At 50.7% G+C, this 230686-nt stretch carries 200 protein-coding genes, 1 tRNA gene and 1 other RNA gene (2 of these 202 running past the window's edge); 123 read left to right on the forward strand and 79 right to left on the reverse strand.

Going from position 1 to position 230686, the window contains the following annotated elements; translation table 11 throughout:
- From EFA69_RS17425 to EFA69_RS17435, 3 genes are all read right to left on the reverse strand, one after another.
- Positions 1–101, reverse strand: the beginning of a protein-coding gene (locus EFA69_RS17425; RefSeq protein ID WP_123134341.1) for a DUF4274 domain-containing protein. The gene continues 466 nt to the left of window position 1, outside the view; 101 of the gene's 567 nt are visible here — the first part of the coding sequence; the start codon lies at positions 99–101; its stop codon lies beyond the left edge, outside the window.
- 90 nt (positions 102–191) lie between these two features.
- Positions 192–779 carry a hypothetical protein gene (locus EFA69_RS17430; protein WP_148041401.1) on the reverse strand — a complete coding sequence of 196 codons (588 nt, stop codon included), beginning with the start codon at positions 777–779 and terminating at the stop codon, positions 192–194.
- 69 nt (positions 780–848) lie between these two features.
- Positions 849–1295, reverse strand: coding sequence for a WapI family immunity protein (locus tag EFA69_RS17435; protein ID WP_123134343.1), 447 nt, complete (start codon positions 1293–1295; stop codon positions 849–851).
- Between the two features lie 392 nt (positions 1296–1687).
- Here EFA69_RS17435 and ychF point away from each other — a divergent pair, with 392 nt between their 5' ends.
- The 3 genes from ychF (at position 1688) to EFA69_RS17450 (ending at position 5161) form a co-directional block, all read left to right on the forward strand.
- Complete coding sequence (gene ychF, locus EFA69_RS17440) at positions 1688–2785, forward strand: redox-regulated ATPase YchF (protein ID WP_123134344.1); 1098 nt, start codon at positions 1688–1690, stop codon at positions 2783–2785.
- A gap of 274 nt (positions 2786–3059) precedes the next feature.
- Positions 3060–4535 carry an OmpA family protein gene (locus EFA69_RS20675; RefSeq protein WP_123134345.1) on the forward strand — a complete coding sequence of 492 codons (1476 nt, stop codon included), beginning with the start codon at positions 3060–3062 and terminating at the stop codon, positions 4533–4535.
- 83 nt (positions 4536–4618) lie between these two features.
- Positions 4619–5161 carry a DinB family protein gene (locus EFA69_RS17450; protein ID WP_123134346.1) on the forward strand — a complete coding sequence of 181 codons (543 nt, stop codon included), beginning with the start codon at positions 4619–4621 and terminating at the stop codon, positions 5159–5161.
- Between the two features lie 120 nt (positions 5162–5281).
- Here the strand turns inward: EFA69_RS17450 and EFA69_RS17455 are convergent, their stop codons facing one another.
- A complete protein-coding gene (locus tag EFA69_RS17455; protein ID WP_123134347.1) occupies positions 5282–7447 on the reverse strand; it encodes a dipeptidyl-peptidase 3 family protein in 2166 nt (721 codons plus the stop codon).
- A 289-nt stretch (positions 7448–7736) separates the two neighbouring features.
- On the opposite strand from EFA69_RS17455, the gene EFA69_RS17460 reads away from it, so the two are divergent.
- From EFA69_RS17460 to EFA69_RS17475, 4 genes are all read left to right on the forward strand, one after another.
- On the forward strand, positions 7737–8207 hold the full coding sequence (locus EFA69_RS17460; RefSeq protein ID WP_123134348.1) for an Mpo1 family 2-hydroxy fatty acid dioxygenase: 471 nt from the start codon (positions 7737–7739) through the stop codon (positions 8205–8207).
- A 363-nt stretch (positions 8208–8570) separates the two neighbouring features.
- A complete protein-coding gene (locus EFA69_RS17465) occupies positions 8571–8951 on the forward strand; it encodes a hypothetical protein (protein ID WP_148041402.1) in 381 nt (126 codons plus the stop codon).
- Between the two features lie 108 nt (positions 8952–9059).
- Entirely contained in the window at positions 9060–11351 is a 2292-nt protein-coding gene (locus tag EFA69_RS17470) for a TonB-dependent receptor (protein WP_221175766.1), read from the forward strand.
- A 101-nt stretch (positions 11352–11452) separates the two neighbouring features.
- Positions 11453–12691 carry a sialidase family protein gene (locus tag EFA69_RS17475; protein ID WP_148041403.1) on the forward strand — a complete coding sequence of 413 codons (1239 nt, stop codon included), beginning with the start codon at positions 11453–11455 and terminating at the stop codon, positions 12689–12691.
- Positions 12692–12804: 113 nt separating this feature from the next.
- On the opposite strand, the gene EFA69_RS17480 is transcribed toward EFA69_RS17475, so the two are convergent.
- Positions 12805–15342, reverse strand: a complete 2538-nt coding sequence (locus tag EFA69_RS17480) for an ABC transporter permease (protein ID WP_123134352.1) — start codon at positions 15340–15342, stop codon at positions 12805–12807.
- Positions 15343–15468: 126 nt separating this feature from the next.
- On the reverse strand, positions 15469–16155 hold the full coding sequence (locus tag EFA69_RS17485) for an ABC transporter ATP-binding protein (protein WP_123134901.1): 687 nt from the start codon (positions 16153–16155) through the stop codon (positions 15469–15471).
- Positions 16156–16303: 148 nt separating this feature from the next.
- Here EFA69_RS17485 and EFA69_RS17490 point away from each other — a divergent pair, with 148 nt between their 5' ends.
- The 7 genes from EFA69_RS17490 (at position 16304) to EFA69_RS17520 (ending at position 21148) form a co-directional block, all read left to right on the forward strand.
- Positions 16304–16984, forward strand: a complete 681-nt coding sequence (locus EFA69_RS17490; RefSeq protein WP_123134353.1) for an arylesterase — start codon at positions 16304–16306, stop codon at positions 16982–16984.
- A gap of 229 nt (positions 16985–17213) precedes the next feature.
- Complete coding sequence (locus tag EFA69_RS17495; RefSeq protein WP_123134354.1) at positions 17214–17879, forward strand: DUF4145 domain-containing protein; 666 nt, start codon at positions 17214–17216, stop codon at positions 17877–17879.
- Between the two features lie 67 nt (positions 17880–17946).
- A complete protein-coding gene (locus EFA69_RS17500; protein WP_123134355.1) occupies positions 17947–18357 on the forward strand; it encodes a hypothetical protein in 411 nt (136 codons plus the stop codon).
- 204 nt (positions 18358–18561) lie between these two features.
- Positions 18562–18966: a VOC family protein gene (locus EFA69_RS17505; RefSeq protein WP_317125636.1), complete on the forward strand. Its 405-nt coding sequence runs from the start codon at positions 18562–18564 to the stop codon at positions 18964–18966.
- A 563-nt stretch (positions 18967–19529) separates the two neighbouring features.
- Entirely contained in the window at positions 19530–19862 is a 333-nt protein-coding gene (locus EFA69_RS17510) for a DUF4377 domain-containing protein (RefSeq protein ID WP_123134356.1), read from the forward strand.
- 50 nt (positions 19863–19912) lie between these two features.
- Positions 19913–20545, forward strand: coding sequence for an FEKKY domain-containing protein (locus EFA69_RS17515; RefSeq protein WP_123134357.1), 633 nt, complete (start codon positions 19913–19915; stop codon positions 20543–20545).
- A 30-nt stretch (positions 20546–20575) separates the two neighbouring features.
- Positions 20576–21148: a sugar O-acetyltransferase gene (locus EFA69_RS17520; RefSeq protein ID WP_123134358.1), complete on the forward strand. Its 573-nt coding sequence runs from the start codon at positions 20576–20578 to the stop codon at positions 21146–21148.
- Positions 21149–21309: 161 nt separating this feature from the next.
- Here the strand turns inward: EFA69_RS17520 and EFA69_RS17525 are convergent, their stop codons facing one another.
- The 9 genes from EFA69_RS17525 to EFA69_RS17565 form a co-directional block, all read right to left on the reverse strand.
- Positions 21310–22065 (reverse strand): hypothetical protein, encoded by a 756-nt coding sequence (locus tag EFA69_RS17525; RefSeq protein WP_183906847.1) that lies wholly within the window; start codon positions 22063–22065, stop codon positions 21310–21312.
- Positions 22066–22422: 357 nt separating this feature from the next.
- Complete coding sequence (gene aroF / locus EFA69_RS17530; protein ID WP_123134360.1) at positions 22423–23436, reverse strand: 3-deoxy-7-phosphoheptulonate synthase; 1014 nt, start codon at positions 23434–23436, stop codon at positions 22423–22425.
- 100 nt (positions 23437–23536) lie between these two features.
- The gene (gene trpA / locus EFA69_RS17535) at positions 23537–24313 is read right to left on the reverse strand and encodes a tryptophan synthase subunit alpha (RefSeq protein ID WP_123134361.1); all 777 of its coding nucleotides are present in this window, start codon (positions 24311–24313) and stop codon (positions 23537–23539) included.
- Complete coding sequence (trpB, locus tag EFA69_RS17540; RefSeq protein ID WP_123134362.1) at positions 24300–25496, reverse strand: tryptophan synthase subunit beta; 1197 nt, start codon at positions 25494–25496, stop codon at positions 24300–24302. The genes trpA and trpB overlap by 14 nt, the downstream gene beginning before the upstream one ends.
- A 62-nt stretch (positions 25497–25558) precedes the next feature.
- Positions 25559–26197 (reverse strand): phosphoribosylanthranilate isomerase, encoded by a 639-nt coding sequence (locus tag EFA69_RS17545; RefSeq protein ID WP_123134363.1) that lies wholly within the window; start codon positions 26195–26197, stop codon positions 25559–25561.
- Between the two features lie 155 nt (positions 26198–26352).
- On the reverse strand, positions 26353–27177 hold the full coding sequence (gene trpC / locus EFA69_RS17550) for an indole-3-glycerol phosphate synthase TrpC (protein ID WP_123134364.1): 825 nt from the start codon (positions 27175–27177) through the stop codon (positions 26353–26355).
- A gap of 6 nt (positions 27178–27183) precedes the next feature.
- Complete coding sequence (gene trpD, locus EFA69_RS17555; RefSeq protein WP_123134365.1) at positions 27184–28170, reverse strand: anthranilate phosphoribosyltransferase; 987 nt, start codon at positions 28168–28170, stop codon at positions 27184–27186.
- Positions 28167–28790, reverse strand: a complete 624-nt coding sequence (locus tag EFA69_RS17560) for an anthranilate synthase component II (protein ID WP_123134366.1) — start codon at positions 28788–28790, stop codon at positions 28167–28169. Before EFA69_RS17560 ends, trpD begins: the two co-directional genes overlap by 4 nt.
- A gap of 91 nt (positions 28791–28881) precedes the next feature.
- Entirely contained in the window at positions 28882–30294 is a 1413-nt protein-coding gene (locus EFA69_RS17565; protein ID WP_123134367.1) for an anthranilate synthase component I family protein, read from the reverse strand.
- A gap of 406 nt (positions 30295–30700) precedes the next feature.
- On the opposite strand from EFA69_RS17565, the gene EFA69_RS17570 reads away from it, so the two are divergent.
- Both EFA69_RS17570 and EFA69_RS17575 read left to right on the forward strand, forming a co-directional pair.
- Positions 30701–31636: a DUF2279 domain-containing protein gene (locus EFA69_RS17570; protein ID WP_245964621.1), complete on the forward strand. Its 936-nt coding sequence runs from the start codon at positions 30701–30703 to the stop codon at positions 31634–31636.
- Between the two features lie 41 nt (positions 31637–31677).
- The gene (locus EFA69_RS17575; protein WP_148041404.1) at positions 31678–33033 is read left to right on the forward strand and encodes a hypothetical protein; all 1356 of its coding nucleotides are present in this window, start codon (positions 31678–31680) and stop codon (positions 33031–33033) included.
- Between the two features lie 5 nt (positions 33034–33038).
- Here the strand turns inward: EFA69_RS17575 and EFA69_RS17580 are convergent, their stop codons facing one another.
- Positions 33039–33692, reverse strand: a complete 654-nt coding sequence (locus tag EFA69_RS17580) for an acetoacetate decarboxylase family protein (protein WP_123134369.1) — start codon at positions 33690–33692, stop codon at positions 33039–33041.
- A gap of 168 nt (positions 33693–33860) precedes the next feature.
- On the opposite strand from EFA69_RS17580, the gene EFA69_RS17585 reads away from it, so the two are divergent.
- From EFA69_RS17585 to EFA69_RS17670, 18 genes are all read left to right on the forward strand, one after another.
- Positions 33861–34820: a Smr/MutS family protein gene (locus tag EFA69_RS17585; protein ID WP_123134370.1), complete on the forward strand. Its 960-nt coding sequence runs from the start codon at positions 33861–33863 to the stop codon at positions 34818–34820.
- Positions 34821–34910: 90 nt separating this feature from the next.
- An RNA gene (gene rnpB, locus EFA69_RS17590) (RNase P RNA component class A) lies at positions 34911–35367 on the forward strand.
- A gap of 172 nt (positions 35368–35539) precedes the next feature.
- Positions 35540–36166 (forward strand): carbonic anhydrase family protein, encoded by a 627-nt coding sequence (locus EFA69_RS17595; RefSeq protein WP_123134371.1) that lies wholly within the window; start codon positions 35540–35542, stop codon positions 36164–36166.
- Positions 36156–36821 (forward strand): START domain-containing protein, encoded by a 666-nt coding sequence (locus EFA69_RS17600; RefSeq protein ID WP_183906849.1) that lies wholly within the window; start codon positions 36156–36158, stop codon positions 36819–36821. Before EFA69_RS17595 ends, EFA69_RS17600 begins: the two co-directional genes overlap by 11 nt.
- Positions 36822–37160: 339 nt before the next feature.
- Positions 37161–38042 carry a prephenate dehydratase domain-containing protein gene (locus EFA69_RS17605; RefSeq protein ID WP_123134373.1) on the forward strand — a complete coding sequence of 294 codons (882 nt, stop codon included), beginning with the start codon at positions 37161–37163 and terminating at the stop codon, positions 38040–38042.
- Positions 38039–39232: a pyridoxal phosphate-dependent aminotransferase gene (locus EFA69_RS17610; protein WP_123134374.1), complete on the forward strand. Its 1194-nt coding sequence runs from the start codon at positions 38039–38041 to the stop codon at positions 39230–39232. The genes EFA69_RS17605 and EFA69_RS17610 overlap by 4 nt, the downstream gene beginning before the upstream one ends.
- Complete coding sequence (locus tag EFA69_RS17615) at positions 39229–40332, forward strand: chorismate mutase (RefSeq protein ID WP_123134375.1); 1104 nt, start codon at positions 39229–39231, stop codon at positions 40330–40332. The genes EFA69_RS17610 and EFA69_RS17615 overlap by 4 nt, the downstream gene beginning before the upstream one ends.
- A gap of 373 nt (positions 40333–40705) precedes the next feature.
- Positions 40706–42031: a PQQ-dependent sugar dehydrogenase gene (locus EFA69_RS17620; protein WP_123134376.1), complete on the forward strand. Its 1326-nt coding sequence runs from the start codon at positions 40706–40708 to the stop codon at positions 42029–42031.
- 150 nt (positions 42032–42181) lie between these two features.
- Complete coding sequence (locus EFA69_RS17625) at positions 42182–43177, forward strand: alpha/beta fold hydrolase (RefSeq protein WP_123134377.1); 996 nt, start codon at positions 42182–42184, stop codon at positions 43175–43177.
- 111 nt (positions 43178–43288) lie between these two features.
- A complete protein-coding gene (locus tag EFA69_RS17630) occupies positions 43289–46237 on the forward strand; it encodes an outer membrane beta-barrel protein (RefSeq protein WP_123134378.1) in 2949 nt (982 codons plus the stop codon).
- A 210-nt stretch (positions 46238–46447) separates the two neighbouring features.
- A complete protein-coding gene (locus EFA69_RS17635) occupies positions 46448–46708 on the forward strand; it encodes a hypothetical protein (protein ID WP_123134379.1) in 261 nt (86 codons plus the stop codon).
- A gap of 133 nt (positions 46709–46841) precedes the next feature.
- A complete protein-coding gene (locus EFA69_RS17640) occupies positions 46842–49784 on the forward strand; it encodes an FAD-binding and (Fe-S)-binding domain-containing protein (RefSeq protein ID WP_123134903.1) in 2943 nt (980 codons plus the stop codon).
- Positions 49785–49905: 121 nt separating this feature from the next.
- Positions 49906–51777: a hypothetical protein gene (locus EFA69_RS17645; protein WP_123134380.1), complete on the forward strand. Its 1872-nt coding sequence runs from the start codon at positions 49906–49908 to the stop codon at positions 51775–51777.
- 61 nt (positions 51778–51838) lie between these two features.
- Positions 51839–52726, forward strand: coding sequence for a PD-(D/E)XK nuclease family protein (locus tag EFA69_RS17650; protein ID WP_123134381.1), 888 nt, complete (start codon positions 51839–51841; stop codon positions 52724–52726).
- Between the two features lie 10 nt (positions 52727–52736).
- Positions 52737–53189, forward strand: a complete 453-nt coding sequence (locus EFA69_RS17655) for a hypothetical protein (protein WP_123134382.1) — start codon at positions 52737–52739, stop codon at positions 53187–53189.
- 127 nt (positions 53190–53316) lie between these two features.
- Positions 53317–53607, forward strand: coding sequence for an SRPBCC family protein (locus tag EFA69_RS17660; RefSeq protein WP_194362535.1), 291 nt, complete (start codon positions 53317–53319; stop codon positions 53605–53607).
- Between the two features lie 129 nt (positions 53608–53736).
- On the forward strand, positions 53737–54750 hold the full coding sequence (locus EFA69_RS17665) for a zinc-binding alcohol dehydrogenase family protein (protein WP_123134384.1): 1014 nt from the start codon (positions 53737–53739) through the stop codon (positions 54748–54750).
- 874 nt (positions 54751–55624) lie between these two features.
- Complete coding sequence (locus tag EFA69_RS17670) at positions 55625–56128, forward strand: YkgJ family cysteine cluster protein (RefSeq protein ID WP_123134385.1); 504 nt, start codon at positions 55625–55627, stop codon at positions 56126–56128.
- Between the two features lie 595 nt (positions 56129–56723).
- On the opposite strand, the gene EFA69_RS17675 is transcribed toward EFA69_RS17670, so the two are convergent.
- The gene (locus EFA69_RS17675) at positions 56724–57308 is read right to left on the reverse strand and encodes a TetR/AcrR family transcriptional regulator (protein WP_123134386.1); all 585 of its coding nucleotides are present in this window, start codon (positions 57306–57308) and stop codon (positions 56724–56726) included.
- A 78-nt stretch (positions 57309–57386) separates the two neighbouring features.
- A complete protein-coding gene (locus tag EFA69_RS17680; RefSeq protein WP_123134387.1) occupies positions 57387–58139 on the reverse strand; it encodes an SDR family NAD(P)-dependent oxidoreductase in 753 nt (250 codons plus the stop codon).
- 364 nt (positions 58140–58503) lie between these two features.
- Here EFA69_RS17680 and EFA69_RS17685 point away from each other — a divergent pair, with 364 nt between their 5' ends.
- The 3 genes from EFA69_RS17685 (at position 58504) to rlmF (ending at position 60461) form a co-directional block, all read left to right on the forward strand.
- Positions 58504–58896, forward strand: a complete 393-nt coding sequence (locus EFA69_RS17685; RefSeq protein ID WP_123134388.1) for a DUF1801 domain-containing protein — start codon at positions 58504–58506, stop codon at positions 58894–58896.
- A 1-nt stretch (position 58897) separates the two neighbouring features.
- Positions 58898–59263 (forward strand): DUF2200 domain-containing protein, encoded by a 366-nt coding sequence (locus EFA69_RS17690; RefSeq protein ID WP_123134389.1) that lies wholly within the window; start codon positions 58898–58900, stop codon positions 59261–59263.
- A gap of 211 nt (positions 59264–59474) precedes the next feature.
- Positions 59475–60461 carry a 23S rRNA (adenine(1618)-N(6))-methyltransferase RlmF gene (gene rlmF / locus EFA69_RS17695; RefSeq protein WP_123134390.1) on the forward strand — a complete coding sequence of 329 codons (987 nt, stop codon included), beginning with the start codon at positions 59475–59477 and terminating at the stop codon, positions 60459–60461.
- A 39-nt stretch (positions 60462–60500) separates the two neighbouring features.
- Here the strand turns inward: rlmF and EFA69_RS17700 are convergent, their stop codons facing one another.
- On the reverse strand, positions 60501–62336 hold the full coding sequence (locus tag EFA69_RS17700; protein ID WP_148041405.1) for a glycoside hydrolase family 10 protein: 1836 nt from the start codon (positions 62334–62336) through the stop codon (positions 60501–60503).
- Between the two features lie 330 nt (positions 62337–62666).
- On the opposite strand from EFA69_RS17700, the gene EFA69_RS17705 reads away from it, so the two are divergent.
- From EFA69_RS17705 to EFA69_RS17725, 5 genes are all read left to right on the forward strand, one after another.
- Positions 62667–63494: an ion transporter gene (locus tag EFA69_RS17705; protein ID WP_123134392.1), complete on the forward strand. Its 828-nt coding sequence runs from the start codon at positions 62667–62669 to the stop codon at positions 63492–63494.
- Positions 63495–63567: 73 nt separating this feature from the next.
- On the forward strand, positions 63568–63915 hold the full coding sequence (locus tag EFA69_RS17710; RefSeq protein WP_123134393.1) for an MmcQ/YjbR family DNA-binding protein: 348 nt from the start codon (positions 63568–63570) through the stop codon (positions 63913–63915).
- Between the two features lie 481 nt (positions 63916–64396).
- Complete coding sequence (locus EFA69_RS17715) at positions 64397–65476, forward strand: 3-oxoacyl-ACP synthase III family protein (RefSeq protein ID WP_123134394.1); 1080 nt, start codon at positions 64397–64399, stop codon at positions 65474–65476.
- A gap of 64 nt (positions 65477–65540) precedes the next feature.
- The gene (locus tag EFA69_RS17720; protein WP_123134395.1) at positions 65541–66677 is read left to right on the forward strand and encodes an FAD-dependent monooxygenase; all 1137 of its coding nucleotides are present in this window, start codon (positions 65541–65543) and stop codon (positions 66675–66677) included.
- A 237-nt stretch (positions 66678–66914) separates the two neighbouring features.
- Positions 66915–67802 (forward strand): DUF3822 family protein, encoded by an 888-nt coding sequence (locus tag EFA69_RS17725; protein WP_183906851.1) that lies wholly within the window; start codon positions 66915–66917, stop codon positions 67800–67802.
- Positions 67803–67885: 83 nt separating this feature from the next.
- Here the strand turns inward: EFA69_RS17725 and EFA69_RS17730 are convergent, their stop codons facing one another.
- The 3 genes from EFA69_RS17730 to EFA69_RS17740 form a co-directional block, all read right to left on the reverse strand.
- Complete coding sequence (locus tag EFA69_RS17730; protein WP_123134397.1) at positions 67886–68518, reverse strand: cytochrome c oxidase subunit 3; 633 nt, start codon at positions 68516–68518, stop codon at positions 67886–67888.
- 190 nt (positions 68519–68708) lie between these two features.
- On the reverse strand, positions 68709–69062 hold the full coding sequence (locus tag EFA69_RS17735; RefSeq protein ID WP_123134398.1) for a hypothetical protein: 354 nt from the start codon (positions 69060–69062) through the stop codon (positions 68709–68711).
- A 2-nt stretch (positions 69063–69064) separates the two neighbouring features.
- Positions 69065–69271: a hypothetical protein gene (locus EFA69_RS17740; RefSeq protein WP_123134399.1), complete on the reverse strand. Its 207-nt coding sequence runs from the start codon at positions 69269–69271 to the stop codon at positions 69065–69067.
- A 148-nt stretch (positions 69272–69419) separates the two neighbouring features.
- Between EFA69_RS17740 and EFA69_RS17745 the strand changes: the two genes are divergently transcribed.
- Positions 69420–70154 carry a TapB family protein gene (locus tag EFA69_RS17745; protein ID WP_148041406.1) on the forward strand — a complete coding sequence of 245 codons (735 nt, stop codon included), beginning with the start codon at positions 69420–69422 and terminating at the stop codon, positions 70152–70154.
- A 137-nt stretch (positions 70155–70291) separates the two neighbouring features.
- On the opposite strand, the gene EFA69_RS17750 is transcribed toward EFA69_RS17745, so the two are convergent.
- Positions 70292–70630, reverse strand: a complete 339-nt coding sequence (locus EFA69_RS17750) for a hypothetical protein (protein WP_123134401.1) — start codon at positions 70628–70630, stop codon at positions 70292–70294.
- Between the two features lie 68 nt (positions 70631–70698).
- Positions 70699–71487 (reverse strand): alpha/beta fold hydrolase, encoded by a 789-nt coding sequence (locus EFA69_RS17755; RefSeq protein WP_123134402.1) that lies wholly within the window; start codon positions 71485–71487, stop codon positions 70699–70701.
- Between the two features lie 262 nt (positions 71488–71749).
- Here EFA69_RS17755 and EFA69_RS17760 point away from each other — a divergent pair, with 262 nt between their 5' ends.
- Positions 71750–72466, forward strand: a complete 717-nt coding sequence (locus tag EFA69_RS17760) for a 3-ketoacyl-ACP reductase (RefSeq protein WP_123134403.1) — start codon at positions 71750–71752, stop codon at positions 72464–72466.
- Between the two features lie 192 nt (positions 72467–72658).
- Positions 72659–73423, forward strand: coding sequence for a type I methionyl aminopeptidase (gene map, locus EFA69_RS17765; protein WP_123134404.1), 765 nt, complete (start codon positions 72659–72661; stop codon positions 73421–73423).
- Positions 73424–73432: 9 nt separating this feature from the next.
- Here map and EFA69_RS17770 read toward each other — a convergent pair whose 3' ends face one another.
- Entirely contained in the window at positions 73433–74581 is a 1149-nt protein-coding gene (locus EFA69_RS17770; protein ID WP_123134405.1) for a DEAD/DEAH box helicase, read from the reverse strand.
- 290 nt (positions 74582–74871) lie between these two features.
- On the opposite strand from EFA69_RS17770, the gene EFA69_RS17775 reads away from it, so the two are divergent.
- Together EFA69_RS17775 and ligA are read left to right on the forward strand one after the other, a co-directional pair.
- Positions 74872–76122, forward strand: coding sequence for a hypothetical protein (locus EFA69_RS17775; RefSeq protein WP_148041407.1), 1251 nt, complete (start codon positions 74872–74874; stop codon positions 76120–76122).
- Positions 76123–76254: 132 nt separating this feature from the next.
- Positions 76255–78306: an NAD-dependent DNA ligase LigA gene (ligA, locus tag EFA69_RS17780; protein WP_123134407.1), complete on the forward strand. Its 2052-nt coding sequence runs from the start codon at positions 76255–76257 to the stop codon at positions 78304–78306.
- Positions 78307–78633: 327 nt separating this feature from the next.
- Here ligA and EFA69_RS17785 read toward each other — a convergent pair whose 3' ends face one another.
- Together EFA69_RS17785 and EFA69_RS17790 are read right to left on the reverse strand one after the other, a co-directional pair.
- The gene (locus EFA69_RS17785) at positions 78634–80559 is read right to left on the reverse strand and encodes an OmpA family protein (protein ID WP_123134408.1); all 1926 of its coding nucleotides are present in this window, start codon (positions 80557–80559) and stop codon (positions 78634–78636) included.
- A gap of 3 nt (positions 80560–80562) precedes the next feature.
- Complete coding sequence (locus EFA69_RS17790) at positions 80563–81216, reverse strand: 7-carboxy-7-deazaguanine synthase QueE (RefSeq protein WP_123134409.1); 654 nt, start codon at positions 81214–81216, stop codon at positions 80563–80565.
- Positions 81217–81486: 270 nt separating this feature from the next.
- Here EFA69_RS17790 and EFA69_RS20630 point away from each other — a divergent pair, with 270 nt between their 5' ends.
- From EFA69_RS20630 to thrC, 4 genes are all read left to right on the forward strand, one after another.
- Positions 81487–81609, forward strand: a complete 123-nt coding sequence (locus EFA69_RS20630) for a hypothetical protein (protein ID WP_262696997.1) — start codon at positions 81487–81489, stop codon at positions 81607–81609.
- A gap of 98 nt (positions 81610–81707) precedes the next feature.
- Positions 81708–83114 carry an aspartate kinase gene (locus EFA69_RS17795; RefSeq protein ID WP_123134410.1) on the forward strand — a complete coding sequence of 469 codons (1407 nt, stop codon included), beginning with the start codon at positions 81708–81710 and terminating at the stop codon, positions 83112–83114.
- A gap of 13 nt (positions 83115–83127) precedes the next feature.
- Complete coding sequence (locus EFA69_RS17800) at positions 83128–84090, forward strand: homoserine kinase (protein ID WP_123134411.1); 963 nt, start codon at positions 83128–83130, stop codon at positions 84088–84090.
- A complete protein-coding gene (gene thrC, locus EFA69_RS17805; protein WP_123134412.1) occupies positions 84087–85406 on the forward strand; it encodes a threonine synthase in 1320 nt (439 codons plus the stop codon). Before EFA69_RS17800 ends, thrC begins: the two co-directional genes overlap by 4 nt.
- Positions 85407–85795: 389 nt before the next feature.
- On the opposite strand, the gene EFA69_RS17810 is transcribed toward thrC, so the two are convergent.
- The 8 genes from EFA69_RS17810 to lepA all read right to left on the reverse strand — a co-directional run bounded on the left by EFA69_RS17810 (position 85796) and on the right by lepA (position 95439).
- Positions 85796–86677, reverse strand: a complete 882-nt coding sequence (locus EFA69_RS17810; RefSeq protein WP_123134413.1) for a bifunctional 5,10-methylenetetrahydrofolate dehydrogenase/5,10-methenyltetrahydrofolate cyclohydrolase — start codon at positions 86675–86677, stop codon at positions 85796–85798.
- A gap of 187 nt (positions 86678–86864) precedes the next feature.
- Positions 86865–88412, reverse strand: coding sequence for a DHA2 family efflux MFS transporter permease subunit (locus EFA69_RS17815; protein ID WP_123134414.1), 1548 nt, complete (start codon positions 88410–88412; stop codon positions 86865–86867).
- Between the two features lie 3 nt (positions 88413–88415).
- Complete coding sequence (locus tag EFA69_RS17820) at positions 88416–89477, reverse strand: HlyD family secretion protein (RefSeq protein ID WP_221175767.1); 1062 nt, start codon at positions 89475–89477, stop codon at positions 88416–88418.
- Positions 89477–90850, reverse strand: a complete 1374-nt coding sequence (locus tag EFA69_RS17825) for a TolC family protein (RefSeq protein ID WP_123134416.1) — start codon at positions 90848–90850, stop codon at positions 89477–89479. Before EFA69_RS17825 ends, EFA69_RS17820 begins: the two co-directional genes overlap by 1 nt.
- Positions 90834–91478 carry a TetR/AcrR family transcriptional regulator gene (locus EFA69_RS17830; protein WP_123134417.1) on the reverse strand — a complete coding sequence of 215 codons (645 nt, stop codon included), beginning with the start codon at positions 91476–91478 and terminating at the stop codon, positions 90834–90836. The genes EFA69_RS17825 and EFA69_RS17830 overlap by 17 nt, the downstream gene beginning before the upstream one ends.
- 431 nt (positions 91479–91909) lie before the next feature.
- On the reverse strand, positions 91910–92653 hold the full coding sequence (locus EFA69_RS17835; RefSeq protein WP_123134418.1) for a DUF4184 family protein: 744 nt from the start codon (positions 92651–92653) through the stop codon (positions 91910–91912).
- A gap of 119 nt (positions 92654–92772) precedes the next feature.
- The gene (locus EFA69_RS17840; protein ID WP_183906853.1) at positions 92773–93219 is read right to left on the reverse strand and encodes a c-type cytochrome; all 447 of its coding nucleotides are present in this window, start codon (positions 93217–93219) and stop codon (positions 92773–92775) included.
- Between the two features lie 432 nt (positions 93220–93651).
- The gene (lepA, locus tag EFA69_RS17845) at positions 93652–95439 is read right to left on the reverse strand and encodes a translation elongation factor 4 (protein ID WP_123134420.1); all 1788 of its coding nucleotides are present in this window, start codon (positions 95437–95439) and stop codon (positions 93652–93654) included.
- Between the two features lie 491 nt (positions 95440–95930).
- Between lepA and EFA69_RS17850 the strand changes: the two genes are divergently transcribed.
- The 4 genes from EFA69_RS17850 (at position 95931) to EFA69_RS20565 (ending at position 98217) form a co-directional block, all read left to right on the forward strand.
- Complete coding sequence (locus EFA69_RS17850) at positions 95931–97067, forward strand: hypothetical protein (protein ID WP_123134421.1); 1137 nt, start codon at positions 95931–95933, stop codon at positions 97065–97067.
- Positions 97067–97456: a hypothetical protein gene (locus EFA69_RS17855; RefSeq protein WP_123134422.1), complete on the forward strand. Its 390-nt coding sequence runs from the start codon at positions 97067–97069 to the stop codon at positions 97454–97456. The genes EFA69_RS17850 and EFA69_RS17855 overlap by 1 nt, the downstream gene beginning before the upstream one ends.
- A 240-nt stretch (positions 97457–97696) precedes the next feature.
- Complete coding sequence (locus EFA69_RS20560) at positions 97697–97975, forward strand: hypothetical protein (protein ID WP_245964622.1); 279 nt, start codon at positions 97697–97699, stop codon at positions 97973–97975.
- The gene (locus EFA69_RS20565) at positions 97891–98217 is read left to right on the forward strand and encodes a dihydrofolate reductase family protein (protein WP_245964623.1); all 327 of its coding nucleotides are present in this window, start codon (positions 97891–97893) and stop codon (positions 98215–98217) included. Before EFA69_RS20560 ends, EFA69_RS20565 begins: the two co-directional genes overlap by 85 nt.
- A 133-nt stretch (positions 98218–98350) precedes the next feature.
- On the opposite strand, the gene EFA69_RS17865 is transcribed toward EFA69_RS20565, so the two are convergent.
- The 5 genes from EFA69_RS17865 to EFA69_RS17885 form a co-directional block, all read right to left on the reverse strand.
- Positions 98351–99784: a TolC family protein gene (locus EFA69_RS17865; RefSeq protein ID WP_123134423.1), complete on the reverse strand. Its 1434-nt coding sequence runs from the start codon at positions 99782–99784 to the stop codon at positions 98351–98353.
- Entirely contained in the window at positions 99774–102980 is a 3207-nt protein-coding gene (locus tag EFA69_RS17870) for an efflux RND transporter permease subunit (RefSeq protein WP_123134424.1), read from the reverse strand. The genes EFA69_RS17865 and EFA69_RS17870 overlap by 11 nt, the downstream gene beginning before the upstream one ends.
- Positions 102981–103006: 26 nt before the next feature.
- On the reverse strand, positions 103007–104089 hold the full coding sequence (locus EFA69_RS17875; RefSeq protein ID WP_123134425.1) for an efflux RND transporter periplasmic adaptor subunit: 1083 nt from the start codon (positions 104087–104089) through the stop codon (positions 103007–103009).
- 291 nt (positions 104090–104380) lie between these two features.
- Entirely contained in the window at positions 104381–104806 is a 426-nt protein-coding gene (locus EFA69_RS17880) for a hypothetical protein (RefSeq protein ID WP_123134426.1), read from the reverse strand.
- A 146-nt stretch (positions 104807–104952) separates the two neighbouring features.
- Positions 104953–105873, reverse strand: coding sequence for a DUF808 domain-containing protein (locus EFA69_RS17885; RefSeq protein WP_123134427.1), 921 nt, complete (start codon positions 105871–105873; stop codon positions 104953–104955).
- A 470-nt stretch (positions 105874–106343) separates the two neighbouring features.
- On the opposite strand from EFA69_RS17885, the gene EFA69_RS17890 reads away from it, so the two are divergent.
- Positions 106344–106901 carry a DUF1003 domain-containing protein gene (locus EFA69_RS17890; RefSeq protein ID WP_183906855.1) on the forward strand — a complete coding sequence of 186 codons (558 nt, stop codon included), beginning with the start codon at positions 106344–106346 and terminating at the stop codon, positions 106899–106901.
- Between the two features lie 68 nt (positions 106902–106969).
- Here EFA69_RS17890 and EFA69_RS17895 read toward each other — a convergent pair whose 3' ends face one another.
- The 5 genes from EFA69_RS17895 to EFA69_RS17915 form a co-directional block, all read right to left on the reverse strand.
- Positions 106970–109318 (reverse strand): hypothetical protein, encoded by a 2349-nt coding sequence (locus EFA69_RS17895; RefSeq protein WP_123134428.1) that lies wholly within the window; start codon positions 109316–109318, stop codon positions 106970–106972.
- A 398-nt stretch (positions 109319–109716) separates the two neighbouring features.
- Complete coding sequence (locus tag EFA69_RS17900) at positions 109717–110862, reverse strand: DUF4249 domain-containing protein (protein WP_123134429.1); 1146 nt, start codon at positions 110860–110862, stop codon at positions 109717–109719.
- The gene (locus tag EFA69_RS17905; RefSeq protein ID WP_245964624.1) at positions 110862–113576 is read right to left on the reverse strand and encodes a TonB-dependent receptor; all 2715 of its coding nucleotides are present in this window, start codon (positions 113574–113576) and stop codon (positions 110862–110864) included. The genes EFA69_RS17900 and EFA69_RS17905 overlap by 1 nt, the downstream gene beginning before the upstream one ends.
- A 70-nt stretch (positions 113577–113646) precedes the next feature.
- Positions 113647–114369: a hypothetical protein gene (locus EFA69_RS17910; protein WP_148041408.1), complete on the reverse strand. Its 723-nt coding sequence runs from the start codon at positions 114367–114369 to the stop codon at positions 113647–113649.
- Between the two features lie 361 nt (positions 114370–114730).
- Positions 114731–115387 (reverse strand): trimeric intracellular cation channel family protein, encoded by a 657-nt coding sequence (locus tag EFA69_RS17915; protein WP_123134432.1) that lies wholly within the window; start codon positions 115385–115387, stop codon positions 114731–114733.
- Positions 115388–115575: 188 nt separating this feature from the next.
- Between EFA69_RS17915 and EFA69_RS17920 the strand changes: the two genes are divergently transcribed.
- From EFA69_RS17920 to EFA69_RS17925, 3 genes are all read left to right on the forward strand, one after another.
- Positions 115576–118974: a methylmalonyl-CoA mutase family protein gene (locus tag EFA69_RS17920; protein WP_123134433.1), complete on the forward strand. Its 3399-nt coding sequence runs from the start codon at positions 115576–115578 to the stop codon at positions 118972–118974.
- Positions 118975–119169: 195 nt separating this feature from the next.
- The gene (locus tag EFA69_RS20635; protein ID WP_262696998.1) at positions 119170–119298 is read left to right on the forward strand and encodes a hypothetical protein; all 129 of its coding nucleotides are present in this window, start codon (positions 119170–119172) and stop codon (positions 119296–119298) included.
- Between the two features lie 104 nt (positions 119299–119402).
- Positions 119403–120023, forward strand: coding sequence for an FKBP-type peptidyl-prolyl cis-trans isomerase (locus EFA69_RS17925; RefSeq protein WP_123134434.1), 621 nt, complete (start codon positions 119403–119405; stop codon positions 120021–120023).
- A gap of 69 nt (positions 120024–120092) precedes the next feature.
- On the opposite strand, the gene EFA69_RS17930 is transcribed toward EFA69_RS17925, so the two are convergent.
- Positions 120093–120500 (reverse strand): hypothetical protein, encoded by a 408-nt coding sequence (locus tag EFA69_RS17930; protein WP_123134435.1) that lies wholly within the window; start codon positions 120498–120500, stop codon positions 120093–120095.
- 380 nt (positions 120501–120880) lie between these two features.
- Here EFA69_RS17930 and EFA69_RS17935 point away from each other — a divergent pair, with 380 nt between their 5' ends.
- On the forward strand, positions 120881–122830 hold the full coding sequence (locus EFA69_RS17935) for a KUP/HAK/KT family potassium transporter (RefSeq protein WP_123134436.1): 1950 nt from the start codon (positions 120881–120883) through the stop codon (positions 122828–122830).
- A gap of 160 nt (positions 122831–122990) precedes the next feature.
- Here the strand turns inward: EFA69_RS17935 and EFA69_RS17940 are convergent, their stop codons facing one another.
- On the reverse strand, positions 122991–124793 hold the full coding sequence (locus tag EFA69_RS17940; protein WP_123134437.1) for a M61 family metallopeptidase: 1803 nt from the start codon (positions 124791–124793) through the stop codon (positions 122991–122993).
- A gap of 121 nt (positions 124794–124914) precedes the next feature.
- Between EFA69_RS17940 and EFA69_RS17945 the strand changes: the two genes are divergently transcribed.
- On the forward strand, positions 124915–125517 hold the full coding sequence (locus EFA69_RS17945) for a C40 family peptidase (protein ID WP_123134438.1): 603 nt from the start codon (positions 124915–124917) through the stop codon (positions 125515–125517).
- 583 nt (positions 125518–126100) lie between these two features.
- Here the strand turns inward: EFA69_RS17945 and EFA69_RS17950 are convergent.
- The gene (locus EFA69_RS17950; RefSeq protein ID WP_123134439.1) at positions 126101–126484 is read right to left on the reverse strand and encodes a hypothetical protein; all 384 of its coding nucleotides are present in this window, start codon (positions 126482–126484) and stop codon (positions 126101–126103) included.
- 110 nt (positions 126485–126594) lie between these two features.
- On the opposite strand from EFA69_RS17950, the gene EFA69_RS17955 reads away from it, so the two are divergent.
- Positions 126595–127020, forward strand: coding sequence for a DUF2147 domain-containing protein (locus EFA69_RS17955; protein WP_123134440.1), 426 nt, complete (start codon positions 126595–126597; stop codon positions 127018–127020).
- A gap of 82 nt (positions 127021–127102) precedes the next feature.
- Here EFA69_RS17955 and EFA69_RS17960 read toward each other — a convergent pair whose 3' ends face one another.
- From EFA69_RS17960 to EFA69_RS17970, 3 genes are all read right to left on the reverse strand, one after another.
- Positions 127103–127579, reverse strand: coding sequence for a hypothetical protein (locus EFA69_RS17960; protein WP_245964625.1), 477 nt, complete (start codon positions 127577–127579; stop codon positions 127103–127105).
- Between the two features lie 208 nt (positions 127580–127787).
- The gene (locus tag EFA69_RS17965; protein ID WP_183906857.1) at positions 127788–129761 is read right to left on the reverse strand and encodes a M1 family aminopeptidase; all 1974 of its coding nucleotides are present in this window, start codon (positions 129759–129761) and stop codon (positions 127788–127790) included.
- Between the two features lie 86 nt (positions 129762–129847).
- The gene (locus EFA69_RS17970) at positions 129848–130918 is read right to left on the reverse strand and encodes a T9SS type A sorting domain-containing protein (protein WP_123134443.1); all 1071 of its coding nucleotides are present in this window, start codon (positions 130916–130918) and stop codon (positions 129848–129850) included.
- 146 nt (positions 130919–131064) lie between these two features.
- Here EFA69_RS17970 and EFA69_RS17975 point away from each other — a divergent pair, with 146 nt between their 5' ends.
- From EFA69_RS17975 to coaD, 3 genes are all read left to right on the forward strand, one after another.
- Entirely contained in the window at positions 131065–133233 is a 2169-nt protein-coding gene (locus tag EFA69_RS17975) for a sensor histidine kinase (RefSeq protein ID WP_123134444.1), read from the forward strand.
- Between the two features lie 20 nt (positions 133234–133253).
- Positions 133254–133988: a response regulator transcription factor gene (locus EFA69_RS17980; protein WP_123134905.1), complete on the forward strand. Its 735-nt coding sequence runs from the start codon at positions 133254–133256 to the stop codon at positions 133986–133988.
- Between the two features lie 303 nt (positions 133989–134291).
- Complete coding sequence (gene coaD / locus EFA69_RS17985; protein ID WP_123134445.1) at positions 134292–134783, forward strand: pantetheine-phosphate adenylyltransferase; 492 nt, start codon at positions 134292–134294, stop codon at positions 134781–134783.
- Here coaD and EFA69_RS17990 read toward each other — a convergent pair.
- Positions 134725–135408, reverse strand: a complete 684-nt coding sequence (locus EFA69_RS17990; RefSeq protein WP_123134446.1) for an NUDIX hydrolase — start codon at positions 135406–135408, stop codon at positions 134725–134727. The genes coaD and EFA69_RS17990 overlap by 59 nt on opposite strands.
- 112 nt (positions 135409–135520) lie before the next feature.
- On the opposite strand from EFA69_RS17990, the gene pyrE reads away from it, so the two are divergent.
- Together pyrE and EFA69_RS18000 are read left to right on the forward strand one after the other, a co-directional pair.
- Complete coding sequence (gene pyrE / locus EFA69_RS17995; RefSeq protein WP_123134447.1) at positions 135521–136159, forward strand: orotate phosphoribosyltransferase; 639 nt, start codon at positions 135521–135523, stop codon at positions 136157–136159.
- Positions 136160–136333: 174 nt separating this feature from the next.
- On the forward strand, positions 136334–136831 hold the full coding sequence (locus EFA69_RS18000; RefSeq protein ID WP_183906858.1) for a metallophosphoesterase family protein: 498 nt from the start codon (positions 136334–136336) through the stop codon (positions 136829–136831).
- Between the two features lie 100 nt (positions 136832–136931).
- Here the strand turns inward: EFA69_RS18000 and EFA69_RS20380 are convergent, their stop codons facing one another.
- Complete coding sequence (locus EFA69_RS20380; RefSeq protein WP_183906859.1) at positions 136932–137102, reverse strand: hypothetical protein; 171 nt, start codon at positions 137100–137102, stop codon at positions 136932–136934.
- Positions 137103–137178: 76 nt separating this feature from the next.
- Between EFA69_RS20380 and ltaE the strand changes: the two genes are divergently transcribed.
- From ltaE to EFA69_RS18060, 12 genes are all read left to right on the forward strand, one after another.
- Positions 137179–138207 carry a low-specificity L-threonine aldolase gene (gene ltaE, locus EFA69_RS18005; RefSeq protein WP_123134449.1) on the forward strand — a complete coding sequence of 343 codons (1029 nt, stop codon included), beginning with the start codon at positions 137179–137181 and terminating at the stop codon, positions 138205–138207.
- Positions 138208–138394: 187 nt separating this feature from the next.
- Positions 138395–139414: an aspartyl protease family protein gene (locus EFA69_RS18010; protein ID WP_123134450.1), complete on the forward strand. Its 1020-nt coding sequence runs from the start codon at positions 138395–138397 to the stop codon at positions 139412–139414.
- Positions 139405–140871: a glycogen-binding domain-containing protein gene (locus EFA69_RS18015; protein WP_123134451.1), complete on the forward strand. Its 1467-nt coding sequence runs from the start codon at positions 139405–139407 to the stop codon at positions 140869–140871. The genes EFA69_RS18010 and EFA69_RS18015 overlap by 10 nt, the downstream gene beginning before the upstream one ends.
- 166 nt (positions 140872–141037) lie before the next feature.
- Positions 141038–142660, forward strand: coding sequence for a CTP synthase (locus tag EFA69_RS18020; RefSeq protein ID WP_123134452.1), 1623 nt, complete (start codon positions 141038–141040; stop codon positions 142658–142660).
- A 19-nt stretch (positions 142661–142679) separates the two neighbouring features.
- The gene (gene yidC / locus EFA69_RS18025; protein ID WP_123134453.1) at positions 142680–144497 is read left to right on the forward strand and encodes a membrane protein insertase YidC; all 1818 of its coding nucleotides are present in this window, start codon (positions 142680–142682) and stop codon (positions 144495–144497) included.
- A 585-nt stretch (positions 144498–145082) separates the two neighbouring features.
- Positions 145083–145763 (forward strand): metal-dependent hydrolase, encoded by a 681-nt coding sequence (locus EFA69_RS18030; protein WP_123134454.1) that lies wholly within the window; start codon positions 145083–145085, stop codon positions 145761–145763.
- An 8-nt stretch (positions 145764–145771) separates the two neighbouring features.
- Complete coding sequence (locus tag EFA69_RS18035) at positions 145772–146551, forward strand: ParA family protein (RefSeq protein ID WP_123134455.1); 780 nt, start codon at positions 145772–145774, stop codon at positions 146549–146551.
- 24 nt (positions 146552–146575) lie between these two features.
- The gene (locus EFA69_RS18040; protein ID WP_123134456.1) at positions 146576–147502 is read left to right on the forward strand and encodes a ParB/RepB/Spo0J family partition protein; all 927 of its coding nucleotides are present in this window, start codon (positions 146576–146578) and stop codon (positions 147500–147502) included.
- Positions 147495–148172, forward strand: a complete 678-nt coding sequence (locus EFA69_RS18045; RefSeq protein ID WP_123134457.1) for a DUF5683 domain-containing protein — start codon at positions 147495–147497, stop codon at positions 148170–148172. The genes EFA69_RS18040 and EFA69_RS18045 overlap by 8 nt, the downstream gene beginning before the upstream one ends.
- 4 nt (positions 148173–148176) lie before the next feature.
- Positions 148177–148893, forward strand: a complete 717-nt coding sequence (gene dapB / locus EFA69_RS18050) for a 4-hydroxy-tetrahydrodipicolinate reductase (protein ID WP_123134458.1) — start codon at positions 148177–148179, stop codon at positions 148891–148893.
- Between the two features lie 10 nt (positions 148894–148903).
- Complete coding sequence (gene lepB, locus EFA69_RS18055; RefSeq protein WP_123134459.1) at positions 148904–150010, forward strand: signal peptidase I; 1107 nt, start codon at positions 148904–148906, stop codon at positions 150008–150010.
- 141 nt (positions 150011–150151) lie between these two features.
- Entirely contained in the window at positions 150152–150952 is an 801-nt protein-coding gene (locus tag EFA69_RS18060; RefSeq protein ID WP_123134460.1) for a polysaccharide deacetylase family protein, read from the forward strand.
- 81 nt (positions 150953–151033) lie between these two features.
- Here EFA69_RS18060 and ung read toward each other — a convergent pair whose 3' ends face one another.
- Entirely contained in the window at positions 151034–151696 is a 663-nt protein-coding gene (gene ung / locus EFA69_RS18065; protein WP_123134461.1) for a uracil-DNA glycosylase, read from the reverse strand.
- 106 nt (positions 151697–151802) lie between these two features.
- Between ung and apaG the strand changes: the two genes are divergently transcribed.
- Positions 151803–152189, forward strand: a complete 387-nt coding sequence (apaG, locus tag EFA69_RS18070; protein ID WP_123134462.1) for a Co2+/Mg2+ efflux protein ApaG — start codon at positions 151803–151805, stop codon at positions 152187–152189.
- Between the two features lie 29 nt (positions 152190–152218).
- Positions 152219–152989 carry an O-methyltransferase gene (locus EFA69_RS18075; protein WP_123134906.1) on the forward strand — a complete coding sequence of 257 codons (771 nt, stop codon included), beginning with the start codon at positions 152219–152221 and terminating at the stop codon, positions 152987–152989.
- A 75-nt stretch (positions 152990–153064) separates the two neighbouring features.
- Here EFA69_RS18075 and kdsA read toward each other — a convergent pair whose 3' ends face one another.
- Both kdsA and EFA69_RS18085 read right to left on the reverse strand, forming a co-directional pair.
- Positions 153065–153877: a 3-deoxy-8-phosphooctulonate synthase gene (kdsA, locus tag EFA69_RS18080; RefSeq protein WP_123134463.1), complete on the reverse strand. Its 813-nt coding sequence runs from the start codon at positions 153875–153877 to the stop codon at positions 153065–153067.
- A 161-nt stretch (positions 153878–154038) separates the two neighbouring features.
- The gene (locus EFA69_RS18085; RefSeq protein ID WP_123134464.1) at positions 154039–154656 is read right to left on the reverse strand and encodes a methyltransferase domain-containing protein; all 618 of its coding nucleotides are present in this window, start codon (positions 154654–154656) and stop codon (positions 154039–154041) included.
- Between the two features lie 104 nt (positions 154657–154760).
- Between EFA69_RS18085 and EFA69_RS18090 the strand changes: the two genes are divergently transcribed.
- Positions 154761–155702 carry a hypothetical protein gene (locus EFA69_RS18090; protein ID WP_123134465.1) on the forward strand — a complete coding sequence of 314 codons (942 nt, stop codon included), beginning with the start codon at positions 154761–154763 and terminating at the stop codon, positions 155700–155702.
- A gap of 92 nt (positions 155703–155794) precedes the next feature.
- Here EFA69_RS18090 and cphA read toward each other — a convergent pair whose 3' ends face one another.
- The 8 genes from cphA to EFA69_RS18130 form a co-directional block, all read right to left on the reverse strand.
- Positions 155795–158425: a cyanophycin synthetase gene (gene cphA, locus EFA69_RS18095; RefSeq protein WP_123134466.1), complete on the reverse strand. Its 2631-nt coding sequence runs from the start codon at positions 158423–158425 to the stop codon at positions 155795–155797.
- Positions 158426–158464: 39 nt separating this feature from the next.
- Entirely contained in the window at positions 158465–159352 is an 888-nt protein-coding gene (locus tag EFA69_RS18100; protein ID WP_123134467.1) for a cyanophycinase, read from the reverse strand.
- 497 nt (positions 159353–159849) lie between these two features.
- A tRNA-Cys gene (locus EFA69_RS18105) sits at positions 159850–159923 on the reverse strand.
- A 133-nt stretch (positions 159924–160056) separates the two neighbouring features.
- The gene (gene rpsA / locus EFA69_RS18110; protein WP_123134468.1) at positions 160057–161943 is read right to left on the reverse strand and encodes a 30S ribosomal protein S1; all 1887 of its coding nucleotides are present in this window, start codon (positions 161941–161943) and stop codon (positions 160057–160059) included.
- A gap of 447 nt (positions 161944–162390) precedes the next feature.
- Positions 162391–162900 (reverse strand): HNH endonuclease, encoded by a 510-nt coding sequence (locus EFA69_RS18115; protein WP_123134469.1) that lies wholly within the window; start codon positions 162898–162900, stop codon positions 162391–162393.
- Positions 162901–162996: 96 nt separating this feature from the next.
- Positions 162997–163776 carry a C40 family peptidase gene (locus EFA69_RS18120; protein ID WP_245964626.1) on the reverse strand — a complete coding sequence of 260 codons (780 nt, stop codon included), beginning with the start codon at positions 163774–163776 and terminating at the stop codon, positions 162997–162999.
- Between the two features lie 135 nt (positions 163777–163911).
- Positions 163912–164385, reverse strand: coding sequence for an SsrA-binding protein SmpB (gene smpB / locus EFA69_RS18125; RefSeq protein ID WP_123134470.1), 474 nt, complete (start codon positions 164383–164385; stop codon positions 163912–163914).
- Complete coding sequence (locus EFA69_RS18130) at positions 164386–164781, reverse strand: thioesterase family protein (RefSeq protein WP_123134471.1); 396 nt, start codon at positions 164779–164781, stop codon at positions 164386–164388.
- A gap of 76 nt (positions 164782–164857) precedes the next feature.
- Between EFA69_RS18130 and EFA69_RS18135 the strand changes: the two genes are divergently transcribed.
- A complete protein-coding gene (locus EFA69_RS18135) occupies positions 164858–166123 on the forward strand; it encodes a serine hydrolase (RefSeq protein ID WP_123134472.1) in 1266 nt (421 codons plus the stop codon).
- Between the two features lie 70 nt (positions 166124–166193).
- On the opposite strand, the gene EFA69_RS18140 is transcribed toward EFA69_RS18135, so the two are convergent.
- The 7 genes from EFA69_RS18140 to tsaD form a co-directional block, all read right to left on the reverse strand.
- Entirely contained in the window at positions 166194–166430 is a 237-nt protein-coding gene (locus EFA69_RS18140) for a hypothetical protein (protein WP_123134473.1), read from the reverse strand.
- Between the two features lie 163 nt (positions 166431–166593).
- Entirely contained in the window at positions 166594–167586 is a 993-nt protein-coding gene (locus EFA69_RS18145) for an MBL fold metallo-hydrolase (RefSeq protein WP_123134474.1), read from the reverse strand.
- A 172-nt stretch (positions 167587–167758) separates the two neighbouring features.
- Positions 167759–168991: a nucleoside recognition domain-containing protein gene (locus EFA69_RS18150; protein ID WP_123134475.1), complete on the reverse strand. Its 1233-nt coding sequence runs from the start codon at positions 168989–168991 to the stop codon at positions 167759–167761.
- A gap of 254 nt (positions 168992–169245) precedes the next feature.
- Positions 169246–170325 (reverse strand): mandelate racemase/muconate lactonizing enzyme family protein, encoded by a 1080-nt coding sequence (locus tag EFA69_RS18160; protein WP_123134477.1) that lies wholly within the window; start codon positions 170323–170325, stop codon positions 169246–169248.
- Complete coding sequence (locus EFA69_RS18165; protein WP_123134478.1) at positions 170322–171395, reverse strand: DUF1611 domain-containing protein; 1074 nt, start codon at positions 171393–171395, stop codon at positions 170322–170324. Before EFA69_RS18165 ends, EFA69_RS18160 begins: the two co-directional genes overlap by 4 nt.
- A gap of 100 nt (positions 171396–171495) precedes the next feature.
- The gene (locus tag EFA69_RS18170) at positions 171496–172959 is read right to left on the reverse strand and encodes a M14 family metallopeptidase (protein ID WP_123134479.1); all 1464 of its coding nucleotides are present in this window, start codon (positions 172957–172959) and stop codon (positions 171496–171498) included.
- 346 nt (positions 172960–173305) lie between these two features.
- Positions 173306–174310, reverse strand: a complete 1005-nt coding sequence (gene tsaD, locus EFA69_RS18175; protein ID WP_123134480.1) for a tRNA (adenosine(37)-N6)-threonylcarbamoyltransferase complex transferase subunit TsaD — start codon at positions 174308–174310, stop codon at positions 173306–173308.
- Positions 174311–174316: 6 nt separating this feature from the next.
- On the opposite strand from tsaD, the gene EFA69_RS18180 reads away from it, so the two are divergent.
- The 11 genes from EFA69_RS18180 (at position 174317) to EFA69_RS18230 (ending at position 188946) form a co-directional block, all read left to right on the forward strand.
- Positions 174317–178909 (forward strand): translocation/assembly module TamB domain-containing protein, encoded by a 4593-nt coding sequence (locus tag EFA69_RS18180; protein ID WP_123134481.1) that lies wholly within the window; start codon positions 174317–174319, stop codon positions 178907–178909.
- A gap of 477 nt (positions 178910–179386) precedes the next feature.
- On the forward strand, positions 179387–181216 hold the full coding sequence (locus tag EFA69_RS18185) for a serine hydrolase (RefSeq protein ID WP_123134482.1): 1830 nt from the start codon (positions 179387–179389) through the stop codon (positions 181214–181216).
- A 209-nt stretch (positions 181217–181425) separates the two neighbouring features.
- Positions 181426–182325, forward strand: a complete 900-nt coding sequence (locus tag EFA69_RS18190) for a cell division protein FtsX (RefSeq protein WP_123134483.1) — start codon at positions 181426–181428, stop codon at positions 182323–182325.
- 14 nt (positions 182326–182339) lie between these two features.
- Positions 182340–182561: a DUF3098 domain-containing protein gene (locus EFA69_RS18195; protein ID WP_123134484.1), complete on the forward strand. Its 222-nt coding sequence runs from the start codon at positions 182340–182342 to the stop codon at positions 182559–182561.
- Positions 182562–183404 (forward strand): undecaprenyl-diphosphate phosphatase, encoded by an 843-nt coding sequence (locus tag EFA69_RS18200; RefSeq protein ID WP_123134485.1) that lies wholly within the window; start codon positions 182562–182564, stop codon positions 183402–183404.
- Entirely contained in the window at positions 183404–184114 is a 711-nt protein-coding gene (gene truB / locus EFA69_RS18205; protein ID WP_123134486.1) for a tRNA pseudouridine(55) synthase TruB, read from the forward strand. Before EFA69_RS18200 ends, truB begins: the two co-directional genes overlap by 1 nt.
- The gene (locus tag EFA69_RS18210) at positions 184092–185018 is read left to right on the forward strand and encodes a bifunctional riboflavin kinase/FAD synthetase (protein ID WP_123134487.1); all 927 of its coding nucleotides are present in this window, start codon (positions 184092–184094) and stop codon (positions 185016–185018) included. Before truB ends, EFA69_RS18210 begins: the two co-directional genes overlap by 23 nt.
- A 91-nt stretch (positions 185019–185109) precedes the next feature.
- A complete protein-coding gene (locus tag EFA69_RS18215; RefSeq protein WP_123134488.1) occupies positions 185110–185514 on the forward strand; it encodes a hypothetical protein in 405 nt (134 codons plus the stop codon).
- Positions 185515–185635: 121 nt separating this feature from the next.
- Positions 185636–186334 carry a CoA transferase subunit A gene (locus EFA69_RS18220; protein ID WP_123134489.1) on the forward strand — a complete coding sequence of 233 codons (699 nt, stop codon included), beginning with the start codon at positions 185636–185638 and terminating at the stop codon, positions 186332–186334.
- A gap of 154 nt (positions 186335–186488) precedes the next feature.
- Positions 186489–187145, forward strand: coding sequence for a CoA transferase subunit B (locus EFA69_RS18225; RefSeq protein WP_123134490.1), 657 nt, complete (start codon positions 186489–186491; stop codon positions 187143–187145).
- Between the two features lie 247 nt (positions 187146–187392).
- The gene (locus tag EFA69_RS18230; RefSeq protein WP_123134491.1) at positions 187393–188946 is read left to right on the forward strand and encodes a GNAT family N-acetyltransferase; all 1554 of its coding nucleotides are present in this window, start codon (positions 187393–187395) and stop codon (positions 188944–188946) included.
- Positions 188947–189048: 102 nt separating this feature from the next.
- Here EFA69_RS18230 and EFA69_RS18235 read toward each other — a convergent pair whose 3' ends face one another.
- Positions 189049–189957 carry a chain length determinant protein gene (locus EFA69_RS18235; protein ID WP_123134492.1) on the reverse strand — a complete coding sequence of 303 codons (909 nt, stop codon included), beginning with the start codon at positions 189955–189957 and terminating at the stop codon, positions 189049–189051.
- Between the two features lie 212 nt (positions 189958–190169).
- On the opposite strand from EFA69_RS18235, the gene EFA69_RS18240 reads away from it, so the two are divergent.
- The 14 genes from EFA69_RS18240 to EFA69_RS18305 all read left to right on the forward strand — a co-directional run bounded on the left by EFA69_RS18240 (position 190170) and on the right by EFA69_RS18305 (position 206823).
- Positions 190170–191597 (forward strand): lipopolysaccharide biosynthesis protein, encoded by a 1428-nt coding sequence (locus EFA69_RS18240; protein WP_262696999.1) that lies wholly within the window; start codon positions 190170–190172, stop codon positions 191595–191597.
- A gap of 89 nt (positions 191598–191686) precedes the next feature.
- Positions 191687–192460, forward strand: a complete 774-nt coding sequence (locus EFA69_RS20570; protein ID WP_123134494.1) for a class I SAM-dependent methyltransferase — start codon at positions 191687–191689, stop codon at positions 192458–192460.
- 248 nt (positions 192461–192708) lie between these two features.
- Positions 192709–193656 carry a glycosyltransferase gene (locus EFA69_RS18250; protein ID WP_123134495.1) on the forward strand — a complete coding sequence of 316 codons (948 nt, stop codon included), beginning with the start codon at positions 192709–192711 and terminating at the stop codon, positions 193654–193656.
- Positions 193657–193689: 33 nt separating this feature from the next.
- Complete coding sequence (locus tag EFA69_RS18255; RefSeq protein ID WP_123134496.1) at positions 193690–194631, forward strand: glycosyltransferase family 2 protein; 942 nt, start codon at positions 193690–193692, stop codon at positions 194629–194631.
- A gap of 80 nt (positions 194632–194711) precedes the next feature.
- Positions 194712–195650, forward strand: a complete 939-nt coding sequence (locus EFA69_RS18260; protein WP_183906863.1) for a glycosyltransferase family 2 protein — start codon at positions 194712–194714, stop codon at positions 195648–195650.
- The gene (locus EFA69_RS18265; protein ID WP_123134498.1) at positions 195647–196951 is read left to right on the forward strand and encodes an O-antigen ligase family protein; all 1305 of its coding nucleotides are present in this window, start codon (positions 195647–195649) and stop codon (positions 196949–196951) included. The genes EFA69_RS18260 and EFA69_RS18265 overlap by 4 nt, the downstream gene beginning before the upstream one ends.
- A complete protein-coding gene (locus EFA69_RS18270) occupies positions 196933–198054 on the forward strand; it encodes a glycosyltransferase family 4 protein (protein WP_221175769.1) in 1122 nt (373 codons plus the stop codon). Before EFA69_RS18265 ends, EFA69_RS18270 begins: the two co-directional genes overlap by 19 nt.
- 65 nt (positions 198055–198119) lie before the next feature.
- Positions 198120–199235 (forward strand): glycosyltransferase family 4 protein, encoded by a 1116-nt coding sequence (locus EFA69_RS18275; RefSeq protein WP_123134499.1) that lies wholly within the window; start codon positions 198120–198122, stop codon positions 199233–199235.
- 256 nt (positions 199236–199491) lie between these two features.
- Positions 199492–200475 carry an O-antigen ligase family protein gene (locus EFA69_RS18280; RefSeq protein ID WP_221175770.1) on the forward strand — a complete coding sequence of 328 codons (984 nt, stop codon included), beginning with the start codon at positions 199492–199494 and terminating at the stop codon, positions 200473–200475.
- 252 nt (positions 200476–200727) lie between these two features.
- Entirely contained in the window at positions 200728–202098 is a 1371-nt protein-coding gene (gene hisS / locus EFA69_RS18285) for a histidine--tRNA ligase (RefSeq protein WP_123134501.1), read from the forward strand.
- Positions 202099–202106: 8 nt separating this feature from the next.
- Complete coding sequence (hutH, locus tag EFA69_RS18290) at positions 202107–203612, forward strand: histidine ammonia-lyase (protein ID WP_123134502.1); 1506 nt, start codon at positions 202107–202109, stop codon at positions 203610–203612.
- The gene (locus EFA69_RS18295) at positions 203609–205255 is read left to right on the forward strand and encodes a T9SS type B sorting domain-containing protein (RefSeq protein ID WP_123134503.1); all 1647 of its coding nucleotides are present in this window, start codon (positions 203609–203611) and stop codon (positions 205253–205255) included. The genes hutH and EFA69_RS18295 overlap by 4 nt, the downstream gene beginning before the upstream one ends.
- A 190-nt stretch (positions 205256–205445) precedes the next feature.
- Entirely contained in the window at positions 205446–205781 is a 336-nt protein-coding gene (locus EFA69_RS18300; RefSeq protein WP_123134504.1) for a YbaB/EbfC family nucleoid-associated protein, read from the forward strand.
- Positions 205771–206823 (forward strand): glycosyltransferase family 2 protein, encoded by a 1053-nt coding sequence (locus tag EFA69_RS18305; RefSeq protein ID WP_245964627.1) that lies wholly within the window; start codon positions 205771–205773, stop codon positions 206821–206823. Before EFA69_RS18300 ends, EFA69_RS18305 begins: the two co-directional genes overlap by 11 nt.
- On the opposite strand, the gene EFA69_RS18310 is transcribed toward EFA69_RS18305, so the two are convergent.
- Positions 206788–207006 carry a PspC domain-containing protein gene (locus EFA69_RS18310; RefSeq protein WP_123134505.1) on the reverse strand — a complete coding sequence of 73 codons (219 nt, stop codon included), beginning with the start codon at positions 207004–207006 and terminating at the stop codon, positions 206788–206790. The genes EFA69_RS18305 and EFA69_RS18310 overlap by 36 nt on opposite strands.
- A 206-nt stretch (positions 207007–207212) precedes the next feature.
- Between EFA69_RS18310 and EFA69_RS18315 the strand changes: the two genes are divergently transcribed.
- From EFA69_RS18315 to EFA69_RS18325, 3 genes are all read left to right on the forward strand, one after another.
- Positions 207213–208919, forward strand: a complete 1707-nt coding sequence (locus EFA69_RS18315; RefSeq protein ID WP_123134506.1) for a tetratricopeptide repeat protein — start codon at positions 207213–207215, stop codon at positions 208917–208919.
- 139 nt (positions 208920–209058) lie between these two features.
- Positions 209059–210042, forward strand: coding sequence for a pyruvate dehydrogenase complex E1 component subunit beta (locus tag EFA69_RS18320; protein ID WP_123134507.1), 984 nt, complete (start codon positions 209059–209061; stop codon positions 210040–210042).
- A gap of 104 nt (positions 210043–210146) precedes the next feature.
- Entirely contained in the window at positions 210147–210569 is a 423-nt protein-coding gene (locus EFA69_RS18325; protein WP_123134508.1) for a hypothetical protein, read from the forward strand.
- Between the two features lie 101 nt (positions 210570–210670).
- Here EFA69_RS18325 and EFA69_RS18330 read toward each other — a convergent pair whose 3' ends face one another.
- The gene (locus EFA69_RS18330) at positions 210671–211441 is read right to left on the reverse strand and encodes a class I SAM-dependent methyltransferase (RefSeq protein ID WP_245964628.1); all 771 of its coding nucleotides are present in this window, start codon (positions 211439–211441) and stop codon (positions 210671–210673) included.
- Positions 211442–211614: 173 nt separating this feature from the next.
- Here EFA69_RS18330 and EFA69_RS18335 point away from each other — a divergent pair, with 173 nt between their 5' ends.
- From EFA69_RS18335 to EFA69_RS18375, 9 genes are all read left to right on the forward strand, one after another.
- Positions 211615–212832 (forward strand): sensor histidine kinase, encoded by a 1218-nt coding sequence (locus tag EFA69_RS18335; protein WP_123134509.1) that lies wholly within the window; start codon positions 211615–211617, stop codon positions 212830–212832.
- Between the two features lie 88 nt (positions 212833–212920).
- Positions 212921–214432 (forward strand): sensor histidine kinase, encoded by a 1512-nt coding sequence (locus EFA69_RS18340; RefSeq protein WP_123134510.1) that lies wholly within the window; start codon positions 212921–212923, stop codon positions 214430–214432.
- Positions 214429–215157 (forward strand): sensor histidine kinase, encoded by a 729-nt coding sequence (locus tag EFA69_RS18345; RefSeq protein WP_123134511.1) that lies wholly within the window; start codon positions 214429–214431, stop codon positions 215155–215157. The genes EFA69_RS18340 and EFA69_RS18345 overlap by 4 nt, the downstream gene beginning before the upstream one ends.
- An 89-nt stretch (positions 215158–215246) precedes the next feature.
- Positions 215247–215660: a response regulator gene (locus tag EFA69_RS18350; protein ID WP_123134512.1), complete on the forward strand. Its 414-nt coding sequence runs from the start codon at positions 215247–215249 to the stop codon at positions 215658–215660.
- A gap of 63 nt (positions 215661–215723) precedes the next feature.
- Complete coding sequence (locus tag EFA69_RS18355; RefSeq protein WP_183906866.1) at positions 215724–216152, forward strand: response regulator; 429 nt, start codon at positions 215724–215726, stop codon at positions 216150–216152.
- Complete coding sequence (locus tag EFA69_RS18360) at positions 216136–218496, forward strand: hybrid sensor histidine kinase/response regulator (RefSeq protein WP_123134514.1); 2361 nt, start codon at positions 216136–216138, stop codon at positions 218494–218496. Before EFA69_RS18355 ends, EFA69_RS18360 begins: the two co-directional genes overlap by 17 nt.
- A gap of 67 nt (positions 218497–218563) precedes the next feature.
- Positions 218564–219085 carry a DinB family protein gene (locus EFA69_RS18365; RefSeq protein WP_123134515.1) on the forward strand — a complete coding sequence of 174 codons (522 nt, stop codon included), beginning with the start codon at positions 218564–218566 and terminating at the stop codon, positions 219083–219085.
- A gap of 68 nt (positions 219086–219153) precedes the next feature.
- Positions 219154–219642 (forward strand): nucleoside deaminase, encoded by a 489-nt coding sequence (locus EFA69_RS18370; protein WP_245964629.1) that lies wholly within the window; start codon positions 219154–219156, stop codon positions 219640–219642.
- A gap of 187 nt (positions 219643–219829) precedes the next feature.
- Positions 219830–220588 (forward strand): OBAP family protein, encoded by a 759-nt coding sequence (locus tag EFA69_RS18375; protein ID WP_123134516.1) that lies wholly within the window; start codon positions 219830–219832, stop codon positions 220586–220588.
- Positions 220589–220988: 400 nt separating this feature from the next.
- Here the strand turns inward: EFA69_RS18375 and ffh are convergent, their stop codons facing one another.
- Positions 220989–222326: a signal recognition particle protein gene (gene ffh, locus EFA69_RS18380; protein WP_123134517.1), complete on the reverse strand. Its 1338-nt coding sequence runs from the start codon at positions 222324–222326 to the stop codon at positions 220989–220991.
- Positions 222327–222543: 217 nt separating this feature from the next.
- Here ffh and EFA69_RS18385 point away from each other — a divergent pair, with 217 nt between their 5' ends.
- The 3 genes from EFA69_RS18385 (at position 222544) to EFA69_RS18395 (ending at position 226881) form a co-directional block, all read left to right on the forward strand.
- Positions 222544–223863 carry a glycosyltransferase family 4 protein gene (locus tag EFA69_RS18385; RefSeq protein ID WP_245964630.1) on the forward strand — a complete coding sequence of 440 codons (1320 nt, stop codon included), beginning with the start codon at positions 222544–222546 and terminating at the stop codon, positions 223861–223863.
- Between the two features lie 78 nt (positions 223864–223941).
- Complete coding sequence (locus tag EFA69_RS18390; protein ID WP_123134518.1) at positions 223942–225261, forward strand: polysaccharide deacetylase family protein; 1320 nt, start codon at positions 223942–223944, stop codon at positions 225259–225261.
- A 129-nt stretch (positions 225262–225390) separates the two neighbouring features.
- The gene (locus tag EFA69_RS18395) at positions 225391–226881 is read left to right on the forward strand and encodes a lipopolysaccharide biosynthesis protein (protein WP_123134519.1); all 1491 of its coding nucleotides are present in this window, start codon (positions 225391–225393) and stop codon (positions 226879–226881) included.
- 49 nt (positions 226882–226930) lie between these two features.
- On the opposite strand, the gene EFA69_RS18400 is transcribed toward EFA69_RS18395, so the two are convergent.
- The 4 genes from EFA69_RS18400 to EFA69_RS18415 form a co-directional block, all read right to left on the reverse strand.
- On the reverse strand, positions 226931–228001 hold the full coding sequence (locus EFA69_RS18400; RefSeq protein ID WP_123134520.1) for a glycosyltransferase family 4 protein: 1071 nt from the start codon (positions 227999–228001) through the stop codon (positions 226931–226933).
- A gap of 21 nt (positions 228002–228022) precedes the next feature.
- Positions 228023–228709 carry a class I SAM-dependent methyltransferase gene (locus EFA69_RS18405; protein ID WP_123134521.1) on the reverse strand — a complete coding sequence of 229 codons (687 nt, stop codon included), beginning with the start codon at positions 228707–228709 and terminating at the stop codon, positions 228023–228025.
- A gap of 104 nt (positions 228710–228813) precedes the next feature.
- Entirely contained in the window at positions 228814–229836 is a 1023-nt protein-coding gene (locus EFA69_RS18410) for a Gfo/Idh/MocA family protein (RefSeq protein ID WP_123134522.1), read from the reverse strand.
- Between the two features lie 117 nt (positions 229837–229953).
- Positions 229954–230686: the 3' portion of a DegT/DnrJ/EryC1/StrS family aminotransferase gene (locus EFA69_RS18415; protein WP_123134523.1), read on the reverse strand. The gene runs 398 nt beyond the window's last position; only the last 733 of its 1131 coding nucleotides appear in the window; the start codon falls outside the window, past its right edge; the stop codon is at positions 229954–229956.

Here is a 230686-nt window from a genome sequence, read left to right on the forward strand (position 1 = left end):
AGCTTTTTAAAGCTGTTAAATAATTCTTTTTCATCCTCAATCGAACTCTGGATGAAGTTGGCGTTAATTAAGTCGCATTTGCTTTGGGATATAAAGAACATTTATTTAATTAATTGGAGCTAACGGTCTCGTTCATGAGGCGTGCGAGGCCGTCGCATGGTTTTTATACTAACTGTTAGCACAAGTGTTTTTTAGTACTTAGCCCAGATTAACTTCATTTTTATTCCTGTCTGCTTCTCAAGTAGAGTTACAAATTCCTCATGGTTGGCTTTATCAAAGTCAGGATTGATAATCGTTACCTGATATTTTGAGAATCCTGTTTCTGTATCGTATTTCAAATTATTTAAGCTTACTTCCTTTTTGCAACATGGAGCGATAAATCCCATATCCGCAAAGTCAGTTTCATGTGCTTTGGTCATTCCATCCTGCCAAAGCTCGGTTTCTATTACGCTTCCGCAGTTTGAGCACGAGATTGTCTCCAGATCTACACCTGAATCCACAAACTCTATTTTGTTTTTCAAGTCGAAGGTTATCTCGTTTTCTGGGAACGCTTCGGTAATCAAATCCGCTATTACTTGATTCTGTGCTTCTGTTAATTCTAGTCGGTAGTCAACTGGAATGACTTTTAATTGGAAGCCCGAGAAAACCGAGTTTTCAGGTTTATAGGTAAACTTAACTCCAACTTCTTTTGATGTCCTTTCCATTTGTCTCTTCTCTTTACTTGCGGAACAAGCTGATATTATCTGTAATATGAGCAAGAATATAAATGATTTCTTCATTATTAACATTTATGCCAACGGCTAGTATAACGGCGGCGGAGGCTGGCGTTTATACAGTGATGTACTACGCTATTTCTTCACACCTTTCATATTTCCGTACTTCCCCGCAATTTGCTTAAGCTCTCCAACAGTCTTTTTTAGGTATGACTGGTCAGAGTTGAATTCAAAAGTTAATTCATTTTCCAAGTCGCTGAAAGTATTGAAGTTTCCTGTAATATTTACTTGACCTAGATTATTGTAATTAATCGTGAACTTTAAATTATCTTCATAATTAGCAAAATCTGCAGAGCCTTTCACTTCTTCATTACAAGCTTCAAGTTTTTTGTAGAATTCGTAAAGTTCTCCTGTCGATGTCCAGAAGGTTGAATTGGCAGTGAAACTTCCTGATTTCATATCTACAGCAGCTCTAAGTTCGTAGCCGCCCCAATGGCAGGTCGATTCTGGGAATCCGTAAACTTCTTGAAACTTGACTTTTAGGTAATTCCCGTTTTCACCTATCATTGAGAATTCTTCCATAATTATAATGTAGTACAACTACCAGATAAACGCGTTTATCCGCCCTATATTTATTGCTCAACCTACGTTTAGTATTTCTGTAGCCGGCGGCAAAACGGAAATGAGCTACCGAATATACTATATAGCAACCACTTAATAAAGCACCTCCGGTTTAGGGGCTCTTTTTACTAAAAGAGCCCCTAAACGTATTACTTAACACCCTTGAGTTTTATTTCCAATTAAATCATAGGCTGTTCCCCTCCCTACTACTCCTCTCTACCTTCACACTTTTAACAATAGTCCACCGGGGATTCCGTATATTTGCAGCCGCTTCAGTCGGCGGTGGGCTGTTTATCAGTAACCTTGGGCAGAGGCGACAACATCAACCTTGAATTTAGACCAACCTTATATCTATGGGACTTCGTTGCGGAATAGTGGGTTTACCAAACGTGGGCAAATCTACGCTGTTCAATGCCTTGTCAAACGCCAAAGCCGAATCGGCTAACTACCCTTTCTGTACCATTGAGCCCAACGTGGGCGTGATCACCGTGCCAGACGAACGCCTCCAGGTGCTGGAGGAACTGGTGCACCCAGAGCGGGTAATGCCTACCGTGATGGAGTTTGTAGACATTGCCGGTCTGGTGAAAGGCGCGAGCAAAGGCGAAGGGTTGGGCAATAAATTCCTGGCCAACATCAGAGAAGTAGATGCCATCATTCACGTGGTGCGTTGCTTTGACGATCCTAACATTGTGCACGTGGCCGGTGGCGTAGACCCCGTGTTTGACAAAGACGTGATTGACACAGAGCTCCAGCTCAAAGATCTGGAGTCCATTGATAAGAAAATTGCCAAAGTGGAGCGCACCGCCAAATCAGGCGATGCCAAAGCCAAAAAAGAGTTCGCCAGCCTGCAGCGCTTCAAGCAACACCTGGGGAGTGGGAAAAACGCCCGTTCTCTAGATTATGCAGATGAAGACCTGGAGGCCGTGGCCGATCTACAGTTGCTCACCATTAAACCGGTGATCTATGTAGCCAACGTAGACGAGGAGTCTATCCAAACCGGCAATCAGTTCCTGGAGGCCCTCAAAGAGCACGTGAAAGAGGAGAACGCCCAGGTAGTAGTTATCTCCGCGGCCATTGAAGCCCAGATCGCTGATTTCACTGACCAAGAGGAAAAAGAAATGTTCCTCGGAGAATATGGTTTAAAGGAGTCAGGCCTGAACCAGTTAATCAGAGCCTCCTACGCGCTGCTGGACCTCATCACCTACTTTACCGCCGGCGTGAAGGAAGTACGCGCCTGGACCATCCGGAAAGGCTGGAAAGCTCCGCAGGCCGCCGGGGTCATCCACACAGACTTCGAGAAAGGCTTCATCAGAGCTGAGGTTATTAAACTACCCGATTACGTGGAGTACAAAACCGAAGCCAAAATCAAGGAAGCCGGTAAAATGGCCTTGGAAGGGAAAGACTACGTGGTACAGGACGGTGACATCATGCACTTCCGCTTTAACGTGTAAGCAATCTGGAATCTAATCGCAAAAGGAGAGGTAACCCCTCTCCTTTTTTATTGAATACTACTATATATAATTTCCTGCTTCCTTTAGAGCTTTCGTCATTTTCAAAGGTTCACTCAACTATTCGTTTTGCATAATTATAATTTTACCAATAATTACCAATCTAGCTATCAGCGCTTTACCAAATATTGCAATTTATTTTTATACACTTAAGGCAACATTTTAAGGAAAAACGGGTAAATATGGGCAGAATACTATATTACTACTTTGTAACACTATGAAAAAAACCTTACTTAAAGCTTCTGTACTCGGCGGGTTACTGCTGACTATGGTAGCTCCCATGGACTCCATGGGACAATCTGCTGATCGTAGAACAAGTATCTCCATCTATGGCAGCAACATTCAGGCCCGTACCAATCTCCGCAACGATATGTGGGACATGAGCAATGGCTCATGGGGCGGTGGCTTAGGCATTAACCGTTACCTCTCTCCATCTTTTGATCTGTCCCTGCAACTGAATTACTTTAATCTGGAGCAGGATGGGTCTTATAACATCAACGGTGGCAACGGAGCCATGCGTTTTGAAGATGAGGTAGGTACTGCCAACTTAGGCCTTAAACTGAAATTGAACAACGGCAAAATCCTGAAGGAAGATGCGTTTGTTCAGCCGTACCTTATGGGTAGCGTGGGCGCTCAATACGCTAGCGTTGAAGCTTATTACCCTACCGGAGCTACTCCGGCTACTTATGATGAGGGTATCTTCCGGATGAACTTTGCCGGTGGTGCCGGTTTAGGCTTCAGAATTTCTGACGGAATCGGTCTGTTCGTGCAGAGCACCTTGAACTACCCAACCACAGACCTGCTTGACGGTATCAAGTACCGCGACTCTGATGAACTAAACGACCGTTACCTGCAGCACTCTGCCGGTCTTACTTTCTCTTTAGGGAAAGCCAAAGATACTGATGGAGACGGTGTTTCTGACAGAAGAGACAAGTGCCCAGACACCCCAGCCGGTGTGCAGGTAGACAAAGACGGCTGTCCATTAGACGGTGACAAGGACGGAGTTCCAGATTATCAGGATAAATGTCCTACTGAGGCCGGTTCTGCCGCTTTGGAAGGCTGCCCAGATAGAGACAATGACGGTGTACGTGACTCTGAGGATGAGTGCCCAGACCAAGCTGGTCCGGCCGCTACAAGAGGTTGCCCAGACGCTGACGGCGACGGTGTTGCTGACAAAAACGATAAATGCCCAGACACCCCAGCCGGTACTCGTGTAGACGCCAGCGGATGTCCATTGGTAGTTGACCGTGACGGTGACGGCGTGAATGATGATGTTGACCGTTGCCCAGATGTAGCCGGTTCTGCCGCTAACATGGGTTGCCCAGGCTTAGATGCCGCAGACAGCACCTACATGGCCCGTGTTCCTAAGATTGAGTTTGAGTTCAACAGAGCAGTGCTCAAGAAAACTTCTTACCCAACTCTGGACAGAATGTCTACCATGCTGGCGAAATATCCGCACTACAACCTGCGTATCTCCGGCCACGCTGACCACATTGGTTCTAACGAGTATAACCAAGAGCTTTCTGTTCGCAGAGCAGACGCTGCCAAGTCATACTTGACCAACCAAAAAGGAGTAGCTTCTGACCGTATCATCACCGAAGGTTTCGGGGAAGAGCGCCCAGTTGCTCCTAACACCACCAGCGCCGGACGTGCTAAAAACCGCCGCGCAGAGTTCCGCCTCTTCATTCAATAACCGAGAGTCCGGAAAATGAGTAAGAAAAAGCCCAGCCATCTTTGGCTGGGCTTTTTCTATGTTTGTCCTGCAACTTTAACTATATGGAAAAGGAACAGAAACTAGAGGTGTGGCTCAGAGGCCCTCTCCCAGACGTACCGCCCCTGCTGCAACCGGTAGCCCACGCGCTGTTGCAGGCACAGGAGGAAGTACAGCGGTATCTGGAGCATTTTCCGCAGGAGCTTCTCTGGGAAAGGCCGGCGGGAGTAGCATCGGTGGGATTCCATCTGCAACACCTGGCGGGAATACTGGACCGGCTGCTCACCTACGCCCGCGGCGAATCTTTATCTGAAGAAGCCTTCCAATACCTGAAAGCCGAAGGCACCCCACCCACCACCGGAGGCTCCGTGGAAGAATTGGTCCAGAACTTTAATAGGCAGCTGGAGAAAGCGCTAGCGCAGATCAAGGCAACAGATCCTTCTACCCTTACGCAGGAAAAAGCTGTGGGCAGGGCGCAGCTTCCTTCCACGGTGGGGGGCCTGCTCTTCCATGCCGCTGAACACACCCAGCGGCACGTGGGCCAGCTTTTAGTCACTTCCAAAATTCTTCAAGCAGGTTTAAACGTTCCGGCGGCATCTCAGAAGTAAACTTACATCTGCCAACAGAACATTTTGAGACTTTGATTTGCCCCTAAACAGGAACTGCCCGACATTGTCGGGCAGTTCCTGTTTAGGGGCTGTTTTTCCTAAATCAGGGTAAAACCAGGATTAGTTGTAGTGCGGTAACAGGTTGTACACTTCGCCAAACTCAAGCATCTGCTGCGTGAAATTGTCTGGGTATACCACCAGCACATCTACCACTTTGCCGTTATTAACTACAGGTGTCAGCTTTGGCTGGATAAAGCCCTGGTACGGCGCAATGTTTAATTTACTGTAGCGCTGCAGCACCTCTTTGTGCAAGACAGGGTCTACTTTAACGCCGTACGTTTCCACCAGTTTCTCAGCGGCTTTGAAATCTCCCTCAGAGGTAATGCGCTGGGTTTCGCGGAGCAGTTGCCCGAAGAGGGCGCGTAGTTTCTGGTAATCGTTTACCTTGAAATACGTTTTGCCGTCTTTGGTCACGCGCTCAATCACGTTGTCTTTTCTGCCTTTCTCGTAAGCCCAGGCGGCTACCATCTGACGGTTGCGCATGTGGTCTTCCTCAATCTTCTCACCGGGAGCCAGGCGGGAAAGCTGCGTCATCAAACCGTTCCGGATGTAGCCATCATATTCGGCTTTTCCTACCTCCAATGAAGGCATTACCCCTATTTCCACCAGTTTGGGGTCCATCACGTAGTAAAGGGCTACCAGATCGGCGCGGCCTTCTTCCATGGTGCTGGCGTAGTTCTTAAGGGTCTGCTTTGGCGTGCCCACCCCAGGGTTAATCTGCCCAGAGGCGTGCCCAATCACTTCGTGCATGTCGGTGTGCAGGTCGCTGGCCAGGGAGCTGTACTTTTTAGCCCGGTCAATTTCCTCCTGGCTGTAGGCGAATTCACTTAAGGCGCTGCCGCCGGAGTTGGCCGACTCATTGTACGCATGGACAATGTTGCCCAGGTTCACCGATTTTGAGCCGTGTTCTTTCCTGATCCAGTTGGCATTGGGCAGGTTAATCCCGATGGGCGTGGCCGGAGCCGCGTCGCCGCCTTCCACCACGGTGGTAATCACTTTGGCTGTGATGCCCACCACGTTCTTTTTCTTGTGCTGCGGCAGCAAAGGCGAATTGTCCTCAAACCACTGCGCCTGATCGCCTATGGCTTTGATGCGCTTGGTAGCCTCTTCATCTTTAAACGACACCACTGACTCAAAGGAGCCTTTGAGACCCAACGGATCATCGTATACCTCAATAAAGCCGTTCACTACGTCTACCGCTGAGTTCACATCCTTCACCCAGGCAATGTTGTACTCATCAAACACTTTCAGGTCGCCGGTGCGGTAGAACTCCACCAGTTTCTGCAGGGCCAGGCGTTGCTCATTGTTCTCAGCCACCGCCACCGCTTTTTCCAGCCAGAAGACAATGCGCTGGATGGCCGGGCCGTACATGCCGTCTACTTTCCAGACTTTCTCCACCAGCTGTCCGTTCTCTTTCACCACCTTGGAGTTAAGGCCATGGGAAACCGGGCGCGGATCATTCTTAACGTCTTTTTTGGCGTAGAAAGCCTCTACCTCTTTCTGGGTTACTCCTTCATAGAAATTCACCGCCGAAGTCTTGATCAGGTCCTCACCCGCCGCCTTGTTCACTTGTTTGGCATCAAGGTTGGGATCAAACAGAATGGGCGTGAGCCACTTAGTGAAGCTCTCCACAGTTTCGCCTTTCTGCAGCGGCAACTGGTTGGCCGGTACTCTCCTAATGGAAGAAGCCAGAAACTCCTGGCTGAATTCTGGCAACATTTTGTTGGCCGAGTAATGGTGGTGGATGCCGTTGGCGAACCACACGCGCTTGGTGTAGACCATGAACTTCTCCCAGTCCGGTGAGGTGGAGCGGTCACGCTTATTCCTCACAATGGCATCCAGCGTGCGCCTGATGCGCAGGTTGTGCTTGTAGTTCTGGTCATAGATGATGTCACGGCCCGACAGAGCAGCTTCATAAAGGTAATACAGCAACTCTTTCTGCTGGGCGCTGAGGTTCTCGAAGCCGGGTACCCGGTACCGCAGAATCCGAAGATCGGCGAACTGCTCGGTCACATATTTGAAATCCTTGTCATCTTGAATGATCTGGGGCGGCGAGGTTTTCTCTGCGGACACCACATTCTGGCTCACGCTGCTTCCGCTGGCCACCACACTCGCCGAAGCGGCGGCAGGAGTAGTAGAAGTGGCAGTAGTCGCTTTTTTCGCACAGCCGCCCGCCAGCAGAGAGGCCAGCAGGAAAGCCGATGCGGCTATTGGGGTTTTCTTCATGATAGGTTGTAAGCTAATAAAGAATAAAAGTAGGGATTTAAGAACTGGCAGACAATAACCGGTTCAGGAGACTACTCATCCGTGGTTTTTGCCTTATTTCAGAAAAACAGCCGCTAAACGCATCTGCTTCTCCCACCCGTTAGAAAAGTTTGAGCGTTTGGCGCAGCAAGCAAGAGGTTCAAGCGGGAATAACTATTCCAGGTTCATTTACAAACTTCCCCTCTCCTGTTAGTCGCGGTGATTTTATTTTATTCCTCAGATTCTGTAGATTAAGAGAAAAAACAAAACCATGGCCGCCATTCACCTTCTTCTGGACGAGTACGCTCAAAGTCACCGCAACGGCACCAATAAAACCATCCATTGGATCTGCGTACCGGCCATTATGGTGAGTCTGGTGGGCTTGATCTGGTCTATTCCGGTGCCCGCTTTCTTCCGTAACCTTCCTTTTCTGCTGAACTGGGGCATTTTGTTTGTGCTACTGGCCATGGGGTACTACATCGCGCTTTCGCCCAGGTTGGCGCTGGGCATGGTACTGGTGAGTTCTTTCTTCCTTTGGATTGTCTACCAGCTAGACCAGATACAGGAGTTGCCCCTCTGGGCCATTTCCCTGATCATTTTTGTGGTGGCCTGGATTGGGCAGTTTGTGGGGCATAAGATTGAGGGCAAGAAACCATCGTTCCTCAAAGACCTCCAGTTTCTCCTCATCGGGCCGGTGTGGCTTCTGAGTTTTATTTACCAACGGCTCGGGATAAAGTATTGAGCCAGTAGAGAGCCCTTGCGTTTAGGGGCTGTTTTTGGAAAAACAGCCCCTAAACGCAAAGCTTCTTTTCTGCCCAGCAGTAAAGACTGCCTGATAGCCCCGCGTATGTTTACCAGTAGAAGCTTGCAGAATTTTATGCTTTTAGGTATCCGTCTGTACCGCCGTTTAGGGGCTGTTTTTCTGAAATCGGGCTTAAAACAGATGCAGCTTTAGCACAGCTGGACGCTTGTACTAAAGCAAATGTCACTGGGCATCCCTTCAGGTTTACAATTAATTAACATCAGAATAAAACAAAAACTTAGCGGTCTTGTACCAAGGTTCAACGCGGCGTCACTACATTTGCGCCATATTTGTTTGTGCCTTTTGAAGAGACTCGCCACCATATTGCTCCTCCTGCTCATGCTCACCCAGGCATTCAGCAAAGCATTGATTGTGCTGGACTACGAGGCGAACAAAGACTTCATCACTAAATTTCTCTGCATCAACCGCCAGAAACCTCAATTGCAATGTAACGGCAAGTGCTACCTTAAGAAGAAGCTGAAGAAAGCTGACCAGGCAGAAAACTCCCCCGCTTCCAAAGAGCAAAAGCAGAAGCAACAGGACCTTACTCTCTATTATCAGCCCTTGGCGGCGTCTATTTCCTTATCTCTTCCTCTAGAGGCGCGGCCTTTGGCTTCTCCCTTGGAAGGTACTCCTGCGGGAGCGCAGATTACGGTGTTCCAACCACCCAAATTTACGGTTTAGCTGAAAAGACAGCCTTCGCGCCTACTTGGCCCGAAGCGCACGGCTGTACCCGCTGTTTCGGGTGGGGCGGCTGCCTTTTTCTGAGTTTCTTACCGTAAATCTTTTCCCATGCAAAAGATCCTTGCTGGCATCTTGTTATACCTGATGCTGGCCCCCTACGCCCATGCCCAACTAACGGTGCAGGGGCGAGTCATAGACGCCTACACCAAAGAGGCGCTGGCGGGCGCTTCCATTCAGGCCCATCAAAGCACCGTTGGCACCCTGTCTGGGCCAGACGGAAGTTTTTCGCTCATCCTGCAAACTGCGCCAGCGTCACTACAAGTGACTTTTTTAGGCTACGTTTCGCAACAGGTTTCTGTACAGGAGGGCTTTCTGCTGATCCGTTTGGCTCCGGCCGCCAATCAACTAAACCAGGTCATCGTTTCGGCCAGCCGCCAGGCGCAGGCCAGAACCGAGGCGCCGGTGGCCATTTCCAGTATTTCCAGCCAGATACTGCATGAAACCAAAGCTTCCACTCTGGACCAGGTCCTGAACAAAGTGAGCGGCGTATACATGGTGAATCTGGGGAACGAGCAGCACACCATGGCCATCCGGCAGCCTATTGGCTACAAAAGCCTTTTCCTGTACCTGGAAGACGGCATACCCATCCGGACCTCCGGCGATTTCAACCACAACGCGCTCATTGAGATCAACATGGCGGCGCTTAAGAACATTGAGGTCATCAGGGGGCCAGCTTCTTCGCTGTACGGTAGTGAAGCCATCGGCGGAGCCGTCAATTTCATCACCCAGGCACCCACCCCGGTGGTTACCGCCAAAGTGCAAATAGAGGCCAGCAACCAGGGCTACCGCCGCACTGATTTCAGCGTGTCCAGTACGTTTGGGAAACTGGGGATCTATGCCGGGGGATACTATGCGGCGCAGCGGGACGGCATCATCAGCCACAGCGATTTTGACAAACTGGCCTTCACCCTCCGGACTGATTACCGGATCACTGACCGGAGCAAACTCACCACCTCCGCCACGCTGGTAGACTACCAAACCGACCAAACCGGCGGTCTGGACAGTACCCGCTTCTTCCGGAAAGAATACAGCAGCCTCCATACCTTCACGTACCGGAAAGTGAACGCACTGCGCATCAGGAGCACGCTGGAGCACACCTGGAACGCCGACAACCACACGCAGGCCACGCTGTTTTTCCGGCGTAACGCCATTGGACAGAACCCGTTCTATGCCATCGCTAACATGCCGGGAAACCCCTTGAAAGCCACGGGTGAAGTGAACGAAGACGCTTTTCAAAGCTACGGCTTCCTTGCCCAGCACAAAAAGTCGTTCCAGTTCCTGAACGGCAGCCTAACAGCCGGACTGAGCGCCGATTACAGTCCTGCCACGTACACCGCCCGCTTTCTTGACGTTGACCGCAGCGAAGACGGCGTGTACACCGGTTTTACGCCCAAAGACTCGCTGCTTACGCATTATGCCGTGGATCTGCTCAACACGGCAGTTTACGTGCAGGCAGAGCTGTCGCCGGTGAACCGCCTGAAACTGGTGGCCGCCCTCCGTTATGACCGCCTGGACTATAAGTTTGATAATTTTCTCCCACCTTCGGCCTTCACGGGTGCCCCAGACGAACAGAACAGATACGAGCAGTTTTCGCCTAAACTGGGCCTCACCTATGACCTGGGCAAGAGTAAGGGCGTGTACGCCAACTACAGTCTGGGTTTTGCGCCACCACAGATCACAGAGCTCTACCGGGGCGTGAAAGTGCCCACCTTAAAACCTTCTGAATTCAGGAGTTATGAAATTGGCGGGTGGTGGAGTTTCTGGCAGCACAAAGCGTACCTGGACCTGAGCGTGTACCAGATGGACGGGCAGGATGAGATCATCTCCGTAAGGCAAGACAATGGCGCTTATCAGAACCAAAACGCGGGCAAAACCCGCCACCGCGGGGTTGAATACACCCTCCACCTGAATCCGGTAGAAACCTGGTCCATCAGATTCAGCGGCACCAACGCCCGGCACTGGTTCCAGGATTATGTAGAGCGGGGCGCTGATTACTCAGGCAACGAGATGGCGACTGCGCCCCAATTCATCGGGAACGCTGAAGTTACCTTTAAACCGCTTTTCCTGAAAGGCTTCAGAATGAGCGCTGAGTGGCAGCGGGTGGGCCGGTATTACATGGACCCCGTGAACTCAGAAACCTACGGCGGGTACCATCTCTTCCACGCCAGAGTGGGCTATACTTTCAAAGGCGTGGAGGCCTGGCTGAACGTACTCAACCTAAGCAATGAGCTCTACGCCACCACCGTAGACAAGTACGCCTATGGCAAAAGCTACCGCCAGGGCTTGCCGCGCACTTTCCAGTTTGGGGTGGGCTACCAATTTACGGCGCAGGGGAAATAACGCCTCCAGAGGCTAATCTCAATCTTCTGTTTAGCGCCTGTTTTTGGAAAAAGAGCCCCTAAACAGGAAAATCAATTGATCTAACAATGACCGTTACCTACATGAAAATACAGTACGCATCTGTTCTTATCTCCTTGCTCCTGCTGGCAGCCTGCCAGCCTAAACAGCCGCTGCAAGAAGAGTTCAATGAGAAAACCATCTCTTTACAAAACCTGAACGCCTCCTGCCCTTACTTCACCCAAGACCACGAGGGTAACCCCGTTTTATGCTGGGTGCAGGCGCAGGACACTTCAGGTAATTACCGCTTCTATTACGCCCGCTCCCTGGACGGGGGCAAGACGTTCCAAAAAGCGCAGGCAATTCCTACTTCGGAGGGAGTTTATCCGCATGACGAGAACCTGTCTAAGCTCCTGTTCAAACCCAACGGCGAGATGATGGCCATGTTTGCCGTGCAGAACCCCAACCCCGAAAACAGCTACGCAGGGCTGGTAAAATACACCCAGTCGTTTGACGGAGGTAAAACCTGGACGGCCGCCAGGCAGCTGGCCCAGGATGCCCAAAACAGCATTGACGAGCGCTATTTTGACATGGCCCTGCTGCCAACCGGAGAGATTGCCGCCATTTGGCTAGATTCCCGCAAGAACACGCCAAAAGAAGGCTCCAGCCTGTATTTCTCCAGCACCAGCGGCCGCGATGGCTTCACCTACGAGAAAGTGATTGACCAACAGCTCTGCCAATGCTGCCGCACAGATCTGTTTCTGGACGGAGACGGTAACCTGCACGCCGCCTACCGGGCCATCCTCAACGACAGCATCAGAGACATGATGCATCTGGTTTCAAAGGACAATGGCAGGAGCTTCGCGCCGCGGGAGCGCATCAGTCCAGACAATTGGGCCATCAACGGCTGTCCGCACACTGGTCCTACACTCGCCTGGACTAAAGATGGCCTGCACGCGGCCTGGTACACCATGGGCGGTGGCAGCGGGGTGTTTTACAGCTCCAAGAAGGGAAACACTCCTTTCGCGCCGCGCGAGCCGGTGAGTCAACTGCCCTCGGCCAAGCATCCGCAGCTCAGCAGTTACGGCCAGAACAAGTTGGCCTTGGTTTGGGATGAACAGGTGCCCAATTCAAAGCAATTCAACGCCCGCATTGGACTGCAACTGCGCCACGAAGCCGGAAAAGCCATTCGGCAAACCTACCTCACTCCTGACTCCACCCATTCCACCCATCCCGTGCTCCTGGGGCTGGGCCAGAGCAAATTGCTCATAGCCTATACCCGCAAAAACGGCAAAGGCAGTGAAGTGAGGTACCAGGTGGTGGAGACAGCCGCTAAAAAGTAAAGCTCTTATTCAATTTGCGTTTAGGGGCTCTTTTTCCAAAAAGAGCCCCTAAACGCGAGGACTTACTGTAAATCAGGAACAAATCTGAAAACGCGTCACCAAGTGCTCGGCTGTTAGCCTTCAGACCGAAGCACCTCCAAAGGAGATTGGTTTACTACACTGCGGCTGTTGAAGAGCCCAATAGCTACCGTGATGCCTGTAATGAGGAGGAAAAGCACCAGCACCGGCCAAAAGGCAGGACTGAAACTGGTCTCAAAACTATATTTGGCCAAAGCCCAGCTCCCGATGATGGACAACACAATACCGGTTCCGGCTGCCAAACCTCCCAAAAAGAAGTACTCCAGGGCCGTGATCGTGAAAATCTGTTTCCGGCTGGCGCCGATGGTGCGGAGGAGTACGCTTTCCTGCATGCGCTGGTACTTGCTGATGAGCACCGAGGAAATCAAAACCACCAACCCGGTAATGATGCTGAAGGCCGCCATGAACCGGATCACGAAGCCGATCTTGTCCAGCAGGGCATCCATCACCCCCAGGATCAGTTCCAGGTCAATGATGGAGATATTGGGGAACTGGCGCACCATGGCCTGCTGGAGCCTGGCCGACTCCGCCGGGGTGTTTGCCCGGGTGATGAGTACGTGAAACTGCGGGGCGGCCTCCAGCACGCCAATAGGGAACACCACCCTGAAATTGGTCTGGATTCGGTTCCAGTCAACTTCGCGCAGGCTTCCCACCACCGTGGGAATAAGCGCGCCCTGCACGTTGAAGACAATGTCATCGCCCACGTTCACCTTCATCCGCTCGGCGTAGTTCTTATCCAGGGAGACATACACGGTGTCTTCGGGGTTGGGAACTTTGCCGTGCCAGGTACCTTCATAGATCTTCTCAGAGTCAGTGAGCGTACTCCGGAAGGTGGCCCTGATCTCTCGGCCGAAGGCCCGCGGCGACACGCCAGAGGTGCTGTCTTCCTTCACTTGCTCGGCGGTTTTGCCGTTGATCTCCTCAATGCGCATGGTCACGATGGGCACCTGCTGCAACACCGGGAATCCCATGGTCTTCACTACCTCCGCCACTTCTTCGCGCTGCCCCTGCTGGATGTCAAACAGCACCATGTTGGGCTGGTTCTCGCTGGCCGAGAGGGAAACGCGGTTAAGCAGAATGGTCTGCACAAAGTACAAGGTGCAGATGAACGCGGTGCCTAAACCAATGGAGATGATGAGGATAAGCGTCTGGTTGTTGGGCCTGAAAAGGTTGGCCAAACCCTGCCGCCAGAGGTAACTCCAGGAGGCGGGAAAAAACCGCCGCACCGCCCACATGAGCGCCCCGGCAATACCTGCCAACACCAAAAAGCCCACCAGCACCCCCAGGGTAAAATAGGCGGCTTCTTTCAGTTTTTCGGTTTGCAGATACGTGAACCCGAAGATGAACAGCAGAATGAGAACATACACCACCCACTTGAGCGGATCTCTGAACATGCTGGTGCTCTCCAGCGACAGCCGCAGCGTGTTCAGCGGCGATACGTTCCGGATGCTAACCAGCGGCAGCAGGGCAAACAAAATGGAAATAAGCAGCCCCAACCCTATTCCCTGGAAGATGGCCAGCCAGGAAACGGCCACGGTGATCTCAATAGGCAACAAATCCTGCAAAACCTGCGGCAGTAACTGCTGAATGACCGTTCCCAGCGCCGCCCCTAGCACCGAGCCCAACAGCCCAATGCCCATGATCTGGATCACATAGATGAGGAAGGCCTGCGCGGCACTAACACCCATACAGCGTAAGATGGCAATGGACCGGAGCTTCTCCCTGATGTACACGTGGATAGCGCTGGCCACGCCAATGCTGCCCAGGAGCAGAGCAATAAACCCAACCAAGGCCAGGAAACTGGTTAAATCTTTAAACGCCTGCCCCATGTCTTCGCGCTGGGTGTCAAGGGTCTCTGTGTTGAGCAGTTCCTTTTCCAGCCTCGGCTCCAGTTTCTCCACCAATTTCTTGATGTCAACCGGCGTGTCATATTTGTAGTAGAACAGGTAATTGATGCGGCTGCCTTTCTGCTCAAGCCCCGTCTGTGACAGGTACTGCAACGGAATATACACCGCCGGCGCCACCGTGGCCGAAATTCCGCTTTGCCCCGGTGCTTTGTTCAGGATACCGGCAATCTGGAACGTGACCTCCCCTACTTTGATGGAATCTCCCACGCGGGCATCAAACTGAAGCATCAGAGTTTTGTCTACCAAGGCCTGCTGTTGGTTCCGGAAGGTTTGGGCGGCGTTGGCCGGCACCGTCTCCAATTTGCCATAATACGGAAACTGCCCTTCCAGCGCCCGTACCTGCACCAGACGGGTGCCCTGGCTTTTGGGGAAGAGAATCATGGAGGCAAAGGTGCGCTCGCGGGAACGGCGAGTGCCCAGGCTGTCCAGCAGCGGAAGCAGCTGCGGATTTACGGGGCGGTTACTGGTAATGACCAGATCAGCGCCAATGAGTTCCTTGGCCTGGTTGTCTATGTCTTCGCGCAGGTTATAGCCAAACGAGAACACCGCCACCAGCGCCGCAATGCCCAGAATGATAGAGGAAATAAAAAGCAATAACCGGGAGCGGTTGCGGCGGCTGTCACGCCAGGCCATTTTCACCAGCCACGGCAGATTCAATTTGTTCATGGGGTTACCAAGCTATATCTTAAGCTGTTACCTGTTGTTAGGGGCAGCAGCGCTTTCACGTGAAGCTTATCCCTGCAAGCAACTGTTCCGGCAGCATCGGCTAGCCGGTTCTAATTAGTTTAATGGTCAGACACCGGTGCGTTCATCTGAGATCAGTTTCCCGCCTTTCACCCGCAGAATCCGTTGGGTTTTGGCGGCCAGCTCCGCGTCATGGGTCACCAGCACCAGCGTGGTACCGGCCTCACGGTTCAGGTCGAAGATGAGTTTGACTACTTTCTCGCTCGTTTCGGCATCCAGGTTCCCGGTGGGCTCATCGGCAAAAAGAATCCTAGGCTTGTTGGAGAACGCCCGCGCCAGCGACACGCGCTGCTGCTCCCCCCCAGATAGTTGGGCCGGATAATGATGCGCCCGTTCCAGCAGCCCTACTTTGTCCAGCAGATCAAGGGCCTGGGGTTTGATGTTTTTTTCGCCCCGCAATTCCAGCGGCACCATCACGTTCTCCAGGGCGGTAAGCGTGGGCAACAGCTGGAAATTCTGGAAAATGAATCCCACGTATTGGTTTCTCACCTGGGCCCGGGCGTCTTCAGATAGATTGTCTAACCGGATGCCGTTGAGTTCCACCACCCCGGAGGTGGAGCGGTCCAGACCTGCGCATAAGCCCAGCAGCGTAGTTTTGCCGCTGCCCGATGGCCCCACGATGGAAACGGTGGAGCCTTCTTCTATGGAGAAATTGATATGGTCTAGTACGGTTAACGTTTTAACGGTACTCTGATAGGTTTTAGTCAGGTCCTGGATATGCAGAATGGGTGTCACAAGCAAATTTTTGGGATGAAGCTTTTGGTTATCCGTAAAAGCAGACGGTAAATTACGCAACAGGTTTTAGAATCCATTGTTTAAAACCCAAACGCAAGAAACGAGTTATAAGTACTTTCTTTGCAGGCGAACAAGAACCCTTATTCCCATGTATAAATTATCATTCACGTATCTGCTGCTCCTGGCCTGGTTCCTGACGGGGTGCTCCGGTAAAGAAAGCAGCCAGGGCAACAACCAGACGGAAGCCCAAAAAGAAGCAGCCAAAAAGGCACCCCAAGCTATGAAAAACATTCTCTTCTTCGGCAATAGCCTCACGGCGGGTTACGGACTGAACGCCTCTGAGTCGTTTCCGTCCCTGATCCAGAAAAAAATTGACTCCCTGGGTCTGCCCTATAAAGCGATCAACGCGGGCCTGAGCGGAGAAACCTCGGCGGGCGGCCGAAACCGGATCGACTGGCTTCTGCGTCAGCCGGTAGACGTGTTTGTACTGGAATTGGGCGCCAATGACGGGCTACGCGGCATTCCGCCCGCTGAAACCAAGAAGAACCTCCAGGCCATTGTGGACAAGGTGAAAGCCAAATATCCTGAGGCCAAGTTGGTGATGGCGGGCATGGAAGTACCCCCCAACATGGGCGGAAAATATGCGAGCGAGTTCAGGGTGATTTTTCGGCAATTGGCTACGGAGAACAACATGGCGCTGGTGCCCTTCCTGCTGGAAGGAGTGGGCGGAGTGCGCTCCCTGAACCAGCAAGACGGCGTACACCCCACTGCCGAAGGCCAGAAGATTCTGGCTAACAATGTCTGGGAAGTACTGGAAGACGTGCTGTAATTTCTTTTCAAGCTTTTTTGTCAGAGGCGTTTAGGGGCTGTTTTTGGAAAAACAACCCCTAAACGCCTCTGGCTTTATTATGTGATTTCTATATAGTATATTCGGTAGCCCACTTACGTTTATCCCGCTACCGTTGGTAGGATAAACGTAGTATTTACTCCATCAATAGGGCCAGTAACCGGAATAGGTCCATTTATACAGTAGTTGTGGTACATTAACAATAAATCAAATGAAAGTAATTTTAAATAACATTGCTAACAATAGAAAGACGAATGTTGCTACTCGCTGTCCACACTGCGGACATTTTGGCTCATTTGTAGATGTAGGCGTTCAAGATTTAACAAGTCTAAGTTTCAATGGTCAACAAATCGAGCACTTTTTAGGAATTAGAAAATGTCCTAATGAAAAATGTAAAGGTCATTTATTCTTTATTAGCAATTCAGCGAAAACTATACTTTTAACATCGCCTTCTGAAACGATTCCTTTTGATAAAGAAAATATTCCAACAGCCGTTCTTGAAGCGTTTGAGGAAGCAATTAAATGCCATTCAAATAATTGCTTCATTGCATCTGCAATAATGATTCGTAAAACACTTGAAGAAGTGTGTCATGATAGAGGTGCAAGTGGAAAAAACCTAAGTTTAAAGTTAAAGGATTTAGGAGGAAAAATTTTAATTCCCAAAGAACTCATTGAAGGAATGGATGATTTGAGGCTTTTAGGAAATGATGCCGCACATATAGAAGCAAGGACATTTAATGAGGTAGGCAAAGAGGAAATTGAAATATCATTAGAATTTACAAAAGAAATACTGAAGGCAGTTTATCAATATGATAGCCTACTTCAAAAAATGAGAGCATTAAAAGTAAAAAATAACGCACCACAACAAGGTGCATAAGCCATGCCACGGCCGACGGCCTTGCACGTCTAATGCACTAGGCGGTAGTGTAAGAAAAATAATCAAGATGGAGCAAAAAGAATTTACAGACTTTGTCATTTCTAAGCTTCTCTTAAGCTTTCCCGATTTTGGTAAACACATCCGAATAAAAGATGATAACACAGCCGACATTGAATACCCGAGTGAACGAGGAAAGCTAAAGTTATTTATAAGCACAAGGAATAAAGAACTAACTGTCGGTTTTTCAGCCGGACAAAGTCAATTTGGATGGCATGTACATATGGACATGTATGGGGCTGAAACTCCAGAAGAAATGGCCGAAACAGCAGTTATGCTTTTAAAAGAGATTCTTAATGATAAAAAAAGAATTGTCTTCACAAGTTACCTTGGCTATTTCCTGACTGAAGATGAAGACGAGCTAGAGGGCTTCATCTATGATGGAGAAAAGCTAAAACTTTACAATTGGAGTGAACTATAAAAACACCATCGCCTAACAAGGTGCATAAGCTATGCTACGGTCGACGGCCTTGCACACCTCATGCACGAGACCGTTAGGCACCACTGTAAACGACAATTCTCGTCAATTTAGGCCAATGCATTCATTTAAACCTTGACGAAATTACAATTTATTCATTTGGCAACTAACACATAGAACCAAACCTTTAATTTTCATTCAACAACTATGGCAAGTATCAACCCACACATTAATTTCAATGGAAATGCAGAAGAAGCATTCAACTTTTACAAATCAGTATTTGGCGGTGAGTTCGTGAGGATAATGCGTTTCAAAGACTTGGCAAGTGAAGAATTTCCAGTGGCAGAACATGAATCCAATAAGATCATGCACATTGCTTTGCCAATTGGCAAAAGTGTTTTGATGGCGAATGATGTGCCAGAAGTTCTGGGACGGACAAACGAGAATGAGAACAGAAGCAAAATTGTAGTCAGTGCTGAAAGCAAAGACGAAGCTGACAAGATATTCAATGGACTATCTGCCGGCGAACAAATTGAAATGCCTATTTCTGCCAGCCCTTGGGGCTCCTATTTTGGGATGTTCAGAGACCAAATGGAATTGAATGGATGGTAGATTTTGATCCGAATCAGAAGGAACAATTTTAACCTTTATAACCGCACGTGCGCCTCACAAATAGGAGCGGCGAAAAAAATATAAGGCTGCGCTTTCCGTGACTCCTCTAAAAGGAGAAGGAAAATAAATGTGCGTTTAGGGGCTGCTTTTGGAAAAAAGGCCCCTAAACGCACATTTATTTTTTAGCCTACCTTCTGAACCCGATTCACCATTGGTCTGCTGCAGTTGAGGTGAGCCACTCCCCCTCCCAGGAGGAATTATCTTCTATGTAGCCAGAAAATTCCCTTTCTGACTGGGTAGAGATGAATGAAAGATCAACTCTACGACCCAGGGTCAAGAAGGCAAAGCGTTGACGGATATGGTAGTGCTGAAGGCTCGTTTAAGGCAGATTCCAGAAAAAGAGCCCCTAAACCCACTTCTCTCCCCGCCTGCCTCACGTCTTACATATAACTGATTTATAAAATTTTAACTAAGTTGAGCATAGAAATAATAATGCAATCTGGTCATCAGGGATGCAACGTTCCCGAAGCCATTAGGGTCATGGTAGAAACAATAAATTCTTTATGAGAAATTTCCTTTCCCTTTTGACCTTCGTTACGCTGCTCACAGCCTGTTCAGACGAAGAGGTAGACCGTTATGAAACTACCATGCGCATTAACTCCTACCGGCAAGACTGCCAAGGTGTGGGAGAAATGAAATGCCTTTTAACTCAGGAAGGCGACAAAATAGGCTCTACTGAATGGAACCTCTTCTATGACTCCATCCAGGGCTTTCAGTATGAAGAAGGATTTGTGTATACCCTTAAAGTAAGGGTAGAGAAAATAGAAAATCCACCCGCCGACGGCTCCAGCAGAACCTATGTTTTACTGGAGGTACTCTCTAAGGAGAAGGTTTAGTGAGATGAAATAACCATTATATCAAAACACTATTTATATAAAATTTAATCATGAAACAGCTCTTTCTTATCCTCGTATTTGTTGCTGATATTCCAATTTGTAAAGCAGCTGAAAAAAACATTACAGCCCAGGTTGTTTTTGAGAACCTGACGGAAAATACCTCAATAACCGGCAAGTTTTTCATCAAGGAACTGAATAAAGTAATTGAGGTACATTCAATGGAATCATTCAAGGTAATTCTACCAGAGAAGGGGAAATACAGCTTCGGGTTTTACGCTGAAAATGCTGAAGCCTCCACAACTTATCCTAACAGAATCACCTCCGGTAAGCACACCATCTTAGTTAAACTCACAAAAAAGGACAACAACACCAAACCATTAACTACCAATACTATATTCATCAACAAGGCACAGCCATTTGAACTCAGTAACACGGCTCTTGAAGAAATGCTGCAGCTAGGGAAACTGAATTTTATTTTCCATGGCATACAGGAAGTAATCGCAGACTTTTCCATTTTTAAAGAAAAGTACGGCATTGGCTACAACACCCAAAATTGCATCATTGACCCTGCCACCTACAAAAGAACAACCGCCCATAACCAAAGAATTGAGCGCTATCTGACCGAGCAGTACGGAGTTGCCTGGAAGAACGATTTACCGGCTAAACCCTTCGGAATTAAGTAAATTAACCTGGTGAATTGCCTGCCATAGCCTATGAAATCTGAAAAAGAGAAAATGCTTTTTGGGGAGTTGTACAACGCGCTTGATCCAGAACTTTCCCAGGAGCGGCTGCGGGCGCGGTTACTGCTTAAACAACTGAATGATTCCCGGGAAGACCAAACCGAGGAGCGCATCAACATCCTGAAAGAACTCATTCCAAATGCCGGGGAAGAACTTTGGATTCAGCCTCCCTTCTATTGTGACTACGGCAGTAATCTCTACCTAGGCGATAAGGTGTTTTTCAACTTCAACTGCGTAGTGCTGGACGTGATGCCCGTGACCATTGGCAGCCGAACATTGATGGGGCCAAACGTACAGTTGTACACGGCCACTCACCCTATGCATTACCGGGAACGCGCCTCTGGCCTTGAGTCTGCCAAACCCATTACCATTGGCGAAGATGTCTGGTTGGGTGGCAGTGTGGTGGTGTGCCCGGGAGTAAACATAGGCAGCCGCAGCGTGATTGGCGCCGGCAGCGTAGTCACCAAAGACATTCCCGCCGATGTATTTGCCGCCGGTAACCCCTGCCGGGTCATCCGTTCGTTAGAGAATCAGGAAAGTGACTGAAGGACCAGGCTCAGACACAATATTCCCCTAACCTTTCAGATAAATAGCAAGAGAGGCTCAGCACCAGAAGGTTTATTTCTGGTGCTGAGCCTCTCTTTTAGTCTAGTATGATGTCACCTGTTTAGGGGCTGTTTTTGGAAAAAGAGCCCCTAAACAGGAAATCATCCGGCTACCAATTGCAGCTGCGCCGGAAGCTCCACCACAGGCAGACCTTCTTTTTCCAGCTGAGCCACCAGTTGGGTAAGATCATCCAGGCTTTCCAGCACAAAATACGCCTCCGGACGCTCGCCGTCTTTGTAGGGTTGACCCAGGATTTCGTCCAAGTCAATGGGTTTCCAGATGTTCTCATTCTTCAGGGCCAGTGCTGCTTCCGGGGCATTGGCAATTAAATGGGAGCCTAACAACGTCACTTTGCCCTCCGCGTCACGCAGGAGACCATTGCTCAAAACATGCTGCGCCAGGCGCCACAGCAGCTCCGTTTCGGCGGGGTCTTTGTGCTGTAAAGACAGGACCCCAATCTGCTGCATGAATTGGGCCACCTGCGGCTGCAGCAGCCAGGGCAACTGCCCGAACATATCCTGGAACAGATCTTTGTTTCCCTGCAAGCGCAAGTCGGCGTCTGGGTGCAGGCGCAACGAAGTCACGGCCGGGAATTTCTGCTTCGCCCACTTGGCCAGCACTTGCCGCGGGCGCAACGGTTCCTGCACGGCCACTACCTCCCAGTTGGCGAGACGGCGCAGCAGAAAGTTAATTTCCTGAAAATCAGGAATGAAATAAGCCTTCAGTCCCAGGGCGTTGACTCCTTGCCAGAAGGGCGCAGAAACCGTGGCAGAAAGTGCTTCTGCCCGCTTGGTGTACAAAATGTTCCAGGTCTGTTGTTGCTGGATGGTGTACTGATGGTACTGTTGTTGATACATGGCTTTTGTTAAATAAAAAAAGCCTGGTCCGTTGAGGGAGCCAGGCTTCATATTGGTATTTGAAATCTAATTAGTAGTTCATTCAAACTCGACCAATAATGCCTTTGCTCCAGTACGCATGGCGCATGGTTTGCAATTGACAATCAGAAGAATTTGGGCAAATGTTTTCATAACTGGTTCTAATATACGAGATCAGTTTATGAAAAGCAATTAATTATTCAATGATTTTTACTGTACTATTTTTATCTGTCCGCTTCTGATACCCCGCAAAGCTTTTTGCCGAAGTAAAAGTTCCGCGTTTAGGGGCTGTTTTTGGAAAAACAGCCCCTAAACGCCCAATTATTTCTTGGCAAAGTCTTAAGCCAGTTCTTTCTTCAGCGCAAAGACTTTCCGCATTTTCCAGATCATCCGTTCAGATTCTGAGAAACTCAAAGTCTGGGCTCCGTCTGAGGCGGCTTCCTCGGGCTTCTCGTGGGTCTCGTAGATGATGCCATCGGCCCCGGCCATGATAGCGGCCAAAGCCATGGGCTCCACGTACTCACGTATTCCTATGCCGTGCGAAGGGTCCACAATCACCGACAGGTGCGTCTTCTCCTTGAGGATAGGAATGGCGTTCAGGTCTAAGGTGTTGCGGCTGGCGGTCTCATACGTCCGGATGCCCCGCTCGCACAGCATCAGCTTTTCGTTTCCGCCGGAGAAAATGTATTCCGCCGAGTACAGCAGCTCATCAATGGTCCCGGAGATACCGCGTTTGAGCAGTACGGGTTTGTCTACCTTGCCCAGTTCGTCCAGCAGGTTGAAGTTCTGGGTGTTGCGGGCTCCTACCTGGAATACATCTGTGTAAGGCTCCATGGGCGCTATTTGCGAAACCTGCATGACCTCGGTCACAATCTTGATGCCGTGGGCGCGGCACATGTCATAGAACATCTTGAGCCCTTCCAGCCCCAGCCCGCGGAAAGAATAGGGCGAAGACCTAGGTTTGAACACGCCGCCCCGCATGAATCTTACGTTGTTGGCCACCAGGTGCTGAATGGTTTTCTCAATCTGCGCCTCGTTCTCAATGGAGCACGGGCCGGCCATGAGGGTAAGCTCCCCCTCCTTCACCTGTAGCCCATCCCCGAAGTCAATGACGGTGGGGTTCACTTTCCATTTGCGCGACACCAGACGGTACTCATCTGACACAATATGGATGTCTTTGATGCCCGGCAAGTTTCCGATGGCGCGTACGTCAAATTCGGCTTTGCCGGTTCCCACCAGGTAATGCCCCGCCTGGGTCACCACCTCCGTGGTCTTGTATTTCAGCTCGCTGGCCTTGGCCACAATAGCAGCTTTCTGGTCTAGTTGTATGTCTTGCTTTAATTGAATAAGCATGTTTTCTGGGTTTGAAGAAGGGAGATTTTGGGATTTGGAGATGTAGGAATTTGAAGACGGGAAGATGCTTTCGCCCTTTTCAAATTTCTACATCTCCACATTACCTTAAGGTTTTCAAGAATGACCGCACGTTTTCCCGCACCTCAGCGGGCTGCTGCAAGGCTTTGATAAAGGCGCTCCCGATGATAGCCCCGTGCGCCGACTGACAAGCCAGCTCAAAGCTGGGCCTATCACTGATCCCGAAACCAATGAGCAACGGGTTCCTGAGCCCTAGTCCTTTCACCTTTGAGAAATAGGCCTGCTGCCCCTCGTTGGTCTGCACCTGGCTTCCCGTAGTGCTGGCGCTGGACACCATGTAGATAAATGAACTGGAAAGCGCGTCTATCTGCCGGATGCGGGCTTCTGAGGTTTGGGGCGTGATAAGGAAAATAAGGCTGAGGCCGTACTTCTCCAGAATGGGTTTATATTCTTCCTCGTACTCGGCAAACGGAAGGTCTGGTAGGATGAACCCGTCCACGCCCACGGCGGCGGCATCTTGGCAGAAGCGCTCAAAGCCGTACTGCATCACCGGGTTCAGGTACCCCATCAGGATAATGGGCAGGGAAACCCGCTCCCGTACACCCTGCAACTGAGCCATTAACTTCCTGATGGACATACCGTTTTCCAGCGCGACCTGATTACTGGCTTGGATGGTGGGGCCATCGGCTAGAGGGTCTGAGAAAGGCATTCCTATCTCCACTAAATCGGCGCCGGCGGCTTCCAGTTCTTCCAGAATGGTCACCGTGTCGTCCAGTTTAGGGTAACCGGCGGTGAAATAGATGTTCAGCAGATTTCCGCTTTTCTCCTGAAAAAGGCGCGTAAGTCTATTTTGCGGCATCTTGTTGTTCAAAATATGTAAGAATGGTGTTAAGGTCTTTATCGCCGCGGCCGGAGAGGTTCAAAACCACCACCTGGTCTGGGCCGGCGTTGATTTCTTTGAGGGCAGCCAGCGCGTGCGAGCTTTCAATGGCCGGGATGATTCCTTCCAGACGGCTCAACTCGCGTAAAGCTTCCATGGCATCGGCATCAGTAATGGCAATAAACCGCGCTCTCCCCGACTGGGCCAAATGCGCGTGCTGCGGCCCCACCCCCGGATAATCCAAGCCCGCCGAGATGGAATACGGCTCCGTGATCTGCCCGTCTTCGGTTTGCATGAGCAGGGTTTTGCTGCCGTGAATGATGCCAGTCTTCCCCAGCACCGAAGTAGCCGCTGAGTGACCGGTATCTACGCCCAGCCCGGCTGCTTCCACGGCCACCAGTTGCACCGTGGGTTCGCCCAGGAAGTGATAGAACGCCCCGGCGGCGTTGGAACCGCCTCCCACGCAGGCCACCACATAATCCGGAATCTCCCGGCCCTCTTTCTCCAGCAGCTGCTTCCGGATCTCAGCGGAAATCACCGATTGGAAACGGGCTACCATGTCGGGGTACGGGTGCGGGCCCACTACAGAACCGATGATATAATGTGTGTCCTCGGGGTGGTTGATCCAGTCCCGGATGGCCTCGTTGGTAGCGTCTTTCAGGGTTTGGGAACCGGAGGTAACCGGGATCACCGTGGCTCCCAGCAGGCGCATTTTCTCCACGTTGGGCCGTTGGCGCTCTGTGTCAATCTTACCCATGTACACAATGCACTCCAGCCCGGCCAGGGCGCAAACGGTAGCGGTGGCCACGCCATGCTGTCCGGCCCCGGTTTCCGCGATGATGCGCTTCTTGCCCAGGCGCTTGGCCAACAGAATCTGCCCCACCGTGTTGTTGATCTTGTGGGCTCCAGTATGGTTCAGGTCTTCGCGTTTAAGGTAAATCTTAGTGTTGTACCGCTCAGACAGGCGCTTGGCGTGGTACAGGGGCGTGGGCCGGCCCACATAATCGCGCAGCAGCTCCTGCAATTCCTGCTGGAATGCCGGCTCCTGCATAATGCTCAGGTATTGCTCGCGCAGTTCCTCCACGTTGGGGTACAACATCTCAGGAATATACGCCCCTCCAAATTGGCCATAATAGCCGCGTTCATCAACTCCGTAGTTCATCTCTCAGTTTGGTTAAGTACGCAGGCAGGATTTCTGTTCATCCCCACCCGCTCATATTTTCTCTAGTACGACCTTATCTCTTGAAAAAACCGTTGCAGTTTATCAATGTCTTTCAGGCCGGGTTGTATTTCAAATTTGCTGTTCAGGTCCACGCCGTAGAGCTTGGGCAACCGCAGGGCTTTAATCTCTTCCACATGGCTTAGCTCAATGCCGCCGCTCAGGAAGAAAGGAACGTCCAGAGTGTACTTCTGCAACATTTCCCAGTTAAACCTCACTCCGTTTCCCCCAGGGTTGGGTCCGCCGGCGTCAAAGAGAAAGTAGTCACACATCTGGGCGTATTCCTCCAGTTGGCCGAAATCAAAGTCTGCCTCTAGCCTGAATGCTTTCATGACCTCCAACCCGGCATCTTTGAGTTCGTGGCACATTTGCGGGGTTTCCTGCCCGTGCAACTGCACCATATCCAATCCCAACTCTGTGACCTTCTGCAAGATATTACCCCCCTCTTCGTCTACAAACACGCCTACTTTACGGGTGCCCTGCTGAAAGACGGAGGAAAACACTGCCCATTGGGTAGTGATGTAGCGCGGCGATTTCTCGTAAAATATAAAACCTACATAGTCTGGCTTGAGCAGCAGAAGTTCCTCAAGGTTCTCTGAGTACTTCATGCCGCACACTTTTATTTTCAGGTTGCTTTCTGTCATGTAAGGTTATATGTTTTGGCGGTGTGTCTTTTGCCGCAAGCGTGTGATAAAGAACCAAATCTCTTTACGTCGGTGGTATTTGGGCCAGCTTCCGTTTAGGGGCTCTTTTTCCTAAAACAGCCCCTAAACGGAAATATTTAAAGGGCGGGGAATTTCTAAGCCGAAAGCACATTTTGCTGTTGCCGCAGCTTCTTCAGTTCCTCCACAAAAGCAGCGCAGGCTTTCTCGGGGCGGCTCTGGCGCATGAAGGTTTCGCCAATCAGGAAGCCCTCAAACCCGTGCTGTTGGAGCTCCAGAATACTTTGGGCCTCGCTCAGTCCGCTTTCAGAGACCTTCACGAACTCATTGGGGATATAACCCGCCAGTTCAATGGATGTTTGCAGGCTCACGGTAAAATCGTGCAGGTTGCGGTTGTTCACGCCCACCAGGTCTACGTGCGGGGTAAGCGTGCGCTCCAGTTCCTCACGGTCATGCACCTCCAACAGTACTTCCAGCCCCAGTGAGTGCGCAAACTGCGCCAGCGTGCTTACCTCCTCTTTGCTCAGGACCGCCGCAATAAGCAAAATAGCATCGGCCCCAATGGATTTAGCTTCCAGAATCTGGTACTCCTCCACCACAAAATCTTTGCGCAGAATAGGGCAAAAATTGAATTTGCGGGCCGTGGTGAGATCCTCGTTCTTGCCCCCGAAAAAGTTGGCATCCGTCAGCACCGACAGCGCCGAAGCTCCCGCCTGCATGTAGCCGATGGACGTTCTCTCCACCGGCGCATACGCGTTGATGGTGCCCTTGGAAGGTGATTTGCGCTTGTACTCGGCAATGATGCCCGTAAGATCTGGGCGTTGCACATATTTGCGGAGTGACACCGGCTGTGAGTTGAAATACAGGCTCCGCTCCAGCGCTGCCGTAGGGACCAGGGCTTTGCGTTCGGCCACTTCCTGGCGCTTGTGGGCAATGATGTTATCTAGAATGGTGAGTGACATGATGGACTAAGCTAATAATTTATGAAAGGTTTGCAGCGCCAGCCCCGAAGTAAGCGAGTGGCGGGCTTTCTGGAGGGCCTCTGAAAGGCTGAGGTTCTCGTCTGAACAGTAAATACCCAAACCGGCATTGGCCACTACGGCATCCTGTTGCGCCTGGGTGCCATGCCCCTCCAATACGTTCAGGAAGATTTGGGCCGCCTCTTCCACCGTCTCGCCGCCGTACAGGTCTTGCTCGGCATAGGTAGGCAGACCCAAGTCTGAAGGCTGCAGAATCTGTTCGCCCTGCGGCGTCACCATCTTGAAAGGCCCGGTGAGCGAAACCTCATCGTAGCCGTCCAGGGCGTGCAGCAGCACAAAGCGTTTGCCGGTTTTCTGGTACAGGTACGTGTACAGGCGCAGCAGCTCCAGGCTGAATACCCCCACCATCTGGAAATGCGGCTTAGCCGGATTGATCATGGGTCCCAGCATGTTGAAGAAGGTCTTCACGCCCAGCTCCTTCCGGATGGGGGCCACTTCCTTCATGGCCGGGTGGAAGAGCGGTGCGTGCAGGAAGCAGATGTTGGCGGCCTCCAGTTTAGACCTCAGCATAGAGCTGTCATTAGTGAAGTTGTAGCCCAAATGCGCCATCACGTTGGAAGACCCGCAGACCGAGGAAACTCCGTAGTTGCCGTGCTTGGCCACTTTGTACCCCGCTCCGGCTACCACAAAAGACGCCAAGGTAGAGATGTTGAACGTGTCCTTGCTATCGCCGCCGGTACCGCAGAGGTCGATGACCTGGTCAGTACCCAGCTCGGGCAGGAGGCAAAGTTCCAGCATGGCTTCCCTAAACCCTTCCAGCTCCTGCACCGTGATGTTGCGCATGAGGTAAACGGTCATGAAAGCGGCCATCTGGCTGGGGTTGCTCTGGCCCTTGCCAATGCTGATGAGCACCTGCTTGGCGGTTTCCTTGGAGAGCGTTTTATGTTCAATGAGTTGTTGCAGTACTTCTTTCATAAGGCAAGGGAGGCGGCATAAGAGGTCCACTGTTTCACGCGCTTGGTAGGGTTCTGCAACCAGTTGCGCATCATCTCCTTCCCGAAATCGGTGAGGATGGACTCTGGGTGAAACTGAACCCCGCACACGTCATACTGGCTGTGGCGCAGCGCCAGCACCTCGCCGTTTTCGTCTACCGCCGTGATTCTGAGTTCAGACGGCACAGATTCCGGCACCACCGTCCAGGAATGGTAGCGGGCCACCTTGAACGTGGAAGGCAGCTGCCGGAACATGGGTTCTTTGCTGCTGACCACCCGCAACGTGGCCGCCACGCCATGAAACACTTCCTTCAGGTTAGCCAGCTGCCCCCCAAAGGCCTCGGCGATGGCCTGGTGCCCCAGACACACCCCCATGATGCGCTTGGAGGATGCGTACTTTTGAAGCAAAGCTGGCATGATACCCGCCTCACTGGGCACACCCGGACCCGGCGACAATAAAATCACATCGAATTTTTCTACCTCTTCCAGGCTGATCTGGTCATTGCGGTGTACCTCTAGCTGCGCTCCGTAGCCCAGTTCCCGGAGCAGATGCACCAGGTTATAGGTGAAGGAATCGTAATTGTCTAACACAAGAATTTTCATGGCAAAAGGGTTTGTCTGTCTGCGGTATGGTTAATGGGCGTTTAGCGCCTGTTTTTCAAAAAAGAGCCGCTAAACGGCTTTTACTTATCTCTTAAATGGTGGCGGCCTTCTCCAGGGCATTGCGCAAAGCGGCCAGTTTATGGTGTACCTCCTGCAACTCGCTGTTGGTGTCTGACTTGGCCACCACCCCGGCCCCGGCCTGGTAATGCAACTGGTTCTGCACACTTATAAAAGACCGGATCATGATGGCGTGGTTAAAGTCGCCGTTGAAGCCCAGATAACCGATGCAGCCGCCGTAGTAGCCGCGCCCGGTGGGTTCCAGTTCATCTATGAGGGTAAGCGCCCGGTGTTTGGGGGCGCCAGACAGCGTACCGGCCGGAAACGTGTCTGCCACCATCTGCACCGACCCATGCGCCTGCGGCAGACGGGCCGTCACTTTAGACACCAGGTGAATCACGTGGGAATAATACTGTACTTCTTTGAACACCTCCACCTGCACGTTGTCGCCGTGGCGGCTAAGGTCGTTGCGGGCCAGGTCTACCAGCATCACGTGCTCTGAGTTCTCCTTGGGGTCATCATACAACTTCTGGGCCAGTTCGGCATCGGCGGCATCGTTGCCGGTGCGCTTGAAGGTGCCCGCAATGGGGTAGATGGTGGCCGTATCGTTCTTGATGGTGAGCTGGGCCTCGGGCGAAGACCCGAAGATCTTGAAGTTGCCGTAATCAAAGTAGAACAGGTACGGCGAGGGGTTGATGGACCGCAGCGCCCGGTACACGTTGAACTCATCGCCCTGGAAGCCCTGCGAAAACCGTCTGGACAGCACAATCTGGAACACGTTGCCCAGGTGGCAGTGGCGCTTGCCTTCCTCAATAATGCGTAGGAACTCGGCATCGGTTTGGTTCGTGCTTTCCTGCCCGGTGGTAGAGAAGCTGAACACCGGGAAGTTCTTGTTCCGGATGTGGCTTTCCAGTTCGTCCAGGTCTCCGTTTAGGGGCTCTTTTTCTGAAAAGTGCTCAAAAATGTAGAGCTGGTTTTTGAAGTGGTCAATGGCAATCACAAAACGGAAGGCCTGGTACAGGATCTCGGGCATCTCCGGGTGCGCCGACTCTTTCCTGCTTAGTTCCAGCTGCTCATAATACTGCACCGCCTCAAACGACATATAGCCAAACAAGCCGTTATGGATAAACCCGAAGGGACCGGTCTCGGCGTTGAACTTGCCGCAATACCCCTGCAACAGTTGCACCGCCTCGCGCTTATCGGTCAGGGTTTGTTCTTCCACCGTTCCGTCTGGGTAAGACTGGCGCAAGACGCTGTCCTTGAGCCGGAACTCCGCGATGGGCTCGCAGCAGATGTAGCTGAAGCTGTTCTCTTGGCCGTGGTAGTCTGAGCTTTCCAGCAGCAGGCAGTTGCGGTACTTGTCGCGCAGTTGCAGGTAAATGCCCACCGGGGTCACGGTGTCGGCGAGCAGGTGGCGGTATTGCGTTTGTAGGGTGTAGGTTTTCATAAACTCATAAAAAAAGGCTTGCCGTTTGGTAGAACAGCAAGCCTTTCAGAAAGAATAGACGTTAAGGTTTAGGCAATGGCCTGCTGTTCACAAATCTCCCGATTGGTGCCACCAACAGTTATGTCCCATTCCTTTTTTCATTCTGCTATTGTTAAGTACGTTTCTGAATTGTTCTAAAACACCAAAGGCCCGGGTGAACCCGAGCCTTTGACTATATTGCATTTCTGCACAGCAAGCGGTTCACCCATCAGTTCTGACGTGTGTGCCACCAAGCGTTGTGCTGAAATTGTGTCTTGTTCATGTTGCAAATGTAAGGGCTGAGAAATACCCTGCAAGAAAATTCGGTAAAAAATTCGTGATCTTGTATAAAAAGTACAAAACTGCGGGGTTTACGTACTTTTAAGCCGTGTTAGCAAAAATCGTTTCTAAAGGCTGCTTTCTCCCGGCGTTGCTGTGCCTGTTGGCCGGGGTTCCGCAGGCTGCCCGGGCGCAGTCTACCTATATCTACGAGACCAGCCCCGACAGTGTCAATGAGTTCAGCAAGCGCCTCCCCTATCTGGCGGCCGGGGCCACCGCCGTGTACGTGGGCGGACTGGCGCTGCTCAACCATGCCTGGTACCAGGACAAAGAGCGCAGTTCCTTCCACTGGTTCAATGATGCCCATGAATGGAAACAGAAGGACAAGGCCGGTCATTTCTGGGGAGCTTTTCATGAAAGCCGCCTGGGCGTGGACCTGCTCAGGAAAGCGGGCGTGCCGGAGAAGAAAGCCATCTGGTACGGCGGGGCGCTCGGTTTTGTGCTGCAAACGCCCATTGAGTATTTTGATGGTCGGTCACCGGAATACGGGGCCTCTCTTACAGACATTGCCGCCAACGCCGCCGGTTCTCTGGCCGTGATAGGACAACAACTTGCCTGGGGCGAAATCAGGCTCATGCCCAAGTTTTCCTTCCACCGTACCCGCTACGCCGCGCTTCGGCCCAACGTGCTGGGGAAAGGGCTCTCAGAGGAATTTTTGAAAGACTACAACGGCCAAACCTACTGGCTCAGCGTGAATATGGCCAGCTTCCTGCCAGCCTCCAGCAAATTCCCCCGGTGGCTCAACCCCGCCCTAGGTTACGGGGCCGAAGAAATGGTTTACCATGACACAGACGCGAACCAAGCCTTGGGCCTGAACGCGTACCGGCAATACTACCTCAGCCTGGACCTGAACTGGCAGGCCATTCCCACCCGCAGCAAGTTCCTGAAAAGCGCCTTCTATGTACTATCTATTTTCAAGCTGCCCGCCCCGGCGCTGGAGTATAACCGGCGGCAAGGCTGGAAAGCGCATGGGCTGTATTTTTAAAATTACATCTTCAATATTATATAAATAAATTACCCAAAAGTATGAATTCTAATTTATCTAAATCATTCAAGAGTACCCCGTACATCATTGAAAGCCTAAATATAATGAATGTTCCTAATGAGAATATCCCCTTTTATAAAGGTTCTTTTCAAATAAAGGGAGATGGCATGGAAGTCACTATTGATGGCGAAATAAATTTTCATTGGTTTCCAAATATCGTATTAAGATTTACAGGTACGCCTCATGAAGACTTTGCTAATCTATTTAATTTATTTAGCAGCAATACAGCTTCTCATTTATATATAAATGATCACAAAGTTGGCCTGTGCCAGATTACTAGCTTGTCCTCGTTTACAAGTGGAATCATAAGTGGAAAGGCTTTTCTAGGAGACAAATCTATTTCTGTCTCTAAAATAAATTTTTCTATACCCAACTTTTTAGATATTCATGGTTCTCTTACAAAGAGAATCACACCAGAGAAAGCTCACGTTACTAGTTCTAGGATTACTTTAGAAAACAATGACTATCTCTTCATTATTGATAAATGTTACAATTATAATGATACTAAAGACCTACTTAAAACTAATGGAGGATATATCTTACAGTACAGTGGAGAATTAACTTCAAAAAAGGGAAACATAAATTTAGAAGAGGCCCGCAAAGCCTTCTCATGTTTAAATAAGTTCTTGACATTTTTAAATGGACGAAGAACCTCAGCACTTTTCATCCATGGAGTTTATAATGAAGAAACTATATGGAGTGATTTCACTCCATATCTTGTTGACCAATATAAATCTTCTTTCCGTTGGCTTCCGATAGACTCCTCCAAAAAAATTAATTTAATTTGGAATCGTTTTTCTCTTCTATGGCAAGAAGTAAATTCTAGAGATTTCTTAAGCACAGCAATTCATTGGTATATTGAGGTAAATAATAACACTGGCTTTACCACTGGATCAATTGTAACAGCACAGATCGCCTTAGAGCTACTTTACAATTGGACAATTGTAGAGAACAAAAAACTATTAATTGGTAAAGACGCTGAGAATATAACTGCAGCAAATAAAATCAGGTTGCTGATCTCTTTTGTAGGTTTGGATTATGAAGTTCCTCCTGCCTTTAAAGGTTTACAGGAATTTATCAAAAATGATAAAAATTTAAAAGATGGGCCTGATGCAGTGGTTCGCATTAGAAATTACATAGTTCATTCTCAAGAAGATAAAAGAAAAATCCTCCATTTAATACCAAACAAAGTCCTTCATGAAGCTTTGCAGCTAAGCATCTGGTATATTGAAATGTCCTTATTATTTATTTTAGGATATAAAGGTGAATACCACAACCGATGTTCAGAGGCACAATATATAGGTGATACCGAAACTGTACCTTGGGCTTCCAAATAACCCCTTCACAGAACCTCCGCCACCGGGAACACCATCTTGAAATCCTGTACCGCCACCACGGCCAAGGGCTTCAGTTCCTGTACCGGCGGAAAGTAGCGTGGCTCAGCGGTGAGGTGGGTGGTGGAGGCTAACTGCAGGTGGCCTTTGGCTTCGGGTTTGGTGAGCAGCAGTTCATGGTCCAGGCGTTGCACAATCCGGCCCCAAGGAAAAATCTTGGTGGTGAAGGGCAGCTGCGGTCCGAAAGGCGTAACCTGAGCCGCAAAAATAGATTCGCTCCCGGCGCTTACCTCCATTTCCAGGGTACCGCCGGTGGTTCTCTCAAAGCGGAAATCGGCGGGCTCTTTGGGGATGTCCCAGTTGCGGCGACCGTTCCAGACGCTGCTTTGGGTAGAAACATAGGTCTTGGAGATGGAGAACACCAGCTTGCGGCCCAGCCTGAACATGCCCGGGATGTACAACAGCTCCTGGTACGGCCCCACGCCGGAGGTATGGTAATTGACGTACATCACAGCCCCCACCCTGCCCACGTAGGCCGAGGCCTGAAAGTCAGCCAGAAAGCCGTGTTTTCGGTTAAATTCCTCTGGAATGGCATATAGCCAGATCACGCCTTCGCCCGTTAACTGCCAGGGCGCGGGCGCTACAAGGGGAGTTGGTTCCATACATCGGGTTAAATGGTTTCCCTTTTTTAAACGATCTCCTACGGGTACAGTTCTGCCCGGCGGTAAAACCCACCTCGGGTTTCCCGGCACCTCCCCTTCCTTTTGCGTATCTTTGCAAGACAGCCTCGCGTTTAGCGGCTGTTTTTCCAAAATAAGACCTAAACTGACATGAACATAGGAGACCGCGTGCGCCTTATGCACGGCAAAGAGCAGGGCGTGATTACCCGCTTCTTAGACAATAATCTGGTAGAAGTAGCCATAGACAATGACTTCACCATTCCGGTCATGCGCCGCGAGGTGGTGGTCATTGCCCAGGAAGAGGACCAGCATTTCCGGGATGCCCCGGCCCCGGAGCCTGCCAAGAAAAAGGCTGAACCTGTGGTACCGTCTACGGCGGTGGCCGGAATTTATGTGGCACTGGTGCACCAAACCCCCGAGCTGCTGGCGGTAAACATCATTAACAACTCTGAGTTTGACCTGCTGTTCACCTACGGCGAGGAAACCGACAAAGGCTACCGCGCCCAGCACAATGACAAACTCACCCCCAAGAAAGCCAAGCCGGTGGCCCACGTGCACCTCAACGACTTTGACAAATGGCCCGATCTGGTGGTACAGTACCTGCAGCACAAGCCCGGCGGCAACACCCTGCTGGAGCCCGTTACCCGCAAACTCAAGTTCAAGGCCTCATCGTTTTACAAGAGCAAGAAGACCGCGCCGGTGCTGCAAAAGGAAGGTTACGTGTTCCAGCTGGACTCCAAACCCACGCTGGTGAACCCAGATCAGATCCAGGAGCAGTTAATTGAGTCGGCGGCGCAGGCCGAAAACATCAAAGTGGCCGTGCCGCACCATGAGGTAGACCTGCACATTGAGAAGCTGCTGCCCAACGAAGACCCCAAACTGCTGAGCAATTCAGAGATGTTGCGCACCCAGCTGGCCGCCTTCCAGGACAACCTGGACCGCGCCATTGCCGCTAACATGCACGAGATCATCTTCATCCACGGCACCGGGAACGGCGTCCTGAAAAAAGAGATCCAGAAAGTACTGAGCCGGAACCCGCACATCAAGTTCTTTGAAGATGCCCGCAAGGAGAAATTCGGGTATGGGGCCACCAAAGTGCAGTTAAAATAGCACTTCCCGTTTAGGGGCTCTTTTTGGAAAAACGGCCCCTAAACGGGAAAAGCCACGGACTAGAACACGAAAGCGCTATATTTGTAAAAATCGGCAAGCCGGCTTATCGCTGCGCCCTTGGGCGGAGAGGAAAGTCCGGGCAACGCAGAGCATCCTGCTTCCTAACGGGAAGGCACCTGGCGGGCGACGGCCAGGTGACAGCCAGTGCCACAGAAAAGTACCGCCCACTAATTAATTAGGAATGCGGATTTAAGAATTAGGAATCATTCTTACTTCTCGATTTTAAATTCTTAATTAAAAATGGGTAAGGGTGAAAAGGTGCGGTAAGAGCGCACCAGCGGCTGGGCGACCAGACCGGCTGGGTAAACCTCAGGAGTTGAAAGACCAAATAGGCTGGCAGCGCCTCGTCTCAGGGCGGGGCTAAGGGCGGCTCGTCCGATGTCAGTGGGTAGGTTGATGGAGCCCCTCCGTGAGGACGGGCCTAGATAAATGATAAGCCATCCGCGTAAGCGGAGGACAGAACCCGGCTTACAGGCTTGCCGATTTTATTTTTTCCTTCCGGAACAGGTTGGCCGTTCTTAGGCAGCCTTCCCTCCGGTAAATGCCCCTCCTTACAGCTGTCACGGCGCTTGCCCAGGCTATAGAGTTCAGGCCAAGGCACGCAAGGGAGGCATCTTTGATTCTAAATGATTGATCATCCACGTTAATTGTCCCTGAACATGCACACCCAGTCTAAGGAAACCCAAAACCAGCTTACCCCAGACCAGGCGTTCCAGATCCTGAAAGACGGAAACACCCGCTTTGTAAACAACCTCAAGGCCAACCGCAACCTGCTGCAGCAGATGAATGAGACCAAAGAAGGGCAATACCCTTTCGCCACCATCCTCAGCTGCATGGACTCCAGAACCTCCGCCGAACTCATTTTCGACCAGGGCCTGGGCGATATCTTCAGCATCCGGATTGCGGGCAACGTCCTCAACGAAGACATTCTGGGCAGCATGGAGTTCGGCACCAAGGTGGTGGGTTCCAAAATCATTCTGGTATTGGGCCACACCCGCTGCGGCGCTATTACCGGGGCCTGTAACCACGTAGAAATGGGCTACCTGACCGGTTTGCTGGAGAAAATAAAACCCGCCATAGAACACGAAACCCAAACCACTGAGAACCGCACCGGTAGCAATCAAAGCTTTGTGGCCAACGTGACCGAGAACAACGTGCACCTGGCGCTGGAGCGCATCAGGAAAGAGAGCCCCATTATTGCCGAGTTGGAGCAGGAAGGTAAGATCAAGGTGATTGGCGGCATTTATGACGTGGAGTCTGGGGTGGTTTCTTTCTTTGAGAAATAAGCGAATCCTGAATTTCCGCTGCAAAGACCGGGCAAAGCGTTGGCACGCGCTGTTGGCGTGCTGGCTTTGCCTGGTCTGCGTTACGCCGCTGGCGGCGCAGGAGAAATGGGACCTACGGAAAGACACAGACGGCATTGCCGTGTACACCCGCAATTTAGCCCAGGCGGCCGTGAAGGAAATCAAGGTCATCTGCGAACTGCCCGGCACCACGGCTCAATTGGTGAACATGCTCAAAGACGTGGAGCGCCACCAAAACTGGGTGTACCTCAACCGCAAAACCCAACTCCTGCAAAAGAAGAACCCCAACCGCCTGGTGTATTACACAGAGGCAGACCTGCCCTGGCCCCTCACAGACCGCGACATGGTGGTAGAAGCAGTCTTCTCCCCCATTTCCCAGAACCAGCAGGCGCGGGTGGAGGTCAGAAGTGTGTCTGGGTACGTACCGGAGAAAGAAGACTTTGTGCGCATTCCCTCCTCCCTGGCCGTGTGGGAAATCTCTACGGTAGCCAAAGACCGTATTAAAGTAGTCTACACTTTCAGCGTGAACCCGGGCGGCTCAGTACCGGCCTGGCTGGTCAATGCCACGGTGGCCACTGGACCGCACAAGACGTTCCAGAACCTGAGGAAACTCCTGCAAAAGCAGCCCAACCCCTGAAAACTCACCTCTGTTTTGGCGCTGATTCTGGAAAAAGAGCCGCTAATGGCAGCGTATTCAAATTTCACTAACGAGCATTTGCTTATACTTTCAATTTCTCAAACTAACAAGCGTTTTCTTACTATTTTTCGCAAATAATTTCTTTTTTGTTTGGATGTGAAAAAGGTACCCTGTAAGTTTGGGACATCATTAGAGCAAAAACAATGATTCAGCGCAATTCTTACTTTTACGGTTTTTACTTTTTTGGACCTCATCCGGGGCTCAACAGGTAAGACTTTGCGTTAAGAAAACGATTAAGACAAACCACAGAGCCCCGCCAAAAGCGGGGCTTTTTTCGTTATGAACAGAACGTTAAAAATCGCCATCCAGGGAGGTCCGGCCTCATTCCATGAAACAGCCGCTGAGCAGCTGTTTCCCGCAGAGAACATCCACACGCTTTCCTGCGCCTCTTTCCCGGAGCTCTGCCAGACCCTGGAATCTGGTCAGGCCGACTTCGCCGTGATGGCGGTGCAGAATTCGCTGGCGGGTCCGCTACTGCCCAACTACAGCCTGGTGGCGCAGCACGGTTTCTCTATCCTGGCCGAGCGCTGGCTGTTGCTGGACCAGACCCTGATGGCATTGCCCGGCCAGCGGCTGGCAGATATTGAGCAGGTATGGTCCCACCCCATTGCGTTGCTCCAGTGCTCAGAATTCATTCACACGCACCCGCGCCTCAGCACCAAGGAAACGTCAGACACCGCAGATACCGCCCGTCTGCTCAGAGAAGGCAGCATTACCGGGGTAGCCGCCATCGCCAGCCGCAAAGCTGCCCAACTGTACGGTCTGGAGGTGCTGGAAGCCAACGTAGCCAATGACACAGAGAATTACACCCGCTTTGTGGTGCTGTCGCGGCAGGCCAAAGCCCAGGAGGCCAACAAACTGACCTGCGTACTCCCCTCCCCAACTGAGAAAGAACTCACCGACATTCTGCTCAAGGAACTGGAGGAACTGAACCTGGAACTTACCATGCTCCAGACCCTGCCCGCTCACCCATCGGATTGGGTACTGGAAGTGGAGGCCGATGACGCTGCCGCTATCAGCAACCTCCGGACGGCTTTGATTGTGGCCGATGTTCCCCACCAGGTGCTGGGGCTTTACGCCAAAGCCGTTACTCCGCTTCCGCAGGACCGGCTGGCAGGCTGCTTATCCGCTATCGTACAACCCCAAATTGAACTGGTATGATCATTTCCAGCGCAAACCGGTTGGAGCAAGTGCAGGAGTACTACTTCTCCCGCAAACTGGCCGAAGTACGTGCCCTCAACGCCCAGGGCCGCAACATCATGAACCTGGGCATTGGCGACCCAGACATGGCCCCCTCTGAGGAAACCATTAACGCTTTGGTGCAGACGGCCCGGCAAACGGGGGTGCACGGTTACCAGCCCTATAACTCCATTGCGCCGCTTCGGCAGGCCATGGCCCACTGGTACCAGCGCACCTACGGCGTAGACCTGAACCCCGAACACGAGATTCTCCCCCTCATGGGTTCCAAAGAGGGTATCTTCCATGTCTCCATGGCTTTCCTCAACCCCGGCGATAAAGTGCTGGTGCCTAATCCCGGTTATCCGGCCTATGCCGCAACCGCCAGACTGGTAGGCGCTGAGCCCGTTTTCTACACCCTAAGAGAGGAAAATGGCTGGCTTCCCGACTTGCAGGAACTGCAAACTATTCTGCAAGCCGGCGATGTGAAACTCATGTGGCTCAACTACCCGCACATGCCCACCGGGGCCGAGGCTACCAAGGAAATGATGCAGTCTCTGGTGGACCTGGCCCTTGCGCATCAATTCCTGCTGGCCAATGACAATCCCTACAGCCTGGTACTGCCCCATCAGGCGCCGTTGAGCCTGCTTTCGGTGCCACGGGCCAAAGAATGTTGCCTGGAGTTCAACTCCCTGAGCAAATCGCATAACATGGCGGGCTGGCGGGTTGGCATGGTGCTGGGACGGCAAGATTACCTTCAGTGCGTGCTGCGCGTGAAAAGCAACCTGGACTCCGGCATGTTCCTGCCCGTGCAGCAGGCCGCCGTGGCCGCACTCTCCAACCCAGACACCTGGCACCAGGAGCGGAACCAAGTCTACGCCCAACGCCGCCAGAAGGTGTTTGAACTGCTGGATATGCTGGGTTGTTCTTATCAGAAAGCAGCCGTGGGCATGTTTGTGTGGGCGCGGGTTCCGCAGGCAGTTGCAGATGTGGAGGCCTTTCTGGATGACATTCTGTACAACGCGGGCGTGTTCCTGACGCTCGGTAAAATATTCGGGACGCAGGGCGAACGCTACCTACGGGTTTCCCTCTGCCTGCCCCTTGAGAAAATAGAAGAAGCCACTAAACGAATTTTAACACATGTAACCTCGGCAACCGCCGAATTGTCCTTATGAGCGCGAAACCTTTAGACCTGTCCTCCAAAACTATTTTCAAACGTGCCGATGGGCAACCGCTGATCATTGCCGGCCCTTGCAGCGCCGAAAGCGAAGAACAAATGCTGGCCACGGCCCGCGGTTTGCAGTCGGTGCCGGAGGTAACCATTTTCCGGGCCGGTATCTGGAAACCCCGCACCCGCCCCGGTGCATTTGAAGGCATTGGCAAAGTGGGCCTCAAATGGCTCAAAACCGTGAAAGAAGAAACCGGCATGCTCACCGCCTGTGAAGTGGCCACCGCCGAACACGTGAACGATGCCCTTAAGCAAGGCGTGGATGTACTTTGGGTAGGTGCCCGCACTACCGTGAACCCCTTCTCGGTGCAGGAGATCGCCGATGCCCTGGAAGGCGTAGATGTTCCCGTGCTGGTAAAGAATCCGGTAAACCCAGATTTACAACTGTGGCTGGGTGCACTGGAGCGCCTGAACCGCGCCGGTATCACTGATCTGGCCGCCATTCACCGCGGATTCTCTTCCTTTGACAGCCGCCCGTACCGCAACCACCCCAAGTGGAACATGGCGTATGAGTTCAAGAAACTGCTGCCGGAGATTCCGCTTATCTGTGACCCCAGCCACATTGCCGGCAAGCGCGCGCTGTTGCAGCAGATCAGCCAGGAAGCCCTCAACCTGCACGTAGACGGCCTCATGATTGAGACGCACTGCAACCCAGACGTAGCTTTAAGTGACGCGGCCCAGCAAGTTACTCCAGAGGGACTTAAACAACTATTAGCCTCGCTCAACGTGGAACCGGTTATCCAGGACGTGCCCCAGAACGAAGAGGAACTGAGCGAACTCCGGAACCTTATTGACTACCTGGACAACGAACTGATTAACGTGCTGGCCCGTCGTTCGGCGGTAGCCAAGCAGATCGGGATCCTGAAGAAGGAAAACAAGATGAACCTGCTGCAGACTGGCCGTTGGGAACAGGTGATGGAGCAGCGCCTGAAAGCCGCCGCCCGTGAAGGTCTGGAAGAAGTATTCGTGAAAGCCATTTTCCATGAGATCCACCAGAACTCCCTGCACGTGCAGGCCGCCGCTGAGTCTGTGAAAGTCGCGCTCTAAGGAACTGAAAATCGGCCTAGAGTTAATGTACTCCTGAGTGCCTGTTCATGCCTTAAATGTATGGCTACACCTGCTGAGTTTCTCGTCTGTTTTAGGCTTGTTTTCAGAAAAACAGCCCCTAAACGGCGGCGCAAATCTCCGCTTAGTAGCATAAGCCAATAGCCTAAAAAAGCAGAGGGGCCCGTCTATAGCAGACGGGCCCCTCTGCTTTTTGTCTTGGAGTTATAGGTTAGCCTCTTGGCTGTTTAGCGGCCGTTTTTCCCAAAACTCACTCAAAACAAAGTTACTTTTACAGGCTTATAGATCAGGAGCCGCACCAAAGCAGGTCCTCTCGTATACAGCTAGTACTTTTACGAACCATTCCGCCTACACTATGAAAAAAATACGGACCCTCTCGGTGCTTCTGCTGGCCGGCAGCCTGTTAGCCGCCTGCAACACCCAAAACAAGAAAGAGACGCAGCAGCAAAAGGGCAACCAGACGGCGCCGGTGGCTGACCGGGTAAAACTTCCGCCGCCTTACGCCACCGAATCTGTCAAGAACTACAGCAAAGTCATTGGCTGGCCCAAAGACAAAACGCCCCAGGCACCCGCGGGCTTCACGGTGAATAAGTTTGCCGACGGCCTCCGGAATCCGCGCTGGATTTACGTGGCCCCTAACGGCGATATTTTCGTGGCCGAGGCCGAGACCATGAAGAAAGGGAAAGAAATAGCCGAAGCCAGACGCACCGGGCAGAGCAAATCGCAGAACATGGGCCGTAGCGCCAACCGCATCACCCTCTTCCGTGACCGCGACCAGGACGGGGTGCCCGAGCAGCGGTACACGTTTCTGCGCCGTCTCAACCAACCCTTCGGGATGCTGGTGCTCAACAACTATTTCTACGTGGCCAACACAGACGGGCTCTGGCGCTACCCTTACCAACCGGGACAAACCTCCATCCAGGGCCGCGGCGAAAAGATTCTGGAACTGCCCGCTGGAGGCTACAACAACCACTGGACCCGCAACATTGTGGCCAACGCCGATGGCTCTAAGATTTACATTGCCGTAGGCTCCGGCAGTGACCACGGCGAGAACGGCATGGAGCATGAAGTGCGGCGCGCCAACATTCTGGAGATAAACCCAGACGGCAGCGGCGAACGCATCTTTGCCAGCGGCCTGCGCAATCCGGTGGGCATTGGCTGGGCTCCCGGCACCAACACCCTCTGGGCCGCCGTGAACGAGCGCGACGATTTAGGCGATGAACTAGTCCCCGATTACCTCACCAGCGTGAAGGAAGGCGGCTTTTATGGCTGGCCCTACGCCTATTTCGGACCCAACGAAGATCCGCGGCAGAAAGGCAAGCGGCCCGATCTGGTGAAGAAAACGACACTACCTGAGGTAGGACTGGGCGCCCACACCGCCTCTTTGGGCCTGGCGTTCTACAACCGGTCCACGTTCCCGGGCAAATACCGCGGCGGGGCGTTCATTGGCCAGCACGGCTCCTGGAACCGCTCTGAGCTTTCGGGGTATAAGGTGGTGTTTGTGGCTTTCCAGAACGGCAAACCCGTAAGAGACCCAGAGGATTTCCTCACCGGCTTCATCGCCGATGCCGAGAAAGGCCAGGTGTACGGAAGGCCGGTGGGAATTGCCGTGCTCCCAGACGGCTCTCTCCTGGTAGCCGATGATTCCAGCAACACCCTTTGGCGGGTGGCCGCCAAATAATCAGCGGTGAAAGCAAGACCATGGGTACAGACCTTACGCTATACTGCGGTAGTTTAACTTTTAATTCATTTGCGTTTAGCGGCCGTTTTTTGGAAAACAGGCGCTAAACACACCTTCAGCTTCCTAGTCAGGAAGAATACGTACTTGCTTATGAACAAGCTCAGAATCTTAGTTTGCCTGCTTCTACTGGCGGTCACGGCGCAGGCACAGAGCCAGGTGGCGCCGCAGGACGCGGAATTATCTACTTATCAATACCCTTTCCCGGTGGCCTTCCATCCGGTGCACGTGCAGCGCCAGGCGTTTAAAATGGCATACATGGACCTGAAACCGCAGAAACCCAATGGCAAAACCGTGGTGCTGCTGCACGGGAAGAACTTCAACGGGGCCTACTGGGAACAAACGGCCAGAGATTTGTCTAAAAACGGCTTTAGAGTGATCATGCCAGACCAGATTGGGTTTGGAAAATCGTCTAAGCCGCAGAACATCCAGTACACGTTCCAGATGCTGGCCCAAAACACTAAAGGGCTGTTAGACAGCCTGGGCGTGAAGAAAGCAGCCGTGCTGGGCCACTCCATGGGCGGGATGCTGGCCACCCGTTTCGCGCTCATGTACCCCGATTTCACCGAGAAGCTGATACTGGAAAACCCCATCGGGCTGGAAGACTGGAAACGCTGGGTGCCTTACCAAACCGTGGAGAAATGGTACGCCGGCGAGCTGAAACAAACCCAGGCAGGCATTAAGAAATATCAGCTGGAAAACTACTACGGCGGCCAGTGGAAACCCGAGTACGACCGCTGGGTGAACCTGCTGGCCAGCTGGACCACCGGCCCCGATTACCCCGAAGTGGCCTGGAACGCCGCCCTCACCTATGATATGATCTTCACGCAACCGGTGGTGTATGAGTTTGACCAGCTCCAGATGCCCACTCTCCTGCTCATTGGGCAACGGGACCGCACGGCTTTAGGCAAAGCCAACGCCCCGGCTGCCGCCCGGAAGAAACTAGGCAACTACCCGGCTCTGGGCAAAGAAACCGCCAGGAAAATCCCCAATGCCAAACTGGTAGAGTTGGACAACGTAGGGCACCTGCCGCACATTGAGGCGTATGATCGGTTTATCCAACCGTTGGTGGCCTTCCTCAGGAACTAGCCGCTTTCTGTTTAGGGGCTGTTTTTCCAAAAACAGCCCCTAAACAGAATATTTTTTGTAAGCATTAAACTTATTGAAGATTGGGTAGTCTAAGCACAAACCAATTGTTCAATGAGAAAAATATCATTACTCTTCATTCTATTTCTAGCCATCTCCGTTGCAGGATATGGTCAGTCAACATCCGTGAGAGGCCAGGCCGTGGGAGGTGGTTCTCCCTTGATAGGGGCCACGGTAGCCCTGCTGAACGCGCAGGATTCCAGTGTGTACAAAGGAGCCGCCACAGACGTGGAGGGCAGATTTGAGATTGCCGGTATCCCCAACGGACGTTTCGTGCTCAAGGTGTCTTACCTGGGCTTCAGCGACTTTTACCGGGCCATCACGGCCGCCGGAGCCCCCATCCAGTTGGGCACCATCACGCTGGGCCAGGGAGCCACTCAGTTGAAAGAAGTGGAAGTAGTGGGCCGCGCCGCCACCGTCATCCAGAAGCAGGATACCTCTGAGATGAACGCGGCCGCCTTCAAAGTAAACCGCGACGCCAACGCCGAGAACCTCATCCAGAAAATGCCGGGCATCACCATCCAGAACGGACAGGTGCAGGCCCAGGGCGAACGGGTGCAGCGCGTGCTGGTAGACGGGAAAGAATTTTTCGGGGAAGATCCCAGCGCGGTACTCAAGAACTTGCCTGCCGAGGTGATCTCCAAAATACAGGTTTTTGACCGCCAGAGCGACCAGGCCCAGTTTACCGGCTTCAACGACGGCAACGAACAGAAAACCATCAACATCGTGACCAAACCCGAGTTCCGGACCGGCCGTTTCGGGCGGATCAGCGCCGGAGCGGGTACTGACAATCGCTATAGAATCAGCGGGAACATCAACCAATTTGAGGGGGACCGCCGCATTTCCATTGTGGGCCTGAGCAATAACGTGAACGAGCAGAACTTCTCCTCCGAAGACCTGGTGGGCGTAGCCAGCGCCTCTAGCCGGGGCGGCGGAAACCGGGGAGGCGGAGGCGGTGGTGGTCCCCGCGGTGGCGGAGGTGGCGGCTTTGGCGGCGGCAACAACACCGGCGACTTTCTGGTGAACACCAACAACGGGATTGCCAAAACCAACGCCATAGGCATCAACTACCTGGACAAATGGGGCAAGAAAGTAGACGTGCAGGGCAGTTACTTCTTCAACCACACAGACAATGACTATACCTATTCTTCTTTCAGGAACTTTGAACGCGACGGCTACCAGGTAAGTGAGAATGGCAATTCAAACGGATTGAACCAGAACCACAGATTCAATCTGAGGTTAACTTATAACATAGACTCAGCTAACTCCATTATTGTGCGGCCTAGGCTGAGTGTGCAGAAGAACAACGGCGACAGCTTTACAGAATCCAACCTGCTGGGAAACCTGGATGGGCAGCCAAGGAATATCTTCATCAATAACTTTGACAACCTGTTCCGTTCAGACCTGACGGGCATTAACTTCAACAACAACATCCTGTACCGCCACAGTTTTGCCAAAAGAGGACGTACCATCAGCTTGGATGTATCCAATGGGTACAATCAGAACAAAGGTGACAGCAGATCTGATATCTCTTACTTCTTTGACCGCAACAATGAGGGCGACGACTCACTGATTTACCTGAATTCAAACTTAAACAACAAGGGCTACTCTGTGGGTGGAAGCCTGAATTATACCGAGCCCCTCACCCAGAACACGCAATTGCAGCTAACGTACGCCACCAACTACAGCAACTCAGACGGCGACAGACGCACCTATCAATTCCGGCCGGTAACGGAAATGTATGACAGCCTGGTGACAAACCAATCCAGCACGGTAGACAATGTGACCAAAACGCAGGAATTTGGCGGTGGCTGGCGCTACAATACCCGTAACTTCCAGTTAATGCTGAGTGCCCGTTACCAATGGTTGCAGCTCTCTACTGACCAGTTGTACCCTACTGCTATAGACACCACCCGCAACTACCACAATGTGTTGCCGTTCGCCATGTTACGCTACAACTTCAATCAGGACCGCAACATCAGGGTCTTCTACATGGGCCGTTCGCAGACTCCTTCTGTAGATCAGTTACAGAGTGCGGTAGATGTGTCCAGCCCAACCTTGATCACGCAGGGGAACCCCAACCTGGGCCAGAGCTTCAGCCATAACTTCAACATCAGGTACTCAGCGGCGAATCCCGGCAAGTCTTCTAACTTCTTTGCAGTTTTGGGCGGCTCCGTAAGCCAGGACTATATTGGCCGACTCACCATCAGAAACAACGCTAGAGGCGAAAACGCTCCTTCCTACACCACTCCTTCCGGTATTGTCCTGAAGAGCGGGGTGCAGCTTTCCTCGCCGGTTAATCTGTCAGGCCAGTACTCGCTCCGCTCATTCTTCAACTACGGTCTGCCCTTGGGTTTCATCAAGTCAAACCTGAACCTGAACGCCAACGCGACCTATTCTTACACCCCAGCGCTGTACGCCGACACTGAAAGCGCCTACAGAATCGTGAACAATGATACCAAAAGCACCAACGTGGGCGCAGGCGTGGTTCTGAGCAGCAACATCAGTGAGAACTTTGACTTCCTGGTGTCCACAAATGCTACGTACAATAAAGTAGACTATACTTACCTTACGCAGCAGGGCAACAACAACTACAACCAAAGCAGTTTGGTACGCCTAAACTGGCTGGCCTGGAAAGGTCTGAACATCACCACTGAAGTGAACCACCAATACAACGGCGGACTTTCTGCGGGCATAGACAAGACGTTCATGCTCTGGAACGGCAGCATTGGCTACAAGTTCATGAAAGACCAGCAAGCCGAAATCAGGTTATCTGCCTTTGACATTCTTGGTGAGAACACCAGCATCCAGCGGAACTACCAGGCTAACTACTATGAAGACGTGCAGACCACCGTGTTGCAGCGCTACTTCATGCTGAGCTTCAACTATAACCTGCGTCAGTTCGGTTCTGCCCGGGGTGGCAACACCCCTCCTGCTGGCAGACCAGGCGGTTACCCAGGTGGTGGCTACCCCGGCGGCGGACGCCCAGGCGGTAATTTCTAAGCTTTTCCTGACCATTTCCTGTTTAGGGCCTCTTTTTGGAAAAAGAGGCCCTAAACTGTTTTTAGGCCCTTGGGTTTCTTCGTTCACCGAGGTTTGCGCTAGAAAGAGGAAGTATATAATTCTATTTTCAAGCTGATTTCTTTGATCAGCAAACCCAAAACGCAGAGACTATTCCCACGCCTTCCGTCCCCCTTTGAAGGGGGTAGGGGGATGACCAAGACGGCAGAAGAACCATTAACTTCAGCTAAAATGATTGAGAAAATGATTCTCGGGAATGCCATCATCAGCATGAGTCATCATCCCCCTACCCCCTTCCAAGGGGGACTTTATGCGGGAGGCGTTTTGGTCCTGATTTTAGAAAAACGGCCGCTAAACGCCCTCCTCCTGCCAAAAGATGCCCCGGAAGCTGTAAAACCGTACAAATTCCTTTTTGACTTTCCCCCCCTAGCCCTTACATTCGGCTTTTGGTGATCTTGTGGGGGCGAAGCCGGTATTCACTAAAAGAAAGCAGGTTCCTTCTTCCCCCACTCCCCGCACCGGTTTACGCTTTACCAGATCAAAAGCCGATGCTGCCGGCCCTGGCCGCATTGGTTTGCCTACGTTCATGAACCCAGAGAAATTACAGTACCTTGCCCAGAAGCTGGAAGGAGAGCTCCACTTTGACAACACCATGCGCACCCTCTACGCCACCGATGCCTCGGCGTACCGGGAGGTGCCCCTTGCCGTCGCGTTTCCTGCCTCGGTACAGGACATCAAGACCCTGATTCAGTTTGCCCGGCTGGAAGGCACATCGCTGATTCCGCGTACGGCGGGGACGTCGTTGGCGGGCCAGGTAGTGGGAGCTGGCATTGTGGTGGATGTGTCCAGGACGTTTACCAAGATTCTGGAGGTAAACCCTGAGGAAGGTTGGGTGCGGGTGGAGCCGGGCGTGATACGGGATGAGCTGAATATGTTTCTGCGGCAGCATGGCCTGTACTTCGGGCCAGAGACGTCTACCGCTAACCGCGCCATGATTGGCGGGATGGTGGGCAACAACTCCTGCGGGTCTAACTCTATTGTGTACGGCAGCGCGCGGGAACACTTGCTGAGCGTGAAGGCCCTACTGAGCGATGGCACGGAGGCGGAATTCGGGGCGCTGACCCTGGAAGAATTTGAGGCCAAATGCCGCGGTGAGAATACCAGTGGCGACTTAGAGACGCGCATTTACCAGGCCACCAAGGCCATGCTGAGCCACGTGCCTACGCAGGAGAACATCCGCGCGGAGTTTCCGAAACCCAGCATCCAGCGCCGGAACACCGGGTATGCCATTGACCTGCTGTTGGAGACCGAGCCGTTTACCCAAGGCAAAGAGCCGTTCAACTTCTGTAAACTGATTGCCGGTTCAGAGGGTACACTGGCGTTCCTTACGGAGATCAAACTGCACGCAGACCCGCTTCCGCCAAAGGAAATTGGCTTGCTGTGTATCCACTGCGAAACCGTAGATGAATCGCTGCGGGCGAATTTGGTGGCGCTGCGCCATAACCCAAGTGCAAGTGAGCTCATGGACCACTACGTGCTGGAGTGTACTAAAACCAACATTGAGCAGAGCCAGAACCGCTTTTTCGTGAAAGGTGACCCGGGCGCTATTCTGGTGGTGGAATTCACCGACCATACCCAGGCCGCTATTCAGGAGCGGGCCGATGCACTGATCAAAGACTTAGAAGAAAATAAACTGGGTTACCACTATCCGCTGGTACTGGGCACCGACACCAAGAAAGTCTGGACGCTCAGAAAAGCGGGCCTCGGGTTGTTGTCTAACATCCCCGGAGATGCCAAACCAGTGGCGGTGATTGAAGATACGGCGGTAGATGTGGCAGACCTGCCAGAGTTCATCCGGGAGTTTAACCTCACGCTGGAGCAGTACGGCTTGTACTGCGTGCACTATGCCCACGCGGGCACCGGAGAGCTGCACCTGCGGCCTATCATTGACCTGAAGACCGAGGAAGGCAATAAGCTGTTCCGGGACATTGCCACCGAGATTGCCCACCTGGTGAAGAAGTACCGCGGCTCTCTGAGCGGCGAGCACGGCGATGGCCGTCTGCGCGGCGAGTTTATCCCGTTCATGATTGGCGAGGAAAACTACAAGCTGCTGGAAGAAGTGAAGCGCGTGTGGGACCCGGGCAACATCTTCAACCCGGGCAAGATTGTGAACACGCCGTCTATGAACACCTTCCTGCGCTATGAGCCAGGACAGGAGACCCCAGAGTTTGACACGGTGTTCAAGTTCAGCCAGGCGGGGGGCGTGCTCAGAGCCGCTGAGCTTTGCAACGGCTCCGGCGACTGTCGCAAAACGCATCTCACCGGCGGTACCATGTGCCCTAGCTATATGGTGACCCGCAATGAGAAAGACACAACCCGCGGACGAGCCAACGTGATGCGCGAGTTCCTGACCCGCTCGCCTAAAGCCAACCGCTTTGACCACCATGAAATCAAAGATGCCATGGATCTGTGCCTTTCCTGCAAAGGCTGCAAGTCTGAGTGCCCTTCTAACGTAGACGTAGCCAAGCTGAAAGCCGAGTTCCTGCAGCATTACTATGATGCCAACGGCGTTCCGTTCCGGACGCGCCTCATCTCTAATTTCAACAACGCAAACAAACTGGCGGCACTCCTGCCGGGTGCCTACAACCTGCTCTTCAAAAACGATTTCACGGCCAAAGCCTTCAAGAAAGCCGTAGGGTTCGCGCCGGAGCGCACCTTGCCGCTGCTGCATAAAACCACGCTGCGCAGCTGGTTTAAGAAGCACCAGAAAGAGAAACTGAAAGAGTGCAAGACCTTCAAGAAGAAGGTGTACCTGTTCTGCGACGAGTTCACCAACTACAATGACACGCCTATTGGTATCAAAGCGGTGCTGCTGCTGGAGAAGCTGGGCTATGAGGTAGTGATACCAGAGCACGAAGAAAGCGGCCGTACCTACCTGTCTAAGGGTCTGGTGCGCGATGCCAAGAAACTGGCCCAGAAGAATGTAGCCATGCTGCACAAACTAATCTCTTCAGAGACGCCGCTCATCGGTATTGAACCCAGCTGTATCCTCTCCTTCCGTGATGAGTACTTGGATCTGGTAGACGAAGACCAACTGGAAGACGCCAAAAAGCTTTCCATCCACTGCCTTCAGTTTGATGAGTTTATTGCGCGGGAAATCCTGAACAAGAATATTGAGAAGGATCTTTTCAAAGACGAGGCCCGCCTGATTAAACTGCACGGCCACTGCCACCAGAAGGCGCTTTCCAGCGTGCTGTACACCCAGCAGATGCTGAGCTTACCAGCCAACTACAAGGTGGAAGTCATTCCATCGGGTTGCTGCGGCATGGCCGGCTCCTTCGGGTATGAAGCCGAGCATTACGAGGTCTCCATGAAAGTAGGCGAACTGGTGCTCTTCCCTACCGTCCGCCAACAACCCGCCGATGTCATCATCGCCGCCCCTGGCACCAGCTGCCGCCACCAAATCCACGACGGCACCGGCAGAGACGCCCAGCACCCTATTGAGGTTTTGTATGAAGCGTTGAGGTAATGGGTGGTTATAGTAAAAAGGGCTAATTTAGATTTAGCCCTTTTTCATTATTTATAATTCAATTTAATTGATCAAACTAAAACAAATAAAATTAGAGAACCAACTGGTATTAAATTCAATTATGGAAAGAAGAATTGAAGAGGATATTCCAATTTTAGGCAAAGTATATGTTAACTTTGTTAATTTAGCCTCTATAGTTTTTGAATTATATGAAAAAGAGAATGAGATAGCAAGACAAAAAAACATCCCTCACCTTGGCTTAATTGCTAGAGCATTTAAGGGTGTAAACCACTCTAGATATGAATACCTTATAATACAATGTGTTATTTCAGAATTAGCAGATAATAATTTTAAGGGAACTACAAGTGCACAGGGTAATATAAAAATAAATGGACAAAGCTATTTTGGAAATGATGTTATTAAAATGTGGTTTCTTCTTTCAAACTTTGGACATTGCAAAAATACAGTAGGTGATGAAAAAGCACTTCTTCTAAAGGCAAATCAAAAAAAAGGCTTCAGATCTCAATTAATAAACTCATTAAAGGACGATGAACTTAAGATTTGGGCTAATAATACAATAGACAATTTTGATTATATTAAGTTTCATCACATTTTATCTATTAGAAGAATATACAAATCTATACCTAGAAAACTTGATATTCAAAAGAAAATTATATCTGTATATAAATTATTATTACTTGACTCGTCATTAACTACTACAATAGCCAACCAATTACAAGTTGAGCAGTTAAAGATAATTTACAATAACATCAGAGACCTTTCTATTCTAGCACTTGACTCTAGAAATTCATCTCTACCTATTTCAATTGATATATTATCAACTGTTCTATCTTTTGATTTTTATGAGAACAGATATCAACAAACAAGGGCAAGTCAGATTTTTAATCCTATGATGTCTCTTCTTTACGATACGCTTTATTTAAATATAAAAAGCCAGACACGACAAAGGGCATATGAAATTAATGCATTTTCCTCTTTAGAGGACAATATCAATACTTGTATCGAGAGAGCGTTTAATAATGGGCTTGCAAATCCAAATGAATGTAATCTCACACACTTTTTGCGTATAGAATTGCATATTAATAATGTTGATGAAATTCATATAGGAAAAGCACTTAGAAACTGCTTAACAGTAAAAAGAGGCATAAATAATTACGTGGAAGCGTCTTTGGACTTCAATCCTTTCACTTCAATTAGAGTAATAGACTTTTACATAGTAGATAATCACTTTGATGTAAGTCATTTACCAAAATTCTTAACTAATATAAACGGAATTTTAGAAAACCAGATTAGAGGCACCTTAATAAACTTAATACACAATAAATTACACATATTTGACGGCTTAAACAAAGGAATAAAAAATATAAGTTTATCTGAAGACAATGAAACAATTCTTCGTGATTCAATATTTGAAAGTATTTCATCTGAATATTTTCAACAAATAATAGAAAATAATATACCAGCATTCAGAAATATATTATGGGCAGTCCTTAGATTTCATATAAAAGATAACTACTATTTTGACATAGATCATCACACATCAAAAGATTATAAATTTTTTGGAGTTAACCGAAACAATGAAGAAGACCTACTTACTATTGAAGTAGATCGTGCAATTTCTACAACTACTAATAATGACAGAAAACATGAACTAAAACAATTATTGCAATCAATTAAAAGAAAATTTAAAGGAACCACAATAGCTTGTTTATCTAGAATTACTGTATATGACTATTCCAAATCCCCAGATAAAAGAAAAGTGACTGATATAGATTCATTAGTCTTAAAATTCAATGAAGATACTATGTTACTTGAATTACATGAATCGAAAAATACTAGAACCCCTTATCGCGATGCAAAAAAAGATCTAAACCAAAAATTAATTTCCATTCTTAATAAAAATTGTACTGGCTATCGCATTAGAGAAGTAAAAGGATATGGCGCGAAGCTTATTATTAAACATAACTCCTAATATTGATTTAACTTTATAATCGGAGGCTAGGCATTTTTCGTTATATGAATTTAGTTTAAACATGAAATTAGTGCTTGACTGCTATTTAACAGCTATACAGAACAAAAATTATAAATTTCTTTCTATAAACCAAGATATCATTGATGATTGGGCCCTTATTCAAAACGATACAAATAGGAAATCAATAGTTTCGCATAAATCAGTAGTCTTTTCAATTAGTCAACTTTTTAAAAGAACTACAGCTTACTATAATTTAATTTCATTTGATAACATTATATTATGGTATAGAAATGTCCTAACTGATAATGAAAAACATTATAAAGCTGGCCATAATTTTAATATATTCAATCTTCTGAAGGACAAGTTTGGATTTAGTATACAAGAAACCATGCATAGTAAGCTTTTACAGTTTTTACTAGATACTAATGAAACACATGGTCAAGGCGGGAAATTCCTTTTAGAATTTCTTAAAATGTTAAACGTTGAATCTCCTGAAAAAGGAGTTTGGGATGTAACAGCAGAAATTGGTAGAATTGATATTTTAATTACAAGGAAACTTCCACATAGCATTATTATAATTGAGAATAAGTCAAATTGGGCTATTGATCAAAAAAACCAATTGTATAGGTATTGGTACAATGCTATATTCTTAAAAACAAAAGAGTATAGCACAAGCTTCTATGAAAGAAATGTTAACAATTATAAAATCCTTTATTTAGTTCCAAACACACATAAAGAGCTGGAATATCAAAGCATTTCAAAGCCCAAAGAACTCCCATACTCATCATATCATGACCTTCCTGATATAGTACCAATACAAATAACTATAGTGTCTTTTGATGAGCACATTCAAAGATGGTTAACTAACTGTTTAAGTGTTTTACCTGCAGACAACCATAGGATTAGAGAATATATAATTCAGTATCAACACTTATGCAACAATCTTTAGTTTTAAATAAATGAATGAAGAACTTATAATAAGAGCAATGGATCTCTTTGATTCACCTGACAAATGGAATTCTTTTTGCGAGCTAATGAACAGAAATGGAGAAATCCAAAATAGATGGTGGAAAAAATTACAAACAGAAGTATATCAAAGAGAAAAGAGAAATGGCAATCCTGACTGGGATATAACCATTTGGAATCATTGGGATATGAAATGGAGTATTAGAAATGAAAACCCTCAAAGCCTTATGATTCACTTCTATGGTGACGCTTTCAGACTTTTTTCAAATGCTGGTTATCTAGACATGTCTAAAGTAGGTGAGTTATTGAAAGATCCTAAATTCAGCATATTACAAACTTGTTTTGACAGAATAGATGGAAGCGACTTTCAAACAATTGGCTGGGAATACAGAAATTTTTATTTTGACACTGTTTATGATGGTAGATTTCCTGACGCAAGAACATAATCTTGGTATGCAGGTAATAAAACCGCTGAATTTGCAGATCAGTTAATTAATAAGGTAAGAAAATTTCAAACTCCTGAAATGACTGAATTAATAAAGGAGATAAATATCAAATGCAAAAAATAATAAGTTGAGCAGCCACATTACGGCATTTGAGCTGTCCTATTTCTTTGCAGATGAAATGCTCACCGGCGCGTTCAAAAGTTTTAGGCATAAGCACAGGTTTGAGGCCTTAGCCGGAGGGACTACTCACATGATAGATGTGTTTCACTATACCTCGCCCTTGGGTGTGCTGGGCAAGCTGGCAGATTACCTGTTTCTAAAGCAGTATAGGCCGCACCTGCTTTTGGAGCGGAACCGGGTAATCAAAGAAGTGGCGGAAAGCGGCAAGTGGCAGGAGGTTCTCGCTATGGAAAAGTAGGCGGTGCTGTAAGCATCCTGAAAAGTAGAACTGATAGAGATAGGGGAAAGAAGAACTCCTGACAACCCCACAGGAATTTATCGGTAACAGTTTCTAGAACTTCTATCTAATACCAAAGAAACAGATCTTATGAAAGCAATTGGATTTAAAACGTCATTACCCATTGAGGAAGCGGATAGCTTTCTTGAGTTTGAAAAAGAAATACCAACTGCGCAAGGAAAAGACATTCTGGTAAAGGTGGAAGCCATATCGGTCAACCCTGTAGATTATAAAATAAGAAGAAACAGCCTCAAAGACAAGCAACAAGATACCCCGAAGGTCATTGGTTGGGATGCAATAGGTACCGTAGAAGCTACCGGCGAGGAGGTGACCCTCTTCCAGAAAGGTGACAGGGTATTATATGCAGGAGACCTTACCAGAGAAGGCTCTAACCAGGAGTATCAGTTAGTGGATGAACGCATTGTAGGGTTCGCCCCGAAAAACATCAGCATGGAACAAGCTGCCGCCATGCCGCTCACGTCCCTTACGGCCTATGAACTGTTCTTTGACCATTTTCAATTGAGCAAAGAGAAAGATGCAGGCAAAACCCTTCTTATCATTGGCGGTGCTGGAGGTGTTGGTTCCGTTGCCATCCAACTGGCTAAAAAGCTGCTGGGGTTAACCGTGATTGCCACTGCATCCAGAGACGTGACCATTGATTGGTGCAAAAAAATGGGGGCAGATCATGTAGTCAACCACACCAACCTGGTGAGTGAGGTAAAAAACATCGGCTTTGAACAGGTAGACTTTATTGTAGACTTTGTAGACCTGAATCAATATTGGGAGGCCATAGTAGAACTCATTAAACCGCTGGGAAAGGTAGGTTGTATCAGCGACCCGACCGAACCTGTAAGATTACAGCAGCTCAAAAGAAAGAGTGTGAGCTTTTATTGGGAGCTGATGTTTACGCGCTCTATGTATCAAACCGAAGACATGATACAGCAGCACCACATTCTAAACAAAATTGCGCAACTGCTGGAGGAGGGCATCTTACAACCCACCCTTCATACCACTATGCAAGGCTTGACCGCCGAAAACCTGAAAGAAGCGCACCGTTTACTGGAAAGCGGCAAAGCCATTGGAAAAGTGGTCCTGAAGTTCTAAAAGACAAAATTGCAAAGTAATTCTTGAGGCCAGTGTAACTAAGTACTTGGACAGAAATAACGAAACATTCCTCTCCTGTCTGTCATCCTGAAAGGATCTTGGTGGCGAACGGCAGTAGCAGTCTATAAGAGCCTATCTAGTTCGTCACCAAGATCCTTTCAGGATGACAAAATGTATAATTAAATTTGTCTTTTTACTTTCTTACTAAGCGGAACAAGTGATTAAACAAGAGGCTGAAAAGCGGCAGGTGGCAGAAGAATCTCTCTATTGAAAAGCGGGTGGTTCTATCGGTCGGCGTTTAGCGGCTCCTTTTCTCAAAACGACCTAAAAACAGAAAAAGCTTAGCCTGATTGGGTGGACACAGCTACCGAATATTATAACCAAGTACAAGCAGGCTTCGCCCCTTCTAAGGTCATCCCGTCATTAAAAAGCTTATCTACGTTTAGGACAGTTTTGAGACAAGCGACTATAAAAAAGGAATGCTTAAACCAATAAACTTGATGGTAAACACGTCTAATATAGAAAGAACTTCTTACGCTGTGCGCTTTGCAAATGCGAAAGGTTAGCACCCTATTGAAGATGTTGCTCCGCCTTTGTTGGTGTTATCACCAACAAACCCATTAGACAGGAGCTATCCTGCTTGTTGGTGATAACACCAACAAGGGCAAAAAGCAATAAAAGCAATTCCCACCTACAAGGTTTAACTATAATAACCTGAATAGAGAGGGTTCACACGATTTATTATCCAATTCGGCTTTCTTGCATTTACCCAGCAAGTGCCCATACTCCGCTCCTGCGTATGCACAAGCCCTAAGCCTCTAATTGAAAATATTCTGTAAGTAAACACAGTACAAAAGCCTTACATTTGAAGAATATGGATGACTCAACCAATCTTTGTTTAGCTTGTGGATTATGTTGTGACGGCACTGTGATTGGTTTTGTGCAGCTGGGCCGGGAAGAATTGCCCGCCTACCGGGATATGATGGATGTGGAGAATTCCAATGGGGAAGGTTTTTTTCTTCAGCCCTGTAAAAAGTTCTGTGATGGTTGCACTATTTATACCAATAGGCCGAAACAATGCGCCAAGTATGAGTGCGCTCTTTTAAAAGCCCTAGATGAAAAAGAACTGGCTTTTGATGCTGCTGTTGAAATCACCAAAGAGGTGAAACTAAAAAAAATCGCCTTACAAGAAAGGTTAGATTCTCTGCAGATCAAGCTGCACTCCCAATCTTTTTACTTTCAAATGGCTGAATTGAATAAGTTGTTACTCAATAACGGGGCTGAATTATTAGCAACCCAAGACCATTTAGCGTTAAGAGCTGAACTGAACCAACTGGACAGTCTGCTGTCAAGTAAATTTGGGGGCTCTATGTTTTAATGAGATCGGAAGCAATCATACTAAGAGAGAGCAACTTATAAATCCTTATTTTCTTTTGTACTTCATAAAAACGGCCCCAAAACAACTTTGCGTTTTGGGGCCGTTTTTATGAATCTACGCTAAAACTGTAATTCAACGTAAACTCGGGAACTGAAAAAGGCTTTAGGAACGATAAGTATCCTCGGAAACCCCAATATCGCCTAATACATGCGAATTCTCCCCTTGAGGGGAGTTAATGGGGTGTTTACACCTGCCGATCACGCATTGCTTCCCATATTCTTCTTCAATTATAAGAAGTTACCTGTTGTGATAAATTCTGAGATGTGTGTCCTCTGTGTAAACACCCCTCTTTATCTCCCCTCAAGGGGAGAATCCGCTCGCTTAACCTGTGATAAGGTTGGCTAAAGGAGCCAAATAATTACCGAGTTCACGTTAATTTATTTTTTGACTCAGGTGAATGGTCTTTAAGCAGGTGTCAACTTTATCACTGTATTTATTATATTGGTTTGTTCAGCAAACGCCACTCCCCAACGTGCTTATTCATGAAGAACTTCCAGGAGAAATGGTAACAGAATGCAACGTTCCTATCTATACATTAAGCTTTTAAAGCAGCCAGGCACACGTTGATAATATCATCAAAGGCTTGTTTGCGAGTTTCCACCTTTACCGTAACCCGCAGTCCGTTCAAGGTGTTGAGGAAGAACCGAGACAGCGCCAGAGCCGAAAACTGCGTGGTGAAGACGCCTTGCTCCTGCCCTCGCTGGATGGCTTTGCACGCCGCATCTTCCATGTCCTGGGTGATCGACTGCACAATAGTGGCTACCTCGGGGTCACACGGGGCCAACTCCACCGCTGAGTTGACGATAAAGCAACCTCGGGCGTAATTTTCCTGAAGGGCTTCGTTCTTCACGTATTCAAACATATCCCGGAGGTATTTCTCTACATCCGGGGCGGTGGCCGCTTCCTGAATAACGTGGTCAATACGCTCCTGGCGGTATTTTTTGAGGGCTCTCACAAACAGCGAGTGTTTGTCGCCGTAGGTGTCGTACAAACTGGAGCGGCTAATGCCCAGCCGGTCCACCAAATCCTGGGCCGTGGTAGCCGTGTAGCCTTTTTCCCAAAACAAGTGCATGGCCTTGTTTAAGATCAGATCTTCGTCAAATACCTTCGTTCTGGCCATAAAAATATCTTTGTGAGACAAAAATGCCCCACAAAGATACAGAATACGGAACGGATGTTCCAGATTTAGGCAAAAAAATTATAACCTGATGGCATTCACCGAAGCTCCGCCATCCACAGTAAACTCTCCCCCGGAAATATAGGAAGCATCATCCGAAGCCAGGAAAGAGACTAGTTTGGCTACTTCCTCTGGTTTGCCGTATCGCCGGAACGGCATTTTACTTTTGATGAACGTGTGGATCTCTTCGTTGGCAAACTGGCCCTGGTAGATGATCGGCGTCTCGGTCATAGAGGGAGCCACAATATTCACCCTGATTTTTCTGTCGGATAACTCCACCGCCACTGACTTGCTATAGGCGGTGAGGGCCGCTTTGCTGGCTCCATAAATAGCGGTTCCGGTAGCTACCACAAACGCACTTACCGAGGTCATGTGAATGATAGACGCACCGTCCTTTAGAATAGGAATAAACTTCTCGGTGGTAAATACCGCCCCCTTGAAGTTGATGTCTATGAGCGTATCAAAGGTTTCTTCGGTCACCTGCCCAATGGGTTCCTGCAACGCCACACCCGCATTCACAAAAAGCACATCAACGGTGCCGTAGGTGGCCTTTACCTGCTCCACCAGCGCTTCTATGTCCTTCATCTGGGCCACATCAGAACGAATGCCCAGCGCATTACTGCCTAATTGCTCAACCGCTTCCTGAAGGGTCTGCTGGTTGCGCCCCGTAATAACCACTTTAGCGCCCTGCCGGATAAATTCCTGCGCCGTGGCAAAGCCAATCCCAGAGTTGCCGCCCGTAATCACCGCTACTTTGTTTTCTAAGTTTCTCATGTTTTTCTTCTTCGTTTTATATTGGAATGATTGTTCCGCAAATGTAAATTAAGTGGAACAAGCATTCCAAATAAAATTTTCAAAGATTTGGAAGAAAGGGGAAAGCCTCCCCCACTTAGCTTAGGTGAAGGCGAGGCAAGTATTTGGCTTTAAGCAGGTCGGTACATCTGGAGGGAGATTATTAAAATGAACTCTCTGCTCCCTAAGCAGCACTAGCCGTTCAATGCATAGGCAGCACGCATTAGTAAATCATCTGAAAACCAATGTGTACTTTACGCTTGCGTTTAGGGGCTCTTTTTCAGAAAAGAGCCCCTAAACGCAATAACCTCTTCTGAATCAAGAGGTAGTCTCTTATATTGCCATTATGAAAGAGGAAATCCAAGCGTATCACCAAAACCAATCAGCGGGCGACCTGGAAATCTGCGATCTGCTGGCCACGGTCATTGACGCGGAATTGCCCGAGGCGGAAAGCAAAATCTGGCACGCTCACCCGGTCTGGTTCCTGAACGGCAACCCCATTGTAGGGTACAGCAAACTGAAAAGCGGCGTGCGGCTCATGTTCTGGAGCGGGGCAGATTTCGGGGAGGAGAAGCTGAAGGCGGGCACCGGAAAGTTCAAAGATGCTTCCATCAGCTATACCACCGCCGAGCAGGTGGAGGTAAATGAGGTGCAGCGCTGGCTGAAGAAAGCCCGGGAGATCCAGTGGGATTACAAGAACCTGGTGAAACGGAAAGGACAACTGGAACGGCTATCTTAGCATGAAACCAACGCCCGAACATGATGCTAGAATGGCGAGCATGGCCTTCGCCTCGGTTTACCCGCACTACGTGACCAAAGTAGAGCGCAAAGGCCGCACCAAAGCAGAACTGCACCAGGTTATTGCATGGCTGACGGGCTATGATGAAGTAAAATTGCAAGAACTGGTAGAGAAAAAAGTGACGTTTGAAGCCTTCTTCCGGGAGGCTAACCTCCACCCAAACGCCCACCTTATTACCGGCACCATCTGCGGCTACAAGATTGAAGACATTGAGAATCCTATCACCAGACAGGTCCGGTACTTAGACAAACTGGTAGACGAACTGGCGAAAGGCAAGAAAATGGAGAAGATTCTGCGGCAGGCGTAAAACCAGCGCATTGCTTGCCATGGAGCTAAAGACTATGCCGTAAGGAAGAACGCCTTCCTCCTTCGTTAGCTAAGAGCAAAGGACAATGATCCCGTAAAGGCGGAATCTGGTTAGTGACACTGATTCTATAAAGCCGTAGCTTTGCGTACGGGTTTGTCTTTCATGCGTGAATGCGAACAAGCCTTACCAGAATCTTTGCCCTCTCCTTGCCATGCACCCTAGAAAGAAAGAACATCCTAAAGAGAAAGCAGGGTTGCACCCGCGCAACAAGCACAGGGAGCGGTATAACTTTAAACATCTCATAGCCAGTTGTCCGGAGTTGCGTCCTTACGTGCGGCGGAACGAGTTTGGGGATGAATCCATTGATTTCTTCAGCCCCGAGGCGGTAAAGACCCTGAACAAGGCGCTCCTGAAGCACTTCTACGGCATCCGGTACTGGGACATCCCCAATAATTACCTCAGCCCCCCTATTCCCGGCCGGGCCGATTACCTCCATTACCTCGCCGATCTGCTAACCAACCATCAACCGGCTGCGCAAACGGGTAAACTCCCACGGGGGCCTCATGTCAAATGCCTGGACATTGGCGTAGGAGCCAACTGTGTGTACCCCATCATCGGGAACAGGGAATACGGCTGGTCGTTTGTGGGCTCAGACATAGATCCGGTCTCCATAGCCTCGGCCAATAAGATTGTGGAGAAGAACCCAACTCTGAAAGGCCAGATTGAGCTCCGCCTACAGCCGAACAAAAAGGACATTTTCCGGGGCATCATCCGGGAGGGCGAGCATTTTGATCTTACCATCTGCAACCCACCCTTCCATGCTTCTCCTCAGGAGGCGCAGGCGGGCACGCTCCGCAAACTCCGGAACCTCCGGCAAAAGCACGTCAAAACGCCGGTGCTTAACTTTGGGGGACAGCACAATGAACTGTGGTGCGCGGGCGGCGAGGAACGGTTTATCTCAGAGATGATCCGGCAGAGCCGGGAATTCGCCACTTCCTGCTTCTGGTTCACCTCTCTGGTCTCTAAAAGTGAAACCCTGAAGGGCGTGTACAAAGCTCTGGAAAAAGCCGGGGCGCTGGAGGTGCAAACCATTTCCATGAGCCAGGGCAACAAAGCCAGCCGGTTCATTGCCTGGACTTTTCTCAACCCTAAGCAACGGCAAACCTGGGTACAGACCAGATGGCATGAGGGCGTTTAGGGGCTCTTTTTCCAAAAACAGCCCCTAAACGCAAAATCCCTACTTAAACTCCACCTTCTGCACCGACCGCTGCTTGCCGTACTCCAGCACCAATAGATAGGTCCCTTTTGCCAATTTTCCGCGCGGAATGGTGAGCGTGTGGCTGCCGGCTTTGTATTTCTCCTTCAATACCTTGGTCTTCTTTTTCCGGTCGAGGGTGTAGAGTTCAGCTTTAACGCTGGATTTCTTTTGGAGCTGAATGGTTACGTACACGTGTCCAAGTCGGTTCCCGGCAGCTATTTGGGCGGGCGAAAGCGTTTCAGGGAGTGTACCGGTGGGCGGCGTACCCAAGGCGGGGGCAGTAGTGCTGGGTTGCTGAGCCAGTACCGGCAGGGCGCTGCCCAGGGCCACCACATTGCTGAGTTCGCTCTCCACGTTGGCGGGGCTTACCTCCGTCACGGTCCAGAAGGAAGCCGGGGAAGGAACATCGGCCGCGGCCACAGTGGCCATTTCTGAAGATGTGAACGCCCTAACGGCACCTTCGGGAATCAGATCGCCGGTGGCGGGCATGGAGGAAGTTACGTACAGCAGGTACCGTTTGAAAGGATGACGGTTCAGCGGATTTCGGGCCCAGCGCACTTCATAGGCGCCGGTGCTCTCGTTCAGCGTCACAGTCAGGTCTGATGGGGCCGCCGGGGCGTTTCCGCCGTTCCAGTCCATGGCCGGTGGCGCGGCCGGAAACCGGAACGTGGCCGCCTCCAATGAAGTCGCGATCAGGTTGGTGTTGTTCAGGAGTTGGGTGGCCCGGAAAAAGACGCTGCCCAGAGCGCTCTGCTCGCGGTTAGAGCGGGTAATCTCAATCTGGTGCGGCACTTCTTCCATGGTAAAGCCCGTCTGGCTGATGATATGGCCCGGATACAGATGCCGTTGGGCGGCGTGGGCTTTGTCTGACCACCAGTACAGCAGTTTCCGGTAGTCCTGGCGGCCCCCAATGGCCCAGTACAATTGCGGCGTGATGTAGTCTACGTAGTGGTTGTTGAGCCAGTGCACGGCATCGGCGTAAATGGCGTTGTAGGCATCCATGCCCGCTATACCGGCAGGTTCGCCGTTTTTCCAGATCCCGAAGGGGCTCACCCCAAATCGCACCTGCGGTTTCAGGGCCTTGATCTGGGCGTGCACCAGCCGCATGGTTTCATTGATGTTGAAGCGCCGCCAGTCTTTGATGTTGCTGTAGCCCGTGCCGTGGGTTTTGTAGGTCTGGGTGTCTTCATTCCCGATGCCCGGAAAAGCGCCCTCGGGGTACGGGTAGAAATAATCATCGAAATGAACGCCGTCAAGGTCATAGTTCTGTACCACTTCCTTGATTACGGCGGCTATGTGATTGCGCACTTCGGGCAGGCCCGGGTTCAGGATGCGTTTGCCGTTGGAGAAGGTAAGCAACCAATTGGGCTTGGCCTTGGAAACGTGCTGCGGGCTGTACACATTAGGATTAGCGACCGTGCTCACCCGGTAGGGGTTCACCCACACGTGCAACTCCAGCCCCCGGCTATGCGCCTCCTGTATGGCGAACGCTAAGGGATCATACCCAGGGTCTTTGCCCTGTACCCCCGTCAGAAACCGCGACCAAGGCTCCAGGCTGGAACGGTAAAAGGCATCGCACTCGGTCCTGATCTGGAAGAACACCACGTTGAGGTTGGCGGCTTTGATCTTGTCCAGCATCTGGCGCAGTGCTTCCTGCTGCTTTTCGGGCGGGGCGCCCTGCACGGGCCAGTCCAGGTTAGCCACGGTGGCCACCCACACACCCCTAAACTCGCGGTTGGGCAACTCCTGGGCCTGCGCCCCGCTGGTTAAGAAAAGTACAAAAAGGCTGAAGGCAAGGGCAAAGTGCTTGAACATAAAAGGCAATGGGAAGAGAAAGCGGCGGGGGCACCAGGTACGGCCGCAAAGGTAAGAAGAACAGGCAAATAATGGTTTCTCCTCATTTACTTTACCTGCCTCATGCCCCAAACCCTGAAAACGCGCTGCGTGTTTAGAGGCTCTTTTTGGAAAATAAGCCCCTAAACGCGCAGCCGTTGCCGGGTCTTACCTTAAAAGAGTGTTATTTTGCAGGCGGCGGCGCAGCGGAAAGCACGGGAACGGCATAGGCCATGTGCCTCACCAACGCTTTCAGCCGCGCCGCCGCCCGAACCCACTTCCTAAAATTGGAGTAGAAGTACCGCAAGATCTATGCGAAACCAAGACCTCAGACATACCCTCTACACCATCATCCATGGCACCGACACCGCCGCCGGCCGAAGGTTTGACGTGGTGCTGCTCTGGATGATTCTGCTGTCTACCTTGACCGTGTGCCTGGAGAGCGTTCCCTCCTACCGCGCCACCTGGAGCGCTCATTTCCGGTGGCTGGAGTGGATGTTCACCGTTGTGTTCACGCTGGAATACCTGCTGCGCATTTACAGCCATCCGCGCCCGTGGCGGTACATTTTCAGCTTTTACGGCCTCATTGATTTCTTTTCGGTGGTGCCTACGTTTATCGCCTTCTTTATCCCGGGGTTCCGGTTCCTGATGACCATTCGGGTGCTGCGGCTGCTGCGCGTCTTCCGCATCCTCAAACTCACCAGCTATATTGAGAACGCCCAGCTCATCACCAGCGCCCTTAAGGCCAGTGCGCATAAAATCACGGTCTTCATCATGGCGGTGCTCAGTCTGGTGCTCATCATTGGCTCAGTGATTTACGTGGTGGAAGGCGAAGAGAACGGGTTCACCAGCATTCCGCAGAGCATTTACTGGGCCGTGGTCACCATTACCACCGTGGGCTACGGTGATATTACCCCTCGCACGCCGCTGGGCCAGGTCATCTCTTCGCTGGTCATGCTCATGGGGTACGCCATTATTGCCGTGCCTACCGGCATTGTGACCGTGGAACTGTCTAAGCTGAAACCAAACAAGGCCAGCCTCACCCCCACCCGGGTCTGCCCAGACTGCGGCCAGGAGGTGAAAAAGCGCGACAATTTCTGCCGCAACTGCGGGCTGAAACTCATCAGTGCCAAAGCATAACTGTTTTGGGCCAGATTCTGGAAAAAGAGCCGCTAAACGCCCTATCTTTGGAGGAACGAAATTTCTCTCACCCATGCCCCTGGACCATCTCAGAACCTTCTGCCTTTCCCTGCCCGCCGTCTCTGAAGACGTGAAATGGGACCATGACCTGTGCTTTTCCGTGGGCGGGAAAATGTTCTGCGTGGCCAGCCTGGAACCGCCGCTCACGTTCTCCCTCAAAGTCCCCGACGACCAGTTTGATGAGCTCCTTTCGCAGCCCGGCGTGGTGCCGGCGCCTTACCTGGCCCGCTATAAATGGGTGCTGCTGGAAGAAGGTCACCCACTCTCAGAGAGGCAAGTCACGGCGCTGGTGCGGCAATCGTATGACCTGATCAAAGGCAAGATGCCCAAGAAAGAATTGAAGGCGGCGGGGCTGCTGTAAAGAACCACGGGCATTTGTTTGACTTCCTGCGCCAAATGCTGTTTCTTCGTAGAGTTCTTTCAACTATACAAGCAGGAGTTCTGTTTCTAAGAAGATGGCAAACTGGAAAAATTATCTAAAGAAGATAGGGGTAGCGGGGTTCATGTTTTTCCTGATCAAGGGGTTAATCTGGATCTTCATTTTCCTGGGCGGCGCCAAACTGATTTTCGATTAAGTCCCTGCGGCTGATCCTTTCCCCTCCCATACCCCTGCTGTTCCCCTCAGATTCCTTTAGACTAAATAGCACTTTCCGTTTAGGGGCGCTTTTTCCTGTTTTAGCGTAAAAACAGATAAAGTGGGTTTCTGCGGCAGATTCCGCACCTTAGCATTTTCAATTCCCAATTTAATTTTGCACCTTATCTTCTCATCCGCTTGTCGCTTGTAGCAAAAGCCACAGGTAAACCCTTTACTGCCTCCTATTCTGGACATACATCCACCCGTTATGCATTCCCTTTCCACCGTGATCATTGGCTCCGGCAGTTATCTACCGGCTACTGTTGTGCCCAATGAAAACTTTATCCGGAACACGTTCTATGATGCTTCTGGCAAACCACTGGTACACCCCAATGAGGTTATTATCCAAAAGTTTGAGCAGATCACTGGTATACGTGAACGGCGCTACGCCGCACCAGAACAGGTAGCCTCAGATTTAGGGTACCTGGCCGCGAAGGAAGCCATTGAGCACGCGCAGATTGACCCCGAAACCCTGGACTACATCATTGTGGCCCATAACTTCGGGGATGTGAAGGACAACAACCGGCGGGTAGACATGATGCCCCCGCTGGCCTCCAGGGTGAAGCATAAATTACAGATCGCCAATCCCTACACCGTGGCCTATGACCTCCCGTTCGGGTGCCCCGGCTGGTTGCAGGGATTTATTCAGGCGCACTACTACCTCCAGTCCGGCGATGCCAAACGTGTTTTGGTCATCGGGTCAGAGACCCTTTCCCGCGTCACTGATCCGCATGACCGCGACAGCATGATTTACTCAGACGGGGCCGGGGCCGTCATTCTGGAGGCACGCGCGGGAGAACCCAAGGCTGGGGTATTGCAGCACCTCACCGTCTCTGACACCCTTAGCCAAACTTTCTGGCTCAACTCCTCGCCTTCCTATAACCCCGATTTACCGCAGGAAGACCTCTATATAAAGATGGATGGCCGCAAAATTTATGAGTACGCCCTTAAAACGGTGCCGCAGCTCATCAAAAACTGCCTCATGAAAGCGAACATCCCGCTCACTGCCGTTAAAAAAGTACTGTTGCACCAGGCCAACGAGAAAATGGATGAGGCCATGCTGGACCGGCTCTTTAAGCTGTACAACCAGGAACCCATTCCGGCCGGCATCATGCCCATGACCATCAATACCTTCGGGAATAACTCAGTGGCTACCCTGCCGGTCCTGTATGATCTGATTGCCCGAAACCAGATGGAAGGCCAACGTTTTGCCAGCGGCGATATTCTGGTGTTTGCCTCAGTGGGGGCAGGCATGAATGCCAATGCCGTTATCTATCAGGTTCCTTAACCATCATAAGGTATCGTTTTCACCGTTCTATTGATTGAAAAGAGCGAAGCAGTAGAAGATCATCATGCACATTGGAATTATTGGCGGCGGAATTGCCGGTCTTACCACCGCTATTGCGTTGCAGAAACTGGGCATACAGGCGCAGGTGTTTGACTCCGCCCCAAAGTTTGAGCCCGTAGGGGCTGGGCTGGCGCTGGCCGCCAATGCCATCCATGGGTTCCAACGCCTGGGCATTCAGGAAGAGGTCATTGCCGAAGGCAACTGCCTCAACGGTTTCCATATTCTGGAGGAGAACGGCCGCCTCATCAACCGCACCGACAGCCGCGCCATCAGTGCCAAATATGGCCTGGATAACTTCGTGATTCACCGCGCCGACCTGCACAAGGTGTTGCTCCGGCAATTACCGGCCCACAGTCTGCACCCCAACAAGCGCGCGGTGGGCACCAAACCCGCTGCCAAGGGCATTACGGTTCAGTTTCAGGACGGTGAGGAACAGACATTTGACCATCTGCTCGTTTCAGACGGTATTCATTCGGCCATACGGCAGCAGCTGTTGCCCCAGTCCACGCCCCGCTATGCCGGGTATACCTGCTGGCGCGCCATCATTGACAACCCCGGCTTACAAAGCGAATACGCCTCTGAGACCTGGGGCAAAGCCGGTAGGGTGGGTTGGTCGCCCATCAAAGGGAACAAGATTTACTGGTTTACCTGCATTAATGCGCCGCAGAACAGCCCCCAGATGAAAGCCATGCGGGTTGAGGACCTGGAGCGGCATTTCCAACTTTACCACTCTCCTATTCCGGAGCTGTTCCGGCACACCAAACCTGAACAACTGCTCTGGCACGATCTCTATGACCTGGCTCCGCTCTCCCGGTTTGCGTTCCCCAACCTGCTGCTCTTAGGCGATGCCGGCCACGCCACCACCCCCAACATGGGCCAGGGCGCCTGCCAGGCCGTGGAAGATGCGGTGGTCTTCATGGATGAGCTGAGAAAAGACTTTGATTTTAACCGGGCCGCCCAACGATTTGAGAAACGCCGCATGCCCCGCACCCACTGGATCACGCGCCAGTCCAGGTTGCTGGGCAACGTGGCACAGTCTGAGAACAATCTGTACATCCAGCTCCGGAACTTCGCGCTCCGCCGCCTGCCCACCTGGGTCAATGACCGGCAACTGGAGAAAGTTTATTCCGTGGATTTCTAGCTTCCGTTTAGGGGCTGTTTTCAGAAAAGAAGCCCCTAAACGGAAATCATCTGAACACCACCCAGGCTTTGCTTTCTACTTCTGTTCTGCATTTAATTTGGGGCCTGTAAAATACTTCCTAGTAATAACTTAAGGAATTATTTCATCCATTGGCTGTGATCTAATATACTTGGGCGGCATGGGGAGTAGGCATAATTTGAGTAATATTGTACCCAAACCTATACGTTCCTCCTGCCCTTGAATACGTTTGTGCCGGCTTTCAGACAGACGCAACGCGTTGTAGACGATGCTTTTGACTTTTCTCAGTGCGCCAGTGCCCACCTGTACATCAGTTTTGGGGCCCACCGCATCCGTATAGGCATTCTGGATGTCCCTCACAACAAGTTTGTGGCCCTGGAAGACTATGAGGCCGAACGACCCTGTACGGTAGAGCAAGCCATTGCCGCGCTGGAACAGCTGTCCCACACCAATCAGCTGTTACAGGAGAAAAAGTGGCAGCAGGTGCGCATCGGGATCAAGAACCAGCAGTTTACCCTAATTCCGGAGACGCTATTTGACCAGAATGCCCGCGAGGAATACCTGCGCCTGAACGCCGTGGTGGAGCAGGACCAGGAAACCGTCTACCACCATGAACACCCCCGGCTGGAACTGGTGAACGTGTTCACGGCGCCCGCTTCCCTCCAGGCCTGGACCCAACAGCATTTCCCCCAGACCCGTGTAGAGTTTGTGCACCAGACCTCTGCGCTCATGGAGGGATTCCTGCACATGGCCGAACGTAGCACCCGCCCGCAGCTCTATGTCTACGTGGACAAGAATTACGTGACGTTGGTAGTCCTGCAAGGGCTCAAGCTGGAATTCTGCAACTCCTTCTATTTCACTACTGCCGAGGACTTTATTTACTACGTGCTGTTTGTGTTGCAGGAAAAGAAAATGAACCCCGATCAGGATAAAGTATTGGTATGGGGCGAACTGCTGCTGGATTCTGAGTTGCACGAGGTGCTGCGCCGGTACATCAGGTTTGTGCAGTTCGGGAAGAAGCCCACGGGCGTAGGTTTCAGTTACCGTTTTGAGACCCTCTTCAACCACCGCAACTTTGACCTCTACAGCCTTCATTTCTGCGATTAAGCTGGTGCGGTAACAGGGAAGTGACACAAATAAAGAGGCCTCTAAACTCATTCGTTTAGAGGCCTCTTTATTTGTATCGCTTCCTAGAGAGCAAAGAGGAAGACAAAGTAAAGCGCGATCCAGAGGATGTCCAGGAAATGCCAGTAACTGCGCAGCATCTGTACTTGCATGAGGCGGTACGGGTCCCGGATAAACACCAGGGTGCGGATGGGGTCTTTGGCGGCCCGGTTCGTCTTCACGAACAGGTATGAGCAGAACGCCAGCCCACCGCCAATGTGCAGGAGGTGCAGCGCGGAGAGCAGATACAAAAATGTACCGGCTGGGTGTCCGTTAAAGAAGATCTTGGCCTCCACCATCTCGTACCAGGCAATGACCTGCGCCACGCAGAAGACACTGCCCAGCACCAAAGACCTGAGCAAATGCTTTTTCATGGGGACTAAGTCATCCTGGGCATAAAAGGTGGGTGCCTGGTGCATGAAAAAGCTACTCACCAGCAGCACCACCGTACTTACGGAGAACAGCTTGGGCAGTAAGAATGGCGTGGCAGTTGCGGCTTCACTGGCCTTTACCAGAAACATGACCGTGAGCACCAGGAACAGCATTCCCATCCCAGCCATGCTTATGTAGAGCAGCATTTTGAGCGGGGGCACTTTCTCAATGCGCTCAAAACTGGACATTTTACCGGCCCCAATCTTGTTTTGATTCTCAGATTTCATGTTGGTTCATTTCTTCGCCCTGCCACGTTCAGCCTAGCCACTTCTAAGACAATTATTTACTGTAGTACCCTGGGGCACAGCATTATGTTTAGGCACTCACTAAAACAGATGCATTTTTCAGGAAGAACGTTGCATCTGCCGCTTCTCATGTGCGCGAGTGCCTAAATTCTGAGCGATTACCCCCTCTAGATTAGCTTTTCTTAAACCAGGAACCCACCTTTCCAAAAACGGCATTGGCAGTAATTCTGGGCGAGGCGCCGGTTCCTAACTCCACGTACGTTTTATTGTTCACCCGCACGTCTACCACCAGGCCAGCCTCCAACAGTTTCTGATTCACCTCCTTGGCTTTGTCCAAGCTACCGGCAATTCCGCCGCCACCGCCTTTCCCGGCGGAAGGCGGCAGCAGGTTGCGCATCACGCGCTCCAGGGCCGCATGGTCAGTGAAATTCACAATCACGTAGTTCTCCTCAGCCACCACCAGCACCTTGTCTTCCAGCACGGTTAAAACCAGCTGTGCCGAGATCTCAAACGGAAGAGTTGTCATGGTTAGGACTGATTGGTGCCGGTTGATTTTGACTTGAGCGTGAGTTTGCCGTTCAGGCGCCATTGCCCCGGTTGCCCCTGCGGACCGGGCCCCTGCACAGACATGTCCTGAAAATCAAGGGTGATGTCGGTTTGGGCGGCCTTTAGTTTGTCCAGGAGCACAGCTGCCAGATCAGAGAGTTTTTGTACGGGTTGGGTAGTGTTTTCCATTTTCGTTTTGATTATACAACATTGAAAATACGCATCTTAGAACGAGGCGTTTCTTTTCTGCCTTTCATTTAAAAAGTACAATACATCCAAGCAGGATAGGCTTACGTATATAGAGCAATTTTATTGCCCGGGCGGGCACTCTTTGTTTATGAAATATCTCTTCGCATGTGCGCTAAGCTTGGTTGGGTGGTTGTCAGGCTGGCAGGAATCTGTTTTCGCCCAAACCTGCACCCAGCCTTTGGGGCTAGCCAAAAATACCGAGTTCGTGTACCAGGTCACCGACAAAGGCCGAAACAAAGGCACCCTCAACAACAAAGTGATGCACCAGAGTCATGACAAAGACGGCGTTTACGTGACAACGTTCAAAAGTACCCGCATCAATGGCAACCGTGCCGAAACCGCCGATGAATACAGCATCAGATGTTCCGGTGACACCGTGTATTTAGACGCCATGATGCTGCTGCGGGAGCAAGCCCTAAAGGCCTTTGAAGGGAAAGACTTTGATTTTTACCCGGTGCACATCGCCTATCCACAGCAGATGCAGGTGGGCCAGTCATTACCAGACGGGAAACTGGGGGTGCGGGTGCGTTCTTCCAATGTCAACATCACCAACATTACCATGGAGGCCACCAACCGCAAGGTAGTGGCCCAGGAAAAACTGACCACTCCGGCGGGCACGTTTGACTGCTACAAGATCAGCTATGACTACGTGGTGGAGCTAGATGCCATGGGCATGCCCCTGCGTGATACTTTCAAAGTAGAGGAGTATTTCTCGCTGGAACACGGTCTCATTAAATGCCAGTTCTCTACCAAACGCGGTAAGAAAGCCAAAGGCATGGAATTAATTTCCAAAAGAAACGCGGCCCAGGCATTGCAGAGATAAATTACCCGCTGTTTTAAGCCTGATTTTAGAAAAAGAGCCCCTAAACGGCTTTGCCCATGGCGCTACAGTTGGTGCATGAGCAGCCAATCTTGCGCCAGTTCATCATTTTCAAAGGCCCTTAAAAGCAAGGCAGATTTCTAGTGCTGCTTGAATTTCTCAAAAGATCTTCGGCCAAAAATGCCCGGCGACAATACATGCGCGAAATAATGGAGTCCCAAAGACGCGGCGGCCGGTGCCCATTTATAGGCCAGATAAAAAGCCCCGTCGTCCCAGGGACCGACTAATTCCTGATTGCTGTTCAGGATTGCCCGGCAGGGTAACTCGCGGAGCATAGACAGAAGATGGCTCCCGCCCATGACCATTGTTTCCAGAGACTGTACGCCCATCCAATGCACACAGATGTAGGAATTCCCGGGCAAACGGTATGCTTCAAAACAGACATCGCCATTGGCTTTCCTTATTTCCTTTTTCTCCATCAGGTGGGTTTGTGCCTGGCCGACACTGTTGGCCAGACAAACGGTTAAACACGGTTCTGCGGGCGCACCTACAGAAATTCCTTCATCACGGCAATGGTCTCCTGGGGGGCGCTGAGGTTGGGGCAGTGCCCTGTAGCCTTTAAAACCACCAATTTGCTGTTGGGAATGTTCTGATGCATGTACTCCCCCACTGAGAGCGGAGCTATCACGTCTTCAGAGCACTGCATGATGAGAGTGGGGGTTTTGAGGTTGCGCAGATCATCCCGGTTGTCGGAGAGGAAGGTGATGCGGGCGAAATCCTTGGCAACCATCTCATTGCTTCGGCAGAAGCTCTGTGCCAGTTCCTGCCCCAGTTGCGGTTGGTCTGGGTTGCCCATGATCACGGGGGCCATGGTGGTTGACCAGTTGAGGTAATCACTGTCCAGTGACGCCAGCAATCCTTCAATGCCTTCCTGGGTAAAGCCGCCGGTGTAGTCCTCGTCATTGATGTAACGCGGCGAAGGTCCAATAAGGATGAGCTTGCTGAACGTGTCCGGCTCCAGAATAGCGGCCATCACTCCTATCATGGCACTTACGGAATGCCCAACCAGCACCACGTCCTTCAGGTTAAGTTCTTCGCATATCTCCAGAATGTCTACCGCATAGGATTGGAGCGTGGCATACCGCTCAAGGCTGTAACTGGAGGTGTCTGCCGCCCCAAAGCCCACGTGGTCAAAGAGCACAATCTTGTACTCGTCTTCAAAGGCCGGGGTAATAAAGCGCCACATGTTCTGGTCACAGCCGTAGCCATGGGCAAAAAGCAGGGTTTTAGAACCATTGCCTTTCACGGTCACATTATTCCTTTTGAGTGCTTCCATGGTTGGGGGAGTAAGATGTTGCACAGGTAGAAACTACCGTTTTAATCAAATATACAATTGTGTGCCAAAACATTCCTGTTTTAAGCCAATTTTTGGAAAAACAGGCGCTAAACGCAAGGCAACATCACAGCGCCTTCCCCTAAACCAGTACCACCTTTGCCCGTTAAACAACAGAGCGGGAGCACCGTTTCCCCCAGGAAACCGCTCCCGCTCTGGCAGGCAGAGGCGCTTCTGCTAATTTTGAATCGAAATTAAGTACACTATGGAATCATTGAAAGGAAAAACGGCGCTGGTAACCGGGGCCGGAAAAGGCATTGGTAGGGCCGTAGCTATTGCATTGGCCAAAGAAGGGGTGAACGTGGCGCTGCTGGCCCGCACCCAGGCCGATCTGGAAAAAGTAGCCTCTGAAATAGAAGACCTGGGCGTAGACATCTCCATCGTCACCGCCGATGTCACCAATATCAACAGCGTAAACGAGGCTGTGGAACAGGTGCAGCAGGAACTGGGCTTCATTGACATCCTCATCAACAACGCGGGCACCGCCGCCTTCGGGAAGTTCCTGGACATGGAGCCCAACCAGTGGGAGCATATCATTAAGGTGAACCTCTTAGGGCCTTACTACGTGACCAGGGCCGTGCTACCCGCCATGATCTCCAAAAAGACCGGCGACATTGTCAATATCTCCTCCACGGCCGGGCAACGCGGGGCGGCGGTCACCAGTGCCTACAGCGCCTCCAAATTCGGGCTGATTGGCATGACCGAGTCCCTCATGCAGGAAGTGCGCAAGCACAACATCAGGGTTACCTCGCTTACCCCCAGCACCGTAGCCACCGACCTGGCCGTTGAACTGAAACTGACCGACGGGAACCCCGAGAAAGTGATGCAGCCCGAAGACTTTGCTGAGCTCCTGGTTTGCCAGCTCAAGCTAAACCGCCGGGTCTTCATCAAAGAAGCGGGCATCTGGTCTACCAACCCATAGAAACTTTTTCCTATGAAATGAAAATGCGTTTAGGGGCTGTTTTTGGAAATACAGCCCCTAAACGCATTTTAAGTGAAAGCAATTTAGCCATGGCGAATCCAGGAAATTGTTTGACATTTGCTCTCAATGAGCCGTACCGTAAAAAGTAAAGGCCCATATAGTATAAATAGCCAAAACCATCACCCGCAGACCATGTCCATCACCAATCACGAAGACTTAGCAGGAATTAAGGCGGTGAGCGAAGCCGTAGGAGTTACCTTGAAGAAGATGCGGGACTACGCCCAGCCCGGCATGTCTACCCTGGAGCTGGACGAATATGGGTATGAAGTCCTGAAACAGTACGGTGCTAATCCGGCCCCTAAGCTTACCTACGGCTTTCCGGGGTACGCCTGCATCAGCGTGAATCACGAGATCGCCCACGGCATTCCCTCTGCCAAAGTGATTCTCAAGGAAGGCGATTTGGTGAACGTAGATGTCTCTGCGGAACTGAACGGCTATTACGCCGACAACGGCGGTTCTTTCATTCTGGGGCAGGACGTGCAGCAGCTCGGTCCATTGGTGGAAGCCTCTAAAAGAATTCTTCAGAAAGCCATTCAGCAAATCAAAGGCGGCGTGAAAATCTCAGAGGTGGGCAGGCTCATTGAAACTGAAGCCAAGAAAGCCGGTTACAAGGTCATCCGGAACCTGGTGGGTCACGGCGTGGGGCGCAGCCTGCACGAAGAACCCAGTGAAATCCCCAACTACTATGACCGCTTCAACACGTCGCGTTTTAAGAAAAACTCGGTGGTGGCCATAGAAACGTTTATCTCTACCAAAGCGGCCCTGGCCCAGGAAAGCGGCGATGGCTGGACGTATGTGACCAAAGACGGCAGTTTTGTGGCCCAGCATGAACATACTATCCTGGTCACCGACGGTGCCCCCATCATCCTGACGGAAGCCAACCAAATCTGGTCCTGAGCAGTATCCCTAGAAGCCTTTTAAGTCTATTTCCTTGGTTTCCTGCGCCGGGATGGTGTGTTTGGTCTGCTTCTGAATAATCTTGAAGTGGTGCGCGTCTTCGGGGGTAACCAACGTGATGGCCTCTCCGCTGGCCTCCGCCCTACCCGTACGCCCAATGCGGTGAATGTAATCTTTAGAAGAGCGGGGCAAGTCATAGTTGATCACCTGCGGCAGAAATTGGATGTCGATGCCCCGGGCGGCCAGATCAGTAGCCACCAAGACCCTAACCTTCCCTTTCTTGAACAAAGCCAAAGCCTCTGTTCTGGCTCCCTGGCTTTTCTGGCTATGGAACGCCACCGCCTTTACGCCATTGTTTTCCAGTTTAGTCACCAGGTGGTCGGCGCGTTTAGTGGAGGACACAAACACCAGTACCTGCTGCATCTGGTGCTGCTTGATGAGGTAGCGCAGGAAGGGTCCTTTGCGCTCGGTTTCCACTAGATAAGCAGTTTCCTTGATCTGCAGTTCTTCCAGAGGTTTTTCCTCTTCCTTCACCTCTACCACCACCGGGCTTTGCAGCAATGTTTCCTGAATTGCATTCACTTTGTTGTCCAGGGTGGCAGAAAACAGCAGGTTCTGGCGCTTTTTAGGCAGTAATTGAAGGATTTCGCGCATTTCCTGCTCAAAGCCCTGGTTCAGCATTTTGTCGGCCTCGTCCAGCACCAGCATTTCCACATCATCCAGGTGTACCGCGCCAGAGGCCACCAGATCGAGCAGACGGCCGGGGGTAGCCACCAGAATATCGGTGCCCTGCAAACGCATCATCTGCGGGTTGATGGACACTCCGCCAAATACAGATAAGGTTTTCACTTTCACGGTCATGTGCGCGCTGAATGAAAGGAACACCTCCCCTACCTGCAAGGCTAATTCCCGGGTGGGCACCAACACCAACCCTTTCACGAAGCGGTTCCGGAATGTCCTGCTTGTCTGCAGCCGGTCCAGCATGGGCAAGGCATAGGCCGCCGTCTTCCCAGATCCGGTTTTAGCAATCCCCAACAAATCCTTGCCCTTGAGAATAGCCGGAATGGCTTCCTGCTGCACAGGCGTGGGCTGGATGTATTGCTGCGCGGCAGCGGCTTTGACTAAGGCAGAGGATAACCCGAGGTTCTGGAATGACATAGAAACTGTTTGAATTCAGCCACAAAGATACGTGACAGACAACGCGGATTCTTTTTTTTCTAGCACGCTTCCAGTAGTTAATCTTTACCAAGAACTTTATCTACAGTCATATGATAGAAATGCAGAAGCCTGAAAGACGCTTAGAAATAATTTTAAAGTGAAAGAATCTTTAAACTAAGCGCCGATCTTGCCCATTTCATGTTTTTATTGGAAGCTAAGTGGTTCTGGTTGAGATAGTGGTACATTTTTCTATATTTAGCTACCCGTTTCCCTAACGCCACCCACCCTTTATGCAAACCTACGTTCCTGCTCTTTCCCCTTGGAGTCTTTGGAAGAAAACTCTCTTCCGCTTCTTCGCATTGTATCTGTTTATTTACATTACCAGCACCTACACCTCTTTTCTCTGGAACCCACTGGTTGATTTTCTGGGAGAACATATCCTGCAATTAGGCAAACCCATCACCGTTAAACCAAACGGCAGCGGTGACACCACCTACAACTATGTTCAGGTTTTTGGAATATTTCTGCTGGCCATTATAGGCACCCTTCTTTGGACTGTTGTTGACCACAAGCGCAAAAATTATGATAAGTTGCTGTATTGGCTCATGGTTCTGGTGCGCTATGCGTTGGCGGCGGCCATGATCAGATACGGCTTCGCGAAGATCTTTAAAACCCAGTTTCCTTTCCCCGGCCCGTACTCTCTGTTACAGCCCTTGGGCGAATCCTCTCCCATGGGGTTGGTATGGAAATTCATGGGTTACTCCACCGGCTATAACTATTTTACCGGCATTGCCGAGGCCTTGGCTGGCGTATTTCTCTTCTTCCGGCGTACCGCCACCTTCGGGGCACTTCTGGCCATAAGCGCGTTAGCTAATATTGTGGCCTTGAATTTCTTTTTTGATGTGCCGGTAAAGCTGTACTCGTCGCATTTACTACTCATGGCCTTGTTTGTGGCAGCCCCAGATTTGAAACGGCTGTTCTCTTTCTTCTTCCAGAACAAAGCGGTACCCGCCGCCACGCTCCCTCCTGCCTTCACAAAGCCCTGGATGCGTTACACCCGCCTCGCCCTGAAAGTACTGGTCCTCGCCTGGCTGGGATACACCGTCACGGCCACCGGTCTTTTCATGCAGAAACGCTACGGCGACAAAGCCGCTAAACCGGCCCTATACGGAGCCTACGCCGTGGAAACCTATATCCGCAACGGTGACACCCTGGCCCCGCTCACCACAGACACCACCCGCTGGAAACTCTTGACGGTCAACCATGAGAGATTTATCAGCACTCAATTGATGAATGATAGTATCCGGCATCACATGGTGCAGATGGACACCGCCTCCCAAACCATCTCATGGTCGGCGGCAAAAGATTCCACCCAAAAAGCTGAATTACATTACCGGCTGCCTGACAAAGACCATCTGAGCTTACAGGGCCAACTGCACCAAGACACTGTCCAGATCCTTCTCCGGAAGATAGATTTACAGCAGTTCACGCTGGTGAGCAGAGGCTTCCGTTGGGTAAACGAATATCCCTATAACCGTTAGACCGAAAAGGTTTAGGAGCGATTCCTTTCTATAAGAGTTGAAATGTTAAGCTAGCCCAGCCAAAAAAACAATTCAAAACATAACTCCACTCGCTTTTCGTACCTTTGCTCATAGATAAAACCACTTCCACCCATGCCTGAGCAGAACCCAGAAGCCCGCATTTTGGAGCTGACCAAACGCCTGAATTACCTCAACTACCAATATTACCAGAACAGTGTTTCAGAAGTGTCTGACTATGAGTTTGACCAGCTGCTGAAAGAGCTGCAGGACCTGGAAACACAGTACCCGCAGTACCGCTCAGATAATTCCCCTACCCAGCGGGTGGGCGGCACCATCACCAAGTCTTTCCCCACGGTATACCACAAGTACCCCATGCTCTCGCTGGGCAATACTTACTCTGAGGAAGAAGTGCGTGAGTTTGACAAACGCGTGCGCAAAGTAACCGGCGACGAGGTGGAGTATGTCTGCGAACTCAAATTTGACGGCGTAGCCATGAGCCTCACCTATACCAACGGTGCCCTCACGGCTGGGGTAACCCGCGGCGACGGTACCCGCGGCGATGATATCACGCCTAACGTGCGCACCATCCGGACCATTCCGCTGCACCTGCACGGCGATGATCTCCCGGCTGAGGTGGAAATACGCGGGGAGGTGTTCATGCCTTTTAGTGTGTTTGAGGAGCTGAACAAAGAACGTGAGGAAATCGGCGAAGCCTTGATGGCTAACCCAAGAAACGCCACCTCCGGCACGTTGAAGCTGCAAGACTCCAAAGAAGTGGCCCGCCGCCGCCTGAGCATGTTCGCCTACAGTCTGCTCAGCACCCCTACCCTCTTTGAGAGCCATTCCCAGAGCCTGGAGGCATTGCAGCGCTGGGGCCTGAACGTGTCTCCCACCTGGCGCGTGTGCCGCACCATTGAGGAAGTGATGGATTTCATCCATGAGTGGGAAACCAAACGTTTTGAACTGCCCATCGCCACCGACGGCATTGTAGTGAAGGTGAATTCCTATGCGCAGCAGGACGAACTAGGGTATACCGCCAAAAGTCCGCGCTGGGCCATGGCCTACAAGTACAAAGCCATGGAGGCCGTGACTGAGCTGCTGGAGATTGAATACAACGTGGGCCGTACCGGAGCGGTAACCCCCGTAGCCATTATGAAACCGGTTTTACTGGCCGGCACCACCGTAAAGCGCGCCTCCCTGCACAACGCCAATGAGATGGAACGCCTGGGCCTTATGCTCCATGACCAGGTAGTGGTAGAGAAAGGCGGCGAAATCATCCCTAAAGTGACGGCCGTGAAAACCGAGCTTCGGCCAGAGAATGCCGCCCCCATTTCCTACCCCACTGAGTGCCCCGCCTGTAAAACCCCGCTCATCCGTACCGAAGGCGAAGCCAACCATTACTGCCCCAACGAGAAAGGCTGTCCGCCGCAGGTGAAGGGCAAACTGGAGCACTTCATCAGCCGTAAAGCCATGAACATCATGAGTTTGGGCGAAGGCAAGATTGAGCTGTTGGTGGAGCAAGGCCTGGTCTCCAGCCCAGACCACCTCTACGACCTTACCTATGATACCCTCTTCGGGCTGAAGAAGACGTTTGTGAACGAGGAAACCGGCAAAAGCCGCGTGGTCACGTTCCAGAAGACTACCGTGGAGAACATCCTGAAAGCGCTGGAGAAGTCAAAAGAAGCTCCGTTTGACCGTGTGTTGTTCGCCCTAGGCATCCGGTTTGTGGGAAACACCGTGGCGCAGAAACTGGCCCAGCATTTCCGGAACATTGACGCTTTAAAAGCTGCCACGGAAGAAGAACTGATCTCGGTACCGGAAATTGGGGGGCGGATTGCCGCCTCGGTGCGTGAGTATTTCCAGGACGTAGCCAACCTCCATCTGGTAGAACGCCTGCGTCACCACGGCCTGCAACTGGATTTAGGTGAATTGGCCGTTATTGAGCCGCAGAGCGATAAGTTGGCTGGTCTTACGTTTGTAGTTTCTGGTGTTTTCACGGGTTATTCCCGCGAGGAACTACAGGACACCATCACGGCCAACGGCGGCAAAGTGGTCAGCTCCATCTCCAAAAAACTGTCTTTCCTGGTGGCCGGCGACAAAATGGGACCTAGTAAGCTGGAGAAAGCCACCACCTTAGGCGTGAAAATCCTTAGCGAAGCTGAATTTAACCAGATGCTGGCTTAACTAATACTTTTCGCGATTCTTATTTTCCTGATGCGTTTAGGGGCTGTTTTTCCAAAAATAGCCCCTAAACGCATTTTTCATTTTAAATACAGAAGCATCGGCTTTGGGCTGAGGACTTTCTTACCTAGAGGAACAATTTCTTGAGTAGGCGTGCTGGAGGTTACTTGCCGTTTAGGGGCTATTTTTGGAAAAACAGTCCCTAAACGGTAAGGCCACGGAATTTTCTTCCGTGGCCTTGCTGACACTAAATTAAAACAACTAAACCTTTCTCTATTAAACTGAAATGGGTGCAGATTGTTTAAAAATCTCTACTGGTTTTGCTTTGTGTTATAGAATTCTGAGCTCAATGCGGCGGTTCAGCTGGCGATTCTCTTCTGAGGTGTTGGAAGCCGCCGGTTGGGTATGACCGTAGCCCTTGGCTTCAAACAACGTGGCAGGCGCTCCTTTGCCCACCAAGTAGGCCACCACTGCTTTCGCCCTGGCTTCGGAGAGTTTCTGGTTAGCGGCCGCCTGCCCCACGTTGTCGGTGTGGCCGGAGATTTCTACCCTTATCTTGGGGTTGGCTTTCAGGAACTGAAACAGCTTGTCTAACTCGGTCTTTGACTCTGGTCGCAGCACTGCTTTTCCGGTATCAAAGAACAGGTTGCTGAGCACCGCCTTGGCCCCTTTGTTCAGGGGTTGCAGGTAAAAATCCAGTGCCAGCGGCGCCGTGGTAGAGGTAGCGGAAAGGTGTCGGCTTTCCAACACGTGACCTGGCGCAGTTACATACAAAGCGTAGCGCTGTTTCTGGTTTATCACAATGGTGTATTCACCGGTGCTGCCATCTGAGCTCACCTGCTGCGTGATCACACTCGCGGAGTCCAGGTCATATACCTGCACCGTGGCTTTCAGCGGTTTCTTGGTAACGGCGTCAAACACGCGCCCCTGCGCGAAAGAAGAAATTGTCTTCCCTTTCCAGACCTCGGGCACCTCAAACTGCAAGAGCGCCACCTCTACCTTGCTCCCTGCAGTGGTTTGCCCGGAGTAATAGCCGGTGGTATTGTCTGCGGAGATGAAGATGGAGCTCTCGTCGCGGTGCGTATTGAGGGGATGGCCCATGTTCACGGGAGTACCCCAGCCGTCTTTCTCCCGGTCTATTTTGAACAAGTCCAATCCGCCCATGCCGGGCAGGCCGTCGGTGGCGTAGTAGAGGGTGTTGCCGCTGGCGTGCAGAAACGGCGAATTCTCGCGGCCCGGAGTGTTCACCTTCGGTCCAAGGTTCACCGGAATGCTCCAGTTCCCGTCTTCCTGCTGCCGGGTTACCCATAGGTCTTCGCCCCCCTGCCCGCCTTTGCGGTTAGAGGCAAAGTAAATGGTCCGCCCATCGGCCGACAGGCTGGGCTGGGAATCCCAGGCGGCGGTATTCACATTACGACCCATGTTTTTGGGCGCACTCCACTCGTTTCCTTCGCGGTAGCTGATGTACAGATCACAGGAACCGTAGGAATCCTGGCGGTTGCAGGAGGTGAACACCAGCACCCGGCCGTCGCCGGACAAAGAGGCCGCCCCTTCGTTCAATTCGGTATTGATGTTCTTGGAAACCCCCACCGGAGCCTGCCACTGCCCGTTTTTTCGGTAAGCCAGATACAGATCCTCATGGTCTAAGGGGCCGTTGCCCTGGCGGGCGGTGAACAGAAGTGCTTGTTGGTCTGCGGTGAGCACCGGCGAGTACTGCAACCCGAACTGGTTCACCGTTTCCCCCAGCGCTTGCGGCTTGAACGGAACCGGCTCCTGCAAAGCCTTCTGGGCGAACTGCACATTGTTTAGTTGCCGGGTGGCGTGCTGGAATAAACGAGAACCCTTCTTGTTGAATTTCAGATAATGGGTGTAATAAGTAGCAGCCTCCTGATACTGCCCCCGCTCAAAAGAGAGATCTGCGTAACTGAGAAAGTCAGTAGACAAACCGGCCTCCACGGGCTGTTTGGGCAGCCCCCGGCGGTAATGCTGATAAGCTTCTTCCTGCTTCTGAAGCACCCGGTAAAGACTGGCCGCCCGCACGTAGGCTTCGCCGAAAGCAGTGTCACGCTGCACGGCCTCTGAGAAAGCCGCCAAAGCTTTGTCAAAGTTACGCCCTTGGGTGTAGCGCACGCCTTCCTCGTAGGCTTTCTGTGCTTTGCCGTTAGATGAGCCCGTGGCGGGCTTTTGCGCCAATGCCGAGCTGAATACCCCAAAAAAGAAGAACAGGAAAAAGCAAAGGCGGGCTTTCTTCAACATAGATTATGGTATGTTCAGGAATTTATGGGTTTGCAACGAAATCCGCCACTTAGGGTTTTCTTTCACATAATCCACAATGAGCGGCATCATCTGGGGGGCCTTGCTCCACTCGGGTTGCAGGTACAGGCGGGTGTTAGGCCCTACCTGAGCGGCATGTTCCTCGGCCCACGCAAAATCGCTTTTGTTGAACACAATCACTTTCAACTCCCCGGCATGGGGCAGGACGCTGGCGTGCGGACCCTTGAATTTCTTGGGCGAAAGGCAGATCCAGTCCCAGTGGCCGCTCAGAGGATAGGCGCCGGAGGTCTCAATAAACGTCTGAATGCCCCGTTTCTGCAGTTCTGAGGTAAGGTAGTCCAGGTTGTAAAGCAAAGGCTCGCCGCCGGTCACCACCACCGCCTTGCCCGGATACTGCTCGGCCTGCTGCACAATCCAGTCGGTATCGGTGAGCGGGTGCAGGTTGGCATCCCAAGATTCTTTCACGTCGCACCAGTGGCATCCAATGTCGCAGCCCCCTAAACGGATGAAGTAGGCGGCTTTGCCGGTGTGGTAGCCCTCGCCCTGAATGGTGTAAAAGTGCTCCATCAAAGGCAGCTTGGTGCCGTCTGTGGGTACCGTGTGGATGGAGGCGATTTTAATATCTAAGGTTGTTTCCAAAATCTAATGTCTGATTTACCGTTTAGGGGCTCTTTTTCTGAAAATGCCGCCTAAACAGGATGTATGTTCTACGCCAACAAGCAGAAGCAGGTATAAGTTGCGCCCAGGCCCTGCCTTTCCGCTTTAGGCAATGTATAATCAACTGCAAAGGTAACTATTCCCGGGCAGAAAGCGCAGATCTGCCTTTTTAGGCAGCAGGGCACGGTTGAATAAAAATTTTTCACCTTTTACCATTGATCTTTCAGATATTTTCAGATATTGCCACCACTAATGAGCAAAATTCACAACATAGCGCCTACCTCTCCTTCCTATTCCTTACAGGAAACGGCCCTGATTGTTTTTGCCTGCACCACCATTACCGGTATTTTCACGATTACCCCTCCGGGGGTATAGCTGCACATATCGTCCTTTCCAAAGGCCAACTCCAAGGTGGCCTTCGCGGCCTGCGGCCCATTCTCATCGTACAGTTTATCATTCTTACAGCCTGAATTATGTTGGTTTTAAAATTTGGGGGCACTTCTGTAGCCAACGCCCAAGCCATCCGTCAGTTAATCTCCATCCTGCAGAAAAAGGAAAACCCCAGAATGCTGGTAGTGGTTTCTGCCATGTCTAAAGTGACTGATCTGCTCATTAGCCTTTACCAGAAGGCGGCCACGCATGATGCTACCTATCTGGAGGCGCTTGCGCAACTGGAAGCCAAGCACATGGCCGCCATTGAAGAACTGGTGCCCATGAGCCAGCAAATTGAGATCAAAGGGCGCATCAAAATTATCTTCCGGGAGCTGGAAGATGTATGCCGTGGCATCTATCTCTTAGATGAACTCAGCGACAGCACTAAGGCCCGGGTCATGGCCTACGGGGAACGGATGTCTTCAGCGATCATCTCTGTAGCGCTCCAGCACCACGGCCTGCCTAATACTCTGGTAGACAGCCGCGACTTCATTGAGACCGACGCCAGCTACCTCAATGCCAAGGTAAACCTTAAAGCTACTTACGCCCGCATGCAGGAACGCTTGCCCCAAGTACCCTTGATTGTGGCCCCGGGCTTTGTTTCCCGCTCAGCGGAAGGCAAAACAACGGTGCTGGGACGAGGCGGTTCTGATTACACCGCCTCTTTATATGCCGCCGCCTTACACGCTGATGTTCTGGAGATTTGGTCAGACGTAGACGGCATGTACACCACTGATCCACGTAAGGCCAGCGCCGCCTATTCCATTGAGGAACTAAGCTATGAGGAAGCCATGGAGCTGGCTTACTTCGGGGCGAAGGTGCTGTACCCACCCACCATTGCCCCATTGGTCACCGCTGGTATTCCGCTGGTGCTCAAGAACACCTTCAACCCAGACCACCGGGGAACCCTCATCTCGGCTACTCCCACTCCCAGCCCTTTGGCCGTGAAAGGAATTTCCTGCATTGATCACATGGCGGTGCTCACGGTGAGCGGCAGCGGCATGATTGGCGTGCCCGGCGTGGCTATGCGTCTGTTCAAGGCGGTGGCTTCTGAGAACATCAATATTTATTTCATCACGCAGTCTTCCTCTGAGCAGAGTATTACCATTGGCTTGGCCGAGGCCGAGGGAGAAAAAGCCGTGCAGGCCATCTCCGCGGAATTCGCCGCTGATCTGGCACTGGAACTCCTGAACCAGGTGAGCCTGGAAACGCCCATGAGTATTGTGGCCCTGGTAGGAAACGGCATGATCCAGAAACCCGGCGTTGCCGGCAAGGCTTTCTCCCTGCTGGGCGAGCACGGCATAAACATCCGCGCCATTGCGCAGGGCGCCACGGAACGCATCATTTCTGTGGTCCTGAACTCGGCAGACGCCGAGAGAGCGGTCAACCTGCTCCACCAGAAATTTTTCCTCTCCGTACCGGAATCTTCAGAAGCCGCTCTGGCCTAACAACAAATACTATATGAATTCAACTGACTTTGTCAAAGCCTACGCCCCCGCCACTGTGGCCAACGTCTGCTGTGGCTTTGATGTACTGGGCTTTGCCTTAGACCAACCCGGCGATGAAGTCTGGGTAAGAAAAACAGAAGCACAAGGCATTACCATCTCGGCCATCCATGGCATTGAAGGCCTTTCTGCCAACCCCGCCGAGAATGTGATTGGCGTAGTGGCCCAGAAGATGCTGGAGGCCCTGGAGGTGCCGCATGGGCTGGAGATGCAACTGCACAAAGGCATGCCCGTGGGCAGCGGCCTGGGTAGCAGCGCCGCCAGTTCCGCAGCCGCCGCCTATGCCGTGAATGAATTACTGGGCAGTCCGTTCAGTACCAAAGAACTGGTGGTTTTTGCCATGGAGGGCGAACGGAAAGCCTCGGGCTCTGCCCACGCCGACAATGTGGCCCCTTCGCTGCTGGGCGGATTCGTGCTGGTGCGTGATTATGAGCCGCTGGATGTAGTGGAACTAGGCGTACCGCTGGAGCTGTATTGCACCGTCTTATACCCCCAGATTGAGCTGAAAACCTCACTCTCCCGCCAAATCCTGAAACAGGAAATCCCCCTGAAGCAAGGGATCAGGCAGTGGGGTAATCTGGCGGGCCTCATGGCTGGTTTACTCAAAAAAGACTATGCGCTCCTGGGCCGCAGCCTGCATGATGCCATTTTTGAGCCGGAGCGTTCCATCCTCATTCCGCTGTTCAAACAGGTAAAATCGGCGGCCCTCGCGGCTGGGGCGCTGGGGGCGGGAATTTCAGGCTCCGGTCCCTCCATTTTCGCGCTTTCCGCCACCCGCGCCCAGGCCTTGGCCGTACAAGAGGCCATGGAAGCCATTTACAGCGGCAGCGGCATTGAGACCAAATCATATGTGGCCCAGGTCCCCGAACAGGGCGTTCGGCTGGTTGGCCACTCATCCTATAAACCCGCCCAACTATGAAGTACTACAGCACCAACGGCTCCTCCCCGGAAATGAGTTTTAGGGAAGCCGTCATCAAAGGCCTTCCCCATGACCAGGGACTTTTCTTCCCGAAGGAAATTCCCACCCTACCCGCAGATTTTTTTGACCGGCTCCCCTCCCTCTCCCTGCCTCAGACGGCGGTGGAAGTGCTCCAGCCTTACGTATCGCCTGACCTGAGCCCGGAGGCGCTGCGGCAGATCTGTGAGGAGGTGTTCACGTTCCAGATTCCGCTGGTAGAAGTGGAGAAAGACATGTACGCGCTGGAACTGTTTCATGGCCCCACCTGCGCGTTCAAAGATGTGGGTGCCCGTTTCATGTCGCGCTGCCTGCAGGCGTTTACTGGCAAGGACAAACGAGTAACCGTGCTGGTGGCCACTTCCGGTGATACCGGCAGCGCCGTGGCCAATGGCTTTCTGGGCCTTGAGAACATTGATGTGGTGGTACTGTACCCGGAGAACGGGGTGAGCCCGATACAGGAAATGCAATTCGCCACGCTGGGGCAGAACATCAGCGCGGTAGCCATTAACGGCACCTTTGACGATTGCCAGCGTCTGGTGAAAGAGGCGTTCACTGATCCGGAACTGAACAAAGCCAGAAATCTCTCTTCGGCTAACTCTATCAATGTAGCGCGTTGGCTTCCGCAGATGGTCTATTACTTCCACGCCTGGGGCCAATGGAAAAAGCTGAATTCTAACGCGACTGAGATCACTGTTTCAGTGCCCAGCGGCAACTTCGGGAATCTGGCGGCGGGGCTGCTGGCCCGGCAGATGGGCTTGCCCGTCACCTATTTCGTTGCCGCCACCAACCGCAACCGGATTGTGCCTGCGTATCTGGAAACTGGGCAGTACAGCCCTGCCCCATCGGTGGCCACCATTGCCAATGCCATGGACGTGGGCAACCCCAACAATTTCCCGCGCATTCAGGAAATGTTTGGGGCTAACCTTGAAAGCCTGAAGGAAGTGGTAAAAGGTTTCTGGGCCGATGACGAGGAAATCAAAGGCACTATCAAACTGGTGCACCAAACCACCGGCTATCCCCTAGACCCGCACGGGGCTATTGGATACCTTAGCCTGCGCCAACTGCTCCCCGAGCTGCACACGCCCGGTATTTTCCTGGAGACAGCCCACCCAGCCAAATTCAAAGACAGCATGGAAGAGGTATTGGGGCAGGAAGTGCCGCTGCCTGAGCAACTGAAGGCGTTCCTGGGCAAACAGAAACAAGTCACCGAGCTGCCTAATGACTTTGCCGGCCTCAAGCTGCTACTCATGCAGGAACACAAAGAAGGAACGCTATAAGCCGCTTCCCGTTTAGGGGCTGTTTTTCGAAAACAGCCCCTAAACGGGAATAGCCGGATTGTAAGCCTAACAGACTACAACTGACTCTTCTATCACAAGCTCAAGAAGTGACTTATTACAGAACCTACCCCTCCCAGAGGGGAATTCATGCAAATCATATTACAAGAAGTAGCTGTTGTGAAAATTGCATCCAAAGCCAATCAGTTCTCCCAAGAGGAGTATTTTGCTCCTCTTGGGAGAACTGAGGTGGGTTAAGTAAGTAGACGAACCGGAGCTAGAAGCTTCATAAATAGTGGTTCCCGTTTAGCGGCTCTTTTTTGAAAAACAGGCTTAAAACAGGAAAGCCCGCTGCTTATGGAGGCAACGGGCTTTCCTGTTTCTATAGATGCTTAGGAATAAACTTCTTTCTTGGCGGCTCTAAGCGTGTTCTTCAGCAGCATGGAGATGGTTAAAGGACCTACGCCGCCCGGCACTGGGGTTATGTAGCTGCATTTGGGAGCAACCTCTTCAAAGGCCACATCGCCGCGCAGGCGCCAGCCTCTTTCGCGGGTGGTGTCTGCTACGCGGGTGGTTCCCACGTCAATTACCACAGCGCCTTCCTTCACCATGTCGGCGGTGATAAGGCCGGGTTTGCCTACGGCCACGATCAGAATATCGGCTTGCCGGGTATGATGGGCCAGGTCTACGGTGTTGCGGTGGCAGATGGTCACGGTGCTTTCGCCGGGGATGGTGCACTTGCTCATGAGAATGCTGATGGGCGTACCCACAATGTTGCTTCTCCCTACCACTACGCAGTGCTTGCCCTTCGTTTCAATATTGTAGCGCTCCAGCAATTGCATGATGCCGTAGGGCGTGGCGGGCAAATAGGCCGGCAGACCAGCCACCATGCGGCCCACGTTCACCGGATGGAAACCATCTACGTCTTTGCGGTAGTCCATCACCTCCAGCACCTTGTCTCCGCTGATATGCTTGGGGAGCGGCAACTGCACAATGAGGCCGTCAATGCTGTCATCGGCGTTGATTTCCTTTATCTTGTTGAGCAGTTCCTCTTCCGAGATGGTGTCCTCATAGTGCAGCAAAGTAGATTCAAAACCAACGCGCTCGCAGGCCAGCACTTTGTTGTTCACATAAGTCATGGAGCCGCCGTCTTGGCCTACCAGAATGGCCGCCAGATGCGGGGCTTTGCCGCCCTGCTTTTTGATTTCCGCCACTTCGGCGGCTATTTCACTTTGAATGGCTTCTGAGGTTTTCTTTCCGTCTAAGAGAGTCATGGATACAGGAAAAAGGAAGAGTTGAAACGAAAGCCAAAATTAAACGCCTTGGGGCAAAGTGCCTCGCTTTTTCGCAGATATTTAAGAACATGAATATTATGCGGCGCTAAAAAGCAAAACCCGTTTAGGGGCTGTTTTTGGAAAAACGGCCCCTAAACGGGTTTCTCAAGTTCAATGCTAGAAAACCTTAGTGAGCGTCTACCGGCATTTTCACGCCTTTCTTGAATTTTTGCAGGTAGAGCAGTGGAATAGAGCAGAGCATGATCATACCAGACACCCAGAACGCATCTGTGTATGAAAGCAGCGCGGTCTGCTTCATGACCATGCCCTCAATGGCTTTGTAGGCCGCCTTCTGCGCATCCATGAACGAATAACCTTTGCTCATGAACGTCTGCATAAGGCCGTTGAAACGCTGGGTGAACGCGGGGTTGTACTCATTGATGTTCACCAGCAGGTTGTTGCGGTGCACGCCCTGGCGCACGTGGATGAGCGTGGTGAGCGCGGCAATCCCGAAGGAACCGCCCAACTGGCGCATCATGTTGTTGAGACCGGTGCCCTGCCCTATCTCGGCCCCTTTCAGGTCCTGAATGGCCAGCGTGGTCAACGGCACGAACAGCAAGGACATACCGATTCCCCTGATCACCAGCGGCCAGAAGAAGTCACTGGTGCCCGAGGCCAGTGTGGATTGGTTCATCATCTGCGCGAACACGAAGAACAGGAACATTCCGCCGGTGGCCATGAACTGGGCCGGAATGCCCTTCTGCAGCATCTTGCCCACAAAAGGCATCATGGCAATGGTGAACAGACCGCCCGGCAACAACAGCTCCCCCGACTGCTGCGCCGTGAAGCCCAGCAAGCCCTGCGTGAACACCGGGAACACGAACATAGAGCTGTATAACCCGAAGCCCAGCACAAAGGAGGTGAACATGCCAATGGAGAAGCTGCGGTGGCGCATGATCTTGAAATTCACCACGGGGTAGTCAATGCTGGTCTCGCGCCACACAAATAGCAGCGCCCCCACAAAGGCAATGGCACTCAAAACCACTATATAGGTAGCCGAAAACCAGTCTTCGCTCTCGCCTTTCTCCAACACCGTCTGCAAACAACCCACTGAGATAGCCAGCAAGGCAATACCCCACCAGTCAATGGGTTTGCCGCTTTCCTCCTTGGGGGTTTTGTTGATGAAGAAGTATGTAGCCAGCGCAGCCATGATGCCCACCGGAATGTTCACGTAGAAAATCCAGGGCCAGGAGTAATTGTCTGTGATGTAGCCGCCAATGGTAGGTCCCAAGGTGGGTCCAACCACGGCACCCAGCCCGAACAAAGCGGTAGCTGTACCTACCTGCTCTTTAGGCCAGGTCTCCAGCAATATGGACTGCGCAGTAGACAGCAATCCGCCACCCGCCAGCCCTTGCATGATCCTAAACACCACCAGTTCATCTAAGGTTGTCGCGTTTCCGCAGAGGAAGGAGACAATGGTAAAGATGATGATGGACGCCATGAAGTAGTTCTTCCGCCCGAAACGCCCGCCTAACCACCCCGACATGGGCAGGATGATCACGTTGGCCACGGCGTAGCCCGTCACTACCCAAGCAATGTCTTCCAGGGTAGCGCCCAGGTTCCCCTGAATCTGGGGCATGGCCACGTTCACAATGGTGGTGTCAATGAGCTCCAGCAGGGAAGCCGTGATCACCGTGATGGTGATCACCCATTTTTTTAACCCTTTTTCCGCCATTGCCTATGCTTTGGTCAACACAGAGACTTTCACGCTCATGCCTGGTCTCAGCTTTGACAGTACTTCTTTGTTCGCGTTGATCTTGATTTTCACGGGTACCCGTTGCACCACTTTCACGAAGTTACCAGTGGCATTGTCTGGCGGCAGCAGCGAAAACTTAGCCCCGGTGGCCGGCGAGAAATTGTAAATGGTTCCTTCTACTTTCTCCTCTGGGAAAGCATCTACCACTATGTCCACTTTCTGGCCCTCCCGGATGTTCTCCAGCTGGGTTTCTTTGAAGTTAGCGGTCACGAAGAGGCTGTTATCGTTCACAATGGAGAACAGACTTTGCCCCGCCTGCACCAACTGGCCTTTCTGCACGTTCTTTTTAGAAACCATTCCGCTGGCTGGCGCCGTGATGGTGGTATAGGAAAGTTGCAGTTTGGCAAAGTCAACATCGGCTTGGCGTTGGTCAACCCCGGTATTGGTCACGGTTAACTGGGTACGGGTAGTGCCTACTTGCTCCAATGCGGCTTTGTATTGCTCCTGTGCCGCGTTAAAAGTAGCCTGGGCAGCATCACGGTCGGCTTTGGCCTGGTCAAACTGCTGCTGCGTAATGGAACCGTCCTGTATAAGGTTAGCGAAGCGCTTGTAATCTTGCTGGGCTTTCCAGAGGCGCACGCGGGCGGTTTCAATATTGGCTTTTGCCGTGGCGGCATTGGCGGCAGTGGCCGTGATCTGTGCCTGTCCTACGTTGGTGCTGGCGCTGGCTCCGCGTTGGGCGGCCAGGGCCTGTTCTACTTTGATGGCATAGTCACGCTCATCTAACTTCACCAGCATCTGCCCCTGGTTCACGTGGGTGTTTTCCTCAAACAGGATGCTGTCTACGTAACCGCCTACCCGGGCCACCACCGGACTGATGTCGGCGTCTATCTGGGCGTCATCAGTGTCCTCGTGCTTGCTCAGGTAGAGGTATTCTTTGATTCCGAAGAAGCCACCCACCAGTAAGATAACTCCCAGGATGATGGGAATTACTTTATTCGATTTTTTCTTTGGCGTTTCCATTTCAGGTGTTGAAGTAGTCATTATTGGATGATGTTTCCGGTTGATTTAAGTAAAGAGTAATAGGCTAATCCGGCGTCGGCTTTGGCCAATTCCAGGTTGATCAGCGACTGGAAGAGTTGGGTCTGCGCGTCTATGCGTTCGGTGGCCGTGGCTACTTTATTGGTGTAGCGCGATGCTTCGCTCCGGTCGTTTTCCTCCGCCTGGGCAATGGATGTCTGCAACAGGTCTATTCTGTTCAGGGCCAGCAGGTATTTCTGGTAATTCTGGTTTACCTCCGTCTTCAACTGATCAGTGGTGAGGTCACGGGTGAGGTCTACCTGTGCCCGCTGAATTCTGGCCTCACTCAACTTGTTCTTGTTCACCCAGAGGCGGTCAAAGTTCCAGGCGGCGGTTAGACCAATGGTGCCCACCGCCAACGCGCCGTTCTTAGGCGGGATAAAGCTGCCACTGGGATTGATATGGTAGGCATCTGCGGCGGCTACTAAAGCCGGTAAGGCATCTGCCTGGATGGACTTGATGTTGTAGTCTGCGGCTTTGGCGTTTAAGGTGAGCGCCTGCAGCTCGGTGCGGTTGGTGAGGGCGCTGTCTATGTAAGCAGTTAGTGAGGTAGTACGTCCGTCTGGGGTAGCCAGCTCCTCCACCACTAGGTCAGTGGCGTCGGGCAAACCCAGCAGCACATTGAGGTTATAGACCATGATCTTACGGTTGGTCTCCAGATCTGCGCCGGTCAGCTCCACGTTGCTGCGCTGCAACTGAAAGCGCAACACATCATTCTTGGTCACAATGCCCTGCTCAAAGAAACGCTGCGACTGCTTTATCTGACGGTTGATGGCCTCCAGATTCTGGGCTACCACCTTTTTGCTCTGCTGTAGTTTGTACAGGTTGAAATAGGCGGTGGTAATGTGGTAAGCTATCTCATCTTTGTCTTTCTCGGCATCTAAACGGGCCACCTGCGTCATCAGATCGGTAGACTCGCGGGCGTATTTGAGCTTGCTACCGGCAAAAATGACTTCCTGTAAAGACAGGGTGCCCAAAAACGCATTGGCACGCTTAGGTAAATAGATAGGGTCTGCCTCCTTAGACATTTGTAAAATGTTGGAAGGAATCTCGGCGTGGTTATACGTATAGCTCACGCTGCCTTTCGGTAGGGCTTCATCCCGAACCTGGTTGAAGCGGGAGACGGCCTGTTCTATCTTTGTCTGCGATAGCTTGAGCGTCTTGCTGTTCTGTAGCCCCAGTTGCACTGCTTCCTGTAAGTTCAGGCGCTTTGCCTCCTGGGCCAGCACCGGTTGCGTAAAAGCAGCCAGGAAGCAGATCAGAAACGTATAAACAGCCGATAGGACTCCTCGTCCCTGGGCGGGACGCACGGGAGAAACGTTATTTCTCGGTTTCATCAGTAAGTAAATAGACTTGTATATAATCTTTTAAGTAAGCGAGTAGGCGCGGCTTCGTTTCCTCCTGCAGCACCTGGTCATTGAAGAGGTCCATGCCCAGCATTTTAGAGGCCAACCGGCGGGAATTGATGAGGTAAAAGACGGTCCCGAATATGCTGGTCACGGTCATCTCAGCGTCAACGGCCCTGAACTCCCCGTTCCTGATTCCCTCTTCAATAATCTGCTGCACCACCTGGGCGTTGCCGTGCAGCACCTCCAGAATGTAATCAGATAAGTCTGAACCGGAGCGTACCACGGAGATTTCCCGGAAGATGATCTTATGCAAATATTTACTGGTGGCCACCCGGCCCACGTACAGCTGCAGAATCTGGGTTAGCTTCTCCTGACACGAGATGTCCTGCCGACAAATTTCCTCAAAGCCTTTCTTCATGCTGGACACCCGCCGCTCCACCACCGCCTTCAGCAGCCCGTCTTTGGAGCCGAAATAATAGTTGAGCATGGCCATGTTCACCCCCGCTTCCTGCGCCAGCACCCGGGTAGAGGCCCCTTCGTAGCCCAGCTCCCCAAACACCCGTTCTGCCACTTCCAACAGGTGCTCTTTCTTATCGGTCTTCTCTTTCTGGCTCATAAATTTAAAGCTGCCGCAAAGCTAATCAATCGATTGATTAAATAACAAACTAATCTTCTGATTTGTATCAGGAGTAGCAGATAAATTATTGAGGGATAGCTAAGAAAAATTTAATATTAACCTCATCAATAGGCGATAAGGCAGCTAAAAAGCCAGCAGAATTGTTTATACTTTTTGCTAGTGCTGGTTTGACGCAAATTCTGGAAAAAGAGCCGCTAAACGGAAAGAGGTGCTACACTACACTGTCAATGCCGAGCCTTTGGAATGCCTGGAACTGGTTGTAAGAAAAAGCTCTCCGTGCGTTTAGAGGCCGTTTTTCCTAAAACAGGCGCTAAACGCACGGAGAGCCTGCATCAAACTATACCCCTCTTCTCACAGAAAACAAGGCAGGAATGAATAAAGGGTCCCCAAAGGGAAGGCAACCTTAATAACTAAAAGTTTGCTCTCTTCTTAGCTACATTCGCTACGGTAGAGGCCGTTACAATGCCTGCTAAACCGGCAGCAATGGCAGTCATGATGAGATCATCTGGAATCATTTCGCGCTCCCGGAGCAGGAACCGCAGGGCAAAAACTGCTATAGTAATGAATGAAACCAGCCCCCAGTAACGGAAAAGAGCAGCCCATTGCAAGGTAGCCTTACCACTGGGCAAATGGATCAAGTCAATGAGAAGATAAAGCCCCAACACTACGCTGCTCAGGTATTGCAGGAGGTGGTACCCCGGCACCTTCATCCCGAAGAAGAGATAAGAGGTGGCCAGTAGGTTGAAGTTGTTGGCGGTCCAGCCGTAGTAGTGGGTGAAATCGTCGCAGAGCAGATGTGTCACTACGCCCAGAAAAGCCGAGGTAATAACCACCAGCCAGTTTTTCTTGAAATAAACCAGCCAATCAAAGCTTTTATACACCACAAGCTTCTTTTGCAGGAAGGGCGGCAGATGCTCAATAAAGGCGTTTCTCACCCAGCAGTGATACAGAAACGCCAGTGCCAGCACCACCGGAATATCAAAGAGGTAGATGCCTTTCAAGGTGTGGCTGATGTCTGTTTCGGCCCGCATCCTGAAAAAGAACTCAAAGTCTGGGGCCATGCTGCCCAAGGCCATCGCGGTTAAGGATACTTTGTCGCCGGGAACTGATTTAAAGGGCAAGACGACCGCGGCGTGAGAGAAAGTAAAGGGCATACATTAAGCTAAATCGATGCTGCAGAGAGCCAATACGTCAAGCAAAGGAGTAATTATGAACTGGATAGAAATAAAATATTAAAACTCTACTGCATCATATTACAATCAGTTATGTAAAATTAATCCATTGCCGCTACAGGAAATATATTTGGTTGGGCATTGATGTAATCAAATAGAGAATCTAAATCAGCTCTGGAGAAGGCAAATGCTGGCATTTGCTGTTTAGCATATTCTTTGAAGACAGTAATAGCCGCTGAATCCTTATCCTCCACCATTTTAGAGGAATTCAGCACGAAGGAATACACCCATTCTTTAGGGTGACGCTCCATCACGCCGTATAATGGTGGACCTACAATCACGGCGTGAAAGTCATGACATTGGGCGCAATTATTTTGAAAAAGGGTTCTGCCCGTTTGGTTATGAAGAACTTCTTCTACATAGCCAATACTACAAAAAGGTTCCTCCTCCACCGTTGCACACCATGGTTCATTTCTCCCTGTCAAGAAATCTTTATCCGTCACCAGTTGATACACCAATGCCCCCACTACCACCGTAAGCAGCAGCACGGCGGTATTCAGCAGCCAGGCAGCAACTTATAGCTTTTTCTGGAACATAGGCAGGAGAGGTTGAAACTGCGTTAAATGTAACCAAAACTGTTTAAAAGTAATCCTACTTCCCCATTTTGTCATCTTGGAAAGATCTTGTGGGCGAACGGTAGTAGCTTTACTTAAAAAGTCTTGGCAGTTCGCTCAAAAGATCCTTTCAGGATTACAATATGGGGAAAATCTAATACAAGTAATCTCCCCGTTTTTGGCCTCTTTTCTGGAAAATAGCCCCTAAACGTAAACATTCATACTTGTTCAGGTATTCGCTATAGTGACAAATGTAGGGGCAATCCCTTGTGATTGCCATTATAGGTTCACAACCGGATTTGGGCAACCACAAGGGATTGCCCCTACAAAAGAAAAAACCCGATGCTCGCACATCGGGTTTTTCAATCAATCTAACTTTAATACCGCTAAGAAGGCTTCTTGTGGAATCTCCACGTTGCCTACCTGGCGCATGCGTTTTTTACCTTTCTTCTGTTTCTCTAACAGCTTACGCTTACGGGAAATGTCACCGCCGTAGCATTTGGCCAATACGTTCTTGCGGAGTGCTTTCACGGTTTCGCGGGCGATGATCTTCTGCCCAATGGCGGCCTGAATGGCAATCTCGAACATCTGGCGCGGCAACAGCTCCCTCAACTTTTCGCAGAGGCGCTTGCCCCAGTCATAGGCTTTGTCACGGTGTACAATGGCACTCAGGGCATCTACTTTCTCGCCATTGAGCATGATGTCCAGCTTCACCATGTATGACTCCCGGAAACCGATCAATTCATAGTCCAGGGAGGCGTAACCGCGGCTGATGGTCTTGAGTTTATCAAAGAAGTCAAATACGATTTCGGCCAACGGCATCTCAAAAATCAGTTCCACCCGGTCTGAGGTCAGGAAGTTCTGAGCCTTCAGGATACCGCGCTTGTCCATACAAAGCGAGATGATGGGCCCAATAAACTCGGCCTTAGAAATGATCTGAGCCTTGATGAATGGTTCCTCAATATGATCTATGTAGTTCGGCTCCGGCATTTCTGAAGGGGCACTAACGGCAATCTCTTCGTCTCTGGTGGTGAAGGCCTTGAACTGTACAGACGGTACCGTGGTAATTACGGTCATGTCAAACTCGCGCTCCAGACGCTCCTGCACAATTTCCATGTGCAACATGCCCAGGAACCCGCACCGGAACCCGAAGCCAAGGGCCGCCGATGTCTCTGGTTCCCACACCAACGATGCGTCATTGAGTTGCAGCTTCTCCATGGAAGAACGTAGTTCCTCGTACTCGGTGGTTTCTACAGGGTAAATACCGGCAAACACCATGGGTTTCACTTCCTCAAACCCCTGAATCTGGATAGTGTCTGGGTTAGCGGCGTGGGTAATGGTATCCCCTACTTTTACTTCCTTCGCATTTTTTATTCCCGAGATCAGATACCCCACGTTACCGGCCCCCATTACCTGCTTAGGCTCCTGGTTCAGTTTGAGTACCCCAATCTCATCGGCTTCGTATTGTCGGCCGGTGGCAATGAACTTCACTTTGTCACCTTTGCGCAGGGTGCCGTTCATAATCCGGAAGTACACTTCAATACCACGGTACGAGTTGAACACGGAGTCAAAGATTAAGGCCTGCAACGGTGCGTCAGGATCTCCTTTAGGAGCCGGGATTCGCTCGCAGATGGCGTTCAGAATGTCTTCAATCCCGATGCCGGCTTTCCCGGAGGCATGGATGATGTCTTCTTTGTCGCAGCCGATAAGGTCAATGATCTGGTCGCTTACCTCTTCGGGCATGGCGTGCGGAAGATCAATTTTATTGAGCACCGGGATAATCTCCAGGTCATTGCCAATGGCCAGGTACAGGTTAGAAATAGTCTGCGCCTCAATTCCCTGGCTGGAATCCACGATCAATAACGCGCCCTCACAGGCGGCAATGGAACGGGATACCTCGTAGCTAAAATCTACGTGACCCGGGGTGTCAATGAGGTTGAGGATGTAGTCTTCCCCTTTGTATTGGTAGTTCATCTGGATGGCGTGGCTCTTAATGGTGATGCCGCGCTCGCGCTCCAGGTCCATGTTATCTAACAACTGGTTCTGCATTTCCCGCTCGCTCACCGACTGGGTAAATTCCAGCAGACGGTCGGCCAGGGTACTCTTGCCGTGGTCAATATGCGCAATGATGCAAAAATTGCGAATGTTCTTCATAGGAATCGGTTACAATCTCCAAAGATACAAAGAAAAGTGCGGCGGTGGAACGGGTTGGGCGTGGGTGGTGAGACTTTTTCTGGTGGGATTTGCGTTTCCGGGCAGTTTTTGGGAAAAGAGGCGGAAACGGAAGATGGTTTTATTATGAACGGGCTATATAGTATATTGTTAGTGTGATTACTTTTATCTCCTGGAAATGGGATGTAAACCGAGTTTTACAGGTTATACTTTAGTTTGTTCTAATTTGTAATATTTGACCGCTGCGCTAATCCGGCAGAAGAAACAGTAGAGGCTGGGGCTAATGTTGGGCAAGGGGCAAAAGCGGAAAGAGGTGCCGGAGAAGTGGGTAGAAAAACTAAAACTAACAATGCATGAACTTCACCTCGGCCGACGGCCATTGGCGTCATTCATACCAGGCCGTTGGCAGAAATTTTGAAATTAGACCTTATTAAACATGTTAAGGAATTTTTCGTATATTTCGCAACTCAAGAATGGAAGAAAAAGTATTTATAGCGCCTCGTCTATCTGGACCTCGTTTCGAGGACCATTCTTTGCCTGTAAACATTTTAGAGGACTTTACAGCGCTTGAAGATTTACTTGTAGAAATCGCAAAAGTCATTTATCTAAATGAAAACGGTAACAGAAAGCGTGTTCCAAAGGGATTTTCTGACGGTATATATTTAAAACTTGTCGACATTGAAGAAGGTAGCTCTGTTGCGAAATTTGCTATTGCAAGCGCCATTTCATTATCTTCTAGCTTACCCTTAGATAACGCAAACAACTTTACATATTTTGAAAAAGCAAAAGATAAGATTGTATCAATAATTGAATCTGTAAATAATGGTGATATTCCTAGAGAACCCGACTTGAAACTCTTGTCTTATTTTAACAAGATTGGAAAGAACTTACAGGATAATGAATCAATTGACTTTGGTTATAATTATATAACTAAAGTAAGTTCAAAAGCTATATTAAACAAGGCAACAAGAAAAAAAATATTGCTTTCAAGCGAGCAAAAGCAAGAATACACAGATAATATCAAGTTATTTGCTCTCGTTCCTGAGATTAATCAAGCAATTAATACATTCCAATTAGAAACTGAGGCAGGCAATATTAAGTGTCCATTAACTGACCAAATAAAGAGTACTGTTTTTACTGCTTTTAATGAATATAAAAGCAGGACATATATATCGCTTAAGGGTACAGCTTTATTTAATTGGAATGATAAAATTGTAGAAATTTTAGAAGTCGAGTCAATAGATGTATTAGATCCCCTTGATGTTTTCCTCCGTATTAATAATCTAATTAAATTAGAAAATAATTGGTATGAAGGTCAAGGCAAAGCTTTAAACAAGGAAAAGCTTATAAATTTTGGAGACTTTTTTAATTCATATTTTGACAACAAATTAGCACTTCCTGCGATTTTTCCTACCATTGAAGGCAATATTCAACTTGAATGGAAAAAGGAGAATAAAAATGTAATTGTTGGTATTGAACTGGAAACATTGTCATCAAATTTTTTCTACTATAATGACAATGAAGATTCTGATGAAATGGAAAGTCAAATGATATTAAACAATAAGGAAGGTTGGGCGATTTTAAATAGACTTATTGCAAAATATCTCTAATGGAAGACAAATTGCTTTTTCACAGACAAATACATCCGACATTTGTGGTCAATGACATAGTCTCATCACAAGCGTTTATTATTTCCTCAAAGGCATTTACCCCCTCTGAAAAAGATAATGACCAGTTATCAGTTTACAATGGGGAGAAATTTAGTGCTAGAGATTCTTACGACCACTACTCTAAGGAATACAATTCTTATGGAGTATTGTCATTATCTAATCCAGAAGTAACATCTACTGAACAAATATCTGTTGTAGATGATAATTTTCCATTTGATGGACATTCTTATATAGACTTTTCAAAAGTTACAAGCAAAAATCAAAAGACAAAGAAAGCAGGAAAACTACGTGATTTTGCAGTAAGTAGAGGTTGGACATATAAACCATAAATAGAAACAAATCTACCAACATTACCTTGCCAAAAGCGGGCGAATTTACTGGCATTTACCTCTACAATTAAATTAATTTTTACCTTTATACTCACCTCAGCTTACTCCCCACCTACGGTAAGCCCATCCTATGTTAGCGTTAAAAATTCTTTCATAAAAAAATATACTTAATCAGTATTGTTTGGCTAACAGCATGGAATTAACCCCCACCTCAAGAGAAAACTAATCGCTGCCATCAACATGACCTTGGACGGGATGTTTGACCATACCGCCGTGGACCCAGATGCAGAGATTCACCAGCATTACGCAGATTTGTTGAAAGATGCAGACACTATTCTGTACGGCCGCGTCACCTACCACCTCATGGAATATTGGCGGACTGTAGTGGAGAACCCCACCGGCAACCCCGCCACAGATGAGTTTGCGGTGACCACATGGAGGCAATTTCCAAGATTGTCTTTTCCCGCACTCTGCACCAGCTGGATTGGGCAAGCGCCACCCTGGCCACACGGGACCTGAAAGAAGAAGTGCTGGCGCTGAAAGGGCAACCCGGAGGCAACATTCTGGTAGGCAGCCGAAGTTTAATCATCCAACTACTGCAGTTGGGCTTACTGGATGAATTCCAGCTTTGCATTCATCCGGTCATCGCCGGAGGCGGAAGGCTTTTGTTTGAAACCAACCAGGACAGAATTCTTTTTAAACGCCTCCATACCAAAGAATTTACAGGCGGAGCTGTGCTGCACACCTATCGTTTAAGGTAAGCATACATACTTTAAGGACAATATAAGGCAAAAGCGGACGCCTACGCCATTATTTAAGAGCAAGAAAAAAGCCCTTTTACCACGTGGGAAAAGGGCTTTCTAGAAACAAATCGTTTGATGGAACAAGCAGGTTCTACTGCCGCCAACCACCGCCCAGCGCCCGGTAAATATTCACTACCGCCTGCATCTGCTGCATTTTAGTTTCCACCAGGTCAAATCTGGACTCCAAGGCATCGCGCTGCGTCATGAGTACTTCCATGTAGTCGGCACGGGCAGAGGTAAACAGATTGTTAGAGATCTCAATAGACTGCGTGAGCGCCTCCACTTCCCTAGACTTCAAGTCATAGCTTTTCTCCAGATTACTGATTTTAGCCACTTGGTTGACCACTTCTATGTACGCATTCAAAATGGTGCGCTCATAGTTGTACACCGCCTGAATCTGCTGGGCATTGGCACTAGCATACACCGCTTTGATGGCATTTCTATTCACCAAAGGCGCCGTGATATCCCCTGCCAGTGAGTACAGAATAGACTCCGGCTTGAACAGATATGTGGGATTGAACGCCTGCAACCCTACTCCTGCCGTGATGCCCAGAGACGGGTAGAACCGAGCACGGGCCACCTGCACGTCCAGTTTAGACGCCGCCAGATTCAGCTCCGCCTGCCGTATGTCGGGGCGGTTGGCGAGCAACTGGGCGGGCACGCCTGTCTGCGTCACGGCGGGCACTATGCTTTCAAACGCCTGCGTGTTCCGCTGCACGGGCTGCGGGAATCTGCCCACCAGGAAATTGATGCGGTTTTCGGCCTCGGTGATCTTCTGCTGAATCTCGTACTGCAGGCTTTGGGTATGCAGCACCTGGGCCTGGAACCGGCGCACGGGCAGTTCGGTCACGCGGGCGGCCTCCTTTTGCAATCGCACTATCTTGAGCACATTGCTCTGGATGTCAATATTCTGCCGCACAATGGCCAGCTGCGTGTCCAGGGCCAGCAGCTCATAGTAGGCTTCGGCAATCTCAGAGATGAGGTTGGTCACCATGAAGTTCTTGCCTTCCACGCTGGCCAAATACCGGTTCACCGCCGATTTTCTGGCGTTGCGCAGTTTGTGCCAAACATCCACTTCCCAGGTGGCATACGCTCCCACCAGATAATCCTGAAGCGGCTCTGGCATCTCTTTGCCGGGCTCAATGTCGGTGGTGGCTTCGAGGGCGCCAATGTTGGTGAACCGGGCCACTTTGTCCACCCCGGCCCCGGCCCGCAGCCCCACCGATGGCAGGTATTCCCCTTTTCTGATTCTTACTTCGTTGCGGGCTATCTCAATTTCCTGTAAGGTAATGTTCAGTTCCTGGTTGCGCTGCAAAGCCGTATCAATCAAGGCCGTAAGGAACGGGTCTGCAAAGAAATTCTTCCAGGGCACCTGCGCGGCGTTGGTGGTGTCCTGTGCGTTGGTATAATGCGCAGGTACGATTTTGTTTTCTGATTTCTGCACCAGCGTGGGAACACTGCACGCGGAATAGGTGAGGGTGACCAACGTTATCCCCAACCAATTCCTGATTTTTCTATTGAACATGGGTTTCCGTTTCTAGTGGTTGGACAAAATGATCGTTGGCGTGCACATAATCTTCGGTGAGGGTGGTTTCCTCCTCCCCTCTGATCAGTTTTCGGCCATCGGCCAAATGGCCGAAAATATAGTACAGACCGGGCACAATGATGACCCCGAAGATGGTCCCGAACAGCATGCCGCCCATGGCAGAGGCCCCTATGGTGCGGTTCCCGATGGCGCCTGCCCCCGTGGCGATAATCAACGGAATCAAACCCGCTATAAAGGCGAACGAAGTCATCAAGATAGGCCGGAAACGCACTTTGGCTCCTTCAATGGCGGCATCAAAGATGGAGGCTCCCTGCTGCCGTTTGAGCACGGCGAACTCCACAATCAAAACCGCGTTTTTACCCAGGAGCCCCACCAGCATGATGAGCCCAATCTGAGCGTAGATGTTGTTCTCCAGGCCCATGAGTTGCAGCAGCAGGAAAGACCCAAATACCCCCACCGGCAACGAGAACACCACCGCCAACGGAATAATAAAGCTTTCATACTGCGCCGCCAACACAAAATACACGAACGCCAACACAATCGCGAAGACGTAGATGGACTCATTCCCGCGGGTGGACTCGTCATAGGAAAGCCCTTCCCAGGCAATGTCATAGCCCTTCGGCAGAGACGTGGCCGCTACTTCTTGAATGGCCTGAATAGCGTCTGCCGTTGTGTAGCCTTTAGCCGGTAACCCCTGAATGGCAGATGAGTTATACATGTTAAAGCGGGTGATCTCATTGGGTCCTTGTGATTTTTTCAGCTTCATGAACGAGGAGTACGGCACCATCTCGCCCGCCTCGTTTTTCACGTAGAGCTTCAACAAATCAGAAGGCAGTCTTCTGAACTCAGGATCAGACTGCACATAGACCTTAAAGAACTGGTTGAACTTGATAAAGCCCTGCTCATAGGTACTGCCAATGAGAATGTTCAGGTTGTCCATGGCTTTGCCAATAGACACGCCTTTTTGCATGGCCAGGTTGTTGTCTATCTCCAGCTCATACTGCGGATAATTAGCCGCGAAGAAGGTAAACAATCCGGTGAGCTCTGGGCGCTTGCGCAGGTTATCCATGAACTGCTGGTTGATCTTGTCAAACTCATGGTAATCGGTATCGGTGTTTTTGTCCAGCAAACGCATGGAGAAACCTCCAGAGGAACCGAATCCCGGAATGGCGGGTGGCTCAAAGAATTCAACCACAGCCCCTAGCCCTTTGGAATTTTCCTCCAGTTCTTCCATGATTTCCTTCACGTTGTGATGGCGCTCAGACCAAGGCTTGAGGTTGATCAAACAGGTACCCGCGTTGGAGCCTCGGCCTTCGGTCATAATCTCATATCCCGCCAACGAAGAAACCGACTCAACCCCTTCAATTTTCTCACAGACCTTCTGAAGCTTCTGAGACACCTGGTTCGTTTTTTCCAGGGTAGAGCCTGGCGGCGTCTGAATGATAGCGTAAATAGTACTTTGGTCTTCATTGGGTATGAAGCCCGAGGGCAGAATCTGGTTCTCGTAGAAGATACCCACGCCAAAGGCCAGCAATACGCCAAAGGTCAGCCATCTTCTACTTACAATGGCTGTCAACAGGCGCACGTACCGGCCGGTAAGTTTCTCAAAGCCCCGGTTAAAACTATCTAAGGCTCTGGTCAGCAGGTTTCGCTTCTTGGCATGCCCGTGGTGGTTTTTCAGCAACATGGCACACAGCACCGGCGTGAGCGTCAAGGCAATAAGCGCCGAGATCACAATGGAGCTAGCCATGGTGATGGAGAACTGCCGGTAAAACGTACCCACCGGACCCGTCATAAAGGAAATAGGCAGGAACACCGCCACCATCACCGCCGTGATGGCAATAATGGCCCCGCTGATTTCCCCTAATACTTTTTTCACCGCACTGTACGGCGAAAGATGAGGTTCTTCCTCCATTTTGGCGTGCACCGCCTCCACCACCACAATGGCATCATCCACCACAATCCCGATGGCCAACACCAAGGCAAAAAGGGTCACTAAGTTGATAGACAGCCCAAAGAACTGAATCACGAAGAACGCCCCAATCAAAGAAACCGGCACCGCCAGAATGGGAATCAAGGTGGAGCGCCAGTCTCCCAGGAAAATGAACACAACCAAGGCTACCAGAATGAAGGCGTCGCGCAGCGTATGGATTACCTGCTCAATAGAGGCATCCAGGAACTGCGACACGTCATAGCTGATCTTGTAGTCCATGCCGGGCGGGAAGTACGGGCGCATTTCCTCCAGCTGCGCTTTCACATTGGCGATCACATCACTGGCGTTACTGCCGTAGTTCTGCTTCAGGACAATGGCCGCCGAAGGTTTCCCGTCCAGATTGGAATAGATATCAAAGAACTCGCTGCCCAGTTCCACTTTGGCAATATCCTTCAGGTGAATACTCTCCCCTTCGGCATTGGCCCTGATGATGATGCTCTCATATTCTTCCGGTTTGTTGTACCGGCCTTTGTAGGTGAGCACATATTCCAATGATTGCGCAGCGATACCAGAGCTTTGCCCAATGCGGCCTGGCCGGCCGATGATGCTCTGCTCTCCAAGGGCCTTCATCACTTCCTCCACGGAGATGTTATAGGCGCGCATGCGGTCTGGGTTGAGCCACACCCGCATGGCGTACCGGCGGCTACCCAGGATCTGCGCCCGGGCCACCCCTTTGATCCGCTGGATCTCGGGGATCATCTTCACCGTGGCGTAGTTGAACAGGAACTTCTCGTCCATGCTTTCGCTCTTGGAGTAGAGGTTCACGTACATCAACATACTGGGCTGCACCGGACTGATTACCACACCCTCGCGCTGCACCAGTTCGGGCAACAGCGGCATGACCTGGTCCACCCGGGTCTTTACCCGCACCACCGCATCATTGGGGTCGGTGCCCGGTTCAAAAATAATCCGGAGCGTGGCCTCGCCCGCACTGGTGGCATCAGTGGCGATGTAGCGCATGCCCTCTACCCCGTTAATGGCCTGTTCCAGCGTGATTAAGGTAGATTTCACCAGTACATCGGCACTGGAACCGGGGTAGGCAATAAATATATTGACGGTGGTGGGGGCAATGTCCGGGAACTGCGAGATGGGCAGTTTTTTGATGGCCAATGTGCCCACAAACACAATCATGACCGATATTACAATAGCGAATACGGGTCTGCGTATGAATTTACTAAACATGACTTTTGCTTTCTAAGGCTCCCAAACTACTCCGCGTACAAATTCAACTGTGACAGCACGGTGCGGGGCTCCACAAACTTGGTGTGGATCTTCTCGTTTTCCCGAACCAGCCGCAAGCCTTCCAGCAAAATCTTGTCTCCTTCATTAAGGCCCTTCTGCACTACAAAAATGTGCGGCAACTCAGCCGCCACCATAATCTCCCGGGAGCGCAGCACATTCTCTTTGTCCACCACATAGACATATTTCTTGTCCAGCACCTCAAAAGTGGCTTTCTGCGGAATGAGCAGGGCGTTCTTCATGGGCACTTCCATGATGATATTGCCCGTTTCGCCGTGGCGCAACAAGCCTTTGGGGTTAGGGAAAGTGGCCCGGAACGCGATGTTCCCGGTCTCGTTGTTGAAGTCGGCTTCAATGGTCTGCACCTCGCCCGGGTATTCGAACAGCTGTTGGTTAGCCATCTCCAACTTCACCTGGGGTCTGTTGCTGCTCTGCTGGGTAGTCATGTAATCCAGGTATTCGGCCTCGGGCACATTGAAATAGACCCACATGTTGCTGTTGTCAGAAAGGGTGGTGAGCAAATCTCCTTCGTCCACCAAGCTGCCCAACCGCACCTGGAAGTGGTCCATGATGCCGTCAAAAGGAGCCCTGATCTGGGTGAAGCCCAGGTGGACCTGCGCCAGGGAAACTTCGGCCTTGGCTTTGTTCAGCTTGGCTTTGGCCATGGCCAGTTCACCGGGCGCCACCACGTTGCTGGCCGCCAGTTTCTTGGTGTTCTGGTACTCAATCTCCGCGAAGCTGGCTTCGGCCTGGGCTTTCTGCAGTTCGGCCTGGTACATGGCGGGCATGATCTGGAACATGAGCTGTCCCTTTTTCACAAATTGTCCCTCGTCCACGAAAATTTTCTGCAGATAGCCCTTCTCAAGGGCCCTGATCTCAATGTGACTGCTGGACTTAATCTGGCTCACATATTCCTTGGTGATCAAGGTGTCTTTTGCTAAAGGGCTGGTGACCAAAAATTCAGTCTCCTCTTCTTTGTGTTCTTTCTTTGATTCGCAGCCTGTCTGGAATAATACCGCGCACAGGCTCATGAGCATGAAAACTCTCTTCATGACAATGATTGATTATGGATAATAAGTAGGTAGTGAAATAGATGCGAAGGTGTATCTCAGATACACAGATGCCTGGCCCAGCAGCAAACGGGGCAAGGACAAAATAGAAAGGTTGAAGAAATGCTAGGGCAATACAGTTGCCACAAACGCTGATGTTATCCCCAATCCTGAATAGACAGAATTTGCCCTAACTTTCAAAATTAAAATATTGGGAATTTATTTCTGCCACAAGGTTGCTGGCAGTGAAAGAGAGAGGATGTAGGCAATGGAAGCTGCCCAACTAAAGTTGGATCAAATGCGGAAAACCAGGAAGAGAAGGTACCATCTCCGGTAGATGGAATAGGCAATCTGCTGACATAAAAGCAAGATCTGCTTGAGATTGCCTAAGAGAAAAGCGAGAATAAAGCCGTAATAAAGCGCGGGAAGAAGATCAGCGCCGCCGAACGAGTCTTTGACTCTTTCTGACTCCTCCTCTTCTACCTGGTTTTCTGTACCGGCAATTTTATCAATTGCCTTGTCCACTTTGGTAGGGGAAGTGCTGAGGATAAAGTTTGTGTCAAGCTGGAAAAGGCCAACACTGGCTAAGGTAGCAGCTTTCTGCTCCTTGGCAGGAATATACAAAGAGCCCTTCTGCTGCACCTGTGCAGGCAGGTGGTTGTACCCTCCTAAAAAAAGGATGGTCAGCGACAGAAGATATGTTACAAAAGCCCTTGTCATTGTGCGGCAAAGCTACGCTAGGTAATTTTCATTGGCAAACGAAGTGTACTAATTATTTATTAGGCTGAAAATGTGGCGGTTAAGCAAAAAAAAGCAGGACCAGGAAGAAAGCTTCCCAGTCCTGCTAATAAATATGAGGGTCAGACTTATTTGGATCGTTTAAGCATTCCCTTCACCAGCACCACGATCTTCTCGATCACGAACCCCAGGATAATTCCAAAGATGGCGCAGGCCACTACTTTCGCCAGCCAGGCCAGAACGGGAATATCAGCCAAGGCATGCTCCATGGCTTCCACCAGATGGTGCAGGAACGGAATACCGTGAATCACAATCTCCGCCCCCACCCAAAGCATGGCAGCCGTTCCCACGTAGCCCAGAATACTGAGAAAAGTGGGCATAAATTTCACAATGTTCCGGCCCAGTTGCTGGGTGGAGGCATTTTTCTTCTTGGCCAGGTGCATCCCAAAATCATCGGCTTTCACAATGAGGCCCACAAAACCGTACACCGCCGCCGTAATGAAAACCGCCACCGCCAGCATCACCGCAATCTGGGTCACCAGGGGTTGATCAGACACGGTGGAATAAGTGATGGCCACAATTTCTGAAGAAAGGATCAGATCTGTGCGGACGGCGCTGGTCACGCGCTCTTTCTCCAGTTCTTCGGGGGTAATCACTTTCACCTCGCCGGTACCGTGTGTTTCCTCCGCGTGCGGCACAAACATAGAGTGCACCTTCTCATAGCCCTCAAAACAGAGGTAAGCGCCACCCAACATTAAAATAGGAGTAATGGCAAAGGGCGCGAAATACCCCAGCACCAAGGCCGCGGGCGTTAAGAGCAGGATTTTATTGAACAGTGATTTTTTGGCGATCTGCCAGATGATGGACAGCTCCCGCGAAGGGTCTAGCCCCACCACGTATTTAGGCGTAACGGCCGTGTCATCTATTACAATACCAGACACCTTACCCGTGGTTTTAGCCACCTGCGTAGGAACGTCATCTAAGCTTGCCGCACTGACTTTTACCAGTGCCGCCACATCATCTAATAGGGCGAGAAGACCTGAGGGCATTTTCTATGTTTAAGTTGAAGTAATCTTTTCCTGTTTCAAACTTGTCTGGACATCTCTCCCCTCCTGCCTTAGATCCATTAACCGTAGTTTTCCAGAACTTCGGCTAATCCATGTGTCTCTCTCAAACGTCCGCATAAATATAATCCGGCATATCCAGAAACAGAGAGGCCGAGCCATATTTTTAAGGCGCTCCGCAGTTGAGTTGGTACAAACTCCTTCAACAGCAAAACAGGCAACTTGCCTCCTGTACGTCTTTCCCGGGTCTGCGTTAACCGTCGCGCCTTTAAAGAGGTGCTCCTACCGGAGGGAATCTTTGATTTCAATCTAACCCGCAGGAGAGATATTCACGTTTAGGGGCCGTTTTCAGAAAAAGAGCTCCTAAACGGGAATGCAATTTTTATTTAAGAAATTCTCTTCTTCTGCGTCATCACTTGGCAGGGTCTGGCGTATATGCCTCAGATTGAAGAGCCATGGAACAGAACGCAGAGACAAAACAGGAAGGAACGGCCTCTAAAGGCCAGGGGATGGCGCAGGTGGTGGAGCGGAACATCCGGGCATTGTTAGACCGACGGAAAGCGGAGGAAAAGCAGCGCACCTCCTCAGAGCGCATCTCAGATGCCATCACCAGCTTTACCGGCAGTATGTTGTTTGTGGTGCTGCACTTGCTGCTGTTCGGGACGTGGATTGTCTGGAACCTGGGTTGGCTGGGTCTGCCGCCCTTTGATGAGTCTTTTGTGGTGCTGGCCATGTTTGCCTCAGTAGAAGCAATTTTCCTCTCCACCTTCGTGCTCATCAGCCAGAACCGCATGAATATACAGGCCGATAAGCGCGCGGATCTTGACTTACAGGTAAGCCTGCTGTCTGAACACGAGATTACCCGCCTGGTGACTTTGGTTTCAGCCATCGCCAAGAAGATGGGTATTGAGGAAGCCCACGACCCCGAGATTGAGGAGCTGATGAAGAACGTGCACCCCGAAAAAGTGATGGATACCATGGAGCGGCACCAGCAGAAACAGAAAAAAAATTGAATTACGTTTAGGGGCTGCTTTTGAGAAAACAGATTGAAAACGGAAAATCTATCCCTCTCAAACTTTTATTATAGAGTATCAGTGACTTCAAACGTAAAGGTTTGGGAGCCAGCCACCCCCTCTTTGGTAATGCCCTGAATCACTCCTAGGTATTTGCCTTTTTTATCTGAGGTATAAAAAGAAAGTGCACCCTTGCCATTATTGTTAGTTGTGAGATCTGTTGCCCAGTACAGCAGGTTTCTAAAATCTGGTTTTCTGCTTGCAATTTGCTGCTGCTGCCCCTCATACCTAGGTGCAAAGAATTCCCGTTGTTGCTGCAGGCCTTCAAAGTCAAAAATAAAAACATTTGGGTCTAGTTCAACTCCGTTCAAGTTGCCTTTGTAGGTTCTAATGCTCAAGATGCCGAAAAAGGTAAAATCGCCCATCATGTACTTTTTATTAACTACTTCAATTCTTTTCACCAGTGCAGAAGACATGGCGGTAATTTTTCCAGCGTTGAAAATGGGCAGCCCGTCTACCAGCAGCAAGGGTTCGTTTTCAAAGTATGTTTGGCGTCTAGCATCTGCTACGTAGAGGTGGTTTTTTTGGTCAGCTTTTCTAACAAGCACTTCTGGCATGTATTCTTTGAAAGAGTCTTCTAAGGTAGGGAATGGCGTATATTCTTTCAGTACGTACTTTTTATCTGGGGTGCCATAAAAAGGCAAGGCGTCTACAGACACGGGCTTAGAAGCTGCAAAGGAAGGGGTGTAATGAAGGGCCTGCACCTGTGCATGAATGCTGTGCCCTAAGAGACTTTCCTGCCGCTTGACCGGAAAAGCAAAAATAGGAAGTTTCCAGGTTGAGTAAGCTGTGGCATACGGGTTCTGCAACTCGGGAGCACTCTCACTTTTATAGTTAGGGGTGGCTGTCTGCCAGACAATCTCCCGCTTTCCATAAAATGGGTGCACATTGAACTGCACCTCACCCCGCTTGTTACTTATGCCACCGTAGAATTGCGGCAACGTATCTGGCACCGCCAGAAAAACAGGAATCCCCTTTGCCGCAGCCCCATTATTATCTGCTTTCAGGGTACCGGCAATTGTGAGACCGTCAAATTCTGGGGCATACCTGATAATAGGCAGGTTGTTTTGCATTACGTCTTCCCAATTGAACCTGCGCCACCCATGCGTGAGCATGAGATTGTCTACAGCTATGGCCGCTTCTGGTGTGTTATTGGAGAGATAATAACTTGGGGCCTCTATCTCACCTTTAAGTTCTGAGGTTAAAAAGAGATAGCTCAATAAATTACCTTGCGCCGGTGTTTGCAGTGAGTCCAGGTGGAAAACAGATACAGAAAGGTTAGCCTCTGCAGGAATGCCTTTTGAAAGAAGCGTAGAGATGTCAAGCTCTACTTTAGAACGGGAAGTGTATTTGCTTTTTGTGGTAGCAGCCTCTAACACCAATGTATTTTCTGGCTTTTTAAAATATAGCCGTTCACAAAGAGGTTTTTGATTCTGGTTAAAGAAGGTGAGATTGGAGATGCCGTCTCCTAATTGGTCTTTGTCAATGGTGAAAATTGCATGCCCGTTTACCATTGAACTGCCTTTTGCCACTTTGGCTATTTGCCTGGTATGTGCGAACAGATAAACCGGCTCCTGATTATCTTTCTGGGATGAATGAATGGTTACCCGCAGTTGTCCCTGCCCTATTTCCTGCACCTGCATGGTAAAGCCTTGGTCATGAATGGCAGGGATTTCTGTTACCACGGGTCTCCCTTTGGCTGGAAAAATTACTGCTCTGTAGTATTGGCCAGTCAAAGGCGTGAAGAAGAACGTACCTATCCCAAATTTTAACGGTTGGAATTTGGCCACTGTATCATTCTTTTGATTCACGATAGCCCCTTTAAAAGAAATGCCTTTGCCTTCAGGCCCCACAGCCCTTACCGCCACCTTGCTTTGCAGGCCCATCACCAGATTCCCCCCCTCCGGGAAAAACTGAATGTCATACCTTAGCCCATTTTCTACCTTAGCCTCTTCTTGCCCAGCTTCATAGATGGTATTGACAAGGGTAATTTTTTTCTCAAAGAAGAAGTCTGGGCTAAAGTTCTTCATCCAGAGTGTATAGGCCCTGATGGTGTAATGGTCTGAGCCAAGTGACAACGGCAGCTCCAAAGCACCTTTACCCATGCCTCCGGTTAAACCTACTTTGGCCTGAAGCACCGGCTGTTTATTTCTATCCAGCACCTCCACATAGGCTATTTTACTCAAAGCCAAAGGTCTATGGGTGGTCCCTTCTACATAATACACTTTGAACCACAAGGTCTCCCCAGCCAGATAATATTCCTGGTCTGTGTGCAGAAATAGCTTCTCATGCAGCACTTTAGGTTGAAATTGGTTGAATTGCTCTTCAATATCCTGGTGCAAGGTATTTTGCCCCATTGTCCACTGTGTAACTATCAACAGAAGAACGAGACAGAACATCTGCCTAATAAGATATTTCAGGAAAGCAGCCATGGGTACACCGTTATAAGATCTCAATTTATTGAATTATTAAGGTTAAGGCCCACGAGCCTCTGGCAAATTTTAATCTCCCCAAGGCCTGCGTTCTTTCTACCTTACTATTCTTGCGCTGGCGTTTTGGGGCTATTTTTTAAAAAACAAGTCAGAAACAGAAACTAGCTCCTCACTTAGCCCATGCGCGAAAAGCCGTGCTGTAGCAAGTTTTCCTGGGGTGTGGAAAGTGTCGTAAGTCAGTCTTCCTATTTCTGGGCAGTTTTCTTAAAACAGGCCAGAAAAAAGACCTGCTTGAAAAAGCTACTTCTTAAAGGGCAAGGCGCTTACCAATAACTGGGTTTTTCGCTTTTGCCAAATATTCTGCAGTCTACACATATTGCCTGAAGCCCCAGGAACATTGTGAAGGGCACGTTCTCTATCTCCCCCGTGATTTTACTAGTAGGTAAGAAAGCGCCTGAGCCAAAAGCAACCTGCAGACTATCTGGGTGATCTGGGGAGTATGTGCCATTACATTTATCTTTAGTCGGGAACTCGGGTAAATCTTCTTTTCTGATGAAAAGCCTCTTCTTTTGCGTTGAATATGCCCCCAGATAGCCTACTACAATTTCATTAGAGTCTGCCAAGTTCTGAATGTTACCTAGGGCCTCAGACGGCTGTGGATCAAAAAAACCACCCATTTCGCTTGTATTTTTTTTCATTCCCTGTAAAAAGAAGAATTCCTGTTGGCTTAGGGCATGCTGGGTAACCTCAATGCTATATTTGATTTTGGTGCGGCTGGTATGGTGGCCAAAGGCCGTAACCGGGAAGGAGATAGTGTCTTGAGACAAGCCCGCTGTAGAGCCCAACAATAAATCTGAGGACTTGCCATATCCCCAGCAAGTAAACATTTGTTCAGTCTCTAACGGAGTTCTTTCAATCATTTTGCCGTTTTCATACCGAAAGTAAGATTTCTCCACTGATTGTATTTGCCAAACATCTTCAAAGGTCCAGTGGTAATAGCGTGTATTATTTAAAGGGTCATGGGAATTCACGTAAATCCTGATTCCGTCCTTTTCCCATTTCCAAATCACCTCATCTATGGCTGGCGTGGCTTTCCCGGTTTCATACGTAGAGGCATATATTTTTCCATTCTTGGTTTTGATCTTGACCCGGTAGTTTTTCCCTGCCTCTAATTTCAACGGCTCTGATACATACACGCCTGCTGTTTGTTCCTGCATGGTGAAACCGGCATTGGCTCCTTCTTCCTCAATAGTTAAGGTGGCGCCGGTCTCCGGTTGCTGTGCTTCAGGGTCTTGCAGTGGCAAAGTTCTGGATAGTTTAACGGTGGTCACCGCTCCCTGGCCCAGGTTGATATACCCTTCCACAACCAGAAAACTCTTCTCAGTTGGCTCAAGTTCTGGGATGAAAGGCTCTTTACAGGAAACCAGCAAGAGCAGTGCTCCTAATATATAAAACGATGTGCTTTTCATTAGAACCTGATGTTAAAGTTGACAAACGGAATAGCCGCCCCAAACACAGAAAGCTTGTAGCCTTTCACCACGCCTTTATCTGAGGTGAAATACACTGAATAAGGATTCTTTCTGCCGGTTATGTTATATACCCCCAAAGTCCAGGAATTATGGGTAAGCTGCTTGAGCTTATGGTTGCCTTCAATGTTGAGGGAAAGATCTGTCCTGAAGTAATCTGGTATTCGGTAATCATTGCGACCGGAGTACAGGGTTTTCTGGGAGCCGCCGTAGGTGAACCGTCCAATAGGAATGGTGACCGGCCGGCCCGTGCTGTAGGTCATGTTCAGGGAGACGCTGAAGCGCCGGGATATTTTCTGGTTGCCCACAAACGTGACATCATGCGGTTTGTCATACGCCGCCGGGTAGAACTCCCCTTTGTTGATGAGCGGCCCCTGCGTGGCATCGTTCATCTGCAGGAAAATGCGGGAATATGTATAGCTGACCCACCCGTTGAAATTACCGGCCGCTTTTTTGACCATCAACTCCACGCCGTAGGCCTTGCCATGGGTAGAGACCACATCTGTTTCTATGTGCGGGTTCATGACCAGCACTGCACCGCTTTTATAATCTAGATAATTCTTCAGCTTTTTGTAATAGGTTTCGGCAGAGAGTTCCAGTTGGTTCGAGAAAAGGTTCTGGTACAAACCCAAAGACAGCTGTTGGCTTAACTGCGGCTTTATGTTAGGGTCACTGAGTTTCCAAATGTCTGTGGGCGCGATGGCGGTGGTATTAGAAAGCATGTGAATGTTCTGCCGCAACGTGTTGTAGCCAGCCTTCACTGAGAAGTTCTCTGTAAACGCATACCTGCCAGACATCCGTACTTCTGGGTTAGAATAAGTCTGTACCACTTCGTTCTCCCCAAAAGTTTTGGTTCCTGTCTTTGAGAATTCATCTTTGGGTAATTTGGCAGCATAAGTGTCTATTGATTGCGCCCCCAGATAGTTGAAAACAGAGAACCTGAGCCCTAGAGAAAAAGACAACCTGTGATTTACTGCGAAATTATCTTCTATATATAAAGCGCTTTCCAGTGCCTTTTCCTGCTCAATTTCAACTGGCAAAACCAATGATTCAGTGCCCATTGGCCGATACGTTCCCGGCTTCAAGTTGTAGTAGACAGCCCCAGCCCCCAAACTTAATGTGTGTTTTGGGTGCAGCTCATAGGTGAAATCTGCTTTGAGGTTGGCCTGGTTCAGTGAGAATGCAAGTTTGTAAGCCGTAATAGGATTTGCCTGGCTATAATTTTCATAGTGATAATGGTCTTGCCCAACGGTAAAGTTGCCGAAGAATTTACTGGAGAAAGCATGACTCCATTTTAAAGACAGGTTGCGGTTACTATAGCTGAAAAGGGTATCAGTGTTAAGGTTAGACGCATCTTTGCTCCAATAAGAAGTTACTGCCAATCTGTTGTTCTCATTGAACTGGTGGTTAAGATGCAGATTCACATCATAGAAAGAAGCCTTGCTTCCCTTATACCCAGAGTCATTAGGCAGCAATTTCAAGAGCCAATTCGAATACGTGGTGCGGGTCCCAAACAAGAAAGAGGATTTGTCTTTCATAAGAGGCCCTTCCAGGTTAAGCCTGCTAGTTAAGAGCCCTATTCCCGCTGAACCCGCTATTTTGACTTTGTTTCCTTCGCGGCTGTTAATATTCAGCACAGATGAGACCCGCCCCCCGTACTTAGCCGGAATGCTGCTCTTATATAGCTCCACATCTTTTATGATCTCTGGATTGAAGGCAGAGAAAAAACCAAAGAAGTGTGATGGGTTGTAAAGAGTGGCATCATTGAAAAGGATCAGGTTTTGGTCTGTTGCTCCCCCGCGCACGTTAAAACCTGTGGTAGCCTCCCCAACAGATTTCACGCCTGGCAGAGTCAGAATCACACGCAATACATCTGCCTCACCAAATACGGTGGGTACTTGCTTGATAGTACTCACGTCTAACTTCTCCATTCCCATCTGCAACTTCTTAATATTAGATTCTTCCTCAGCCTGCACCAAAACTTCTTTTAGAGCTGTGTTCGCCGGAAACAAGGCAATATCAAGTGATCCATTTGAAAAAAGTATTACCTGCCTTTTGGCATCTTTCATTCCTAGGCTTCTGATGGTTAAGGCCTGAGGGCCTTTAGGCAAAGTCAATGTAAAATATCCGTTCCCATCTGTAGCCGTCCCTGCCCCAGTCGTCTGGTGAAAGATGGTTGCCCCAATAAGCGGTTTCACAGTACCTGCCTCTTTCACGAAGCCTGAGATAGTAGCCCTAGCCTCTTGGTTCAAGCCCTTTACCCCTATCACATATACCTTATTCTCTTGTGCTGCGATAAACGCCGTTTTACCTGGTTCCAATGGTAGTTGCTGCCTGGCAACTGACTTTGCCTTGTCCACAAGACCTGCGGGAGCCGGAAAAAGATCAGGCGGAAGCGTCGTGGCAATTTCCTTTCCTCTCACCAGGAAAACATTCTGTTGGGGGTCAATGGCAAATTGGATGTTGGTTCCTTTAAAAGCTTGCTCAAGAACAGACGCAATAGGCTGTTCATTTATTTGAAGGGTAATTCTTATGTCAGCAAGTTGGTGAGGGTCATAGAAAAAGCGGAACGGCGTCTTTGACTCAATCTGCTGTACGAACTCTTCTATAGAGCTGTTATTCACCTGTAGCGTTACACTGCCAGATCGTTGGGCCAAGCTTGCCTTACTACTGAACAGGAAAAACTGAATACAAAATATAAAAAGCAGAAAATTGCGCATACTAAAATTATAATGATCTGTAATAGTCTGCCATCTTCACCAAGGCCCCTTCAGGATTTTCAGAGAACTTAACCTTTTCCCTTTTCATGAAGTGCAGCATTTCCATCTTTTTATCGTCAAAGGCATTTAGTAAACTCTTTTTATCGTTGACTTCTGTAAATACATTTCCTATTTTAATATAATAAGAGTTCATATCTTTAAAAGACGATATCTCTCCTCTGCCAGAGGTTAATCCTTTCTTTGATCTTTTTACCAATACTTGAACAGAATCATCATATAAGCAGTCATAGAATCCCGCAAAACCTTTTATATTTTTATTAAGGGGTTCTAAGTAGATGAAGCGGTGGTCACCTAAATAGAATTCTGTCACTTTCGTTTTAATTAAATTTATTACCAGACCTACTTTTCTGGTATCACCAGCAATAAGCTCATCTTGGAAAAGATCATACAGGAGCGGCACATTCTTGTAAATAATTCCTTCATACAGCAAACTCCCGGTCTGAAACGTAGAAGCCCCGAAATAAGGGTGACCTTTCCTTGAATCATAGGCGATGCTTATATACTCAAACCCGTTTAACAGATTGGCCTTTGGGGTTAAAGTATTTTCTTCTAGGTTTTTAGTGACACCAACATAAAAAGCACTGTCTTTTTTCTCTTGCGCTGTGCATTGAAGATAAAAAACAAATGCAAAGAGTAAAGAGACCAAATGTGCCTTTGCTGTTCTTTTCATAAAAGTAGATCTGTACTAATAGACATGAAGTAAAAAACTTAAGCAAACATATCATTATTAATGAGATTTATGTTTACTCAATCTTCTTGTTTCAGCGTAATTTCAATTACTAGTGATAATATCGTTAGATAGTGTTTCAGTATTAGGCGCAGGCATAAATAAAAAGAGAATACTGTTATTTATGCCTTTCTTATTATATTTTGAGGATTACCTTTTACCATTTATTTCAGAGTTCAACCTTTATCTCTATCATAACCCTAAAATCAAGTTTAGATACACTACTATATAAGCCTTTTTATTTATATAATTACTAATATGCATTATAGGGATGATTATTGTCCTGGTAGAGAAGCCAGAGTAACTATAAACTAATATTTTCCTCCTCCGGCTTCAGGTTAGGGAAGGCCCATTTCAGGCGCACCGCCAGCAATCTGATTACAATGATAATACCTACGGCCACGGTCATGGGTACCTCTCCGGGTACCGGCGCCAGGCGCATGAGCAGATAGGCTACCCCCCCGGCCAGACAGGCAGTGGCGTATATCTCGCGCCGGAAGATCAGCGGAATGTCATTGCAGAGAATATCGCGCACCACACCGCCAAACACTGCGCTCACCACCCCCATGACCAGCGCAATCAGCGGTGGAACCCCAAACCGGAGCGCTTTCTCCAACCCCAGAATGGTGAACATGGCAATGCCCAGGGTATCAAACAGAAACATGGTTTTGCGGTATTTCTCCACTTTTTGCCGAAAAAGAAGCGTCACCATCACAGAGACAAACACGGTGATCAGAAGCTTCTCTTCCTGCACCCAGACCGGCCGCACATCCAGCAGCACATCGCGTAAGGTACCGCCGCCCAATGCCGTCACGAAGGCAATTACGGAGGCCCCGAACGGGTCCAATTTTTTGGAAGCGGCGGTGAGCGTTCCGCTGATGGCGAACACAAACGTACCAATGATGTCAATGGCCGGAATGAGGGCAGAAACCGGAAGTTCAGAGATTGGAAGCTGGGGCATGAGCGTGGCAATTTGAACCTAAACTACGCAAAAGCGCCGGAAAGGAAACTACACCGGCTGAACGAAAGCCGTTTAGGGGCTGTTTTAGGAAAAACAGCCCCTAAACGGCAAGAGAGAGTTGTAGACACTCCCTCCTTTCTATCTGAAAATTCGTATTTTCGCCCAACGTTCACCAGCTAAGCTAACAAATGTCAGTTACAACTGTACAACCTTACAAACCGGTTAACCACATCCGCATTGTCACGGCCGCCTCTCTGTTTGACGGCCACGATGCCTCTATCAATATCATGCGCCGCATCATTCAGGCATCGGGTGCCGAGGTGATTCACCTGGGCCACAACCGCTCGGTGCAGGAGATTGTGGACTGCGCCATTCAGGAAGATGCCCAGGCCATTGCCATCACCAGTTACCAGGGCGGGCACCTGGAGTACTTCAAATACATGTATGACCTGCTCAACGAGCGGGGCTGCGGCCACATCCGCATCTTCGGGGGTGGCGGCGGCGTGATTCTGCCCACTGAGATTGAGGAACTGCACGGCTACGGCATCGCGCGCATCTACTCCCCAGATGACGGACGCGCCATGGGCCTGCAAGGTATGATCAATGACATGCTGGAAAAATGCGACTTCCCCACGGGGCAGAACCTGAACGGCGAAGCAAAGCATGTGAAAGACAAAGACATCAAATCCATTGCCCGCCTTATTTCCGCCGCTGAGAACTTCCCGGAGGAATTTGCGAAGGTGAAGAAGCAGTTGTTATCTGGTGTTGAGCAACAACCCGCCACACAAACTACTCCGGTCCTAGGCATCACCGGAACCGGCGGGGCCGGAAAATCATCACTGGTAGATGAGCTGGTGCGCCGTTTCCTGCTGGATTTTCCGGAGAAAACCATAGCCATCATTTCCGTGGACCCTTCTAAGCGCAAAACGGGCGGTGCCCTGTTGGGCGATAGAATCCGGATGAACTCCATCAGCAACTCCCGCGTGTACATGCGCTCGCTGGCCACGCGCCAAAGCAACCTGGCCCTGAGCAAGTACGTGCAAGACGCCGTGGACGTGGTGAAGGCTGCCAACTTTGACTTGATCATCCTGGAGACCTCGGGCATTGGCCAGTCAGACACCGAGATTATTGAGCATTCAGACGCCAGCCTGTACGTGATGACGCCTGAGTACGGCGCGGCTACGCAGCTGGAGAAAATTGACATGCTGGACTTCGCCGATATCATTGCCCTGAACAAGTTTGACAAGCGCGGGGCCCTGGATGCGCTGCGCGACGTGAAGAAACAGTACAAGCGCAACCACCAGCTCTGGGACGTGTCTGATGACGAGATTCCCGTGTTCGGCACCATCGCCTCGCAGTTCAACGACCCCGGCATGAACCGCCTGTACAAAGCCGTGATGGCAAAGGTGGCGGAGAAAACCGGAATTAACTTCAACTCTCAGATGCAGGTTTCCGGCGAGATGTCTGAGAAAGTGTACATCATTCCGCCTAGCCGCACCCGCTACCTTTCTGAGATTGCTGAGAACAACCGCAGCTATGACAAATGGGTGCAGGACCAGGCGGCTATCGCGCAGAAACTGTACGGCATCCGGCAGTCTATTGAAGCCATTCAGGCCATTGAGGTAGAAGATAAAGACCGCTTGATCAAAGGATTGGAGTACGCCTATGAAGAAACTGCTTTAAAGCTGGACGGCCAGAACAAGAAGCTGCTGGAGCAATGGCCCGAGAAGCGTCAGAGCTACAAAAACGAGTTCTACGAGTTCAAGGTACGCGATAAGGTGCTGAAGGTGAAAACCCACACCACCAGCCTCTCCCACCTGGAAATCCCCAAAGTAGCCACCCCGCGCTATGAAGCCTGGGGCGACTTGCTCAAGTGGAACCTGCAGGAGAACGTACCGGGTGAGTTCCCGTACACCGCGGGCGTGTTCCCGTTCAAGCGCGAAGGCGAAGACCCTACCCGTATGTTCGCGGGCGAAGGTGGGCCGGAGCGTACCAACCGCCGTTTCCACTACGTGAGCAAAGGCTTGCCGGCCAAGCGCCTCTCCACCGCGTTTGACTCCGTAACCCTGTATGGCGAAGACCCAGACTTACGCCCCGACATCTACGGCAAAATCGGGAACTCCGGGGTGAGCATCGCCTGCCTTGATGATGCCAAAAAACTGTATTCCGGGTTCAACCTGGCACACCCCATGACCTCGGTGTCCATGACCATCAACGGTCCGGCCGCCATTCTCACCGGGTTCTTCATGAACGCCGCCATTGACCAGCAGTGCGAACTCTACATCAAAGAGAACGGGCTGGAAGCCGAGGTGGAAGCGCGAATAGAGGCTATTTTTCAGAAATCTGGCCAAAAACGTCCGCGTTACCAAGGCGAGCTCCCTGAAGGCAACGACGGTTTAGGCTTGATGCTCTTAGGCGTAACCGGCGACCAAGTGTTGCCCGCCGAGGTGTATGCGCAAATCAAAGAAAGAACCTTGGCATCGGTGCGCGGAACGGTGCAGGCCGATATCCTGAAAGAAGACCAGGCGCAGAACACCTGTATCTTCAGTACTGAATTCTCTTTGCGCTTGATGGGTGACGTACAGCAGTACTTCATTGACCACAACGTGCGCAACTTCTACTCGGTGTCTATTTCAGGCTACCATATTGCCGAGGCGGGCGCGAATCCTATTTCGCAATTGGCCTTCACGCTGGCGAACGGCTTCACCTTTGTGGAGTACTACGTGAGCCGCGGCATGGACATCAACGCCTTTGCGCCTAACCTGAGTTTCTTCTTCTCCAACGGCATTGATCCTGAGTACGCAGTCATCGGCCGCGTGGCCAGAAGAATCTGGGCCAAAGCCATGAAGCTGAAATACGGCGCCAACGCCCGCTCGCAGATGTTGAAATATCATATCCAGACCTCGGGCCGCTCTCTGCACGCGCAGGAAATAGACTTCAACGACATCCGGACCACGCTGCAGGCGCTGTATGCCATCTATGACAACTGTAACAGCTTGCATACCAACGCCTATGACGAGGCCATCACCACGCCTACCGAGGCCAGCGTGCGCCGCGCCATGGCCATTCAGCTCATCATTAACCGGGAATTGGGCTTGGCTAAGAACGAGAACCCGCTCCAAGGTTCCTTCATCATTGAAGAACTGACCGATCTGGTAGAGGAAGCCGTATTGGCCGAGTTTGACCGCATCACAGAGCGCGGCGGCGTGTTAGGTGCCATGGAAACCATGTATCAGCGCGGCAAGATTCAGGAGGAAAGCCTGTACTACGAGACCCTGAAGCACACTGGCGAGTACCCTATCATTGGCGTGAATACTTTCCTAAGCAGCCAGGGCTCCCCTACTGTGATCCCGTCTGAGGTAATCAGAGCCACGGAGGAAGAGAAACAATTCCAGATCTCCATGCTGCAAGAACTGCATACCCGCCACGCAGATTCTGCTCCGGCGCACCTGAAGCACCTGCAGGAAGTGGCCATCCAGAACGGCAACATCTTTGAGGCCATCATGGAAGTTTCTAAATACTGCTCTTTGGGCCAGATCACCAATGCCTTGTTTTCGGTGGGAGGTCAGTACCGCAGAAACATGTAATTATGACGGCTCTGAGTGAAGACGTTTTAGTGCATTTTTAGAAAAAGGAGCCCCTAAACGGGTTCCTTTTTCTTTTTAACCCTTTGGCTAACAAGATAATGTTGCTTTCACCTAATGTTAAAATTTTGGTAATGTAGATCCAGAACGAATAGCAGAATTTTGCGTTATCAATATAAACCATCAAAGCTGCTCGCCATGAAAAAACTCGCCGCCTTCTCCTCTATTTTCGCCCTGGGTGCCCTGGGTATCTGGGTTTCTTCCCTGCTATCGCCGCACAATCTCAGCGTTGATCTCTCAGATGAGGACATCCATCTTTACCTCTAAGAACCACCTGCCCCACCACCATCTGTCCCCGCCCCGGCGGGGATTGCTGTTTTAGCCCCATCCTTTTCAGAATAGAAACCGTACCTTTAGGCAAAAAATAAACTATGGAATTAAAAGACCTTTCGCAGAAGATCAGTTACATCATTGGCAGAGACATGGCCGGCAACTTCAAAAAGCAGGGCATTGACATTATACCAGAAGCCTTACTTGAAGGCTTGAAGGATGCCATGGGGGGCCAGGCCTCACAACTGAGCCAGGAGGAAGTACAGTCTTCAATGATGCAGCTTCAGTTACAGATGCAACAGAAACAGCAGGAAATGGCCGGAGAGTCGGGCAAGAGAAATAAAGAAGAAGGCGAAGCTTTCCTGCAGGAAAATAAAGGAAAAGAGGGCGTGAAAACCCTGCCAAGCGGCCTGCAGTACGAGGTACTGGAAAGCGGCTCCGGCAAAACCCCAGGCAGAAGCTCCAACGTGACCACCCACTACCACGGCACGCTCATTGACGGCACCGTGTTTGATTCTTCCTATGAGCGCGGTGAGCCCGCTACGTTCCCCGTGAACGGCGTGATTGCCGGCTGGACCGAAGCCCTGCAACTCATGAAAGAAGGCGACAAGTGGAGACTGTACATCCCCGGCGACCTGGCCTACGGTTCCCGCGGCGCCGGTGCAGACATTGGCCCCAACGCCACCCTTATCTTTGACGTGGAGCTGCTGCAGGTGCACTAGTAGCTTTTGCTACATATAAATAAAGCGGCCGTCCTTCTTGAAAGGGCGGCCGCTTTGTCATATTTTGATTCAATGGTTTGAAGCTTCGTGCACCAGCCAGTGCAGGGCTTCCTCTATACTGGTAAAATAATTTATATTTACCTGATACTCCTGATGACCGGCCCTGAGCAGCGAATAGTCATTAATCATGTCTTGGTAGTTCTCTTCGCTCATAACATAGGCCACCTGTTTCTCCTCCAGCAGGAAATGGTTCGCCTCATTCTGCAATTGGGATTTAAGCCATTCCTCGGCCTCTGCCGAAACAAAGCCCCGGGAGGAGGTATTGATCAGGCATCGGTTTAACCGGCGTTTCTGAATCAGGTTTCCAACTGCCCTATACCCTTCCTGAAACTCTGGCAATGATACCGCCCTCTGCCAGTCTAAGATGGCCACCTGTTGGGTATCGTCTAATGAAACGTTGTACATATCTGTCTTCATTTCCGACATTTTCAATAAGAATCCTCTATCCAATTGACTTTGTTGATGGTGTGCAGGTCTGTTCTTTCCGCTGCTGTCACCCTAATTTACCCATTACTCTCTATCTCTACAAAACCGCTAGAGATTAAGTATGAATAGTCCTATTCCTGTTTCCGGCCTGCTGTTAATCCGCTCCTATATGATTAAAAGGGGCTTACGAACTGATTTCCGGAAAATAAAATAAAGAAGCAATGTGCTGGTAATTACGGTACGCCTGCTAAATTTGGCGCCGCTTTCAGAAGTTCTTTTTTCTGAGACACATGGAACCCTGGCCCAACAACTAAACGTGCCAAATACCTGTTTAAGGAAAAGCTTCTGGAAAGGTTAACTATCTATGACCTATGAACAACAATAGCCATGCCGCCCACCGTGTCTCAGGGGCCGGCTTACTTATCGCGTTGGGAATCATCTACGGCGATATAGGCACCTCCCCCCTGTATGTGATGAAAGCCATCATAGGGGCCACTCCCATCAACTCAACCCTAGTGTACGGCGGCATTTCCTGCGTGATCTGGACCTTAACGCTGCAAACCACCATCAAGTATGTGGTGCTCACGCTGCAGGCCGACAACAAGGGTGAAGGCGGTATCTTCTCGCTGTACGCTTTGGTGCGCCGGCATGCCAAATGGCTCACGGTTCCGGCTATCATTGGCGGGAGCGCGCTGCTGGCCGACGGGATCATCACGCCGCCTATCTCCGTTTCTTCGGCGGTGGAGGGGCTTGAGATTCTGTACCCGCACATTCCCACCGTTCCCATTGTGATCTGCATCCTCACGGTGCTTTTCCTGATGCAGAGCTTCGGGACGCAGATTGTGGGCAAAGCGTTTGGGCCGGTTATGTTTCTATGGTTCACGATGCTCGCGGCACTGGGCGTAATGTCTGTGGTGGCGCACCCTGAGGTTCTGAAAGCGTTTAACCCTTACTATGCCTATAATTTGCTGGTGAATTACCCGGGCGGATTCTGGCTTCTGGGAGCGGTGTTTCTCTGTACCACCGGGGCTGAGGCACTGTACTCAGACTTGGGCCACTGCGGCCGGGGCAACATCCGGATCAGTTGGGCTTTTGTAAAGACCTGCCTTCTGCTCAATTACCTGGGGCAGGGCGCCTGGTTGATGCAATACGAGGGGAAATACCTGACCAGCCTTTCGGCCACCAATCCTTTCTATGGCATCATGCCGGAATGGTTTCTCATCTTCGGGATTATCATTGCCACCATTGCGGCCGTTATTGCCAGCCAGGCCCTTATCACGGGCTCGTTCACGCTCATCGGCGAAGCCATCCGGCTGAACATGTGGCCCAAGGTGCGCCTCATCTACCCTACCAACGTGAAGGGACAATTGTACGTGCCCAGCATTAACTGGCTCCTGCTGTTTGGCTGCATTAGCGTGGTGCTGTACTTCAAGAAGTCTGAGAACATGGAGGCGGCGTACGGTCTGGCCATTACCATGACCATGCTCATGACCACCACCCTGCTTTGCTATTACCTCATTGCCAAACGCGTGGCCAAGATATGGGTGTTCCTTTTCCTGCTGGTGTACCTCACCATTGAGGGCTCTTTCCTGGTTGCCAACCTCATCAAATTCCCGCACGGGGGCTGGGTTTCGTTGGCCATTGGGTTCCTCCTGATTTCTATCATGTACATCTGGCTCAGGGCCTACTACATCAAACGTCGCTTAACCGAGTACGTGAAGCTGACCGATTACGTGCCTATGCTGCGTGAACTGAGCGAGGATGAATCTATCCCGAAATACTCCACGCACCTGGTGTTCATGACCAGTGCCGAACGGTCTACGGAGATAGAATCCAAGATCATCTACTCTATCTTCCAGAAGCGCCCCAAACGCGCCGACATCTATTGGTTTATCCACGTGAACACCGTAGACGAGCCGTACACCATGGAGTACAAGGTGAAAGTGCTGGCCAGCCAGGATGTGGTCCGGATTGACTTCAACCTTGGGTTCAGGGTGGAGCAGCGCATTAACCTGTTCTTCCGGAAAGTGGTGGAGGACCTGGTGAACAACGGAGAAGTTGACATTACCAGCCGCTACAGCTCTTTGAACAAACAGAACGTGATTGGTGATTTCCGGTTTGTGGTGCTGGAGAAGTTCCTGAGCTACGAGAACGACCTTCCTTTCTGGGAGAACACCATCATGCAGTCTTACTTCAACATCAAGCAATACACCGCCTCTGAAGGCAAATGGTTCGGGTTGGACACCAGCTCGGTAAAAGTGGAGAAAGTGCCGCTCATCATCAAGCCGGCCCGCGAGATGGAACTGAAACGCATTGGGTAACACGTATACCGTTCCGAAGCTTCTTCTTTCCGTTTAGGGGCTCTTTTTCCAGAAAAATGCCTAAAACAGAAAGGCCACCTTTGCAGGTGGCCTTTCTGTTTTAGGCATTTTAATAAAAGCTAGTTTAGGGCAGATTTAGAAAAAAGAGCCCCTAAACGCTTTATTTTGCACTAGTCCATTTGAGGTAGTTTTTCTTTTGGGCATCGGTGGCGGTGGGTGCCAGATCTGCCCGGTATTTCAGGGTCTGGTCTTTGAGGAGTGTCACCGGAAGGATAGACAACTGCCCGCCTCTGCTGATGAGCAATTCCAGCACATCGCCCACGGCGTAGGCCGGCACCTGACGGTTAATATCATCGGTTACGCGGTAGCCGTTCATGGCAATGATTTCATCGTTCACGTTGAGGCCCGCCTGCCAGGCGCTTCCGTTGCGGGTCACGGAGGTCACCATGGGGCGGCCGCTGGCGGTGGAAATGCCGGCACCCAACAGGGGTTCATTGGTGGTTTTGTTCAGGTCGGTGAGGGTGATGCCCACGTTGCCCAGAAATGCATTATAGTCTGGGGTTTCTTTGCCGTACACGTACCGCTGGAAGAAATCATTCATGGAGCGGCCGGTGAATTTCTCAATGCCTTCCTGAAACTCTTTGTCAGTGAAGCCACGCTTCTTCTTTTTGTAGTACTCCTCATAGAGCGCTTTGAGGGCATCGTCCAGCGATTTGGTACCGTTGGTGGCTTTCAGAATCTCAGTGTCCAGAAGCATGCCCAGAAGAGCTCCTTTGCTGTAGTAAGATAAATGCGTGTTGTAAGAGTTCTCATCTGGGCGGTATTGCTTGATCCAGGCGTCAAAGCTGGACTGCGCCGCAGAGACAACCTTGTTGCCCGGCGTGTTCTCCACGCTGGTGATGCTGCTGGCAATTTTGTCCAGGTGCTCCCGCTCTGAGGTGAAGCCCGCACGGCGCATGATCACGTCTGCGTAGTAGGTGGTGAAGCCTTCAGACACCCACAGCATGTGCGAGTAGTTCTCCTGGTTGTAGTCAAACGGCCCCAGGGCGATGGGGCGCAGGCGCTTCACATTCCAGAGGTGGAAGTATTCATGGGCCACCAGGTTCAGGAAGCCTTTGTAGCCTCGTTCGGTGCCGTAAGCCGTGCGGGTGGCGTGCAAGGTGGTGGAGTTAAGGTGCTCCAGCCCGCCGCCGCCGGCCGGCAGGTTATGGACAATGAACAGGTAGTAATTGAGGGGCAGTTCTCCAAATACCTTTGTAGCCTCCTCGGTGACCTTCTTCATATCGGCTGTGAGGCGGGCCGGGTCGTAGTTGGCTTCACCGTACATGGCCACCTCATGCTTCACGCCGTTGCTCTCAAAGGAAAGGATCTCGTGGTTGCCAATCTCAATGGGAGAATCGGCGAGTACGTCATAGTTGGGGGCTTTGTAGGTGAATGCCTGCCCGCTTACCGGCGGCAAACCCGTAGAGACTTTGCTCCAGCCTTTGAAAGGAACCACGGTTAAGGTTGAAGGCAGGTCTTTGTGGCCTTCAGGGTACATGAACACGCTGGTTCCGTTCAGGTAACCGTGGCTGGCATCTATGAAACTGGTGCGCACGCTTAGCTCAAAGGCGTATACCTTGTACTTCACGGTCACGTCTTTGCCGCCGTGGGCCACGCGCCAGGTGTTTTTATCGGTCTTGAAGGAATTAACCCGGCTATTGCCTACGTAGGCTTCAAAAGCCTCCACGTTTTTAGGGAACTCCCTGATAAGGTAAGAACCGGGAGCCCACACGGGCATGGTCACGTCCAGGTTTTTCCCCTTGAAGCCCTGAAGCCGCATTTCCACCTCAAAATAGTGGGTGTGCGGCTCCGGCATAGAGAGACGGTAGGAAAGCGAGGGCGCCGCAAACGCGGAAGAAGAGAGAGCCAGTGCCAGCAGCAAGAGCACTCCCCACGCCCTTGAACAAATGGTTTTCTGCATAGGGTTGTTGTAAGAGTTTGGGTTAAAATCTAATAATACAGCTAAAAAGAGTTTATTCCAAAGAGTGATGAGTAAGTAACCACTACCCAAGCGGGGCACGTATGCCAAAGAAAATGCCTTTATGAAAAGAATTTGGATGGTTTTTGGGTTGCTTCTGGCCCTTATGCTTCTTTACCGGGTTTTCTGGGGTCCTGGCACCGGTATGGGAGTAAAGCGCACCAGCTCAGACGGAAGAGATAACCAATTCCATACCGACAGCGCCGCTACCCGCAGTACCACCCTAACTGCTCCTTCCCCTTCTTTGGGCGTGCTGGAAGGAAACTATGCCACCAAAGCCGATAGTATTGTGGCTTTCGCCCTCCAGCGCTATGGCTCTGACTACACCTACGGCGGCACCACTGAGGAAGGCTTTGACTGTTCTGGGTTCATTACCTTCGTCTTCAGCCGGTTTGGGGAGAAGATGCCCCACGGCACCTCGCTGCAAGCCAAACTAGGCACCAGCGTACCCGTACAGCAAGCCCGCAAAGGCGATCTCATCATTTTTACCGGCACAGACCTGAAAGACCGCACCCCGGGCCACTCAGGGATTGTGATTACCAATCCGCCTAAAGCTGTTCAGTTCGTGCACTCTTCCTCTAACGGCGGGGTGAAAGTGAGTGAGCTGGAGGGCACCCTCTACCAAAAACGTTTTCTGGACATTAGGCGCGTGCTCCCAAGGCCTTAGCGTTTAGGGGGTGTTTTTCAAAAAAGAGGCTCTAAACAGGAAACAGACAAAATAAGTAGCATTAGATCAATAGCTTACCTCCTATTAAACTGAAAGCTCAACGTTTCTGAAACCGCTGAATCTGTATTATTCTGAGGCAAATGAATTATCCAAAGAAAGAGGGTTCCGCTTAAATCCTATTTAATCATCTTGTTGATTATCAATCATTAAAAGAACTTATCAAAGGAAAATTTGGGCAAAAAAATACCCGGTCACTGCAGTAACCGGGTACGGAATCCTTTGAAATGGTATCAAGCGACACGAAAGAGAACTGCCTCTCAGTCGCATTGGGCTACCTCATGCCGGATTCGCCAGTAGACAAAGTCTAGTTAGCAAGCTTCAACACGGTTAACGGTTGACACATGAGCTAGGCTTAATACATTTTTACTGGGATTAGACACTTTTACCTCCTTTCTTTAAGTCCGACATAAACCCGACCGCTTTTCCAAGTAACTTATGGTTTGGCAGAGGGGCCCGGAGCACTCGCTTCCGTTTTATAAAGTTAAAAGACGCAAGGATAGTTCAAAAGGTTTGATGAAAAAATTTATGTTTTATCTGCGGTATTTTTTGGGCCTGATTTGAAGAATACCCATACCCACGCCAGCACCAATATAAACTCGGCTACGGCATCTAAAAAGTATACATCCAGGATCACGTCATGCAGGGCGTAGCGCACATCTACCGCGCCCATGCTCAAGGCACTGAAGAACCCCAGCAGCTCCGGGCTCCTCTCCCGCTGCCTCTGGAGGGCCGCCGTCAGCAGCGTGGCTCCAATGACCAGAATCAGAAGGCCTACCGTCACTACCAGCCATACTTCGTTCTTGGGCCCGGTCACGGCTAAAAAGCTGGGCATGTGCAACAAAGGCCAGATTCCCGTGAGCAGGAAGTAAACTCCCTGGGCCATCAATAAAATTTTCCTGAATTTCATTTGCCTATGCGTTAAACTGCGGCCCTTCTACCAGAAAGTTCTGTGGCAGAATTTTTTCGGATCATTATTTGCTTATATTTAGAGAACTAAACTAACGATCAGCAAGACGTATGAGAAAACTTCTTTTGCTAGCCCTTTTCCTTTGCCTCACCACGTTAGGCTGGGCCCAGAAAAAATCTCCCATTGGCATCTGGACCAACGAGGAGAAAGAAGCTCGCTTTGAGATTTACCAATGCGGCGACAAGCTCTGCGGTAAAATCATTTGGCTGAAGGAGCCCAACCGGGACGGCAAGCCTAAAACAGACCAATATAACCCAGATCCCAAGCTACAGAAGCGGCCTATCATTGGCTTGGTGTTCCTTAAAAACTTTGAGCTGGATGGCGACAAGTGGGACGATGGTACCATTTATGACCCTAAATCTGGCAAAACCTACTCTTCTTACATGAAGCTGGTGGGCAATGACAAGATTGAGGTGAAAGGGTACATTGGTATCTCTCTGATTGGCCGCACCCAAACCTGGACCAGGGTTCAATAAGACTTTCCATACTACCTATAATGTATAAGAGGGGCTTCTTTTGCAAGAAGCCCCTCTTATACATTATAGGCCCTGCCAGAGATTAGCAGATGTCCAGGATGGTGATTTTCTTGTCTCTGAAAAGGAACGTCTCTCCCTTGGTTTTTCCGGCCATGACCTGGAAAACCGGAGAGGCGGCAGAGATGGCGTAGAATTTCTCCCCGTCAATAACGATCTCCCCCAGGCTCACTGAAATAAAGTAATTCTGGGCGTCTGTGCGCACAATGGAGCCTAAGGCCACTTCTTCGTTTACCTTGTTGCGCACAATACGTTTCAGGATACTCAATTTGGCTTGGGCCTCGTCCAGTTGCTTTGCAAACATATCCCGCTGAATCTGACAGGCTTCCCTGAAAGACTCAAACTTATCTTCAATGGCACTCTGGCTTTCATTGGCACTTGTCTGTGCCTCTTCCATGGCCCGTCTGGCATTGTCTACAAAATCTGTTTGCTGCCGCAAACATTCCTCAAGTAACCTTTGCTTTATATCCAGGTCAAGGGTGGTTTCAGTAGTCATAGACATAGTTTTATAGGTCAATAAGTTAGTTCAACATGAAACAAGCTAAGCAGGCATAAGTTTTTGTTAACGACTATAGGAAGAAGCTGTTTTTGAGGCGTTTCAAGAAAAATAGGCTCTAAACGGAAGGCGAACTTCTTATGCACTTGCAAAGCTTTAAACTCTTAAACTAAATTTTTGTTGGCACTCTGGGCTGAATTTCCTGTAAATATTTTCACAGCTTTACTATTTTCACCTCAGTCATCTCCCCTCCCGCCTTCACCTTCAGCACATAGGTACCGGCTCCCAAATCTGCAAGCGACATAGCCGAACTGGCAGAACGGATGGTTCTGATGTGCCGACCCAGTACATCAAAGACCGCCACCTCCTCTACTACTCCTCTGTTCCCTTTCAGGTAGAACTGACCGGTGGTGGGGTTAGGATAAGCCAGCAGTTGGCCCGGCAAAAGAGTAGCATCATACTGTACGGCGTTCACGGCTTCCAGCAGCCATTGGTTGGGATCTACCTCAATGCCGGTCACGGTGCCACTCACCTTGAAGACATAATCTTCCAGATTCTCCTCCTGCTGTACCAGCACCAGTGTGTCTTTCTGCCCCATCCTGATCCTGAACTCCACTTCCGTTCTGAAAAGCGGGGTTTCCTTGCTGGAGGTGTGCTGCCTGCTTCTTAGCTGTAACGTATTTCCTGCCTGCGCCCAGGAAATATCAAAAATAGGATAGCCTTGCCCGTACACCCATTGGTCAAAGAAGTACTGGAAAGACCGGCCACTCACACGCTCCACCACGTGCTGGAAATCTCTGGTGTTAGCTACCTTATATTTGAATTCGTCTCTGTACGTGCGTAAAATCTGGAAGAAAAGAGCATCATTCTGCAAAGCATGCCGGAGCATGTGCAGCACCAGAGCCCCTTTGTCATAAGTGAGGCTGGAACTGAAGATGCGGGACACATTGGTGCTATCGGTTACAAAAACGGAGCCCTGGGGCTGGCGCAGGGAATTCTGATTAGCCATCTCAAGCCACTGCCGGGAATTGGCGGGCATAAGGCGCTCATAGGCAATGTACTCACTGTACGAGGCGAACCCTTCATTGAGCCAGATGTGGCTCCAGCCTGCGCAAGTGACCTCGTCTCCCCACCACTGGTGGGCCAGTTCGTGCGCCGTAAGTGAAAACTCAAAAGTAGACTGCGTGGTCATGGTTTGGTGCTCCATACCGCCTCCCATGGGAGCCATGCTATGCCCGTACTTTTCCCGGTGGAACGGATATATGCCGTATAACTCAGAGAACAGTTGCAGAAGTTGTCCTGTACGGTCAATCTCTGTTTTCATACTTGCCAATATGCCCGGGTAAATGTAATTCTGCACCAATACAGGCTCTGCCATTCCCGGAAGCTGCGTCCGGAAAGAATACTCCTCATAGGGCCCCACCGCCACTGAGATTAAGTAATACGCTATGGGGTACTTAGACTTCCATTCATATCGGTGTTTTTGATTTCCCATGGGAGTAACGCGCTGCAATACTCCATTAGAACCTACTTTATTGGCCACACTGGTGGTTACCCATACATCTACTGAATCTGCCTTATCTTCCAAAAGCTGTTTACTGGGAAACCACTCAGAAGCCGCAAAGGGCTCGCTTAAGCTCCAGGTAACACTGCCCCAAGGCGTGGCTGCGGTGCTGAACCCGTTGCCCACAAAAGAAGCAGCCCCAGTTGGCGCCCGTCCAGAATAAAACACCTGTACCTCCACTGTCTCTTGCTTTCCTTTGGCCGATGGGAGAACCGCCACTACCTCGCTGCCGGTGCGTTCAAAAGTACAAGGCACGCCCTCTGCCAGTACCTGCTCAATGGTAAAATTAGGATGCAACTCAAAAGCGAAATGGGTTAAGGAACTAACCATAGAAGTGGCGGAAAGAATAACATTACCGCTTATAGCTACAGAATTGTTCTCCAGCTGAAGGTCCAGTTTATACCAGTGTAGGTCGTAGTGCCGCATCAGTTCCTTATGGGCTTCTGAGGTGATGCCATCTGCCAAAAGCATGGGAGTAGTGACCATTCGTGCCGCCGCACAAGACTCAGTCGCTTTCCGCTGCGCATGAGCGAACTGTACAAAACTAAAACTAGCTAGAACCAGGAACAGGGCAATCTGTCGCTTCAAAGCAATCAGCCCACCGACAGGCATCAGTAATTTCATACAGTGGCAAAACATAAGGGGGAAACGAACGAAAAAAGACCTGAAATTTCTTACAGGTCTTCCTCAAATCTACTCATAAATATAGGCTATTCCACTATCACTTTGCCAGATTTCGACCAATTTCCTACTTGCACCTGCACCACATAAGCCCCTCTTCCATATCTACTTAAATCTAACTCTTTAGAGAAAGCTCCCTGCACTGTGCCTAAGTCCTCTTGGTACACCTTTTTGCCTTGGCTGTCCACCACTCTCAGCTTCGCCTTTGACTTATTCTGCACCGTAAAAGAAAGTTTAAGGCGGCCACTTGTGGGGTTTGGGTATAACTCAAGTTCTAGATTGGTCTCTTTGTTGGGTTCACCCTTTTTACTGTTCTTCCCAGCTTTTGCAGTTGCTTCCTTGGTCTCCTCTTTGATAATTACGGAAGGATTTACAATGATGATGTGCGTTCCTTTCCTCTGGCTCAATCGCTGTAACTCATACACACTAGGCGCCTCTCCTTCTTGGCTGCTTCTTAGGAACCGGATTACTTTCACCGCACCACTATCCCCTTCGGTTTTTACCCGCACAATATCTCGCAGAAAAATAGTGTCGGCGGAGAGGGTAAGGGCGCTGTCGGTCCATATAATCCGGCTTCTAAGGCGAAGCGAATCTGCTTTGGCATTTCCCCGCAAGACGAGCACGTCACCGGTGACAGAAGATAGTAGCTCATTGGCTTTGTCAATACCAAATGTCTTGTTGCCAATAACATGAATGCCTTGCAGATTAGCCAACAGTGAGTCTGTCTGGGGTATTTTGAGCAACACAGAGCGGGCCGAGTCCTGTGTATGGGCAATGCTGAATGTCAGTCCGTTCGGTTTCCTGATTTTGGAATAGGCCGAAGCCGTTATGGCTTTGATATCCATTTTTCTAAAGGCAGTGCTGTCCAGTTTCAGATTTTTCATTGCCTCCTCCACCGTCTGGCTACTCTTTATATCAAGGGTAGTGTCTAGCACATAGTGCTGCCCGTCTATCTCTTTCAGGATTTTCACCTTCGCCTTGATTGGCTTTGCAGGAGCCAGGGGCGTCTGTTTTTCCTGTGCCTGCGCACCGAAGGAAGCCAAGCTTCCCAGTAAAACCAGAAAGGCCAGCCATTTTATGGGGTATTGTTTCTTCTTCATAAAAGTGATAACTTAAGTATGGTATATCCTTGATACCTACAATATTACCGGCAAACTTCTTTAGAAGAGGTTAAGGCTTAGTTAATATCTGTTAAGGAAAAGTTAAACTCGCCTTTAGGCTCCGGGAAGATTTTATCTTTGTACAGATGAGAAAGAAAACACTGCTTTGGGTTATTGTGTTGATGAGCATTTCCCTCATAGGCCTGATTGGTTTTCAGGTGTACTGGATACACCATGCGGTACAGATGGAAGCAGAGGTTTTTGACCGGAACGTCAATGATGCGCTGCACCAGGTGGCCCGACGGCTGGAAACCCAGGAAGCTGTGCACTTCCTAAAGGAGGAAGCGCCACAGATACGGGCCGCCGCCTTTTCTTCTGAACCACTCACCCTTTCCCCCTCAGAGAATTCTCAGTCTACACCGGTCAATAATAAACAGTTGAGAACTCAGGCACTTGCTGCGCCAGCAGTGCCGCCTGCCTCTGCCGTTCAGACTGCATCGCCTCCACACCCTCCGCTGCTTTCTCCTGGCCCATTGGCGATTGCAACAAGTGAGATGACGGCCTTTTCTGCCTCTAATGTAGTAGTATCCAAAGCCAAGACCATCGCCATTGCGTCAGGCAAAGAACCTCAAACAAACATTTACCTCAAAGGTGTACGGGTAGAAGCACCAGCGGGAAAACCAGTGGAGATATTTGGGAAAGGCCCTACAGACTCTGTCGTGATTTGGAAGATTATTGCCGCTCAAAAGCCCATGCTTGACTCCTTCCACCGGAACAATCCTGTAAAGTACTTGTCTGGACCATTAGATTCTAGCATTGTTTTCAGAATGAGTTCAGATTCACTTCTCAGGGCCAGCCAACAGGAACTGCTACGCCAGATTAAGAATAGAAACATCAAAGAAGTACGGGTTTTAAAAGGGAAAGGCATTGACATTGTAGTAGATACTTTGCCAAATAAAACCTGGCGCCAAGCCATTACGCTTACCAAAGACTCCATAGGCGGCGCGGCGGCACTTTTGGGGCAAATGAGTAAGGAAAGAAGGTCCGCTGGGGTGGCACCTGCTACGGTAGGCTTTGGCTCTGCTTTCTCCCACCCAGTACCTCAGCAGGTCAGAAAAAAAAGAGCCGCCCCTTCGGCTTCCCGTAAACTGCCGCTTGAAAAAGAAACCCACGAAAAAGCCGAGGCCAAAGCTCAGCACCTGAACAAGGTGATGCAGCAAATGGCGGTGGAATACGTGCGCAAAGAAAAACCGCTAGCGGTGCGCCTGGAGCAACTGGATCTGGATCAGTTACTGGCAGATGAGTTCCTCACCCGCAACATCATCACCACCTACCACCATAGAATCCAGTCAGCGGCAGATAATATACACCCTACCATTCGTCTGACCTCCAACAAGGAAACGGTGCTGCCCCAGCTGGGCGAGAATGAGTATGCGGTGCGCCTTTTTCCCAATGATGTGATGTCGGCGCCCAGTTTCCTGCTGCTCCAGTTCCCAGACCGGAATCTGTACGTTTGGCAGAGTTTACTGATTCCGGCTATTATTTCGGTGCTGTTCACGCTCATCATTATTCTTACCTTTTCGTTTACCCTGTACACCATTCTGCGGCAGAAAAAGATCTCTGAGATCAAGAACGACTTCATCAACAACATGACGCACGAGTTCAAAACCCCCATCGCCACTATTTCACTGGCGCTGGACGCCTTGGTGAACCCAAAGGTGCGGAAGGATGAGGTACGGGTGGATTATTATGCCCGCATCATTCGGGACGAGAACAAGCGCATGCACCAGCAGGTGGAAAAGGTGCTGCAAACGGCCCAGCTAGAGCGGCAAACCATACAATTGGCCTGTGAGGAGGTGGATGTGCACCAGCTCATCAGGAAAGCCGTTGAGCCCTTCCAACTGCACATAGAGCAGCGCCAGGGACTGCTGGACCTTAAACTGGAGGCCCAACAATCAACTATCTGGGCAGACCCGGCGCATTTGGGCAACATGATTGCCAATCTGCTGGATAATGCCAACAAGTACTCTCCCACCGCCCCAAAAATTGTGGTACAGACCAACACTATCGCCAAGGGCATGCATATCTCCGTGGAAGACCAGGGCGCCGGCATGTCTAGGGAGGCCCAGAAAAGGGTATTTGAGAAATTCTACCGGGTGCCTACCGGAAATCTGCACAACGTGAAGGGCTTCGGGCTGGGACTCAGCTACGTGAAGACCATGGCCGAGGCCCACGCGGGCAGCATTCACCTCCGCAGCGAACTGGGCAAAGGCAGCAAATTCACCCTCTGGATTCCGTTTCAAAAACATTCGTAATTTTTCTGATGTCCACCGCCATGACTGCAACCGCCACCCGCCTTCTGCTGGTAGAAGATGACCCAAATTTCGGGACGGTCCTCAAAGATTACCTGGAGCTCCATGACTACGCGGTCACCCTCTGCACCGATGGGGTACAGGGCCTGCGCACGTTCCAGAGAGAACCGTTTGATGCCTGTATTCTGGACGTGATGATGCCTTTGAAAGACGGTTTTTCCCTGGCCACGGACATAAAAAAAGCCAATCCCCAAATGCCGGTCATCTTCCTCACGGCCAAAGCCATGAAAGCCGATATGCTGGAAGGTTTCCGGCTGGGGGCCGATGACTATATTACCAAACCCTTCGACTCTGAGATTCTGCTCTGCAAGCTCAAGGCCATTCTACAGCGCAAAGCCGTGACGGCCAGTCCGCAGGTTTCTATGGGCACTGAGTACCAACTGGGGCAGTATTATTTCAACTTCAAGACCAGACAAATCACCCGCGGGGCGGAAACCCAGAAACTTTCGCCCAAAGAAGCAGAACTGCTGCTGCTCTTGTGCCAATACCTGAATGATGTACTCCCCAGGGAGGTGGCCCTGAGCAAAATCTGGAAAGAGGACAATTATTTCACGGCCCGCAGCATGGATGTCTTCGTGACCAAGCTGCGCAAATTCCTCAAGGCAGACCCGGCGGTGGAGATCATCAACGTGCACGGCAACGGGTTCCGGCTGGTGGCTCCCGCACCCGAAGCCAAAGAAGTGGCCCCTGTTCTTTAGCCGTTTTCGGATTACAGCTTTTACAGGCTTCATAATCTTCTATTTGCGTTTAGGGGCTATTTTTGGAAAAACAGCCCCTAAACGCAAATGAAGATTATGCTCCTACAGACTGCTTTTCCTTGGCGCAGCTTCAAACTGTAGCCGCAGCCAGTGCTAAAATGAATAAGAGTAAACTGTCCAGTTTTGTGCCGAAATTGGAAAAATCGCCCCTAAACGCAAAAATCAAACATTTCTTAGGGAGGCTTGCCGGGAACGGAATATTTTCAGCATCTTCACGGCCTTGAACAACCGTAAGATTGGCTTATGAAACGCATCGCAATTTTCCCTGGCTCTTTTGACCCCTTCACCAACGGCCACTATGATGTGGTGCAGCGCGGCTGTGAGATGTTTGACCACATTATTATTGCTTTGGGGAACAACAGTAGCAAGAGCCGCTATTTTGCAGTGCCAGACATGCTGAAGATTATAGAGGGCGTGTTCAAAGGCAACCCCAAGGTGACGGTACAGGCGTACAAAGGCCTCACTGCCGACTTTGCGAAGGAAGTAGGCGCACGTTTCCTGCTCAGGGGATTACGCAACACCACCGACTTTGAGTATGAGAATACCATTGCGCAGGCCAACCGCCACGTGAACCCAGACCTGGAGACCGTGTTCCTGATCACCTCTCCTAGCCTGGCGGCCATCAGCTCTTCCATCATCAGGGAGATTCACCGGTTTGGCGGCAACGTGCAGGATTTTATCCCTTTCCAGCTTTCTTCACTGCCGACAGATAATCCCGGATCACAAATTGGATAGAGGCGTAGGAGTCTGCCAGCACTTCTAAGACTTCGTCTGGGGTCATGAACCGCACTTCCTCAATAAATTCCTCGGCTTGGGGCTTCATATAGGTATCATCCAGGCATTGCATGGTGAACCAGCTGGTCTTCTTCAGGATTTTCTTTCCTTTGTAGGCGTAGGAGTGCCAGGTATTGGGCAGTTCACCGGTGATGGCTACTTTAATGTTGCATTCTTCCTCCACCTCGCGCAAAGCGCCCAGGCGCTCTTCCTCGGCTTTGTTCAGTTTACCTTTGGGCAGGTCCCACATGCCCAGGCGGTAGATCATCAGGATTTTCCCGTCTTTGATCACCAGTCCGCCGGCGGCTTTAATGATCTTGAACTGGTCTTTTAAGTGCTCAATGAGCTTCTTCTTTTTATCAGTGACCAGCGTGAGGGACTCCAGTTTCTTGAGTTTCTTCACTTCCATGAGCCGCACCAGGCGGTCAATCAAAGCGGCGTCCACGTCCCGGATGAGCACATCACCTACCAAGTCTTTGGAGGTGAACTGGTCGTCTTTACCCAGCACTAGATCATATTTATGCTTAAAGATCTTTTCACTGCTCTTTTTAATGATCAGTGGGATATCGTTGATAAAGACATTCATGAGAGGTCGCTTATGTACGTAGCGTAAAGAGGTACAAAATAAGAAAGAAATTTCATAGGGCACAAGACGCACCGCTACGGAAAAGATACGGACTAATTGTGTAATTTCGCCCATGCCACACACAGAAACTGCCGCGCAGATAGCGGCCTACCTCCTGGAGACCCAAGCGGTACGTCTCCGTCCAGAGCAACCGTTCAAGTGGAGTTCCGGCTGGAACTCCCCTATTTACTGCGACAACCGCGTCACGCTCTCTTTTCCGCATATCCGTAGTTATATCAAAAATGCCCTGGCCCAAGCCATCAAAGCCCACTTTACGGACGTGCAGGCTATTGCCGGCGTAGCCACTGCCGGCATTGCGCAGGGCGCTCTGGTAGCAGATTTATTGGACTTGCCGTATTTATACGTTCGGCCGGAGCCAAAAAGCCACGGAATGGGCAACCAAATTGAAGGAAAACTGGAAGCCGGCCAGAAAATAGTGCTGGTGGAAGACCTCATCTCCACCGGCGGCTCCTCTCTCAAAGCCGCCAAAGCCGTGCAGGCCGCCGGGGGCGAAGTCATCGGCATGGCCGCCATTTTCACCTACGGTTTTCAGCAAGCCGATGATAATTTTGCCGCCGCCGGCATCCCTACCGTGTGCCTCAGCCATTACAACGCTCTTCTGGAAACCGCTGCCGCCCAAGGCTATATCTCCACAGAGGCCATCTCTACCCTGGAGCAATGGCGCCAGCAACCCGAAATTTGGGGAAAGTGATTTTAATTAAGAATGGGGAATTAGGAATTAAGAATTATTCTTAGATTCTGCACTATCTACGTAAAGGCGTTTAGCGGCTCTTTTTGGAAAAAGAGCCGCTAAACGCCTTTCTGCTGTTTTTCTGCGTATTACTTTTTCCCACCATTCTTAATTCCTAATTCTTAATTCCCAATTATGAAGATAGGTTTGCTTTCAGACACGCACAGTTACCTGGATGACCGTATTCTGGCGCTCTTGCAGGGCTGCGACGAGATTTGGCATGCCGGTGACTTTGGGACGGCCGCCGTTTCAGAGCGATTGGCACAGGTTGCCCCTCTCAAGGGTGTGTACGGTAACATTGATGCAGGAGACGTGCGGGCGCTGCACCCTAAAAACCTGCGTTTTACCTGCGAAGGCCTAGACGTGCTCATGACGCACATTGGCGGTTACCCCGGCAAATATGCCCCAGAGGTACGGGCTATGGTCAAGGAAAACCCTCCCGGCCTGTTTATCTGCGGGCACTCGCACATTCTCAAAGTCATGCAAGATCCCAAGCACGGAAACCTGCTGCACCTGAATCCCGGCGCGGCCGGAAGGCACGGGTTTCACCAGATGCGCACCATGATGCGGTTTGAGGTGCAGGACGGAAAGGTACTTAACCTGCAAGCCATAGAGTTAGGCAAGAGGGCATAAAAAAAGTGTAACCAAACTGGTTACACTTTCAACTATCGTGTAGATAAGAGTAATCGCGTACGATTGCCGAAAGGCAGTAGGCGAACGAAAAAACGCAGAATTACTCAGCAGCAGCCTCTGCGGCTGGAGCGGTGGTGAAACGAGCTTTCAGCTCTTCAACATCCACGTTTTTAATTACCGGAGTAGACAACAATTGCTTAATGATGCGAGTTTTGTTGTTCTGTCTTGCTTTATTCTTGCGGTCTTTTCTTTTTAATCTAGTAACTGCCATCGGTCAATATTTAAAATTGAATCGCAAAAGTAAGTTATTACTTTTACAATCTCAATAGTTCAGCCTAAAAAAACACATGAATCCTATCATAGATCTCCGGAGCGACACCGTGACCAAACCCACTCCCGCCATGTTGCAGGCCATGTTCCAGGCCCCGGTGGGCGATGATGTCTACAGCGAAGACCCCACCGTAAATGAGTTGCAGGCCTACGGGGCCAACCTCTTCGGGATGGAGGCGGGCCTCTTCTGCCCTTCCGGCACCATGACGAACCAGATTGCCATTAAACTGCACACCCAGCCGCTCTCTGAAGTGATCTGCGACCGCACCAGCCACATCTATGTCTATGAAGGCGGCGGCATCGCGTTCAATTCAGCGGCATCGGTGCACCTGGTAGACGGCGTACGCGGCAAGATTACGCCGCAGCAGGTAGAGGCGGCCATCAACCCAGACAACATTCACTTCCCCGTTACCCGCTTGGTTTCTCTGGAAAATACCTGCAACAAAGGCGGCGGCTCCTATTACACGGTGCCTGAGATTGCGGCCATTGCCGAGGTAACACGTAAACACGGCATTGCCCTGCATTTAGACGGTGCGCGCGTGTTCAACGCGCTGGTGGCCTCAGGCGAAGATGCCCGGGCCTACGGCAATCACTTTGACACCATCTCCGTGTGCTTATCCAAAGGGCTGGGAGCTCCGGTGGGTTCTCTGCTATTAGGTCCCAAACCGCTCATTGAACAGGCCAAGCGGGTGCGCAAAGTATTGGGCGGCGGTTGGCGCCAGGCCGGTTATTTAGCCGCCGCGGGCTTATACGCCCTGCAGCACCACGTAGAAAGGCTGCGGGAAGACCATGACCACGCCACGCAATTGGGCAATGCCCTGCAACAGGCGCCGTATGTGACCGAGGTGATGCCCGTGGAAACCAATATCGTGATCTTTACCCTGGCGTCCGAGGTGAACACAGACCACTTCCTGAAGTACCTGCAAGGCAAAGGCATTGTCGCGTCTTCCTTCGGGCCGCAGAAGATCCGGTTTGTAACCCACCTGGACCTTTCCCCAGAAATGGTACAGGATATTATAAACGCGCTAGCTGATTTTGCTCAATAGTATTGCGTTTAGGGGCTCTTTTTTGAAAAAGAGCCCCTAAACGCAAATTTCATTTGAAGACCTCTCTCCTGCTTTGGTACACTCCAGGCTTTTCTAGCTGGGTAATATTCGTGGTTATAAATATTTGAGGGCTGGTCAAGATATGTAGCCGCAAAATTATTTATTTTACCTGAACAATGACCTAGGCATGTTTCAGGCAATGGGCAAGATCAGGTTCGTCTTCTGCTTTGTGTTGCTCCTGCTCTGGGGCGGCAGGCCGGGCTATGCCAAAGCGCCCGGAGACAGCACCGCCTTGCCCCCTTTCTTGCCCCTTCATGCCGCGTTACCGGAACTGCTGGCATTTTCAGGGCCTACGGTACACCCAGATTCGGCTTCCTGCATTATTCCGTTCAGCCGGGCCGGCAACTTAATCCTTATCAAGGCTCGGGCAGACACCACAGAGGGGAACTTTATCCTGGATACCGGCGCTTCTGATCTGGTGCTCAACATCACGTACTTCCGCCATTACCCTAAAACGCACACCTCTGGCCAAACCCAGACCAACGCCACCGGCTCGTCACAGTCCGTCATTAAGACCGAGGTCCGGAAACTCAATTTCGGGACGCTGAAATTCGTAAGGGCCAAAGCCGATCTGGTGAACCTGGGGCATCTGGAGAACAGCAAGGGCGTTAAGATTCTGGGCTTACTGGGCATGGCCCTTTTCCGGCAGTGCGAGATGATCATAGATTATGAGCGGAACCTCATTTTTCTGCATGTGGTCTCCAAGAAAGAAGCCAACACCTACAAAAGTGACCAATTGCAGGACTCTTCGGCGTACCGCGAAGTGCCCATCTATTTTAAAGAAGACAAGCTGGTAACCCGCACAGAACTGGCCGGGCGTAAGTTGGAGTTCATCATTGACAGCGGCGCCGAAACCAACCTGCTGGACAGCCGCCTGCCAGACAAAGTCTTTGACAACGTCACGGTGACAGGTAGAATCATGCTCACCGGTACCGGCAACAGAAAAGTGGAAGCCCTCCAGGGCCTGCTGGAAAACCTGATGATCGGGCGGCAGAACGTGCAGAACATGCAGGTAATCATCACTAATTTTGAGCGAACCTGTTTTTCTTACAGCGGTTGTGTGAACGGCGTGTTGGGTTTTGACTTCCTCTCGCGGCAAAAAATAGGCTTCAATTTTGTGAAGAATAAAATGTACTTATGGAAATGATGTGCGCGCGGCCATTCTGGAAAAGGAACTTGCACCTGTTGGGGTGCCTGCTCCTTCTGTGCCTGATGGTCACGCTGGAGGCGGCAGGGCAGCAGAAGTATACGGTCAGAAACGGGAAGATGCTCATTGAGCTGGGCAAAAGCCTCACCCCGGTTGAGTTAGACAGTTTCATTCATAAATTCAAACTCTCTGACCTGGGCTTGAAAGGGCTTTACCTGAAGCAGTCAACTGACTCTTTGCGCAAACAAGGCTGGCGCGTGGAGTTGGACCACCCCGACATATACGTTCTCACCAAACCGATGGGTGGGTTTGACAACATCACTGATGCTCTGGAACGCATCATCATCACAGATCCCTCCAACTCCACTAAGGCGCAGTTTCCGGCAGTGAGCCAAGGGCAGCGGTACGGCGGCAACCGGTTCAGAAACAAATCATCGTTTTTGGTCAAGAACAACCTGGTGTACTTTTTCCTGCGGAACCAGCAAAAAGCCCAGAAAGTACTGCTGGCCGGGAGTTTCAGCAACTGGCAACAAGAAGCCCTTCCTATGACCCGCACCGACAGCGGCTGGGTGGTGCCGGTGAAATTAAGCCCCGGCAAGTACTGGTATAAGTTCATCATAGACGACCGCTGGGCCCTGGATGAAGACAACCAACTGCGGGAGAACGACGGGCGCGGCAACACCAACTCCGTCTTCTACAGAACCAACTCCATCTTCAGACTCAATGGTTTCCTTAACGTCAAACGGGTCTTCCTGGCCGGCAGTTTCAATGATTGGCGGGAGCGGGAACTCCTGATGGTCAAAACGCCCAAAGGCTGGGAATTACCCCTTTATTTGCCCGAGGGGACCCATACCTACAAGTTCATCGCCGATGGGCAGTGGCATTCAGACCCCAATAACCCCAACCGCTACCCAGACGAGTTTGGGGGCTATAACTCGGTGCTCCGGTTAGGGAAACCGCATACGTTTCTCTTGCCGGGCTACCCAGACGCTGAGCGGGTGGTGCTGGCGGGGTCTTTCAATAAATGGCGCGAAGATGAACTGTTCCTCTCCAAAACGGCCAGAGGCTGGGAAATTAACTACACCTTGGGCCCCGGTAATTACAGCTACAAATTCATAGTAGACCGAAGATGGGTGCCAGACCCGGCTCAGGCCAAAAATGGGGAACAGTCAGAGAATTCCTATCTCATCATTGAGCCCAACTACACCTTTCGGTTGAAGGGGCATTCCAAGGCTAAAGATGTGTTCTTATCTGGTGACTTCAACAATTGGTCGCCCAACGGGTTCCGCATGAAAAGAGAGGGTACAGATTGGGTGTTCCGGGTACACCTGCCCCCCGGCAAAACCCGATACAAGTTTGTGGTGGACGGCAACTGGATCGTAGATCCAGAAAACAAGCTATGGGAGCAGAATGAATACCATACCGGCAACTCTGTGCTGTGGGTGGAAGCTTTTTAGATGATAGCGGCCAGAACTTTTGCGTTTAGCGCCTGTTTTTCAAAAAACAGGCGCTAAACGCAATACTCTGCCCACTCAATTACTCTGCTCTCTGCTAGATTAAACATTTTCCCGTCTGTTCTAATAAATTAGAGTAACTTTGCAGTCCATAAGACAAACTCTACTTATGGCTTCTGCTAAATACATTTTCGTTTCGGGAGGCGTTACATCCTCACTGGGAAAAGGGATTATCTCAGCTTCATTGGCTAAACTACTGCAAGCGAGAGGTTTCTCTGTCACCATCCAAAAGTTCGATCCCTACATTAACATTGATCCGGGTACCTTAAACCCTTACGAACATGGGGAATGTTACGTGACCGATGACGGCGCCGAAACAGACCTTGATTTGGGGCACTATGAGCGTTTCCTGAATGTACCTACCTCACAAGCCAACAACGTAACCACCGGCCGTATCTACCACAACGTGATCACGCAGGAGCGCCAGGGCGCTTATCTGGGTAAAACGGTACAGGTAATTCCGCACATTACTGATGAGATCAAGCGCCGCATGCTCCTGTTAGGACAGAACGGAGAGTATGATGTGGTGATCACGGAGATTGGTGGTAGCGTGGGCGACATTGAGTCTCTGCCCTTCATTGAAGCCGTACGCCAATTGCGTTGGGAACTGAACCCCAGCGACAGTGTGGTAATTCACCTCACCCTGCTTCCCTACCTGAAAGCGGCCGGCGAGCTGAAAACCAAACCTACCCAGCACTCGGTGAAAGCCCTTTCAGAAGCCGGGGTACAACCAGATATCTTGGTATGTCGGTCTGAGTATCCTATTCCGGCCGAGATGCGCAAGAAGATCGCCCTGTTCTGCAACGTGGCCCCTAACGCCGTGATTGAGTCTCTGGACGCCGAAACCATTTATGACGTGCCGCTGCTCATGAAAAAAGAGAAGCTAGACGAGCGCGTGATGAAGAAGCTGAAACTGACCAGCAAGCAGGAAGTGAACCTGGACAGCTGGAAAGAGTTCCTGGGCCGCCTGAAGAACCCTACTGAGGAAGTAAAAATAGCCCTGGTTGGAAAGTATGTAGAGCTGCCAGACGCCTATAAATCCATCATTGAGTCCTTCATTCATGCCGGGGCTTACAATGAGTGCAAAGTACACCTCAAGTTCATTCAGTCCGAGTTCATCACTGCTGAGAACGTGCACATGCACCTGGAAGGAATGGACGGTGTTTTAGTGGCGCCTGGCTTTGGAGAACGCGGTTTTGAGGGCAAACTGGAGGCCATCCGCTACGTGCGGGAAAGCAAGATCCCATTCTTCGGGATTTGCCTGGGCATGCAGACGGCCGTGGTGGAGTTTGCTCGCAACGTGCTGGGCTTACAGGATGCCGCTTCCACTGAGATGAACCCAACTACTCCCCACCCTGTTATTGACATGATGGAGGAGCAGAAGAACATTACCCAAAAAGGAGGTACCATGCGTTTAGGCGCCTACGCCTGCGATCTGAAGAGAGGTTCTAAAGCTTTCCAAGCCTATGGCAAAGGGCACATCATGGAGCGTCACCGCCACCGGTATGAATTCAACAACCAATACCTGAAAGCCTTTGAAGAAGCGGGCATGGTGGCCTCAGGCACCAACCCAGACACTGGCCTGGTGGAGGTAATTGAGTTACAGAACCACCCTTGGTTTGTGGGTGCCCAATACCACCCAGAGTTGAAGAGCACGGTGTTGAACCCGCACCCGTTGTTTGTTCGCTTCGTGAAAGCCGCCATTTCCTATTCTAAAAACAGAAACAAATAAATAACCCTTAGTAGCTCGTATGGATAGAAATTCCGCAATAGGCATGGGCCTGATTGCCGCGATTATACTGGTGTACAGTATTTTCTTTATGAAAGGGCCTGAGCAAAAGCCGGCTCCGCAAACCAAGAAGACAACTACCGCTGCGGCAAGCAGCACCCCTCCGGCCGATGATTCTCTGGCCACTGCCCAGCGCGCTGCTCAATTAGGGGAGTTTGGGGCACTGGCCACAGGCCAGAACCAGACTACCGTTCTGGAAAACCAGGTGCTGCGCGTGTCTCTTGGCAGCAAGGGCGGCCGCGTTGAAGAGGTAGAACTGAAGAACTACAAAACCTGGGACCAAAAGCCGCTCATTCTGTTTGACACCAAGAGCAGCCAGCAGGAATTCAGCTTTCAGACCAAATCAGGTCACAGTATTCGTTTGTCTGACTTGTTTTTCCAGCCGGCGGCTGTTAAAAACCTGACGGTGAATGAAAAACCAGCCAAGTCCATCACTTTCACGGCGCAGGTGGCCCCGGGGCAGGTCATTGAGCAGGTGTACATCCTGAAAGATGATTCTTATGAGGTAGGCTACCAGTTGAACTTCAGAGGCATGGAGAATGTGGTGGCACAGCAACCGGTTCTCCTTAGCTGGACCGACGAACTCAAGCGTCTGGAGAAGGACATCAAGCAGAACAGGAACCACTCTACAGTTAACTACTACACCGCAGACGGCAGTTTTGACAAGATCTCCGCCAGCTCCACTGACGCGGAGACAGAGAAGATTGAGGAGCCCGTTAAATGGGTAGCCAATAAGCAGAACTTCTTCACGGCGGCCATCATTGCCCAAAACAGCTTTGCGAACGCCGAGGTGAGCAGCTCCTTCAACGCGGAGGATACCACGCAGGTGAAAACGCTGAAGTCCAAACTGACGATTCCGGTGGCCGATGCCTTGACCGGCAAGGCCAACTTCACCTACTTCTTCGGCCCCAATGACTATGATGTCCTGAAGAATGTAACCGAAGGCTTTGACGATAACTTGGAGTTAGGCTGGGGAATCTTCGCGTACGTGAACAAACTCCTCATCATTCCAGCGTTTGACTTCTTGGAGGATTTCATTCCGTCTTACGGCATTATCATCATCCTGCTGGTGCTCTACATCAAATTGATCCTGAGTCCGCTCACGTACAAGTCTTACATCTCTATGGCCAAGATGAAAGTCCTGAAACCGGAGATTGACGCCATCAAGGAGAAGCACGAGGGCGACATGCAGAAGACGCAGGCCGAGACGATGGCCATGTACTCTAAAATGGGTGTGAACCCTATGAGCGGTTGTATTCCCATGTTGCTGCAGATCCCTATCCTGTTTGCCATGTTCAACTTCTTCCCTAATTCCATTGAACTACGCCAGGAGCCATTCTTATGGGCGCATGACCTAAGCACCTATGATGTGTTCGCCATGCTGCCGTTTACGATTCCTTTCTATGGAAACCACGTGAGTATGTTCACGCTGCTCATGACCGCCTCTACCATCTTGTACACGTGGTCTAACAACCAGGTGAGCACGGTGCAGGGCCCCATGAAGTTCTACTCGTACCTCATGCCGGTAATCTTCATGTTCGTGCTGAACAGTTTCCCGGCGGGTCTCAGCTTCTACTACTTCGTGTCTAACATTGTCACCTTCGGGCAGCAAGCCTTGATCAGACGCTTTGTAGACGATGCCACCATCCGCAAGAACCTGGAAGAGTATCAGGAGAAAAACAAAGGCAAAGAGCCCAAGGGCGGCTTCCAGAAGCGCTTACAGGAAGCCATGAAAGCCGCAGCCGAGCAAGAAGCAAAGCGCAAGAAAGGCACCAAATAATTGTACCTTCGCTTACACTGAAAAGGTCCGGCAAAAGCCGGACCTTTTTTGTTTACAAACCAAGTAATGCAGAATATAATCAATTAGTATTCAATATATTAACCACACCTAACTAACCTAATATTTTAAACAATTTCCTATTAATTAGCACTCATACCCCGGTCACTATACCCCCCTTTTACTATCTTCCTGTCGCCTTAATTGCGTTTAGAGGCTCTTTTTCGAAAAAGAGCCTCTAAACGGTAACTGCTGTATGAAACCGGCGGTAAACCTACTGAAGCAGACCTAATCTTCCATCTTTAGCATTGGCATTGTGTCGGCTTCAGGATATCTACCTGGTTGCGTTGCTTCCGGCTGATCGGTCTGCATCATCAGCTATCAATTTTAGTCTAAACTAATCATGATCAAGCGGATAGGTCTTTAAAGCTCAACCAGCCTTCTAGGTGTGGAACAGATCAAAAATGGGGATAAATAACCCTAAAGTGTTAATAAGTTACAGGTAGAAGTCTCTCTATTTTAACTTATCTTTGTAGAAACGTATGCTTTACCCCGTAGTAAAACTAACTACATTGGCAAAAGACAGACATGAAAATCACTTATTACGGACAATCTTGCTTTCATTTTGACATGGGGGGTACCAAGGTGCTCTTTGACCCTTTCATCACCCCCAATGCGTTAGCCTCAGAGATTGACATTGATACCATTGAGTGCGACTACATTCTGCTTTCCCACGGGCACACAGACCACGTGGCAGATGCGGAGTACCTGCTCAAGAAGACCGGCGCTACCCTGGTGGCTACGTTTGAAATTGTAAGCTGGTATCAGAAAAAGGGGATTGAGAACGTTCATCCTATGAACACCGGCGGCAAAGTGCATCTGCCCTTCGGGACGGTGAAGATGGTGAACGCCATTCACTCCAGTTCCCTGCCCGACGGAACCTATGCCGGTAGCGCTGCAGGCTTTGTGGTGGAGAGTGCTGAGAAGAGCTTCTACTATGCCGGAGACACCGCCCTGCACATGGACATGAAACTGATAGGCGAGCGTTATCACCTTGATTTCGCCTTGATGCCTATTGGCGACAATTTCACCATGGACGTGGAAGATGCCCTGGTAGCCGCCAATTACGTAAATGTGAAGAAGATCATAGGCATGCACTATGACACCTTCCCGTACATAGAGATTGATCATGTGGAAGCACTGGAGCTAGCCCGGCGCCAGCAGAAGGAGTTGATTTTGATGGAGATTGGTCAAACACTAGAACTGTAACCTGTAGAATGGGAAAAATAATTGCCGTTGCCAACCAAAAAGGCGGGGTAGGGAAAACCACCTCGGCCATTAACCTGGCAGCAAGCTTAGCCGCTTTAGAATATAGAACCCTGCTGGTAGATGCTGATCCGCAGGCCAACGCCACCTCAGGCATCGGGTTTGACCCGAAGGACATTGAGAACAGCATCTATGAGTGTATGGTAGACCAGGCCAAGGTAGATGACATTATCCTGGCCTCTTCCATCAATTTCCTGGACCTCATCCCGTCTCACATTGACCTGGTGGGGGCTGAAGTGGAGATGATCAACCTGCCCAACCGCGAGGACAAAATGAAGCAGGTGATGGAGCCCCTCAAGGAGAAGTATGATTTCATCATCATAGACTGCTCCCCTTCCCTGGGCCTTATCACGGTGAACTCCCTCACAGCGGCGGACTCCGTGATCATTCCGGTGCAGTGCGAGTACTTCGCCTTGGAAGGCTTGGGCAAGCTCCTGAACACCATCAAAATCATTCAGTCGCGCCTGAACCCAGATCTGGAGATTGAGGGGCTGCTGCTGACCATGTATGACGTGCGTCTGCGCCTGTCTAACCAGGTGGTGGAGGAAGTGAAAATGCACTTTCAGCAGATGGTTTTTGATACCATCATCCCAAGAAACGTGAAGTTGAGTGAATCACCCAGCTTTGGCGTGCCAGCCATTCTCCATGACGCAGAAAGCAAGGGAGCCATCAGCTACCTGAACCTTGCCCGTGAGATTGTAGAGAAGAATGGTGTGGCGGTTGCCCAATAGTACCCTTTAGTATAAAATATCTACATGTCTGATAATTCAGCCAAGAAAAAATCCGGTGGCCTTGGAAGAGGCCTTAATGCCCTTATTGCGGGTAGTTATGACCGCAAAGCCCCAGCTACCCCAGAAACCACTTCATCCACCACAAACGCTGCCAATACCATCGCAGATATTAGCTTAACCCAGATTGAGACCAACCCTTTCCAGCCGCGTACCCACTTTGACCAAGTGGCTCTGGAAGAATTGGCCGAGTCTATCCGTATACAGGGCATTATTCAGCCTATAACGGTTCGTCAGTTAAATGCAGAAGCGTACCAGCTTATATCTGGTGAACGCCGTTTTCAGGCCGCCAAATTAGCCGGACTGGAGACCATTCCCGCCTACATCCGCAAAGCCGATGACCAGCAGATGCTGGAAATGGCCTTGATTGAGAACATCCAGCGGGAAAACCTCAACGCTATTGAAATTGCATTAAGCTACCAGCGCTTGCTCTCTGAGTGTAACCTGAAGCAGGAAGAACTTGGCGAGCGGGTGGGCAAGAAACGCACCACCGTGACCAACTACCTCCGCTTGCTCAAATTGCCGCCAGACATCCAGATCGGGATCCGGGACAACCTTATCTCCATGGGCCACGCCCGCGCCGTGATCAACATTGATGACGTGGAGAAGCAGCTGGAGGTGTATCGCAAGATTGTGAATGAAGAGTTGTCTGTACGCAAGGTGGAGGAACTAGTACGTAACATCAACCTTCAGAACAAAAAACCAGATCCGCAGACCAAATTGGATTTGCATCCGTTTGAGAATGAAGTGAAACGGGTAGAGTCACGGTTATCTTCTTACTTTGGCACCCGCATTCACGTGAAAGCCTCTGCCGAAGGCAAAGGGGAAATCAAAATCCCATTTGTATCTGTAGATGAGCTGAACCGGATTCTGGAAATCTTAAACTATGCTTAAAAGCAAGAGCTCGCTGCTAGTAGTGGCATTTCTATTAGGTGCCTTTGCCCTGGGACTCACTCCCGGCGCAAAGGCACAAGTCATTACGGCTACCCCAGACTCTGTGCGCGTTCCCACCACAACCATTACCACAGACACGGCCAAACTTCCTCCTCCCAGAAATGTGAAGGAAGCTATTGGCTGGTGGAAAAAACCGGCGCAGGCAGCTTTTTACTCGGCCATTGTACCGGGGCTGGGGCAGGCATATAACCGTAGCTACTGGAAGATTCCGTTGGTGTATGCCACCGGGGCTGTCATAGGGTACTTTATTTATGACAACAACCGCAAATACCAGGGTTTTGTGGAGGCCATCAAACTACGGACCGATGGTGACCCTAAGACAGTTGACGCTTATGTAGAAGAAGGTTATTATTCTGTGGGGCAACCCAATGACCAAGGTACCATCAATTTGCGGCGGTCCAGAGACTTCTTTAGAAAATACCGCGATCTGGATATTATCTTAGGGATATTGGCGTGGGGACTTAATGTGATGGAAGCCCACGTAGATGCCCATCTGAAAGCATTTGATGTAAGCGAGGATCTTTCCTTTAAATTACAGCCTAGCTTGCAGCCAATGGCGGGAACACGGTCTTACGCAGCAGGTTTTTCTCTTCAATTCAAACTTAAATAACAAAATGCGCATTTTACTGATTGGTTACGGAAAAATGGGGCAGACCATTGAACGTCTGGCCTTGGCCAAAGGGCATGAGATAGTGGCTGCCCTCACGGTAAATGATGCAGACCGTCTTTCCTCCTACACCGCAGACCAGGTTGACGTGGCCATAGAATTTACGAGCCCAGATGCGGCGGTAGGGAACATGATCACCTGCTTTGAGAAAAAAATTCCGGTAGTATGTGGTACTACCGGTTGGCTGCAGCACCTGCCCCTCATCAAAGAGAAATGCCAGGAGCACCAAGGTTCTCTTTTCTATACTTCCAACTTCAGTGTGGGGGTGAACCTGTTTTTCCACTTCAATGAGTATGTGGCGGCTAAAATGCAGCAGTACCCAGAGTATGCGGTACAGGTGAAAGAGATTCACCACGTACACAAACTGGACCAGCCCAGCGGCACCGCTCTTTCCATTGCCGATGGAATTCTGAAGCATTACCCCCAGAAACACGGATGGATCAATGATATAAGCCAGGAACCGGAACTGCTGAGCGTAGTTTCTGAGCGTGAAGGTGAAGTTGTAGGAACACACATTGTGCAATACACTTCAGAAAATGATACCTTTGAACTTCACCACATTGCACATAGCAGAGAAGGATTTGCCTCTGGCGCAGTACTGGCCGCCGAATGGCTGCCGGGCCGTCAAGGAATCTTTGGCATGACTGATCTGCTTCAACTCTAAACCTGTTTGCATGAGCATCCGTTTTTGGACTAAGAAAGACACCAAGCCTAAACAGAAGAAAGGCTTTTTCAGGGAATGGGGAGACGCCATTCTATTTGCGGTAGTGGCAGCCACCTTGATTAGATGGGCTACTTTTGAGGCCTATACCATTCCTACTCCGTCAATGGAGAAGTCTTTGCTGGTAGGCGATTATCTTTTTGTAAGCAAGCTGCATTACGGTCCGCGCACTCCCATTACGCCTTTGCAGGTGCCGCTTACGCACCAGACCATCTGGGGCACCAATATACCCTCTTACTCAAAGGCCATTCAGCTGAACTCTTACCGTTTGCCGGGCTTCACCACCGTGAAAAACAACGACGTGGTGGTGTTCAACTGGCCCGCCGATGAAGCCCATCCTACCGACCTGCGCATGAATTACATCAAACGCTGCATTGGTATTGCCGGCGATAAAATTGAGATGCGAGACATGCAGGTGTACATCAATGACAAACTGGTGCCGGAGCCGGAAAGAGTGCAGTATGCCTACGGCCTGCTCACCACCACCCCCATCAACGACAAGTTCTTTAAAGAGCATGACATCACAGACCTGCAACCAGCGTACGGGGGCATAGGCTACGTAATCAATACTACCCCGGCTACCGCCGAGAAACTGAAAGGCTTTGACTTCATCAAAGAAGTCATCCTCTACAAAGACAGCGTGGGCTCCGTGCGGGCAGATGTGTTTCCGTTCAAGCCGTCCATCTATCCGTACAACAAAGACAACTTCGGGCCTTTCATCATCCCTAAAGAGGGCATGACCGTAGACATCAACCCTATGACCATTCCGCTGTACGAAATGGTGATCAGGAAATATGAAGGCTTTGATCCTAAACAAGTGGCGATTTCTGACAATAAAATTCTGATTAACGGCCAGGAAATCAAGAAATACACCTTCAAGCAGGACTACTACTGGATGATGGGCGATAACCGCCACAACTCAGAGGATTCTCGCTATTGGGGCTTTGTGCCGGAAGACCACGTAGTAGGCAAGGCGGTTTTGATTTGGATGTCCGCTGACCCAACCGAGAGCCTGTTCAATAAAATCCGCTGGAGCAGAATCTTCAAAGGCATAGAGTAAAATTTGCGTTTAGCGGCTCTTTTTCCAAAAGAAGGGCAAAATCAGAAAAGTGCAGGTCGGCTGAATCAGTTGGTCTGCACTTTTTTATGGTTTTCAGGAAAGCAGAAGAAAATCTATCTTGAGACGTAAAACTCTTCTCCCATGCGCCCGCTCCTACTTTTTCTGATCTTTTCCGTCCGCATTTTCCAATCACAGGCAGCCGATGGACTGCCGAAGCCGAAGCAGGACACTCCCAAAAAAGCAACAAGCTACCAGGGAGCCATCATCAGGGCCGACTCCCAAGAGAAGAAGATCACCTTGCTGTTCACCGGACATGAATTTGCCGATGGTTATCCGGTGATCAGGCAAACGTTGCAGAAGCACAAAATCAAAGCTGCATTTTTCCTGACCGGCGACTTCTACCGGAATCCTACGTTTGCCGCCGTAATTAGAGGCCTCAAAAAAGACGGTCATTATCTGGGGGCGCACTCAGACAAGCACCTCCTGTACACCGATTGGGGGAAACGTGATTCTACGCTGGTGACCAAGGAGCGATTCACAGAAGATCTGCTGGCCAATTACGCGGAGATGGAAAAACATAGAATCAAGCGGAAAGCGGCTCCCTACTTTTTGCCGCCCTATGAATGGTACAACCAAGAGATCGCTGACTGGACAAGCGAGTTGGGTTTTACCTTGATCAACCACACCCCCGGCACCCTCTCCCACGCCGATTATACCTACCCTAGCCTGGGAAAACAGTACCGAAGCAGTGAGGTCATCTCTAATTCAATTTTGACTTACGAACAGAAAGACCCCAAGGGCCTGAACGGCTTCCTGCTTCTGCTACACCTGGGCACAGATCCTGCCAGAACAGATAAATTCTATCTTCACTTAGATCAACTCATCTTCCAGCTCAAGGCCAGAGGCTACCAGTTTGTATCTTTACCTCAAGCGTTGAAATAGCCAATAAAGTCATAAAGCCAGTAACAGCTTTCCCGTTTAGGGGCTGTTTTTCGAAAAAGAGCCCCTAAACGGGATTTTATATTACCACTCAATCTCCGGCAACTGGTGCTGCCGCAGGTATGCGTTGGCCTTACTGAAATGCCGGGTCCCAAAGAAACCTTTGTCGGCGGCAAACGGCGAAGGGTGGGCGGCTTTGAGTACTAAGTGTTTTTTCTCGTCAATGATGAGGCCTTTCTTCTGGGCATAGGCTCCCCACAGCAGGAACACCACGTGCTCTTTCAGGTCAGACACCTTTTGGATGACGGCATCTGTGAACTCTTCCCAGCCTTTTTTCTGGTGGGAGCCCGCCTGGTGCGCCCGCACCGTGAGGGTAGCGTTCAGCAGCAGCACCCCCTGCTCCGCCCATCTTTCCAGATTTCCTGATCTGGGTATCGGTTTTCCCAAATCTGCCTCTATTTCTTTAAATATGTTAAGTAAAGAAGGCGGGGTTCTCATGCCTTCGGCGACGGAGAAAGCCAAGCCATTGGCCTGCCCTTGGCCGTGGTACGGGTCCTGCCCCAGAATGACTACGCGCACTTTGTCAAAGGGGCATTCATCAAAGGCATGGAAAATCTGGCGGCCCGGCGGAAACACCTCAGTGGTAGCGTATTCGTCCTTCACAAACCGGATCAGGTTCTGGAAATACGGCTTCTCAAACTCGTCCTGGAGAACCTGCTGCCAGCTGCTTTCAATTTTTACCTGCATAGAAGAGGTAGTTTTATGGGTTTTTAGCTTATTTTTACTTGAGAATCAGGTTGGCAAAACTAAAAAGCCGTAAAACCTGTTCCTATTATACCTAAACAAGGTACGCATGGATACGAAAACAACCCAAGGAGTAACCGTCAACGTCACGACCAATTACCTCCCTGACTATTCCAGTCCCGCGCAGCAACACTTTGTCTTCGCTTACAAGATCACCATTCAGAACAACAGCGAATTTACGGTAAAGTTATTACGCCGCCACTGGCATATCTATGATTCCAACAACGAGGTGCGAGAAGTGGAGGGCGAAGGCGTAGTAGGGCAACAACCGGTTCTGGAACCCGGCGAGAGCCACCAGTATGTTTCTGGCTGCAACTTAAAAACCAGCATTGGCAAGATGACCGGCACGTTCCTGATGGAGCGCCTGGTAGACGGCCGCCAGTTTCACGTGTCTATCCCGGAGTTCACACTCATCATCCCGTACAAGTTAAACTAATCCCGCTTCTGGCTTTGCAGCACGCCGCCATGATCTACAGGTACGCCTCCTTCTGGTGGCGTTCAGGGAATGCGCATGGTCTGCATTCCCCTTTTGTCTTCAACCTCTATTGCCACATCATTCACCACAGCGGCCATTTTGCCGCCTATGATGCCGTGGAATCCCTGCGGGACGATCTTTTCCAGGACCACACCGTTCTGGACGTGACCGATTTTGGCGCCGGTTCCCTGGCGGGAGCCACCCGCAAGCGGAAAATTTCTGACATTGCCCAAACCGCCGCCAAACCCGCCCGCTTGGGACAGTTGCTGTTCAGGTTGGCCAACCACTTCAAACCGGCTACAATACTGGAGCTGGGCACTTCTTTAGGATTAACCACCGGCTACCTGGGCCTGGCCCGGAAAACAGCTAAACTCTATACCTTTGAAGGCTGCCCGGCCATTGCGGCACAGGCCCGGAAGAACCTGAAAAAACTGGGATTGGAGAACGTGCAACTGGTGGAAGGAAACCTGGACCAGACGCTTGCCCAAACACTGGCGGCGCTGGAAAAAGTGGACTTCGTGTTCTTTGACGGAAATCACCGTTATGAGCCCACTCTAAAATACTTTGAGCAGTGCCTTACCAAAGCCCATGAAGGCAGCGTTTTTATCTTTGATGACATCTACTGGTCTGGCGAGATGACCCGGGCCTGGAAAAAAATAAAGCAGCACCCCCAGGTACTACTCACCGTTGATCTGTTCTATATGGGTCTCGTCTTTTTCCGGACAAACCAGCCCAAGCAGCATTTCACGCTGCGTTTTTAATTTCTGACAGTAAAAAGTAAAAGCGTTTAGGGGCTGTTTTTCCAAAAATAGCCCCTAAACGCTTCTTAGTATAACCTAGGCGATAGCTTCTCTGATTCTGATCAGTCTACGCATGAGGCCTTCCAGTTGCGCCAAAGGCAGCATGTTGGCTCCGTCTGATCTCGCTGATTTGGGATCTGGATGCGTTTCAATGAACAGCCCGTCTGCTCCTACGGCGATGGCCGCTTTGGCAATGGTTTCAATAAGCGCCGGACGCCCGCCGGTCACCCCAGAAGACTGGTTAGGCTGCTGCAGCGAGTGCGTCACGTCCATGACCACCGGTACCTGGTTTTCGCGCATGATGGTGATGTTCCTGAAATCTACCACCAGGTCTGAGTACCCGAAGGAATTGCCGCGGTCCGTCAGGATCACGTTATCGTTGCCGGATTCTTTGATTTTCTCCACGGCAAACTTCATAGACTCACCAGACAGGAACTGGCCTTTCTTGATGTTCACTACTTTCCCGGTCTGGGCAGCGGCAATCAAAAGATCAGTCTGGCGGCAAAGGAACGCAGGGATCTGAAGAACATCCACGTACTCGGCGGCCATGGCAGCCTCGTGCGCCTCATGGATGTCGGTGACGGTGGGTACCCCAAACGTCTCGCTCACTTTCGCCAAGATTTTCAGGGCTTTCTCATCGCCGATGCCGGTGAAGGAATCTTTTCTGGAGCGGTTGGCTTTGCGGTAAGAACCTTTGAAGATCAACGGAATCTGGAGACGGTCAGAGATCCGGACCAGTTCTTCGGCAATGCCCATGGCCATGTCTTCGCCTTCAATGGCGCAGGGACCAGCCATCAGGAAAAAATTACCGGAGGCAGTATGTTGTAATTTCGGGATTGTGATAAGCATACGAATATAGGTTACGTCTGGGGTTTAAAGCGCCAGACACAATGTTAAACAATTTTACGGCTGCTGCAGGACAAAGTGCCGGCCACGTTTTAGCCCTTATTCTGGAAAAAGAGCCGCTAAACGCCAACCAGTGCCAGCCGTTGGGCCAAAAGTACGGAAAACTACGCGATAAACTGCGGCCGCTCCCGCCGCTCCAGCACCATAAACAGCTCCCTCCCCTGCCTACGCGGGTGCGAATTGGTGCAGGGCTCAAACGTGCGGAACTGAAAATACGGCTCAAAATAAGCCTGGTACTCAAAAGGACTTCCCCCGAAGGGCGGCCCCTCCTGCTCAAACTCTTCTGAGAAAAGCACCCCCACCAATTTACCGCCGGGTTTCAAGAGCTGGAACATCTGCCGGGCGTAGCTGGGTCGCACCTCTCTGGGCAAAGCGCAAAAGAACGTCTGCTCCAATACCAGATCAAAGGGTTGTTCCGTTAGCTCAAAGAAGTCCTGGTGCAGCAAGTGTTGGGCCGGGAAGCTGGGCACCCTTTCCTGGAATTGCCGCAGCGGTTCAGCCGCGAAGTCTAGCAGGTAGACGTTGGAGAAGCCGTTCTGGTGCAGGTATTCGGCCTCATGGCCGTTCCCGCCGCCCGGTACCAGAATTCTGATAGACTTTTGGGTGAGCTGATCTACGTACGCTTTCAGAGGCGGCGTAATCTGGCCTGCGTCCCATTGCGTTTGGTTCTGGCGGTACCGCTGCTCCCAGTATTCCTTGTCTAAGCTAGTATTTTCACGCATGGGCTGAAATAAGTATTTTAACCTGTTATTTGCAAAGGATAGTGAGAAACGTATTTTTGTAAGAATAGGTATTGCCCAAAACCCTTAAACACCCCTTATTCGCTATGTCTAACGAAACACCAGAAAAGGACAGCAACCGAAAATTATTGGTAGTAGGCCTTATCATTGTGCTGCTCAGCATCAACGGGATCCTGATTTACATGCAACAGCAGAAAACGCAGGAGACCGATGAGCAGAAAGAAATAATCAAGGTGAAGAGCACCGAACTGGAAAACCAGATCAAAGTGTACGAAACCCTCAAAGCCGATTACGAACGTCAGAAAGCCGAACTGGGCGCGCTGGGTCTCACCAATGACTCCCTGGAAACCAGAATTGCCGCCATCAACGCCGATCTGGCCCAGCTGAGAGCTTTCCGGAACAGTTCCTTCACCGTAGCCGACCAGCGCCGCTTCCAGCAGCGGGCCCAAAACCTGGAGCTGGCGCTTCAGAAGAAAGACGAGGAAATGACCAAGCTTCAGGGCGACAACGAAGAGTTGTTCACTGAAGTAACCGGCCTCAAGACTACCCAGAACAAACTAGCCGATTCCATCACCACCCTTTCCAGCAACAACAAAGAACTGGCTGAGAAAGTGAATCTGGCCTCTAAACTGGAAGCCCAGAACATTGCCGTGACCATCATCAATGACAACGGCAAAGAAAAAGAAGACAGCAACGAAGAATACAAAGCCAAGCGGGTAGATAAAATCAAGCTCTCCTTCAGGCTGGGCAAAAACGAAGTGGCGCCCAAAGAGAACAAAGAGATCCTGATGCGCCTCATTGAACCAGACGGTTCTGCCCTGTACAACCTTGCCACCGGCTCCGGCACCTTTGAGTTTGAAGGCAAAGAGCAGTTTTACACCGCCAAGCGTGATATTGTCTTTGACAACTCCCAGCAGCAGGTTTCTTTCATCTACTCCAAAGGCTCGCCTTACAAAACCGGCAAGCATACCATTGAAATCTATGCCGGAGGCTTCCTGATTGGCAGCACCTCCTTTACCCTCAAATAAGTTACTTTAGGCCTTATTTAGAAAAAAGAGCCCCTAAACGTCTGGCGTTTAGGGGCTCTTTTTTCTAAATAAGGGGCAAACTGGCCGCTTGATCAATCCACCATTACCCTGCGGTCCTGGATAATCTTGAAGCTCTCAATCATTTTAATGGCTTCCGGAATGTCTTCTGAGAAGATGGTGATGAATGAGTTACGCTCGGCGTGTTCCAGGGCATAGGCAATGGCCACCATCTCCTGCCCTACCACTTTGAAGGGTTTATTAGGATCTTCCTGTAAAATTCCCTCAATCACAAAAGAATTGATTTCCTCGGCGGTACGGCCTCTCAGGTCTTTGTCAGATCTGATAATGATTTCATCAAACATCTGAGCGGCCAACTTGCCTAATTCCACCATGTCTTCATCGCGGCGGTCACCAACACCGGCCACAATTCCTACCCGTTTGCGGGCGTCTACGTTCTTCAGGAAATCGGCGATGCCTTTCATGCCCGCCGGGTTATGGGCGTAATCTATGAGCACCTCAAACGTAGGGAACTTGAACAGATTCATTCTGCCCGGAGTTTTGCTGGGCGAGGGCACAAAGGTGCGCAGTGCGGTCTTGATCTCAGAGATCTCAAACCGGGAGATGTAGCCTGCCAGCGTGGCCGCCAGCACGTTCTCAATGTTGAACCTGGCTCTTCCGCCAAAGGTGAGCGGGATGTCTGCCACACGGTCTACCCGTATCTTGTACGTGTTTTTGAAGATGGAAATGAAGCCGTTCTCAAAGACTGCGGCTAAACCTCCCTCGGCCACGTGCTTGAGAATACGCGGGTTGTTTTCATCCATGCTGAAGAACGCCACCTTGCTCTCCACTTCTTTGGCCATGTTGTAGACGTTGTCATCATCGGCGTTAAGAATGGCGTAACCGTTCTTGCTCACGCTCTTGGGTACCACCGCTTTCACCCGCGCCATGTCTTCCAGGGTATAGATGTCTCTGAGGCCCATGTGGTCTTCGGCCACGTTGGTCACAATACCTATATCGCACTGCTGGAAGCCTAGGCCAGACCGCAGCATGCCGCCCCGGGCGCACTCCAATACCGCAAAGTTCACGGTAGGGTCACGCAAAACAAACTCGGCACTCTTAGAGCCCGTGGTATCGCCTCTTTCCAGCATTTTATCCTGGATGTAGATACCGTCTGTGGTGGTGTACCCTACCTGGTAGCCCTTTGATTTCACCATATGGGCGATGAGGCGGGTGGTGGTGGTTTTTCCGTTGGTACCGGTAATGGCAATGATAGGAATGCGGGAAGGGCAATTGTCTGGGAACAGCATCTCAATCACCGGATCTGCCACGTTTCTAGGCAGCCCCTCCGTAGGCGAAATGTGCATCCTGAACCCTGGGGCCGCGTTCACCTCAATCACGGCTCCACGGGCCTCTGGCAAGGGTATGGCAATGTCTGAGGTTACTACGTCAATGCCGCAGATGTCTAGCCCAATGGTTCCGGCAATCCGCTCGGCCATGAGCACGTTGTATGGGTCAATCAGATCGGTTACGTCTGTGGCGGTACCACCGGTAGATAAGTTGGCGGTGCTTTTCAGGAAGAGTTCCTCACCGGCCGGCACCACGGTGTTGAGGGTATAGCCTTTCTTCTCCAGAATACCGTAGGTGTCCTTATCCAAAGTAATTTTGGTGAGTACTTTCTCATGGCCAACCCCCCGGCGTGGGTCGCTGTTGACTTTATCAATGAGTTCCTGTACCGTAGAAGTACCGTCTCCCACTACCATGGCGGGTGTACGCTTGGCGGCAGCCACAAATTTCTTGTTCACTACCAGCAGCCTGAAGTCATAGCCTTCAATAAACTGCTCCACAATCACGGCATCAGAGTATTTCTGCGCCATTTCAAAGCCTGCCACGGCTTCCTCCCAGCTTTTTAAGTTAATACCCGCTCCCTTGCCATGGTTACCGTCTAAAGGCTTGGTCACGATGGGATAACCCAGGTAATCTACGGCATCCTTTAGTTCCTCCAGGTCATAGACAATCTCTCCTTTGGGAACCGGCACCCCGGCTTCGCGCAGCATCTCTTTGGTGGCATTCTTGTCACCAGCAATCTCTACCGCAAACGCGGCCGTACGGCAACTCATGGTAGCCTGAATACGCTTCTGATGTACCCCATACCCCAACTGGATCAATGAATTCTTGTTTAGGCGGATGTAGGGAATACCACGGGCCACCGCTTCAGAAACAATGGAATAGGTACTGGGGCCTATGTGCTCATCTTCCCTAATCTCGTGCAGTTCTGCTACGTCTGGGGCAATGTCATAAGGCTCATTGTTGGCCAGCGCCCTTACAATCTTGATGGACGCATGCGCGGCATATTCACCGGCCTTCTCTTCCTGATAGGAAAACACCACGTACTCAAATCCCGCTTGAGGAGCCGGGTACGTACGCCCGAACCCGGAGTTCATACCGCCCAAAGTCTGCAACTCCAGGGCCACGTGTTCTACTACGTTGCTCAAGGGAACTCCCTCCTCCCGTACTCTCCTGAGATAGCCCCCTTCCTGGCCTTCGGTGCTGCGGTGCTCTATCATGCCCGGGAACATGGTTTCTAAACGCTGAGCAAACCCAGAGATCTGGGTAGTCATGACCCCAGCAAACTCTTCCATGTCCAACTTCAATACTACAATCTTCGGGTGTTTCACAGACCAGTAATTTGGCCCACGCATGATGCGTATCTCTGCGATTTTCATAAAAGTTAAATCCAGTCAGGATTAGGTATAATAGATTGGTTAGAAAATTTCCATGGTATAAGTATCACCTTTGCCAAGAAGATGCACCTTGAGGTCTCTGATGGTGACAGGAACTCCCTCCTCCACCTTGTATATATTAGAACCTGTGCTGCCTCTGCCGTCTACAATCACAACCAGGCCGCTGCCAATTACTTCTATCTCTCTCCCTTTCTTCACCACTATTCCGGTGTCTTCCTCCAACCCGATACCAATGAAGGATGGGTTGGTGGCAATCATCTGCGCCATACGCACAATGCGGCCCCGGGTTATGAAGTGTGTATCAATGGCGGCATCGTTCAGTAATTCCAACCCGGCCGTAATGCTCACTGATCCCTTGATGAAACCGCCGCCGCTCATGCCCTGGTAAATCATTTGGGTAGACATGGCCGCCGCTCCGGCACTGGTACCCGCAATCACTAAGTGCTCCTTGAAGTACCGCTCTTTCATGAGCCGCATGATCTCTGTTCCTCCAAAAACAGCTGTCAACTTCAATTGATCACCTCCTGTAAACATAATTCCCTGCGCCTTTCTCACCAGGTCTAGGTATTCTTCTTTGCAGGAGTCCTCGCGGGTCCGGATGTCCAGCACCTGCACGTTTTTGACGTTCAGTTGGTGGAATACCTTTACGTACGTCTGCCCTACTTCTTCTGGGTACGAAGAAGCCGTAGGGATCACCAAGATCAATGGGTTCTTGGTAGGTAGCTCCTGCACGAAACGCTCCAGAATCTCATTCTTGACAAAATTGAGGTTGTTATGGCTGTTGTCATCTTCCCCTGGCTCATCACCTTTATTCTCCCGTCCGCCAATCGCGATCAAAGCACCGTTCGGAGTCCGATATTCAATTGATTGTTTGGGCTTCTCTTCGGCAATATTTTGCTTTTCACTCATGTAAATTGCGGTTCGAATAATAAAAAATGGAGCGGGGCAAAATTTGTCTTACAATTTTACCCATCTTTTGAGGAATCAATAATTTCTTTATGGAAACTAGCTTCTTCATCATCAATCCATCAACGGATGTTGGGGTTACGCAAAATTCTCCTAAAAGATTAGCGGAATAATAATATATGTGTGTTACCACATCTTTCTACTGCGTTAACTACCTAAGCCAATTTTCAGGCCCTTCCACAACTACAAGAGAATCAGAGGCGAACACGAACTTTTTCCTGCAAAAATGCCGCTACAGCTTTAAAAGACGCGGCTTTGCGTTTAGAGGCTGTTTTTGGAAAAAGAGCCCCTAAACAGGAAGCATAATGTTGGGACTATACAGAAAAGGGAGAAGCCGAGACATTGAATGCGGGACAGAGGCCGCAAGGTTTACCGTATGTATTACCGTAAAAACAGAAGACCCGCTTTAGAGATGCTCTAAGCGGGTCTTCCTTCCTTGCTGGAGGTAACGAGCGGATTCGAACCGCTGTACGAGCTTTTGCAGAGCTCTGCCTAGCCACTCGGCCACGTTACCGTGTTTCGGAGTGCAAATATACACATCTTTTAATACAGTCAATACTTTTGGTCCTGTTTTTTCCTGATGGACATAAAAAAAGAGCCTCTTTGCAGAGGCTCTTTTTGAGAATCAGGTAGTTACCTACCTAAAATTATTCAGCAGATTCTGTGGCAGAAGCGTCAGATTCACCGGCTTTCTCAGCACGGGCTTTGGCAGCCGCGGCTAATTTTTTCTCGCCGGCTTCTTTTTCGCTTTCCATCATTTGGTCTTTCAAGGCAGAAAGGGCATCCAGGTCACCTAAAGTAGAACGAACTTCTTCTTTCTTAGGAGCAGCTGGGGCGGCAGTTTTGGCAGCGCCGGCAGCAGGAGCATCTTTCTTCTCAAATTTCTTTCTCTTCGCATCTTCTGGCTGGGCAGTGTGCACGGCAGTGTGCGAAAGAACGATCTTACGATCATCTTTAGAGAACTCGGTTACTTTGAAGTCAAGCTGCTCACCTGCTTCAACGGCAGTACCATCTTCTTTAGACAAGCCTTTAGGGAACGCGAAACCTTCAATACCGTAAGGCAGCTCTAACGTAGCACCACGGTCAGATTTCTCCAACACGGTTGCTTTGTGGGTAGAACCTACAGTGAACACGGTAGCGAAAGTATCCCATGGGTTCTCTTCCAGTTGTTTGTGACCAAGGGCCAGACGACGGGCAGCAGCATCAAGCTCCAGAACCACTACGTCTAATTTGTCACCAACTTTCACGAACTCAGATGGGTGCTTGATTTTCTTAGTCCAAGACAGGTCAGAAACGTGTACCAGACCGTCTACACCTTCTTCCAGTTCAATGAACAGACCAAAGTTTGTCAGGTTTCTAACCACACCTGTGTGCTTAGTTCCAACGGCATATTTGGTCAATACATCTTCTTTGGTCCAAGGATCTTCGGTCAACTGCTTAATGCCCAGAGACATTTTGCGGTCGTTACGGTCCATGGTCAACACAACGGCCTCAATCTCGTCACCTTGTTTGATGAAGTCTTGTGGGTTGCGCAGGTGCTGAGACCATGACATTTCTGATACGTGGATCAAGCCTTCTACGCCTGGCATCAGCTCTAAGAACGCACCGTAATCTGCTACGTTCACGATCTTGCCTTTCACGCGTGAGCCAACTTCCACCTCGGCAGGAAGAGCATCCCAAGGGTGAGCAGTCAATTGCTTCATACCCAAAGAAATACGTTTCTTGTCGTCGTCGAAGTCCAGCACTACCACGTTTACTTTCTGGTCTAGCTCCAACACCTCTTGCGGGTGGTTGATGCGGCCCCATGAAATATCTGTGATGTGGAGTAAGCCGTCTACGCCACCCAGGTCGATGAACACCCCGAAGTTGGTCATGTTCTTGATCACACCTTCCAACACCTGTCCTTTTTCCAGGTTGTTGAGGATAGCGGCACGCTGCTGCTCCAGATCTTTCTCGATCAGGACTTTGTGCGAAACTACTACGTTGTCAAAAGCGGCGTTGATTTTCACCACTTTCACTTCCATTTTCTTACCCACGTACACATCAAAGTCGCGGATAGGTTTCACGTCAATCTGTGAACCTGGTAAGAACGCTTCTACGCCGTAAAGGTCAGTGATCAAACCACCTTTTGTTCTGCGTTTCACCACGCCTTCCAGAACGGTGTCGTTCTCAAGGGCGCTATAGATTCTTTCCCAAGCTTTTACGATTTTAGCTTTCTTGCGAGACAGGATCAACTGACCGTTAGGGTCTTCCTGGTCTTCAATGAAAACCTCCACCTCATCACCGATTTTCAGCTCCGGCATGTCACGGAATTCTGATACCGGCACCAGACCATCAGACTTAAAGCCGATGTTCAGGATCACGTCGCGGTCAGTGATACCAACTACGGTACCTTTGATCACTTCCTCTTCCTGAACGGTGTTCAGGGTGTCGGCATACATTTGTTCCATTTCGGCTCTCTGCGCAGCAGAGTAGCTTCCACCGAAACCCTGAGACTCAAACTGGTCCCAGTTAAAATCATCTACATTTGCCATATTGCTATGCTGGTTCACTAAAATAACACCAAGTTACAGAACCACTTAACCCGGTGTAGCTTATGTTACATATCCTGTACCCTACCGGAGACAGGAGCATTCACCCTGAATGCGCCGCAAAGGTACAAATTTTTCTCTTTTAATCTACTTTCCTGCTCAAATTCCTTGACGCTCAAGCTCCTTGTAATCCGTCGTTCTTCTGCGTTTAGGGGCTGTTTTTGGAAAAACAGCCCCTAAACGCAAATACATGTTCTCTTCTTGGGCAGGCTCTCCAGACTCCGCTATCTGGGGGAGCCCATCAAGTGCAAGGCTTCCCTTTCCGGGGAGATGGTGATGGAAGTAAACTTATTCTTCACTTGCAGTCTTTTTGAATTTCTTGCTAGAGAAGCACCTCAAATGATTAATTCTTAGTAAGGCTAACACAGTATGCCCTAATTACAATAGAGATCAGGCCCGCACCCGCTCAGCCAGGAAAGGCATCCAGGCGTGGTCGGTGTCTTGGATGCCGTCGCGCAGGAAAGAGACGAGGGAAGGCTTGAAGGGCTTGCGGCGCAGCTTCATCTCCACTTCCTCCGGGGTACGGTCGCCTTTGCGGGAATTACAGCGCGAGCAGGCTGTTATGAGGTTGTACCAGGTGCTCTGCCCACCGCGTGAGCGGGGCAACAGATGGTCTAGCGTCAGGTTTCTGGTGGAGCCGCAGTACTGGCACTGGTTGCGGTCACGGCGCATGATGTTCTGGCGGGTGAGCGATATTCCTTTATACGGCACCCGCACGTAGCGGTGCAGCCTGATCACCAACGGGCGCGGGTACGTTTGCCGCACGGTGCGCAGTACATTCAACTGATCTTCCGCAATCAGTTCTGCTTTCTGGAGGTACAACAAGACAAAGGCTTTGTGCAGACTGCACGTAGCAATAGCGGAGTAATCTTGATTGAGTAAAAGTACTTTCTCATTCATACGGGTTCCTGCTCGTTAGATCCTTGAAGTAAGATACGTAAAATAATCTTACCTTGGGTTTACTAACTGATTTTCAGGCCCTCGTGTTACAGAGAATTAGTCAGGGAGAATGCGTTTGATAATGCGCAGCTTATGGGAGTACCGTTTGCGGTCGCGGTTATAGATGCCGTGGTGGTCCAGCTGGTCTATGCGCACCTCGCCGGAGGCATGGATGATCTTCTGGTCTTCCAGCACAATGCCCACATGGATGATGCGGCCTTCCTCATTGTCAAAGAAAGCGACATCGCCGGGGCGGGTCTGGGCCACGAAATGCACCTCCTGCCCGTGCTCCACCTGCTGGTAGGCATCGCGGCGCAACTGGTAGCCGCACAAACCATACACCTGCTGCACAAAACCGGAGCAGTCAATCCCGAAGATGGATTTGCCGCCCCACACATACGGCGCCCGCATGAACTGCAGCGCCATTTTCTGCAAAAAGTTCTCGCGGTACGGCAGCGCCGGATTGGTAGCCCTACCGTTGTACAGCATCCGTTCCTCCCCCACCCGTATGCTCATGCCATCAAAAAAGGGCAAAAGGCTGCCTAGACCTATGGGCGTAACGCAATTGCTGCTGCTCACGGTTTGCACAATGTCCATGGACCGGGCGTGTTTTCCCTCTTTCCACTCCTGGAAATATGCATCAGAAACCGGAAAGTGCTGCTTGAAGTCAATCCAGCCCTCATAGCCATCTGCCACGTTCCTGATCTGGAACCACTTCTCCTGGGTCAGCAGTACCTCATAGCACTCCCCAAAGACCAGCTGGGTGATCTGTTCGCTTTTGTCTGATGGTTCGCGGCGCACGGGCACCAGGCTCAATTTGCAAATCCCGAAGTTCAAGGGTTATTAGGAATTAAGAACTGAGAATTATGAATTTAAATATCAGCACGCTGCTGGAAACAGGAATAGGGTTAGGAGATTCGAATTAGATGATGATCCACCCATTCTTAATCCTAATTCTCAATTCCTGATTAATTAATACCGTTCGCGGGCCATTTCGCGCTTCACGTCGCGCTCTTTAATGTCTTCGCGCTTGTCATAGAGTTTCTTTCCTTTGGCCAGAGCGATTTCCACTTTGGCAAAACCCCGGTCACTGATGAAAAGGCGCGTAGGAATAATGGTCACCCCTTGCTCCTGGGCTTTGTCGCGGAGCTGCTTCAGCTCGCGCTTGTTCAGGAGCAGCTTGCGGTCGCGGGTGGGTTCGTGGTTGTAATGGGTTCCCTCTGTGTATTTGGAGATAGTGACCTGGTGCAGGAACAGCTCATTGCCATGGAATGTGCAGTAGCCGTCTGAAAGGTTCACATTGCCTTCCCTGATTGATTTGATCTCGGTGCCGCGCAGCATAATGCCGGCGGTGTACTTCACTAGAAACTGATACTCATAGGAGGCCCGCCGGTTAGAGATATTCACCGTTTTCTGCAGCCTGTCTTTCTCTTTTGATTTCGCCATTTAGTTTCTACTGTTCTTCAAAAGTCGGTGGATCTTCTCTTTTTTCAAAATTTTTTGCCCGGTTTGGCCCGTCGCCACCAGCCGTTCGCCGGCCTTCACCGCTATGTGGCAGTACAGCGCATTGCCGCTCAGGGTTTTGAACGTAGCCTCCACCAGAAGATTTTCGCCCAGAAAAGCGGGGCTGTGGTGGTCAATGTGCAGCATGGTGCCAATGCCTTCTTCGTCGGGTTCCTTCATGTCCAGCACAAACAGCCTAGATGCCCATTCCATGGCCTGCGCCAGGGAAAAAGTAGAGCAGACGGGGTGCACCAACCCTGCTTCGAACTGCGCGAAATCGGCTTGGGTGACAAGTTTATGAAAGGCCTTGGTGTCTCCTTCCTTGAACGGGTTATGCATAATTATAGAGCATTACAGAACCAAGATTAAGAATTTCTACGCATATTCAGGCCACAATTCCATCATCTTTCCTGCTATGAAAACACCTCTCCTGTGCCTGCTGCTGGTATGCGTGGGCGCCACCCTGGCCTACAGCCAAACCAAAACCGATAAGTTCCTGACCCAGCTGCTGCAACAACATTCTGATAAGTTCAAGCGGTTTTTGGAGGCCCCAGACAAGTACAAAATCCAGATCCTCTATACCCAGATAGACCGGGACAAGAACAACAAGCCCTCCTTCAAGACCTACCATTACCAGGTAAACGCCGCCCATTATTTTAACCCTGCCAGCACCGTGAAGTTGCCTGCTACGTTGGTGGCGCTGGAGAAGATTAACCGCCTGAACCTGCCGGGACTCACCAAGGAAACCGTCATGCTCACCGACAGCGCCTACCAAGGACAGACCAAGGTGCTGGAAGACAAAACGTCGGCCAATGGTTTCCCGTCCATTGCGCACTACATCAAGAAAATCCTGGTCACCAGCGACAATGACGCTTACAATCGTCTGTATGAGTTAATTGGCCAGGAGCCGCTCAACGAAGAACTCAAAGCCAAGGGGTACAGCAGCATCCGTCTGCCCATACGGCTGGCGCGTTTCCTGCCCATTGAGCTGGACCAGTACACCAACCCCGTCAGGTTCTTGCAGAACGGTCAGGTGGTTTACCAGCAAGGCCCGGTGAAGAGTAACAAAGACTACAAGAACCCTACTCCTATTCTTATGGGCAAGGGCAACATGACCAATGATGACAAACTGGTGATGGAACCCCGCGATTTTGCCTATTCCAACACGTTTGCGCTGGAAGACCAGCACCTCATGCTGCGAGCGGTGCTCTTCCCGGAGACGGTGCCGGCCAAAAACCGTTTTAACCTCACCCCAGAAGATTACCGCTTCCTGTACCAGTACCTGTCGCAGTTGCCCCGCGAAACCGCTTACCCGCCCTATGACGAGAAAGAATACCCAGATTCGTTTGTGAAGTACCTGCTCTACGGCGGCCCCACCCGCTCTGAACGCATCCCGGAGCACATCCGGATTTTCAACAAGATTGGCCAGTCGTTCGGGTTCCTGACGGATAACGCCTATGTGGTAGACTTTAAGAATAATGTGGAGTTTATGCTCACTGCCACCGTGCACGTGAACGAAGACGAGATCTACAACGATGGCAAATATGAATATGACTCGCTGGGCTTCCCGTTCCTGCGGGATTTGGGGCAGGTGGTGTATGAACACGAGCTGAAGCGCAAACGCCGCCACACGCCTGACCTGAGCAAGTTCAAACTCACGTATGACAAACCCAATCCATAACAAGTAAAAGGAAAGTCCCCGCCTGAAGTGCTCAGGCGGGGACTTTCCTTTTAAGACGAATATAACCAGATTAACGGCTGGCGCTGGAGCTGCCGTCTACGTTGCCGCCATCTTCCACGCTGATGTTTCCTTTACGGCCACCCGCGTTCGGCTTCATGCCTGGGTCCAGTTCATCGTGGCCCGGGTTATCGTTCACATCGTCGGGCAGCGGGAGTTTGCCTACTGCCTCTGGGGTACGGCCTGGTTCTGCCTGGTTGCTTACAGTATTCTGGTTGTTGTCTAGGTTTTTATTTTTTTCGTCAGCCATGGTTTTTCTCTTTTAGGTGATGTTACTTTCCTAAACTTTACGGGAAATAGCTGGAAACGGATACCAATCACGCCCCAGCCTCACAACTGCCCTTTGCGTTTAGGGGCTGTTTTTCTACAAATGGCCCCTAAACGCACCGCTCTGTCTTGGTAGATTAAACCAATTACTCAAACAGCAGCGGCTCGCCTATTGCCAGAATCTTCAGTTTACCGGGTATCTGTCCGGCGGCTTCCATCTTCTGCAACCGGCGCACGGGTTCACCCAGGGGTTCATCAGACAAATCAAAGGTGCCGTAGTGCATGGGCACGAGTGTGTTGCCGTTCAGATCCCGGTAAGCCTGCACGGCTTCTTCGGGGGTGGTGTGGCTAGGCTTCATGATGAACGCCGGACTATAGGCACCCACCCCTAAAATGCAAGTATCAATTTTGGGGAATAGCTTCCTGATTTCCTGGTAATGCCGGTCATACCCAGAGTCGGCACCGAAGTATAGGGTCTGCTTGGGGGTCTGCAGCATAAAACTTCCCCACAGGATCTTGTTGTTGTCTGTGAGGCCGCGTTTGTGCCAATGGTAGGTGGGCAGGAAAAACACCTGCGGCTGCTCCTGCGGCACGTTGTACTTCTGGTACCAGCCCGCCTCCTGAATGGTAATCCCCGGCAACCACTTCTGGATTAACGCCTGCATCTTGAGAGAAGTAAGGACCGTGAAGGAGTGCGTCTGGCGGAGTTTCTGCAGGCTTTTCTTATCGCAGTGGTCAAAGTGACCGTGCGAAAGCAAGACATAATCCAGCTTAGGAAGTTCCTCCGGTGGCACGGGCAGCGGCACTTTGCGCTTCATGTAGGAAACCCCGTAAAACACCGGGTCGGTGAGAAACGTCACACCGTTTAACCGGATGAAAAACGTGGCGTGGCCCAGCCAGACCATGCCATCTTGTTTGCTTTTCAGAAACTCCCGAGGGTCTGCCATGGGCGGAAGCCAGGCGTCCAGCTTTTTCTCTTCGCGCTGCGGATTTTTCGTGAGCTGCCACTTGAGGGCCAGCAGCATAGATTGGTTTCCCTGCCCATATTCGCCGGTAAAGCGCCCATTATGCATAGGGTTACCTTGCCAGCCCGGCCTGATGGTGCGCAAGGCCGGGTTCTTCAATTTCTGATCAGCCATAGAAGGTTTCTACGTGGTGGAGTTCAACGGGTAAGTACGTGAATCTGCCGGCATTTGTAAAGTGTCGGGCAAAAAGAAAAAGCCCGACACCATTTGGCCGGGCTTTCCTTTTCTGATTATTGATTGATCGTTTAGGGGCTGTTTTTTGAAAAAGAGGCTCTAAACGCAAGGCTTAGTGGAAGAACAGATAGGCCAGGCAGATAGCGGCAATGACACCGGCTAAATCGGCGATGAGGCCGCAGGTAAGCGCGTACCTTGATTTACGGACCCCCACGGAGCCAAAATACACCGCCAGAATATAGAACGTAGTCTCCGTTGAGCCTTGAATGGTAGCCGCCACCCGGGCCACAAAGGAATCTACGCCGTAGGTCTGCATGGCCTCCACCATCAACCCGCGGGCGCCGCTGCCGCTCAGGGGCTTCATGAACGCCACCGGCAAAGCCTTCACAAAGTCTGTGTTCATGCCCATCAGCCCAAACAGATAACCCAACCCGTCTACCAACAGGTCCAGCGCCCCAGACACCCTGAACACCCCCACGGCCACCAATATGGCAATCAGGTAAGGAATGATGGTCACAGCCACGGAGAATCCTTCCTTGGCGCCTTCAATGAACGCCTCGTATACATTCACCTTCCGGATGAGCGCCAGCCCGATAAAGGAAACGATGATGCTTAGGAGAATGACGTTACTGGCCACCTGCGAGATGAGTCCGATCTGCTCCTGAGAGATGGTGCTGAAGTAATAGATCAACCCGGCAATAAGCAGCAGCAAGGAGCCCACATACGCCAGAATGACTTTGTCAAACAGGTTGATGCGCTGGTAAATGGCCACCGTGGTAAGCCCCGCCAACGTGGAAAAGAACGTGGCCAGCAGAATGGGAATAAAGATATCTGAAGGATCTGCCGCTCCCATCTGCGCCCGGAACACCATAATGCTGATAGGGATAATGGTTAAGCCCGATGCATTGAGCACCAGGAACATGATCTGCGCGTTGGAAGCGGTTTCCTTGTCTGGGTTCAGTTCCTGCATCTCCTTCATGGCTTTAAGCCCCAGCGGAGTGGCGGCGTTGTCCAGCCCCAGCATGTTGGCCGAGAAGTTCATGAGAATGGACCCGAACACGGGGTGGTTCTTGGGCACCTCGGGGAACAGGCGGTTGAAGAACGGCCCTACCAGTTTGGCGAAAATAGCGATGATGCCGCCGCGCTCCCCCACTTTCATGAGCCCCAGCCACAGCGTCATGACCCCGGTTAAGCCCAAAGAGATTTCGAAGCCGGTCTTGGCGTTGTCAAAAGTGCTGGAGACCATCTTCTGGAAAATCTCAACATCCTGGAAAAAGATGAGCTTAAACAGCGCAATGCAGAAGGCGATAATGAAAAACGCCGCCCACAGATAATTTAAAACCATGAAAAAGGGTTTGAGTAGTTTGGTTGAAGCGGGGAAGTTACAAATCTGGAGCAGAATAATCGCAAGAGCTCCATACCCAGAAAGGCATTTTCTTTTGGAGCTTTTTCATACCGGTGCGTTCAGGCCAAGGCACGCCAACAGAAAATCTCATGATCATTTTGCGTTTAGGGGCTCTTTTTCAGAAAACGGCCCCTAAACGCAAAAACCAGTGAAGTTGCAGGAACTTCACTGGTTTTGCCTTGCCTCAATGACTGTTACGCGTACTCCGGAATCCGCTCCACGCCCAGGCCGGGTTTGCCGTTGGGGCGCATGATGCCGTTTTCCAGCAGAAAGCCGCCGGTGACCACGTCACGGGCCAGGTCCAGGCTGCCATCCAGGTCAATGTACTTGGTGTTGGGGCAGGAGAACGCCGCGTGCAGCGCCGCCGAGATGCTCACAATGCTCTCATCATTACAGCCCCACATGAGGTCAATGTTGGCTTGCTGGGCAATGGACGCAATCTGCCGTCCGGCGTACACGCCCCCGCATTTCATGAGCTTGATGTTGTAGATGCCGCAGGCGCGCGGCGCCGAAGCCAGCCGGAACGCATCTGACGGGGAGAGCAGTGATTCATCGGCGGCCACCAGGTCTTTCACGGCATCGGGCAGAGCCCGGAGTTCATCAATGATGCTGGCTTTAAGTGGCTGCTCTATCAGTTCAATGTCTAAGAGGGCGGTTTGGGCGCAGAAACGCTCCAGGTCCTGCGCGGTGTACCCCTGGTTAGCATCTATCCTTATGTGAACGCGGTCTTGGTACACCTCGCGCAGTTTCACCAGACGCTCCACGTCCTGCTCCACGGTCTGGCCGGTCTTCACCTTGAGGTGCGTGAAGCCACGGCCCACGTATTCCTCGGCCTCCGCCAGGGTCTCGGCCACGTCTTTGATCCCGATGGTGATGGACGTAGGCAGTGCCTTCAGTCGCTGGCCCAGAAACGACACCAAGGGCACCTGCAGGTACTTGGAGAACAAATCATGCAGGGCGATGTCCAGGGCGGCGCGGGCGGCGGGGTTGCGGGGCAGACGCTGAGGCAACTCATCGCAGAGCAGCTGGAAATGCCGGATGTCCTGCCCAATGAGCCACTCCAGATTTTCGGGCTGCAGCGCGGCCCAGGTCTGGGACAAGGCCTCTCCCACTACTTCCTTGCTGGGGTTACCGGCGCCAATGCCGCTCAGTCCGTTTTCCAGGGTGATCTCCACCAGCACGTTCTCCACCGCCGACACGGTTTTGAAAGCGATGGTGTAGGGACGGGTTAAATCCAGGTTTGCTTTCCAGACGTTGATCTCTCTGATTTTCATACGCTTGCCACCTCCTTGTTTACTATTTCCTTTACCAGGTCAATGATGGGCTCAACGCCATCTTCCAGGGGCAAGACCACCGGCAGCCCCAGTTCTTCCTGGTACTGTCGCTGGTACTCGCGGGCCTGCTCCAGGGTTAAACCGGCGGTGTTCAGGGTTACGGCCAGCACTTTGGCGCCATATAATTCAATGAGTTGGATCTCTGTGGAGATGGGCGGAATCTTGAAACCGAGCGCTTCATTGTCGTCAAAGTAAATGCGGGCCGGGGCGTGTTGCAGCACCACGTACTTCACCTGCCCAGACACTAAGTATTCAGAGCCGCAGGGGCCGCTGGGGTTGCGCAGCGCGGCTTGGCCTTCCACAAAAAACACATCGGGTTGGTGGGTTTCATAGCTGCTCAGGATGGCGTGTTCCAGTTCCCCAGACACGAAGTCATTGTAGGTGGAGTCCAGGATGAAGCCCGTGCCCCGCCCCTGCATCCAGCCGGTTTGGCCGGTGAAGATCATCTGGGCTTTGAGACCGGCGGCCTCGGCGGCCTGAGTGAGCAGGCGGGTGGTGGTGCGCTTGCCCATGCGCACATCGGTCCCCAGAACGGCTACGCGCGGGGCGGGTATGTTTTTGATTTTGCCGGTCCAGAAATGGAGTTCGCTTTTAGGTTTGGGCTTGCGCACGTCAATGAGCTGCACCCCGTGTTCCTGCGCCAGCACAGATAAATCTGGCATGTCTGAAAGGTACTCGTGGAGGCCGCTCACAATGTTCATGCCCTGGCGGATGGCCTCAGCAATGGTCTCTTTCATGCTGGCCGGTAGCTTGCCGCCCTTTGGGGCGATGCCCACCAGACAGTACTGGGCCGTTTCGGGGCTGTTTTTCAGGAAATCGGCTAAATCTGCGTACACGGGGATGCCGCGTTTCTTCCCGTCTACCACCTCGCCCGCATCCTGCCCCGCCGACACCGCGTCTATCACGCCCACAATGCGGAAGCGTTCCGTGCCCCTTATTAGGCCGTGGGCAGTCTTGGCCGGGTACTGGTTGAGTAAACCATTGGTGAGAATGATGGCGTTTCCATCCATAGTTGTAAAGCTGAGGGTTTAGAAGAATGAGGGAAAAGTAATTATCTGAATTGGCGTTTAGCGGCCGTTTTGGGAAAAAGAGCCGCTAAACGCACCGGAGTTACAGCACCAGCCCGTGGAAGAGCTCTGGCTTAGGTTTGCTCAGGTCATACAGAAAGCCGTTGACCACCGCGTAGCGCACCTTCCCGGCCTTGTCTTTGAGCAAAAAATTAGCGGCGCGGGCCAATCCCAGCGCATGGTTCACCCGCCCGGCCACCGACAGCACGTTCAAAGGCAGGTCTACGGGGTTGGCATTGAGGGGCAGGTTGCGCACCCGCACGGTGGTATAGCCGGCGGCCAGCAAGTCTTTGGCTTTGGCGGCGGTGAGGTCAGCGATGTTGTCCAAGGTGGTTTCTGAGACTTTGCCCGGCACCAGGGTAAGCCCCTCGGCGTTGAGTTCTTCGTAGCCATGGAACACGCGCATGTCGCCAATCTCGTCAATGGAGCTGCGGTGGTAGAAACCCTGGGGCGTGTTGGCGCTGGCCTCGTTGCGGTTAATGCCCAGGTCCAGCAAAGTACTGCGGCCGTCCTGCTGGTACCGCACGTTGCGCAGCACGAAATCATAAAGGTAGCGCTCGTTCTGCGGAATCTTGAAGTAGTCTTTGACCTCGTACTTTTTGTAGCCCTGGTCCCCGATCATCTGCATGGCCGCCAGAATAGCCGCGAAATTCACCTGCCGGATGTACTGCTTCTCGGGGTCTCCGCGGTACCCTCCAGATTCAATAAGGATAAGGCTGGTGCCCCATTTCTGGATGTTATCGCCGAAGGCGCGGGGTTCATGGTCATCTGAATATTTGGCCACCTGCCCGGGCAGGAACTGCTGGATGCCTTCGTTCAGCCCCGCAATGGTCCGCATGGCCCGCTCACGCACCTGGTTCACGCTCTGGGCATAGTCATAGGCGGGTGCCAGGAAAGAAATTGTGGCGGTTTGGGGAGTGGTGCCTACGGTGTAAAGCCGGCTCTGGTCATGCAGGTTAAACCCAAAGTCCGGCTTGAGGCTGTCGCGGAGGCTTTTGAGCAAGACGGCCTCGGGGCTTTGCAGGCGCAGGGCATCGCGGTTCAGGTCAATGTCCAGCGCGTTGCGGCGGGTGAACCGCTCTGCCCCGTCTGGGTTGAGCATGGGAATGAAATACAGGGTGTTGTTTTTCAGAATCTCCTGCCGCAGCGGGTTCAAGTCATCTGAGGCCTGAAGAAAGTTGAAGATGTCAAATAAGGCCATGGTGGCCGTAGACTCATCGCCGTGCATCTGTGACCAGAGCATGATCTTGGTTTTACCGGTGCCGGCTTTCACCAGGTACAGGTCACGGTCTTCCACAGATTTACCCACCACCTGCACCTGAAACAGTGGGTTCTGCTTCAGTTTCTCCAGCAAGGGCACTATGTCTTTGTGTTTGAAGCGCCGATGCGTGATGGAAACTTCTTTGTATTTGGCGTGATGGTCAAACGCTTGCCGGGCGTTGCGGGCCACGGGGCTGTTCTGCTTGGGGGTGGGATTACTCTGGCACTGGGCCCCTACTACGGTCATGAATGAAAGTAAGAAAAGAAAGATTTTCCGCATTATACCACAGGGTTTGAGTGGTGATGGCCGAGACAGCAACAGAAGCGTCATTGCCCCGCCTATATTTCTGCGGGTAATGTACCCATGAAATCCGGGTTGAGAAAAAACATTTTAAAAAAATTTCTTATTGCACGTATTTCAGCCGCCGGTATGGCAACACCTACGCCCTTTTGGTAAAGAAATAGCAGCAAAGGCAGGTTCTGTTTCCTAAGAAGGAGACGAAGGATTTGTAGTATCCCGCAACCAGTATTAGACTAATGTTGCGTTTAGAGCCTCTTTTTCCAAAAACGGCCGCTAAACGCAAATCAAGTTTTTACACCTTCAGCCGTGGATCTGGGCTGGCGTATTGGCTGGTGAAATCGCCGGCCAGGTACTGGTAATGGGCGGCCATGGCAATCATGGCGGCGTTATCTGTGCAGTACTCAAAGGCGGGGATGTACACATTCCAGCCGTAGCGTTTGGCGTAGTCCTGCATGGTGGCCCTCAGCCCAGAGTTAGCCGACACCCCGCCCGCGATGGCGATTTCCTTGATGCCCAGCTCCTTGGCCGCCAACACCAGTTTTTTCATGAGCGTCTGGATGAGGGCGCTCTGGATACTGGCGCAGATGTCGGGCAGGTTCTGGGGCACGAAGTCTGGCTGGGCGGCAGTATTTTTCTTCACGAAGTTGAGGATGGAGGTCTTGATGCCGCTGAACGAGTAGTCATACCCGTCCAGGTTCACGATGGGGAACTGAAACCGGTCTGGGTTTCCGGTGGCCGCCAGTTTGTCCAGCACCGGCCCGCCCGGGTAGGGCAAGCCCAGCAGTTTGGCAGATTTGTCAAACGCTTCGCCCACGGCGTCATCGGTGGTTTGGCCCAGCACCTCCATGTCCAGGTGGCTGCGCACCAGCACAATCTGGGTGTGGCCGCCGCTCACGGTGAGGCAGAGGAACGGGAAACTGGGTTTAGGATCGTCTATGAAATGGGCCAGGATGTGGGCCTGCATGTGGTTCACCTCAATGAGCGGCAAGCCAAGCCCCAGCGCGAACGATTTGGCAAAGGAGCATCCCACCAGCAGCGCGCCCAAAAGTCCGGGCCCGCGGGTGAAAGCCACCGCATCTAATTGGCTTTTTGCTATATTTGCTTTTTGGAGCGCCTGTGAAACCACCGGGATGATGTTCTGTTGGTGGGCCCTGGAGGCTAACTCTGGCACCACTCCGCCGTATTGCTCATGGATTGCCTGCGTGGCTACAATGTTTGACAACACGCGGCCGTTCTGAATAACAGCCGCCGAGGTTTCATCACAAGAAGATTCTATTGCTAAAAGTGTAGGGTTCATATTCCGTTGGAGACGCAAAACCAAGAAGAGACGCAAGAAAAAAAGAAAAACTACCCGCAAGTTATAGCAAAAGCTCTGTTAAAAATAATTCTGGGCGTGCTTCTGGTGGTGGTAGTGGTGGTGGGAGGCCTTGCCCTGGCCCTGCGTTTCCCGGCTGTGCAGACCAAGGTGGCCCAGAAAGCGGCCAGTATCCTCTCAGAGACCATCAACCACCAAGTCACCATTGGCCGGGTAGACATCCGGTTTTTCAAGAGCGTCCTGTTGCAGCAGGTGCGCGTGCTGGACCGCCAGAAGAAAACCCTCTTCTACATCGGCGAAGCCGATGCCGACATCAGCTTCTTCAACCTCTTCCAACCCAACAAACTCCACATTGCCTCGCTCACGCTCACGGAGCCCGAGGCCAACCTGATCAAGTACAAGGGCACCGACACCTTGAACATGAGCACGTTCATCACGTCACTGGCCAACCTCATCACCAAAGACACTGCTCAGGCCAGCAAACCTTTTGATTTTAAGATTGACGAGCTGGTGCTCAGGAACGGCCACTTCACGTACCACAACTACAATGATCCCTTCACGCCCTACGGCGTAGATTACCAGCACCTGGACCTGGAGCGCATCAGCGGGAAGTTCTCTGAGATTGACATCAAGGGAGACACCATCCATACCCGCATCACCAGCCTCACCACTATTGACAAAAAATCGAAGACCTACCTCAAGGACCTGGACACGCGCATGACCTTCGCCCCCACCTTCTGGGAGTGGGACGAGCTGAACCTACGGGTGAATAACAGCCACCTGGCCCGCTACGTGCGCTTTGACTACAACGTGTTCTGGGACTTCAAGGAATTCAACGACAGCATGAACGTGACCGCCACCTTTGACAGCACCTACGTGACCTCAGATGACATTGCCCTTTTTGCCCCGGTCATGAAAGAGTGGAACGAGAAGGTGCTGCTCTCCGGCAAGGTCAAAGGCAAAGTCAAAAACTTCCGGGCGCAGGACGTAGACATTCGGTACGGGCAGTACACGCATATCACCGGAGACATCTCGGCAGACGGCCTGCCCGATTTTAAAAACACCTTCGCAGATCTGGTGCTGGGCCCAAGCTCTATCAATGCCCGTGACATTAAGCACTTCCTGCCTAAGAATGCCTATGACATGGCCGCGCGGGCGGGCACCGTGAAGTTGGAGGGCGAATTCACCGGGTTCTACAATGACTTTGTGGCCAACGGGAGTTTCCAGAGTCCGCTGGGCAATATAGTGTCAGACATCAACCTCAAGTTTGACAAGAACAACATTGACCGCTCGGCTTACCGGGGTTACCTCAAAACCAATGGCTTTGACGTGGGCGGCCTGCTGGGCGACCGGAGTCTGCTGAAGAAAGTAGCCTTGGACGGACGCGTACAGGGGAGTGGTTTCAGCCTGGCCACGGCCCAACTGAACATTGACGCTACTATCAACGCCCTCAACCTGAACAACTACAACTTTAGGAACATAGTGGTCAACGCAGATTTGAGCCGCCAGACGTTCAACGGGGACCTGCGCATCAATGACCCCAATTTAAGCATGGCTACCTCGGGCCAGATCAATTTGCAAAATAACCGCCAGGTGTTTGACCTAAGGGCGAACGTGAAAAAGGCCAACTTGAAAGCCCTGGGCTTCACGGACCAGGGTATTGTGCTGTCCACCAACGCAGACGTAGATTTCACGGGCATACAACTGGATGAGATTGCCGGTCTGGCGCAGTTCAAGAACACCCAACTGTCTTATGATGGCAGAACCGTAGCCATTGACTCCCTCACCATTGAATCCCACTTTCATGATGGCATACGGGAGCTGCACGTGGGCTCAGAGGTCTTGGCGTTACGGGCGGGCGGAGATTTTAAGTACACCACGTTTTTCAAAGACCTGCAAACGCTTTACCAGGAGTACCGCCTCAACCTGGAGAACAATCCGGTCAAAATCGCGAATTACTACCGCCGCAAGCCACCGGTGGCTCCCGTTCCCTATTCAGTAGACTTGGAAGTTCACTTACGGCACCTTGACCCTGTACTGCAGACCTTTGCCCCCGCCCTCTCTATCTCAGACTTTTCCACTTTAGAGGGTACTTTCCGTCAGGGGCCAACCTCTGTTCTGTCGTTCGTGAGCCAGATGGACACCATCCGGTACGGTAGCAACGCTTTCTACCAAAATAACTTCGAACTCAACTTTTCCAAGCTCTGGAACCACCCAGATGTACTGGCCAACGCCATTGTTACCTCAGATCGGCAGCTTTTAGGCGGTGCGGGTGATACGGAGAAGCTTTATGTGGAAAGTGTCTGGAATGAGCGCCTCATCAGTTTTTCCAGCAACATTGCCCAGACCGGCACCACCAACCGCGCCAACATTAGCGGGAACGTGTCCTTTGAGCAGGACCAGATTCAGATTGTCTTCAACCGGTCTAACATCAACGTTCTGGATAAAGTCTGGGCTATCTCGCCCAACAACACCATTGTACTGGACGGCAGCACCATCCGATTTGAGAATGTCACTTTCTCCAACGGGCCGCAGAGCATCAATATCTTTGGGATTCTGTCTAAGAACCCGGAAGACCTGCTTACGGTGAATTTAACTGATTTCAGGCTGGAAAACCTCAACCCGCTCCTTCCCGACCAAATCAACGGCCGCCTTAACGGCGAAATGCAGTTGCGTGACCTGTATAATGAACCGAAGTTCACCTCTACCCTGGCGGTAGATACATTCATGCTGGACCAGCAGTTGATAGGAAACATTGCGGGCACCACCAACTGGGACAACCCCCACAAGCGCATGAACGTGAACCTGGGCATCAGCCGCGAAACCAAGAAAGTGCTTTCGCTTACTGGTACTTATACCCCTTCCGGTGGCAACCAGGAACTGGACCTACTGGCGGTTCTGGATGATGCCCAACTCAAACTGGTGGAGCCTGTGCTAAAAACCATCATGTCTGATCTGGGCGGTACCATGGACGGACGGGTTCGGATTTCCGGAAAACTAACGGGCCCAATCCTGAAAGGCTCTGTCATGGTAACCGATGGTGCCTTTGTCTTCAACTACCTCAATACCAAGTATACGTTCTCAGACCGCGTCTTCTTCACAGAAAATGACATCTCCTTCCAGAACGTAAGGATACGGGACATCTATAACAACACGGCCATCCTGAACGGGGGTATCTTCCACGATGGGTTCAGCAACATGGTGCTGGACCTGCGGGCACGCTTTAGCCGGTTCATGGTCTTGAACACCACCCGTGCGGATAACCCTATGTACTTTGGCACCGCCTTCGCCACCGGTGAGGTAACCGCGTTGGGCTCCACGTCAAACCTACAGGTGAACATCACGGCCCGTTCTGAGGAGAAAACCAGCATCTCGGTTCCCTTAGACAACACCACGGCGCTGGAACGGCAGAATTTTGTTTCGTTCGTGAACAACAACCCCGCTAAAAGGGACTCCACCGTCACAGACACCCTGGTGGTCAGAAAAGAGGCGGACCTGAGCGGCATTAGACTTAACTTCAACCTGGAAGTAAACGAGAATGCCTACCTGGAACTGATCTTTGACGAACGCACCGGTGACATCATCAGGGGCCGGGGCCGGGGAAATATCCGCATGGAAATTGACACGCGCGGCGAGTTTGCCATGTACGGGAACTATGAGATTGTGCAGGGGCGCTACAACTTTACGCTGTTGGGGGTCATCAACAAAGAATTTAACGTGCGCCCGGGCGGCACGGTGACCTTCAACGGAGACCCGCTGGAAGGGCTCCTGAACATCACGGCAGAATATACCCAGCGGGTGTCGCTGGAACCCATCTTAGCCAACCTGGATGCGCAGCAGCGGCAATCTGCGGCGGCCCGGTCACGGTACCCGGTAACGGCGGTAATGGATTTGGATGGTCCGCTTACCACGCCGCAGATTCGCCTGAACCTGGAGTTCAATGACACGCCCAGCCTGCTGGAAGACCAGATCACCCGCTACCTCAACAACATCAGGAATGACGAACAGGAGCTAAACCGGCAGGTCTTCTCACTGCTGGCCTTCAAGCGTCTCTCTGCCCAGGACGAGTTTCAGGTAGGCATAGGCGTGGGCGATTTGGGCAGCAGCGTGGGCGAGCTGTTCTCCAACCAGCTCAGTTACTGGCTGTCGCAGATAGACACCAACCTGGAGGTAGACATTGGGGTGAGCGGCTACGGAGACCAGGTGCTGGATGACGTGCAGTTGCGCCTGAGCTACACCTTCCTGGAAGGCCGCCTGAAAGTAACCCGCGAAGGCAGCGTGAACAACAACCGCTTTGGCAACAACCGCTCCACCGCCGCCGGCGACTGGGCCGTGGAATATTACCTGAGCAAGAGTGGCCAATTGCGTCTGCGGGCCACTTATGAAACCACCCCGCGGGACTTTGAGGCCAATGCCACGGCCAGCCGCCAGACGGTGAGCGTGCTGCACCAGGCCAACTTTGACCGTTTCGGGGAGCTCTTCCGCCGCCGTAGGCTGAGCAAACGCGCGCAGAGAGCCGCAGAGCGTGAACGCATGCTCCGCATTGAAGACGATGCTCCTACCCCCCGCCAAAACCTTTAAGTGCGTTTAGGGGCTGTTTTTCTAAAAACAGCTCCTAAACGCACAGACTCTCCGTTGTGAAACGGTCTGTTTCCCATTGAAGAAACTTCCCCTTAGCCCCTATGACCAAATAGGCAAAACTTAACGTTAGCCATCCAGCTACCCTTTTCACCTCCGCTAGCAGATAGTCCGGTTAAATCATATTGTCAGGTTTTAATCAACTATAAATTCCCCGAACTATTTAAATAATTCGTCCGCAAACTTTCCCGGCATATTTTATTTAAACCATTAGTTTATAGAGCTTAGCTACATCTTTCCTATAGCAAATCACATCGCTACCTCATAACACACAAAAAGGTTGCATTAAATTAGAAAGTTTATATAACTTGCTTTAAACATTACAACCTATTACTCTGCATTGTTCTATAAATTTGCATTGACAACCAAAGTAACCAAGGTGGTGACGCACTGGGTTGTTTTCTATGGCAGACCAGGTATTTGAAAACAATTTTTACGCTCCTCTTCAGTAGTTTCCTTACGTTTACTGCTTTTGCCCAGTCCGGCATTCAAGTTCCGCAACTCACAGGCTTTGACGCCACCATTCGGCAATTTGTGAGCCGTTGGAAGGTGACCGGTGCTTCGGTGGCCGTGGCTAAAGACGGCAAATTGATCTACGCCCGTGGTTTCGGCCATGCCGATGTAGCCAAAACTACGCCCCTGCAACCCCATAGCCTGATGCGGGTAGCCAGTGTGTCTAAGGTTGTAACGGCCGTAGCCATCATGAAACTGGTGCAGGACGGGCAGCTTAGCCTTACCCATCCTGTCTTCGGCCCAAAGGGTTACTTAAAGAATACCTACTACACGCAAGGCGTTACCGATTCCCGTTTATACCACATAACGGTGCAGCATTTGCTGGAACATACAGCCGGCTGGGACCGCACCGTTGGCTGCGATGGGTACTCTAACTGTGATCCCATTGATTTTCCTCTGCACGTGGCTCAGGCCATGAAAGCCCGTAACCCCGTAGCCGATTCTACCCTCATTCGTTTCATGCTGTTGAAGGGACTCAACTTTACTCCCGGCGCCAGGTATGCCTACTCCAATACCGGCTATCTCATCCTGGGGAAAGTATTGGAAGCAGTGACCAATGAACCTTATGAGCAATGGGTGCAGGAGCATCTACTTCAACCCAGCGGGGTTCTGGAAGCACATTTAGGCCATAATTTACTTTCTCAAAAACAGGAACGCGAGACAGAATACAAAAGTGATTACAAAATGGCCTCTTGCTATGGAACCAATGAGCAAGTGCCAACCGCGTATGGCGGTTTTAACCTGGAAGCGATGAACGCCCACGGGGGCTGGGTCTTCTCGGCCCGTGATCTCCTGCGCTTGGTGCATAGTATTGACGGCTTCGCCTCCCAACCCGATCTGCTGGACCAGCATACCTTGGCCAGTATGGTGGAACCATCTGCGGTAAACCCCTGGCGGGCCAAAGGTTGGCAAGTGAACCGCAACAACAACTGGTGGCACAGCGGCTGTCTGGACGGTACCACCAGCTATCTGGTACGCACCAGCGGCGGCTTTACCTGGGCGATCCTGCTGAACAATTACCAAGCCTCTGACCAGTTCTGGGAAGAAGTGGATAACCTGGGGTGGAACTGCCTCAGTACTGTCAGCACATGGCCAGAGCATGATCTTTTTCCGCCTACTGTCAATGCACAGAATCTTAGCGCCATTTCCGTTGATTCAGTTACTACCCAGATCAACTGGCTTTCTGGAAACGGCAACCGCCGCCTGGTCTTGATGAAGGCCGATGAACCTATTGCCGCCTTCCCTCTGGATGGCACCCACTATACCCCCAATGCCACGTACGGAGCGGGAACCCGGCTTCCTGACGGCTCTTTTGTGGTGGCAGATGAACGGAACTCCTCCACGGTAGTGCGCGTGCCAGATCAGGCAAGAAAGTATTTTGTGCGGGTGGTGGAGTATTACGAGAATCAGGCTACAGGCAATAAGCCTATATATACCTTAGAAGGGAACCCCACCCTGATCCTGAACAACAACAATGTGGTTGTCCAGGAGGCTCCTTCGGCGCCAACTAATGCGTTACTGTTCTACCCCAACCCCGTCACTACAGAACTGCGGGTGCAGGGCCTCCCCGAGGCGGTACTCTATGAGATAAGAAATGCACAAAGCGTCAGCGTCCAGACCGGGCAGCTGGTACCGGGGCAGGCAATTCTTACCCAAGGATTTTCGCCTGGTCTTTATTTCTTCCGTTTCCGTGATGCGCAGGGCAAAGAAAATGTACACCGCTTTGTGAAACTGTAGCAATGGGTTCCCTGTCCAATAAGTACAATATTCCTCTCCTCTAATGAGTTCAGTAAGCGGTAGCCCAGGAATGGCTTCCTTTGGGCTATCTTGGGCAAAAGTCCTTGGACACGTTCCATTTAGCGGCTCTTTTTCTTAAATCAGGCGAAAAACGCGCTGGGCCCCGTGCTTCTTCTAAATAATTACTATTTTTGCCGGCACACGTACCTATGGCTACTAAACCGCTCAAACATACCCGTAAGAAAAAACTGGGCAATTACCCTCACACCATGGTGATCTTCAGCATCACGTTGGCGCTGTTTGTGATTGGCTTGTTTGGCCTTCTCCTCATCCATGCCGGCAAGCTCTCTAACCTGGTGAAACAGAACATGGAAGTGCAGGTGTATCTGGAAAGGGAGCTCACGCCGCTGGCCGTGGAGAAACTACGGAAGACCCTGGCCCGCAAGGAGTACATCGCCTACGAGGAAAATAAACCGCAGGTGACCTTTTTCTCCAAAGAAGACGGAGCCCGTGAGTTCATTGACGAGAGCGGCGAAGACTTCCTTACCTTTTTGGGCGAAAACCCGCTGCGGGATGCTTTCATTCTGCGCATCAACGCTGAATTTGCCACCTCTGAGCAGCTGAAGCAGATCCAGCAGGACCTTCAGAACACCGAGGGCGTGTACGAGGTAGACTACGTGGAGAGCCTCATTGACTCCATCAACCATAACCTGAAACGGGTGAGCATCTTACTCTTGGCCTTTGCGGGTATTCTGGTGGTGGTGGTGATCATCCTGATTAACAATACCATTAAACTGGCACTTTTCTCCCAGCGCTTCCTCATCAGAAGCATGCAGCTGGTGGGGGCCACTTCCTTTTTCATTCAGCGCCCTTTCCTCAACAGAGCCATTTTCCAGGGTTTGGTGAGCGGGGCTCTGGCGTCGGTGCTTCTGTTTGCCCTTCTCCAGTACGCCTACCATGAAATTGCGGAGCTGTACTTATTGCGCGATGAGCAACAGATGATCATCCTCATGGTTTCGATTCTTCTGCTGGGGGGCATATTGGGCTTTTTCTCTTCCTACCGCGCCGTAAAGAAGTACCTCAGATCCTCCCTTGACGATTTATACTAAGAAATATCTCCCGTATGGAAAATAAAAACCCCACCAACCTCTCGTTTGGCAAGCGCAATTACCAGATCATGGTACTAGGCCTTGTAGTAATGGCTGTAGGTTTCATTCTCATGGCCATGGACTCCCAGCCGTATGGCTACGGGTTCCTGGGCCTTACCCTGGGTCCAATTGTTTTGGTGATTGGTTTTGTTATTCAGTTTTTCGCCATTCTGGCTAAACCCCGCAAAGACGTTTAGATGAGTATTTGGCAAGCCATCATCCTGGCCGTTGTAGAAGGATTAACAGAATTCTTACCGGTTTCCTCCACCGGACACATGGTTATCGCTTCTAGCCTCATGGGCATCAGTGCCTTTGAGTTCACGAAAATGTTTACCGTCACTATTCAGTTTGGGGCCATTTTATCTGTAGTGGTACTGTACTGGAAGCGGTTCATCAATTCCTTTGACTTCTACAAGAAGCTGCTGGTGGCGGTTATTCCGGCCCTGGCCATTGGCTTTGTGCTTAAAGATTTCGTAGACGCCATGTTGGAACGGGTAGAAGTGGTGGCGGTGAGTCTTCTTCTGGGAGGGATTCTCCTCATCTTCGTGGACCGCTGGTTCAAAGAAAAGGAAAACCCGGTCACTACCCCCAGCTACCGTAATGCCTTCATCATTGGCTTGTTCCAATGCATTGCCATGATTCCCGGTGTTTCCCGCTCGGCGTCTTCCATCATTGGCGGACTCACCCAGCGCATGACGCGCAAATCTGCCGCCGAGTTCTCTTTTTTCATGGCAGTGCCCACCATGCTGGCCGCAGCCACCTATACCGTTCTCACTGACTTACTGCACCTGGAGATTTCTGACATCCTGAAGTTCAACCTTCCTAAGATACAGACTGGTTTTGGCGCCATTACGGCTCAGGAGTGGCAGGCGTTAGCGATTGGCAATGTGGTAGCGTTCTTAGTGGCCATGGCCGCTATTAAATTCTTTGTGGGCTTCCTGACAAAATACGGCTTTAAGCTGTTTGGATACTACCGTATTGTTGTAGGCTTGGTGATTCTACTGTTGATGGCCATGGGAGTTGAAATTCAATTAGTGTAATGCAAGAAACTCCTTATGACTTTGAGGCAGGGGCCATTCTGTTGATCAACAAACCCCTCACTTGGACCTCCTTTGATGTGGTGAAGAAAACCAAGTTTGCTTTACGCATCAAGAAAATTGGGCATGCCGGTACTTTAGATCCGCTGGCGACTGGCCTTTTGATCTTGTGCACCGGCAAGTTCACCAAACGCATTGAAGAGATTCAGGTGCAGGAGAAAGAATACACCGGCACGTTTGTGCTGGGCCACACCACCCCTTCCTTTGACCTGGAAACGGAAGTAGACAGCACCGCTCCCACAGAACATCTCACTCCGGAAATGCTGTGCGAGGCCGCCAATTCTTTTATGGGTGAAATAGACCAGACACCGCCCATTTACTCGGCGGTAAAGATCAACGGTGAACGGGCCTACGCCCTTGCCCGGCGCGGCGAAGAGGCAGAAATCAAATCCAAGCGGGTTACCATCAAGCAATTTGACTTAACGTCTGTTGAAGGAAACCAAGTTGGTTTTAGAGTAGTATGCTCCAAAGGAACGTACATCCGCAGCCTGGCCCGCGATTTTGGCGCTAAACTAGGCTGTGGTGCTTATCTGTCCAAACTGGAACGTACCCGCATTGGAGACTACCGCCTGGAAGATGCCATGTCCTTAGACCAATTACCGGAACTCCGCGAAAAACAAGGGTTGCACCATGATCGTCATCCAGGAGCTTAGCCAATTCCCCTCCCTCTCCCATGCCGTGGTTACTTCCGGCACGTTTGACGGCGTACACATTGGGCACCAGAAAATCCTTTCCAGATTAACGGAAACCGCCCGGCAGAGCAATGGGCAGAGCGTGGTCATTACCTATTGGCCGCACCCGCGTACGGTTCTAAAACCCGAGGATGATTCTCTGCGCCTGCTTTCCACCATTGAGGAACGGATTGAGGCGCTCCGGCAGTTTGGGGTGGATTATCTGCTGCTGCTCCCTTTTACCCGTGCGTTTGCCCAGCTTTCCTCAGAAGAATACATCCAGCAGATTCTGATTAAGGCCATCAACACCAAGAAACTGGTGATTGGCTATGACCACCGCTTCGGGAAGAACCGTGAGGGAGGCTTTGACTATTTGCAACAGCACGCCCAGCGCTACGGGTTTGAGGTAGAGGAAATTCCCAGACAGGACATTGATGCCGTGGGTGTGAGCTCCAGCAAAATCAGAACCGCCCTGGAAAATGGTGATGTGACTACCGCCGCTCGCTATCTGGGCCGCCCCTACTCCCTTACTGGAACGGTGGTGCAGGGCAGGCAGCTTGGCCGCACCTTGGGGTACCCCACCGCCAACCTGGAGCCCAAAGAGAAGCTGAAACTGGTACCCGCCCAGGGAATCTACGCTGTACAGGTGCAAACCCCAACTGGCCTTTATAAGGGAATGCTGAGCATAGGCACCAACCCAACCGTGAACGGCACCCACCAAACCATAGAAGTCAACCTGTTTGATTTTTCTGAAGACCTTTATGGACAGGAGATCACGCTGCTTTTTATCTCTTACCTAAGGGCAGAGCAGAAGTTTGACGGATTACAGGCACTCATCCATCAATTAGAACTGGACAAGGCCTCTGCCTTACAAGTGTTAGGATAAATCAGGTAAATCCGTAACTTCACCTCGGGCTTTTACGCAAAAGGCAGAAGGAGACGGGCCCGTTTCTGGTTTTACCTAACACAAGAGGTCTATGTTCAGAAGTATCCTTTCTGTACTGGGTGGTGCCGCCGTGGGAGTTTTCACCATCAGTCTGGTGCAATTCCTGAGTCACCAGCTATATCCGCTGCCCACTAATTCCAACCCCAATGATCCGCAGGCCATGGCTACGTTCATGACCAACGCGCCGGTTGCCGCTTTGCTTCTGGTATTGCTCGCCTATGCGCTGGGGGCATTCTTTGGAGGCATGGTGGCCGCCCGCTACGCTACTGCGCGCCCGGTTTTACACGCTTTGCTGGTGGGAGCCCTGCTTCTAGTGGCCGGAATTGCCAATCTCGTGCAAATCCCGCATCCGCTTTGGTTCACCGTTATATCACTGGCAATATACCTGCCCATGGCGTTCTTTGGAGGCATGATGTCCATGCGGCGTATGCCCTGAAGTGGCATGCGTTTAGGGCCCTATTTTCAAAAAAGAGCCCCTAAACGCATACTGTTGGCGGTGACCATATCCTTATTCAATTGTATTCAACCATTTTTTCACCTTTCATTCACTGAGTTCTATGATCAATAAAGTGGTTCAAGATGCTGCTTCGGCCTGTGCGGATATACCGGATGGGGCAATCCTTATGTTAGGAGGCTTCGGTCTCTGCGGCATCCCAGAGAATGCCATCAATGAAATCCTGCGCCGGGGTACCAAAAACCTCACCTGCATCTCCAATAATGCCGGGGTAGATGACTTTGGGATAGGTTTGCTGTTGCAGCAGCGGCAGGTTAAGAAAATGATTTCGAGCTATGTAGGCGAAAACGCCGAGTTTGAGCGTCAGCTCCTCTCGGGGGAGCTGGAGGTGGACCTGATTCCGCAGGGTACGCTGGCCGAACGCATCAGAGCCGGTGGCGCCGGCATTCCGGCTTTCTTCACGCCCGCCGGCTATGGCACTGAGATTGGCGAAGGCAAGGAGAGCCGCGAGTTCAACGGGAAAATGTACCTGATGGAAACCTGGCTCCAAGCCGATTTTGCGCTGGTGAAAGCCTGGAAAGGTGACACCGCCGGCAACCTCATCTACAAAGGTACCGCCCGCAACTTTAACCCCATGATGGCCGCTGCCGGTAAAATCACCATTGCCGAAGTGGAGGAACTGGTTCCCGTGGGCGAACTGGACCCCAACATGATCCACACCCCCGGCATATACGTCCAGCGTATTTTCCAGGGAAAAGACTATGAGAAACGGATTGAGCAGCGCACGGTGCGGCAAGCATAATCAGCGTATCTAAATAAAAGGTGAGGATGAAAGATCCTTATCACTAAAATTGAACGCAATTGCTTAGCATAATGAATTGGCAAGGGAAAGAGTGACAGCAAAGGCACTGATGCCAAATGCAGTCCCCTTCCTCTAATCTTAAAATATAGAAACTATGGCTTTAGATAAACACGGCATTGCCAAAAGAATTGCGCAGGAACTGCAAGAGGGTTATTATGTGAACCTGGGGATCGGGATTCCTACATTGGTGGCTAATTACATCCCAGAGGGAATGAATGTGGTGCTACAGAGCGAAAACGGCCTCCTGGGCATGGGTCCCTTCCCTACTGAGGAGGAAGTAGACCCAGACCTCATCAACGCAGGCAAGCAGACAGTTACCACCCTCCCCGGCTCCGCTATTTTCAGCTCGGCGGAGAGCTTCGCGATGATCAGAGGCGAGCACGTGCACCTCACCATCCTAGGGGCCATGGAAGTGTCTGAACGCGGCGACATCGCCAATTGGAAAATACCGGGTAAAATGGTGAAAGGCATGGGCGGCGCCATGGATCTGGTGGCTTCGGCAAAGAACATTATTGTGGCCATGCAGCACACTTCCAAAGACGGGCAGTCAAAGCTCCTGAAGGAGTGCAGCCTGCCCATCACGGGCCTGCAGTGCGTGAAGAAAATAGTGACGGACCTGGCGGTGCTGGAGGTAACCGAAGACGGGTTCCGCCTACTGGAGCGGGCCCCGGGCGTAACGGTAGAACAGATACAGGCGGCCACAGAAGGAAAACTGCGGGTAGAAGGGGATATTCCGGAAATTAATGTGTGATAACTTGTGTTACACAAACGGCAAAAGGCTCCCGCTGTAGAGTCTTTTGACGTTTAGAGCCTCTTTTTGAAAAAAAAGCCCCTAAACGCCGTATACAGTTCATGGCAGCATGGCTTGCCCTGCTGCGGTGGCTTTCCTAACTTTGAACAAATGCTGTTCCTGCTGGCTGGTAGTAGAGTTCCGCTGAGCTTTATCTCTCGGTACTACATCCTGCTACAGTGCGCATTTGGTAAATTCCCTATACAACATGAGTGAAAATACAGAACACAAATTAATATTACGTCCCCTCACCCCCGCCGACTACAAGGAAGTAAAACAGATCATGGAGTTGGTATACACCAACATTGGCGGCTCCTGGACTCAGAAAGAATTCAGTTCCCTGCTTAAACGCTTCCCAGACGGTCAGCTGTGCATTGAAGACAAAGGCCGGGTGGTAGCTGCCGCCCTAAGCTTAATTGTAGACTACTCTGAGTACGGAGACAAACACACCTATGAGCAGATTGTGGGCGGCGGAAAATTTGATACCCATGACGATGACGGCGATACCCTCTACGGGGTAGATGTGTTTGTGCACCCAGAGTACCGCAACCTTCGTTTGGGCCGCCGTTTATATGACGCGCGTAAAGAACTTTGCGAAAACCTGAACCTGCGGGGCATCATTCTGGGGGGCCGAATCCCGGGCTACAAAGAGTATGCTGACCGTATGACGCCGGGCAAGTACATTGAGCAGGTGCGCAACAAGGAAATCTATGATCCCATTCTCACGTTCCAGCTCAGCAATGGCTTCCACGTCCGGAAAATCATCAGAGGCTATATGCCTCAGGACAAGGAATCCAAGGCCTATGCTTCTCTGCTGGAGTGGATCAACGTGTACCATGAAGAAAAGGAAACGCTGGTGGGCGGGACCAAAAAAGTGGTGCGTATTGGGGTAATTCAGTGGCAGATGCGTCAGATGAACTCTCTGGAAGACTTTGAACAGCAGATTGAGTTCTTCGTGGACACCGTGAGCTCCTACAAAGCCGACATGGTCATGTTCCCGGAGTTTTTCAATGCCCCGCTCATGGCTTTAACCGATGAGAAATCCCCCTCGGCGGCCATCAGAAAACTGGCCGATTACACAGACGGAATCAGGGAGAAGCTCATCCATTTGGCGCTTTCGTACAACATCAACATCATTGCCGGCAGCATGCCGGAGTATATTGACAACAAGCTGCACAACGTGAGCTACCTCTGTAGAAGAGACGGCACCTATGACAAGCAGTACAAGCTGCACGTAACCCCAGACGAAGCCCATTACTGGGGAATGCGCGGCGGCAACAAACTGAATGTCTTTGACACAGACTTCGGGAAGATTGGCATCCTGATCTGCTATGACGTGGAATTCCCCGAGCTGGCCCGTATGCTCTCTGACCAGGACATGAAGATCCTCTTTGTGCCGTACCAGACCGATACCAAAAACGCCTACCTCCGCGTGCGGCACTGCGCTCAGGCGCGGGCCATTGAGAATGAGTGCTACGTAGCCATCACGGGCAGCGTGGGCAACTTGCCCCGGGTAGAGAACATGGACATCCAGTATTCGCAGTCGGCGGTATTCTCGCCTTCAGACGTGGCGTTCCCGCATGATGCCATCATTGCCGAGGCCACGCCCAATACCGAGATGACCCTCATCGCCGATTTGGACCTGGACCTGCTCAAAGACCTGAACACCACCGGCAGCGTACGTAACCTGAGAGACCGGCGCAAGGACCTCTACAACCTGAGCTGGCTGCACCAGAAAGAAGACGATTTAACCGAGATTTAAGAAAAAGAGCCCCTAAACAGGAAAGGCCGGTATGTATACCGGCCTTTCCTGTTTAGGGGCTCTTTTTCCAGAATTGGCCCCAAACTAACCTATCGTTTCGCTTCAAAGTGAGGCCTTCTTCCGGCGTTTATCTATCCATAAGGCTACCAAAAAAGCGACAAGGCATCCAATGGTACCTCCAACCAACAAGTATTTTTTGAGGATAGGAGCTGTGGGGTGTATCATGGGGGCAAAGCCCACTACCACCTGCACCGTTTCCAGTTCCTTCAATTCGGCCTCCAGCTTGCTCATGTCTTCAAGCATGAGCGTACTTTGTCTGTATAATCCGCTCGGATCTAAAGGCTCACCATACACAAACCCGTTCACTGGCCCCCGCGTGGTGGCTGAAGCCCTTACCAGACTGTCTATAGTAGCAATGTCCTGTTTCAGTTTGGTAATCTGCTGCTCTAATTGCTCTTTCCTAGCCTGTGTTCTTTTGGCAAAATAAACGTTCTGGCCAAGGTAGGACTGTAGCGCCTTTTGCAGCGGAATGAAGAGTGTGTTATCGTAAACTTCTGCTTTTACCTGAAACGGTGCCCCTTCCAGCACGCTATCTTCCTCAATCTTCTCTTCCTCCAGATTCAGGAAAGTAAGCGACTTAATCTGTGCCGACTGCTCTACCCCCAGCTTCAGTTCAGCGTTCAGGACAGCATGATTCCCATCCCTCACCAGGTCGGCAAGCCGGTTTATTTCGGCTTTGAAGTATTCATTTCTGATGTTGCCAGGAAGCAGAGTGGCGGAAGAGGTATAATAGGGTCTTTCTCTGGTAAAGAGATAGTAGCTTATTCCCATCACCAAGGCTATCAGAAGCAAGATGAGTGGCAAATACCTCACCAGTACACCCAGTGCGTACTTACACCACGCCCTGAACCCGTGGATGCCATTCCTGATCCAGTGAAGTACTTCTCTAAGGTCTACTTCGTCAGAATAATCAGGTTTGTAGGGGTGCTGTTCTTTGATCTCTTGCGGCATAAGCGGTAAAAATGGCCCTGTAAAGATGTGAAATAAACAGGTTCTGCAAAAACCAATGCAGAAACTTAACTGGTAGATTGCCTGAGTCCATTAGGTATAATAAGCCCTTTCGTTTGAAAATGGGCCAGCGTTTGGTTTCTTTGTACAGATTAACGCATCCACTTAAACGCGATTATCTTCCCGTATGGCGGAGCTTCCCTAACCACTCACAAATGTTCTTAAAAGGAATTTATTGGGACTTCTTGGAAAAATTCCTTAATCAAGGCATTGGATTATTAGTATCGGTCATTTTGGCCCGTATTTTAACTCCGGAAGATTTTGGGCTTATTGGCATGGTGATGGCCATTGTGAGCTTTGCCCAGGTATTTATAGACATGGGGTTCAGTACCGCACTGGTACAGAAACAAGACATCTCTGAGGAGCAATATGCTACCGTTTTCTACCTGAATATTGGGATAGGTATTTTTCTTACAGTACTGGTTTTCTCTCTCTCTGGTGTCATCTCTGCCTTCTACAAAGAACCCATTCTTTCGCCACTGGTCAAAGGCATTTCGCCTCTTTTCCTCATTAATTCCCTCACCCTTATCCAAACAGCCAAATATTTAAAGGAAATCAATCTTAAGCCCCTCACTATCTACCGGGGAGTGGCGGTTACCATCTCTGGCATTGTAGGTATTGGCATGGCCTATTCCAACTTTGGGGTATGGAGTTTGGTTGGGCAAGTTTTGCTCAATGCGATAGCTTTCACGCTGCTGGTCTGGCTTCTTTCTCCTTGGCGCCCCATGCGCTATTTCAATCTGGCATCTATTGGGGCTTTATGGAACTACGGCTCTAAGATCTTTCTTCCCAGCCTTATTGAGAATCTGTTCAGCAGGCTGGATGTTTTTATCATTGGCAAATTGTTCAGCGCCCACTCTCTGGGGTACTACACCAGAGCGCAGTCTTTGAATAACATCGTGATCCAATACAGTTCGGCAAGCCTTACAAGGGTCTTTTTCTCTGTGGTGAGCAAACACCAGCAAGATACAGGAAGAGTGGTAGAAGTATACCAAAATGCGCTGATTGCCGTTTCATTCTTAGCCTTCGGTTTAATGGGGATTTTGTTTGTAAGCGCAGAGAACATCATTTTGCTGTTGTTTACAGAAAAGTGGGTGGCATCTATAGATTACTTCAGAATTATGCTTTTAAGCGCCTACGCCTATCCGCTCAGCTCCATTATGGTGAATGTGATTAGTGGCCGCGGAAACTCCAGCGCATTCCTCCGGCTAGACATCCTGAAAAAGACACTGCTACTCTTGGTGTTTATCATTGGTTTTCAAATCAGTATCAAAGCTTTTCTGTATGGATTTGCGCTTTTCTCTTTTCTGTCTGTGCTGCTGAACATGTATTTTGTTAGTCGTGAAATACAGCTATCCATGATGAAACAGCTTGGCATGGTATTGCCTTATCTTCTAGTAGCCATCATCTCTGGTGTTTCGGCGGCGCTGCTGCAAGCCTATCTCCCACTCCCAAGGGTCCTGCAATTTCTTGTGGAGGCGGGCACAGTAGCCATCGTTTACCTGTTGTTGAATCTACTCCTCAATACAAAGGCGTTTCGCCTCCTGAAAGGGAAGTTTATGAGATCAACTGATAAACCTTAACCGAAAAGTTGATACTTGGACAATCTCTAACAGTAGTTCCTACTGATCTTTGTTGAACTTGACCTATCACCGACCATCCCCGTTTCTAGATGTTACAGAAGCTTAAAAATATTGTCTACTCAGCCTCCGCCACGTTCCTCCCCCCAAAAAAGGAATGCCCGGTCTGCGGAAATAAAGTCTATCGGTTCAAGCCGCTTTCGCCTAGCTTTTTGCTTAACTATAAGAAATATGGGTGGCCCTATTCTCTAGATGATTTGGAGACGCTCAATGTTGCTTCCTATGAGTGCCCTAAATGCGGCTGTTCAGACAGAGACCGGCTGTATGCACTGTATTTTAACAAAGCCTTGTCTCCTGCTAAAACCTACCAATTGCTAGACATAGCCCCTGCTGCCAGTTTACGACACTTTCTACAAAGAAAAAGCAACATAAACTACCGGTCTGCCGATCTCTTCATGGAAGATGTAGATGACAAAGTAGACTTGACCAACATGCACCTGTACCCTGACAATTGGTTTGATATCTTTGTCTGCTCCCACGTGCTGGAACACGTACCTGATGACCGGAAGGCAATGCAGGAACTCTATAGGGTTCTAAAGCCCGGGGGTTGGGGGATTGCCATGGTACCCATTCTGCTCTCTTTACCTGAAACGGATGAAGATCCTACTCTGCAGGATGTGCAGGAAAGGTGGCGTAGATTCGGGCAGGATGACCACGTCCGACAATATGCAAAGCACAGCTTTATAAACCGGCTACAGCAAACGGGTTTCCACGTGCAGGAAGTTAACATTACAGATTTTACAGCGCAGGATTTTATTACCTATGGTATCCATCCGCGTTCTGTTCTCTACATAGTATCTAAATAGCAATGATAAACGTAACAAAGCCTTTTCTCCCTCCACAGGAAGAATATTATAGTAGATGAAAAGAGAGTCGAAATTTCCTTTTAGTGATCTTAAGCTTTCTTTTTTTCTAATCCTGCAATTACAAATGCCTACAAACTCGGTTTGCGTTTAGGGGTTATTTTTTCAAAAACGGCCCCTAAACGCAAACCGGATTATTTGCCCATTTATCGCATTGGGCAGCAATAAGCACAACAACAGACTAACTACGTATGACTCCAAAAGTAAGCGTCTGCATGATCACCTATAACCATGCCGCCTATATTGCCCAAGCCATTGAAGGGGTACTCATGCAGAAGACAGACTTTACGGTAGAGCTGGTGATTGGGGAAGATTGCTCCACAGATGCTACCCGTTCCATCATCTCCGCTTACCAGAAGGCCTACCCAGATAAGATCAAACTCCTTTTACCGGAGCACAATCTGGGCATGATGAAAAATTTCCTGAATACACTCTCAGCCTGTGATGGAGAATATGTGGCTTTCTGTGACGGCGATGATTACTGGACAGAGCCCCTAAAACTTCAGAAACAAGTTGATTTCTTAGACTCGCACCCAGATTTTGCCATCTCCTTCCATAGAGCCCTTATTCTCCACGAGTCCACTGGGCAAACAGAGTTCTCCAACAAAGGCCAAAAATCTGTTTCTTCTGTGACGGACTTGTTTAAGGAAAACTTTATCTGCACCACAACCACCGTTTACCGGAACAGGCCATTTTCTTACTACCCAACTTTTCTAGAGCAGGCAGCAGTGGGCGACTGGACGCTTCACGTACTAAATGCCGCCACGGGGAAGATTGGCTTTATGGAAGACACCATGGCGGCTTACCGGTTACATCAGGGAGGCACAATGGCCTCCACCAATGCTTCTTATGCCAAGTTGAAGACAATGCTCCACCAGAACATTAAAACCTTTGCTTCGCTAGACACCTTCCTGCACTACAAATACCATAAAGAAATCAAAGAACTTATTGCAGGTTTCTACAAGCATCTGGTTATTAGTAATCTGCGCGAAAAGCAGAAAGCAGCATCTGTAAAAAACTGTTTACAGATGCTAAAAAATAGACCTGTGATCAAATCTGCAGCCCTTCTTTTGCTGGTTATCTTTGCTCCAAGCACTACAGCACTGCATCTGTTGCAGAGACCATCTTCAGACCAGTAAAAACCACCCGCCATTCAATCCCTTTACAGAGTTATGGAAGAATTGCCTTTGATTTCTGTGGTCATGGCTACCTACAATGGGGCTCGGTTTCTTACAGAGCAATTGGAATCCATTTACGGGCAGACCTATAGGAACATAGAAATCATTGTGTGCGATGACCAGTCTTCTGACGGTACTCCTGACATTCTTGAGAGGTTTTCGCGCAGCCATGGGTTAGTATATTCTATCAATCCAACCAAGCTAGGGGTGGTACAAAATTTTGCCAAAGCCTTGACTCTGGCAAAAGGGGACTATGTAGCTTTAGCTGACCAGGACGATGTTTGGTTGCCCCAAAAGCTGTCTTTGAGTTTAAAAAAGCTTAGAACTCTGGAGCAAGACAGCTCAACAAACACTCCGGCATTGGTGTTCAGTGATCTGACGGTGGTTGACCAGGAGTTAAAACACCTCCATCCCTCCTATTGGAAATACATGAAGCTAAACCCTGATAACGTTAAGCTGAATAGGGTGTTAGTAGAGAATGTAGTCACGGGGTGTACTGTTCTCATGAACAGGGCAACCGTACAATTAGCCATACCCATTGCTCCAGAAGCAATGATGCATGATGCCTGGCTCTTGATGACTGCATCCTGTTTTGGTAAGGTAGATTATCTCTCCACTCCCACCGTCTTATACAGACAACACGCAGCTAACGTAGTGGGAGCACGCTCTATGAACCTAAGATCTAAATTCGATAGCGGAGTAATTAAGATCAGGAACAATAAATTTGGATTGTTAAATGAAGAAATCAACCAAGCAAATGCTTTCTACAAGCGCCACAGAGGCAAATTGGAGTGCTGTGCTGAGCAGAGAAATCTATTAGAGCAGTTCATCTCCTTGAAGAAGATGAGCTTTTGGAAAAAGAAACTGATACTTTTGCGGTATTCCTTCTTCAGCAATACGTTTTTTAAAAGCCTGAATGTTCTACTACGGGCATAGCAGGTTCCTTGGCTTTCTCTATGGTATCTACCCCTAAAATTTACACAATTATTGTCAACTACAAGAGCTGGCAAGACACTGTGGAATGTATTGAAAGTCTTCTAAAAATTAAGTACGCCAATAATCAAATCATTGTCATAGACAACGCCTCTCCCAACAATGCGTTTGAGGCATTAATCAACTGGGCATCTGATTACTGGACGCACGAACCAGACGCATTCGCTATTATTCCTGCAGAATACCAGGAAAGTAGCGTACCTCCAACTCATACTTTCCCAAATGCCAAACTGCTTTTATATAGATCTTCCATTAATGGGGGGTTTGCCGCGGGAAATAACATAGGCATCCGATTTGCGCTTTACCGAAACGACTTTGACTTCCTGTGGTTATTGAACAATGATACTGTGGCAGACAAAGACAGTCTTCCTGAGTTGGTGAAGGCCGCTATTTTAGCCATTAGTACGGGAAGAAAGATTGGAATGTGGGGTTCAAAACTCCTTTATTACCAGGAGCCCTCTAAAGTGCAAGCCATTGGCGGCAAGCTTAATTTAGCCACGCTTACCACCTCCCACATTGCAGAAGGTTGGGAAGACAATTCTACCGCGCTTCCGCAGGCAATAGACCCTGATTATATAGTTGGGGCCTCCATGTTCATCAGTAAAGACTTTATTGACGAAGTGGGATTGATGGATGAAACCTATTTCCTGTATTTTGAGGAATTAGACTGGGCTCAACGAGGCAAACGCCGCGGCTTTGGCTTAGGCTATGTCCCGCTGAGCAGAGTATTCCATAAAGAAGGTAAGACAATAGGTTCCAGTTCCTCCGGAGCCGGGAAAAGTGATTTGGCAGATTTCCATGGCCTTAGAAGCAAAATAATCTTTTTCAGGAAGTTTTATCCTGAGAGAACTGTCCAACTTTATGCCTCTCTGCTTACTTCTGCCTGTTTGCGTTTAGCCAGATTACAATTTAAGAGGGGGGCAGCAGTTTTTCAATTGATGTGGCGCACAAAAAACATATGACCTTTTCCTCTAGAATATCCATCGCTTATGTGTTGGTTATCGCACTGCTGGTAACAATACTGTGTAGTGGTTTTATTACCAATTTCCTTTCCTTCTCCCACTTGAATCTAGCCACTCTGCTAATTGATTGGCTTATTGCCCTTGTTCTGCTACACTTCTTTACCGGGCTTTTCTTTGCCTATTACAGAGGTCAGAAAATAAGGCGGTCACAGCTTATTGCACTGGGAATTTGGTTACTTCTGTTATTTACGACCATACTTAAGCTACTTTTTATAGATGCTAACCCGATGCTTGAAAAGCTATTGGGGTTAAGAAATAATTTGATTTATAGTTGCCTGTTTCTTTACCTGCCCTTCTTTTTGAGAAGGGAAGATAGAATTCGAACCTGCATTACTGTGATTCTCTTCGTTGGAACATTGCTTTGCCTTTTTGCCTTATTTCAATTCACTTTTTCCTCCAGTCTGCCAATGCCATACCTGGTGTTAAGAGGGGAAAGCACTTTTGGATTTTACGGAACTGAAATTGTAAGACCTACAGCCCTCCTAGGCAATACAATTATCTTCTCCAGTTTCACCGTTATTCTGGCTACCATTACTTTATCTAGGTACATGTTTACCAGAAACAAAGTATATCTGGTCCTTTTATTACTGATTCTTCTAACAAACATCCTCACCTTCACCAGAGCTGCATTGGTCGGTTTTTTTCTCTCTGGAGCCACTGTTTTGATTCTCCAGTACGGGCGTTTCACATTAGTTTATTTAATCAAAGCGTTTTCAATGCTCCTGCTCCTTCTTGTGCTCACTGTTAGCCTTGGCAGTTATTTTAAAGACACGTTTCTGGTACAAAGAATTACTGGTCAAGATGCCAGCTCTATTTCATCTACAGAAGGTCACTACACTCAAATCAGTAGTTCTTTAGACTATTTTCAAAGAAATTTATGGACCGGAGTGGGAACTGGATCGCAGGGACCCAGTAGCAGCCCTGAGCGGGTGGTTATCACCGACGGCTATTGGTTCCAGCTGTTGATGGAGAACGGGCTTCCGTTGAGCATTCTATATCTATCTTCTTTTATTTTAAGTTTCTTTTACACCCTCCGGCTCTTTTTCATAACTCATGATTTGTCCCTCAGGCAGCTTTGCCTGTGCTTCCTTGGCTGTAGTGCATACTTTTACGCGGCCAGTTTCTTGAATTCAGCTATTGCCGGAAAAGTAAATTTCATCCTCTACTGGATGATCTTTGGTTTTGTCCTTGCCCAACGTGCCATTCTAAAAGAACGTGAGAAATGCCTTCCATTGCGATAGATGCTAGAATGCTCAATGCTTCAGGAATTGGCGTTTATCTGAAGCATATTCTACCGGCGTTATGCCTTGAGTTTAAGGTGCAGGTAATGGGAAATGAGCAGGAGATAGAGCAATTTGAATGGGCAAAGCAGGTTTCTGTTATTCCCTTGAATGCGCCAATTTATTCAGTGAAAGAACAATGGAAACTCTATCAAAAAGTCCCTGCCTGTGATTTGTTTTGGTCACCGCACTACAACATTCCCCTCCTCCCCATCAAGGCTAAAAAGAGAGTGGTCACCATTCATGACACATTCCACCTTGCATACAAGCATACACTCAACTTTACGCAGAAGACCTATGCCAGCCTGTTTTTAAATGCGGCTGTCCGAATGGCAGACCAAGTACTTACCGTCTCCCGTTTCTCTGAGCAGGAAATCATCAAATACACCCGCTGTTCACCAGAGAAACTCAGTGTCATCTACAATGGCGTGGATAGAACTTGTTTCACTGAAGGGATTTCATTGTCTGAAAATGCAGACCTGAGACAAGAACTGCCAAACCTGCCAGAAAAATACATACTTTTTGTAGGTAACGTAAAGCCTCACAAGAATTTAATCACATTGCTGAGGGCTTATTCATCGCTTTCGCTTTGTTTGCAGCAGGAATACCATTTAGTGATTGTCGGCCAGAAAGATGGTTTTCTGACCCCTGACCAAGAGATTTTCCACGTACTGGAAAAGCAACCACAACTCAAAAAATTTGTGCACTTCACGGGTTTTGTGCCAGATAAACTTTTGCCCGTGCTCTATAATTGCGCATCTTTGTCGGTTTTTCCTTCCCTATATGAAGGATTTGGCATGCCTCCCTTAGAAGCCATGGCCTGTGGCTGCCCCGTGGTGGCAGCTAGGTCGGCCAGTATTCCGGAAGTATGCGCAGACGCTGTTTTGTACTTTAATCCACTACAGGCATCTGAACTAACCATTCAGATGGAGCGTGTTTTGCAAAACGTGGAGTTACAGATGGCTCTGGCGGAAAAAGGCAGAGAGCAGTGTGCAAAATTTTCCTGGGAAGCCGCAGCCAGCCAACACGTGCGTATTTTCAAAGAGCTGGTCACCTCTCCTTGATTAATAAATTTGAATTTTCATTTCTTCCGCCACAAGGGAAGAAACAAGATTAAAAGCTTTTCTCTGTGAAAGTAGCAATTGTACATGAATGGTTTGTGGATTACTCTGGCTCAGAAAGAGTGGTAGAGCAGTTATTGCAGGTATACCCGCATGCCGACCTTTTTGCAGTGATAGATTTCATGCCCCAACCGCTCCAGCAGCACATCCAACATAAATCAGTTACCACTACTTTCATCCAAAAACTCCCGTTTGCCCGTAACCATTATAGAAATTATCTATTCCTGATGCCGTTGGCCATTGAGCAGTTGGATGTGTCTTCCTATGATGTAGTCATCTCCAGTAGCCATGCCGTAGCCAAAGGAGTATTAACGCACGCAAGTCAACTGCACATTTGTTACTGTCACTCTCCAGCCCGCTATGCCTGGGATCTGTACCACCAATACTTAAATGAGACTGGCTTACGGAGCAGTTTCAAGGGTTTTCTGGCTAAACTCGTGCTGCACCGTTTCAGGAACTGGGACGCCGCTTCCGCCCAAAGGGTAGACTTTTTCATTGCCAATTCAAAGTATATAGGGCGTAGAATCAAAAAGAACTACGGGAAAGATTCAGTGGTCATCTATCCGCCGGTAGCCATAGAAAACTACGCCTTATCCCCTGCCAAGGGTGATTATTACTTTACGGCCTCCAGAATGGTTCCTTACAAACGCATTGACCTTATTGTAGAAGCGTTCTCTGCGATGCCAGACAAAAAACTAATCGTGATAGGCGAAGGCCCTGACTTTGAGAAGGTAAAAGAGCTGGCGGGTGCTAATGTAACATTGCTCGGGTACCAGCCTTATGACGTATTACGGACCCACATGCAGCAGGCCAGAGCGTTTGTCTTTGCTGCCGAGGAAGACTTTGGAATTACTCCCGTGGAGGCACAGGCTTGCGGAACCCCAGTCATTGCGCTCGCCAAAGGTGGCGCCTTGGAGACGGTCACGTCAGAAACCGGTGTTTTCTTTGATACCCAAGATAAAAACAGCATTATAGAGGCCGTACAAAGATTTGAGGAAAAGGAGTCTTCTTTCAACCCACAGTTAATCCGGAAATCAGTAGAGAAATTCAATCAGATTAGATTCAGAGACGAACTACGGCAATTTGTTATGGAAAAATACCATGAATTTAGGCAAAGCTTATAGCCAGGGAGAAGATAAGCTATCTAGCATTTATATTCTTCTCCTCTACCTTTATGCCTTTTCTCTTCCGCTTAGGTTTAACCTGAAGGGAATCCTGCTACTGGTGCTCATTGGGCTGTTTCTCTGGCGGTCTTTCCAGAAGCAAGTGCACTGGAGGTCCATTTTCCAAAACGCTACCTTCAGAATTTTAAGTGCCTATTTACTGCTGTGTGGCATATCTATGCTAGTGAGCGCGTCTCCCCAAAAGGCAGTACGGTTTGTGACCTTACAAGCCATGCTTCCGGTGCTGACAGTTTTGTTTTACCGCCAACTTTCCCGGCGACAGGTCCATAACACTTTGTTTGCCTTTACTTTTAGCTGCTTTCTGCTGTCATTGCACTCCTTGTACGTGATTGGCATGGAATATTCCAGAGAAGAAGTAGGCCGTCTTGCGCCGTTTCCCAACATTGACTGGAACTATATTTCCCATTTTATGCCTCATCGGGCAGATTTCCATGCCCCCTATTACAGCTTTTATATAGGTGTCTGCTTAATTATCCACTCTTATTTCCTGTTTAACACCTCGTTCATCCGCCAGCGGAAAGACTTTTTCCTACATCTTTTTCTGTTTCTTTACTTTTTCGCTTTCCAGGCGCTGCTAGCCTCCAGAACAGCCTTGGTAGCCACCGTCTTTTTTATGGCGTTGGTGGCTCTGTATCTTTCTGTGAGAGCCGGAAAGTACGTTCTGGTTCTAGCCGTGATTCTTGTCACTGTGAGCAGCAGCCTGCTGGTCTACCAGAATGTGTCTTACTTGAAGAAAAAAATCAGCACGGGCACTGGAGTGAGCCAAAGGGAAATAATGTGGCGCTCTGCCATTGATCTTATTGGGGAGCACCCGATGCTGGGCACTGGCACCGGAGACATAGAAGAGGCACTGGTAACAAAATACCGGCAATACCACTTCCAGGAGGGGGTAGACGTTAGGCTTGATGCCCACAATCAGTACCTGATGCACGGGGCTTCAATGGGCTTGATGGGCGCCTTTATGCTTCTGCTCCTTTTCCTGCATCTGCTCTTGAAAGCATACCACACCAAAGATTATATCTTGTTTACAGTTGTGGCAGTCTTTGCTATCTGTTGCATCACCGAGTCTATGTTGCAGAGAAGAGATGGTACGCTACTATTCGCCTTTATGGCTGCTCTATTGCTTTTTGCTCCCAAAGAGCATATTTCCTCTGCAACACCTGCTGCATCTAAATCATAAGTTCACAGCACATATGTACTGTAGGCTTGCGTTTAGCGGCTATTTTTTCAAAAATAGCCGCTAAACGCAAGCCTACTTTTCCTCATCGGGAAGAGAAAAATACATTTGCTCTATAATATTTTCCCAAATTTTGTACGATGCTTCATGTGCGTTTAGCGGCTGTTTTTCTGAAAACAGCCGCTAAACGCACATGAGGCACAAGGCTCAACTCATCCCTGAATTTGCTATCTTCGCGGCGTTAGTATTTTCAGCATGAGCAAAGACAAACCTTCAATCCCCAAGGGCACCCGTGATTTTGGGCCCGCCACGGTGGTGAAACGTAATTATATTTTCTCCGTCATCCGGAGCACCTTTGAGAAATTTGGGTTTCTACCGCTTGAGACGCCCGCCATGGAGAACCTCTCGGTGCTGACCGGCAAATACGGCGATGAGGGTGACCAGTTGATCTTCAAGATCCTGAACTCCGGTGATTTCCTAAGCAAAGTATCGGGGCAGGACATAGAACAAGGCTATAAGCCACTCACCCGCAAAATCTCTGAGAAAGCCCTGCGCTATGACCTCACCGTGCCTTTCGCCCGCTACGTGGTCATGAACCGCAATGACATCGCCTTCCCCTTCAAACGCTATCAGATACAGCCCGTGTGGCGCGCAGACCGTCCGCAGCGGGGCCGCTACCGCGAGTTCTTCCAGTGCGATGCCGATGTGGTGGGCACCAATTCCCTGTTGTGCGAAGCTGAGATTATCCTGATGATGGACGAAGTACTCAGCACACTGGGCCTAGATGACTTCACCATCAAATTCAACCACCGGGGCTTATTGGCGGGTATTGCCGAGGCTATTGGGGCCAACGGGCGCGAGGCTGATCTCTGCGTGGCCATTGACAAGCTGGACAAAATAGGCCAGGACGCCGTAAACCAGGAACTGTTGCAGAAAGGCTTTACAGAAGACGCTATTTCTAACCTGCAACCAGTCTTCGCTTTAACCGGCGACATTGCTGATTTACTGCCGCAGTTAGACACCCTGCTCCAGAATTCTGCTGAAGGGCAGCGAGGGTTGCAGGACATCCGCGGGATGTTGTCTTACCTGGAGAGCTTCACCGTGCAGAAAGCTAAGATACAGCTGGATGTTACCTTAGCCCGGGGCCTCTCCTATTACACCGGCTGTATTTTTGAGGTGAAAGTGAACAACGTGCAGATGGGCAGCATCAGTGGCGGTGGCCGCTATGACAACCTAACGGGCATGTTCGGGTTACCGGGTGTGTCTGGGGTGGGTTTTTCCTTTGGCGTAGACCGCATCTTTGACGTTCTGGAGGAACTGAACCTGTTCCCGCAGGAAAGCCAGACCATTACCCAGGTGCTCATCTCCAACTTTGATGAAGCTTCCATGCGCTACTCCCTGCCGGTATTGCAGGCACTGCGCGCCGCCGGTATCTCCACGGAGTTATACCCAGAAGCCGCCAAGCTGAAAAAGCAGATGGCTTACGCCGATCAGAAGAGAATCCCGTACGTGCTGCTCATTGGTTCAGAGGAAATGGAGAGCGGCAACCTGAACCTGCGCAACATGCGCACCGGCTCACAGCAGAGTTTACCCTTGGCAGACATTCTTCAACAGTTGCAGAAATAAATATAGTTATGGCGCATGAGCACCTGATTTCCCTGACTCCCCTCACCCTTGATGAGGTCAAGAAGATCTTGCAAGGCCACACCACGCTGGCTCTTTCTGAGGAGGTGGAACAGCGGATTGTGCGCAGCCATGACTACCTGCACCATCACTTGAAAGCCGCGCCAAATCCGGTGTATGGCATCAACACCGGGTTTGGCGCGCTTTGCAACACTTCCATTTCGCCAGATCACCTGGAAGCCCTGCAACGCAACCTCATGATGTCACACGCCTGCGGAACCGGGGAAGAAGTCCCCGCCGAGGTGGTGAAACTCATGCTTTTCCTCAAGGTGCAGTCTCTGGGCTACGGCTACAGCGGCGTACAACTGACCACCGTGCACCGTCTGCTTTCGTTCTTCAACCGGGACATATACCCCGTGGTGTACCAGCAAGGTTCCTTGGGGGCCAGCGGCGATTTGGCTCCTTTGGCCCATCTTTGCCTGCCCCTGATTGGTTTAGGGGAAGTACGGTTTCAGGAATTCAAACTGAAAGGCCACGAACTACTGGAAATTTTCAGCTGGGAGCCCATCCGGTTACAGGCGAAGGAAGGGCTGGCGCTCCTGAACGGCACCCAACTAATGTCGGCGTACGGGTCTGTGATTTGTCTTAAGGCCAGACAGCTTTCCGTAGCCGCCGATGTAGTGGCCGCCCTCTCTCTGGAAGCTTTTGATGGGCTAAAGGCTCCTTTTTCGGCCCAGATCCATCAGGTAAGGCCACATACTGGACAGATTAAATCGGCGGCGCGCATTTTGCAGTTGCTGGCAGACAGCGAACTCCAGCAGCAGCCCAAGCAACAGGTGCAGGACCCTTATTCCTTCCGGTGCGTCCCGCAGGTGCATGGCGCCAGTTTAGATGCCCTGGCCTACGCCGAACAAGTCTTCACCACTGAGATCAACTCAGTGACCGACAATCCTAATATTTTCCCCGATGAGGAACTGATTCTCTCCGGCGGGAACTTCCACGGGCAGCCGCTGGCCCTGGCGCTTGATTTCCTGAGCATCGCCTTGGCGGAATGGGGCAGCATCTCGGAACGGCGCACTTTTCAATTGATTTCGGGGCAGCGGGGCTTGCCGCAGTTTCTAATCCAGGAGCCTGGCCTTAACTCGGGTTTTATGATTCCGCAATACACGGCTGCTTCCATCGTTAGCCAGAATAAGCAGTTATGTACCCCGGCCAGTGTAGATTCCATTGTCTCGTCCAACGGGCAGGAAGACCACGTGAGCATGGGCGCCAACGCCGCCACCAAAGCGTACCAGGTGGTGCAGAACGTGGAGCGCATTCTGGCCATTGAACTGATGGTGGCCGTGCAGGCGCTGGAGTTTAGGCGGCCACTGCGCACTTCGCCGGTACTGGAGAAACTGGTGGCCGCGTACAGAATGCAGGTGGCACCGCTGGAACAGGACCGCGTGCTGCACCCAGACATGGAGAAGAGCATCAGATTTATCCAGAACTTTCCTTTTGAAGAATTATTGACGTGAAAATACGGGTTCTAGTAACGTTCATCTGGTGTTTAAGCAGCCTCAGCGCATGGGCGCAGGATTTTCTAGCCTATAATGAACGGAACCAACCTGTAACCGTGCTTTGCGTGGGGGAACGTATTACTTTCAGAGACAATACCCCAAGAAGCAACGACCCTAACTTCTCAGAATTCTACGATTTTGACGCCGATGATAACCAAGAGAAGTTTGAAGACCCGGTACATGTGTTCACCATACCCGGCGAATACACGGTAACGCAGCTCGCCTACGGATATGAGCAGCGACAACGCACTTTCACGGTGAAAGCCAATGCCCCGGCTACGTCCCCGGTACTACAGAAGCTTACCCTGCTACCAACCGGAATTGAGCTGCAACTGAATACCTCTGGGGTAAATGACCTGGTTCTGGAGAGGGCTTCCTCTTCTTCCGGTACGTTCACAGTCATCCAAACACTCACGGCAGTACCTCAGGGTGAAAGCCCGCACCTCCTTTCCATAGATCCTAATGCCGGTTGTTACCGGGTACGGGTTACCAATACGTGCTCAGGACGGCAAGATATTGTCTCTTCCACGGTGTGTAGCCAAGCACTATTTGTAACTGCTGGTAACCGCGTGAACCAACTTTCCTGGGCCGCTAATGCCAGTTCAGGTTCTGTTAGCTCGTACCAACTGCTTCGGGGTGGTCAGCCCTACAAAACCTTCCTCAATACTCAAACCTCCTTCACAGACACAGAAGTGGCCTGCGGCCGATTGTACACCTACCAGTTGGTGGCACTGCTGCCAAACAACGTGCAAAGTGCCTCGGTACCGGTACAGGTAGAAACACAGGGCTCCACTCCCCCGGCTGCTCCTTTTTTGGTCGCCAGCTTTGATTTACAGAACAGGGTAATGCTGCAGACGGTGGTACCCGACCAGGAAACCTTCAAAGAACAGACCATCTACCGGAGCCAGGGAAACGCTGGTTTTGCCCAGATTTCAGAAAAACAGTCCCTAAACGCCCTAGACTCCACTTCCCCTGCGCTTTCGGCACCGCTCTGCTACCAAGCAACGTATACAGATTCCTGCTCCCAAACCTCGGGGCGCAGTAACAGTGCCTGTCCGGCCATTCTAACCGCTACCTTTCAGGCGGAGGGGAGTGTGCAGCTCACCTGGAATGCTTATGAAGGTTTCCCTGCCGGGGTGGGAACGCAGACCCTGGAGTTGCTGGACGAGCAGGGACAGGTATATTGGAGCACTCCCGTGACCGGGCAATCGTACCTGGATGAAAAGCCGCAGACTACGTACCAGCGCTTAACGTACCGGTTATTGTCAAAAGCCCAGGATGGTTCTTACCAGAGTTACTCCAACACCGCCACGGCAGACCAAGCCTTTCAATTCCACTTCCCCACGGCCTTCAGCCCCAATGCCGATGGCCTGAACGATGTCTTCAGACCGGTGGGTTCTCCCTTCGCCTCCTCCTTCACCTTGCAGGTACTCAACCGCTGGGGGCAGATCATCTTTGAAAGCAAAGACCCCAAAAATGGCTGGGACGGCACCTACCAAGGCAAACCCGCCCCGCCCGAAACCTACCTCTTCCGCATGGAAGCCAAAGATGTGAACGGCAAACGCATCACCCAGAAAGGCACCGTTACCTTGGTGAAATAGCGCTTAGGGGCTACTTTTAGAAAAACAGGCTCTAAACGCAAAGCTTGTGCATTACCCGGTACCTGCATGGGCTACTTTCACTTCCTCTATTCCCGCAAAATGGTGTACTTTTGGCCCTGGAAGCGGACACGGAATATCTATGGGCCCGGTTTTCGCGTTAAGCTAGATAAACCTAAAAAAGGAGACAGTTATGTTTGACATGTTCGGGATGATGAACAAGGTGAAAGAGATGCAGGCCAAGATGAAAGAGGCCCAGGACAATCTCAAGCACATTAGAGTAACCGCGGAGGCCGGCGGCGGCATGGTGCAGGCCACGGTTAGCGGCGAACGCCGATTGCTGAAAGTGGAGTTCGATGAATCGCTCATGAACCCCAACGATAAAGAGATGCTGGCAGATTTAGTGGTGGCGGCCGTGAACAAAGCCCTGGACGAAGCCGGAGAACGGGCCAAAGAAGAAATGAAGAAGCACACCGAAGGCATGTTACCCAACATTCCGGGCCTAGATCTGAGCAGCTTTGGCTTATAGAACGCCTACGGTAGCGGTGGTCATCCTGAACTGGAACGGCCGCCGCTGGCTGGAACAGTTCCTGCCCTCGGTGTTGCAGCACAGCCCCACGGCCCAAGTCATTGTGGCCGACAATGCCTCCTCAGATGACTCTGTTCCGTTCCTGAAGCAAAAGTATCCGGAGGTGCCCTTGATCCTGCTGCCGGAAAACTACGGTTTCTGCGAAGGCTATAACCAGGCGCTGCGGCAGGTGGAGGCAGAGTATTTCGTGCTGCTCAACTCAGACGTGGAAGTAACCCCCAACTGGCTGGACCCTTTGGTGACGTTGCTGGAACAGAATCCTCAGATTGCCGCCTGCCAACCAAAGATCAAATCCTTCCACCAACGGTCTCACTTTGAATATGCCGGCGCGGCGGGCGGTTTTCTGGACGCCTATGGCTATCCTTTCTGCCGCGGTCGGCTGTTTGACACGCTGGAGGAAGACCAAGGCCAGTATGATGACGTACGTCCGGTTTTCTGGGCCACGGGGGCTTGTCTGTTCATCAGGGCCAGTGCCTATTGGCAAGCCGGAGGTCTGGAAAAGGAATTCTTCGCGCACATGGAGGAGATTGACCTTTGCTGGCGCCTGCAGAACCTGGGCTACCAGATCTACTACCACGGGCAAAGTACAGTGTACCACGTGGGCGGCGGCACCTTACCCAAGGCTAATCCCAGAAAGACCTTTCTTAATTTCAGGAACGGGGCGGCTCTGCTCTACAAGAATTTGGCCCCGCAGGAACTGAATCAGATTCTGTACACCCGGCTGGTGCTGGACGGTGTGGCGGCGGCGCAGTATTTCCTGAAAGGCGAATGGAAAGAGGTACAGGCTATTTACAAGGCCCACCGGCAGTTCTTTGCGGGCCAGAAGTACTGGAAAACCAGGAGGCAGGAAGCAAGCGTGCAGAAACCCACCCGCCTGCTTATGGGCTGGGTGCCCCAAAGCGTGGTGTGGCAGTATTTTGTGAAAGGGAAAAAGACGTTCTCGGCCTTAGACATCCCAGACCGTACTCCGCTCCCGGCGTAGGTGCTTTCTCACGTTCAGCCAGAAAGCCAGCACCAGGTACACCAACAACGGCGACCCGAACGTTAGAAACGAAAGGTAGATGAAATACAGCCTGATGCTGCTGGTGGCTAACCCTAACTTTTCGCCTAGTTTGGTGCACACCCCAAAGGCTTGGGTTTCCAGGAAGTGCTGTACGTTTTTCATGGTTTGAAAAGTTAAACCCCTTTGATACCTAAATTTACAAATTCTCCCGTAACTTTCCTCTTGGAAACGATTCACATTTGAAACTGGTAACGTTCATATACGTTTCTTGTTGTTATTAAGATATGCCGCTAGCTTTTCCCCGTCTTTTCCCTCTATATAGTATCCTCACCGCTTCTCTTGTTCTTTCAGGGTGCACGTTGTCCAGAATGGCCAAAAAAGCCGAGAAAGGCCAAACCATTACGGCGCAACCCCAGGTTTTGATGCTGCGCGGGAATCAGGTGCCGGTGGAAGTGCAGGCCCAGTTACCCAAGAACCTGCTCCGCAACGACTACCGCTACGGCATACGGGTATATTACAAGGCAGACAAGGGCGTGGAAGAACACGTAGGCTCCCTGGGCTTCGATTTTGGGAACTACGGTTTTGACAACGGCAAGCCCACCATGCGCAGCACCTTCTCATTTCCCTACTCCCCTTCCAAGATACGGGGGCAGCTGATGGCGCAGGGCGTGGTGTCAGATGCCAAGGGCCGGAAGAAATACACCAAACCCAAAGCCATTGCGCAAGGCATCCTCACCACCTCCCAACTGACCCAGACGGTATTCGCGCCGGCGTATGCGCCCGAAGAGTTTAAGAACGAAGCTCCCGGCCCTTTGCGCTTCCCTATCTATTTTGACCAGGGACTGGCTACGCTTCGGCATGGGTACGGCACCAATCTGCAGTTGCTGGAGGAGTTCATCCGGTCCAACCAGAAGACGCACAAAATAGAGATCCTTTCCACGCATTCGCCAGATTCCCTGGAAACCACCACCCGCAACCTGGCCGCCCGCCGGGCCGTGGCCGTGGAGCGGTTCATCAAGCAGAAAATAGAAACGGAGGCGTACAACAACTCCGTGGCCAAAATTAAGTTCGACCTGCGCACGCTCCAGCAGAACTGGACCGCGTTTTTGGGTAGAGTGCAGAATTCGGCGCTGCCCGAAGCCCAGGTGCAGCAGATCCTGGACATTGTGAACGGCCGCGGAAGCTTTCTGGAGAAGGAGAGAAAGTTGCAGGCCCTGCCCGCCTACGATTACATCCAGATGTACGTGTACCCGGTGTTGCGCTACACCGAGGTGACCGTGGAATACCAGCCCAACCTGCGCCGCGACTACGAAATTTACCTGCTGGCCAAGAAAGTGGTGGAGAACCGGGCCAACGCCGATGTGCTCACCGCCGAGGAAATGCAGTACGCCGCCACCCTCACCCCGCTTTTAGCCGAGAAAAAACGTATCTATGAGTCTGCCGTGGAAACGTACATGAACTGGCAGTCGCTCAACAATCTGGGCATGGTCTACTATGAGCAGGCGCAAAAAGAACTCAAGCCTAAGGTTCGGCAAGCTCTGTTGGAGAACGCCATCCTGAACCTGCGCTACGCCGCCCACCGCAAACCCACCGCCCAGCAGTTCTACAACCTGGCGGTAGCCCACCACCAGCACGGCGATCCGCTGGAGGCCCTGCAAAGCTATGACTACGCCATTAGGCTAGGCGGTCCGCTGCCCATCCTGCAACAGGTGTTCACAGACAAAGCCGCCCTGGAACTGAGCATTGGGCAATATGATGACGCCGTGGGCAGCCTTTCCTACGCCGGCAAAGGCTACGCGGCCCAGTTCAACATGACGCTCCTGTATTTCCTGAAGGAGAACTACGAGGGTGCCGCTGCGCTGGGGCAGAAACTGCTGGAAGAATACCCCCATGACGCCAACACCCACTACCTCATGGCCGTGATCAGCGCCCGCAGCCAAAACGAGGAAAGCATGGCCCTGCACCTGAAACAAGCCATCAAAGCCAAGCCCGCCCTGGCCGGCAAAGCCATAGACGATCTGGAGTTCCAGCAGTACCACAAGTCGGCGGCGTTTGCCCAAGCCATGAAACCATAGAGCCGTTTAGGGGCTGTTTTTGGAAAAACGGCCCCTAAACATAATCCCGCAGATACTTCACCCCAAACCGAGATGCGTTTTTTTATTTGTGGCGCATGTCTTAATTTTACCTTTTAGATAGACGTAGAAAAATCTTACTATGCGAACTATACAATTCAGAGAGGCATTGCGTGAGGCAATGAGCGAAGAAATGCGCCGCGACCCAAAGGTGTTCCTGATGGGCGAGGAAGTTGCCCAATACAATGGTGCCTACAAAGTAAGCCAAGGCATGCTGGACGAGTTTGGTCCTGAGCGCGTGATTGATACCCCCATTGCTGAGCTGGGTTTTGCCGGTATAGGCGTGGGAGCGGCCATGAACGGTCTTCGCCCTATCATTGAGTTCATGACCTTCAACTTCTCATTGGTAGCCATTGACCAGGTGATCAACTCCGCGGCTAAGATGATGTCCATGTCTGGCGGGCAGTACTCCTGCCCTATGGTGTTCAGAGGACCAACCGGTAACGCCGGCATGCTGTCTTCCCAGCACTCTCAGAACTTTGAAAACTGGTACGCCAACACCCCAGGCTTGAAAGTAGTAGTACCCTCCAACCCATATGACGCCAAAGGTCTTATGAAGACCGCCATCCGCGACAACGACCCAGTGATCTTCATGGAGTCTGAGTTGATGTACGGCGATAAAGGCGAAGTTCCGGAGGAAGAATACCTGATTCCTATCGGCGTAGCCGATACCAAGCGCAAAGGAAATGACGTAACCATCGTTTCCTTCGGGAAAATGGTGAAACTAGCGCTTCAGGCCGCTGAGGAATTAGCCAAAGACGGCGTGGACGCTGAGGTGATCGACCTTCGTTCCGTACGTCCTATTGACTACAACGCTATTATTGAGTCTGTGAAGCGCACTAACCGTCTGGTGGTGGTGGAAGAGGCGTGGCCATTGGCTTCCATCTCTTCTGAGATTGCTTTCCACGTGCAGCACCAGGCCTTTGACTTCTTAGACGCTCCGGTGAAACGCGTCACCTGCCGCGACGTTCCGCTTCCGTACGCCCCTACCCTCATTGAGGCGTCTCTGCCAAACGTGCAGCGCATCATGCAGGCGGTAAAAGAAGTAACTTACGCAAAAGCCTAAGCGCCCAGCGCAATAAAACCGGGAGCCGACCATTCTATTATTGGTCGGCTCTTGTTTTTAAGGTGTTTTGGGCCTGATTTCAGAAAAAGAGCCTCTAAACGGGAATGATTCAGAAAATGCTGAAGATAAAATTTTTGGCGGCCGTACTGCTGGCGGGTGCCCTGAGCGCTTGTACAGAGACATCCAAGCTGGAGGAGGTGGTGATGCCGGTAGCCGTTGAGGAAACGGCGGGCTTTCCAAGGCAGCCCATCAAAACCGATACCACTTATACCTTGCGGGTGCTCTATAGGCCAGAGAACGGCTGTGGGCGTTTTGCCCGCCTAGACTCTGTGCTGGAAAACCCCAATAAGAGGCTCATGACGGTTTTTGCCGCCTACCCCGTTGAAGGCCAGGAAGCCATCTGTTCAGACCAAGCCAGGTTGATCTCGGTCTCGTTCAAGTTTAGGGCACAGGAACCAGGTAAATATTATTTCCATTTCTGGCAGTCTAGTGGCACTGTTCTGATAGACTCTTTGGAAGCGCGGTAATACCTGTTTCTCCGTCCTCTTATAAAACGAATCTCCTGCGTTTAGGGGCTGTTTTTGGAAAAACAGCCCCTAAACGCAGGAGATTCGTTTGCTTTGATACCTTATGCTAATTGCAGGCGCGCGATGTAGTGGTCGTCTTCTTCCTGTAAAAGTAGTTCGGCGGTGAAACCGGCTTCCTCAGCGTATTGCTGCAAGAGGTCAAAATCAATGAACAGCCAAGGGAAAGGGGCACCCCGCTCCTGCCCAAACGCCATCATGTAAATAAGCTCACCATAATAGGCGCCATTCAGGTCCAGCACGACAGAGCCGTCCTCCTCCTGGTACAGGTAAAGAATATCAGAAGACTCCAGCAGCATCTGCCCGCCTGGGGCGAGCCATTTTTTGCAGGTGGCCAGAAAATGGGGCAGATTTTCCAGCGTACCCGCCAGGCCAATGCCGTTCATAAGGAGCAGCAGCGTGTCATGGGGAGTCGCCGGCAAGGAGAAAAAATCGCCTTCCAGCACTTTCTTGACACCCCGCTCTCTCTGCACCGCACAGGCCAGCGGTGAAATCTCCAGCGCAGTTACGTCCAGCCCTCTCTCCTGGAGCGCCAGCGCATGTGAACCGGCTCCGGCGCCAATGTCCAGCACCCGTCCCCGCGCCAGACCAAGGGCAAACTGCTCCCGCTCCGGCATTTCACTCTCTTCCCTGAACAGGTAGGCCGCCGGCAGTTCATCGGCCTCCAGTTGGTCGGCATACACGGTGACCGCTGCTTTTTTGTTTCCGGCCCAGTACGCGCTAATGGCACGGCCCATTGGGTCTGGTAGCTTCTTTTCCATAATCATGAGTTGCGAGGCAAAAGTAGTGATTCTTCGCCATTCCTGTGGCTGCATGAAATAAAGGGCAGAAAAGGCAACTAAAATTACTTTATCGTGTAATAAGAGCCATTCATCGAAATTTTGCCCTCCCGGGCGATCTTTATCACCAACTTTAATCTTATGTCTGCTGTGAGCTTCCTTTGACCAGGCAGAATTCACGCATCTGACACTTATACCCCATAAGCCACGTGCAAAATATTATTCAAGATTCAAACGCAGAGGCCCTCCGTCTGGAGAGTCTTGCTTCATACCATATATTAGATACTGAAAGAGAAGAGGCCTTTAATGATCTTGTAAATCTCGCGGCATCTATTTTCAAGGTTCCCATTGCCATGATTTCCTTCATGGATGCCGAGCGCCAGTGGGTGAAAGCCAACACGGGACCTGAGATAAAGGAATTGGCGCGGGAGCTATCCTTCTGCAACCCTACCCTTGAGAGCGACGACATCCACGAAATCCCAGATACCCGTTTATCTTTCCGTTTTGCAGAAAATCCGGTAGTCACTGCAGAAAATGGTATCCGGTTTTACGCCGGGGCTCCTCTGATCACTAAAACTGGCTACCGTATTGGAACCCTCTGTATTCTGGACATGCACCCCCGCTCGCTTACCCCAGAGGAACGGGTAATGCTCCGGACACTGGCCGATCAGGTAATGCCCCGTCTGGACCTGTACCAGCAGGAACGGGAACTGGAGAAGAAAACCCAAAGCACTTTAGCCTACGCCAAAAAACTGGATGACTACCGGGCAGAATTAGAACAGATAGCTTATGCCGTAGCCCATGAGCTGAAATCACCGCTGAGGGCCATCAACAACTTGGCAGAATGGGTTTCTGAAGAACTGGACGATTGCGCCTCCTCTGAAATTAGGAAAAAACTCTCCCTGATGCGGGACCGGGTACTCCGCCTGGAGAATTTGTTCAATGGTCTGCTTGACCTTGCCAAAGTTAGTAGAGGGATTGCTGGTCCACAGGAGGTGAACACGTATAAGATGGTTTCCCAACTGGTGGCATCACTCCAGAAGAAGCATCCCTTCACGGCTTCGGTGTCTTACATGCTCCCCACTATCTTGGCTGAGAAAACGGCTTTGGAGACTGTTTTTCTGCATCTTCTTAAAAATGCGGTAGAACATAACCCGCAGGAAGATCTCAAAATTGAAGTAGGATATGAGTTGACACCAGACAAAATGCACCAATTCTACATTCAGGACAATGGAACTGGCATAGCACCCGCCTACCATGAGCAAATCTTTGGAATATTCAAAACTATCCATAACCAAGACAGACAGAACAATACAGGCATAGGCTTAACTTTAGTGCGTAAAATAGTAAGGGAAAGAGAAGCCAGGGTATGGGTAGAATCTACAGAAAATACAGGAACAAGATTTTATTTTACATGGCCAGTCTAAAAATAGGAGAAATATAATATTGCTTCCTGTTCATCTTGTATCTTTACCCTGCCGCAAAACCGGTATTTCTCCGCAACAGGGAAGCACTATGAAATTAATTACCACCATTTACCTTGCCATAGGCATCGTTTTGGTTATGCTCAGTATTGTTACATTTGGGTACATACAGCAAACCAAAGAAGTAAAACAGAGCATTGCAGAGGTATTAGAAACGTCTAATATTATTCGCGAAAGCGAGCAAGCCCAAAAATTAATCATTGACATGGAGACTGGGTTGCGCGGGTACCTGCTCACAGGTAGAAAGGTTTTTCTGGAGCCTTATGACGCAGGAAAAGTCACTTTTGCCCAAACCATAGCGCGTTTAGACTCCATCACCAAAGATTATAAGGTGCAGAACCAGCTGGTGCGTGACATAAAAGATATTGCTACACACTGGCAAACCACGTTCTCTGAGCCTTTGATCAAAAGCAGGGCCTCCTCCCATTTAGGCCACAGCTTCAAAGCACATTATGATTCTGTCTATTCCAACACGGTTCTGCTTGGCGTTGGCAAGGGCATTATGGACAAAGCCCGTAACAAATTTGACCTCCTGGAGAAGGAGGAGGAGTTATTGCAGGCCTCACGGCTTAAAGAACTGGATTCCTCCTTACAATTAACCAATATTGTTGCTATTGGGCTTACCCTTCTTTCTATTGCCATTGGTGGTTTCTTAGCCTATGTACTGGGGAGAACCATCAGGAACCGTTTCCAGCGCATGAACAATCTGGCCCTCAGCATTGCCCAAGGGAAATATGATGTATCACTCACAGACCACAAGCACGATGAGATCAGTGGTTTAACCCATTCCTTGAACATCATGGCCGAAAAGTTGCAAAGCAGTTTCACGCACCTTACCAAGGTGAACCAGGAGCTGGACCAATTTGCCTACGTAGTTTCCCATGACCTGAAGGCACCTTTAAGAGCCATCAACAACCTGGCCGAGTGGATTGAGGAAGATTTGCAGACCGATGACAAGGAAATCCTCCAGAACTTCTCCACGCTCAGGGGCCGGGTGCACCGCATGGAAAACCTGATTAACGGAATACTGGAGTATTCTCGCATCGGCCGCAAAGCCTTACCAACCAGTACTTTTTCGGTGCAGGACATGCTGAAGGAAGTACTGGAGAATCTGGCTCCGCCTGCCTCCTTCACCGTGAAAGCCTCCACGGAGCTTCCCGTCATTACTGCAGAACGCACGTTGTTCTACCAAGTGCTTTCCAATTTGCTCAGCAACGCCTTTAAATACCACCACACCCAACAGGGCAATATTGAAATAAGGGCGAAGGAGCTACCCAGCCATTACCTCTTTGAGGTACAGGACGACGGCCCGGGCATTCCTAAAGAATATCAGCAAAAGGTTTTCACCATTTTTCAGACCATGGAAGCCCGTGACGTGAAAGAAAGTACCGGCGTAGGACTCTCCATTGTGAAGAAAATCGTAGAGGAAAAAGGTGGCCAGATCTGGATAGATTCAGACGGAAGCTCAGGCACTACCTTTCTCTTCACCTGGCCCAAATCTCACGCACTTACTTCTACTCCCCCAAAAACTTCTGCATCATGAAGAAAGAACTGACCTGCGAACAACAGCTGGAAGACCTGAAACAAGAGTATGAGGAGTTTGCCTACATTGTCTCCCATGACTTAAAAGCCCCCTTGCGGGCCATTAGCAACCTCAGCGGCTGGATCAAAGAAGATTTAGGTGACCAGATGGACGAAGATGTCCAAAACAACATCTTACTGCTCCAGAACCGGGCAGAGCGTTTAGAACGCATGATCAACGGCCTTCTCACCTTCTCCCGCATTCCCAGAATGGATCTGGAAGTACGAGAGGTAAATGTAGAGAGCTTGGTGGCTGAAATTTCCGCCACCTTCAGAGAAACCTATCAGGCAGAGGTGCACACTTCCGCCTTGCCCACCTTCACCACTTATTCAAAAAAGTTGGAGACGGTCTTACACCACTTAGTGCAAAATGCCGTAAAATTTAACGTGCGCGAGACTCCGCAGGTATGGGTGGAAGCTTCTGAGCAAGAGGATGCCTTTGTGTTCACGGTATGCGATAATGGGATGGGCATTCCGGCAGATATACAGGAAAAGGTCTTCAAGATGTTTTATACCGTGCAGCCCAAAGACAAAGAAGAGAATCTGGGAGTGGGCCTCACCATCTGCAGAAAGATAGTGCAGTTCGTGGGCGGGGATATCACCCTTACTTCTACCCCTGAAATAGGAACGGAAGTACAGGTTTACTGGCCCAAACACGTCAATACACCGGCTACTCAAAATTTATAATAACAGAATACTCTTTAATTTAAACCTAGCTCAAAAGCGAAGAACCCAGACAAATGAAGTTCTGTTGGCAGCGAGTTATACAGCAAACTATGGAAGAGAAAGTAGTGAATATTTTGCTCGTGGAAGATGACGAGGTAGATATCATGAATGTGCAGCGGGCATTCAGAAAAAATAACATCAACAATCCCTTACACGTGGCCCATAACGGGCTGGAGGCGCTTGAAATGCTACGTTCAGGCTCTGTTCCCATGCCCCCCATCATTATCCTGGACATTAACATGCCTAAGATGAATGGGATTGAGTTTCTGCAGGAAATACGCAAAGACCCGGCCCTGAACCGCCTGAGTGTATTTGTCATGACCACCTCCAATGAAGACAGCGACAAGATAAATGCCTATAACCTGAACGTTGCCGGTTATATCTTAAAGCCACTGTCTTTTGAGAAATTCCTTTCTGCGGTGGCTACTTTAGACAGGTACTGGAAATTATGTGAGCGCCCTTGAGCAGACTCATATTAATTTGCTATTTTTAATGGTCCTTTGCCTTTAACCTCAACTTTTACTGTCTTGCAAAGCAAACAAGTCCACATTCTGCTGGTGGAAGATGATCCATTGGATGTAGCCACTATCACCGGTGCCTTACATGACCGTGAGGGCGAAACGGTTATTCATGTGGCGCATGATGCGGAAAAAGCACTGGACATGCTACAGGGAAATGGGCAGCCTGCCCTCGTCCCTACCCCCCAGATCATACTGCTCAACCTTAAATCATCAGAGCAAGATAGCATGTCTTTCCTGAAGGAGCTAAGGCAAGACAGCCGCCTGCGGTTTTGCAGCGTATTCATCATGACAAACCAAAGCACCAAGGAAGACATCCAGAAAGCATATAGCTTCAATGTAGCCGGCTATATCATTAAACCTATTCAGCATGATTCTTTCTTAGAGTGCCTGGCAACCCTTCATTCTTACTGGAATCTGATTGAACTCCCTTACTAGTAACCGTCCTAGCCCAGAACCTAAGGTCAGACTGCTCATTGTTGATGACGATGAAGTAGACCGCATGATCATTAAACGGTCGTTGCGTACGGCCAAGGTGGAGGCCACTGTGCAGACTGCCGCGTTGGGAGCAGAAGCCCTGGAGGCACTGGAGCAGGAAACTTTTGACTTCATCTTCATTGACTTCATGCTACCCGACATGAACGGGCTGGAGTTGCTGCAGATCATACGGGAAAAAGGCATTACCACCCCCGTGCAGGTCGTGACTTCGCAGGGCGATGAACGCATTGCCGTGGAAGCCATGAAGACTGGGGCCTCAGACTATTTGCCTAAAACTCTGCTTACCCCAGAAGGTATTTCGCAGAGCATCAGGTCGGCTATCAGGCTGCACAGAATTGAGCAGGAGCGGCTGCAGACGCAGGAGCAACTAGCCACCACGCAGAAGCAGCTGGACACGGTGATCAGCGGGGCGCCTATCATCCTGTGGGCCACTGATCAGGATGGAATCATCACCATGAGCCGGGGCAATGGCCTCTCGCTCATTGGCAAACGAGACGGAGAGTCGGTGGGGCGGTCTATTTTTGAGGCCTATGAGAATTATCCGCCAGTTATTTCCTGCGTACGCCGCACGTTAAAGGGGAGCCAGTCTAAGTGCACCGTCAATTTGCAAGGCGTTTGGCTAGACAGCCTTTTCCTGCCCTTAACCAATGCGTCTGGGGAGCCCAACGGCATCATTGGTGTTTGTTATGATATTACCGAGCGCATCCTTATTGAGGAGGAGCTGAAGAAAGCCAAAGACGAAGCCTTGAGCATGGCCCAGGTGAAGGAGCAGTTCCTAGCCAACATGAGCCATGAGATCAGAACCCCCATGAACGGGATTTTAGGGTTGACTGAAGTCCTCAGCAAGACCCCCCTCAACGAGCAACAGAAAGAATACTTGGGGGGTATCCAAACCTCGGCCAGCAACCTCATGGTCATCATCAATGACCTGCTGGACTTCTCTAAAATAGAGGCCGGCAAAATCACGTTTGAGTACATTCCCTTTGATTTAAGGAAACAGCTAAAACAACTGCTGGACATTCTGGACATTAAAGCCAGGGAGCGCCAAAACTCGCTGAAGCTTCTCTTCGATGATGCCATCCCGCAGGTGGTGGAAGGAGATCCGTTCAGGCTGAGCCAGATTCTGAACAACCTCATTGGCAACGCAATCAAGTTCACAGAAAAGGGATTTGTACGCCTGAACGTGGAGGTGTTGGCCCAGGAGGGGGATCTGTTCCAGATTGAATTCACGGTGAAAGACACTGGCATTGGTATTCCGGAAGAGAAACTGAGTTCCATCTTTGAGAAATTTACCCAGGGCAGCAACGACACCAGCCGTAAATTTGGGGGGACCGGCCTGGGTTTGTCCATTGCCAAAGAGCTAATAGAGGCCCAAGGCGGGCGTATAACCGTAGAAAGTGAATTGGGCAGAGGCAGCATATTTCGGTTTGTGCTTCCGTTTAAGAAAGTAGACGAGTCTCAGGAACAGCCCGCGCTTTCCTCTCCCCTGCCCGGATATAACCCAAAATTACTGCGCAACGCCAGAATATTGCTGGTAGAAGACAATTCCATTAACCAACTGCTGGTAAATAAAATATTGCGTGACCAAGGCATTCATGTTTCTATTGCCAACAACGGGCACGAGGCCATAGCGCTGCTGCAGGAACACTCATTCCACCTGATCTTGATGGACATGCAAATGCCTGAGATGGACGGTTATGAAGCCATGCAGTATATTAGGGGACAAATGCCCGCCCACAAAGACATTCCCATCATTGCCTTAACCGCCCATGCATCAAAAGGAGAAGTGGGTAAATGTCTGGAAGCCGGGGCTAATTCTTTCATCTCCAAACCATTCAAGGCAGATGAGCTGTTGAATGAGATCTCTGCGTTACTGCATTTTGCCGAATTTAAGCAACCTATGGCCGCTGTACCTGCTGAGGCAAACGGCGTAACCGTTGACCTGACCTATCTGAAGCACTTTGCCAACGGAAACACTGACTTCATGCAGGATATTCTGCATCTTTTCATTGAGCAGACACCAGGACAAGTACAGGAACTTGCCATAGCCATTTCTGCCGGAAACTGGCCGGAAACCAGAACCATTGCCCATAAGATAAAACCGTCGCTGGCCTTGGTGGGTATTCAGAAACTGGAAGACCTGAACTACAACATTGAACAATCTGCACTTCACCTTTCCAACTTGGATAAACTCCCGCTGCTGGTGCAGCAAATGACAACGCTGGTGAATCAATCTATTGCCCAGCTACGGCTAGAACTGGAACGGCTGCAGAAAGAATCATAAGCAAGTATTCTGTTTTCAGGCTTTTTTGAGAAAAATGGCCGCTAAACGCACTTAACCATCGGTCACTATGCAAGCTCACTTACATGCCTTCTTCCAGCAACTGGAACAGCAACGCCAGGAATTCAGTGAGTGGGTAGTAAATGCCCCGGACAGCAGACAGCATCACGTGCCCCAGCCGGGACAGTGGTCGGCGGCGCAGTTGTTGTACCACCTGGCGCAGGTAGACCAGCAGGTGATCTTGGGGCTGGAGAAAAGGCTGGCCAGCGGCAAAGCGTTGAGACCGGTTAGAACCAGCACCCGCATCAAGTCTTTTCTCCTGAATCTGTTTTTGCGGCTGCCCATTAAGTTTAAGGCCCCACCTGCGGTAAGGGAAGTGCCGGAACAGGTAGAGGTGCCAGAGGTGGTGCAGCAATGGCAAGACATGCGCGCGCGGTTGCACCAGATCCTCCTCAGTTACCCAGAACACCAGCTAGACAAAGAGATTTTCTTCCATCCTAGATCAGGTATGCTAACCCTTCCCCAGACCCTCCGGTTTATGGTGGAGCACACAGAACACCACCGCCGGCAAATGAAGCGGCTACTTTCTTAAGTTTGCTTTCTTATCTTTGCAGCCGTTTTGCCGTAACGTTTGTTGCGTCCTATTAAACCTGCATAATTATGTCAACAGCTGCTGCCACTCCCAATCCGGAATTCATGCGTGAAGCCATTCGCCTTTCTATTGACAAAATGAAGGAAGGCAAGGGCGGTCCGTTCGGGGCCGTGGTGGTGAAAGACGGTAAAATTATTGCCCGGGGCTTCAACAATGTTACCTCCAGCAACGACCCCACCGCCCACGCCGAGGTAGACGCCATCCGGAAAGCTTGCGCCGCCTTGGGCACCTTCCAGCTCACCGGCTGCGAGCTCTACACCAGCTGCGAACCCTGCCCCATGTGTTTGGGCGCCATCTACTGGGCCCGCTTCGACCGGGTTTTTTACGGCAACACCAAGGCAGACGCCGCCGCCATTGGCTTTGATGATGCCTTCATCTACGAGGAACTGGAACTGCCCCTCCACTCCCGCTCCCTGCCCATGCGTCAGTTTCTGCCTGAAGAAGCCCTGGAAGGTTTCAAAGAATGGGAAAGGCTGGAAGGCAAAACCGAGTACTAACCACTGCTTGATGAAGCAAAGCTTTGGATGATCAATTGGGGCTCTGTCACTCTTTTGCCTACAATCTGCTGAGCCCTTTGCTGTTTCAGGCATTATTCCAGAAAAAGAGCCGCTAAACGCAAACGGCTACTTGACAGCCTAAAGCCGCCTTCCTCCGTAGTATCTTACCATACCCACCCCTGATACTATGGAAAACAAACACACATTCCTTGTCTGCTCCCTGGCCTCGCTTCTGCTTTTGGGTTGCGGGGGCAACAACACAGATTCTTACGTGAAAGCCCCGGGCGGCGAGAAAACGGCTAAAACCAAAGTACTGGAAGCTGGTGCCGATGTGCTGCAAAAGAAAACACCACTCTCCAAGATAGATGCCTACCTAAACGGCTTCCATTTCTACAACGGCAATTTGCAGGGCCAGATGGAGGCGCACCACTACGTAACCCAGCTAAACGAAGATCTGCACCAGGCCGTGATGTATGACGGTAACGGCCCCGACGCCAAACTGATGGGCGTGGAGTACATAATCTCTGAGCGCCTGTTCAAGAAGCTGCCCCTGGAAGAACGCAAGCTCTGGCACAGCCATCACCATGAGGTAAAATCAGGAACGCTCATTGCGCCGGGTATCCCTGATGTGGCCGAGCACGAGCTCATGGAGAAACTAGTGAGCACCTACGGCAAAATCATCCACACCTGGCACACCGACCGTGATCTGGAACTCCCCTTCGGCAGTCCCATGGTTATGATGGGCTTCACCAAAGACGGTCAGCTGAACCAGGAATTAGTGGCAGACCGAGATAAACGTTTTAACGTCTCCACTGCTGAGAAAAGAAAACAGCGCGAAGATATTCCCATGCCCAAAGTAGTGGAAGGAGCCAACGCCTGGGAACAAGGCGAAGTGCGCCAACTCCAGATCACCAACAAATATGAAGCGCCGGAACACCAACACTAGAGGTGAATTAAGAATTAAGAATTGAGAATGGGAAATTAAGAATAGTGGGTGATAATAAAGCTCTTATCCTATTTTGATAAGTAACCCAGGCACAACCTTGTGTTTTGACGCTTTCCGTCCCCCTTGGAAGGGGGTAGGGGGATGACACAGGCCGTAGAAGATGCAACTGCTAATATTAAGTGCTAGAGAAAAATGCCTTTCGGGAATGTACAACTCTGCACGAGTAATCATCCCCCTACCCCCTTCCAAGGGGGACGGAACGCGTACACATAATTTCTAAATTCAGGCTCAAAGAAGTCCCTGTTTTTGGCTTGATTTAGCGAAAACAGCCCCTAAACAGGAATGCCCGAACCAACTAAGATTCGGGCATTCCTGTGAAAACAAGTAAAAGTTTAAAGTTCTAGCGGCGGCCCATCATGCTGCCCAGTTTAGCCAGACCTCCTTTGGTACCGGCCATTTTGTTCATGCTGCGCATCATCTTACGCATGTCGTTGAACTGTTTCATGAGGTTGTTCACTTGCTGGATGGTGGTACCGGAACCTTTGGCGATGCGGTTACGGCGGCTACCGCTGATCATGTCTGGGTTCTGGCGCTCTTCCTTGGTCATGGATTTGATGATGGCCTCAATAGGTTTGAAGGCGCTTTCGTCAATCTCCACGTCTTTCAGCATTTTGCTCACGCCCGGGATCATGCCCACCAGGTCTTTGATATCACCCATTCGCTTGATCTGCTCTAACTGTGACAGGAAGTCATCAAAGTTAAACTGGTTCTTGCGGATGTTCTTGTTGATCCGTTTGGCTTCTTCCTCGTCAAAGGACTGCTGGGCGCGCTCCACCAAAGAGATCACGTCACCCATCCCCAAGATACGCTGGGCCATCCGGTCTGGGTAGAACAGGTCCAGGGCTTCCATTTTCTCACCGGTAGAGATGAACTTGATGGGTTTCTCCACCACGGCTCTAATGGAAAGCGCCGCTCCACCGCGGGAGTCACCGTCCAGTTTGGTCAATACCACGCCGTCAAAGTTGATGCGGTCATTGAACGCTTTGGCAGTGTTCACGGCATCTTGTCCGGTCATGGAGTCTACCACAAACAGGGTCTCGGTAGGCTTGATGGCTTCTTTCACGTTGTAGATTTCGCGCATCATTTCCTCGTCCACGGCCAAACGTCCGGCGGTGTCAATGATCACTACTTTCTTACCGGTTTTCTTGGCGTGCTCTACGGCGTTGCGGGCAATTTGAACCGGGTCTTTAGACTCACGCTCGGCGTAGAACTCAACGCCCACCTGCTCAGCGAGCACGTTCAGCTGGTCAATAGCCGCGGGGCGGTACACGTCACAGGCGGCAACCATCACGCCTTTACCCTGTTTCTTCAGGAAATTGGCCAGTTTACCGGTGAACGTGGTTTTACCAGACCCTTGCAGACCGGCAATAAGCACAATGGCGGGAGAACCGTTGATGTTGATGTCTTTTTTCTCGCCACCCATCAGCTCGGTGAGCTCCTCGTGCACGATCTTCACCATCAGCTGACCCGGCGAAACGGCAATCAAGACATCGCGGCCCATGGCTTCGTCCTTGATCTTGTCGGTCACGGTTTTAGCCACTTTATAGTTCACGTCGGCGTCTACCAATGCGCGGCGCACCTCTTTGATAGTCTGGGCTACGTTGATTTCAGTGATGCTGCCCTGCCCTTTCAGGGTTTTGAAGGCACGGTCTAGCTTGTTACTTAAATTCTCAAACATGTGCAGTATATGACTGAGTTATGTAAATTTCAATGGATGACAAAGACAAAAATACGCAGAATTTGCGGAAGTTCACCATCTTTTAACCAGAGGTACGTATATTCGGACTTAACTATGAAAAGGTGAGCGCCGCGCGTTTAGCGGCTCTTTTTCCGGAAACAAGCTAAAACTGGTTTCCGTTCGCTCACTTACACCCAATACCAGAAGCAGAACACCTTTGAAATCAACCGGCCCACATACTCCTCAACCTGCATTGCTCATCACGTATTACTGGCCCCCATCGGGCGGAGCTGGGGTGCAGCGCTGCCTTAAGTTTGTGAAGCACCTCCCAGAGTTTGGCATTGCCCCTACCGTAGTCACCGTTGATGACCGGCAGGCCTCTTACCCGGTCCTGGACCCTTCGCTCAACGCTGAGGTGCCCGCCGGGGTAAACGTGATCCGGACGGGCACCCGCGAGCCTTTTGAGTTCTACAAGAAAATCACGGGCAAGAAAGACATCCCGTTCGGGGGGTTTGCCAATACCGGCCAGGAAACCTGGAAGCAGAAGCTGTTCAAGTTCCTGCGGGGCAATCTGTTCATCCCAGACCCGCGCGTGGGCTGGAACCGGTACGCCTACGCCGCCGCCAAGAAAGCGATTCAGGCGGGGGGCATCAAAGCGGTGGTCACTTCCAGTCCGCCCCATTCCACCCAACTCGTAGGCCTGAAGCTCAAAAAGCAGCTGGGCATCAGGTGGATTGCCGACATGCGCGACCCCTGGACCGACATCTATTATTACCAGGACCTGAACCACACCGCACTGGCCCAGAAGCTGGACGCCAAATACGAGCGCGATGTGCTGGAACACGCCGATGCCGTGGTAGTGGTCTCTGAGGACATGAAACGCCTGTTCCTGAACAAATCCACCACGCTAGATCCGCACAAAATCCACGTGATTCCCAACGGTTATGACGAGGACGATTTCGTGCATCCGTCTGCGCCTTCTACTGAGGAGTTCATCATTACCTACACCGGTACCCTCACCGAGGCCTATAACGTGGAAGGTTTCTTTCAGGCGCTCTGCGAAACCGTGACCCGCAACCCTTTGCTGCGGTACCGCCTGCGGTTTGTGGGAAAGGTGTCGCAGGAGATTAAGCGGCAGATTGAAGAAGCCGGCTTGCCTCTCATCACGGAGTATATTGACTACGTGCCCCACGAGGAATCCATCAAATACCTCATGGCCAGCACCGTATTGCTGATGGCCATTCCGGACGTGCCCAACAACTTCGGGATTCTCACCGGCAAGCTGTTTGAGTACCTGGCCGCCAATAAACCCATCATCTGCATTGGCCCCATCCACGGCGACGCCGATAAGATTCTGGATGAGTGCGGCGCGGGGCGGGTTTTCCATTACTCGGGCTATGCCCTTATTCTGGATTACCTCATGCAACTGAGCAAAACCTGGAAGATCAATACCAATCTGGACCTGCCCAGCATCAACTACACGCAGTATTCGCGCCGCTCCCTCACGGAACAGCTGGCAAAACTGCTGGTAAAATAACGTTGCGTTTAGGGGCCGTTTTTCCAAAAACAGCCCCTAAACGCATACCATAACCGGAAAGAGCTTCGTTTTCTCCCCGTGAACAGCATTTTTGACTACGTCCTTTTCCATTTCCAGCGCCTCTACCATTTGCCCTCTCCCCTGGAGATCAGCTACGGGTTAGACGGCCGGAGCCGGGTTCAGGTCACGCGCACCACCAGCACGTTTTTTGAGCGGCAGCAAGCCAAACCGGTGCAGACCGTCTGGAAAGAATGGCACGGCAGCAACCTCACCCTCTTCTTTGATGAAAGCCCAGACCAACCCTGGTTTACCCAAACGGAACAGGGGCACGTAGTGGTGCACTATGATCTGGTGGCCTCGGCGTTTTACCTGTTGAGCGGCTGGCAGGAATTTTACGGTCCGGAACGCGATTCATTTGGCCGCTATCCTTATAAAGCCTCGCAGCAGGCCCGCCACCGGTTCATCACCAAACCGCTGGTCAATTATTACCTGGACATTCTGCGGGAAGCCGTTGCCCTCGCTTATGGGCAGGAGATTTTGCCCCGAAGCTGGAACGGAAAACCGTTTGCCACCTGCCTCACGCATGATGTTGATTTTTGCCAGAGCGCCTGGAAAGTGGCCGGCAAACCAGCGCTTAAAAAAGGAAATTTGGGTGTATTCCTGAAGCTGGCCCAGCAAAAACTCAGGGGCCAGGATGCTTGGTTTAACCTCCCGCAGGTAGAACGCGAACTGAAGCAACTCCACGCCAAAGGCACTTTCTTTTTCCTGCCCGAGGCTGCTCCCTATGAAGGCCACCCCAACGCCGACTATGACGTTTCCGCCCCTGAAATCCAGAACGAGATCAAACGGTTGGCCGCCGCCGGGCATGAGATTGGTTTGCACGGCAGCCACGGCACCGGCACCAACGCCCGGAAACTGCAAGCGGAGCGGGCCAAACTTCCCGCAAATGTAAAGGGAAACCGTTTCCATTATTTGCGCTTTGATCCCGTGAAAACCCCTGCCCTGCTGGCGGAGCTGAACTTACTGTATGACAGCACCCTGGGGTTCCCCGAGCATTATGGGTTCCGGAACAGCTATTGCCACCCTTTTAGGCTGTTCAACTTCAGGGAGCGGCAAATGTTGCCTGTCTGGGAAGTACCCCTGAACCTGATGGACGTGACCCTGCACCACCCCTATTACCTGCAACTGCCCTCCGCTGAAGTCATGCCCGCCGTCACGCCCATGCTGGAGGAGATCATCCGGTTTGGCGGGGTGTTCACCTTGCTTTGGCACAATGAAAACTTCAGTGACTATGGCCTGGAAGAGGGAAAGTCGATTTTTCAGGAAATCACCCGCTTTCTCCAGAACCGCCAGACGTGTTTCCTGACCGCCGGTGAAGTGATCGGGCTGACGGAGTAGTTCCTGCGGTCATTCATTTTTGGGTGGCATAGCGAAAGCCACGGGAGAAGCTGCTATTTTTGTTTTTCGGGCCGAGGCTGTTTTGGGCCTGATTTTAGAAAAACGGCTCCTAAACGCCGCACGCACTCCATGGATGTCATCCGCAAGCAGAGTTACCTGAATACTGTCATTTCCACCGTGGGCATGGTGATCGGGTACCTGAACACCGTATTGGTGCTCCCCTATTTCCTCGCCGACCCGGACAAAGTGGGCCTGACGCGTTTTCTGCTGAGCGTGTCGCCGGTGTTTGCGCAGTTTGCGGCCTTGGGGTTCACCAACACCAGCGCTCGCTATTTTCCCTACTTCCGGGACCGCGACAAGCAGCACAATGGTTTTCTGTTCCTGATGCTGGCCATTCCCATGCTGGGCTTTGCGGTGGTCACGGTGCTGTTCCTCTTCCTGAAACCGGCCGTTTTTGATCTGTATCGGGTCACTTCGCCGCTGGCGGTGGACTATTATTACTACATCATTCCGCTCAGTTTCTTCACGCTTCTGTTCCTGCTGCTGGATGCGTACCTGCGGGCGCTCTACAAAACCATTGTGCAGACGTTCTTGCAGGATTTCCTGGTCAGGCTCCTGACCATGGCCTGCGCCGCACTCTTCTATTGGGGCTTTGTTGATTTCCAGTGGTTCGTGATTCTGTTTATTGCGGCCAATTCCTGCACCGCGTTTATCTGTATTATTTATCTGCTCTGGCTGAAGCAATTCTTTGTGCGCCCGGGGCGCAATATGTTCCAGATTGTACCCATCAAGGAAGTGGTGCAGTATGGTTTGTACGCTTTTCTGGGCAACATCTCCGGCACCATCATCACCTTCACCGACACGGCCATGATCATGGCGTACCGTGGGCTGTCTGATGTAGCTTATTATACCACCGGGTATTTTATCACCAGCGCCATTCTGGTGCCCTACCGCTCCATGAACAAGATTCTGAGTCCGCAGGTAGCCGATCTGTTCAAGCAGCAGGACATGCCGGCGCTGGGGAAACTGTACAAGAACATGACCCGCGTGAACCTGCTCATTGGCTTGCTGCTTTTTCTGGGCATCTGGTGCAACGTAGACAACATCTTCGCGCTCATGCCCGCAGAATACAGCGCCGGACGTTACGTGATCTTGTTCATGGGCATTGCCCGTATCTTTGAGCTGGCCACCGGCCTGAACGCCATGATTCTGGTCACTTCGCACAAATACCGCTATGACCTCATCCTGAACATCCTCATGGTGGCGCTGGTCATCTTCACCAATTACCTGCTCATTCCGCCCTACGGCATCAGTGGCGCGGCCTTCGCCTCCATGCTGGTGTTCATCCTGATCAATGTGTTCAGGGTGGCGTTTGTGGCGTACTTCTTCAAGATGCAGCCCTTCGGGTGGGATTCTCTGCTGCTGCTGCTCATTGCCGGAGCCGCTTACTTGGCTTCCTACGCGCTGCCGCAATTACCTCACCTACTGTTGGATATTGCCGTACGGTCTGTGCTGATCACGGGAGTATACGGAGGTTTGGCGGTGGGCTTGAAAGCGTCACCGGAGCTGAACGAAGGAATCAGGAAGACCTTGCTGAAGTTTGGGGTTGGTAAGCGGTAAGAGCATCAAAGGTCTGGTTACGCACATTCTCTGAGACTAGCTGAAGCTTTTAACCTACTAATTTTTGTAATAAACCTATCAATCCCCGCTCTCGCCGCTGCTCTGGATAATGGGAGGCCATGATTTCCCGTGCTTTTTGCCCCAGCTTCTGCGTGTTTTCAACTTCCATAGCTTCCCTTACAAGTCTCTCCAGTAAATGAATGTTGCGCTGGGATAATACAAATCCGGTGTCGGCAATTAGATCGGGCATGGCTCCTACCTGGCTCACGATGGGGACGCACCCGCACAGCATGCTTTCACTGAGGGCGTTGGGGAATCCTTCTGACATGGAAAGTTGCAAGTAAAAGGTATGGGCGCTATATACTGCTTTCAGATCCTCTAAAGGCATCTTGGGCAACAGTCGCACGTTGGCGGGTTGGTTGGGGAACTTGAAACCTTCTGGCGCCCCTACAATGGTGAAAGTAGCCTCCGGAACTCTGCCCGCTACCTCCAGAATCAGATCTACTCCTTTCAGGCGCTGGGTGAAACGCATGTTCAGGCCGGCGCAAACCGTCAGGAAAGAGTTGGGCTGGCGCTCTATAGTGAAATCTTGTTTCCAGAACTCAGCGTTGTACCCGTTGTAAATAACAGTATGGGGGGTGACAAGAGTTGGGCAATGGTACCGAAATCCCTGGTGCGGAAAGTCATTAGTCTGATAGGTATAGTCTTGCCACACCAGTTTCTCGTGCACCGGCGCAATGTGGGCGGCCAACTGGTAAGACCAGCGAGCGAAACGTCCTAAGACCGGGTTGGCGAACACGCCGTACCCAATGCTGGGAAAGGAAACGCAGTCGGTGCCACCGGCCACAATGAGACAGGGTTTAGCGGCTATTTTTCCGAAAAGAGCCGGAAACCAGGAATGGTACCCGGCAAACATGCACACCAGCGCCTGAGCTTGCCAAATATGCCGCAGCAGGAAAAAGAGCTGCCCTAGCCAGACCAATGGCGTCTGCCACTTCTTTACGGGCAGAAAACCCTGGTGCCGCACCTCATACTCCTTCTGCATCAATGCCAGGTCCTTTACCACAAACGAAGACTGAGCCGGGTAAAAGTAAAGCAGAATGGGTTTACGGGCAGACATAACCAGGAAAGCAGATAAATACTACAACCACTTAGAAGCCAAGTCCTGCAATTTTAGGCTCACTTTTGATTTTGATGCGACCGTCTCCGGCACCCGGCGCTGTTTCAGGAGAATCCACTGGTAATCTTCTACCTGCGTGAACAGAGAATAGCTTTCCAATTTGTGCAGGTACAAACCAGCGGCGTAGGTGTTGCGCAACAACTCATCAGAATGGATAGGCTGGTCAATCACCTGCAATAACTCCGGTTGGTGCTCCCGTACCCATGTGAGGTACAGCGGATGCGGAATATTGATGGCCACCGTGGAGTTTTCGTGCAGGTGCTGCGCGATGACCTGGAACAGGTTGGGGTGCTGCTCCAGCGGGATGTGCTCAATCACGTCTGGCAGCACCACGAAATCAAACTTCTCGGGGCGGCTGAAATCGATCATGTCAGACACCTGGAACTCCACGTGGTTAAACTGCTGGTTGAACCGGCGGGCCATGTCAATGCTCTTGGGGCTGATGTCTACGGCCAGAACTTTCCCGTTAGGCGTGGCCTTGGCCAGCAGGTGCGTCACGGTGCCAATGCCGCAGCCAATCTCCAAAACCTTCGCTTCTGCGGTGAGACCTGCTTTCTTCAGGTTCTTCAGAATAGTCCGGTGCCGGATGTGGATGCCTTTTTTGAACTGCTGCTCGGTATAGTCGTCGTAAAAATCAGATACACTCATTTTTTTAATTAAGAATTGGCAATTGAAAATTAAGAAGGAATGGAAGGAATTAAGAACTGAATCAATGCCCAGTAAAAACTGGTTTAATCCTTACTTCCTGCTTCTCAATTCTTAACTCCCTTCAGCTCATAAATACGTTCAATAATCTCCACCACTTTGAGGCCCTCCAGGGCGTTGGTTGTAGCGAAGGTTTTGCCTTTGAGGGTGTCTATCACGTTCTCAAAAATGAAGTGGTGGTTGGCGGCGCTGCCTTTGTAGTGGCCGTAGTCGTTGGCCGGGCTGCTGGGCGGCAGTTGTGGCATCACATAATCCTGCACGTGGCAATACTCCACCTCGTTCATGTACTGCCCGCCTACTTTAATGCTGCCTTTCTCGCCTATGATGGTCATGCTGCTCTCCAGGTTGCTGTCCCAGACGGCGGTGGAATAGTTGAGCGTACCCGCTCCGCCGTTCATGAACTCAAACTGGATGAGGCCGCTGTCCTCAAAATCGGTGAGCTGCTGGTGGTTGAAATCCATGAACCGGCCGCTGATGTTCTTGATATCCCCGAAGAGCCAGTACATGATGTCTATAAAGTGGCTGAACTGCGTGAACAGCGTACCGCCGTCCAGGGTCTGGTCTCCTTTCCAGGTGCCGGCCTTGTAGTAGCGGGCGTCGCGGTTCCAGTAACAGTTGATCTGCACCAGGAAAATTTCGCCCAGTCGCTTCTCCGTGATCATTTCCTTCAGCCAGAGTGACGGCGGACTGTAGCGGTTCTGCATGACGCAGAACACCAGCTTAGACGTTTGCAGGGATTTGTAGATGATGCGCTCACAGTCTGCCTTGCTCAGGGCCATGGGCTTCTCGCAGACCACGTGGCTGCCGTTCTCCAGGGCCAGCATGGCCTGCTGGGCGTGAAAACCGTTGGGCGTACAGATGCAGATCACATCGGCTTTGGGGCCGTGGGCTAAGTACTCCTCCATAGACTGAAAGAACGGCACCCCAAAAGCCTCTACTTCCGGCTGGCGCGCCACATCTGTGTCAACCATGGCCACCAACTCCCCCTCCCCGTGCCGTTGCACCATGGTAGCGTGGCGTTTTCCAATATGGCCTGCGCCTATCACGGCAAATGTTATTTTCTCTGACATGAATGTCTTCTTTCGCGTTTTGGGCCTGTTTTTGGAAAAAGAGCCCCTAAACAGGATAATGTAATTAGGAATTGGGAATTATGAATTAAGAATTCCTTACACCTCACTCATTGATTATTATACTTTCATAAATGCCACTACGGCATCTGTGATGTACTGCTGCTGATCTTGAGTAAGTTCTGTGTGCATGGGCAGGGAAATCACCTTGCGGCAAAGCTCTTCCGAAACCGGGAAATCACTGGCTTTGTAGCCCAGATAGGCATAGGCCTCGTGCAAATGCAGCGGCACCGGGTAATATATCATGCTGGGAATTCCTTTGCTTTGCAGGTGAGCTTTCAACCCCTCGCGTTGCTCCGCCGGCACCTGTAAGGTATACTGATGAAACACATGCGAACTATAAGGAGCCAAGGTTGGAATCTTGACCTGCTCCAGTTCGGCGAAGGCCGCATCATAGAACATGGCCGCTTTCTGGCGTCTGAGGATGAAATCGTCCAGATGACCCAGCTTCACGTCCAGCAATGCCGCCTGCAGGGTGTCTAGCCGTGAATTCACGCCTACGCGGGAGTAGTGGTATTTCTTCTGTTGCCCGTGGTTAGCGATTTGTTGCAACACCGCCGCCAGTTCCTCGTCCTGCGTGAAAATAGCCCCGCCATCACCCATACAACCCAGGTTTTTAGACGGAAAGAACGAAGTGGTGCCAATATGGCCAATGGTTCCGGCGAAGGAGGTATTGCCCTCGGCATCTACGTATTGGGCACCAATGGCCTGGGCATTGTCTTCAATCACAAATAATTCCTGCGCAATAGCTAAATCCATGAGTTCTTCCATGGGAGCACACTGGCCGAACAAA

The organism is Rufibacter immobilis (assembly GCF_003721565.1).
In the GTDB taxonomy this organism is placed as follows: domain Bacteria; phylum Bacteroidota; class Bacteroidia; order Cytophagales; family Hymenobacteraceae; genus Nibribacter; species Nibribacter immobilis.

What these genes read in the sequence shown, in the direction of transcription:
- EFA69_RS17475 (WP_148041403.1), top strand. Translation starts at nt 11,453, where the DNA reads ATGAAAATACAGTACGCATCTGTTCTTATCTCCTTGCTCCTGCTGGCA.
- EFA69_RS17625 (WP_123134377.1), top strand. Translation starts at nt 42,182, where the DNA reads ATGAACAAGCTCAGAATCTTAGTTTGCCTGCTTCTACTGGCGGTCACG.
- trpA (WP_123134361.1), bottom strand. Translation starts at nt 24,313, where the DNA reads ATGCCGCAAAATAGACTTACGCGCCTTTTTCAGGAGAAAAGCGGAAAT.
- lepA (WP_123134420.1), bottom strand. Translation starts at nt 95,439, where the DNA reads ATGAAGAACATTCGCAATTTTTGCATCATTGCGCATATTGACCACGGC.
- EFA69_RS17820 (WP_221175767.1), bottom strand. Translation starts at nt 89,477, where the DNA reads ATGACTACTTCAACACCTGAAATGGAAACGCCAAAGAAAAAATCGAAT.
- EFA69_RS18030 (WP_123134454.1), top strand. Translation starts at nt 145,083, where the DNA reads ATGAAAATCACTTATTACGGACAATCTTGCTTTCATTTTGACATGGGG.
- EFA69_RS17595 (WP_123134371.1), top strand. Translation starts at nt 35,540, where the DNA reads ATGCACACCCAGTCTAAGGAAACCCAAAACCAGCTTACCCCAGACCAG.
- EFA69_RS17715 (WP_123134394.1), top strand. Translation starts at nt 64,397, where the DNA reads ATGCATTCCCTTTCCACCGTGATCATTGGCTCCGGCAGTTATCTACCG.
- EFA69_RS18350 (WP_123134512.1), top strand. Translation starts at nt 215,247, where the DNA reads ATGGAAGAGAAAGTAGTGAATATTTTGCTCGTGGAAGATGACGAGGTA.
- map (WP_123134404.1), top strand. Translation starts at nt 72,659, where the DNA reads ATGTCCATCACCAATCACGAAGACTTAGCAGGAATTAAGGCGGTGAGC.
- EFA69_RS18410 (WP_123134522.1), bottom strand. Translation starts at nt 229,836, where the DNA reads ATGTCAGAGAAAATAACATTTGCCGTGATAGGCGCAGGCCATATTGGA.
- EFA69_RS18190 (WP_123134483.1), top strand. Translation starts at nt 181,426, where the DNA reads ATGGCTACTAAACCGCTCAAACATACCCGTAAGAAAAAACTGGGCAAT.
- EFA69_RS17680 (WP_123134387.1), bottom strand. Translation starts at nt 58,139, where the DNA reads ATGAGAAACTTAGAAAACAAAGTAGCGGTGATTACGGGCGGCAACTCT.
- EFA69_RS17965 (WP_183906857.1), bottom strand. Translation starts at nt 129,761, where the DNA reads ATGAAATTACTGATGCCTGTCGGTGGGCTGATTGCTTTGAAGCGACAG.
- EFA69_RS17855 (WP_123134422.1), top strand. Translation starts at nt 97,067, where the DNA reads ATGGAAGACAAATTGCTTTTTCACAGACAAATACATCCGACATTTGTG.
- EFA69_RS18210 (WP_123134487.1), top strand. Translation starts at nt 184,092, where the DNA reads ATGATCGTCATCCAGGAGCTTAGCCAATTCCCCTCCCTCTCCCATGCC.
- EFA69_RS17755 (WP_123134402.1), bottom strand. Translation starts at nt 71,487, where the DNA reads ATGGAAGCACTCAAAAGGAATAATGTGACCGTGAAAGGCAATGGTTCT.
- EFA69_RS17705 (WP_123134392.1), top strand. Translation starts at nt 62,667, where the DNA reads ATGCGAAACCAAGACCTCAGACATACCCTCTACACCATCATCCATGGC.
- EFA69_RS18310 (WP_123134505.1), bottom strand. Translation starts at nt 207,006, where the DNA reads ATGAAAAACGTACAGCACTTCCTGGAAACCCAAGCCTTTGGGGTGTGC.
- trpD (WP_123134365.1), bottom strand. Translation starts at nt 28,170, where the DNA reads ATGAAAGAAGTACTGCAACAACTCATTGAACATAAAACGCTCTCCAAG.
- EFA69_RS18400 (WP_123134520.1), bottom strand. Translation starts at nt 228,001, where the DNA reads ATGTCTGCCCGTAAACCCATTCTGCTTTACTTTTACCCGGCTCAGTCT.
- EFA69_RS17630 (WP_123134378.1), top strand. Translation starts at nt 43,289, where the DNA reads ATGAGAAAAATATCATTACTCTTCATTCTATTTCTAGCCATCTCCGTT.
- EFA69_RS18225 (WP_123134490.1), top strand. Translation starts at nt 186,489, where the DNA reads ATGGCTTTAGATAAACACGGCATTGCCAAAAGAATTGCGCAGGAACTG.
- EFA69_RS18075 (WP_123134906.1), top strand. Translation starts at nt 152,219, where the DNA reads ATGATCTACAGGTACGCCTCCTTCTGGTGGCGTTCAGGGAATGCGCAT.
- EFA69_RS17460 (WP_123134348.1), top strand. Translation starts at nt 7,737, where the DNA reads ATGGCCGCCATTCACCTTCTTCTGGACGAGTACGCTCAAAGTCACCGC.
- EFA69_RS17825 (WP_123134416.1), bottom strand. Translation starts at nt 90,850, where the DNA reads ATGAAACCGAGAAATAACGTTTCTCCCGTGCGTCCCGCCCAGGGACGA.
- EFA69_RS17455 (WP_123134347.1), bottom strand. Translation starts at nt 7,447, where the DNA reads ATGAAGAAAACCCCAATAGCCGCATCGGCTTTCCTGCTGGCCTCTCTG.
- EFA69_RS17585 (WP_123134370.1), top strand. Translation starts at nt 33,861, where the DNA reads ATGAACATAGGAGACCGCGTGCGCCTTATGCACGGCAAAGAGCAGGGC.
- EFA69_RS17950 (WP_123134439.1), bottom strand. Translation starts at nt 126,484, where the DNA reads ATGAAATTCAGGAAAATTTTATTGATGGCCCAGGGAGTTTACTTCCTG.
- EFA69_RS17895 (WP_123134428.1), bottom strand. Translation starts at nt 109,318, where the DNA reads ATGGGGCAAAATACCTTGCACCAGGATATTGAAGAGCAATTCAACCAA.
- EFA69_RS18145 (WP_123134474.1), bottom strand. Translation starts at nt 167,586, where the DNA reads ATGGCTGATCAGAAATTGAAGAACCCGGCCTTGCGCACCATCAGGCCG.
- ung (WP_123134461.1), bottom strand. Translation starts at nt 151,696, where the DNA reads ATGCAGGTAAAAATTGAAAGCAGCTGGCAGCAGGTTCTCCAGGACGAG.
- EFA69_RS17435 (WP_123134343.1), bottom strand. Translation starts at nt 1,295, where the DNA reads ATGGAAGAATTCTCAATGATAGGTGAAAACGGGAATTACCTAAAAGTC.
- EFA69_RS17720 (WP_123134395.1), top strand. Translation starts at nt 65,541, where the DNA reads ATGCACATTGGAATTATTGGCGGCGGAATTGCCGGTCTTACCACCGCT.
- EFA69_RS17605 (WP_123134373.1), top strand. Translation starts at nt 37,161, where the DNA reads ATGAACAGAACGTTAAAAATCGCCATCCAGGGAGGTCCGGCCTCATTC.
- EFA69_RS17945 (WP_123134438.1), top strand. Translation starts at nt 124,915, where the DNA reads ATGAAAAGAATTTGGATGGTTTTTGGGTTGCTTCTGGCCCTTATGCTT.
- EFA69_RS17670 (WP_123134385.1), top strand. Translation starts at nt 55,625, where the DNA reads ATGGATGACTCAACCAATCTTTGTTTAGCTTGTGGATTATGTTGTGAC.
- EFA69_RS18135 (WP_123134472.1), top strand. Translation starts at nt 164,858, where the DNA reads ATGAAAACACCTCTCCTGTGCCTGCTGCTGGTATGCGTGGGCGCCACC.
- EFA69_RS18020 (WP_123134452.1), top strand. Translation starts at nt 141,038, where the DNA reads ATGGCTTCTGCTAAATACATTTTCGTTTCGGGAGGCGTTACATCCTCA.
- apaG (WP_123134462.1), top strand. Translation starts at nt 151,803, where the DNA reads ATGGATACGAAAACAACCCAAGGAGTAACCGTCAACGTCACGACCAAT.
- EFA69_RS18330 (WP_245964628.1), bottom strand. Translation starts at nt 211,441, where the DNA reads ATGCAGCCACAGGAATGGCGAAGAATCACTACTTTTGCCTCGCAACTC.
- EFA69_RS18170 (WP_123134479.1), bottom strand. Translation starts at nt 172,959, where the DNA reads ATGACCGTAGTAGGGGCCCAGTGCCAGAGTAATCCCACCCCCAAGCAG.
- EFA69_RS17505 (WP_317125636.1), top strand. Translation starts at nt 18,562, where the DNA reads ATGGCAAGTATCAACCCACACATTAATTTCAATGGAAATGCAGAAGAA.
- hutH (WP_123134502.1), top strand. Translation starts at nt 202,107, where the DNA reads ATGGCGCATGAGCACCTGATTTCCCTGACTCCCCTCACCCTTGATGAG.
- EFA69_RS17470 (WP_221175766.1), top strand. Translation starts at nt 9,060, where the DNA reads ATGCAAAAGATCCTTGCTGGCATCTTGTTATACCTGATGCTGGCCCCC.
- EFA69_RS18375 (WP_123134516.1), top strand. Translation starts at nt 219,830, where the DNA reads ATGGAAAACAAACACACATTCCTTGTCTGCTCCCTGGCCTCGCTTCTG.
- EFA69_RS17560 (WP_123134366.1), bottom strand. Translation starts at nt 28,790, where the DNA reads ATGAAAATTCTTGTGTTAGACAATTACGATTCCTTCACCTATAACCTG.
- EFA69_RS18320 (WP_123134507.1), top strand. Translation starts at nt 209,059, where the DNA reads ATGCGAACTATACAATTCAGAGAGGCATTGCGTGAGGCAATGAGCGAA.
- EFA69_RS17760 (WP_123134403.1), top strand. Translation starts at nt 71,750, where the DNA reads ATGGAATCATTGAAAGGAAAAACGGCGCTGGTAACCGGGGCCGGAAAA.
- EFA69_RS18250 (WP_123134495.1), top strand. Translation starts at nt 192,709, where the DNA reads ATGACTCCAAAAGTAAGCGTCTGCATGATCACCTATAACCATGCCGCC.
- EFA69_RS18100 (WP_123134467.1), bottom strand. Translation starts at nt 159,352, where the DNA reads ATGAGTGAAAAGCAAAATATTGCCGAAGAGAAGCCCAAACAATCAATT.
- EFA69_RS17620 (WP_123134376.1), top strand. Translation starts at nt 40,706, where the DNA reads ATGAAAAAAATACGGACCCTCTCGGTGCTTCTGCTGGCCGGCAGCCTG.
- thrC (WP_123134412.1), top strand. Translation starts at nt 84,087, where the DNA reads ATGAAGTACTACAGCACCAACGGCTCCTCCCCGGAAATGAGTTTTAGG.
- EFA69_RS17640 (WP_123134903.1), top strand. Translation starts at nt 46,842, where the DNA reads ATGAACCCAGAGAAATTACAGTACCTTGCCCAGAAGCTGGAAGGAGAG.
- rpsA (WP_123134468.1), bottom strand. Translation starts at nt 161,943, where the DNA reads ATGGCAAATGTAGATGATTTTAACTGGGACCAGTTTGAGTCTCAGGGT.
- EFA69_RS17520 (WP_123134358.1), top strand. Translation starts at nt 20,576, where the DNA reads ATGAAATCTGAAAAAGAGAAAATGCTTTTTGGGGAGTTGTACAACGCG.
- rlmF (WP_123134390.1), top strand. Translation starts at nt 59,475, where the DNA reads ATGCACCCTAGAAAGAAAGAACATCCTAAAGAGAAAGCAGGGTTGCAC.
- EFA69_RS17785 (WP_123134408.1), bottom strand. Translation starts at nt 80,559, where the DNA reads ATGTTGAAGAAAGCCCGCCTTTGCTTTTTCCTGTTCTTCTTTTTTGGG.
- EFA69_RS17545 (WP_123134363.1), bottom strand. Translation starts at nt 26,197, where the DNA reads ATGACAGAAAGCAACCTGAAAATAAAAGTGTGCGGCATGAAGTACTCA.
- EFA69_RS17810 (WP_123134413.1), bottom strand. Translation starts at nt 86,677, where the DNA reads ATGACTCTCTTAGACGGAAAGAAAACCTCAGAAGCCATTCAAAGTGAA.
- EFA69_RS17935 (WP_123134436.1), top strand. Translation starts at nt 120,881, where the DNA reads ATGAACAACAATAGCCATGCCGCCCACCGTGTCTCAGGGGCCGGCTTA.
- EFA69_RS18315 (WP_123134506.1), top strand. Translation starts at nt 207,213, where the DNA reads ATGGCCAAAAAAGCCGAGAAAGGCCAAACCATTACGGCGCAACCCCAG.
- EFA69_RS17775 (WP_148041407.1), top strand. Translation starts at nt 74,872, where the DNA reads ATGCAAACCTACGTTCCTGCTCTTTCCCCTTGGAGTCTTTGGAAGAAA.
- EFA69_RS18000 (WP_183906858.1), top strand. Translation starts at nt 136,334, where the DNA reads ATGAAGATAGGTTTGCTTTCAGACACGCACAGTTACCTGGATGACCGT.
- EFA69_RS17815 (WP_123134414.1), bottom strand. Translation starts at nt 88,412, where the DNA reads ATGGCGGAAAAAGGGTTAAAAAAATGGGTGATCACCATCACGGTGATC.
- EFA69_RS17515 (WP_123134357.1), top strand. Translation starts at nt 19,913, where the DNA reads ATGAAACAGCTCTTTCTTATCCTCGTATTTGTTGCTGATATTCCAATT.
- EFA69_RS17910 (WP_148041408.1), bottom strand. Translation starts at nt 114,369, where the DNA reads ATGAAAAGAACAGCAAAGGCACATTTGGTCTCTTTACTCTTTGCATTT.
- EFA69_RS17450 (WP_123134346.1), top strand. Translation starts at nt 4,619, where the DNA reads ATGGAAAAGGAACAGAAACTAGAGGTGTGGCTCAGAGGCCCTCTCCCA.
- EFA69_RS17880 (WP_123134426.1), bottom strand. Translation starts at nt 104,806, where the DNA reads ATGACAAGGGCTTTTGTAACATATCTTCTGTCGCTGACCATCCTTTTT.
- EFA69_RS18395 (WP_123134519.1), top strand. Translation starts at nt 225,391, where the DNA reads ATGGATGTCATCCGCAAGCAGAGTTACCTGAATACTGTCATTTCCACC.
- EFA69_RS17850 (WP_123134421.1), top strand. Translation starts at nt 95,931, where the DNA reads ATGGAAGAAAAAGTATTTATAGCGCCTCGTCTATCTGGACCTCGTTTC.
- EFA69_RS18300 (WP_123134504.1), top strand. Translation starts at nt 205,446, where the DNA reads ATGTTTGACATGTTCGGGATGATGAACAAGGTGAAAGAGATGCAGGCC.
- dapB (WP_123134458.1), top strand. Translation starts at nt 148,177, where the DNA reads ATGCGCATTTTACTGATTGGTTACGGAAAAATGGGGCAGACCATTGAA.
- EFA69_RS17665 (WP_123134384.1), top strand. Translation starts at nt 53,737, where the DNA reads ATGAAAGCAATTGGATTTAAAACGTCATTACCCATTGAGGAAGCGGAT.
- EFA69_RS17960 (WP_245964625.1), bottom strand. Translation starts at nt 127,579, where the DNA reads ATGTCTATGACTACTGAAACCACCCTTGACCTGGATATAAAGCAAAGG.
- EFA69_RS17575 (WP_148041404.1), top strand. Translation starts at nt 31,678, where the DNA reads ATGAATTCTAATTTATCTAAATCATTCAAGAGTACCCCGTACATCATT.
- ligA (WP_123134407.1), top strand. Translation starts at nt 76,255, where the DNA reads ATGCCTGAGCAGAACCCAGAAGCCCGCATTTTGGAGCTGACCAAACGC.
- EFA69_RS18220 (WP_123134489.1), top strand. Translation starts at nt 185,636, where the DNA reads ATGATCAATAAAGTGGTTCAAGATGCTGCTTCGGCCTGTGCGGATATA.
- ltaE (WP_123134449.1), top strand. Translation starts at nt 137,179, where the DNA reads ATGAATCCTATCATAGATCTCCGGAGCGACACCGTGACCAAACCCACT.
- EFA69_RS17430 (WP_148041401.1), bottom strand. Translation starts at nt 779, where the DNA reads ATGAAGAAATCATTTATATTCTTGCTCATATTACAGATAATATCAGCT.
- EFA69_RS18045 (WP_123134457.1), top strand. Translation starts at nt 147,495, where the DNA reads ATGCTTAAAAGCAAGAGCTCGCTGCTAGTAGTGGCATTTCTATTAGGT.
- EFA69_RS20570 (WP_123134494.1), top strand. Translation starts at nt 191,687, where the DNA reads ATGTTACAGAAGCTTAAAAATATTGTCTACTCAGCCTCCGCCACGTTC.
- EFA69_RS17565 (WP_123134367.1), bottom strand. Translation starts at nt 30,294, where the DNA reads ATGAAAACCTACACCCTACAAACGCAATACCGCCACCTGCTCGCCGAC.
- EFA69_RS17890 (WP_183906855.1), top strand. Translation starts at nt 106,344, where the DNA reads ATGGAACAGAACGCAGAGACAAAACAGGAAGGAACGGCCTCTAAAGGC.
- EFA69_RS17870 (WP_123134424.1), bottom strand. Translation starts at nt 102,980, where the DNA reads ATGTTTAGTAAATTCATACGCAGACCCGTATTCGCTATTGTAATATCG.
- EFA69_RS18060 (WP_123134460.1), top strand. Translation starts at nt 150,152, where the DNA reads ATGCGCCCGCTCCTACTTTTTCTGATCTTTTCCGTCCGCATTTTCCAA.
- EFA69_RS17915 (WP_123134432.1), bottom strand. Translation starts at nt 115,387, where the DNA reads ATGCCCCAGCTTCCAATCTCTGAACTTCCGGTTTCTGCCCTCATTCCG.
- EFA69_RS18405 (WP_123134521.1), bottom strand. Translation starts at nt 228,709, where the DNA reads ATGAGTGTATCTGATTTTTACGACGACTATACCGAGCAGCAGTTCAAA.
- EFA69_RS18090 (WP_123134465.1), top strand. Translation starts at nt 154,761, where the DNA reads ATGTCTAACGAAACACCAGAAAAGGACAGCAACCGAAAATTATTGGTA.
- EFA69_RS17510 (WP_123134356.1), top strand. Translation starts at nt 19,530, where the DNA reads ATGAGAAATTTCCTTTCCCTTTTGACCTTCGTTACGCTGCTCACAGCC.
- EFA69_RS17525 (WP_183906847.1), bottom strand. Translation starts at nt 22,065, where the DNA reads ATGTATCAACAACAGTACCATCAGTACACCATCCAGCAACAACAGACC.
- EFA69_RS18340 (WP_123134510.1), top strand. Translation starts at nt 212,921, where the DNA reads ATGAAATTAATTACCACCATTTACCTTGCCATAGGCATCGTTTTGGTT.
- EFA69_RS20675 (WP_123134345.1), top strand. Translation starts at nt 3,060, where the DNA reads ATGAAAAAAACCTTACTTAAAGCTTCTGTACTCGGCGGGTTACTGCTG.
- EFA69_RS18130 (WP_123134471.1), bottom strand. Translation starts at nt 164,781, where the DNA reads ATGCATAACCCGTTCAAGGAAGGAGACACCAAGGCCTTTCATAAACTT.
- pyrE (WP_123134447.1), top strand. Translation starts at nt 135,521, where the DNA reads ATGCCACACACAGAAACTGCCGCGCAGATAGCGGCCTACCTCCTGGAG.
- EFA69_RS20560 (WP_245964622.1), top strand. Translation starts at nt 97,697, where the DNA reads ATGACCTTGGACGGGATGTTTGACCATACCGCCGTGGACCCAGATGCA.
- EFA69_RS18255 (WP_123134496.1), top strand. Translation starts at nt 193,690, where the DNA reads ATGGAAGAATTGCCTTTGATTTCTGTGGTCATGGCTACCTACAATGGG.
- trpC (WP_123134364.1), bottom strand. Translation starts at nt 27,177, where the DNA reads ATGTCACTCACCATTCTAGATAACATCATTGCCCACAAGCGCCAGGAA.
- EFA69_RS17690 (WP_123134389.1), top strand. Translation starts at nt 58,898, where the DNA reads ATGAAACCAACGCCCGAACATGATGCTAGAATGGCGAGCATGGCCTTC.
- EFA69_RS17655 (WP_123134382.1), top strand. Translation starts at nt 52,737, where the DNA reads ATGAATGAAGAACTTATAATAAGAGCAATGGATCTCTTTGATTCACCT.
- EFA69_RS17650 (WP_123134381.1), top strand. Translation starts at nt 51,839, where the DNA reads ATGAAATTAGTGCTTGACTGCTATTTAACAGCTATACAGAACAAAAAT.
- coaD (WP_123134445.1), top strand. Translation starts at nt 134,292, where the DNA reads ATGAAACGCATCGCAATTTTCCCTGGCTCTTTTGACCCCTTCACCAAC.
- EFA69_RS17580 (WP_123134369.1), bottom strand. Translation starts at nt 33,692, where the DNA reads ATGGAACCAACTCCCCTTGTAGCGCCCGCGCCCTGGCAGTTAACGGGC.
- EFA69_RS17710 (WP_123134393.1), top strand. Translation starts at nt 63,568, where the DNA reads ATGCCCCTGGACCATCTCAGAACCTTCTGCCTTTCCCTGCCCGCCGTC.
- EFA69_RS17955 (WP_123134440.1), top strand. Translation starts at nt 126,595, where the DNA reads ATGAGAAAACTTCTTTTGCTAGCCCTTTTCCTTTGCCTCACCACGTTA.
- EFA69_RS18365 (WP_123134515.1), top strand. Translation starts at nt 218,564, where the DNA reads ATGCAAGCTCACTTACATGCCTTCTTCCAGCAACTGGAACAGCAACGC.
- EFA69_RS18345 (WP_123134511.1), top strand. Translation starts at nt 214,429, where the DNA reads ATGAAGAAAGAACTGACCTGCGAACAACAGCTGGAAGACCTGAAACAA.
- EFA69_RS17990 (WP_123134446.1), bottom strand. Translation starts at nt 135,408, where the DNA reads ATGAATGTCTTTATCAACGATATCCCACTGATCATTAAAAAGAGCAGT.
- EFA69_RS17645 (WP_123134380.1), top strand. Translation starts at nt 49,906, where the DNA reads ATGGAAAGAAGAATTGAAGAGGATATTCCAATTTTAGGCAAAGTATAT.
- EFA69_RS17745 (WP_148041406.1), top strand. Translation starts at nt 69,420, where the DNA reads ATGAAATATCTCTTCGCATGTGCGCTAAGCTTGGTTGGGTGGTTGTCA.
- EFA69_RS17735 (WP_123134398.1), bottom strand. Translation starts at nt 69,062, where the DNA reads ATGACAACTCTTCCGTTTGAGATCTCGGCACAGCTGGTTTTAACCGTG.
- EFA69_RS18230 (WP_123134491.1), top strand. Translation starts at nt 187,393, where the DNA reads ATGAGTGAAAATACAGAACACAAATTAATATTACGTCCCCTCACCCCC.
- EFA69_RS17800 (WP_123134411.1), top strand. Translation starts at nt 83,128, where the DNA reads ATGAATTCAACTGACTTTGTCAAAGCCTACGCCCCCGCCACTGTGGCC.
- EFA69_RS17675 (WP_123134386.1), bottom strand. Translation starts at nt 57,308, where the DNA reads ATGGCCAGAACGAAGGTATTTGACGAAGATCTGATCTTAAACAAGGCC.
- EFA69_RS18150 (WP_123134475.1), bottom strand. Translation starts at nt 168,991, where the DNA reads ATGGTTTTAAATTATCTGTGGGCGGCGTTTTTCATTATCGCCTTCTGC.
- EFA69_RS18015 (WP_123134451.1), top strand. Translation starts at nt 139,405, where the DNA reads ATGGAAATGATGTGCGCGCGGCCATTCTGGAAAAGGAACTTGCACCTG.
- EFA69_RS18200 (WP_123134485.1), top strand. Translation starts at nt 182,562, where the DNA reads ATGAGTATTTGGCAAGCCATCATCCTGGCCGTTGTAGAAGGATTAACA.
- EFA69_RS17930 (WP_123134435.1), bottom strand. Translation starts at nt 120,500, where the DNA reads ATGAAGACAGATATGTACAACGTTTCATTAGACGATACCCAACAGGTG.
- EFA69_RS17835 (WP_123134418.1), bottom strand. Translation starts at nt 92,653, where the DNA reads ATGCCCTTTACTTTCTCTCACGCCGCGGTCGTCTTGCCCTTTAAATCA.
- EFA69_RS18140 (WP_123134473.1), bottom strand. Translation starts at nt 166,430, where the DNA reads ATGGCTGACGAAAAAAATAAAAACCTAGACAACAACCAGAATACTGTA.
- EFA69_RS18265 (WP_123134498.1), top strand. Translation starts at nt 195,647, where the DNA reads ATGACCTTTTCCTCTAGAATATCCATCGCTTATGTGTTGGTTATCGCA.
- EFA69_RS17900 (WP_123134429.1), bottom strand. Translation starts at nt 110,862, where the DNA reads ATGAAAAGCACATCGTTTTATATATTAGGAGCACTGCTCTTGCTGGTT.
- EFA69_RS17940 (WP_123134437.1), bottom strand. Translation starts at nt 124,793, where the DNA reads ATGCAGAAAACCATTTGTTCAAGGGCGTGGGGAGTGCTCTTGCTGCTG.
- EFA69_RS17635 (WP_123134379.1), top strand. Translation starts at nt 46,448, where the DNA reads ATGACCAAGACGGCAGAAGAACCATTAACTTCAGCTAAAATGATTGAG.
- truB (WP_123134486.1), top strand. Translation starts at nt 183,404, where the DNA reads ATGCAAGAAACTCCTTATGACTTTGAGGCAGGGGCCATTCTGTTGATC.
- EFA69_RS18195 (WP_123134484.1), top strand. Translation starts at nt 182,340, where the DNA reads ATGGAAAATAAAAACCCCACCAACCTCTCGTTTGGCAAGCGCAATTAC.
- cphA (WP_123134466.1), bottom strand. Translation starts at nt 158,425, where the DNA reads ATGAAAATCGCAGAGATACGCATCATGCGTGGGCCAAATTACTGGTCT.
- EFA69_RS17750 (WP_123134401.1), bottom strand. Translation starts at nt 70,630, where the DNA reads ATGGAGAAAAAGGAAATAAGGAAAGCCAATGGCGATGTCTGTTTTGAA.
- EFA69_RS17925 (WP_123134434.1), top strand. Translation starts at nt 119,403, where the DNA reads ATGGAATTAAAAGACCTTTCGCAGAAGATCAGTTACATCATTGGCAGA.
- EFA69_RS17740 (WP_123134399.1), bottom strand. Translation starts at nt 69,271, where the DNA reads ATGGAAAACACTACCCAACCCGTACAAAAACTCTCTGATCTGGCAGCT.
- EFA69_RS18270 (WP_221175769.1), top strand. Translation starts at nt 196,933, where the DNA reads ATGCCTTCCATTGCGATAGATGCTAGAATGCTCAATGCTTCAGGAATT.
- EFA69_RS18240 (WP_262696999.1), top strand. Translation starts at nt 190,170, where the DNA reads ATGTTCTTAAAAGGAATTTATTGGGACTTCTTGGAAAAATTCCTTAAT.
- EFA69_RS17490 (WP_123134353.1), top strand. Translation starts at nt 16,304, where the DNA reads ATGTATAAATTATCATTCACGTATCTGCTGCTCCTGGCCTGGTTCCTG.
- EFA69_RS17610 (WP_123134374.1), top strand. Translation starts at nt 38,039, where the DNA reads ATGATCATTTCCAGCGCAAACCGGTTGGAGCAAGTGCAGGAGTACTAC.
- EFA69_RS17500 (WP_123134355.1), top strand. Translation starts at nt 17,947, where the DNA reads ATGGAGCAAAAAGAATTTACAGACTTTGTCATTTCTAAGCTTCTCTTA.
- hisS (WP_123134501.1), top strand. Translation starts at nt 200,728, where the DNA reads ATGAGCAAAGACAAACCTTCAATCCCCAAGGGCACCCGTGATTTTGGG.
- EFA69_RS17730 (WP_123134397.1), bottom strand. Translation starts at nt 68,518, where the DNA reads ATGAAATCTGAGAATCAAAACAAGATTGGGGCCGGTAAAATGTCCAGT.
- EFA69_RS18160 (WP_123134477.1), bottom strand. Translation starts at nt 170,325, where the DNA reads ATGAAAATCAGAGAGATCAACGTCTGGAAAGCAAACCTGGATTTAACC.
- EFA69_RS17495 (WP_123134354.1), top strand. Translation starts at nt 17,214, where the DNA reads ATGAAAGTAATTTTAAATAACATTGCTAACAATAGAAAGACGAATGTT.
- EFA69_RS17700 (WP_148041405.1), bottom strand. Translation starts at nt 62,336, where the DNA reads ATGTTCAAGCACTTTGCCCTTGCCTTCAGCCTTTTTGTACTTTTCTTA.
- EFA69_RS18035 (WP_123134455.1), top strand. Translation starts at nt 145,772, where the DNA reads ATGGGAAAAATAATTGCCGTTGCCAACCAAAAAGGCGGGGTAGGGAAA.
- EFA69_RS20635 (WP_262696998.1), top strand. Translation starts at nt 119,170, where the DNA reads ATGAAAAAACTCGCCGCCTTCTCCTCTATTTTCGCCCTGGGTGCCCTG.
- ffh (WP_123134517.1), bottom strand. Translation starts at nt 222,326, where the DNA reads ATGTTTGAGAATTTAAGTAACAAGCTAGACCGTGCCTTCAAAACCCTG.
- trpB (WP_123134362.1), bottom strand. Translation starts at nt 25,496, where the DNA reads ATGAACTACGGAGTTGATGAACGCGGCTATTATGGCCAATTTGGAGGG.
- EFA69_RS17770 (WP_123134405.1), bottom strand. Translation starts at nt 74,581, where the DNA reads ATGTCATTCCAGAACCTCGGGTTATCCTCTGCCTTAGTCAAAGCCGCT.
- EFA69_RS18370 (WP_245964629.1), top strand. Translation starts at nt 219,154, where the DNA reads ATGTCAACAGCTGCTGCCACTCCCAATCCGGAATTCATGCGTGAAGCC.
- EFA69_RS18085 (WP_123134464.1), bottom strand. Translation starts at nt 154,656, where the DNA reads ATGCGTGAAAATACTAGCTTAGACAAGGAATACTGGGAGCAGCGGTAC.
- EFA69_RS17480 (WP_123134352.1), bottom strand. Translation starts at nt 15,342, where the DNA reads ATGAACAAATTGAATCTGCCGTGGCTGGTGAAAATGGCCTGGCGTGAC.
- yidC (WP_123134453.1), top strand. Translation starts at nt 142,680, where the DNA reads ATGGATAGAAATTCCGCAATAGGCATGGGCCTGATTGCCGCGATTATA.
- EFA69_RS18325 (WP_123134508.1), top strand. Translation starts at nt 210,147, where the DNA reads ATGATTCAGAAAATGCTGAAGATAAAATTTTTGGCGGCCGTACTGCTG.
- kdsA (WP_123134463.1), bottom strand. Translation starts at nt 153,877, where the DNA reads ATGCTTATCACAATCCCGAAATTACAACATACTGCCTCCGGTAATTTT.
- EFA69_RS17685 (WP_123134388.1), top strand. Translation starts at nt 58,504, where the DNA reads ATGAAAGAGGAAATCCAAGCGTATCACCAAAACCAATCAGCGGGCGAC.
- aroF (WP_123134360.1), bottom strand. Translation starts at nt 23,436, where the DNA reads ATGCTTATTCAATTAAAGCAAGACATACAACTAGACCAGAAAGCTGCT.
- EFA69_RS17795 (WP_123134410.1), top strand. Translation starts at nt 81,708, where the DNA reads ATGTTGGTTTTAAAATTTGGGGGCACTTCTGTAGCCAACGCCCAAGCC.
- EFA69_RS17830 (WP_123134417.1), bottom strand. Translation starts at nt 91,478, where the DNA reads ATGAGCCAGAAAGAGAAGACCGATAAGAAAGAGCACCTGTTGGAAGTG.
- tsaD (WP_123134480.1), bottom strand. Translation starts at nt 174,310, where the DNA reads ATGAACCCTACACTTTTAGCAATAGAATCTTCTTGTGATGAAACCTCG.
- EFA69_RS17920 (WP_123134433.1), top strand. Translation starts at nt 115,576, where the DNA reads ATGTCAGTTACAACTGTACAACCTTACAAACCGGTTAACCACATCCGC.
- EFA69_RS20565 (WP_245964623.1), top strand. Translation starts at nt 97,891, where the DNA reads ATGGAGGCAATTTCCAAGATTGTCTTTTCCCGCACTCTGCACCAGCTG.
- EFA69_RS18115 (WP_123134469.1), bottom strand. Translation starts at nt 162,900, where the DNA reads ATGAATGAGAAAGTACTTTTACTCAATCAAGATTACTCCGCTATTGCT.
- lepB (WP_123134459.1), top strand. Translation starts at nt 148,904, where the DNA reads ATGAGCATCCGTTTTTGGACTAAGAAAGACACCAAGCCTAAACAGAAG.
- EFA69_RS17975 (WP_123134444.1), top strand. Translation starts at nt 131,065, where the DNA reads ATGAGAAAGAAAACACTGCTTTGGGTTATTGTGTTGATGAGCATTTCC.
- smpB (WP_123134470.1), bottom strand. Translation starts at nt 164,385, where the DNA reads ATGGCGAAATCAAAAGAGAAAGACAGGCTGCAGAAAACGGTGAATATC.
- EFA69_RS18215 (WP_123134488.1), top strand. Translation starts at nt 185,110, where the DNA reads ATGTTCAGAAGTATCCTTTCTGTACTGGGTGGTGCCGCCGTGGGAGTT.
- EFA69_RS18040 (WP_123134456.1), top strand. Translation starts at nt 146,576, where the DNA reads ATGTCTGATAATTCAGCCAAGAAAAAATCCGGTGGCCTTGGAAGAGGC.
- EFA69_RS17615 (WP_123134375.1), top strand. Translation starts at nt 39,229, where the DNA reads ATGAGCGCGAAACCTTTAGACCTGTCCTCCAAAACTATTTTCAAACGT.
- EFA69_RS18165 (WP_123134478.1), bottom strand. Translation starts at nt 171,395, where the DNA reads ATGGATGGAAACGCCATCATTCTCACCAATGGTTTACTCAACCAGTAC.
- EFA69_RS20630 (WP_262696997.1), top strand. Translation starts at nt 81,487, where the DNA reads ATGAGCAAAATTCACAACATAGCGCCTACCTCTCCTTCCTATTCCTTA.
- ychF (WP_123134344.1), top strand. Translation starts at nt 1,688, where the DNA reads ATGGGACTTCGTTGCGGAATAGTGGGTTTACCAAACGTGGGCAAATCT.
- EFA69_RS17980 (WP_123134905.1), top strand. Translation starts at nt 133,254, where the DNA reads ATGACTGCAACCGCCACCCGCCTTCTGCTGGTAGAAGATGACCCAAAT.
- EFA69_RS17875 (WP_123134425.1), bottom strand. Translation starts at nt 104,089, where the DNA reads ATGAAGAGAGTTTTCATGCTCATGAGCCTGTGCGCGGTATTATTCCAG.
- EFA69_RS20380 (WP_183906859.1), bottom strand. Translation starts at nt 137,102, where the DNA reads ATGGCAGTTACTAGATTAAAAAGAAAAGACCGCAAGAATAAAGCAAGA.
- EFA69_RS18235 (WP_123134492.1), bottom strand. Translation starts at nt 189,957, where the DNA reads ATGCCGCAAGAGATCAAAGAACAGCACCCCTACAAACCTGATTATTCT.
- EFA69_RS17885 (WP_123134427.1), bottom strand. Translation starts at nt 105,873, where the DNA reads ATGCCCTCAGGTCTTCTCGCCCTATTAGATGATGTGGCGGCACTGGTA.
- EFA69_RS17865 (WP_123134423.1), bottom strand. Translation starts at nt 99,784, where the DNA reads ATGTTCAATAGAAAAATCAGGAATTGGTTGGGGATAACGTTGGTCACC.
- EFA69_RS17970 (WP_123134443.1), bottom strand. Translation starts at nt 130,918, where the DNA reads ATGAAGAAGAAACAATACCCCATAAAATGGCTGGCCTTTCTGGTTTTA.
- EFA69_RS18010 (WP_123134450.1), top strand. Translation starts at nt 138,395, where the DNA reads ATGTTTCAGGCAATGGGCAAGATCAGGTTCGTCTTCTGCTTTGTGTTG.